Source organism: Streptomyces sp. CoH27 (genome assembly GCF_020181035.1).
GTDB lineage: Bacteria > Actinomycetota > Actinomycetes > Streptomycetales > Streptomycetaceae > Streptomyces > Streptomyces camelliae.
Map to the genome: position 1 here is coordinate 295,284 of NZ_JAIQYY010000002.1, position 171,935 is coordinate 467,218.

The window sequence follows — 171,935 nt, forward strand, 5'->3', positions numbered from 1 at the left end:
GAGACGGCCGTTGACCAGGGCGCGGTCGCACAGCTCGACGACCTCCTCGGCGTTCTCGCCGTGGGTCATGGCGTCGAAGGCACGCAGGATGAGCAGGGCGCGCTCGGCGTTGTCGCGGCCGGTGCGGGTGCTCGCGAGTTCGGCCAGGCGCCGGGAGCGGGCTGGGGAGACGGTCTCGCCGTGGATGGTCTCCCACATGAACTGTACGGCGGTGAGCCGCATCCGGGCGGGGCCCGGTTCGTGCCGGGCGGCCTCGGCCTCGACCGTGCGGACGGCCTCCTCCAGCTGGTCGTTGTGGAGCTGTGCCTGGGAGAGACGGATCACCGCGTCGACGCGCCGGTCGCCTTCGAGGCCGGGCATACCGAGCGCGTCCTGGAGGTGGTCGATGGTAACGGCGGGCGCGGTCAGCAGGGTGGCGCAGCCCAGTTCGTACAGGACATGGGCGTGGACGTCGGGGCGCGGCGGCTCCCGCAGGGCCCGTTCGAGACAGCGGCGGGCCGCGTCGGGCGCGCCGACGGCGAGGTGTTCGCGGGCCGCCTCGCGCAGCTGGGCGACGAGTTCCTCGTCGTCGTCCGGGTGCACCTTGAGCAGGTGCTGGGCCGCCTCGGAGGCGCCGCGGCCCAGGTCGGTGATGATCTGGGCGGCCACGCCGTGCATGGCGGTGCACACGGCGGGCGGGATGGAGTTGTAGACGGCGGTGGCGACCAGCGGGTGGACGAACTCCAGCTCGTCTTCCCGGCGTTCGGCGCCGGCCGCCCGGTCGGGCCTGGTGAGGATGCGGGCGTTGCAGAGGAGTTCGGCGCAGTGCCGGGCGAGGTCGTCGTTCATGGTGGCGAGGCGGGCGACCATGTGGACGGTGATGGAGGTGCCGAGGATGGCGGCGGCCCAGGCGAACCGGGTGGCCTCCAGGCCGAGGTCCTTGAGCCGGTCGACCAGTCCGCCGCTGCGGGCGGAGCGGTTGAGGGCGCGCAGTTCCCCGGCGCGGGACTCGACGGGCGGGAGCTCGCCGTCCCGCACCTTGGCGAGCAGTTCGACGGTGTAGTAGAGATTGCCGCCGGTGACGGCCCACACCTCACGGCAGAACGCGTCGTCGGCGTGCCGGCCGAGGGTGGTGCGGGTGAGGCCCGCGGTGGCGTCCGGGGTGAGCGCGCTGAGGTCGCTGACGGGGCGGCCCGCGGCGGCGGCCACCGCGTCGAGGTGGCGGGCGCTGTCCCCGCTGACCTCACCGGGGCGGCGGGCGACCACGACCAGTACGGACAGGTCGTCCAGGCGCTCGGCGAACGCGGCGAGCCAGCGCAGGGTCTCCTGGTCGGCCCAGTGCGCGTCGTCGATCAGCAGCACGAGGGGCCACTCCCGGCGGGCGAGCCGACGCACCGCGGCGACGAGTCCGTCGCACACGTACTGCGGGTCGGGGCTGCCCTCTTGCGGGTCGACTATGCCGAGGGCGGGTCCGGCGATGTCGTACCAGTCGCCGAGGTACTCGCGGGCCTCCTCCGGCAGCAGGGACAGCAGGGCGGGCTGGAGCAGCTGCCGTACCACGGTGAACGGGACGGACTTCAGGGTCTGCGCGCCGCGTGCGGACCAGACGGTGCAGCCGCGGCGTTCGGCGATCCGGCGGGTCTCGGCCAGCAGCGCGGTCTTGCCGAGACCCGCCTCGCCGCGGAAGACCAGCAGGCTGCCCGCGGACGACCGGTCGGCGCACAGGACGTCGAGCGCGTCTGCGACGGTGGCCATCTCCGCGTCCCGCTCCCACAGGGAAGCCGAGGCGGCCGTCGGCGGCCGTCCCTCCGTCATCCTGTTACCTCCCCAGGTCGCCCGAATGACGTACAGAGCACGAGCGTAGCCGTCCGGCAGTGCCTGTGGTGGGCGGTACGCGCAGCTGTTGCCCCGCCGGGTGAAAGCGGGTGCGCACAGGCGACGCCCGCCCGGCCCGAACCGCCGGTCAGCAGCCGACGGGGCGTCAACCGGGCCACCGGAGGCCGGTGGCGAGGGGCGGGCCCGGAATCGCCGTCGGAAAAGGGGGTGGGGAGAAAAGAGCGAGAGAAATCCGAGGCGAAATAATCCGGTCTGTTCCGTTCGCGGCAGATCCTCTCATCACACTTTCACGGTCGCCTCATACGGTGGGGGCATGACGCAGGTGACTCCCCCCGGGTGGTACCCCGACCCCGGGCAGACGAACGACGGTCCGCCCACCGAGCGCTGGTGGGACGGCAAGGCCTGGACGGACCAGACCCGCCCCGCCGGGACGGCCGCCGTGTGGGGTCCCCCGCCGCAGCCGGCGCCTGCGGCACCCTCACCGTCTCCGGTGTTCGGCGCACAGCCGGCGCCCGCCGCGCCCGCCGCACCCGGTGGCTACGGCGAGGCGCCGGGGTACGGGACGTATCCGGCGTACCCCGCCGAGCCGCCGGCCGGGTCCCGGCGCCGGCTGCGCAACGGCATAGCCGTCACGGTGGCGACCGTGGTACTGGCGAGCATCGGGATCGGCGTCTGGGCGCTGACCAAGGGCGACGGCGGCGGCAGCGGCGACCGCGCCGGAACGCAGCAGGGCGCGCCGGGCGGGCAGAACGGCGGCCAGGGCGGGCCGTTCGGCGGCGGCTCGGGCGGCTCCGGGGGCTCGGGAGGTGCCGGCGGATCCGGGGGTTCCGGTGAGTCCGGCGGTTCCGGCGGCGGCGCGCCGTCGCCGGGGCAGTCCGACGCGCCCAAGGTGCAGGGCGGCGGCACGGTGTCGGACCCGGTCAACGGGATCAGTCTGCCGGTGCCGAAGGGCTGGACCGGGCAGACGATCAGCGTCGGCGCGGAGGTGACTTCGGACGACTCCTACAAGTGCCCGGGCAACGCCGGCCAGACCTGCACCGCGGGCGGCGCCTACACGGCTCCGGCGGTGGCGCTGGGCCTGAAGGGCACGACGGCCGAGGAGGTCGCCAAGGCGGACATCGCGGCCAACGCCAGGCAGTCCTACGGCGGCACCACCTACGGCAGCATCACCTCGCACCAGGTGCTGGCCTCGCAGGCGGTGACGGTGGCCGGGCAGAAGGGCTACATGGTGCGCTGGAAGGCGGTCACCAGCAAGGGCTCCGACGGCTACGTCGAGTCGGTCGCCTTCCCCTCGCCCAACGACGCCAAGCAGATCGTCGTGGTGCGCTTCGGCATCGACGTCGGACAGCAGACCTCGGTCATCGAGGAGATCCTGAACGGGATCAAGGTCTCCTCCGGCGGCGGCAACGGCCAGAACGTCTGAGCCGGGACCGCCCGGACGCCGGACGTGAAAGGGCCGGGTGGGGCACCCCTCCGCTCAAGAGGAGCCCCACCCGGCCGGGGGTGCGCGCCGCCCCCGTCCCCACGGTGCGGCGCGGGCAGACCGCCGTTCAGTCATCCCGTGAACGACGGCCTGGGTCCTACGTCAGCCCGAGCGCGGGCAGCACGGTGGCGTCCACGAACCGGGCGAGGTACTCGGCGTCGGCGTACTGGCCGCTGAGCACGGGCCGTACGCGCAGGACGCCGAACATCATCGCGGGGATGTACTCCAGCGCCGGATGGCCGGCCGGGACCTCGCCCCGGGCAACGCCCCGCGCGAGCATCTCCTGCAGCGCGGCGATCTCCGGGTGGACGAGCGCCTCGCGCAGTGCCAGCGCCAGTTCGTGGTCGGCGGTCACCGCGTGTCCCAGCGCCTGGAGCAGCTTGATGTCCTTGCCGGACCAGTCGCCCGCGGCCCGCGCGGCCTGGCGCAGGTCCTCGGCGAGGGATCCGGTGTCGACACCGGCGAAGCGCACCCGGCGGCTGGCACGCAGCGCGGCCGCGACGAACTGGGGCTTGGTCTTCCACTGCCGGTAGAGCGTGGACTTGCTGCACCGGGTGCTGGCGGCGATGCCCTCCATGGTGACGGACTCGTACCCGCACTCGCGGATCTGCTCCAGCACGGCGTCGAAGAACTCCCGCTCACGCGCCGGCGTGATCTTGGAGCGGCGCGAGGCGGCGACCGTCTCCGGTCCGTCCGCGGCCTGCGACGTCATGCGGTGCTTCCTCTCTCTCGTGGGCCGGGCCCTGTCTTCAGTGTGGCGCACATCAATCGATACGTCAGTGTACCGGTACCGACCCGTATCGGTACACTGACGTTTCGGTACGACATCGTATCGATGAGTTCTACACGCACCACCGTCAGTGAAGGGGCCGGGGGATGACTGCGCGAACCGAGCCTGGAGAGGCAGAGGCGGAGCCGCCGGACGCGACCGCGCGCCCGGCGCTCATACGTGAGCTTCTGCTCGTCGCCGGGCTGTTCCTCGTCTACAAGCTCGGCCGGCAGCTGGCCACCGGTCACACCGGCAACGCCGTCCACAACGCCCACCGCGTGTGGGACCTGGAACGGACGCTGCACCTCCCCCACGAGAACGCCGTGCAGTCCGCACTGCTGCACGGCGACACCCTCGTCCGCATCGCCAACACCTACTACGCCACCGTCCACTTCCCGGCGACGCTGGCCTTCCTGGTCTGGCTCTACGTCAAGCGGCCCGCCCACTACACCTGGGCGCGCCGGGTCCTCGCGGTGGTCACCACGGCCGCGCTGGTGCTGCCGTTCACCTTCCCGCTGGCCCCGCCGCGGATGCTGGCCGGGACCGGTCTGGTGGACACCGCGAAGATCTACGGCCCGTCCGTGTACGGCCCGCCGTCCAGCGACCATCTGTCCAACCAGTTCGCGGCGATGCCCTCGCTGCACTTCGGCTGGGCGCTGATGGTGGCGATCGGCCTCATCGTGGCCACCCGGTCCCGCCTGCGCTGGCTGTGGCTCCTGCACCCGCTGATCACCCTGCTGGTGATCGTGGGCACGGCCAACCACTACTGGCTCGACGCGATCGTCGCCACCGCCATGCTCGGCATCGCCCTCGGCGTGATCCGTCCGCCGCGGCGGACGCCGCGCACGGCCGGGCGCGGCGCCGGCCGGCTCGCCCCGCGCGAGAGCGTCCTGGTGGGAGCGGTCCGATGAGCGCCGCCGCCTTGGTCGCCGTCGCCCTGTCCCTCGTCTCGGCCGTCGCCTACGCCCTCGCCGCCGTGGCCCAGGAACGGCTCGCCTCCCGCACCGCCGGCGCCGGACTGCTGCGGCTGCTGGGCAACGGCGCCTGGTGGTGGGCGGTCGGCCTGAACGCCGCCGCCGCGCTGCTGCACGTCGTCGCCCTCAAGTACGGCCCGCTCACCCTCGTCCAGCCGCTCGGAGCGCTCACCCTGGTCGCGGCCGTGCCGCTCGGGGCGCAGGCGGCCGGGCGGCGGGTCAGCCCGGTGGAGTGGCGCGGTACGGCGCTGACGCTGCTCGGGCTCGCCGCGCTGCTCGTGACCGCCTCCGGTCCGGCGCCCGAGCGGGTGCTGTCACTGCCCGAGGCGCTGGCGGTGGCCGGTACGACGGCCGCCGCGATCGGCATGCTGTCCCGGCCCGGTGCCCGTCCCGGCCTGCGGCACGCGACGGCGTCCGGCTTCGCCTCCGGTGTCGCCTCGGCGCTCACCCAGACGGTGACCGTGGCGGCCACGGACCGCACGGGCCCGGGCCTGGGCGCCGAGGTGATCGTGGTCGCCGTCCTCGTCGCCGCGTTCGCCGTCGGCGGGCTGCTGCTGTCCCAGACCGCCTACCGCGGCGGTCTCGGCGCCCCGCTCGCCGTGGTCACCCTCGCCAACCCGGTCGCGGCCGCGACGATCGGCCTCACCCTGCTCGGCCAGGGCCTCCAGGGCGGCGCCGGCGGCGTACTGCTGGCCCTCGCCGGAGCGGTACTGGCCTCCTGGGGCGTGGTCCTGCTCACCCGGGTCACCCCGGGGCCGGCGCCCGAGGCTCCGGCGCCCGAGGCCGACGACCACCCCGTGGCCGCGGTCCTGGCGCTGGAACCGGGCACGGCGACCGCCGAACCGGCGCTGGTGCCACGGCAGCCGAAACAGCCGGGGCACCTCACCGCACTCTGAGCACACAGAACGGCGGCCGGGGCGCAGCTCTTCCGCGCGCACCGGCCGCCGTGGTCGTACTTCCCCGGCCCCGTTTCCCCCGTGGGGGCCTGTTCAGTTCCAGCCCCGCGAGTCCTGCTTGAGGGCGGTGTCGACGGTCAGGGCCGTCGCGACCACGAGACTCAGCAGCGGCTCGGGCAGCTGGTAGTGGATCTGCAGGACATAGTTGTCCGCGGTCGTGAAGAGCGTCTTGGCGAGGCCTTCCCAGGTCTTGGTGATCCGGGCGACCTCGTTGTCCGCGTGGTCGACGATCGCGAAGTTCCAGGCCCGCCAGTTCTCCGCCTTGATCGCGCCGACCTGCCGGCCGTTCGCGTTCATCGCGAAGTTGATCTTTCCGATCATGTTCTGCTGGACGATCTCGCCGACCGGCGAGCCGTCCGGACGGGACACGACGACCCGGGACTTGAAGAACTTCGCGGGCCGGGTCAGCAGCAGCTGCGGCTGGCCGTAGGCGTCACGGATCTCCAGCTTGTGGGTCATGAACTGGTCGAGGCTGGAGACGAAGCGCATGATCTTCTTCAGCACCCCCTGCCCGACCTCGGTGACCGAACCGATGTCCCGGCCGTGCTGATCCATGACCTTGTACTCGTTGGTCACCTCGATCAGCTTGGCCTTCTGGTTCACGACCAGGATGGGCTCGGTGAAGATCGTGCCGCCGCCGGGGCCGCCGCCCTGGATCCCGGCCTGCTGCTGCACCTGCCGCTGCACCTTGGGGTCGGCGGCCTGCTGCTGCGGGACGCCGTACTGCTGGGCGGGGGCCTGCACCTGCGGGGCCTGGCCGGCGGGGGCCTGCGCCGGGTTGGTGTGCTGGGTCCACTGGGTGCCGTCCCAGTAGCGGAGCGTCTGGGGCGCTCCGTGCGGATCCGGGTACCAGCCTGCAGGAGTGTTCGATTGTGTGGTCACCGGGGCACACTACCCTGATCTGACCGGTACCTGACCAGTCCGCACGGAGCGGTGTTCATCGGTCGTTCACTCCGTCGCGATGGCCGGGTCGCTGACGCCGGGTCGGCCGTTCTCGACGTGCCCGGCGAAGCCGCGCAGGAACGCCGGGTCGCCCTCGCAGGTGACCGTCACGTCGTACCAGCGCTTGCTCGCCGTGAGGTCGACGGCGTGCCTGACGGTCGCGCCGGGCCGGACGGTCACGGTGGCCGGCCGGCCGACGTAGCCGTTCGTCACCTTCAGCTTCACCGTGCCGGATCCCTTGTTGGTGAAGGTGAGTTCGAGGTTGTCGCCGGCGGTCCGGGCGGTCACCTCCGGTCCCGCGGCCTTCCCCTTGCCCTTGAAGACGCGCAGGAAGCCGTTCGGGCCGTGCACGGTGAGGTCGTGGCTGCCGCCGGAGTACGCCGAGTTCCAGGAGTCGGAGAGGTGCTTGCCGGCCTCGGTGGTGTACGTCCAGGGGCCGTCGGCACGGTTGCCGGAGGTCACCAGGAACGCGGCGCCCGCGCGCGCCCCCGAGGCGAACGTGAGCGTGAGCTTGCCGGTCGCGGTGTCCGCAGCACCGTCCACCACCGGGGCGTACTTCAGCGGGCGGGTGGGCCGGTGGCCGCGCTCCTGCTTGGGCAGCGAGGGGTTGGCCGGGGGCTTGGGAACATAGTCGGGGTGACGGTTGTGGTCCGGCGGCTCGTAGGCGGCCGTGGACGGCAGCGCGACCGGCTTGGTGTCCTTGCGGGAGAAGTCGAAGGCGCTGGTCAGATCTCCGGTCACGGTCCGCCGCCAGGGCGAGATGTTCGGCTCGTGCACCCCGAAGCGGCGCTCGATGAACCGGATGATCGAGGTGTGGTCGAAGGTCTCGGAGCAGACGTAACCGCCCTTGCTCCAGGGGGAGACGACCAGCATCGGCACGCGCTGGCCGAGCCCGTAGGCGCCGGGCACGTGGCTCGCGTCGCCCTTGAACAGGTCGAGGGAGGGGTCCACGGTCGACTTGCCCTGCGCGGCGGAGGCCGGCGGGAAGGGCGGTACGACGTGGTCGAAGAAGCCGTCGTTCTCGTCGTAGGTGATGAACAGCGCCGTCTTGCTCCAGACCTCGGGGTCGGAGGTGAGCGCGTCGAGGACCTGGGAGACGTACCAGGCGCCGTAGTTGGCGGGCCAGTTGGGGTGCTCGGTGAAGGCCTCGGGGGCGACGACCCAGGAGACCTGCGGCAGCGTGCCGGCCTTGACGTCGGCCTTCAGCCGGTCGAAGAAGCCCTCGCCCTTCTTGGCGTCGGTGCCGGTGCGGGCCTTGTCGTACAGCGGGTCGCCGGGCTTGGCGCCGCGGTACTGGTTGAAGTACAGCAGGGCGTTGTCGCCGTAGTTGCCGCGGTAGGCGTCCTGGATCCAGCCCCAGGAGCCGTTCGCGTCGAGGCCGTCGCCGATGTCCTGGTAGATCTTCCAGGAGACCCCGGCCTTCTCCAGGCGCTCGGGGTACGTCGTCCAGCCGTAGCCCTTCTCGTCGTTGCCGAGGACGGGGCCGCCGCCCTGGCCGTCGTTGCCGACGTAACCGGTCCACATGTAGTAGCGGTTCGGGTCGGTCGAGCCCATGAAGGAGCAGTGGTAGGCGTCGCAGAGGGTGAAGGCGTCGGCGAGCGCGTAGTGGAACGGTATGTCCTCGCGGTTCAGGTACGCCATGGTCGTGGTGCCCTTGGCCGGCACCCACTTGTCGTACTTACCCCCGTTGAAGGCCGCGTGCGTGTCGTTCCAGCCGTGCGGCAGGTCCTGGATGAAGGCGAGGCCCAGATCGTCGGCGTCGGGGTGGAAGGGCAGGATGTCCTTCGTGCCGTCGGACTGCTTCCAGACGGACGTGCCGTTCTGGGAGACCGAACGGGGGTCGCCGAAGCCGCGGACGCCGCGCAGCGAGCCGAAGTAGTGGTCGAAGGAACGGTTCTCCTGCATGAGGACAACGATGTGCTCGACGTCCTGGACGGTCCCGGTGCGGTGGTGGGCGGGCAGGGCGGCCGCGCGCTGGATGCTGGTGGACAGCGCGGTGAATGCCGTGGTGGCACCCGCGAGTTGGAGGAAACGGCGCCGGTTGACTTCGGGCATGGGTGTTCGGGTCCTCTCGTCCTGACGTACGCGATGCCGCCCATATGACGGAATCTGCGCGGAGCGAGTGTTCCAAGAGCAACAAACGTCAGGGAAGGGTCCGGTGGCGCCCATGTGAAAGTCGGCTGTCCGTGGGGTGCCCGCCGGCCGCGGCCGGTACGGGCCGCGGCCGGTGGGCACCCGCTCACAGAGCGGACATGCCGGGCGCTTCGGTCAGATCGTGCGGGTGAGGCGGTCGGCGAGCAGCTTGGCGAAGCGTGCCGGATCGGCCAGGTCGCCGCCCTCGGCGAGCAGGGCGGTGCCGTAGAGCAGTTCGGCCGTCTCGGTCAGCCCGGGGTCCCCGGCGCGCTGCTCGTACGCCGCCCTGAGCCCGCTGACCAGCGGGTGCTCGGGGTTCAGTTCGAGGATGCGCTTGACCGGCGGCAGGTCCTGGCCCATCGCCTTGTACATCTTCTCCAGCGCCGGCGGGATGCCGTCGGCGTCGCTGACCAGGCAGGCCGGCGAGCTGGTCAGGCGGGTGGTCAGCCGTACGTCCTTGACGGCGTCGAGCGTCTCGCCCAGCCAGGTCAGCAGCGGGGCGTAGGCACCGGACCTCTCCTCCGACAGCTCCTCGTCGGCCTCGTCGGCAGGCAGGTCGACCGTGCCTCGTGCGACGGACTGGAACTCCTTGCCGTCGTGGTCGCGCACCGACTCGACCCAGATCTCGTCCACGGGGTCGGTGAGCAGCAGCACCTCGTACCCCTTGGCCCGGAAGGCCTCCAGGTGCGGGGAGTTCTCGACCTGGGCGCGGCTCTCGCCGGTCATGAAGTAGATCTTGTCCTGGCCGTCCTTCATCCGGGAGACGTAGTCGGCGAGGGTGGTGGGCTCGTCCCCGGCGGTGGTGGCGAACGACGCGATGTCGAGGATCGCCTTGTGGTCCTCGCCCGGGGCGAGCAGGCCCTCCTTGACGACGGGGCCGAACTCCCGCCAGAACGTACGGTACTTGTCGGCGTCGTTCGTCATGAGGTCCTTGACGGTGGACAGGACCTTCTTGGCGAGACGGCGCCGGATCAGCTGGATGTGCCGGTCCTGCTGGAGGATCTCGCGGGAGATGTTCAGCGACAGGTCGGCGGCGTCCACGACGCCCTTGACGAACCGCAGGTGGGACGGCAGGAGTTCGCGGGTGTCGGCCATGATGAACACGCGCTTGACGTACAGCTGGACGCCGTGGCGGGCGTCGCGCTGGAACAGGTCGTGCGGGGCGCGCGCGGGGAGGAAGAGCAGCGCCTCGTACTCGAAGGTGCCCTCCGCCCGCATCCGGATGGTCTCCAGCGGGTCGGTCCAGTCATGGCTGATGTGCCGGTAGAACTCCCGGTACTCCTCGTCCTGCACCTCCGAACGCGGGCGTGCCCACAGCGCCTTCATCGAGTTCAGGGTGTCGTCGCCCATCCGGATGGGGAACGCGATGAAGTCCGAGTACCGCTTGACGATCTCCCGGATCTTCCACTCGTCGGCGTAGTCGTGGAGGGCGTCCTCCTCGTCCGCGGGACGCAGGTGGACGGTGACCGCCGTGCCCTCCGGCACGTCCTCGACGGTCTCGATGGTGTAGGTGCCGCCGCCGTCCGACTCCCAGCGCACGCCGGTGTCCTCGCCGGCCTTGCGGGTGACCAGCGTGACCTTGTCGGCGACCATGAACACGGAGTAGAAGCCGACACCGAACTGGCCGATCAGCTCCGCCGATTCCGCGCTTTCGCGGTCTTCGCGCTGTTCGCGGTTCGCACGCAGCCGGCGCAGGGTCTCGGCCGTCCCGGAACGGGCGATGGTGCCGATGAGCCCGACGACGTCGTCGCGTGTCATGCCGATGCCGTTGTCGCGCACGGTCAGGGTGCGCGCGTCCTTGTCGGTTTCCAGCGCGATGTGCGGGTCGTCGGCCTTCAGGCGGTCGTCCGTGAGGCCGGCGAGGCGCCGCTTGTCCAGGGCGTCGGAGGCGTTGGAGATGAGTTCCCGCAGGAAGATGTCCTTGTTCGAGTAGATCGAATGGACCATCAGCTGCAGGAGTTGCCGCGCTTCGGCCTGGAACTCCAGCGTCTCGGTGCTCATTGTGTCCTTTCCCCTCAGTCCTCGATCCAGCCGTGCCGCTTGGCGAACAGGGCCAGCTGCCTGCGTACGGCGACGATCTGCTGCCCCGTCAGGTCGGGTACGGAGGTCAGCAGCAGCTCCGTCACCTCGCGTGTGTACTCGGCCGAGCCGAGCACGTCACACATCGGCTCCTGGCCCTCCGCGGTGGCCGCGGGGACGGCCCGCTCGGCCGCCGGTGCCGCCGAACTTCCCGGCTCCTGCGCGAGACGGACGGACGCGGCCTTCAGCCCGCGGCCGCCGTTCTCGATCTCGAACTCCACCGCCAGGCCCGGACGCACGGACGACTCGGGAATCAGCAGGTCGTTCACATGCAGGAAGACGTCCTCGCCCCCCTGGTCCGGAGCGATGAAGCCGTACCCACGCATCCCGTCGAACCGGACCACCCGACCGACAGCCATCCGCAACCCCCACGTTCCAAGCCGCACTCAGCCTCTGTACCGCCGCTCAGCGTACGCGACGCGCGAGGCCCGCCGGAATTCCCGGGCGACGCCCCACGCACCGTGCCCCAGCACGGTGTTTCCGCGAGGCGGAAGGAGCGTTGCGACCCTGCGACGCGCTCCTCGACGATGCGACCACCACGACAGACGGGAGCCGGACCGATGCCCCATGTAACCGCCTTCGCACGGAATCAGTGGTACGTCGCCGCCTACAGCCAGGAGGTCGGGCGCGAGTTGCTCGGCCGGACGATTCTCGGCGAACCGCTCGTCCTCTACCGCGCCGAGGAGGACGGCACCCCGGTCGCCCTGCACGACCGGTGCGTCCACCGCCGCTATCCGCTCTCCGAGAGCGGTCTGGACGGCGACCGGATCGTCTGCGGCTACCACGGTTTCACCTACGACCGCACCGGCACCTGTGTGTATGTGCCGGGCCAGAAACGCATCCCGCGCACCGCGCGCGTCGCCGCCCACCCGGTCGTGGAGCAGGACTCCCTGGTGTGGGTGTGGATCGGCGACCCGGCCCTCGCCGACCCGGACACCGTCCCGCGGGCCCGGCATCTCGACTCCCCCGGCTGGGTGACGGTCCGCGGCATGGAGCCGATCGACGCCGACTACGGCCTGCTCGTCGACAACCTCCTCGACCTCTCCCACGAGACCTATCTGCACGGCGGGTACATCGGCACCCCGGAGGTCGCCGAGACACCCATCACCACCGAGGTGGACGAGGGCGCGGGCATCGTCCGGGTCAGCCGGCACATGGCCGACGCCGAGTGCCCGCCGTTCTACGCCCGCTCCACCGGCATCACCGGCCGGATCACCCGCTGGCAGGACATCGAGTACCACGCGCCCTGCCTGTATCTGCTGCACAGCCGCATCGCGCCGACGGGGGTCGTGCCCGAGCCGGACGGCAGCGACCCGCACGGCATCCACACCGAGATCACCTACGCCATCACCCCGTCCGCGGACGGCAAGGTGTACGACTTCTGGATGGTCTCCCGGGACTGGGCGACGGACGACGCCGAGGTCACCGAGTTCCTGCGGGGCAACAACCACACGGTGGTCATGCAGGACGTGGACGCCCTCAACCTCCTGCAGCGGACGCTGGGTTCGGAGCGCACCGGCTATCAGGAGCTGAGCATCAACATCGACACCGGCGGCCTGGCCGCGCGCCGCATCCTGGCCCGGCTGGCCGAGGAGGGCGACAAGCCCGTGGAGGAGGTCCGGTGAGCACGCCCACCGGTGAGGTCTACCGGGTGGACTGGCTGCCGGGCACGGACGTGCTGCACGGCACCTGCCACTGCGGGGCGGAGCACACCGCGCAGGATCCGATGGCGATGTGGGAGTGGATGCTGGCACACCCCGAGGGGCACGAGGCCCGGGAGGACGTACGGTGACGGAGATCGAACTCGTCGTGGCGCGGCGGGAGTCGGCGGCGGACGGGGTGCTGTCGCTGACCCTGCGCGATCCGCTCGGGCAGGAGCTGCCCGCCTGGGAACCCGGCGCCCATGTGGACCTGCTGCTCGGCCCGGAGCTGGAACGGCAGTACTCGCTGTGCTCCGACCCGGCGGACCGCTCCGCCTGGCGGATCGCGGTGCTGCGGGAGCCGGACGGCCGGGGCGGATCGGCCTTCGTCCACGAGGAGTTGGGCGAGGGCGACAAGGTGCGGGTGCGCGGGCCGCGCAACCACTTTCCGCTGGAGTCCGCGCCCGGCTACCGGTTCATCGCGGGCGGCATCGGCATCACCCCGCTGCTGCCGATGCTCGCAGCGGCCGAGGCGGCGGGCGCCGACTGGTCGCTGCTGTACGGCGGCCGGTCCCGCGCCTCCATGGCCTTCACCGGGGAACTGGCCCGCTACGGCGACCGGGTGGCCCTCGCCCCGCAGGACGAGACGGGCCTGCTCGATCTGGGCCCAGTGCTGGACGGCGCCCCCGACGGCACCCTGGTGTACTGCTGCGGTCCGGGGCCGCTGCTGGACGCCGTCGAGGAACGCTGCCCGACCGGACGGCTGCGGGTCGAACGCTTTCAGCCCAAGCCCCGGCCGACCGGCTCCGACACCGCGTTCGAGGTGGAGCTCGCGCGCAGCGGCCGTGTCCTCACGGTCGCGCCGCGGGTGTCGGTGCTGGACACGGTGCGCGCCGCCGGCGTCGAGGTGCTGTACTCGTGCACCGAGGGGACGTGTGGCACCTGTGAGACGGATGTGCTGGAAGGCGTCCCGGATCACCGGGACTCGGTCCTCACCGAGGAGGAGCGGGCCGCGGGCGACACGATGATGATCTGTGTCTCCCGGTGCCGGGGCGCCCGTCTGGTGCTGGATCTGTGAGACGCCTCGGTGGTCGGCGCTCGGCGCCGCCCCTTCAAGGCGCCGGTCTCCCGGCCCGGCGCCGCCGGCGACCTGAACGCCGGCGGTGCCGGGTCAGTCCTGGGTGGCCGGGACGACGGAGAGATGGGGGGCCGTGCCGCGTGCGCGGCGCGGGCGGCGTACGGGGACGGCGGGGCGGCGGGGGTCGCGCAGGACCATCGTCAGGCGCCGGTAGCCGATGTCCCGCAGGGTCTGCGGGGTCTCGTCGACGACCCGGCACTCGGTGGGGCCCCGGCGCGGGTCGGGGTGGAGGAGCAGGCGGACGGCGCCGTCGAGCCGGGTCGCGGACTCGCCGACGGAGCGCATCCAGTGCGGCAGACCCTGCCGGTAGGCGGCCTCCATGATCGGGTCCTGGGCGATGTCCCGGCGGACCGCCTGGAGTTCATGGTCGTGGCCGTACGTCTCCAGCGCGGCCCTGAGGTGGGCCAGCATCGGCAGGCACCAGCCCTGCTCGTGCTCGCCGAGGACCTCGGCCGCGTCCGGGTGGAAGAGCACGAACCGCAGGAAGCTGTCCCCCGGCATGGCGGTGGGGTGGGGGCCCACCCCGCGGAAGAGCGCCGTGTAGGCCCCGTTGGCCATGACCACGTTCCAGCAGTGGTCCACGACCAGGGAGGGCAGGGCGAGGGACTCCAGCAGTGCGGCGTAGTCCTGAAGGTACGCCTGGGTGTCGCACGTCTCGGGGACGGGCCGCGGCGCCGGCCGCTGCCCTCCTGCCTGATGTGCCATCGGGAGGTCACCCCTCTTGCCTCTGCGGCCTTGACGCGGCCCCTGCGATCCTGCGGCTCCGACCAGCGCGATGTCAACTATCGTGGCATTTCCTGCCTGTTGACGGCTGAAATTCGCCACAGTTGTGGCGACACCTGGATGTGAGTTCGAGGCACCGGCTAATCTCCGGGAAGTTCACGGCGACCGCTCGCGAGACGCATGGCCGAGGCGGACGCGAAGGACGCAACTGCAAACCCGCGAAGAGACGTAGGAGTTCTGTCGGTGACGGATGGCTACGAGGATCCGGGCGCCACGGCGACCGCCCAGCTGCCGGCCGTCGTCGCCCGCGTCACCGCGCTCGCCGAACGGCTCGGCGTGCCGCACACGGAGGTCTTCGCCGTCGGCCGGCTCTCCGTGGCCTGCGGTGTGCCGGAGCCGGTGGTCCGGGCCCTGCTCAGCGGCCGGCCTGCGGGCGAGCCGGACGTCCAGGCACGCTTCCTGCAGCGACTGAGCCTGCTGCGCCGCACCCGGCTCAAGCCCAACGGCCGCAAGTACACCCAGCAGGAGATCGCCGACGGCGCGGGCATGTCCCGCCAGCAGGCCGGCGCCCTCATCAACGGCGACCGGCGGCCCACCATGGAGCACTGCGACGCGCTGCAGCGTTTCTTCCGGGTGCACGCCGGATTCCTGACCGCGGAGGACCCCGAGGCACTGGCGGGCGCGCTGCAGCGCACCGAGCAGGAGATGCTGCAGAAGCTCGCCGACCGGGAGCGGGCCGCGGCCGACGCCGCCGAGGATCCGCTGGAGAGGCTGCTCCAGGACCACGGGGTGCGCGGGATCGCCTGGCGGGCGGCGCAGTTGCCGACCGACCAGCACCGGGACAAGGTCGCGGAGTGGCTGGACATGCTCTTGGAGAGCGTCAAGCGGCCCGAGTCGTGAGCCGGGGGAGGACAGTGGGCATCGGCAGGGACATGCGCCGGCTGTGCGGCGAGCTGGTGGGCGGGCTGGCCCTGCCCGTGCCGGCGCCCGAGCAGGAGCTGTACCGCGCGCTGTGCGAGGCGATGAGCCGCCGCCGGGGCCGCCCGGTGCACTTCCGTACGGCCGTCTTCCCGCCCGGCACGGCGAGCGGGCTGTGGCTGGACCTGACCGACCGTGACATCGTCGTGGTGGAGGAACGGACCGCCCCCGGCCACCAGTTGGTGATCCTCGGCCACGAGCTGTGGCACATGCAGGCCGACCACCGCGGGCACCGGACCGACGGGGTCGGGGTCGCCACACGGCTGCTGGACGACGACGACACCGACCAGGCGGCGCTTGAGGCCGCGGCGCGGCGGGTCGCGGCCCGGACCCGCTTCGACCTCGCCGAGGAGCGTCAGGCCGAGACCTTCGGCCTGCTGCTGGCCAGCAAGTGCCGTACGTGGCTGGCCGGTTCGGCCCTGCGCGGGGCGGGCCGGCGCGACGATGTGGCCGGTCGGATCGAGGCGTCGCTGGGCTATCCGGGGCCGCAGGGCTGAGCCTTTCGCGGCGCGGCGCGCGTGGTGCTGCGTCCAGGGGATTTCCGGGGTCCGGCCTGCGCTGAGCGGGCGAGACCGGAGCCGAGCCGGACGGCGTTGTCAGTGGTGGGCGGCAAGCTGGAGAGGTGCCCCCGCCGCGGGGCTCGACCGTGATGCCTACTCGGGGAGAGCCGACCGATGCCCACCGCCGTACTGACCGACCGCGAGCGCACCGCCGTACAGGCCTACCTGCGGCTGCTGCACACCGTGCGCGCCGTCTTCGACGGGCCGCCGGACGACGCCCGGCCCGCCGTGGTGCCGCCCGCCGTGCTGGCCGAGGCGGAGCAGGCCCTGGCGCGGGCGGGTCTCGCGGGCAACGAGGCGGAGTTCTTCCGCCTGCTGCGGGAATGGTGCCCGACCGCCTGACCGGCCGGCCGTGCCGGACGGCCCGGTCCGTCGGCGGGTCTCACCCGTGCGGTACGACCACGGAGGTGGCGACCAGCCCGTCGTGTACGGCCCACCGGCCGTCGAAGACCTGGAGCCTGCGGCCCGCGACCTGAGGGCCGGGGACGAGAAGTTCGGCGCGCAGGGTGCCGTGCGCCGTGCCGTCCGGGCCCGGGTGCAGGGTGATGTCGGCCTCGGAGAAGTCCAGCCAGGTGCGGGTGAGCGGGAACCACGCCTTGTAGACGGACTCCTTGGCGCTGAACAGGATCCGGTCCCAGTGCACGTCGGGCCGCCGTGCGGCGAGCCGGGCGAGCCGGACGGACTCGGTCGGCAGGCAGACCGTCTTGCCGACGCCCTCCGGCAGCGGCCCGTGCGGCTCGGCGTCGATACCGAGGGAGAGCAGGTCGCTCGCGCGGGCGAGGACGGCGGCGCAGTAGCCGTCGCAGTGGGTCATGCTGCCGATCAGGCCGGCCGGCCAGACCGGCGCACCCCGCTCGCCGCTGACGACGGGCTGCGCGGGCACGCCGAGCTTCTCCATGGCGCGCCGGGCGCAGCCGCGGACGGCGGCGAACTCACGGCGGCGCTTGGTCACCGCGCGCTCGACGAGGGGTTCCTCCTCGGGAAAGAGCGGGGCGTCCCACAGCGGGTCGTCACGGTGTGCCTCCACGACCACGACCGACTCCGGGAGCAGCTCCTCGATCACCGGTTTCGACCTCCATCGGCAGGATACGGCGCAGCCGGCCCGGCGGCTCCGGACGCTTGCGCCACTCTCGGGGGTAGCCCACGGACACCTCCACGAAGCGGACTCCGTCGTGCCAGGTGGTGCGCGGGATGTGCAGATGGCCGTAGACCATCGTGGCGACGGGGAACCGGCGGTGCCAGTCGGCGGTCAGCGTGGTCCCGCACCACATGGCGAACTCGGGATGCCACAGCACGTCGGTGGGGTGCCGGTGCAGCGGATAGTGGTTGACCGGTACGACGGGCAGGCCGGCGGGGAGCGCGGCGAGCCGGCGCTCGGTCTCGGCGACCCGGGCCCGGCACCAGGCGTCCCGGGTCGGATAGGGGTCGGGGTGCAGCAGGTACTCGTCGCTGCAGACGATGCCCGTGCTCTCCGCGTAGGCCAGGCCCTCGGCCTTGGTGGCGCAGCCGGCCGGCAGGAACGAGTAGTCGTAGCCGAGGAACAGCGGGGCGACGGCGACCGGACCGCCCGGGCCCTCCCACACCGGGTAGGGGTCCTCGGGAGTGACGACACCGAGCTCCCGGCACACCTCGACCAGGTGCTCGTAGCGGGCGACGCCGCGCAGGGTGACGGTGTCCTTCGGGTGGGTCCACAGGTCGTGGTTGCCCGGTGCCCACAGCACCTTGCGGAACCGGCCGGCGAGCGTGGCGAGGGTCCAGCGGATGTCGGCGACGGTCTCGGCGATGTCGCCGGCCACGATCAGCCAGTCGTCGGCGCTCGCCGGACGCATGTGCTCGACCAGGGCGCGGTTGTCCGGGTAGCTGATGTGCAGGTCGCTGATGGCCAGCAGCTGTCCGGCCCCGGCCGTCGACTCCACCCCGTGCCCCTTTCCGATCATCGTCGCCTGGACCACAAGAGCACATTCCCCGATCCGGGACAAGAGGATCCCCGGCCGACAGGCCCCGCGAATCCGTAACACCCGCGTTGCACGCGCGGGCTCTTGAAAGCCGTATGATCGCCCCAACACCGATGCCCCAACCTCCCTTCTGACAGGGGCTGTTCGGTGTCCCTTCCTTCTTCCTGCCCGGGCACGGGCCGCTGCGCCCTGCCCGAAAACCCCCGAAAGGCGGCCTGCATGCTCTCTCGCGTACGCGTCTGGCTCAACCGCACGTACGCGGAGAACGTCTTCTTCATGGAACAGCTGCGGAGAAATCCCAGCGACCGCGCCGTGGAGATCCATGCGACGCACGCCGACCCCGACTCCCCCGTGCTGGCCGCCGCCGACACCGCCGACCTGGAGCCGGACGGCCTGTCCCCGGCCGGTTACGTCGAGTACGCCCTCGACCAGTGCGCCCGGCGCGGCATCGACGTCTTCGTGCCCCGGCTGCACCAGGCGGCGATCGTGGCACACCGCGCCGAGTTCGCGGCGGCCGGTACGGCGCTGCTGGCGCCGACGCCCGAGGCGGTGGCCGTGTTCGAGGACAAGGCGACCGCGTACGAGGCGGTCCGCTCGGTGGGCGTCCCGGTGCCGCCGTGGTGGCGGGTGCGCACGGCGGACGAACTCCTCGCCGCTGTGGAGGAGTTGGAGAAGGCCGGGCACAAGGCGTGCTTCAAGCCGGCCGCCGGTGCGGGCGGGGTCGGCTTCCGTGTGATCACCCGCGCCCCGTTCTCGCTGGCTCATCTCGCAGGCTTCCCCGGCCCGTACGTGCAGCTGGACCTGGTCCTCGATGCGCTGCGGCGGGCGGAGGACCCGGTGGACTGGCTGGTGATGCCGCGCCTGGAGCAGCCCGAGGTGTCCGTCGACGTCCTCGCCGGTCCGGACAACCGGGTGCGGCTCGCGGTGGGCCGGACGAAGAACGGCCGCCGGCGGGGTTTCACCCTGGACGAGCGCTGGCTGGCCCCGGCCCGGCTGATCGCGGAGGGCTTCGGGCTGCACTATCTGTCCAACATCCAGTTCCGCATGTACGGCGACGAGCCGGTGCTGCTGGATGTCAACACCCGGCCGGCCGGGGGGCTGCACCAGCTGTCGCTGTGCGGGATCAACGCCCCCTGGGCCGCCGTGCAGCTGGCCCTCGGCGAGGACCCCGGGGTGGTGGAGCCGCCGTTCCTGGGACAGGACTACACGGTGGTGTCGGGGCCCCGGCCGCTGCTGCCCACGGCGTTTCCGCGGCAGCGGGAGGCCGAGGTTCCGCTGCCGGTGGCGGCGATGCCGGCACCCGTGCAGGCGGCTTCGGCGGAGGTCCTGCCGCTTTAGGACGTACGCCGGGTGCGGGTTCGTTGCGGCTTGCCGCGCCCACGCGGCGCAGCCGCGGATCGACACAGCCCCGCGCCCCTTGGGGGCACGGGGCTGTGTCGTGTCTCAGCGCGCCACCGCCAGCCGCAGCGTGCACACCTCGAACGGCCGGAGCCGCACCGGCACGGCGTTCCCGTCCGTCCGGGCCGGTTCGAGCGGGCGTTCCAGCAGGTCGGTGATCTCGGCCCCGGCCAGCGGGAACCCGGTGCGCAGGACACCGCTCGCGCGGCCGCCCCGGGACTCGTACAGCCGGACCACCACATCGCCGGATCCGTCGTCGGCGAGCTTGACCGCCTCCACGGTCACGCCCTCGCCCTCGGCGGAGACGACCGGCTCGGGCTCGCCCGCCGAATCGGCCACCCGCAGCGGGAGGTTGAGGGCGTAGCCCTCGGCGACCGCGTCCTCGATGCTCGCGCCGGGCAGCAGGGCGTAGGTGAAGCGGTGGCGGCCCTGGTCGGCCTCGGGGTCGGGGATCCGCGGGGCGCGGACCAGGCTGAGGCCGACCCTGGTGGTCGTACCCCCGTCCTCGCGGACCGTGCGGGTGACGTCGTGGCCGTAGGTGGAGTCGTTGATCACCGCGACCCCGTAACCGGGTTCGGCGATGTGCACCCAGCGGTGGCCGGAGACCTCGAAGCGGGCCGCCTCCCAGGTGGTGTTGGTGTGGGTGGGCCGCTGGATGTGGCCGAACTGGATCTCGGCCGAGGAGTGCGCGGCGCGCACGTCGACCGGGAAGCCCGCCTTGAGGATCTTCTCCGTCTCGTGCCAGTCGATGTCCGTCTCGAAGTCGACGCGGGCGCTGCCCGCGCGGACGGTGATCGTCTGGGTGATCCGGGAGCCCTTGCCGAAGGAGCGGACCACGCGGATCGCGCCGACGAGCGGGGTGTCCTCGACCACGGTGACCGAGTCCGGCTCCAGCAGGTCGGTGTAGCGGTTGCGGTAGTGCTCGTCGATGTCCCAGGCGTCCCAGTAGTTCGGCAGGTCCGTGTGGAGACGGAGGAGGTTGCCGGGACCGGCGAGGACTTCGCGGCCCGCGCGCAGATCGAATACAGAAGACAGTGTTCCGTCGTCTGTCACCTGTACACGGACGATCCCATTTTCCATGCACCGCCCGCCGCTCACCGTCACCGGGTGCGGGGGCTCGGCCGGGTCGAGGGGCGCGGAGCCGTTCGCGGGCACCCGGACGTACACCGGTGCGCCCTCGGGGGTGCGGACCACCTCGGCGCGGTCCCGGGGGCTCGTGTTGAACACGCGGGGCGCACCGGTGCCCAGGGCGGCGATCGCCTCGCCGGTGAGCGCCGTCAGCTCCCCGGCCACGCGGGCGTACTCGGCCTCGGCCTCGCGGTGCACCCAGGCGATGGAGGAGCCGGGCAGGATGTCGTGGAACTGGTGCAGCAGGACCGTCTTCCACAGCCGGTCGAGCTTCTCGTACGGGTAGGCGTAGCCCGGCGCGTGCAGGGCTGCCGTGGTGGCCCACAGCTCGGCCTCGCGCAGCAGGTGTTCGCTGCGCCGGTTGCCCTGCTTGGTGCGGGCCTGGGTGGTGTACGTGGCACGGTGCAGCTCCAGGTACAGCTCGCCCACCCACACCGGGGCGTTCGGGTACTCGGCCCGGGCCTTGGCGAAGAACGCGTCCGGGTGCTCGATCTCGACCTTCGCCGAGCCCTCCAGGTCCTTCAGACGGCGGGCGCGTTCCATGATCTCGCGGGTGGGGCCGCCGCCGCCGTCGCCCCAGCCGAAGGGGGCGAGGGAGCGGGTGGCGCCGCCCTTCTCGGCGTAGTTGCGTACGGCCCGGGACATCTCCTCGCCGCTGAAGCGGGCGTTGTAGGTGTCGATGGGCGGGAAGTGGGTGAAGATCCGGGTGCCGTCGATGCCCTCCCACCAGAAGGTGTGGTGGGGGAAGGTGTTGGTCTGGTTCCAGGAGATCTTCTGGGTGAGGAACCAGTCGTTGCCGGCGAGCTTGGCCAGCTGCGGGTAGGCCGCGGTGTAGCCGAAGGAGTCAGGCAGCCAGACGCCCTTGGTCTCGATGCCGAAGTGGTCCATGAAGAACCGCTTGCCGTGGATCAGCTGGCGGGCGAGTGCCTCGCCGCCGGGCAGGTTGCCGTCGGCCTCCACCCACATGCCGCCGACCGGCGCCCACTGGCCCTTGGCCACGGACTTCTTGATCCGCTCCCATACGTGCGGGTAGTTGTCGCGGACCCACTCGTACTGCTGGGCCTGGGAGCAGGCGAAGACGAACTCCTCGTACTCGTCGGCGAGCGCGGTGACGTTGGAGAAGGTCCGGGACGTCTTGCGCTTGGTCTCGCGGATCGGCCACAGCCAGGCGGAGTCGATGTGCGCGTGGCCGACGCCGGAGACGATGTGCGCGCTGGCGTGGGCGGGTTTGGCCAGGACCGGGCGCAGGGCCTCGCGTACGGCGGTCGCCGAGCCGGGGACGTCGTCCAGGTCGAGCAGGTCCATGGCCCGGTCGAGGGCGTGGGTGATCTCGTGCCGGCGCGGGTCGTGCTCGCCGAGCTCCCGCATCAGTTCGCGCAGCACCTGGAGGTCGAGGTCGAGGTGCCAGACCTCCTCGTCGAGGACGGCGAGATCGGCACGCCGGAATGTATACAGTGGACGGTCGCCTGCCGTCCGTACATCGCCGAGCGGAGTCGGTGCCACGAATTCGTTCGCGAGGATGTCGGGGTTGGAGGCGGCCTCGACCAGGTAGTCGATGACCTCGCCTCCGGTCGCCGGGTTGGCGATCGGCACGTACTGGTTGAGCGGGTTGACCGCCTTCAGCGGGGTGCCGTCGGTGCGGTGGACGAGCGCCTCGGCCTGGTTGCCGGGCCAGTCGCCGGTGAAGCCGAGGTCGATGACGGCCTCGACGCGCCGGCCCGCCCACTCGGCCGGCACCCGGCCGTTCATCCGGAACCAGGTCGTGCCCCAGGGCGGACCCCATGGGGTGTCCATGGCGAACGGCGCGTAGGGGGCGGCCGCGGCCTCCTCGAAGGAGACCGGCTCCCCGGGCGCCTGCCAGGCCGCCACCTCCAGGGGGACGCTGGCCGCGTAGATCGCGGGCTTGATGCGCTGGTCGTGGAGGCGTGCGACACGCTCCTCGATGCGGCGGCGTTCGTCGTGCATGGGAAGTCTCCAGAAGAGAGTGAGAAAGCGCTTTCCGACCGCTGACTACTTTAGATAGGCCAGACCGGGATGGACCTCGGTGTACCCGTCGACCAGCCGGCGGGCCACGTTCACCGAGTCGACCAGCGGATGCAGCGCGAACGCCTTGACGGCCGTCGCACGCGAACCGGACTCGGCGGCCGCGAGCACCTCGCGCTCGACGGCCTTGACCGAGCAGACGAGGCCGGTGGCGTGGCCGGGCAGCGGGTCGACGGCGACCGGGTGGGCGCCGTTGGCGTCGATCAGGCAGGGGACCTCGATGACAGCCTCCGTGTCGAGCACCGAGAGGGTGCCGCGGTTACGGACGTTGAGGATCAGGGTGGTGCGCTCGTCGCGGGCGATGGCCCGCATCAGCGCCAGAGCGACCTTCTCGTAGCCGCCGGAGAGGTCGTCGGCGTCGCGTTCGCCGGCGCCGGCCGTCTCCCGGTTCTCGGCCATGTAGGTCGCCTCGCGCTCGGCGCGGGTACGGTCCCAGGCCTCCAGAGCGTTCGCACCCGGGTCCCTGACCTCCTCGTAGAAATGCGCCTGCTGGTCGCGCAGGAAGGCGCCGCGGGTCTTCTCGGCCTGCTGGTAGGCGCGGACCGCCTCGCGGTTGAAGTAGTAGTAGTGCAGGTATTCGTTGGGAATGGCACCGAGGGACCGGAGCCAGTCGACGCCGAAGAGCTTGCCCTCCTCGAAGGAGCCGAGCAGGTCCGGGTCGGCGAGCAGGCGCGGGAGTTCGTCGCGGCCCGCGATGCGCAGGCCGCGCACCCAGCCGAGGTGGTTGAGGCCGACGTAGTCGATCCAGGCCTCCTTCGGATCGGCGCCGAGAACCCGGGCGATACGGCGGCCGAGGCCGACCGGGGAGTCGCAGATGCCGATGACGCGGTCGCCGAGGTGGCGGGACATGGCTTCGGTGACCAGTCCGGCGGGGTTGGTGAAGTTGATGACCCAGGCGTCGGGGGCTAGGCGGGCCACCCGCTGGGCGATGTCGACGGCGACGGGGACGGTGCGCAGACCGTAGGCGATGCCCCCCGCGCCGACCGTCTCCTGGCCGAGGACGCCCTGCGCCAGCGCGACCCGCTCGTCGTCGGCGCGGCCCTCCAGGCCCCCGACCCTGATCGCCGAGAAGACGAAGTCGGCACCACGCAGGGCCTCGTCGAGGTCGGTGGTGGCGGTCACGGTGGGGGCGTCGGCGACGGTCGACGCCTGTTCAGCCAGTACACGGGCGACTGCATGCAGTCGACTGTCGTCGAGATCGTGCAGCACGACCTCGGTGACCCGCCCCTCGCCGCGGTCCGTCAGCAGTGCCCCGTACACGAGCGGCACCCGGAACCCGCCGCCGCCCAGAATCGTCAGTTTCACGCTTGAGCCTTTCCTGCCAGGACCACCTCGACACCGGCCTCCTCCAGGGCGGCCCGGGTCGCCGGGTCCACCGGCGCGTTGGTCACCACCATGTCCAGGTCCTCGGGACCACAGACCTTCGCCATGCCCGTACCCGGGAACTTCGCCGAGTCGGCAAGCAGCACGGCCTTGTCGCTCGCCTTGATCATGGCGCGCTTGACGGGCACCTCCACGACCGTCGTGTCCATCACCTGTCCGCCCGGGCGCACCCCGCTGGTGCCGAGGAAGAGCCAGTCGGCGTGCAGCTGCCGCAGGTTGTCCTCCGTGAGGAAGCCGACCAGGGAGCGATACTCGCGCCGGACCATGCCGCCGAGCAGCACCAGCTCGATGCCCTCGTCGTCGGCCAGTTCCTCGTACACCACCAGGTTGCTGGTGATGACGGTGAGGCGGCGGCCGTGCAGCTGGCGGGCGAGCCGGAAGGCGGTGGTGCCGATGTCGAGCAGCACCGACTGGCCGTCCTCGACCATCGCCGCGGCGCACGCGGCCAGCGCGTCCTTCTCGGCCACGCGCACCTCGGCGACCTCGGCGAAGGGCTGGTCGCCCTCCTCGACGACGGCGCCGCCGTGGACACGTGTGAGCAGCCCGTCCTCCTCCAGCTTGACCAGATCGCGTCTGATCGTGGCGGGGCTCACCCCCAGCCGCTCGGAGAGGTCGGTCACAGCTGCGGGGCCGCCGGAGCGCAGGGCCCGCAGGATGAGTTGGTGTCGTCGTTCTGCCAGCACGCCACGAACACTACTCGTCATCTTCAATCAAATCTATGCTCACTTCTGCTCGGGTATTGACCAATCTCGCAGAGCAGCGCACGATTCCGGTCATCGAAAATGACGAGTTTTGACGAGAGGCTGTGCGCGTGGACGACGACAGGCCCGATGTGCTGCTGACCGGGCTGCTCTTCTACGACCTCGTCCTCACGGGGCTCCGGAAGCCGCCGACGCCGGGCGAGGAGATCTGGACGGCCGGCATGGGCTGCGGCCCGGGCGGCATCGCCAACCTCGCCGTGGCCGCGTCCCGGTTCGGCCTGCGCACCTCGCTGGCCACGGTCTTCGGCGACGACTTCTACGGCGCGTACTGCCGTGGCGTCCTCGACGAGCAGGAAGGCGTCGACCTCTCGCTCTCCCGTGTCGCGGACGACTGGCCCACCCCCGTCACCGTCTCGCTCGCCTCCGGCCACGACCGGGCCCTCGTGACCCACGGCCAGGAACCCCCGTACTCGCAGGACACACTCATGGGCGACCCGCCCGAGGCGCGCACGGCCCTCGTGCATATCGAGGCCGAACCGCGCGAGTGGCTCGCCAAGGCCGCCGCGAACGGCACCCGGATCTACGCCGACGTCGGCTGGGACCCGGCCCAGGAGTGGTCCTCGGACCTGCTCGACCAGCTCGCCCTGTGCCACGCCTTCCTCCCCAACGAGACCGAGGCGATGGCCTACACCCGCACCGACAGCGCGACGGCGGCCCTCGGCACGCTCGCCGAGCTGGTGCCGGTGGCGGTGGTCACGCGGGGCGGCGACGGCGCGATGGCCGTCGACCAGACGACCGGCGAGTACGCGGAGGTCCCGGCCCTGGCCGTCGATGTCCTGGACCCGACGGGCGCCGGGGACGTCTTCGGCGCGAGCTTCGTCGCGGCCTCGCTCGGCGGCTGGCCGCTGGCGCAGCGGCTGCGGTTCGCGGTCCTGGCCGCGGGCCTGTCCGTCCGGCATCACGGCGGGGCGCTCGCGGCTCCGGGCTGGTACGGCGTCGACCGCTGGTGGCGCTCGCTGACGGACCCGGAACTGCGCCGCGCGTACGGCTTCCTGGCCGACCGCATCCCGGCCGACGTCGGCCCGCCCGTGCGCCACGCCCCCGTCACCCCGCCGGCCCCTCACCCGACCGTCGGCCCGCACGCCCGCGAACGGCGGCCCTGACCCTCGAACCCCCTCTCCACGTCGAACAGGAACAACAGGAGTGACCCGTGGACCTTTCTCGTAGAGGCTTCCTCCAGGCCGCCGCGCTCACCGCGGCCGCCTCCGGTCTGACCGTCGCGTGCGGCGGCGGCTCGGGCTCGGGCGGCACCAAGAACGGCAAGAACCTCACCCTGTGGTACTGGGGTGGCGCGCTCAGCGACAAGGTGGTCGCGGAGGCCAAGTCACACTTCGGCAGCGGGGTCGGGCTGACCGTCGCCTCCATCGGCGGCGACTTCAAGCAGAAGCTCACCACCACCCTCGCGGCGGGCAGCTCCGTGCCCGACATCACCGGCATCAAGGGCGAGGACATGGCGTCCTTCCTGCCCAACGCCGCCCGCTTCCTCGACCTGAACGACCTGGGCTTCAAGACGCTCTCGTCCCAGTACCTGGGGTGGAAGACCAAGCTCGCCCAGACCTCCGACGGCAAGCAGATCGGTTTCCCGATCGACATCGGTCCCACCGCGCTCTTCTACCGCGCGGACCAGTTCGAGAAGGCCGGGCTGCCCACCGACCCCGGCAAGGTCGCCGCGGCGGCCAAGACCTGGGACGACTACTTCGCGCTCGGCACCGAGCTGACGAAGAAGGCGCCCGGCACCTACCTCGTCAACAACATCGGCTCGGTGTTCACCATGGCCGTCGGCCAGGGCACCAAGCGGTTCATCGACAAGAACAACCACTTCATCGGCGACCAGGACCACATACGCGCCGCGTGGACCACGGCGATCCGCCCCTACACGCTCGGCATCGACGCCAAGATCAACGACAACAGCTGGAACGCCGCCATCGGCAAGAGCCTGACCACCGAACTCGGCGCGGCCTGGCACGCGCTGGACATCGAGCAGGCGGCTCCGGGCACCAAGGGCCAGTGGCGGGTGTGCGCGATGCCCGGAGGACCGGCCAACCAGGGCGGCTCCTACCTGGCTCTGCCCCGGCAGTGCCGCAACCCCGAAGAAGCCTTCAAGATCATCAGCTGGATCCTCAGCCCGGCCAACGACGCCCGCGGCTTCACCGACGCCGCCATCTTCCCCGCCGCCCCGGCCGCCTACTCGATGCCGGCCATGACGGGCCCCGACGCCTTCTTCGGCGGGCAGAAGATCATCGAGGTCTTCGGCCCGGCCGCCCAGGCCGTTCCGGACAGCTACGAGGCGCCCGCCGACGCCGCCGTCATGGCCCCCTACATGACGGAACTGACCAACGTCGAGGCCAAGGGCAAGAAGCCCGACGACGCCTGGAAGGACGCCGTCAGCCAGGCCAGGCAGATCGCCCAGCGCCAGGGGGTGAGCTGAGGTGACGTCACCTCCGGTCACCGGTTCCGCCGAGCTGCCCGGGCGCCTCGGCGGGTCGGGCCCGGCCCGCTTCCGCCCGCGGCGCACGCCGCCGGCGGGCAGCGTGCCGCCCAGGCGTCGCGGACTCCTGTCGTACTGGCGGCAGTACCTGGCGATCTCGCCCTTCTATCTGGTCTTCCTCGCCTTCTCGTTCTTCCCTGTCTTCTATTCGCTGTATCTGGCCTTCCAGCACTGGGACGGCCTGGGCACCATGCGGTTCGTGGGCCTGCAGCAGTTCCGGTTCCTGTGGAAGGACCCGGTCTTCTGGCTGTCGGTCCGCAACACCCTGGTGATCTGGGTCCTGTCCACCGTTCCCACCCTGTTCGGCGCCCTGGTGCTGGCGACGCTGCTGCACTCGGTGCGCCGCTTCAAGGGCTTCTACCGCATCGCCCTCTACGTGCCGAACGTCACCTCGATCGTCGCCGTGTCGATCTTCTTCGGCGCGGTGTTCAGCGACAACTTCGGCCTGGTCAACGCGATCCTCGGCATGGTCGGCATCTCGCCCGTGCCGTGGCTGAGCAATCCGTGGCTGATCAAACTGGTCATCGCGCTGCTGATGACCTGGATGTGGACCGGCTACAACATGATCATCTATCTGGCCGGCCTCCAGGCCATCCCCGCGCAGATCTACGAGGCGGCGAAGCTGGACGGCGCCGGGCCCGTGCGTACCTTCTTCCAGATCACCCTGCCGGTCATGCGGCCCATCATCCTGTTCACCGTCGTCATCTCGACCATCAACGGTCTGCAGAGCTTCAGCGAACCGCAGGTCCTGTTCGCCAGCAACGCCGCCAACGCGAACCTCGGCGGCCCCGGCCAGGCCGGCCTGACCACGCTGCTGTACTTCTACCAGTCGGCCTTACTCAACAACGACTACGGCTACGGCGCGGCCATCGTGTGGGCCTTCTTCGTACTGATCATGGTGCTGGTCGTCGTCAACTGGCGCATCGTGCAGCGCGGGAGGAAGTCATGACCGCGACGGACACGAGGCGGTCCCGGCGCCCCAGGGGCCTGACCGCGCACATCGTCCTGATCCTGGCCGTCCTGATCTCCGTCTTCCCGTTCGTGTGGACGATCGTCATGGCGACCAACACCACCCAGGACATCTACAAGAGCCCGCCGAAGATGACCCCCGGTTCGCACCTGCTGGAGAACATCCGGCATGTGCTCGACACCATCGACTTCTTCGGATCCATGCTCAACACGGTCGTCGTCGCGTGCGTGACCACCGTCCTGGTCCTGTTCGTCGACTCCCTGGCGGCCTTCACCTTCGCCAAGTTCGACTTTCCCGGACGCCGGGTGCTGTTCGCCACGCTGCTGGGGTTCATGATGCTGCCGCTCCAGCTGGCCGTCCTTCCGCAGTTCATCCTGATGTCCCACCTCGGCTGGGTCGGCACGCTCCAGGCACTGATCCCGCCCGCCCTCGCCAACGCCTTCGGTATCTTCTGGCTGCACCAGTACATCGAGAACGGCGTGCCGGACGAACTCCTCGACGCTGCGCGCATCGACGGCGCCGGGTTCTTCCGCCAGTACTGGAACATCGTGCTGCCGATGATCAGGCCCGCGCTGTCCTTCCTCGCCATCTACGCCTTCGTCGGCGCCTGGAACGACTACATCTGGCCGCTCGTCGTGCTCACCGACCCGGGCCACCTCACCCTCCAGGTGGCGCTCGCCCAGCTCCACGTCGGCCACACCACCGACTACAGCATGGTCATGGCCGGCGTGCTCATGGCATCCGTCCCGCTGGTGATCGTCTTCACGATCTTCGCTCGCGGCTTCATCGCGGGGGCCACGGAGGGAGCGGTGCAGGGCAGCTGATCCGGCGTGCGGTGGGGGCGGGGCGGGGCGGTCAGGGCCTGTCCGGAGAACGCGAGAGACGAGAGGGGAACGTGGTGACGGACGTCGAGGCCGGGGGAGGGCGGGCGCCGAGTGAGCGTGCGCGGGAGAGGACGGGACCTTCCGCGCGGCTGCCGTTCCCCCGTCACAGTGCCGCTGCCCCCGGAGGGGACGGCACCACGCACGGCAGGGTGCTCGTGGTCGGCATGGACGGGCTGCGCTACGACCGGCTGCCCCTCCCCCAGCCTCCGGCCGGGGGGACCCCCGTCTCGCTTCGCTCACCGTCCCACGCACCCGTGCTGCACGGCCTGATGGCCGCCGGCGCCCACGGCACCAGCCTGCTGCCGTACGGCGAGGCGGACGGACAGGCCGAGGGCGGGCCGTCGACCAGCATGGCCTACACCGACTCCGGGCCCGGCTGGTCGAGCGTGCTGACCGGGGTGTGGCCCGATCGGCACGGGGTGACCGGCAACGACTTCACCGGCGCCGACTACGCCCGCTACCCCGACTTCCTCAGCCGTGCCCGCACCGCCCGCCCCGGTCTGCGCACCGCGGCCGCGGTGTCCTGGCCGGAGCTGGTCCGCCGCGGCACCCTCGGCACCGCCATCGGCCACCGGGTGCACTACGACGGCGAGTCCGACGGCTACGAGACCGCGGACCGCCTGGTCGCCCGCACCGCCGAACGCTGGCTCACCGAGGAGGACCCGGACGCCGTGTTCGTGTACTTCGGCGCCACCGACGAGGCCGGCCACGCCACGGGCCCCCTCTCCCCCGCCTACGACGACGCCCTCTTGACCCAGGACACCCACCTCGGGCGGCTGCTGGCAGCGATCGCCGCGCGCGCCGACGAGCACTGGACCGTGCTGGTCACCACCGACCACGGCCACCTCGACTCCGGCGGCCATGGCGGCGACACCCGTGCCGAACGAGAAGTCTTCGTGATCCTCGCCGAGCCTGGCGGCGCCAGCTCCACCCGACTCGACACACCCCGCCTCGTCGACATCGCCCCCACCGTCCTGGACCGTCTCGGCATCCCCGTCGACCCCGCCTGGGGCCTGCGGGGCCGCCCCCTGCCCCGGCCCACCCCACCACCGACTCCGGAATGGTCATGACCGACGCACTGCCCGCCGATCCCCTGATCTCGCTGCGCCCCTGGGAGGCCCCCGAGGTGACCTCCTGGGGGCGCCTCCCCATGAACGCCGTCGACCGGCGGTCCGGCGCCCTCTCCCTGGACGGCGACTGGCAGTTCCAGCTGCTTCCCGCTCCGGACGCACAGGTGTCCGATGTGTGGTCGTCGGCACATGTTCCGGGTGTCTGGACCATGCAGGACACAGACGACCGTCCGCAGTACACGAACGTCCGTATGCCGTATACAGAATTCCCTCCGCAGTCGCCCGCCGCCAACCCGACGGGCGTGTACGAGCGCGAGGTGGAGGTGCCCGGCGAGTGGACCGGGCGCCGGATCGTGCTGCAGGTCGGGGCCGCCGAGAGCGTGCTGCTCGTGCACGTGGACGGGCGGCCCGTCGGCATCTCCAAGGACTCCCACCTGGCCGCCGAGTTCGACCTCACGGATGTCGTACGTCCCGGCGAGCGGTCGGTCGTACGGCTGACCGTGGTGAAGTGGTCCGACGCCTCGCACGTCGAGGACCAGGACCAGTGGTGGCACGGGGGCGTGACGCGGTCGGTACTGCTGTATGCGACCGACCCGCTGCACCTGGCCGACGTGAGCGTTCGGGCCGGATTCGACGGCGAGCTGCGCGTCGACTGCCGGGTGCGCGACGCGCGCGGGACACTGCCCGACGGGTGGTACGTCAGCGGTGAGCTGGAGGGCCAACTCCTCACCCAGGACAGCGAGTTCGACCGCGTCAACGTCGAGGACGAACGCGTCTCCGACTTCCTCGGCGAGGCCCGGATCCACACCACCGTCCCGGACGTGCGCACCTGGAACGCCGAGACGCCCGAGCTGTACGGCCTCACCGTCCGCCTGCACCGCGCCGACGGGACGGTCGCCGACACCTCGCGGCACCGCATCGGTTTCCGGGACGTCCGGATCGTCGGCCGGGACCTGCTGATCAACGGTGAGCGGGTGTTCATCCGGGGCGTCAACCGGCACGACTTCCATCCGCTGACGGGGCGGACGGTGTCGTACGAGGACATGCGCGCGGATCTCGTGCTGCTGAAGCGTTTCGGCTTCAACGCGATCCGCACCTCGCACTACCCGAACGATCCGACGCTGTACGACCTCGCCGACGAGCTCGGCTTCTACGTCGTCGACGAGGCGGACATCGAGTCGCACGACCACGCGCATGAGATCGCCGACGACCCGCGCTATCTGAACGCCTTCGTGGACCGGGTCTCGCGGATGGTGCTGCGGGACAAGAACCATCCGTCGGTCATCGTCTGGTCGCTGGGCAACGAGTCCGACTACGGCGCCAATCACGACGCGGCTGCCGGCTGGGTGCGGCGGCACGATCCGACGCGGCCGGTCCAGTACGAGGGCGCCGCCAAGCTCGACTGGGCGGCCACGGACGACTGCTCCGACATCGCCTGCCCGATGTACGCCCCGCTGGAGGACTGCGTCGCCCACGCCCTGTCGGGGCGGCAGACCAGGCCGCTCATCCAGTGCGAGTACTCCCACGCGATGGGCAACAGCAACGGCACCCTCGCGGACCTTTGGGCGGCCATCGAGTCAACGCCAGGTCTTCAGGGCGGGTTCATCTGGGAGTTCTGGGACCACGGCATTCTCCAGCGTGTGAACGACGGCAGACCGGTCGGGCGTGGGGGCGCCGGGCTGTATGACAACGGTGTCGCCGCGCCGGGCCACCGCTGGGCGTACGGCGGCGACTTCGGCGAGACCATCCACGACGGCGCGTTCATCGCGGACGGCGTGGTCTTCCCGGACCGCACCCCGAAGCCTGCCCTGTACGAGCACCGGGAGATCGCGGCGCCGGTGCGTATCGAGTGCTTCAAGCACGAGGGCATCGTCCTCGGCAACCACCAGCACTTCCGGGGCCTGGACTGGCTGACCGGCACCTGGGAGCTGTCCCTGGCCGACGGCCGGACGCTGACCGCACCCGCCGCACTGCCCGATCTGCGGCCCGGTGAGACGGCTGCCGTGCCGCTCCCCTTCGAGGTGCCGCGCGACGGCGGCGAGGCCTGGCTGACGCTGCGGGTGACCGTGGCCGAGGACCAGCCGTGGGCGCCGCGCGGCACCGAGGTGTGCGTGCCGCAGGTCCGGCTGCGCGGACCCGACGCGGCCGAGGACGCGCTCGTGGACCGGCCCGTCGAGGTCGACGGCGAGGGCCTGCTGGTCCATCCGCTGCTGGCGGCCGCCCCCACGCTGTCGCTGTGGCGGGCGCCCACCGACAACGACGAGCTGGGCGGCATGGCGGAGCGCTGGCGGGCGTGGGGGCTCGACTCACTCGTCCGCAAGGTCGTGTCGGTGCGCGGGGACGGCGGCCGGGTGACCGTGGACGCCGAGTACGCCGGCACGGTCGGGGTCGTCACGCACCGGCAGGTGTTCACACGGGTCGAGGGCGGCATCCGGATCGACGAACAGGCCGAGCTGCCCGAGCAGTTCGACGACGTGGCGCGAGTCGGCACGGTCTTCGAGACGCCCCCGGGCCTCGACCTGCTGGAGTGGTTCGGGCAGGGGCCCTGGGAGTCGTATCCCGACCGGAGCGCGGGAGCGCCCGTCGGCCATCACTCGCTGCCGGTCGACGCGTTGTTCACCCCTTATCTTCGTCCGCAGGAGAGCGGCGGCCGGCACGGCGTACGGCGGTTCACGCTGTCGGCGCCGGACGCCACCGGTCTCGCGGTCGTGCTGGACGAACCGCGGCAGATCTCCGTCACCCGGTACCGGGCCGAGGACCTGACCACCGCGGCGCACCACGACGAGCTCATGCCTCGTCCGGGCTGTGTCGTGCACATCGACGCGGCGCACCGGGGCCTGGGCACGGCCTCGTGCGGCCCCGACACCTTCCCCTCCTACCGCATCGCCCCGGGCATCCACCGCTGGAGCTGGACCCTGCGCGTTCTGTAACCCCCCGCCTTCCCTCCTTGTCACATCGCCTCTCACGGAGCACACGTGTGTACGTCGCATGACCACAACCAGGGCGAGGCCGCGCAGGCCGGTGCCGCACGACGCAGTTTCCTGAGGGCCACCGCCCTGCTGGGCGCCGCCGCCACGGCCGGGGTCGGCCTGCCGGCCGTCGCCGAGGCGGCTCCCGCGAGCGCGAGCGGCCGGCGGCCCGATCCCGAGAGCCGCCGCTTCACACTCGCCGTGATGCCGGACACCCAGTACCTCTTCGACGGGCCCAGCATCGACAAGGCGCCGGTCGAGGCGTCTCTGCGCTATCTGCTGGAGGAGGGCGGTGAATCCGGCGAGAACATCGCCTTCCTCTCCCACCTGGGCGACCTCACCCAGAACGGCGCGCAGGCCGAATTCGCCGCGATCAGCGAGGCGTTCCGGCTGCTGGACCGGCGGGGCGTCGGCTACAGCGTCCTGGCCGGCAACCACGACGTGAAGTCGTCGACGGACGACCAGCGCGGCCCGACGCCGTACCTGGACGCGTTCGGGCCGCAGCGTTTCCAGGGCAAGCCGACGTTCGGCGGGGCCTCTTCGGACGGCTACAACACCTACCACCTCTTCAAGGCGGCCGGCCGCGCGTGGATGGTGCTCGCGCTGGACTGGCGGCTGTCGGCGAAGGGGTACGCGTGGGCGAAGGACGTCCTCGCCGCGCACCCGAAGACTCCGGTCATCCTCACCACGCACGAACTCGTCGTCGGCGACGACCAGTTGTCGACGTACGGGCAGCAGCTGTGGGACCAGCTCATCAAGGACCACGACCAGATCTTCCTGACCCTGAACGGCCACTACTGGCCGGCCGGGCGGGCTGTCCGCAAGAACGCCGCCGGCCACGACGTGCATCTGCACCTGACGAACTATCAGAACCGCTACTTCGGCGGCGCGGCGATGATCCGCCTGTACCGCTTCGACCTGGACCGGAACGTCATCGACGTCGAGACCGTCTCCCCGTGGATCCTCGGCCGGGCCAAGAAGGGCCTGAACGAGCTGGAGCGGCAGGAGATCGAGCTGAGCGGTGATGCGGACCGCTTCTCGGTCGGCATCGACTTCGCGGAGCGTTTCGCAGGCTTCGACCCGATACCGGCCCGCCCGGCGCGGCCCGCGTCGAAGATGCTGATCCGGGGCACGGCCGCCTACTGGCGGTTCGACTCGGCCGTCTCCGGCACGGTCCGCGACCTGTCCGGCAACGGCAACGACCTCACCGTCGTCTCGGTGGGCGGCGGCACCCTCGGCTGGTCGGCGGACCACCACCCGGACCAGCCGGGCCACGGCAGCCTGGAGTTCACCGGGTACAAGTCCCCGCTGAAGGGCGCGTACCTGCAGACCGTCGACCGCGCGCCGCTCAACTCGGCGACGCTCAAGGACGGTTACACCATCGAGGCGTTCTACCGGCTGCCGGCCGACTGGGACCCCGGGCACAACGCGTGGGCCGGCCTCGTCAGCCGCAGGGGCACGGGCGGCGCGGCCGGCAAGACCGCCGACGACCCCGACGAGCCGCTGGCCACCCTCTCGTTGTCCAACGACCGCGAGCCGCAGTGGGCGATGCGCCCGCTCAACCAGGAGGGCATCGCCACCAACTGGGGCCAGGAGACGCCGCTGGAGACCTGGTGGCACCTCGCCGTCGTCAACGACGGCACGCACACGACCCTGTACGTCGAGGGCTGTCCGGTCGTCCGCAACCCGAAGGCTTCCGCCACCGGTATCGCCTCGGTCGGACTGCCGTGGCTGCTCGGCGGCTATACGTACGCCGACAAGATCGACCAGATCCTGCACGGCCGCCTCGGCGACGTCCGGATCGTCTCCCGGGCGCTGCCCGTCTCCTCCTTCATGACCCACTGACGCCCTCGAACAGGACACGTACCCGATCATGACCGAGCAGCAGCTGCCCACCTGGGCCGACCCTTCCGTCTCCCCCGCCGACCTCGACGCCCAGAGCGTGTCCCGACGCGGGCTCCTGCGCCGCGCGGGTCTGTTCGGTGCCGCGTTCGCGCTCGGGTCGGCGGCGACCCCCGCGTTCGCGTCCCCGCAGCGCAACCTGGGCGGGGAGGACCCGCACCTCGCCTACCTGGTCGGCGACCACCACGTCCACTCCGTGTACAGCCACGACGCGAAGTACACGTTCTCCCAGCAGGCCCGGGCCGCCGCGCGGTACGGCCTGGACTGGATGGTGTTCAACGAGCACTCCAACTTCGGGCACGCCTACTACGGCGCGAAGCTGGAGCACGCCGAAATCCTCAAGGCCCGCGCGGAGAACCCGCGTCAGCTGATCTTCCAGGGCCTGGAGTGGTACATCCCGGCCGCCGAGCACGCCACCGTGTTCGCCGCGCCCGGCCCCAACGAGACCGAGCTGCTCACCCGGTTCGAGCTCGCCTACGACGGCAAGCTGCTCGGCTACACCGACGGCTCCGCCACCGGCACGGACACCGCCCGCAACGAGGCCCACGCCGTCAAGGCCGTCCAGTGGCTGGCCGAACAGCGCCGCACCGGCTACGTCGACGACGTCCTCGTGCTCGCCAACCACCCCCTGCGCCTCGGCATCGACTCCCCGCACGAGATGCGCAACTGGCGGGACGCAGGGTGGGGCGGCGGGAACGAGTGGGCCCCCGAGATCGTGATCGGCATGGAGGGCGCGCCCGGCGCCCAGGGCGCGGCCATCCCCGGCTGGCGGGGCCCGGCGTCGATCCGCGGCGAGTACGAGAACAAGCCGTCCGCGCAGTCGTGGTCCGGCTATCCGGCCGACGCCTACCTCACCTACGGTGGTTTCGACTGGGCGACCGCGACCGTCGGCGGCCTGTGGGACTCGATGCTCGCCGAGGGCAGGCTGTTCTCGGTCACGTCCAACTCCGACAACCACCGCACGGTCTTCGACACCTGGAAGAACGGCGACTGGGCGCCCGGCCGGAACTTCGACAACACCGGCAGACTGCCCGACCCGGTGAACACGGACACCCCGCAGCCCGGCAGCGACTTCTGGCCGGGCGAGTTCAGCCGCACCCACGTCGGTGTCACCCGCTACGGCTACCGCGCGGTGATGGCGGGCCTGCGCGCGGGCCGGGTGTGGGTCGACCACGGGCATCTGCTCGACGGGCTCGACGTGCGCGTGCGGCGGGACTGCGACCACGGCCAGGGCGTCACGCTCGGCGGGCGGCTGCGGGTCCGCGCGGGCGAGCGGATCACGCTGTCGGTGACGGTCACGACGGCCTCCCGCGCCAACCCGCACGGCATCCTGCCGCGCCTCGCGCACGTGGACGTCGTCCGGGGCGCCGTGCGCGGCCCGGCCGCCGACCGGGACAGCTGGCGGGCGCCGGACACCACGGTGGTGCACACCGCGGACGTCAGCGGCCGTACCGGCACCTACACCCTGCGCATCCCGCTCACCGCCGGCGACGAGTCGTTCTACGTGCGGCTGCGCGGCAGTGACGGAAACCGGCACGGAGCCGGTTACCTCGGTGCGTCCGTCGACCCGCACGGCCCGGTCCCGCACGAGCCCGGGAACGGCGACCCGTGGGCCGACACCTGGTTCTACTCCAACCCGGTCTTCGTCGACGTGACGGCAGCCCGGTGAGCCCGGTGACACACCGGCCGCAACACCGGTCTGTCACCCGCGCCCGCTGATCCGGCGCCCTCGTCCGCATACTGTCAGCAGTGACGTCCCCGCCGGACCCGGCCGGCGGGGCTGCCCGGCGACAGGGTGAGGTGGGTGTGTGCCGGTGAGCGAACTCTCCGCCGCCGACCGGTTGCTGGCTGTGCTCGCCGCGTTCGACCACGAGCATCCCGCCCTGTCGCTGACCGACATCAGCCGCCGGGCCGGGCTCAGTCTGACCACCGCGCACCGGCTGACGGGCGCGCTGACGGCCTGGGGCGCGCTGGAGCGGGACACCTCCGGGGTCTACCACGTGGGCCTGCGGCTGTGGGAGGTGGCCGCGCTCGCCCCGCGCGGGCTCGGCCTGCGCCAGCTGGCACTGCCGTATCTGGAGGATCTGTACGAGGCGACGCACGAGAACGTGCAGTTGGCCGTGCGGGACGGACGCGAGGTCGTCTACGTCGAGTGGCTGCAGGGACGCTCGGCGGTGGGCGTGCACATCCGGATCGGGGCGCGCTGGCCGCTGCACGCCACCGGGGTCGGGCTCGTCCTCCTCGCGCACGCCGACCCGGCGTTCCAGGAGGAGTACTGCGCCGGGCCGCTCGCCTCCTTCACCCCGTACACGCTCACCGATCCGGCGCTGCTGCGGCGCACGCTCGCCGAAGTCCGCCGCGCGGGTGTGGCGGTGAGCGAGCGTCAGGTGACGGACGACGCGCTGTCCGTCGCGGCGGCGGTGCGCGGCGCGGGCGGGGAGGTGGTCGCCGCGGTGTCGGTGGTGGTGCCCCGGGCGGGCGCCCAGGTGCCGGCGCTGGCCCCGGCGGTCCGGCTGGCCGGCCGGGGCATCTCCCGCGCCCTGGGCTGGCGGCCGGAGCGGCCCGAGCGCTGACCGAGGGGATCTCGGCCGCTTCGGGCGCGGTGGTGCCGGAGGGTCGCCACGACGACACGCCCTCCGGAGTGCCAGGAACGGTCCGGACACGTGGCGTGTCTGTCGCACCGGTCGGGACAGCGGCTGCGGGGGTGGTCCCGGCGCGGTCGGCTCACCGTGCCCGCACAGGCCGTCCCCGCGCCCGGCACCGGCCGACAGGCAGGCAGGCAGGCAGCGCGGTCTGAGCGGGTACGGGTGGCTTCACCCGGTGAACTCCCGTGAGAATCAAGCACTTTCCTTGCTTCAAGGCTTGACGGCTGCGAGGCCGGGGAGCACATTGGCGGCACTCTGAGAGCGCTCTCAGGCCAGCCCCGGGTCGGCATGGGAGCGCTCTCACGCCCGCTCCGACCGTACCCGAGAGGCCCCCCATGCGTTCACCTTCCGGCATACCCAGACCCCGCCCCCTGCGGCGCACGCTCATCGCCGTCGTCGCCACGCTCGGCCTGTCGGCGGCCCTCGCGACGGCCGCCACCGCCCCCGCGGACGCCTCCGCGCCCACGCCCCCGTCCGGCTGGACACAGGTCTTCCTCGACGACTTCAACGGGGCGGCCGGCTCCGGCGTGAACACCACAGACTGGCAGTACGACACCGGGACGTCGTACCCGGGCGGCGCCGCGAACTGGGGCACCGGCGAGGTCGAGTCGATGACGTCGAGCACGAACAACGTCGCGTTGGACGGCAACGGCGATCTGCTCATCACCCCACGCCGTGACGCCTCGGGCAACTGGACCTCCGGCCGCATCGAGACCACCCGCACCGACTTCCAGCCGCCGGCCGGCGGGAAGCTGCGGGTGGAGGCCCGGATCCAGATGCCGAACGTGACCGGGAACGCGGCCGCCGGCTACTGGCCCGCCTTCTGGATGCTGGGCGCGCCGTACCGGGGCAACTACCAGAACTGGCCGAGCGTCGGCGAGCTGGACATCATGGAGAACGTCAACGGCCTGAACAAGACGTGGGCCACGATGCACTGCGGCACCAACCCCAACGGCCCCTGCAACGAGACGACGGGCCTGGGCAATTCCACCGCCTGCCCGAACACCACCTGCCAGTCGGGCTTCCACACCTACACGATGGAGTGGGACCGCTCGGTGAGCCCGGAGGCGATCCGCTTCTACGTCGACGGCGTCAGCTACCAGACGGTCACGGCGAATCAGATGGACGCCACGACGTGGGCCAACGCCACGAACCACGGCTTCTTCGTCATCCTGAACGTGGCGATGGGCGGCGCCTTCCCGGCGGCGTTCGGCGGTGGCCCGACCAGCGCCACCGAGCCGGGCCACCCGATGGTCGTGGACTATGTGCAGGTGCTCCAGTCCGGCGGGAGCGGCGGCACCACTCCCCCGCCGAGCGGCAACCGGGACGCCTACAGCGCGATCCAGGCCGAGTCCTTCGACAGCCAGTCCGGCATCAGCACCGAGACCACGACGGACACCGGCGGCGGGCAGGACATCGGCTGGATCGCCAATGGCGACTGGGCGCTCTACAAGGACGTGAACTTCGGCTCGACGCCGGCCACGCAGTTCTACGGCCGGGTCGCCAGCGGTGCCGCGAGCGGAGTCAGCGGTCTGGTGCAGGTACGCCTGGACAGCCCCACCAGTACCCCGATCGGCAGCTTCGCGGTGGCCAGCACGGGCGGCTGGCAGTCCTGGCAGACGATCCCGGCCAACATCGGCTCCGTGACCGGCACCCACGACGTCTATCTGACCTTCTCCAGTGGCCAGCCGGCCGACTTCGTGAACGTGAACTGGTTCGACTTCGGTCACTGACACCACCCCGGGCACGGCAACGCCGGCGAAAGGGGGCTCCACGCGCGCGTGGAGCCCCCTTTCGCCGTACCCCGGCGCTCTCAGCGCAACTCCGCCCGGAACCCCACCGGCGTCCGCCCGGTGTGCAGCTGGAAGAACTTGGAGAAGTTCGCCGCGTCGGGGAAGCCGACGGCCGCACCGACCCGGCCGATCGGCAGGTCGGTGTGGGCGAGGAGGCGTTTGGCCTCCAGGATCACGCGTTTGTCGATGAAGCCCTTGGGCGTCTCGCCGGTGGCCGCACGGACGGCGCGGACGAGGGTGCGGCGGGAGTAGCCGAGCGCGTCGGCGTAGGCGCTGACGCTGTGGTTGGTGGCGAAGCCCTGCTCGACGGCGTCCCGGAACCGGGTGAACGTGCTGTCCGTCTGTTGCCGGGAGGCCTCCGCGGAACGGGCCGCGAGGTGGGCGAGGCGCAGCAGGAACGCGGTGAGGGTGTGCCGGAGGACGGCGGTGTGCAGGCTGAGCGGGAGCGTGGCGGTGTCCTCGTACTCGCGTCGCAGTTGCTCCAGGGCGGCCTGGAGGGCGGCGAGCTGCGCCGGGTCGGGGTGCAGCAGGGGCGGGAGGTCGTAGCGGTACAGGCCGGTGGCCTCGACGGTGGCGCGGGGCAGGAAGCCGGGCTGCATGGTGAGGACGGTTCCGCGGTACGCGCACTCGCGGGAGAAGCGGTGGACCTGTCCGGGGCGGATCCACAGCAGGTCCCCGGGGCCGGCCTCGTACTCGGTGAAGTCGATCATGTGCCGTACGGGGCCCTCGGTGAAGAGCATCACGACGTGGAAGTCGATGCGGTGGACGCGCTCCAGGGGGGCGTCGGCGTGCCAGGTGCGGTCGGTGCCCATCGGGCCGACCTGCATGCCGACACGGCCGACGGCCAGCTCGGTCGGGAAGGGGAAGGTCGTGATGCCGTCGCCGTCCGTAGCCCCGCCGTCAGCTTGTGGCGTTCTGTCAGCCATGTCCTGTTCGCGCCGTCCGTGTTCCGTGATCGCTGTCCCAGATTCACCACAGAGTGACACACCCCGACCTTCCCTCGAAAAAGTCAGACTTTTAAGTTTGAACGCGTCCGGCCAGCCATTCCGCACTGAACGAGGACTTCTTGAAGATGACCACGCAGACTTCCGACAGCTTCGAGTGGACCGACCTCGACCGGCGCGCCGTGGACACCGCCCGTCTGCTGGCGGCCGACGCGGTGCAGAAGGTCGGCAACGGCCACCCCGGCACGGCGATGAGCCTGGCACCTGCCGCGTACACGATCTTTCAGAAGGTGATGCGTCACGACCCGGCGGACCCGGAGTGGGCCGGCCGTGACCGCTTCGTCCTCTCCCCCGGCCACACCTCGCTGACCCTGTACACGCAGCTGTTCCTCGCCGGGTACGAGCTGGAGCTGGACGACCTCAAGGCCTTCCGCACGCAGGGCTCCAAGACGCCCGGCCACCCGGAGTACGGCCACACCGCCGGCGTCGAGACCACCACCGGCCCGCTCGGCCAGGGTGTCGCCAACGCGGTCGGCATGGCGATGGCGGCCCGCTACGAGCGCGGCCTGTTCGACCCGGAGGCCCCCGAGGGCACCTCCCCCTTCGACCACACCATCTGGGCGATCGTCTCCGACGGCGACCTGGAGGAGGGCGTCTCCGCCGAGGCGTCCTCAATGGCCGGCCACCAGAAACTCGGCAACCTGGTCTTCCTCTACGACGACAACCACATCTCCATCGAGGGCGACACCGCGACCGCGTTCTCCGAGGACGTGCTGAAGCGGTACGAGGCCTACGGCTGGCACACCCAGCGGATCGAGCCGACCGCCGAGGGCGACGTCGACACCGAGGCCCTGTACCGGGCGCTGAAGGCCGCGCAGGCCGAGACCAAGCGGCCCTCGATCATCGCGATGCGCACGATCATCGCCTGGCCCGCCCCGAACGCCCGGAACACCGAGGCCTCCCACGGCTCCGCGCTCGGCGACGACGAGATCGCCGCCACCAAGCGCCTCCTCGGCTTCGACCCCGAACAGACCTTCGAGGTGACGGACGAGGTCCTGAAGCACACCCGCCGGGCCCTGGACCGGGGCGCCGAGGCGCACGCGGCCTGGGACAAGCGGATCGCCGAGTGGCGCACCGCCGATGCCGAGCGGGCCGCCCTGTTCGACCGGATCGGCAAGGGCGAGCTGCCCGAGGGCTGGGAGCAGAAGATCCCGGTCTTCGAGGAGGGCAAGTCCGTCGCCACCCGTGCCGCCTCCGGCACGGTACTGCAGGCGCTCGGCCCGGTGATCCCCGAGCTGTGGGGCGGCTCCGCCGACCTCGCCGGCTCCAACAACACCACCATCGACAAGACCAGCTCCTTCCTGCCGAAGGGCAACCCGCTGCCCGAGGCCGACCCGTACGGCCGTACCGTCCACTTCGGCATCCGCGAGTTCTCCATGGCCGCGGAGATGAACGGCATCGCCCTGCACGGCAACACCCGCATCTACGGCGGCACCTTCCTGGTGTTCTCCGACTACATGCGCAACGCCGTCCGTATGTCGGCGCTGATGCAGCTGCCGGTGACGTACGTGTGGACGCACGACTCCATCGGTCTCGGCGAGGACGGCCCGACCCACCAGCCGGTCGAGCACCTGGCCTCGCTGCGCGCGATCCCGGGTCTGAACGTCGTCCGCCCGGCGGACGCCAACGAGACCGCGATCGCCTGGGCCGAGATCCTGAAGAGGCACGCCACCGACCCCGCCCCGCACGGGCTCGCGCTCACCCGCCAGGGCGTGCCGGTGTACGCGCCGAACGAGGACGCGGCCAAGGGCGGCTATGTGCTGCGCGAGTCCTCGACCGAGGTCCCGGAGGTGATCGTCATCGCGACGGGTTCCGAGGTGCAGCTGGCCGTGGCCGCGCGGGAGGCGCTGGAGGCCGAGGGCATCGGCACGCGCGTGGTGTCGATGCCGTCGGTGGAGTGGTTCGAGGAGCAGGACCAGGCGTACAAGGACGCGGTGCTGCCGCCGGCCGTGAAGGCCCGGGTCGCCGTGGAGGCGGGCATCGGGCTGACCTGGTACCGGTACGTCGGCGACGCCGGCCGGATCGTCTCCCTGGAGCACTTCGGCGCCTCCGCCGACGCGAAGACCCTGTTCGCCGAGTTCGGCTTCACCCCCGAGAACGTCGCCGCCAAGGCCCGCGAGTCGCTCGCCGATTCGCGCGCCTGACCCGACCGCGACAAGAATCCGCTCCCTACGCCGCGACACGACAACGCGGCGAGAAGACAAGAAAGATGACTGACGTGACCGAAGCAATCGCCACCGCCGGAGCCCTCAAGCGCCTCGCCGACGAGGGGGTCTCCATCTGGCTGGACGACCTGTCGCGCAAGCGGATCGCCTCGGGCAATCTGGCGGACCTGATCGAGAACAAGAACGTCGTCGGCGTCACCACCAACCCGTCGATCTTCCAGGCCGCCATCGGCTCCGGCGAGGGCTACGAGGAGCAGCTCACCGACCTCGCCGTCCGCGGGGTGACGGTGGACGAGGCGGTGCGGATGATGACGACCGCCGATGTGCGGGCCGCAGCCGATATTCTGCATTCTGTATACACCGACTCCGAGGGGCGCGACGGCCGCGTCTCCATCGAGGTCGACCCGCGCCTGGCCCACGACACCACGGCGACGATCGCCGAGGCCAAGCAGCTCGCCTGGCTGGTGGACCGCCCCAACGTGATGATCAAGATCCCGGCGACGAAGGCGGGCCTGCCGGCGATCACCGAGGTCATCGGCCTCGGCATCAGCGTCAACGTGACCCTGATCTTCTCCCTGGAGCGCTACCGCGAGGTCATGGCCGCCTACCTGGCCGGCCTGGAGAAGGCCAAGGAGCGCGGCATCGACCTCGCCACGATCCACTCGGTGGCGTCCTTCTTCGTCTCCCGCGTGGACTCCGAGATCGACAAGCGGCTGACCGCCCTCGGCACCGACGAGGCCCTCGCCCTCAAGGGCCGCGCGGCCCTCGCCAACGCCCGCCTCGCCTACGAGGCGTACGAGGAAGTCTTCGGCTCCGAGCGCTGGCTGGCGCTCGCCGGGGACAAGGCGAACAAGCAGCGTCCGCTGTGGGCGTCGACCGGCGTGAAGGACCCGGCGTACAAGGACACCCTGTACGTGGACGAGCTGGTCGCGCCGGGCACCGTCAACACCATGCCGGAGGCCACGCTGAACGCGGTCGCCGACCACGGCGAGATCACCGGCGACACGGTGACCGGCGGCTACGGCGCGGCCCGCACGGACCTGGCCGCCGTCGAGGGGCTCGGCATCTCCTACGACGAGATCGTCCAGCAGCTGGAGGACGAGGGCGTCGCCAAGTTCGAGGCGGCCTGGCAGGACCTGCTGGACGCCGTCGCCACGTCCCTGACGAGCAAGGGAGCTGACGCCCGATGACCGAGAACGCACCCGCCGCCCCGGCACCCGACGCTGCGGCGCCGGACGCCCCGGCACCGGACCGGACACCGGCGGAGGTCACCGCGCCGGTGGGCCCGGCCGCCGACGGGGAGAACCCGCTGGGCTGGGAGAACCCGCTCCGGGACGCCCGCGACCGCCGCCTGCCGCGCATCGCCGGCCCGTCCGGTCTGGTCATCTTCGGTGTCACCGGTGACCTGTCCCGCAAGAAACTGATGCCGGCCGTCTACGACCTCGCCAACCGGGGTCTGCTGCCGCCGGGCTTCTCCCTCGTCGGGTTCGCCCGCCGGGAGTGGGAGGACCAGGACTTCGCGCAGGTCGTCCACGACTCCGTGCGCGAGCACGCCCGCACCCCGTTCCGCGAGGAGGTGTGGCAGCAGCTCGCCGAGGGCATGCGGTTCATCCCCGGCGACTTCGACGACGACACCGCGTTCAAACAGCTCAAGGACGCCGTGGAGGAGCTGGACGCCTCCCGCGGCACCGGCGGCAACTTCGCCTTCTACCTCTCGGTGCCGCCGAAGTTCTTCCCCAAGGTCGTGCAGCAGCTGAAGAAGCACGGCCTGGCCTCCCCGCCCCGGGGTTCCTGGCGGCGCGCGGTCATCGAGAAGCCGTTCGGCCACGATCTGGGCAGCGCCCGCGAGCTGAACGCGATCGTGCACGACGTGTTCGAGCCGGACCAGGTGTTCCGCATCGACCACTACCTGGGCAAGGAGACCGTCCAGAACATCCTGGCGCTGCGCTTCGCCAACCAGATGTACGAGCCGATCTGGAACCGGTCGTATGTCGACCACGTGCAGATCACCATGGCCGAGGACATCGGCATCGGCGGCCGCGCCGGCTACTACGACGGCATCGGCGCCGCCCGTGACGTCATCCAGAACCACCTCCTTCAGCTGATGGCCCTCACCGCCATGGAGGAGCCGATCGCGTTCGACGCGGAGGCGCTGCTCACCGAGAAGCTGAAGGTGCTGAAATCGGTGCGCCTCCCGGCGGAGCTCGGCAAGCACACCGTGCGCGGGCAGTACGCCGAGGGCTGGCAGGGCGGCGAGAAGGTCGTCGGCTATCTCCAGGAGGAGGGCATCGACCCCGCGTCGAAGACCGACACCTTCGCCGCGATCAAGCTGGGCATCGACAACCGCCGCTGGGCGGGCGTCCCCTTCTACCTGCGCACCGGCAAGCGGCTCGGCCGCCGGGTCACCGAGATCGCGGTGGTCTTCAAGCGGGCCCCGCACTCCCCCTTCGACTCCACGGCCACCGAGGAGCTGGGCCAGAACGCGATCGTCATCCGCGTCCAGCCCGACGAGGGCATGACCGTCCGCTTCGGCTCCAAGGTGCCGGGCACCTCGATGGAGATCCGGGACGTGTCGATGGACTTCGCCTACGGCGAGTCGTTCACCGAGTCGAGCCCGGAGGCGTACGAGCGGCTCATCCTGGACGTGCTCCTCGGCGACGCGAATTTGTTCCCCCGTCACCAGGAAGTGGAAGAGTCCTGGAAGATCCTCGACCCGATCGAGGAGTACTGGGCGGCGCACGGCAGGCCGGCGCAGTACGCGTCGGGCAGCTGGGGACCCGAGGAAGCGGACGAGATGCTCGCACGAGACGGACGGAGCTGGCGCAGGCCATGAAGATCGACCTGACCGACACCACGGCAAGCAAGATCAACAAGGCGTTGGTGCAGGGCCGCCGCGCCATCGGTACCCCGGCCGTGGGCATGGTCCTGACGATGGTCATCGTCACGGACGAGGAGAACGCCTACGACTCGATCAAGGCCGCCGAGGACGCCTCGCACGAGCACCCCATGCGGACCCTGGTCGTCATCAAGCGGCATGTGCGCACCCTGCGCGACCGCACCCACTCCCGGCTCGATGCCGAGGTGCGGGTCGGCTCCGAGGCCGGCACCGGCGAGACGGTCGTGCTGCGCACCTACGGCGAGGTGTCCGACCACGCCGACTCGGTCGTCCTGCCGCTGCTGCTGCCGGACGCCCCGGTGGTCGTGTGGTGGCCGGTGGAGGCCCCCGAGACCCCGTCGAAGGACCCGCTGGGCGCGCTCGCCCAGCGCCGGATCACCGACCTGTACGCGGCTCTGCGGCCGATGGAGGTCCTGGAGACCCGCGCCCGCAACTACGCGCCGGGCGACACCGACCTCGCCTGGACCCGGCTCACGCTGTGGCGGTCGATGCTGGCCGCCGCCCTGGACCAGGCCCGCGCGCGGATCACGTCGGCGGCCGTCGAGGCCGAGGCCGACAACCCCAGCGCCGAGCTGCTCTCGCGCTGGCTGGAGGCCCGGCTCGGCGTGCGCGTGGACCGTGTGGTCACCGCCGGACCGGTCGTCACGGCCGTACGCCTGGGCACCGGGAACGGCGAGATCGTCATCGACCGGCCCGAGGGGCCGCTCGCGACCCTGACCCTGCCGGGCCAGCCGCCGCGCACCCTCGCCCTGAAGGTCCGCCCCACCTCCGAACTCATCGCCGAGGAGCTGCGCCGCCTCGACGCCGACGAGATGTACGCCATCGCCCTGAAGGGCGAGGCCGGCAAGGAGAACGCCTGACATGGCAGCGTCCCAGCTTTCCGGGTTTCCCCAGCTCACCCACCGGCCCGAGTGGACGGCGCTGGCCGACCACCGCGCCGAGGGCCGGCCGCACCTGCGCGAGCTGTTCGCGCAGGACCCCGGCCGGGCGGAGCGGTACGTCGTGCGGGTCGGGGACCTGTACATCGACTACAGCAAGCACCTGATCACCGACGAGACCCTGGCCCTGCTCCAGGAACTCGCCACCGCCACCGGCGTGTTCGGCCTGCGGGACGCCATGTTCCGCGGTGAGAAGATCAACGTCACCGAGGACCGGGCCGTGCTGCACACCTCGCTGCGCGCCCCACGGGACGCCGTGGTCGAGGTCGACGGCGAGAACGTGGTGCCGAAGGTGCACGCCGTCCTCGACAAGATGGCCGACTTCGCCGACCGGGTCCGCTCCGGCGAGTGGACCGGCCACACCGGCAAGCGGATCCGCAACGTCGTCAACATCGGCATCGGCGGCTCCGACCTCGGCCCCGCGATGGCGTACGAGGCGCTGCGCCCGTACACCGCACGGGAGTTGACGTTCCGCTTCGTGTCGAACGTGGACGGCGCCGACCTGCACGAGGCGACCCGTGACCTGGACCCGGCGGAGACCCTGTTCATCGTCGCGTCCAAGACGTTCACCACGATCGAGACGATCACCAACGCCACGTCGGCGCGTTCCTGGCTGCTGAAGGCCTTCGAGGGCGACGACAAGGCCGTGGCCAAGCACTTCGTGGCGCTGTCCACGAACGCCGGGAAGGTCACCGAGTTCGGCATCGACCCGGACAACATGTTCGAGTTCTGGGACTGGGTCGGCGGCCGTTACTCGTACGACTCGGCGATCGGCCTGTCCCTGATGATCGCGATCGGCCCGGACCGGTTCCGCGAGATGCTCGACGGCTTCCACCTGGTCGACGAGCACTTCCGCACCGCGCCCGCCGAGGCCAACGCGCCTTTGCTGCTGGGCCTGCTGGGCATCTGGTACGGCGACTTCCACGACGCCCAGTCGCACGCGGTACTGCCGTACAGCCACTACCTGTCGAAGTTCACCGCCTATCTCCAGCAGCTGGACATGGAGTCCAACGGCAAGTCGGTGCAGCGCGACGGCAAGCCGGTGCAATGGCAGACCGGCCCGGTGGTGTGGGGCACCCCGGGCACCAACGGGCAGCACGCCTACTACCAGTTGATCCACCAGGGCACCAAGCTGATCCCGGCGGACTTCATCGGATTCGCCCGCCCGGCCGGTGAGCTGAGCGAGGAACTCAAGGCGCAGCACGACCTGTTGATGGCGAACTTCTTCGCCCAGACCCAGGCCCTCGCCTTCGGCAAGACCGCCGAGGAGGTCCGCGCGGAGGGCGTCGCCGAGGAGCAGGTGGCGCACCGCACCTTCCACGGCGACCACCCCACCACCACGATCCTCGCGCCCGAGCCGACCCCGTCCGTGCTCGGCCAGCTGATCGCCCTCTACGAGCACAAGGTGTTCGTCCAGGGCGCGGTCTGGAACATCGACTCCTTCGACCAGTGGGGCGTCGAGCTGGGCAAGGTCCTCGCCAAGCGGGTCGAGCCCGCCCTGACCGAGACGTTTGCATCAGCCGCTGCCGCGGCGGGCTCCGTCCCCGGTCTCGACCCCTCCACCCAGGCCCTCGTCGCCGCCTACCGCACTCTCAAGAACGCATCGGAAGTGAAGTGATCATGCAGCTCGGTCTCATCGGTCTCGGCAAGATGGGCGGCAACATGCGCGAGCGGATCCGCCGCGCCGGCCACACCGTCATCGGCTACGACCGCAACCCCGACGTCTCCGACGTCAAGTCCCTCGCAGAACTCGTCGAGAAGCTGGACGCGCCCCGCCAGGTGTGGGTGATGGTCCCGGCCGGCACCGCCACCCAGACCGTCGTGGACGAGCTCGGCGACCTGCTGGAGCCCGGCGACACGGTGATCGACGGCGGCAACTCGCGCTGGACGGACGACGAGAAGCACGCGGCCGCGCTCGCCATCAAGGGCATCGGCTTCGTCGACGCCGGTGTCTCCGGCGGTGTGTGGGGCCTGCAGAACGGCTACGCGCTCATGGTCGGCGGCGACAAGGAGAACGTGGACCGGCTCCAGCCGATCTTCGAGGCCCTCAAGCCGGAGGGCCCGTACGGCTACGTCCACGCGGGCCGGGTCGGCGCCGGGCACTTCTCCAAGATGGTCCACAACGGCATCGAGTACGCCATGATGCAGGCCTACGCCGAGGGCTGGGAGCTCCTGGAGAAGGTCCACTCCGTGGAGAACGTCCGCGAGGTGTTCCGCTCCTGGCAGGAGGGCACGGTCATCCGGTCCTGGCTGCTGGACCTCGCGGTCAACGCCCTGGACGAGGATGAGCACCTGGAGCAGCTGCGCGGCTACGCCGAGGACTCCGGCGAGGGCCGCTGGACGGTCGAGGCGGCCATCGACAACGCCGTACCGCTGCCCGCGATCACGGCGTCCCTGTTCGCCCGGTTCGCCTCGCGTCAGGACGACTCCCCGCAGATGAAGATGATCGCCGCGCTGCGCAACCAGTTCGGCGGCCACGCGGTCGAGAAGAAGGACTGAACCACCGTGGGCGACCTCCTGCTGGTCCGCCACGGTGAGACGGAGTGGAGCCTGTCGGGCCAGCACACCAGCTGGACCGACCTGCCCCTGACCGAGCACGGCGAGGAACAGGCAAAGTCCCTCGCCCCGCTCCTCACCGAGCGGACGTACGCCCTCGCGCTGGCCAGCCCGCTGGGCCGCGCGATACGCACCGCCGAACTGGCAGGCCTGACCGGGGTCGTGCCCGAGCCCGATCTGCACGAGTGGGACTACGGCGGCTACGAGGGCGTCACCACGGTCGACATCCATCGCTCGCGCCCCTCCTGGGACCTGTGGACCGACGGTGTGCCGCCCGGCCCCGAGGGCCACCCCGGTGAGTCACCGGAGCAGGTCGGCGCCCGTGCCGACCGGGTGCTGGCCCGCGTCGACGCCGCGCTCGCCGAGGACGCCGGGGACGTGGTCCTCGTCGCCCACGCCCACTTCCTGCGGGTGCTCACCGCGCGCCGCCTCGGCCTGGCGCCCGCCGAGGGCCGGCTGTTCCAGCTGGCCACCGGCACGGTCAGCCGGCTGTCCACCGAGCACGGCCGGCCCGTGATCACCGAGTGGAACAGACGGCCGTAACGGACCGACGGCCTTGCAGTGCGGCCCGGTTCACCTCTGGTGGGCCGGGCCGCAGTCGTACAGCAGCTTGCTGCGGTCGTGGCGGTCGTAGGCGGAGCGCGGGACGAGCATGCAGTGGGCGGCGGTCCAGCGCAGCAGCGTGCCGACGGGGCGGCGGTCGTCGCGGGCGCCGTGCCTCAGGTCGGCACGCGGGACGAGGACGTAGCGGAGCCGGCCGGTGTCCACCAGCGTGCGGAAGGCCGCCGGCTGCGGGAAGGGGACCTGGCCGGTGTAGCCGCCCATGGGCAGCAGGGGCGCGTCGGCGGCGATGACGTACGGGGCCGTGCTCTCCCAGCCGGACACGGCAGCCAGATAGCGGGCGCCGCCCCGGTGCGCGGTGAGGTAGGCCAGCAGCCGCCGCTGCTCGGGGGCGAGCGTGAACCGGGGGCTGCCGCCGCGGACGCTGGTGGGGCCGACCCGGCCGAGGCTGCCGGGCTGGTTGTAGCGCAGCGAGAGCGCGGACGCCGACCAGACGGCCGGGATCAGGAGCACGGCGGCGAGGCCCGTGGCGAGTGCGGCGGGCCGGCGCAGGGCGGCGAGAGCCACGGCGACCAGGGCGAGGGCCGCCGCGCAGGGCGCCGCCCAGGTCTCGAAGTGCCGGTACCGCAGCGCCAGGGACACGCACCAGACGACGTTCACCGCCAGCACGGCCGGCAGCAGTACCCGGGAGCGCCGGGCCTGGACGAATCCGGCGGCGGCGAGCGCGGCCACGGCCACCGCGACGACGCCCATGTAGTAGGTGTGTCCGGTGACGCTGCCGAAGCTGAAGACGGCGAAGAAGGTCAGGAACCACGAGCCCCACAGCACCAGCCCGGTGAGCTGCCGGTCGGTGCGCGCCGGGCGGCGCCGCCGCAGCGCGACGATCCCGCCGGCCAGGCCGAGTGCGGCCAGCGGGTACAGCCAGCCGGTCTGGCTGGCCAGGCCCGGGGCGATCATCTTCCACACGCTGTCGCCCATGCCGGGGCCCGCCTCGTGCCCGGCGCGGGCCATCCGGCTCACCGCGATGCTGCCGGTGCCGGCCGCGATGTCGCCGACGACGTGGAAACGGGTCAGGAAGTTGTAGCCGACGACCAGCGCGAACGGGGAGTCGTTCGTGGTGCCGTCGAGGTACGGCCGGGATCCGGCCGGGGTGAGGGCGGCCACCAGCATCCAGGACACGGACACCGCCACGGTCACGGCGCCGGCCAGGGCCACGTGCGCGATCCGGCGGCGCGCCGCGGCGGGGGCGGCGACGAGGTAGGTGGCGGCGAGCGCGGGCAGCACGGCCCACGCCTCCAGCATCTTGCACTGGAAGGCGAGCCCCACCCATGTCCCGGCGAGCAGCAGGGTGCGCGGGCGGCCCCGCTCGGCGGCCCGCCAGGTGGCCTCGGCGGCCAGCAGCAGGATCAGCACGAACGGCGCGTCCTCGGTGACCGACCGGCCGAGGCCGACGGTCACCGGCGTCAGGGTGAGGAACGCGGCGGCCAGCAGTCCGGCGCCCACCCCGGCCCAGCGGCGCACCAGCACATGGAGCAGGAGGACACAGCCCACCATCTCCAGGGCCTGCGGCAGTACCAGCGCCCACGGGTGGAAGCCGAACACGAGCGCGGACAGGGCCTGCGGCCACAGGAAGCCGGGCAGCTTGTCCAGGGTGATGGAGCCGGCCGGGTCGAAGGCGCCGTAGAAGAAGTCCGCCGGGCTGTCGGTCATGCTGCGCACCGCGCTCGCGTAGAACGCGTGGTAGGTGCTGTGCTGCAGCCCCCACAGGCACAGCACGGCCGCGAGCAGGCAGATGCCCGCGAGCGCCTGCCGCTCGTACCGGTCGGTCCACGGGCGGGGCACGGCCGCGGGCGGTGGGCCGTCGTTCCGGACGACCGGCTCGGTGGAGGGCTTGAGCATGAACGGCCTTTCGGGCTCCCGGAACGGACGTGTCCGGGCGCAGCGCGCATACCGGATCCCACCGAATATCAGCCGCCGGACATGTACGGAGCCTGAACCCGGGCTGAACCCGGTGGAGGTCTCACCGGCCTCTCACCAGCGCGGGGAATCCGGTAAGAGGCCGGCCGCCCGCTCAGCGCGGGAGCCGTCCGGTGTGCTGGGCGGCGAGCCGCACCGGCGCGTTGGCGGCGCCGTAGCCCTGGTGGCCGGGGTCGCGCTGGACCAGTTCGAAGAAGACGTGGCCGATGGTCTCGGTGTAGCAGTGCCGGAAGGCGCCGCCCGCGTCCTGGTCGTAGAGGATGCCCAGCTCGCGGTAGGTCTCCAACTCGCCCTCGGCAAAGGTGAACCGGGCCGCGAGGTCGTCGTAGTAGTTGGCCGGCACCGGCAGCAGCCGGCCGCCGGCCGCGCGGAAGGCGCGGGCCGCGGCCACCACGTCGTCGGTGGCCAGCGCGAGGTGCGCGGCGTGCAGGGTCTCGTCTGCGGGCGCCGCGCCGACGGTGAGGGCGATACGGACGCTGCCGTCCTGGTTGGCGACGGCCCGGCTGCGGCGCAGCCCGTAGGGGTCGGCGAGGTCGACGCTGTCCTGGGCGTCCAGCCCGAGGACGCTGCGGTGGAAGAGGGTCGCCTCGTCGAAGTGGTGCCAGGGCTGGGTGAGGGCGAGGTGGTCGATGCGGGTGCCGTCGGACGGTGCCCGGGCGTCCGGCAGATCGGCGAAGTCGCCCCGCCAGTCGGCGAGTCGGGACTCACCGGAGTCTGCGGTGGCGACGAAGAACAGTTCCGTTCCGTCGGGCGCGGCGACCGCATCGAGCGGGGCGTCCTCGGGGGCGCGGCGGCGCGGCAGGACGGGCGCGTGGAGGGCCTCGGCGCGGCGGGCGGCGGCGGCCGGATCCGGGGAGGCGAGGCCGATCGCAGCGAGCCGGGTGCCGTCACGGCGGTCGGTGGCGGCGGTGTTGACCAGGATCCGGGCCTCGCCGCGCTGCCACAGGTCGACGGGTTTGCCGCGGTGGCGGGCGGCGCGGGTGAAGCCGAGGGCGGCCAGCAGGGCGGTGACGGGTTCGGCGTCCGGGGTGAGCAGTTCGGCGAAGGCGACCCCGGTGGGCACGACGGGCGGCGGCAACTGGGCCGCGCCGACGGCCTCTTGAAGCAGCAGCAGGGAGCGGTGGGCGTCCACGGCGGTGGAGCCGGCGTCGGCCTGCCGGAAGACGTCGTTGAAGACCTCCAGCGACAGCGGCCCCCGGTAACCGGCGGCGAGCACGTGCCGCAGCAGCCCGGCGACGTCGAAGCCGCCCTGCCCCGGGAAGCACCGGTGATGGCGGCTCCACTGGAGGACGTCCATGGCCGGCAGCGGGGCGTCGGCGAGCTGGAGGAAGAAGATCTTCTCGCCGGGTATGTCCTCGATGCCCCGGGGGTCCGAGCCCCGGGAGAGGATGTGGAAGCTGTCCAGGCAGGTGCCGAGCGCCGGATGCCCGGCCGCCTCGACGATCCGCCACGCGTGGTCGTAACGGTTCACATGCCGCCCCCAGGCCAGCGCCTCGTACGCCACCCGGATCCCGGACTCCCGTGCCAGGTCGGCGAGTTGTGCCAGCTGTTCGGTGGCGAGGGCGTCGTCGTCCAGGGCGAGCGGGGAGACGCTGGAGCACACGAGGACGGTGTCGGCGCCGAGCCGCTCCATCAGCTCGAACTTGTGCCGGGCGCGCCGGAGATTGCGGGTGAACACCTCCTGCGGGACGGCCTCGATGTCCCGCATCGGCTGGTACAGGTCGATGCTCAGGCCGAGATCGGCACAGCGGGCGCGTATCTCCTCGGGGGTGAGGGGGCTGGCGAGGAGGTCGTTCTCGAAGATCTCGACGCCGTCGAAGCCGGCCCGGGCGGCGGCGGTGAGCTTCTCGGTGAGGGAGCCGCTGAGGGAGACGGTGGCGATGGAGGTGCGCATCATCCGACGTGGCTCCCCGAGCGCTCCAGTCCGGCCAGCTCCTCGAAGTCGGCCAGCATCCGGCCGCTGTCCGGCTCCAGCCCGGTGAACAGCCGGAACGCGTCCGCGGCCTGGAACACGGCCATTCCGCCCCCGGGCAGAACGGCACAGCCGTGCTCCCGGGCGACCCGCACCAGCGCGGTCTCCAGCGGCCGGTACACGACCTCCGCGATCCACAGCCCCGGCCGCAGCAGCTCGGCGGGCAGCGGCAGTCCGGGATGGGCGGCCATACCCGTCGGGGTCGCGTGCACGAGACCGCCCGTGCCGTCGGCGTCGGCGAGCAGTGCCGGCAGCCGGTCGAGGGATGCCGCCTCGGCCCGGCCGGGGCCGAAGTGCCGTACGAGGGAGTCGGCGAGGCCGGCCGCCCGGCCGGGCAGCGCGTCCACCACCGTCACCCGCCCGGCGCCGAGGGTGAGCACGGCGTGTGCCACGGCCGCGCCGGCGCCGCCCGCGCCGAGCTGGACGACCCGCTCCAGCGGGGCGTCCGGCAGGCCGCGCGCGAAGGACGCGGCGAAACCGGTGACGTCGGTGTTGTGACCGACGGCCCGGCCGTCGTCCTCGAAGACGACGGTGTTGACCGCGCCGAGCGCCTCGGCCCGCGGGTCGAGCGCGTCCAGGTGCTCGATGACGAGCTGCTTGCAGGGGTGGGTGATGTTCAGCCCGTCGAAGCCGAGGTCACGGGCTGCGCGGACCAGGTCCCCCACAGCCTTCGGGGCCACACCGAGGACGTCGGTGTCGAGGAGCCGGTAGAGGTAGCGCAGGCCCTGGCGGTCGGCCTCCCGCTGATGCAGGGCGGGGCTGAGCGAGGGGCCGATACCGGCGCCGATCAGCCCGACGAGATACGAGTCCTTGGCCACGCGAGCCTCCCGGGGCAGCGCTAATGTACGAACCAGTACGTTAGCTATATCAGCAGCGGGGGTCCCCGAGAAAGCCCCCGACGGCATCCGGGGCCCTGCTTCTACAATCACCGGCACCACGGACGAGCGCTCCGCCCAGGTGTCGTGTCCCCGGCCCGAAGGAAACCGATGACCAGCGTCGAAGAACCCCTGCGACCCGGCGGGCGGGTGCGCGACGCCGCCCGCACCAAGGCCGAGATCCTCGACGTGGCCACACAGGAGTTCGCGCGGGCCGGCTACGACGGCGCCCGGGTCGACGAGATAGCGGCCCGCACCCGCACCACCAAGCGGATGATCTACTACTACTTCGGCGGCAAGGAACAGCTGTTCACGGCCGTGCTGGAGCGGGCGTACGGCGTGATCCGCGACGCCGAGCAGCAGCTCGACGTCGAGCATCTGGACCCGGTCGCGGCGATCCGGCGCCTGGCCGAGCTGACCCTCGACCATCACGAGCAGCACCCGGACTTCATCCGCCTGGTCAGCATCGAGAACATCCACGGCGCGGAGCACATCGCGGCCTCCGCGAAGCTCGGCCGGATCGGCTCCCCGGCCCTGGACGTGATCCGCCGGATCCTCGCCGCCGGACAGGAGTCCGGGCTGTTCACGGCCGACGTCGACGCGGTCGACCTGCACGCGATGATCAGCTCGTTCTGCTTCTTCCGGGTCGCCAACCGGGCCACCTTCGGCGCCCTGTTCGGCCGCGACCTGGTGGACCCCGGCCGGCGGGAGCACTACCGCACCATGCTCGGCGACATGGTGATCGCCTATCTGACGGCGGAGCGGGCGGACGCCTGACGACTGGGCCCGACGAGTTCGGGCGCCACCTCTTGACACAGGGGAAACACGCGCGCAACATCCCACCCACCACGACTAACTACCCAGTGGGTTAATTAGCAGCCGAGATCCGGCCCTCGCCCGCTCCCTCCCCTCGTCGCTCACTCCGCCCTCGTAGGGTGGAGTTCCCCCGAAGGAGCACCGCCGTGTCCGTCCCCGTCCCCACGCCTGCCTCCGAAGCCCCTCCAGGCCAGCCCTGGAAGGCGGCGACGGCCGCCTGGATCGGCAGCGCCCTGGAGTACTACGACTTCTTCGTCTACGGCAGCGCCGCCGCGCTGATCTTCCCGAAGGTGTTCTTCGACGCCTCCGACCCCGCCACCGCCACGCTGCTCTCGCTCGCCACGTTCGGCGTCGCCTACGCCGCCCGGCCGCTCGGCGCGCTGGTCCTCGGGCATGTCGGCGACCGGGTCGGGCGCAAGAAGATCATGGTGTTCACGCTGCTCCTGATGGGTCTGTCGACGTTCCTGATCGGCTGTCTGCCCACCCGTGCCCAGGCCGGCTCGCTCGCCCCCGTGCTGCTCGTGCTCTGCCGCGTCCTGCAAGGCATATCGGCGGCCGGCGAGCAGGCCAGCGCCAGTTCCATGAGCCTGGAGCACGCGCCGCCGGACCGGCGTGGGTTCTTCACCAGTTTCACGCTCAGCGGCACCCAGGGCGGCCAGCTCATCGCCACCCTCGTCTTCATCCCGGTCTCCCGGCTGCCCGAGAACCAGCTGCTGTCCTGGGGCTGGCGGGTGCCGTTCTGGCTGAGCGTGGCGGTCGCCGTCGCCGGCTTCGTCATCCGGCGCCGGCTGCGCGAGACCCCGGCCTTCGCGAAGCAGGCGGCGACCGAGGGCGTGGTGCGGCTGCCGCTCGCGGTGCTGCTGCGCGACCACTGGGCGGACGTGCTGCGGGTGATCGCGGGGGCGCTCATCGCCTCGGTCAGCACGATCTTCACCGTGTGGGCGCTGGCGTACGCCACCAGCGACGCGGTCGGCATGTCCCGTACCTCGATGCTGTGGGTCGGCGCCCTCGCCAACCTGGTCGCGCTCGGCGCGATCCCGCTGTGGGCGACGCTGTCGGACCGGATCGGGCGCCGACCGGTGTTCCTGATCGGTGCGATCGGCAGCGCGGCGGCGATGGCCGGCTACCTCTGGGCGATCTCCACCGGCTCCTACGCGCTCACCCTGACCCTCGGCGTCGTCGCCTTCGGCCTTGTCTACAGCGCCGCGAACGGGGTGTGGCCCGCCTTCTACGGCGAGATGTTCGCGACCCGGGTCCGGCTGTCCGGCGTGGCGATCGGCACGCAGACCGGCTTCGCGGTGGCCGGGTTCGCGGTCACCTTCGCCGCCGGGATCGCCGGACCGGGCGGCGACGACTGGGGTGCGGTGGCCCTGTTCACGGCTGCCCTGTGCGTACCGCCGGTCATCGCCGCGCTGTCCGCCCGCGAGACGCACACCGTCCCGACGGAACTGCTCGGGGAGCGGGAGGGGCGACAGCCGGCGGGGGTGGAGCGGGTGACGGCCTGAGGGGACGGCGGCCTGAGGGGCTGACGCCGGGGCCTGCCGCCGGTCTGTGGGCGGCGGGGGCCGGCCGTCGGTCCATGGGGGCCTGACGGTCTTCGGGGCGTGGGAGCGTCGGGGCGTGCCCGGTCTGCTGCGCGTGGGGCCTGCCGGACCGAGGGGTGCGAGATCAAGGCCTGCCGGGCTCACCCCCTGGCTGAGCCCCCCACGCGCACGCGGGACCTACCCGGCTAAGGGCGCGGGTGGCGGGGTTCGTACAGGGCAAGTTCGGCGCCGCCCGGGAGGCGGAGGGCGGTCACCCGGCCCCACGGTGCCTCCTCCACCGGTCGGCTGAAGTCGGCTCCGCGCTCGGTGAGTTGGCGCCGGGTCTCGTCCAGGTCGTCGCACATCAGCATCAGCTCGTGCGCGGGCTCGCCGTCGGTGGGGTGGCAGGCCACCTCGGTGGGCGGCGCCTTGAAGATGAGCCAGCCGCGGCCCGCGTCGACGTACGACCAGCAGAGGGTGCCGCGCAGAAAGGCCCGGTCGGCCTCCGGGTCCCGGCTGTAGAGCACCACGTGTGCACCGTTGATCACGCGGGGAGGTTAGTGCGGCGGGCGGGGCCGGACAAGCACCGGCGCCCCACCGGCGGCCGGCGCCGCTTCCGGCTCGGTCCGGCGGCCCGCGGGCTCGGACCCCCAGGGCCTTGCTGTCCATCGGGGCTGGTCCGCCCCGCCGAGGGACCACCGGGCCCTGTTGCACCGTGACGGTGCGGGAAGACGATGGTGGGAGGGGGTTGTCGGTGACCCGACGATCACGGGTGGTGGTGAGCACCATGGCCGTACCGGGCGAGGACGGGCCGGCGCCGGCATCCACGCACGCCGATCCCCGGGGGGACCCGCTCCTCATGACGCGGTTCGCCGTCCCGACGCGTCCCGTGACGTTCCTGCGGCGCGACCGGCTGCTCGGACATCTCGGCGACGACCCGCCGACCCCGCTGACCGTGGTCCACGGAGCCGCGGGAGCGGGCAAGACACTGCTGGTGGCCGACTGGGCCTCGGCGCGGGACGGGCCCGTCGCCTGGCTCACCGCCCGGGTGGCGGACAAGGGATGCGGAACCTTCTGGGCGTACCTCCTCCAGGCCCTGCGCCTCGCCGGCCTGCCCCTGGCCGGCGACGTCGGCTTCCCCACCGAACCCGGCCGCGTGCCCGACGCCCTCCTCACCCGGCTCGCCGCCGCACTGAGCGCCCGGACCGCGCCGGTGATCGTCGTCGTCGACGAGTACGACCGGGCGACCGACCCCGAGATCGCGGATCAGCTGGAGTTCGTCCTCCAGCAGGCAGGGCACGGCCTGCGCCTGGTCCTCGTCACGCGCACCGAGCCGCTGCTCCCCCTGCACCGCTACCGGGCGGCCGGCGCCATCACGGAGATCAGGAACGCGGAGCTGGCCTTCACCCGCGACGAAGCAGCGGACCTGCTGGCGCTGCACGGGCTGCGGCTCCCGGCGGACGACGTGGACGCGCTGGTGGAACGCACCCGGGGCTGGGCGGCCGGCCTGCGGCTGTGCGCCCTGGCCGCGCGGGACGAGCCGGATCCGCGCACGTATCTGCAGGAGTTCGAGGCCGACCGCACCACGATCGCCGACTTCCTGCTGGCCGAGGTGCTCAAGCGGCAGAAGGCCGGGGCACAGGACCTGCTGCTGCGGACCAGCATCCTCGAACGGGTCTGTCCCGGTCTCGCCGACGCCCTCACCGGCCGCACCGACGCCGGACTCATCCTGACCGGTCTGCACCGCGAGAACGCGTTCGTCGAGTATCTCGGGCACGACTGGTTCCGTCTCCATCCGCTGTTCGGGGAGATCCTCCGCGCCCACCTGCGGGTGCGCTCTCCCGGGCTGGAAACCGAACTCCACCGCCGCGCCGCTCACTGGCTGCGGCACTCGGGGTCCCTCGGCGAGACGCTCGGCCACGCGGCCGCCGCGCACGAGTGGGAGACCGCCGCCGGCGCCCTCGTCGGCGATCTCGCCATCGGGGAGATCTTCACCGGCCTGCACGTCGACGATCTGTCCGAGCTGTTCGCCCCGATGGGGCCCGGACCCGCCGGCCCCGCCACGGACCTCGTGCGGGCCGCCCGCGCACTGTCCCGGCGCGACCTGGAACGCGGCCTGCCCCGCCTGCACCGCGCGGCACACGCCCTCGCACCGCGCGGCGCATCCGCCGAGGACGATCCGGACGGCCTGGCGGCGACCCGGCTGAGCTGCGCCTTCCTCGAAACGCTGGCAGCGCGCCTGACCGGTGCCCCGGGACGGGCGGAGACGGCGGCACAGGCCGCTGAGCGGCTTCGGCGCGACGTACCCGGCAGGCTTCTCGACGAGCATCCGGAGCTGATCGCGCTCCTGCACACCCATCTCGGCTCGGCACGGCTGTGGGCCGGCCGGATGCGGGAGGCACGCGCCGTCCTGACCACGGTCGTCGACTCCGGCCGGGCGGAGGACACGGCCCAGGCACGTGAGGAGTGTCTGGGCCACCTCGCGCTGATCGACTATCTGAAGGGCCGGCCGGGCAGGGCCGAACGCACGGCGTGGGCCACGGTCACCGCGGCCGGCGGCCACCGCGGCCCGCCCCCGGCGCCCGGACCGGGGCTGGCCCCGCTGGTCCTGGCCGCGGTGGCCGTCGACCGCGACGAGCTGGACCGGGCCCAGGCGCTCCTCGACGCCGCGGCGGACCCCCGGGGCCTTCCGCCGGACCCGGTGGCGCAGGCCGGGGAGTCCATCGTCACCGGGCGTCTGCTCCTGGCCCGCGGTGACCCACAGGCCGCGCTCGAAGCGGTGGACCGGACCGTCGTGGCCGAGGAGGCGTCGCCCTGGGCCGCGGCGCACACGGCGTGCGTGGCCGCCGCCGCTCACCTCGCCGAGGGACGGCCGGAGACGGCCGTCAAGCTGCTCGCGGAACAGCCCGACGGCGAGCCGGTGTGCCTCGTGGGAGCCGCGCAGGCGGAACTGGCCGCGGGCAGGCCCGAGGCCGCGGCCGAACTGCTCGGCAGAGTGGGGCCGCAGAGCCGCGTCGGCCCCGCCGTCGCGGTACGGGCGGCACTGGTCGGAGCCCAGGTGGCGGGCGAGGCCGGAGACCTCGCCCGGCAGCGCGGACTCGTCGCCCAGGCGCTCCGGGAGGCCCGGCGCGAACGGCTGCGCCGCCCCTTCGTGGACGCCGGACCGTGGCTGCGCCCGTTGCTGCGCACCGTGCCGTTGCGCGCCCTGGCCGAGGGCTGGCTCACCCCCGGCCCGCCGGTGCCGGGCGGGGAGCAGCCGCCGCTGCCGGTGGTGGAAGAGCTGAGCGGACGCGAACGCGACGTCCTGCGCCGGCTGGCGCAGATGATGTCGACGGAGGAGATCGCCGCCGATCTGTATGTGTCGGTCAACACGGTCAAGACCCATCTCAAGAGCGCCTACCGCAAGCTCGCCGTGAACCGGCGTCACGACGCGGTGCGCCGGGCACGTGACCTGGGGCTCCTGTGACGCGACGGTCGTATCACCTCGCCCGGGTGAGGCAGAGCGGTGGGCCGGGGCGGAGGATCGCGGGGAGACGTGGGGAAGGGCAGCTCATGCGCTACGAGATTCGCGTCGACGGACAGATGACCAAGACGCTGGTCAAGGCGTTCCCCGAGCTCGACCACGTGCTGATGGCCGGCCAGACCCTCCTTTACGGAACGGTCGTCGACGAGGCACACCTGTACGGGCTGCTGGCGCGCTGCCGGTCCCTGGGGCTGAGGGTCCTCGAAGTACGCCAGATGCCGTCCTGACCCGCGGACCGCCGTTCTCGTGCGGGCCGTTCACCCGCCCCGGGTGAGGCGGCCGCCCTCCCGCCCCGCGCAGGCTGAGAACCGCACCGTACGCACACCGTACGGAACGACCACCGGGTGCGGACCCGGGACGGAGGAGGACAGATGAGCGCGCAGACCTACCTCGCCTACGACTATCCGGCGCTGAGTGTCTTCTGGTCCATGCTGGTGTTCTTCCTGTGGATCATGTGGTTCGTCCTGCTCTTCCGGATCATCACCGACATCTTCCGGGACGACGGCCTGGGCGGCTGGGGCAAGGCCGGCTGGGTCGTGTTCGTCGTCGTCCTGCCCTTCCTGGGCGTCTTCGTCTACCTGATCGCCCGGGGAAAGAACATGGGCCGCCGGGAGATCGAACAGGCCCGCGCGCAAGCGCAGGCCGTCGACACCTACATCCGGCAGACGGCCCAGGCGGCCGCGCCGCCCACCAGTGCCGACGAACTCGCGAAGCTGTCCGGGATGCGCGCCCGCGGCGACATCACCGACGACGAATTCCGGCGGGCGAAGGAACTGGTCCTCACCGGCAGCGGGCCCTCCGCCTCGGCGCACTGAGCACGTCGCACAGCACAGAAACGAGGTGGCACGATGGCCGCCACACACAGCACACGCACGTCCACCCCCACGGCCAGGGAGCAATGGGCGAGCGGCCTGACCGCCTTCGGCGCGGTCATGCTCGTACTCGCCGGGACACTGAACGTCTTCCGCGGCATCATGGCGATCGCGAAGGACAACGTGTTCCTCGTGACCCGCAGTTATGTCTTCCGGTTCGATCTCACGGGCTGGGGCTGGGTCCATCTGATCCTTGGCGTCGTCGCGCTGCTCGTGGGCTTCGGCCTCTCCTCCGGCGCCCTGTGGGCGCACGTCTGCGGGGTGGCCATCGCCTCGCTGATCATCATCGCCAACTTCCTCTCCCTGCCGTACTACCCGGTGTGGTCGATCGTGCTGATCGCCTTCTCCGGATTCATCATCTGGGCCCTGTGCGTGGGCAGGAGCGGTAGCGCCCGCCTGTTCGACTGACGGCCGTACTCACTCGGCCCCGGCCTGGCCCGGCCCGGCCATGGGCGACGGGATGAGCGGTGAGGGCGATGATCGTGACGATGGTGTCGATGCCGGACGGGGTCACGACCAGGATCTCCGTGGCGGAGGCGCGGCAGCGGCTCGCCACGGACCCTTTCCTGCTCCTCGGGGTCGAGCTGCCGGAGGAGGGCGGACCGGCGGGCGGAGCGGAGGAAAGCGGGCCGGCGGGCGGAGCGGAGGAGAGGGGGCCGGCGGACGAACCGACGGCCCGCCGGCTCGGGCTGGACGCCGAGGAACTGGCCTGGTTCGGCGGACGGGACCAGTCCGCGCGGGCCGAATTCCTGGGCGACATCGCCGGATTCGTCGTGCCGGTGGCCCGGCAGGGGCGGGTCGCCCATGTGCACGCCCTCGCCTCCGAGCGCTTCCTGGTGATCGCCCACCGGGGCCCGGCCGTCCTGACGGCGGACGTCATCGCGCACCTGCGGCGGGAGAAGCCCCATGACGCCGTGGCCACCCTGTTCCTGCTGCTCCAGGAGGCGCTGGCGACGTTCCGCCGCGCCGCGGGGCGTGAGCTGCTCCAGGTGGAGGAGCTGGAGGACGCCATGTTCGAGGAGCGGCGGCCCGAGCAGATCTACCGTCTGTCCCAGCTGCGCCGCAGTGCCGCCCTCCTGCACCACTCGTTGCTGCCGTACCTGCAGGTGGTCGAAGAGATGGTCACGCGCAGGATGATGAGCCGCGATTTTCCGGTGGAACGGCAGCGGCTCGCCCAGGAGTTCCAGCGCGCGGCTCGACTGGTCCTCGCGGACATCGAGTCCCTCCAGGACGCCGCCCGCCGGACCTTCGCCAGTTACGGCTCCCTCGTCGCGGGCGAACAGAACGGCGTGATCAACCGGTTGACCATCGCGTCGGTGGTCTTCCTGCCGCTGTCGTTCCTGACCGGCTTCTTCGGTATGAACTTCGCCTTCCTCACCGACGAGTTGGAGAGCAAGGACGTCTTCTGGCTGCTCGCCGTGGGACTTCAGGTGGTCGTCCTGCTCGTCGCCTTCTACGTGCTGCACCGCACGCGTGTCTGGCGCAGACTGCGGGACGGGGACCAGGAGACCGGACCGGGAGACGAGTGAGGCCACCGGGACCGGGCCGGAGTTCGAGCCGTGTCAGGGGGCCGGGGGCGGCACCGCCGCATCGAGCAGCGGTGCCAGTTCCCGTACGGCCGTGGTCAGGGGCGTTACGTCCTGTTCGGCGCGGGCCATCAGGATCGCGCCCTCCAGGGTGCTGATCATCAGCATGGACAGGGACTCGGCGCGGGCCGCGGGGACGCCCATGCCGGTCAGGGCCTCGGCGAGCGGGGTCCGCCAGGCGGTGAACGCGGAGGCCACGGCCGCTCGCGTCGAGCCGCCGGCACCGGCGCACTCGGCGGTGGCCGCGGCGACCGGGCAGCCCGCGGCGAAGCCGTCCGCCGCGTACTCGTCGGTCCACTGCGCGACCATCGCCGCGAACAAACCGCTCGGCGTCGGCTCCTCAAGCCCCGCGAGGAAGCGCGCGATCCGCTTGCCGGCGTACCGTCCGGCCCACCCGACCGCCTCGTTGACCAGCTGTTCCTTGCCGCCCGGGAAGTAGTGCTGGAGGGAGCCGCGAGGCGCGCCGGCGTGGGCGGCGACATCGCGCATCCCGGTCGCGGCGACCCCCTGGCGCCGGATGAGCTGGGCCGCGCTGAAGACCATCCGCTCCCGGGGACCCCGCTGCTCACTCATCCCTGCCTCCGTTCCTCACCGCCCCACTCTATGACCGGCGTCATAACGGCCGCTACTATGACAGTGGTCATAGTCGATTTCCGGAGGGAAGGACGGACCCCGTGCACGTCGGTTTCATCGGTCTCGGAGTGATGGGCCGGCCCATGGGCCTGCGTCTGGCGTCCGCCGGCACTCCCCTGGTGGTCTGGAACCGGACCCCGGAGCGCGCCGCACCCCTGCGCGCTGCCGGCGCCGACGTCGCGGCGAGCATCGACGAGGTGTTCGCGCGGGCGGACGTGGTGCTGCTGATGCTCGCCGACGAAGCCGCGATCGACAGCGTCCTCGGCCGCGGCACCCCCGCCCTCGCCGCCCGGGTCGCGGATCGCACCGTCGTCCACATGGGCACGACCTCCCCCGAGTACTCCGCCGCCCTGGAGACCGACATCCGCACGGCCGGCGGCCGCTACGTCGAGGCACCCGTCTCCGGGTCACGCGTCCCCGCGGAACAGGGTCAGCTGGTCGCCATGCTGGCCGGCGACGAGGACGCCGTGGCCGCCGTACGACCCCTGCTCGCGCCCCTGTGCCGGGAGACGTTCGGATGCGGCCCGGCACCGGGCGCGCTGCTGATGAAGCTCTCGGTCAACCTGTTCCTGATCACCCTGGTGACCGGGCTGACCGAGGCCTTCCACTTCGCCGAGCGGCAGGGTCTGGACCGGCGGCTGTTCCTCGACGTCCTCGACGCGGGCCCCATGGCCAGCGGGGTCTCCCGGATGAAGGCACCCAAGCTGCGCGAGCGCGACTTCGCGGTACAGGCGGCCGCCCTGGACGTCCTGAAGAACAACCGCCTCATCGCCGACGCCGCCCGCAAGGCCCACCTGGCCTCACCCCTCCTCGACGCGTGCCACACCCTGTTCGAGGAGACCGTGGCCCAGGGGTACGGCGGCGAGGACATGGTGGCCGTACTGCGGGCGATCGAGGCGCGGACCGCCGAAGGGACGGCGTAGACCGTATGGGCTATGGGGAATGCGCCAGATCGTAGACATTCGGCCGTCACCCGCCGACCGTCGACTGTCACCCGCCGACTGTCGGCCGTCGGCCGCCCGTCACCCCTTCTTCGGGATCCCGTAGACCCGCTCGACCCGCAGCCGTACCACCAGACGCCGGTCGCGGACCATCGCCGCCCGGTAGTCGTCCCAGTCGGGGTGTTCGCCGAGGACGTCCCGGTAGAGCCGGATCAGTTCCTCGACCGTGTCGTCGTGGGGGTCCTGGGCCACCGGGGTCAGTTCGGCCGTGCCCTCGGCGACCGTGTACGCCCAGCGGTCGGCGCTGGTGACGTGGTAGGAGGCGCGTGGGTCGCGGCGCAGGTTGCGGGTCTTGGCGCGGTCGTCGGTGACGGAGATCCGGATGATCCGCTCGTCGGGGTAGTAGGCGTGACTGACGTTGGACAGCTGGGGGCGGCCGTCCTTCTTGAGGGTGACCAGGGTGCCGCCGTGGCCTTCCGACAGCAGTTCGAGCAGTGCGTCCTGCGCGGTGTCGTGAGTCATAGCAGGGTCAACTCGCGGGAGCGGCCCCCGCATTCCCGCACGCCAGACAGCTGGTAGACAGTGTCTACTACCTACTGGTAGACAGTGTCTATGACTGAGTCGGACACGGGGTTGCGGGAGCGTCTGGTCGATGTGGGGGTGGAGCTGCTGGCCACCGAGGGGCTCTCGGCGCTGACCCTGCGGGAGATCGCCCGGCGGGCCGGCGTCTCGCACGGGGCGCCGCGCCGCTACTTCCCCACCCATCTGGAGCTGCTGTCGGCCATCGCGCGCCGGGGCTTCGGCGATCTGGCCGAGCGGGTGGAGCGGATACCCGGCCCGGGCGCCGGGGCGCGGGCGCGGGTGGTCGGGCTGGCGCGGACGTATCTGGATTTCGCGCTGGACCGTCCCGGCATGTATGAGCTGATGTTCCGTCATGATCTGCTGGAGAGCGGTCATCTGGGGCTGCGGGAGGCGAGTCTGCCGCTGTTCGGTCTGCTGGCCGGGCTGGTCGGGCAGGTGCGGCCGGAGGCCGACGCCCGGCTGGTGGCGGGCGCGTTGTGGGCGAATCTGCACGGCATCGCGCAGTTGTGGCGCTGGCGCAGTCTTCAACTTGCCGTCGAGAAAGAGGACTTCGGGCCGCTGCTCGATGCGGTGCTGGCCGCGCACCTGGGTGCGGAGGACGGCCGGTGAACCGGCGGTGGACGCTGGCGAGCAGTGTGGCGGGCGCGGTGGTCGTCGCCCTGGACGGTACGGTCCTCACGGTTGCCCAGCCGCGACTGCAACGGGAGTTGGGGGCATCGTTCGCCGAGGTGCAGTGGACCAGTACGGCGTATCTGATCGCGGTGGCGAGCCTGCTGGTGTTCGCGGGAAGGCTCGGTGACCGGTTCGGGCACCGGCGGGTGTTCGCGCTCGGCATGCTGGGGTTCGGGGCGGTGTCGGCGGGCATCGGACTCGCGCCCGGGGTGGGGTGGGTGGTCGGACTGCGGGCGGTGCAGGGGGTGTTCGGGGCGCTGTTGCAGCCGGCCACGCTGGGCATGCTGCGGGCCGCGTTCCCGCCGGAGGCGCTGGCGAAGCCGCTCGCCGTGCGGACGGCGGCGATCGGGCTGGCGGCGGCAGCGGGACCGGTGGTCGGCGGAGCTCTGGTGACGTCCCTGGGCTGGCGGGCGGTGTTCTTCCTGAACGTGCTGCCGGCGCTCGCCTTCGGCCTGCCGGCCCTGCGGCGCCCGGAGCGGGCTGCGGCGGGGGCCCGGAGCGCGCTGGACGTGCCGGGGGCGGTGCTGCTCGCGGGGACGCTGGCCTGCCTGGTCCATGCGCTGACCGCGCGGCCCGTCTCCTGGGCGGGGCTCGTCCTCGCCGGGGCCGGGACGGCGGTCCTCGTCCGGCACGAGCGGCGTACGGCGTGCCCGCTGCTGCCGCCGGGCGTCGTCGGCTCGCGGGCGGTAGGGGCGGCGCTCGGCATCCTGGTCGCGGTCTCGGCAGCCCTGTCCGGCACGCTCTTCACGGCTGTCTACGTCCTCCAACGCGGCCTGGGTCTCGACCCGTTGGCCAGCGCGCTGCGCGCCCTGCCGCTGGCGATGCTGATGGTGGCGTCCGCCGCGCTGTGCCCGGTGCTGCTGCGCCGGCTCGGGACACGCGGTACGACGGCGGCGGCGACGGCGCTGCTCGCGCTCGGTGTCCTCGTGCTCTCGCAGGCCGCCTCGGCACCGCTGTTCGGCGGTGGGTTCGCTCTGCTGGGCGCCGGGTTCGGGACGGTGATGGTGGCGGCCACCCATGTCGTCGTGACGCAGGCCGAGGCGGCGGCCGCCGGGGTCGCGGGCGGGCTGCAGCAGACCGCGCTCAACGTGGGCCCCGCCCTGGGCGTGGCCGCGGCGAGCACGCTGCAGGGTGCCGGGACCGGGCCGGCGCTGCTCGTCCTGGCCGCCGTGGCAGCGCTCGGAGTGCCCCTGGCCTGCGCGCTGTCCGGGGCGGTCGGCGTCGCATCGGTCACACACAGCGCCGAAGATCGGGTACGGGGCGGGATTTCTGCGGGACGATGAGCACCGGTGCGGACCGGCCGGGCGGCCGGGAGGCATCGCGTACGAAGGCGACCGGAGGAGAGCGATGGCACAGCTGCGACAGGAAGTCGGCCCGGACGAGGCGGGACTGGACGGCGAGGCGCTGGACCGGCTGGAGAAGCACTTCGCGCGTCACGTCGACGAGGGCCGGCTGCCCGGCTGGCTGCTGTCCGTGGCCCGTGGCGGCCGCGTCGCGTATCTCACCACGTACGGTCTGCGCGATGTCGCGGCCGGGCTGCCGGTCGAGCCGGACACGCTGTGGCGGATCTACTCGATGACCAAGCCGGTCACCGCCGTCGCCGTGCTGCTGCTGGTGGAGGAGGGCCGGCTGGGCCTCGACGACCCGCTGGAACGCCATCTGCCGGCGTTCGCCAAACCCCGGGTGTACGACTGCGGTTCGGGTGACGAGCTGCGCACCCGGCCCGCCGCCGGCCCGATCCTGATCCGCCATCTGCTCACCCACACCGCCGGGTTGACCTTCGGCTTCTACCATCACCATCCGGTCGACGCCCTGTACCGCGCGTCGGGTCTGGAGTACTCGGTGCCGCCGGGCGCCGATCTGGCCGAGACGGTCGAGGTGTACGCGCGGATGCCGCTGCAGTTCGACCCGGGGACGCAGTGGAACTACTCGGTCGCCTCGAACGTGCTCGGCCGGGTGATCGAGGTGGTCTCCGGGCAGCCGCTGGACGCGTTCTTCTCGACGCGGATCCTCGGCCCGCTCGGCATGACCGACACGGGTTTCCACCTCGCGCCCGAACAGGCGCCCCGGCTGGCCGAGTTGTACCGGGAGACGGACGAGGGCGGGATCGCACCGGTGCCGGGGCTGCCGGTGCACGGCAGGCCGCGGTTCCTGTCCGGCAGCGGCGGGCTGGTCTCCTCGGCGTACGACTTCCACCGGTTCATGGAGATGCTGCGCCGGGGCGGCGAACTGGACGGTGTCCGGCTGCTGTCGGCGGACAGCGTCGCGCTGATGACCGGCAACCGGCTGCCCGGTGGCGCCGTCCTGCGCGCCTTCGGCGCCCCCGTCCATCAGGAGCCCGGCAACGACGGCCTCGGCTTCGGCTTCAACGTCTCGGTGGTGGTCGACCCGTCCCGCACCCTGGCCCCGTCCAGCCTCGGTACGTACGGCTGGACGGGCGCGGCCACGACCGCGTTCTGGGTGGACCCGGCCCGTGAGCTGACGGTGCAGTTCATGACCCAGGTGCGCCCGAAGACGCTGAAGGTGTTCCCGGAGCTGCGGCGGCTGGTGCACGAGGCGGTCGTCTCCTGACCGCCCGGCCGTCCCGGCGCCCCGGGGCGGTCAGGAGCCGTGGGCGACGGCGTCCAGGTGCGGCAGGATGTGGTCGAGCCGTTCCCGCTTGGTGCGCAGATAGGTGATGTTGCTCTCGCACGGCTCGATCAGCAGCGGCACCTGCTCGGCGACCTGGATGCCGTGCCGGACGAGGGCTTCGCGCTTGCGCGGGTTGTTGGACATCAGCCGTACCGAGCGTACGCCGAGGTCGCGCAGGATCTCGGCGGCGACGCCGTAGTCACGGGCGTCGACCGGCAGGCCGAGGGCGAGGTTCGCCTCCACGGTGTCCAGGCCCTCCGCCTGCAGGGCCATCGCGCGCAGTTTGGCGAGCAGGCCGATGCCGCGGCCCTCGTGGCCCCTCAAGTAGACGACGATGCCGCTGCCTTCGGCGACGACGGCGCGCAGTGCGGACGCCAGCTGGTCGCCGCACTCGCAGTGCCGGGAGCCGAACGCGTCGCCGGTCAGGCATTCGGAGTGCAGCCGGGTCAGCACGTTCTCGGTGCCGATCTCGCCGTACACGAGGGCCACTTGTTCGTCGCCGCGGTCGTGGTCCAGGTAGCCGATCGCCTGGAATTTGCCGTACACGGTGGGCAGCGGTGCGTTCACGACGCGTTCCGCGCCCGATCGCCGCGGGGACTTCGCGCCGAGAACGCCGATGGTGTCGCCGGTGTTGTCTGTCATGATCTGTTTCCTCAAGCGAGACGAAAGGCCGTGAAATGATGAGTGGTTCGGGTGCGCGTGCGGCGGCCGGTGAATCGGCGCACGGCGTGATGCCGACGGACACCACGGGAGACGTACGGGCACGGGGGGCGGGGGTTTCAGCACAGGTCGCCGTCCTTCCCGTCGGCAGTTTCGAACAGCACGGGCCCTTCCTTCCGCTGGCGACCGACACGCTGGTCGCCTGTGCCGTGGCGCGTCGGATCGCCGCCGCCTACCCCGTGCATCTCCTTCCTCCGGTGACGGTCTCCTGCTCGCACGAGCACGCCGGCTGGCCGGGGACCGTCAGCATCTCCGCCGTGACCCTGCACGCGGTGGTCCGGGACATCGCGGCGTCGCTGCGGCGCGGTGGGGTGGACGCGCTCGTCGTGGTCAACGGGCACGGCGGCAACTACGTTCTGGGAAATGTCGTGCAGGAGGCGTCCGCGCGCGGTGAGCGGATGGCGCTGTTCCCGGCGGCCGAGGACTGGGAGGCGGCGCGCGAGCGGGCGGGGGTGCTGACCTCGCTGCTCACCGACATGCATGCCGGGGAGATCGAGACCTCGATTCTTCTGCACGCTCACCCCGAATTCGTCCGCCCTGGTTACGAGTCCGCCGATTTCGTCGCCGATGACCGTCGTCATCTGCTCACTGTGGGAATGTCCGCCTATACCGAATCGGGCGTCATCGGCCGTCCTTCCCTGGGGTCGGCGGAAAAGGGGAGGGAACTGCTGGCGAGCCTGGCGGAATCGTTCGCGGCGACGTTCGCGTTGCTCACGCCCGCCGATGATTCCTCAGCGGCGGGGGAATAGCCGCGCAGCCCGCCGTACCAGCGGGCGACGAGGACGACGGCGCCGGGCAGGCTCGCCACGAAGCTGAGCACGCCGTACACCACGGCGACGGCGACACCGCTGCTCGCGCCGAGCCCCGCGGCGCCGAACGCCCAGGCGGTGACGCCCTCGCGGGGGCCGAAACCGCCGACGTTCAGGGGCAGGCCCATGGCGACCAGGGCGAGGACCGCGAGCGGGAGCAGTACGGCCACGGAGGCGGCGGATCCGGTGACCCGGGCCGCGACGACGAACATCGCCAGGTGCCCGGCCAGGATCACGGCGGAGGCCACCGCGACACCGGGGCCGGCGTGCCGGGACAGCAACCCCTGCCGCACCTCGCCGAGGCCGGTGCGCAGCGCGCCCCGGCGGCGGGTGGAGGCACGGTTCATGCGGACGGCGAGGACGACGGCGAGGGCTCCTGTGACGGCCAGGGCGGCGAGCGGGGCGACATCGCGCGCCTCGTCCCGGACGGGCGAGGGCAGGACGAGCAGCGCCGCCGCGCCGAACACGGCCAGCGCGATCTGCCCGGCGACCCGCTCCAGCACCACCGCCTTCACGCCGCGCCGCAGGTCACCGGCGCTCTGCCCGTGCCGTACCGCCCGGTGCACATCGCCCAGGACGCCGCCGGGCAGCGCCGCGTTCAGGAACAGCGCGCGGTAGTAGTCGGCGACGGCGGGCCCGAACGGCAGCCGGATCCGCAGTCCCCGGGCCACCAACTGCCAGCGCCAGGCGCTGAACACGGTGGTGACCACGCCGATGCCCAGCGCGGCCAGCACGGTCACGGCATCGATCCGCCGCAGTCCGTCGACCAGCGCACCGGTCCCCAGCCGCCACAGCAGCACGCCGAGGATGACCACACCGACGACGGTCCCGACGTGCGTGCGCAGGGTACGGGGGCCGGGACGGCGGGGGGTGGGGAGCTGCGGTGAGGTGGGGGTGGGTGCGGGCTCGGACAGGGGTGTGACCGGTTCCGGCGGTACGGTGGCCGCCTCGGCGGTCGTACGCCGGGCACCCGCATCCACACCGTGCACGCGCACGCGGGCCGCCGTGCCGGTGGACGTCACGCGCCCTCGCAGGTCGGCTGCCGTCGTCCGGGCGGTCATGAGGTGCCGCCCGCCGGGCGGGGCAGGGCCAGCAGATCGCTGTGGTGGACCACCACGCGCAGTGCGCCGGCCGCGCAGGCGGCGAGCCGGTCGTGCAGATAGCGTTCGGCGCGCTCGCGCAGGTCGGGGCGTTGTTCCACGGCCGCGCCCACCCAGCCGCGCAGCCACTGCTCGGTCAGCGCGGCCTGATCGGGGCCTAGCCGCCATGGGCTCGGATGCACCCGTACGGACGCCCCGCGCGCGGCGAACGCCTCGCAGGCCACGGTGACCGCGTCCGGGCCGAGCAGGCCGGCGCGCCGCTGGTGGGCGTTGAACGCCTCGGCGATCTCGGCGTCCAGCGGGTGGCCCGGGGTGAGTTCGACGCGGCCGGCGACGGACAGCGTGAGCAGCGCGGGACAGCCGGCCCCGGCACAGGCGTCGACGAGGGCGAAGACCTCGTCCCGGGTGAGGACGTCGAGCAGCGCGGAGGCGGTGACCAGGGAGGCACCGCTCAGCGCGTCCGAGGTCAGCCGGGCCACGTCGCCGCGCCGGGTCTCGACGCTGACGGGGCTGCCGTCGGCGGCGGAGCGCGGGGAGGCCACGGCGGCGAAGTGCAGCAGGTAGGGGTCGCGGTCGTGGAGGACCCAGTGCTGGGCGCCGTCGAGGCGGGGGGCCAGCCAGCGGCCCATCGAGCCGGTGCCACAGCCGAGGTCGTGCACGGCGAGTCCGCCCGCCCGGCCCGGCTGGTTCGCGAGCCGGATCCTGAGCGGGTCCAGCAGGTCCTGGGCGCGGGCGGCCGCGTCGGGCCCTTCCCGCAACTGGAGCCACTCGGGCGCGTACCGGGGCGGTTCCTCGGGGTCGCCGGCGCGCAGCCGTACGGTGGCCCGCTCGCCCGGCCGGCCCACGGGCCCGGCACCGGCAACGGCCGACAGCACCGAGTCGGCGGCGGCCGCCGCGGACCCCACGGGACCGGCGGCACTCTCGGCCGTCCCCTCACCGCCGCCCACGCCTGCCGGCATCCTGTGCTCCCCGTTCCCCTTCCTCCGCACGGACTCCTCCTCGCCCTCGCTCCCCCGCACCGACTCGGCCTCGGCCGGCCCCGGTTGGGCCGGGATCGCGGCGGTGCCGCTCTTCATGGTGTCGGTCATGCCGCCCTCCTCGGGGCCTCGGGGAGGCGGCCGAGGACGGTGGCCAGGCTGCGGGCCGTGGTGGCCCAGCCGTCGAGTGCGGCGCGCCGGGCGCGGGCCGCGGCCTTGAGGCGGCGGCGTACGTCGGGCTCGCCGAACCAGCCGCGCAGCTCGGCGGCGAGCGCGCCGGGGTCCTCCGGCGGGACGAGGATGCCGGGCACTCCGCCGTCGGGGGCACGGCCGACCGCCTCCGGCAGGCCGCCGACGTCGGTGGCGAGCACCGGGATGCCGCGGGCGAGGGCCTCGGTCACCGCCATGCCGTAGGTCTCCGCGTACGACGTGAGGACCATCAGGTCGGCGGCGGCGTAGGTGGCGTCCAGGGCGGCGCCGGAGCGCGGGCCGGTCAGGTGCAGTCGGTCGGTGAGGCCGTGGCGGGCGATCAGGGCGCGCAGCCGTGTCACATACTCGGGGTCGTGGCCGAGCCCGCCGACGCACTCGCAGGTCCACGGCAGGTCCCGTACCGCGGCGAGCGCCGCCACGAGCCGGTGCTGGCCCTTGCGCGGGGTCACCGAGGCCACGCACAGCAGGCGGGAGACGCCGTCGGTGCCGGGTGCGAGGGGGGCGATGTCGGCGCCGGGGGCGGCGACGTGCGCCCGTTCGGGGGCGAGGCCGTGGTGGGAGACGAGCCGGCGCACCGCCCAGTCGCTGGTGGCGATGACGGCGGGCACAGCGCGCAGCACGGCCCGTTCGCGGGCGTCGAGGTCGGCGGCGGTCTCGGGGGCGAGGCCGGTCTCGTCGCCGAGCGGCAGGTGGACGAGGACGGCCAGGCGCAGGCGGTCGGCGTGCGGGGTGACGAGCTCCGGGACGCCGCAGGCGACGAGCCCGTCCATGAGGACCACCGCGTCGTCCGGCAGCTCCCGCAGGGTGCGGGCGAGTTCCTCGCGGGCGGCCCGGTCGGGGTGCGGCCAGGTGCCGGGCGCGGCGTGGGGGACGACCTGCCAGCCGAACCCGGGCAGGTCGAGGCAGACCCGGCGGTCGTAGGCGTTGCCGCCGCTGGGCGCGGCCGGGTCGTCGACGCCGCCCGGCAGGACGAAGTGGACGGTGCGCAGGGACATGGGGATGATTCCGGCGGGCTGCTGGGTGGCGGGGGGCTGCGCGGGCACGTACGGGAGCCGCGCCCTGTCCAGGGTCACTTCGGTCAGCTCGGTCAGCTCGGTCACAGGGCACGCTCGTAACTCGCCCAGGCGATGTGCGACTCGTGCAGGGTGACCGTTATTCCGGCGAGGCCCTTGGCGCCTTCGCCGAGGGCGCCCTTGTGGACGCGGTCGGCGAGCCGGTCGGCGATGACCTTGGCGAGGAACTCGGTGGAGGTGTTGACGCCGGCGAAGTCGGGTTCGTCGTCGAGGTTGCGGTAGTTCAGCTCGGCGGTGATCAGGCGCAGTTCCTGGGTGGCGAGGCCGATGTCGACCACGATGTTGTCCTGGTCCAGCTCCGCGCGGCGGAAGGTGGCGTCCACGAGGAACGTGGCGCCGTGCAGTTTCTGCGCGGGCCCGAACACCTCGCCGCGGAAGCTGTGGGCGATCATGATGTGATCGCGGACGGTGATGCTGAACAACGAACGACCCTCCAGGTACGGCGCGTCTGGTCCCCCGGACGGTGCCGACCGGGGAGGACGTGTCCCCCCGGACCGTGCCTGCCCGGGGATGACGTGTAGTACGGCTCTTCGCTTCCCCGTGTTCAGCCCTCTCTCACTCTTTTCTCAGGTCAGACCCGCCTCCGGGTACCGGATCCGGTGGCACAGGGCCGGGATCTCACCGGCGGCGAGCTGCGGCATGACGTCGGGGAGTTGCTCGAACGGGCTCTCCCCGGTGATGAGCGCGTCCAGGGCCGGGTCGGCGAGCAGGTCGAGGGCGAGCGCCATCCGGTCGGCGTAACCGCGGCCGGGGCGGGCGGCCGGGGAGACGGTGCCGACCTGGCTGCTGCGCACGGTGAGCCGGCGGGAGTGGAAGGCCTCGCCGAGCGGCAGGGCCACGCGCCGGTCGCCGTACCAGCTCAGTTCCACGACGGTGCCCTCGGGGGCGAGGAGCTGGAGCGCGCGGGTGAGGCCGGCCTCGGTGGCGCTGGCGTGGACGACGAGGTCGCAGTCGCCGAGGGCGGCGTCGGGTGTCGCGAAGTCCACGCCGAGCGCCTCGGCGGTGGCGGCGCGGGCGGGGTCGGCGTCGACGAGCTGGAGCCGGACGCCGGGGAAGCGGGCGAGCAGGGCGGCCACCGAGCAGCCGACCATGCCGCCGCCGACGACCGCGATCCGGTCGCCGATCAGCGGCGACGCGTCCCACAGGGCGTTCACGGCGGTCTCCACGGTCCCGGCGAGCACGGCCCGCGCGGCGGGCACCGACTCGGGTACGACGGTCACGGCGTTCACCGGAATGACGTAACGGCTCTGGTGCGGATACAGGCAGAAGACCGTCCGCCCGGTCAGCGCGGCCGGGCCCTCCTCCACGACGCCGACGCTGAGGTAGCCGTACTTCACCGGGCCCGGGAAGTCGCCCTCCTGGAACGGCGCGCGCATCACGGCGTGTTGGCTTGCCGGCACCTGGCCGCGGAACACGAGGGTCTCGGTGCCGCGGCTCACCGCGGAGTACAGGGCGCGCACCACGATCTCGCCGTCGGCCGGGTCCGCGAGGGTCACGTCACGCAGTTCTCCGTGGCCGGGCGAGCGCAGCCAGAACGCGCGGGCCGAGCGGTTCATCGGCATCCTCCTGAACAGTAGGCACGTTGTTCACGTACCGAGAAGTGCACAGGCCGCGCACAGTACGCGGCGTTGATCGACTCTGTCACTGGCCGGAGGGTATGCGGTGGCCCTGAACAACACATACGACGCGAGGCCCCAGCAGGAGACCGCTGTGGGGGCGGGCGTTCAGCTTCTGCTGCTGGCCCTGCTCGGCACGGCGATAGGCATGGGACCGGCCGGCTGGCTGACGGGGCTCGCGTTCGCGTTCGCCACCTGGGCCGTGCTGGCCCGCGCCCTGCACCGCTCCTGCCTGCGTTCCTTCGGTCCCGCGAACCGGGTGACGCTCGGCCGGGCGACCCTGGTGGGCGGGGTGACGGCGCTGGTCGCGGACTCCTTCGAGAGCGCGCCGCCGGTGACGCTGCTGGTCGGCCTGACCGCGACAGCCCTGCTCCTGGACGGCGTGGACGGCAAGGTGGCCCGCCGTACGGGAACGTCGACGGCGCTGGGGGCGCGCTTCGACATGGAGGTCGACGCGTTCCTGATCCTGGTGCTGAGTGTGTACGTGGCGACGCAGCTGGGCCCGTGGGTGCTGCTGATCGGCGGCATGCGGTACGCGTTCGTCGCCGCCGCCCGGCTCGCCCCCTGGCTGAACGCCCCGCTGCCCCCGTCGTTCGCCCGCAAGACGGTGGCCGCGGTGCAGGGCATCGCGCTCCTCCTGGCGGGCGCCGAACTGCTGCCCCGCCCGGCGAACCTGGCGATCGTCCTGCTGGCCCTGGGCTCGCTGCTGTGGTCCTTCGGCCGGGATGTGCGGTGGCTGTGGCGTACGTCGCGGATGCCGGCGGAGATACCGGCCGAGCGGCAGATGCGGGAGCTGGAGCTGGCGGCGCGCTGAGCGGACGGCAGACGTACGGTGAAGGGCCCGGACCGGGTTGCCGGTCCGGGCCCTTCATGTCGTGCGCGGTTACGACCGTGTGCCCCGGCTCCGCACGAGCGCGAAGGCGGCTGCCGCGAGGCCGAGGACGCCGGCGACCAGGCCGCCGATGCCGAGCCCGCGGGCCGTGGAGTCGCTGGAACCGGCCGCCTGGGTGGTGGCGGCGGTGCTCTTGGCGGGGGCGGGTGCTGCCGTGGGGTCACCGGCGGTCAGCTTGAGCACCGGGGCGGGGTTCTCCGGTTCGGCGCCGCCGGTGGGCTCCTCGATCCAGCGGGCGACCTTGCCGTCGGAGTACGTCTGGAGGGTCTTGAAGACCAACTGGCCGGTGTCGTCGGGGAGCTGGCCGAAGGCGACGGTGAAGTCCTCGTACTGTCCGGCGCCGATCTTCCCGCCGGTGAAGGTGATCTCGGAGGCGGCCTCGGTGATGGTGCCGTCGTCGGTCTTGACCGGCGTCTTGAGCTTGGTGTTCGTCACCTGGGCGGTCCAGCCGTCCTGCGGGTGGACCAGGACGCCGAGGACGGGGTGGTCGGTGGGCAGGAAGACCTGCACCTTGGTGGTGGACGCGCTGTCCTCCTCGTTGGGGACGCGGAAGGTCAGGACGCCGTCGGTGGCGCCCTTGGCGTAGCTCTCGGGGTGGACGGTGACGTGCGCGGAGGCGGCGCCGGCGGCGAGCACGACGATGGCGGCGGCGCCTGCGGTGACGGCCGCGGCGCGGCGCAGGGCCGGGTGGGTCACGGTCATGGGTGAGTCGGTCTCCGTACGGTGACGTGGTGACAAGGGTCAGTGCGAGTACGGGACCGGGGGCGGGGGTCCGCGCCGGGTGACCGCGTGCCGCAGCGGGGTCGGGCGCGGCGGTGCGGGGCCGGCCGGGACGCGCGGGGCCTGCGGGGCGGGTCGGAGCAGCGGGGCGCCGCGCCACCAGGCGGCGAGGCCTGGCACGAGGGCGGCGGTACGGCGCAGCAGCGACCACAGCGCGGCCTCGCCCCGCCGCAGCCACCAGGAGGCGGCCAGCGCGGCGAGGAGGTGGGCGGCGGTGGCGTGCAGGGTGCCGTGCGGCTGGGCCGTGGCCTGCATGTGCATCGCGGCCATGGCGGGGGCCGGGGTGTGGTGGGCGGCGTCGAAGACCACATGGAGTCCGGCCTGGGTGAGCAGCATGGCGGTGCCGATACCGGCGAGCGACCGCTCGCGTCCGCCGAGCACCCAGCCGAGCGCGAACACACCGAGGAACCCGGCCGCGTCGGCCCACAGCGGGGGCATGTCCCCCATGGCGAGCCCGTGCCCGGCGGCAGCGAGCAGCACGCACACCGCGGCGAACACCGCGGCACGCAGACCTCTCACCGCCGGGGACGCGCTCATGGTGAGCGAGTCTCCCACGGTCGGGGGATACGCGGGGCAGGGATGGCCTGTTCAGGCCGGGCTGCTGTGCGTTCGGCTGAGGGCTGGTGCTTGACGAGGAGGTGGCCCCACTCGGAGGGCCGCGGCCGGGTGCCGAGGCCTGGGAAGCCGAGGGACGCGAGGGCGAGTGCGGTGCCGGGCGGGCGGAGCAGGGCGTGGCGGACGACGGGTGGCACGACGACGGGCAGGGCAGGAGTTCGCGGCGCAGCAGGTACGAGGGCAGGGGCCGGCGCCGAGGGCGTGGGCGGCGGTGAGGTGCAAGGCGGCGCGTCGCTGCCCAGCCGGGCGCGTGCCGCGCTCGCCGTCAGTGGGGGGACGAGGTGCGGGTCAGCTCGCACCCCTCTGGGCCTGGACCCACCCCGCCGGCCCGTCCGCAGGAGGCCGAGTCGGGCTGCGGCCTCCTCGTCGCCGCGCTCGCCGACCGCTGGAGTACGGGCTGTCCGCGCCGAACGGGCCGGCGGCGATCCGTCCCCTCACCAACCGGGATAGCCGTCCCACCAGTGCGGGTCCCAGCCCCGGACGTACTCGCTGCCGCTCGGCGAGTCGGTCGTCTCACTCAGCATGTCCCGGGCCAATGTGTCGAGCACCCAGGCCAGTTCATGACGGCTCACCAGGTCCAGAGGCAGTGCCTCGAAGCCGTGCACGGCACCGAGCAGCGCCCCGGTCACACAGGCGACGGAGTCGCCGTCCGGTGCACCCGCCGCGAAGTCCAGCGCATCCCTGAGCTGGGCACGGCCGGGGAACCAAGCCGCCGTGTAGATCCCGCCGAGCAGGGCCGAGGGCGCTGTCGCATCCGGTGCGAGGCGCGCCAGCACTGCCGCCTGCGCGGGCTGGCCGGCCGCGTGCTGCATCGCCGCCAGGAGCCGCCTGCGTGCGTCGTCGGTCACCCGTTCGTCCAGGTCGCCGAGCGTGGCGGCCCCCGCTTCCAGGGCTTGCCGCACGGCACGGTCGGACCGGCCCGTGTGGTCGTCGTCCGGCGGAGTGCTGGTGAGGCAGTGGTGGAGCAGCACGGCGGCCTGGGCGGTGGCGGACCGCGCGGCCGAGTCGCCGTGGGTGAGTCCCGCGAAATCGCCGGCCTGCTGGGCCCAGCCGATTCCGACGACCGCGATCGGGAGCGACCGGGTCAGCGCATGACAGCCCCGGCTGGCCGTGGCGATCTCGTCGTGGGGAGTCTCGATCCGGGACAGGGCCGCCACCGTCGCCGGAGCGCTGCCACGCCGCTCGGCCAGCACGGGCACGCCCGCGAGCCAGCCGTCCGGCCACTCCCCCTCACCCATGGAGGAGCCCCAGCGGCGCCGCATCCTCTGCACCTCGATGCCCTGCAACGCCGCCCACCGGCAGTACGCGTGCAGGACGACTCCCGGCGGATGACAGATGCCCTTGTGGCTCGCCCGCACCATCGCCCGAATGACGCCCTCGGCCGTGAAGCAGGCAAGCTGCGTGCTGACCCCCGCCCGCAGCACGCCACTCGGCGGCAGATTGCCCCGAGCCGCGCCCAGCGTGTCACCGATGCCCAGCCCGAGCATCATCCCCCGCACCCGGGATTCCGTCCGGAGGGCCTTGCTCCGCCGGTCCGTTGGCTCTTCCTCAGCCACGTCGGTCTTCCTTCTTCCCCCAGGCCCCTTGCCGAGCGGCACCAGGTCTGTCTTGAGGCAATGACAAGCGTCCCCCACCGGACTCAGACCTCGCCCACACCGTATCGCTCCCGGTCGGGGCCCCGCGGCGCACGGCGACGCACGGGCGTGCGGGGGCCGCTCTGTGAACGGCGCGGGGCCGCGGCACGGGCCGGGTGGTGGCTCGTGCCGCGGCCCGCCCCTTCTCGGGAGGGACCCGGATGTCCGCTACCGGACCGGCGCGCTCATCGCTTGCGGTGCCGGTGCCGACGCCGGCCGCGGTGCGAGGGCGTACCCGGCGGGCCGGGCCGTGAAGGTGCCGCGGCCCTGGGTGCGGCTGCGCAACCGCGTGGCGTAGCCGAACAGTTCGGCCAGCGGCACGGTCGCGGTCAGTACGGCCGCGCCGCCGCGGGTCCGGGAGCCGCCGACCCGGCCGCGCCGGGCCGCCAGGTCGCCGAGAACCGTGCCGACGGCGTCCTCCGGCACGGTGACCGTGACCTCGGCGACCGGTTCCAGCAGGGCGGTCACGCAGGCGCGCAGGGCCGCGCGCAGCCCGAGCCGGCCGGCGGCGCGGAAGGCCGTGTCGGAGGAGTCCTTCACATGGGTGGAGCCGTCGGTGAGCGTGACCCGCAGCCCGGTCACCGGGTGCCCGTCCAGCGGGCCCTCGGCGAGCGCGTCCCGGCAGCCGGCCTCGACCGCGCGCACGTACTCCTGCGGTACGCGGCCACCGACCACGGCGGAACGGAACTCGAAGCCGGTGGCGCCGGCTTCGGACCCGAGCGGCTCGACGTCCAGTACGACGTGGGCGAACTGCCCCGCCCCGCCGTCCTGTTTGACGTGCCGGAAGACGAACGCGGTCACGCCCCCGACGACCGTCTCGCGGTAGGCGACCCGCGGCCGACCCACGGTGACCTCCGGTCCTCCGTCCCGGCGGATCTTCTCCACCGCGACCTCCAGATGGAGTTCGCCCATCCCGGACAGCACGGTCTGCCCCGTCTCGGCGTCGGTGCGCACCGTCAGCGAGGGGTCCTCCTCGGCCAGCCGGGCCAGCGCCGTCGCCAGCCGTCCGGTGTCCGTGGCGCGCCGGGCCTCGACGGCGACGGACACCACGGGCTCGGCGGCCACGGGCGGTTCGAGGAGCAGCGGGGCGCCGGGGTCGCACAGCGTCGAGCCGGCCCGCGCCGACTTCACACCCGCGAGCGCCACGATGTCCCCGGCCACGGCCCGGTCGAGCTGGACGTGCCGGTCCGCCATGACCCGCAGGATGCGCGCCACCCGCTCGGTACGGCCGCTGCCCTGCTCGCGCACGACGTCTCCTTTCTCCAGCGTGCCCGAGTAGACACGGACGTGGGCGAGCCGTCCGGTGCCGCTCGCGTGCACCTTGAACACCAGCCCTGCGAACGGGCCTTGGGGGTCGGCGGCCCGCTCCTGCTCACCGCCGTCGTGTGCGCCGCGTACGGCGGGGACGTCGAGCGGGGAGGGCAGGTAGGCGACGACCGCGTCCAGCAACGGCTCGATCCCCCGGTTGCGGTAGGCGGATCCGGCGAGGACGACCACGCCGTCCCCGGTGCGGGTGAGGTCGCGCAGGGCGGCGGCGAGCGTGGCGGGCGTGAGCGAGTCACGCCGGCAGAACTCCTCCAGCGCGCCCGGATGCAGCCCTGCCACGGTCTCCTCCAGCAGTCGCCGCCGGTGTGCCGCCTGCGCGCCGAGCGGCTCGGGCACGGGCCCCTCCACGGCCGTACCCGAAGCGTCGTGCCAGGTCAGCGCACGCATCCGCACCAGGTCGACGACGCCGGTGAAGGTGTCCTCGGCGCCGATCGGCAGCTGCACGACCAACGGCGCCGGGTGCAGCCGGTCCCGGATCGAGGCGACGGCCCGGTCGAGGTCGGCGCCCGCGCGGTCCAGCTTGTTGACGAACGCGATGCGCGGGACACCGTACCGGTCGGCCTGCCGCCACACCGACTCGCTCTGCGGCTCGACCCCGGCGACGGCGTCGAACACGGCGATCGCGCCGTCCAGGACGCGCAGCGAGCGCTCGACCTCGTCGGCGAAGTCGACGTGGCCGGGGGTGTCGATGAGGTTGATGCGGTGACCGTCCCAGGCGCAGCTGACGGCGGCGGCGAAGATGGTGATGCCGCGGTCGCGTTCCTGCGGGTCGAAGTCGGTGACGGTGGTGCCGTCGTGCACCTCGCCCCGCTTGTGGGTGGTGCCCGTCGCGTACAGGATCCGCTCGGTGACGGTGGTCTTGCCCGCGTCGACGTGGGCGAGGATGCCGAGGTTGCGGACGGCGGCGAGGCTGGTGGTGTTCGTGCGCACGGCCCAGGGCCTTTCTGGGGATCGGATCGACCGAAGAGAAAATCGACCGAAGAGAAAAGGGCAGCGCGATTCACCCGTGCGAGCCGCCGCGTGCAGGACTCAGGAACAGGTCAGCGGGGCGTGACGGGTGTCCGGTGCCGGCCGCGCAGCGGGCACCGGCCGGACGGAGACACGAGGATCACCTCGTACCGGGAACGGGGAGCGAGAACAGCACTGCGCGCACGCATGGCCGGGCTCCCCTCGATGTCGGACGACAGGCACCGCCGTACGGTCGTGGCGGTGCTCGGTACGCGATGACGGTACGAGAGGAACGCGGCCGGGGCACGTGATTTTCGGGTACGCCGTCAGAACCGTGGCCGGGGCCATGGGTTCTGACGGTGTCCGGGGGCGGGCCGGCTCAGCCGAGCTTGGCCGACATGTCGTACTGGTTGTAGACGGCCGCCGCGTTGTCCTTGGTGATCCTGGTGGTGTCCAGTGTCTGGTGCTTGCTGACGGTCTGTCCGTGCACGATGGCCTCGGCGGTGTCCGCCGCCTGCTGGGCCCCGGTCGGGTAGATGAAGGTGGTGTACATCTGGCCGAGCTGTACGGCGCGGATGCCCCCGGTCGGGATGGCAAGGCCGTCGATGCCGACGAACTTGATACCGTCGGCCTTGCCGGCGCCGCGGGCCGCGAGCACGGCGCCGAGGGCCATGTCGTCGTTCTCGCCGTAGACGAGGTCGATCTTCTGGTTCTGGTCGAGCCAACGCTGCATGATCGCGGTGGCGTTGGCCTTCAGCCACTTCGCCTCCTGGTGGTACACGACGGTGATGTGGTGTCCGGCGATGGCGTCTCTGAAGCCCTTGTCGCGGTCGATCTGCGGCTGGTCGGACAGGGTCCCCTGCAGTTCGGCCACGTTGCCGCCGTGCGGCAGGGCCTGCACCGCCGCCTCACCGGCGAGCTTGCCGATCTTGTAGTTGTCGCCGCCGATGAAGGACGTGTAGCAGTCGGTGTTCACGGTCCGGTCGAGGATGATGACCGGGATGTGCGCGGTGCAGGCCTGCTGCACCGCGGCGGTCAGCGGGGCCGGCTCGTTGGGCGAGACGATCAGGACGTCGACCTTCTGCTGGACGAAGTTCTGCACCTGGCTCACCTGCGTGGCGCTGTCCTGGTGCGCGTCGGTGATGGGCAGCAGCTTGAGGTCGGGGTACTTCTTGACGAAGTGCTGGAGCTGCGCGTTGAGCTGGGCGCGGTACGGCTCGGCGTTGTTGGACTGGGAGTAGCCGACCACGAACGTCTTCTTGCCGCTGCCCGAGCCGCCGGCGGCTGCGGTCTTCGGCGCGTGGGCGGCGCAGGAGGTGAGAGCGGCGACGGTGGCGACCGCGCCGGCGAGGGCCACAAAGGTGCGACGGCTCGGTGACAGGGCAGGCACAGCGGACACAGCGGACTCCTTGCGTGGGTGAGGGTGAGGGGTGGTGCGGGGAGGGGACGGCGGTCAGGCGCGGGCGCGCAGGCGGCGCAGCGGTTCGGTGAGGGGCTTCAGGAAGCCCGGGCGCTGCAGCACGACGGCCACGACGACGATGAGGCCCTTGATGATCATCTGCATGTTGTCGCTGATCGCGTTGAGCCCGAGGATGTTGTCGAGCAGGGTGAGGATCAGCGCGCCGACGGCGGTGCCGGTGACGGTGCCCTTGCCGCCGGCCAGGCTGGTGCCGCCGATGACGGCCGCGGCGATGGCGTCCAGCTCGTAGGAGGTGCCGGCCAGCGGGTCGGCGGAGGCGCTGTAGGCGGCGTCGATGGGACCGGCGAAGCCGGCCAGCAGGCCGCAGAGCGTGAAGACGACGATGATCACCAGGTTGACGTTGACGCCGGAGAGCCGGGCGGCGGTGGGGTTGCCGCCCACGGCGTACACATGGCGTCCGAACCGGGTCCGGGAGAGCAGCAGTTGCGCCGCGGCGCAGACCGCGACGAACGCGATCACCGGGTAGCCGATGCCCGCGACCAGGGTGTGCCCCGGGGTGCCCAGCGCGGCGAACGCGGCGGCCTTGGGCGTGAGGTGGCCGTGGGGGTCCACCAACTGCACGCCGACGGCCACGTTGTCGCTCATCTGCCGGTCGATGCCGCGCACCACCGAGAGCATGGCCAGGGTCATCACGAAGGACTGGATGCGCAGCCAGGTGGTGCCGATGCCGTTGAGGAAGCCGAAGAACGCGCCCACCAGCGCGCACAGCGGGACGATCGCCCACGGCGACAGGCCGTGGTGGACCAGCAGCATCGCCGCCGTCATGGAACCGATGCCGAGCACCGATCCCACGGACAGGTCGATGCCCGCGGTGAGGATGACCAGGGTGACGCCGACGGCGAGGATGCCGCGCGAGGCGAAGGCGGTGACCGCGTTGGTGAGGTTGTCCTGGTTCCAGAAGATCTGGCCCTTGGTGACGATGCCGACGGCGACCACCAGCAGCAGGCCGATGTAGCTCTGCAGCGAGCCGAGTGACGGCAGGGCCCGGGACAGGCGCCCGCGCAGCGTCCGGAGGTGCGGGCCGGTCCCGGTGGCGGTGTCCCCGGCCGGTGGGAGTGTCTTGCTCATTTCTCTGCCTCGTTCTCGTCCGCCGGTGGTCCGGCCACAACGTTCTGCCGTGCCATCGCCGCGGTGAGGATGGCTTCCTGGGTCGCGACCCGGCCCATGGGCCGGGTCGCGGTGGAACTCGCCGGTCAGCCGCCCCTCGCAGAGCACGATGATCCGGTCGCACATGCCGATCAGCTCCGGAAGCTCGGAGGAGACGGCGATGATCGCGGTGCCCTGGGCCGCGAGGGCGTCCATCAGGGCGTGGATCTCCGCCTTGGCGCCGACGTCGATGCCCCGCGTGGGCTCGTCGAGCAGCAGCACCGAGGGCTCGGTGAGCAGGCACTTGGCCAGCACCACCTTCTGCTGGTTGCCGCCGGAGAGGGTGCCGACGACGGCGTCCAGGCTGTGCGTCTTGGTGCGCAGCTCGGCGACCTTGCCGGCCGCGGCGGCCTTCTCCCGGCGGGCGTTCACGGTGCGCCACGGCCTGAGGTAGCGGTCGAGGGCGGCCAGGGTGGTGTTGAACCGTACGGTGTTGCCGAGCACCAGGCTCTGCGCCTTGCGGTCCTCGGCGACCAGCGCGACACCCCGGCGGATCGCCGTGCGGGGGGTGTGCGGGCTGTACGGGCGGTCGTTCAGCGTGATCTCGCCGCGCACGCGGTCGCCGGCGCCGAAGAGCGCCTCCAGCACCTCGCTGCGCCCGGCACCCATCAGCCCGGCGACGCCGAGGATCTCCCCGGCCCGCACCTGAAGGTCCACCGAGTGCAGCGGCGTACGGGTGCCGGCCGGCGCGGGAGCCGTGGTCAGGCCCCGCACGCGCAGCCGTACCGGGCCGTCGGACCGCTGCTGCGGCGCCCTGGGGAACAGCTCCCCCAGGGGCCGTCCCACCATCAGCCGCACCAGCTCGGCGCGGTCGGTGCCGGCGATCGGGCGGCGGCCCGCGAAGGTGCCGTCGCGCAGCACGGTCGCGGAGTCGGCGATCTCTTCCAGCTCCTCCAGCCGGTGGGAGATGTAGATCAGCCCGACGCCGCGGGCCGCCAGCCGACGGATGACGGAGAACAGCCGCTCCACCTCGGCCTCGGCGAGCGCGGACGTCGGCTCGTCGAGCACCAGGATCCGCAGGGTGCCGTTCAGTGCCTTGGCCACCTCGACGAGTTGCTGCTCGGCGATGCGGCAGTCGCGGACCAGCCGCTGCGGGGGCAGGTCGAGGCCGAGGTCGGCCAGCAGCCCGGCGGTGCGGGTGTGCATCGCCGCGCGGTCCAGCGTGCCGCGTGCGGTGCGCAGTTCGCGGCCGAGGAAGACGTTGTCGGACACGGACAGTTCGGGCACCAGGTTGAGCTCCTGGTGGATCATCGCGATGCCGTGCTGCTGGGCATGCTTCGGCGAGTGGATCCGCACCGGCTCGCCGTCGATCTCGATGGTGCCCTCGTAGTCGGCGTGCACCCCGGCGAGGATGTTCATCAGCGTCGACTTGCCGGCGCCGTTCTCGCCGAGCAGTGCCACCACCTCGCCGGGGTGGACGGTCAGTTCGACGTCGCTGAGCGCCCGGACGCCCGGGAACTCCTTGCTGATGCCCCGCATTCGCAGCAGGGCGGGCGGCGCGCCGCTCATGCCGCGCCGTCCGCGTTCATCCGCGCCATTGCGGACCTCCCATGGTGCACAGGTGACGTTCAATGTGGGAAATCGATTTCAGTAGATCGCGCGTCCCACCGCCACGACAAGGGCATAGTGGTTCAGGAAATGCTGCATCGCAGCGGCGGAGAGGCCCGAAGATCCTTGAAATCCTTTTCAGAGGGAACGTAGGGTTTTCCGTCCGAGGGTGTCAAGAGTCCTGTACGGGTCGGGCGAGAGGTCGGAGGACCCATGACGACGATCAACGACGTGGCCCATGCGGCCGGGGTCTCCCCCGCCACGGTCTCCCGGGTCCTGAACGGCGGCCGCGTCACGGCCGAGCGCGCCGAACGGGTCCGTCGCGCGGCCGCCGAGCTGGGCTTCGCCCCCAACCGGGTCGCCCGTTCGCTGCGGATGCGGCGCAGCAGCCTCGTCGGACTGATCATCCCGGACATCGGGAACCCGTTCTTCACGGCGCTGGCCCGCGGCGTCGAGGACGCCGCCCAGCGGACCAGCTTCTCGGTGGTGCTGTGCAACACCGACGGGAACCTCGACAAGGAACGGCGTTATCTGGACATCGCGATCGCTGAACGGATGGCGGGCGTCATCGTGGCCGCCGCGTCCCGCAGCCGCACCGACGTGTCCGCCCTGCGGAGCCGCGGCATACCGGTGGTCGCCGTGGACCGCCGCCCCCGCGGGGCATCGGTGGACGCCGTGCTGGTGGACAACGAGGAAGGGGGCGCGGCGGCGACGGCACACCTGCTGGCCCGCGGCTACCGGCGGGTCGCCTGCATCACCGGCCCGCAGGGCACCTCCACCGCCGAGGAACGGCTGGCCGGCTATCGCAGGGCGCTCCAGGAGTTCCTGGACGACGGCCCCGGCGCCCCGGCCGGGGAAGCGGACCTGCTGCGCGACTACATCCGGCACGCCGACTTCAAGGTCGAGGGCGGGCACGGGGCCATGGCCGATCTGCTCGCGCTGCCGCAGCGGCCGGACGCGGTCTTCGCGGCCAACAACCTGATGGCCGTCGGGGTGCTGCAGGCGGTGCGCGAAGCGGGCCTGGAACCACCGGAGATCGGTGTCCTGTCGTTCGGCGAGGTGCCCTGGGCGCCGCTGGTGCAGTCCGGCCTGACCACGGTCCAGGTACCCTCGTACGACCTGGGACGGACCGCGGCGGGCCTGCTGCTGGACCGGATCGCGGGGACGGAACAGCCCTTGCGTACCGTGGTGCTGCGCAGTTCCCTGCAGATCGGGAGGACCACCGCGGGGCCGCACTCCGGCGTGGCGCGCCGTACGTCCGGAAAGCAGCAGACCGCTTCAGAAGACCCCTGATGAACAAGGGTCTCGGACCGCGGCCGGGGAAGCCGCGCCCTTACTCGCCGAGCACCAGCCGCTCCAGTGCCACCCGGGCCCGCGCGTCAGACCGTGCGCGGGCCGCGACGGCGGTCGCGAGCTCCCGCACCCACGCGTCGAGCTCCACCGGACGCCGGGAGAGCACCACGCCGCGGACCTCCTTGCACACCTCGCCCTGGGGATGCCCGCCGGCCAGGTCGAGCACGAGACGCTGCTCGCCGAGGAGGACCTCGACCCGCCGGACACGGCCCTCGCGCCCCGCGAGCCGGTCGGCCATGCCCCGTTTGCGCTCCACGGCGACGGAACCCGGGGGCAGCGCCTCGGCGAGCGTCCCGGAGAGCACCCGGGCGTAGACGTCCAGGTCGGCGGCGTCCCTGCGCAGCGCGGCTGTCAGCAGGTCGAGGGAGTCCGGTTCCCCGCCGGGCTCGAACGGGACGGGGTCGGGTGCCGAGGTCATCGCGGGGCCTCTCGTGGGGTGCGGTCGATCCGGGTGTGCTGGGCGGGGGGCTCAGCCGTCCAGGCTGAGCACCATCGTCGGGCGCTCGATGACATGGTCCTCGCGCAGCGGCCGTACGGCCGTGCCGATCGCGAAGAACTCGGTCGTGTGGCCGCCCCAGCGATGGTTGTGCGCGTTGAGCTGCACGCCGACGACGCCCTCGGCCCGCAGCTCCTCCGCCTCGTGCTGCATCCGTGCCATCGCCAGCTCCCGCGCGTCGTACAGCGCCTGGGTGAACTGCTCGATCTCCACGTTCTTGCCGATGTTGGAGAACATCTGCCCCATCTTCTGGTGCGCGATGTGGTAGACGCAGGTGCCCATCACCATGCCCAGCGGGGCGTAGCCGGCCCGGATGAGCGTCCAGAAGTCCTGGCCGCTGAGGTCCGAGGTGAACGGCTGGCCCTTGATGTTGCGCCAGCTGCCGCCGCCCGCGCCCGGCGCCGGCTGCTCGGCCTTGACGGCCGTCCCGACGGCGATGAACTCCGCGATGTCGCTGCCGAATTCACGGGCCTCGACGCTAAGCCGCACACCGACGATGCCGTCCGCGCCCAGCTGGGCCGCCTCTGCCTCCATCCGGGTCATCGCCAGCTCACGGGCGTGGTACATGGCCTGGCTGAGCGTCGTCAGCTCCTGGTTCTTGCCCCAGCGGCCCAGCTGGATGCCCACGTGGTAGATCGAGCTGCCGAGGACGAGGCCGATGGGCCGGAATCCCGCCTCGCGCACCAGCAGGAACTCGTTGACCGACAGGTCGCTGGTGAAGATCGAACCCGGCTTGCCCGGCTGCAGTTCGGCCAGGCGCCGCATCGCGTCGGCCGGCACGCCCTGGGCCGACACGCCGTCAGGAGCACTGCCGTCGGCGGGGTTGAAGACGGTCATGAACGAGTTCCCCTCATCGCAGGTCGGTGGCGGTACGGCGCATGGCCCGCCGGCGTCGTTCCGGGTCGAGCGGCATCACGGTGAGGGTGCGGGGCGGCACCTCGCGGGCCGTGAAGCGGGCGACGGTGGTGCCCACCAGCGTCGCCTCGGCCACATGGTCCTCCTGCTCGCTGTTGCCGCCGCGGCGCAGACAGGGTTCGCCCCAGACGCGCAGGCCGCCCGCGGAGAGGATCACGCCGTCGCCGCCCCACCGCCCGCTCTGCGCCCGCAGATGCGCACGGGCGTCGGAGCGCACCGCCTGGACGAGCTCGCTCCAGCCGCTGACCTCGGTGTTGTTCCACGAGCGCGTCTGGGCGCGGGTGGTGTAGTCGTCGTGGCGTACGCCGACGGACATGCCGTAGAGCAGCTCGACGGGAACCCATCCGGCGGTCACGAGCTTGGCGAACCCCTGGCCGTCGAGGTGGCAGGTGAACGGCCGCGGCGGCCGTACCGTTCCGGCCGCGCGCACCGCGGTCCCGATCACCTTGAACTCCAGGCAGTTGGGCTGTGCCGGGAAGGGGGCCACCGTCAGCTGTGCCGCGACGACGCCGTCGCCGCCGAGGGCCGAGCACTCCGCGGTCATCCGGTCCAGGGCCGAGCGGCGTGCCCGGTCGAGCACCTCGACGAGCCCGGCGGACGGGGCGCCGCCTCCGGAGAGGGCGACGCGCGCGTAGCCGCCCCCGCCGGCGTACCACCCGCTCTGGTAGAGGCAGTCGTGATAGCCCCAGTACCGTCCGCTGCGGCCCACGTGGTAGACGGCCGAGCCCATGACCTGGCCGACCGGCTCGAACCCCACGGCGCGCAAGCCGGCGAACTCACCGGTCGACAGCGCCGAGGACCAGGTCCCGCTGCCACGCAGCTCCGCGATCCGCGCGGCCGCCGCCGGGGGCAGGCCGGCCCCCGTCCATTCCCCGCTCATGGACACCAACTCCCGCTTCGTGCCCTGACCGAGGGCACAGCGGCTTGAGTGTATGCCCACCCGCCCGGGACGCGGAGCCGGGCCTGCGATCCGCTCCGGACCGTGTGCCGGGCACATCACGCCGGGGCACTGGGCGTCGAGCTCGATCGTTCTCCAGTGCCTGGTCAGGGACCGCAGCGCCGGTGCCGACCGGTCGAGCGGGCCGTGATGGATGCTGTGCGGCTCGGCCGTGGCGAGGAGTTCGCAGGCGGCGGCGAGCTCGCCGAAGGCCTGCGACAGGGGCCCGGTCGGCGCCTCGAAGGTGGCCTGGCCGGCGGCGAGGCCCGGATCGGGCTCCTGCCGCAGGGCAGCCCTTTCCCCTGGCGCCTCCCATCACACCATCAATCGCCGTCTCCTCCGGTCCGGCATGGTTGACCGACCCGCCGGAGAACCCGCCCCGCGCCCCGCCTCCGAAATGCCGAGCAGCGCATGTCGACGAGAAACGGGGGTACGCCGGACGGGATCAAGATCGTCATGGGCCGGATCCGACCCGTCATCCTGCGTCAGCTCCTCTCCCCCACCGCGGGAAACCTCAGATCTTCCGCAAACCTCGATCCACATGGTTGCCGGTCCCCCATCCGTTTGCCAGGGTTTCGCGCACCCCCCACCTCCCCGTCGGCGCCCCCCGAGGGGCGAATCGGAGGTTCCGTGACCGCCCGCCGTACCCTGCTGACCGCCGCATCAACTGCGTTCCTCACTCTCCCCCTGCTCCCCCGCACCGCCGCCGCTTCGTCCTCCACCGCTCGGCAGGAGACGTCGCCCGGGCTTCGGCCGCCCGCCAAACAGGCCGTCGCCGTCGGTAGCGGAGGCGCCGTCTCCAGCGTCAACCCGTATGCCACACAGGCCGGCATCGACGTGCTGCGCCATGGCGGCAACGCCGTCGACGCCGCTGTCGCCACCGCCGCCGCACTCGGTGTCGTCGAGCCCTACTCGGCAGGCGTCGGAGGCGGCGGCTACTTCGTCTACTACGACGCCCGTACCAGGACCGTCCACACCATCGACGGCCGGGAGACCGGACCGGCGCGCATGCGGTCCGACTCCTTCACCGACCCCTCCACCGGCAAGGCGATCCCGTTCGACGAAGCCGTCAACTCCGGCCTTTCCGTGGGCGTTCCCGGCACCCCGGCGACCTGGCAGCGGGCCCTGGACACCTGGGGCACCCTCTCGCTGGCCCAGGCCCTGCGACCGGCGACGCGGATCGCGGACGACGGGTTCGTGGTCAACGACCAGTTCCGCGCCCAGACCGAGATGAACGAAGCACGCTTCCGCGACTTCACCCCGACCGCTCAGCTGTTCCTGCCGGGCGGTCAACTGCCCGTCGTCGGAACCCGCTTCCGCAACCCCGACCTGGCCCGCACCTACCGGGAACTCGCCCACGACGGCGTGGACGCCCTGTACCACGGCGACATCGGGTACGACCTGGTGCGCACCGTACAGAACCCGCCGGTGGCCCAGGGCTCCACGCGCACCGTGCGTCCAGGGCTCATGGAACGTGCAGACCTCGCCGGCTACCGGGCAATCCTGCGGGCGCCGACCCGCACGACGTACCACGGTCTGGACGTGTACTCCATGGCACCGTCCTCCTCCGGCGGCACCACGGTCGGCGAGGCGCTGAACATCCTGGAGAACTTCCACCTGTCGCCCTCCGACACGGCGCAGGCGCTGCACGACTATCTGGAGGCCAGCCGGATCGCGTTCGCCGACCGCAACCGCTGGGTGGGCGACCCGGCGTTCTCCGACGTACCGACCAGGGAGCTGCTGGCCAAGGAGTTCGCCAAGGACCGCGCCTGTCTGATCTCGCCCACCACGTCGCTGACCAGCCCCGTCGCCCCGGGCGACCCGCTGGCCCCAGCGGGGTGCACCGCCCCGGGCACCGGCAGCCAGGAGCCGTACGAGGGTCCGTCGACCACCCACCTGGTGGCCTGCGACCGCTGGGGCAACGTCGTCTCCTACACGCTGACCATCGAGCAGACCGGAGGCTCGGCCATCACCGTTCCCGGCCGCGGGTTCCTGCTCAACAACGAGCTCACGGACTTCGACTTCACGCCCCTGCAGGCCGGCGTGCCCGACCCGAACCTGCCGGGTCCGGGCAAGCGGCCGCGCAGCAGCATGTCGCCGACGATCGTGCTGCGCGACGGCAGGCCCCTGATCGCCGTGGGCTCCCCGGGCGGTGCCACCATCATCACCACCGTCCTGCAGACCCTGGTCAACCGCCTCGACCTCGGCATGACCCTGCCCGAAGCGGTCGCCGCACCACGCATCTCGCAGCGCAACCGCACCACGACCGAAGCCGAACCGGCCTTCCTCGACTCACCCGAACGCCCCGCGCTCGAAGCCCTCGGTGAGCACTTCGTGCTGGCCCCGCCGGCCTTCACCCCGTCACCCGAGATCGGCGCGGTCGCCGCGCTGGAGTTCGGCCCCCGCGGGACGGTCACCGCGGTGGCCGAGCCCGTACGGCGCGGCGGCGGCTCGGCGATGGTCGTCCATCAGACCTACTGAAGCCGGATGCCGAAGACGGGAGCGCCGGCCGGTCCAGGAGGGCCGACGCTCCCGCCGCACGTCGGCGCGCCGTTCACGGGCCGGGACGAAGCGGCCGGTGAGCGCGGCGGCGAGCGCGGAGAGCGCGGCCAGGGTCCAGAAGGGGCCGCGCCACCGGCGGCGAGCACCCAGACGACGAAGGGGAGCCTGCCGGGACGGGTCCCGGTCGTGGAAGGCAGACGTGTGGTCTCTCCTCGGGGGGAACGGGGGCGGGCGCGTGCTCGGTGGGGGCGGGCCTCGTCCTCGTCCGCTGCGACACGGGGTACCGGGCGACGAGCGGTGTGCGGGCGGGCCCTCCCGCCGAGCGGCAGCACCGCGGGCGTGGGCGTGGGCACGGCAGACGGCGGCTGCCCGGAGCCGGGCCATGGACGTCGGCTGCCCGGGGCCGGGCCGTGGACGTCGGCTGTCCGGGGCCGGGCCGTGGACGGCGGCCCCGGTGACGGGCGGCTGCTCCGGTCAGGGCTTCAGCAGGGCCTTGATGGCGCGGCGCTCGTCCATCGCCCGGTAGCCCTCGGCGACCTGCTCCAGCGGCAGGGTGAGGTCGAAGACCTTGCCCGGGTCGATCCGGCCCGACAGGACCCGGTCGATCAGGTCGGGCAGGTAGCGGCGCACGGGGGCGGGGCCGCCGCGCAGGCCGACGTGGGAGAAGAACAGCTCCTGGCCGTCGATCGCGACATCGTGCGGGACGCCGACGAAGCCGACGTTGCCGCCGGGACGGGCCGAGTGCAGGGCCTGCCGCATCGCCTCGGAGGTGCCGACGCACTCCAGGACGGAGTCGGCGCCGATGCCCTTCGTCAGCTCCTTCACGCGGGCGACGCCTTCCTCCCCGCGCTCGGTGACGATGTCCGTCGCCCCGAACTCCCGGGCCAGCTTCTGCCGGGGCTCGTGGCGGCTCATCGCGATGATCCGCTCCGCGCCCAACTCCTTGGCGGCGATCACACCGCACAGGCCGACCGCTCCGTCACCGACGACCACGGCGGTGGAGCCGGGCCTGACCTCGGCGGCGAGGGCCGCGTACCAGCCGGTGCCCATGACGTCGGAGACGGCGAGCAGGCCGGGCACGAACGCGCCGTCCGGGTGGTCGTCCGTGGCGACCAGGGTGCCCTGGGCGTTCGGGATGCGGACGTGGTCGGCCTGGCAGGTGCTCATGAACTCCCGGTGCAGACAGGAGGACTGCCAGCCGTTCAGGCAGTTCGGGCAGGTGTTGTCCGACGTGGCGAAGGAGCCGACGACGAACTGGCCCGGCTTGACCGAGGTGACCTCGCCGCCGACCTCCTCCACGATGCCGACGTACTCGTGGCCCATGGGGTGAGGTTCGTCGACGGGTTCCAGGCCGCGGTACGCCCACAGGTCCGAGCCGCACACGCAGGTGGCGACCGTGCGGATGATCGCGTCGGTCGGGCGGATGATCCGGGGGTCGTCGCGCTCCTCGAAGCGCACGTCGCCGGGGGCGTGGATTACTGCGCCGCGCATGGTGGTGCTTCCTTCAGTGGGAGGGGATCTCCTTCAGGTCGAGCGTCACACGGGGCGGCCGAGGCGAAAAGCGGAGAAACGCATCCGGGGAGGGCCGCATCCTGGGAGCGTTTTCTCCCTCCTTGCCTCGGTGAGACCGGTGCGATGCCGGGAAGCATGACCAGCAACGTCCCCCTCGATGAGCTGGGAGAATTTCTCAAAAGGCGGCGCGCGGAGCTGAGCCCGCGCACGGTCGGCCTGCCGGAGACGACGGCACCGCGCCGGGTGGCCGGGCTGCGCCGCGAGGAGGTCGCCCAGCTCGCCTCGATCAGCACCGACTACTACACACGCCTGGAGCAGGGCCGTATGCAGGCATCGGCTCCGGTGCTGGACACCCTCGCCCGCGTACTCCATCCGGATGACGACCAGCGGGCGTACCTCTTCCAGCTCGCCGGCAAGACCGCGAACCGCGCCGGGCACCGCGGCAGGCAGAAGGTGCAGCTGACAAGCAGTTCGCCCGGTGGTGGGGCGAACACCGGGTCGCCGCCCGCACGGTGGGCACCAAGACGCTCCATCACCCGGTCGTCGGCGAACTCGTCCTGGACTGGGACACCCTCACCGCCGGCACCGACCCGGACCAGCACCTGACCGTCTGGACCGCCGCCCCCGGTTCCCCCACGCACGAGCGGCTGCGCATCCTCGCTTCCTGGGCGGCCGACCAGGACCTCTCGGCCTCCGCGTCCGTCGCTTGAGAGTTCAGCCGGCGCAGGGAGGCGTCAAAGAGCCGTCAGAAACGCATACTTGATCGTGCGGGGACGTCTCGCCACGGTTCTGACGGGGGAGCTTGCAAGGTGAGTGCTGGAGGCAAGGCGCTGGGCAAGGTGGAGGTCAGACTCAAGTGGGACCCGAGCCCGCTCGGGGAGACGCCCCGGCACCTCGACATCATCGCCGCGACCTACTCGGCGGACGATCCCTACGGGCGGCCGGTGTATGTCGTGCACCACGAGAGCCGGTCACCGGACGGCACCATCACCATGACCCGGCACAGCGAGACCGGCATGGGCTTCGGGTTCGTCGAGGTGATGGTCCTGGAATTCGACCGGCTGGCGCCCGTGTACGGGCGTGTGGTGGCCGGCGTGGCCATCCACCAGGAGGGTGGGCCCCGGACGTTCGGGGACATGTCCAACGCCGGGGTGGTCGTCGTCCAGGGGTACGAGCAGTTGCTGGCGGACGACTTCGCCCAGGTCGCCGACGCCACGGCCACGACGGTCGCCGAGTTCACCCGGGCCCCCTCCGGAGCGTGGGAGATGCGCGAGATGATCCGGGGCTTCGACAGTGACCCGGTGCTCTTCTGCGCGGAGATGGGCAGCCCGCAGCACTGACCGTTTCCCCGGGGCTTCTTCCCGCCCGGCGGACTGCCCGCCGGCTCTTCCGGAGGAAGCTCCCGGCCGCGCGCGACCCCGCGGTGATGGTCACCGGCACGGACGCCGGCGACCGCGCCGCCGCGAAGATCCTGCTCGCCCGGGTCGCCGCCGCGCACCACCGGCTCGCCCCGGTCCGGGCCGGCGGCGGCCGCACCGGGACGGCGGCGGCCGCACGGGGACGGCGGCCGTCCTCGGCTGCGGCTGTCCGCCGGGTCCGCCGAGGTGTGCCGTTGGGGAGAATGGGGGCGGTTCGGGAACGGCGAGGCGGGAGACGGTATGGCAGGCGATGGCGGGCCGGTGACACTGCGCGGGATCGCGGAACGGCTCGGGCTGCACGTCTCGACGGTCTCCCGGGTCCTCAACGGCCCGTCCGGGGAGCAGGGCCGCGCGGCGTCCGGCGAGACGGCGCGCCGCATCCGCGAGCTGGCCGACGAACTCGGCTACCGCCCCAACCCGCACGCCACCAGCCTGCGCACCCGCCGCAGCAACCTGGTCGGGGTGCTCTTCCCCCGGCTGTCGGAGATCGTGGTGGCCACCATCTACGAGGGTGTGGAGGAGGAGGCCACCCGGCGAGGGCTCTCCACCTTCGTCACCAACACCCACGACGACCCCGCCACCCAGCGCGAGCGGATCGGCATGGTCCTGGGCCGCAGGGTGGACGGCCTCATCATCGGCGACGCGCACCTGGACGGCGCCGCGCTGGCCGGCCCGGCCCTTGACGGCACGCCCTTCGTGCTCGTCAACCGCCGCACCGACACCGGCCACCCGGCGGTGACGTGCGACGACCACCTGGGCGGACGGCTCGTGGCCGAGCACTTCCTGGCCCTGGGCCACCGCCGGGTGGCCGTCGTCGCCGGTGAACCCTTCGCCAGCACCGGCACCGACCGCACGACCGGCTTCACCGACCGCTACCGCGAGGCCGGCCTGCCCCTGCCCGCCCACCGGGTACGCCACTGCCGCTTCGACACGGCCGGCGGGCACCGGGCCGCCGCCGAGTTGCTGAGCGGCTCCGACCGGCCGACCGCGATCTTCGCCGTCAACGACCTCGCCGCGATCGGCACTATCGGCGCCGCCCGCGACCTGGGTCTGCGGCTGGGGGAAGACCTCGCGCTGGCCGGGTTCAACGACACCCCCCTCGCCGCCGAACTGCCCGTCCCGCTCACCAGCGTCCACTCCCCCATGGCCGAGCAGGGCAGACGCGCCGTACGGCTGCTGCTCCGCCGTATCGCGGGCGAGCCCGTCCGCTCGGAGGTGCTCAGGCCCGATCTCGTGGTGCGGGCGTCCACGGGTGCGCCGATCGGGCCGGGTCTGCGGTGAGCGGGACGCCGTAAACCGCCCCGGTCACCGGTCAGTTCTGTTCCGGTGGAGCCCAGGAGGCGGTGTTGCCCAAACGATTGGCGCAAACGTTTGGGTAGGGCATACTGACCACTCGGCGCGCGTCCGGCTACGGCTATGGGGGGGGTGGCTCGGTGAAGTGGTTCGGCAGGCGGCGCGAGGCGGCATCGGATGACCGCGAGGAGCTCGTCGCGGCGCTGCGGGCGGACAGCATGACGGCTGAGCTGATCGCCCGTCAGTTCGGCGCGGCGGAGGCCGCCGGACGCTACGCGGAACTGGTCGCGGAGGCGGAACGCGTCCTGGGACCGCAGGACACCGATACCCTGGCACTGCGGCACCAACTGGCCCACTGGACCGGCGAGTCCGGACAACCGGAAGCCGCGGTGCGGCTGTTCGCACGGCTCATGGCCGACCGTGAGCGGATCCAGGGACCGGGCCATCCGGACACCGAACTGGCCCGGCATCAACTGGCCCACTGGCACGGCCGGTCGGGCCGGCCCGAGGAGGCCGTACGCCGCTACGAAGCCATGCGGCGGTCCGCCGAGCGGGAGAACCGCACCGAGACGGCGCTCACCCTGCTGTGCGAGGTGGGCTACTGGCAGCAGAAGAGCGGCGACAACGCGGCCGCGCTGCGCGCGTTCTCCCAGATGCTGCAGACCGCCCAGCAGGAGCTCGGCCCCGGCCACCAGCTCGTCGGCATCGCCCGTCAGCGCTACGCCGAGGTCGCCGGCGCACTGCCGTTCGGCAACGAGGGCGGCCACGACGGGCTGCAGGACCTCCTCGCGACGGCCGCCGCGGTCGAAGCCGCGGGAGACTTCCCGCGCGCGGGCCGGATGTACGGGCAGATGGCCGAACGGTCCGAGCAGCTCTACGGGGCGGACAGCTCCCAGGTCCTCTCCGCGCTTGTCGCGCAGGCGAAGGCGACGGTGCGGGCGGAGGACCACGAGACGGCTGTCGACTGTTTCGGGAAGGTGCTCGCGTGCATGGAGCTGCGGGGCGAGGGGCCCGGTTCGCCGGAGTACGACATCCTGTCCGGGCAGCGTGACGAGCTCGCCCGGATGGCCGGGCGCACGGTGCTGCGTATCGCGCAGCGGGCCGCGGCGGTGTTGGGTGAGGCGCTGCAGACCGCGCCGGAGACGGCCTGCGCCGTGCTGGCCCGCGAGGCCGGCACCTCCCACGCGACCTGGCTCGCCGTCGTGAACCCCGGTGCGGGCGAAGGGACATGGGCCGCATGGACGCCGGAGCACTGGGCGGCCGTGCTGCGGGACCTGACGGGGCGCGGCTATGAGGCGACGGCCCTCTGCTTCGCCCGCGACGACCTGCGCCCGACACCCGAAGAGGCCCGCGTGTGCGAGCAGTTGGGGCTGCCGGGCCTCTATGTGTCCCGCCTGAGCGACGAGAACGTACGGCTCGGGGCATACGTCTTCCGGGACGGCGAACCGACGACGGCGCGGGTCGTCGTGGTGGAGGACGAGCCGGCGGGGACGGGTTCACCGGGCGCGGGGAGGCGGGTGTCGGCGGGGGCGGCGGACGGCGGCCGGGTCGCGTTTCACGAGCAGGCCGCGGCCATCGGGACCTGGCGGGAGATGGAGCGGGCGCGGCGCCCCGCCGGGGCGGACGGGGCGGACCGGCCACCGGTCTTCGGCACGTACGAGGTGCTGGAGTGTGTCGGCGAGGGCGGCTTCGGGCGGGTCTACCTGTGCCAGGATCCCGACGGGCTGATGGTCGCGGTCAAGACGCTGCACGCGCATCTCGCGGCGGTTCCCGCGATCAAGCGGGGCTTCGCCGACGAGGTGCGGGCGGCGCAGCGGGTCGACGGGCGGTTCACCGTGCCGGTGATCGCTGCGGACACCGACGGTCCGGCCCCGTGGATGGCGGTGCCGTACGTGGCCGCCCCGTCCTTGCAGGAACTCGTGGAGCGGTGCGGCCGGCTGGAAACCGACCTGGTGCGCACCCTGGGGGCGGGCATCGCCGTCGCCCTGAGCGCCATCCACGCCGAGGGCATCGTGCATCTCGATCTCAAGCCGGCCAACGTGTTGCTGACCGAGGACGGCCCGCGCGTCATCGACTTCGGAATCGCCCAGATCGAACGGCTCACCGAGCCACGGCGCGGCTTCGCCGGCACCTACGCGTACGCCTCCCCCGAGCAACTGCGCGAGGAGCGCACCTTCACACCCGCCAGCGATGTGTTCTCCCTGGGCACCGTCCTCGCCCGCCTGGCCCTGGGCCGCAGCCCCTGGGGCCGGGACACGCCGTCCGTGGTCGCCGGCATCCGGGCCGGCACACCCGATCTCGCCGGGCTGCCCGCAGACTTCGCGGAGGTGGTCCGGTGGTGCCTCCAGCCGGATCCGGGCCAGCGGCCGACGGCCGGTGACGTGGCCGAGGCGCTGGTTCCCGGAGCCGGTGACGGCAGGATCGGTCCGCCGCCACTGCCGGAGCAGGCGCGGGCTCTCGTCGCGGAGCACGCCACCGTACCCGCCACACGCCATGACGAGACGCTCGCCCGCACCCGGCCCCGGTGACGCTCAAGCGCGGCCGGGCCTCTCGTTCCCGGTTCGGCAGCCGGGGTGAACACGGCTGCCCGTGCGTCAGTTTCGGCCACACACGTGCTGTCCGGGAGCCGATGCCACAGATCATCTCTTCTGCCGGCCGGCCCCTCCGCCTATCATCGCGGTCAGGTGTCCACAGGTGCGGGGGAATCGGTCATGGATCCGGAGATGCTGGCGCAGACCGCGGGAACCACCGTCGTCGCGCTGATGGCGACCGACGCATGGCAGCGGACACGCGAAGGTGTGGTGGCGCTGTGGCGCCGGGTACGCCCGGTGCAGGCCGACGAGATCGGCACGGCACTGGAGGAGACCCGTGAGGAGATCCTCGTGGCGCGGCGCGAGGGTGACGCAGCGGGCGCCGAGGATCTGGAGCGGGACTGGCGCCGCAGGCTGAGGCGCCTGCTGGCCGCGGATCCGTCCGTCGCCCAGGAGCTTGAGGACGTGCTGGCCCAGGCACGCGCCTCTCTGCCCGAGGACCGGCGACCGCCCCTTCCCACCGTGCAGTTGCACGCGCACGCATCCGGGCACGCGCGGGTCTACCAGGCCGGGCGGGACCAGCACATCGTCGAGCGATGACGGAACATCCGGGCGCCCCGCAGGCCGGTCATGTCCTGCGGGCCGTCACCGACGGGCACGGTCGGGTGTACCAGGCCGCAGGCGACCAGATCATCCTGGAATACACCGTCCAGCAGTCCGAACCCCCCGCTCCGGGAACCGGGTTGGGGTGGACGAGCCCCGAATCGGTCCGCACTCCCCTGGTCGCTCCCCTGAGTTCGCCCCTGCGTGACCGTCTCGATGTGCGAGAAGCGCTCCTGAAGGCCATCGGTGACCCGGCGGCGGCGCCGAACGGCCTGCACGTCGTGCACGGCATGCCGGGCAGCGGCAAGACGGCACTGGCCCAGACCGTGTTCGACGAGGCCGTGGCCGGCCAGGGGGTCGTCGGGCTGTGGGTCAACGCCGCCGACCGCTCGTCGTTCCGTTCCGGGATGCTGGCCGTGGCCCACGATCGCGGGGCCGCGCAGGCGGAGGTCGACGCCGCGCGGGAGGGCCGCCGTCCGGACGCGGATCTCGTCTGGCACTGTCTGGAGCGGTCGCCCGAGCCCTGGTTGCTCGTCCTGGACAACGCGGACGATCCCTCCGTGTTCCGGCACGGCGCGTGGCTGCGGTCCAGCAGCCGCGGCATCGTGCTGATCACCAGTCGGCTCCGGGACGCCGTCGAGTGGCGCCGGGCCGTCAGGCATCCACTGGACGTTCTCGACCTCTCCTACGCCGTCGACGTGCTGCGGGACCTCGCGGTCAGCGCGGAGGACACCGCCAAGCTCAAGCTGCTGGCACGCCGGCTCGGCTGCCACCCGCTCGCGCTGTCGCTCGCCGGCGCCTACCTCGGCCGACAACTGCTGGAGCCGGTTTCCGTGGACGAATACCTGGGGCGCCTCGACGCCGACCCGTCGCTGCTCGACCGCGGAGCGGCACCCGGGGAGCAGGAACTGCGCCGGCTGATCACCGGTACGTGGCAGATCTCCCTGGACACCCTGACCGAGCAGGGCATCCCCGAGGCGACGACGCTGCTCAGGCTGCTGTCGTGCTTCGCCGCGGCGCCGCTGCCCGTCGGGGTGCTCGCACCGGCCGGGCTCGACGCCACCGCGCTGCCGCACGCGCTTCCACCGCTCACCGGGGAGCGCGCCAACCTCGCCCTCGAACAGCTGACGGCACACTCCCTGGTCTCGCTCATCGACGCGTCCGCCGGGGCCGGCCGTGCCGCCGTACGCAGCGTGCAGGCGCACCCCCTCCTGCTGGAGACGGTCGCGTCCCGCATCCCGGTCGACCAGCGGGCGCCGCTGCTGGAATCCGCCGCCGGCCTGCTGCGCCGGCTGCTGTCCACGGACTCGGACCGGTACGTGGACCCGCACACCCTGCGCCTGTTCACGCCCCACGCCTCGGCCCTGCTCAGGCACGCCGCCGCACACCACGCCGAAGCCGCGACCGCATCGGCGCTCGCCGTCGTCCGCGCGCTGCGCGACCAGTCGTACGTGCGCGGCGACTACGCCACGACGCGCACGCTCGCCGACGAGGCCGCCCGCGTCACCGCCGGCGAGGACTGCGCGGAGGCACTGGCCGACCGGCACGAGCGCGGCCGGGCGCTGGCCGCCCTCGGGCAGTTCGACGAGGCGATCGCGGTCCACCGGGCCACGCTGGAGGCCCGCGAGGGACTGCTCGGCCACGCGCACCCGGACACGCTCGACAGTGCCCACGCCCTCGGCATCGCGCTGTACGGACTCGGGCGCTGGGCGGAGGACGAGCGGTACATGCGCCGGGCCGCCGAAGGGCGGGTCCGTGTCCTGGGTGCCACGCATCCGGACACCATCGACAGCCGGGGCCGGCTGGCCGAGGCGATCGGGCAGCAGCGACGCTGGGACGAGGCCCGCCGGCTGGCCGCCGAGAACCTCGCGGTGAGCGAGCGGGCCCTCGGCGACGACCACCCGCACACCCTGCTGAGCCGCATCGCCCTCGCCTGGGTGCTCGCCGGCGTCGGCGCATGGGAGGAGGCCGCGGTCCACACCCGCGTCACGCTGGAGGGCAGCGCGCGGGTACTGGGCGTGGAGCACCCGCGGACGCTCGCCGCACGTCAGCGCCTGGCGGACGTCCTGTCCCACCTCGGCCAGTGGGACGAGGCCCTGGAAGCCGCGCAGACGGTGCGTGCCGTACGGCAACGGATCCTCGGCCCGGAACACCCCCACACGCTCTCCGTCGAGATCGTGCTGGCCCGGATCCTGCGGGGCACCGGACGCTCCGCAGCGGCACGGGAGTCGGCCGCGCGCACGCTGGACGTCTGCGTCCGCGTTCTGGGCGCCGATCACCCGGATACGCTGGCGTGCCGCAGAGAAGTCGAACAGGAGGACGACGAGTCGTGACCGAGCCGATACGCGTGTGGCGCAAGAGCAGCTACAGCGGTGCGGACAACGGGTGTGTGGAACTGCTGATCCCCCCCCGCCGCACAAAGCTCCGATTCGTGACTCGAAGCATCCCCTCGGGCCGGTGATCGACTTCTCGGACCGCTCATGGGTGCCCTTCGTCCGGGCCGTGCTCCACGGTGAGCTGTAGGGATCGCGACCAGGGTGGGGGGCCGCACGGCCGGGCCGGCTGCCGAGGGCCGGGAACAGGCCGCGTGACAGCCCTCATTGACAAGGCGAATCCGTGCGAGTTGTCATGGACACATGATCCTGTGTCCTGAGGCCTGCCGCACCCGCCGTACCGATGGTCCCGTCCTCGGTGCCGGGTGTGCCCCGGCACCGGACGGATCAGGCGCGACGGCCACGGGCGCCGCCCCCGGCGCGACGGACGGGCGGCCGCGGTGGGAGCGCGGTCGCTGACCGGGCGCCGCGAGCTGCTCGACGCCGCCCGGGCCGAACTGACGGCCCGTCCCGGAGTGCTCTTCCACGGTCCCCCGGGGATCGGCAAGTCCCTGCTCGTGGCAGCCCTTGTCGCGGCTGTGACGGCACATGCCCCGTCCGTCGGCACCGTGCTGCACTGCTCGCCCGCGCAGGAGGACGCCCGGCTCCCGTTCGCCGGGCTCGTCGACCTGTTCACGCGGGTGCCGGAGAGCGCCCTGGAGCTCCTCGCGCCCGAGCCCCGGGCAGCACTGAGGGCAGCCCTGCTGCGCGGCCCGGAACCGGCGGACGGGCGCGGCCGCCTCGCGGTGCGCGTCGCCGTCCTCGACGTGCTGCGCACGCTGGCCGCCACCGGCCCCGTCGTCCTGGTCCTCGACGGCCTGCAGTGGCTCGACGAGTTCACCGCCGAGGTGCTGGCCTTCGCCGTGCGCCGCCTCGACGGCCTGGACATACGGGTGGTGGCCGCCGAACGGGTGGCGGACGGTGAACAGCCCGAGCGGCTGCGCTGCTGCCCGCCGGGCACGACCGAACTTCCGGTGCCGCCGCTGGCGGACGACGAGGTGGCCCGTCTCGTACGCGCCGGCATCGGTGCCGACCTGCCCCCAGGAGTGCTGCGGGCGATCCAGGACGCCGCGGCCGGAAACCCGTTGTACGCACTGGAGCTGGGGCGAGCGGTGGCCCTGCGCGGCCCGGAACGCAGGGTCTTCGGCCCGGCGTTGCCCGTGCCCCGGAGACTGCGCGCCCTGCTGCTGGACGAGGCGCGCACGCTGCCGGAGACGGCGCGGCGCACCCTCCTGCTCGCGAGCGCCGCCGCCCGGCCCGACCTCACCCTGCTGCGTGCCGCCGGGCTCCCCGACCCCGCCGCCGACCTGGCGCAGGCCGAACGCCTCGGCGTGGCGACGACCGACGCCGGCGGAACCGTACGTTTCCGGCATCCGCTGGTCAGGGCCGCCGTCTATGCCGACGCAGCCGAGAACGACCGCCGGCAGGCACACGCGCTGCTGGCCCGCACGATCACCGAGCCTGTCGAACAGGCCCGCCACCTCGCTCACGCCCGCCCCCACGAGGACGAGGCCACCGCCCGCACCCTGCTGGCCGCGGCGGAGTCCGCGCGCCGCGACGGCGCGCTCGGCGCCGCCAGCGAACTGGCCGGGCTCGCCGCCCGCCGCACCCCCGGCGACCGGCCCGCGGACCGGGCCGACCGGCTGCTGGCCGCGGCGGAGTACGCGTGCGACGCCGGGCAGCTTCAGGAGGCGGCCGAGGCCGCCGAGACGGTCCTCGCCGCGTCGAGCTCGGCACGCCGGCGGGTGCGGGCCCGGCTGGTGCTGCTGCGGGGCGCCGGGCAGGCCCTGGAGGGTGCCGGCGCGCTGATCCAGGAGGGCCTGCGCGACGCCGCCGGCGATCCGGAGGCCGAGGCCTGGCTGCATCACTGGGCGGCCGTACGCGGCCTGCTGTGCGGGGAGTTGACGGAGGCGGCCCGGCATGCCCGGCGCGCCGCCCGGCAGGCGGCCGTGGCGGGCGACACGGAGACCCGGATCGGGGCGCTCGCCACGCTCGCCCGGGTGCGGTCCCTGGCCGGCGATCCCGTCGCCGCGGACATCGCGCTGAAGGAGGCGCTCACCCTGGCGGGGGGCGCGGACGGCGGTCCGCAGAGCTGGCGGCTGATCCGGATGCGGGCGATCCTCGCCCTGGACTCCGACCGGGTACCCGAGGCCCGGGAGCAGGTCGTCGAACTCCTCGCCCGGATCAGGGAGTTCGCCGGCGTCGAGGAGGTCATGGCGACGCTGGTGTCACTGACCCGCATCCAGGTGCGGGCCGGGCACTGCCGCGAGGCACTGCACACCGCGGCGCGCTGCTCACGCGCCATGCCCCAGGCGGCACCCGCGCTGTACGCGGCCGCGCTGGCGGCCACCGCGGGCGGCACGGCGGAGGAGGCCCGGCGCCTGGCCGAACAGGCGGTACGCGCCTCGGAAGCCGATGGCGACCGGCTGTTCCTGCTGCGTGCGCTGGCCGTGCGCGGGCAGGCCGGACTGCTCACCGGCGACCCACGGGAGGCCGCGAGCGCGGTCGAGGCGCTGCAACGCGTCAGAGAACTCGGGACCGCCATGTGTGCCGCCGACCCGCCCTTGCTGCACTGGTACGGCGACCTGGCCGAAGCCCTCGTCCTGCTGGGCGAGACCGACGAGGCCGAGTCCGTCGTCCGCGAGGCCTGCGCTCGTACGGCCGGTGACACACCCGGCAGCGTACTGGCGGCTCTGGAGCGGGCGGAGGGGCTTCGGGAGGCGGGGACCGGCCGGGCCAGGGAGGGGGCGGCGCGGCTGCGCGGCGCCGTGGACCGGCTGCGTCAACTCCCGTTGCCCGTCGAGCTGGTGCGCACCCTGATCGCGCTCGGCGCGGTCGAGCGCCGCTCACGCCGCAGAAGCGCGGCCCGCGCGGTGCTCGGCGAGGCGCTGGAGACCGCCACGCGGATCGGCGCCGCCCCGCTGGCGGCGCGGGCCAGGGACGAGCTGTCGCGGCTGGACGCCGTAGACCGCAGCGGTGAGGCGGGCGCGGGCGGAACCGGACTCACCCCCACCGAGGCCAGGATCGCCGAGCTGGTCGGGGGCGGGGCCACCAACCGGGAAGTCGCCGCGAAGCTGTTCATCAGCGTCAAGACGGTGGAGGGGACCCTGTCGCGGGTCTACCGCAAGGTCGGGGTCCGCTCGCGCACCGCACTCGCCCATGCGATGGCGGTCGCCGTCATCGCCTCCGGGACGGCCGTCGAATCCCGCGACGACGGCCAGGCGGACGTCCCGGCACAGGCCGTGACGGTGAGCCGGCCCAGCCCCACCCGGACCCCGCCGAGCTCTCGACACACGCCGTTGACGTGACATCGGCTGTTAACACGTGACACAAGGGTTCCCCCGCTTATGGGGAGGGGGCCGGGGTTTCTACGGTGAAGCCGTTCCGCTTCCGGAACAACTCCCCCACTCCCCGGAGGACTTCAGTGAAGTCACGTCTGAAACTGCTCGGTCTGGCCGCCGCGCCGGCCCTGGTCGCCGCGGTCGTCCCCGCCGCCTACGCCGCGAACGCCCCGCAGCCGCATGCGACCCGTGCCGCCATCTCCGGAGACGTCCTGCCGGGCCTGAAGCAGAACGCGGCCCGCACCGGAAACGTCGCGGCCGGCAAGCGGATATCCGTGGCGATCAGCCTGACTCCCAGAGGTGGCACGGCACTTGACACCTTCGTCGCCAAGGTGAGTGACCCGTGGTCGCGTTCGTACGGCCACTACCTGACGAAACGTCAGTTCGCCGCCCGCTTCGGCCGGACCGACGCCGAGGTCGAGCAGCTCAAGGACTACCTGCGTGCCCAGGGCCTGACCGTCGGCACCGTCCACTCGGGCAACCTGCTGGTCGACGCCAGCGGTACCGCCGCCCAGCTGGAGAAGGCCTTCGGCACCAAGCTGTCGACCTGGAAGGACACCGAGTCGGGCCGGTCCTTCTACGCCAACGACTCCGCGCCGACGCTCCCGTCCTCCCTCGCCTCCCTGGTCAGCGACGTGGCCGGCCTCAACAACCGGGTCCAGCTGCACCACCAGGCGACCGCGCACACCGTCTCCCCCCACGACGGCCCCGGCGGCGGCTACACCCCGGCCCAGCTCAAGGGCGGCTACAACGTCTCCGGCACGTACACCGGAAGCGGCCAGAAGATCGCGCTGCTGGAGTTCGACGGCTTCCAGCAGTCCAACATCACCACGTACGACAACCACTACAGCCTGGGTTCGCCCACCCCGACCGTGCAGAAGGTGGACGGCGGCTCCGGCGCACTCGGCGACGGCCAGGTCGAGGTCGAGCTGGACATCGAGGTGCTGCACGCGATCGCCCCCAAGGCGAACGTCACCGTGTTCGAGGGCCCCAACTCCGACGCCGGTGAGGTCGACACCTACCAGGCCATCGTCGACAGCGGCATCCCGACCACCTCGATCAGCTGGGGTGCCGCCGAGAGTGCCCGCACGACCTCCGGCATCAACGCGGTCGACGCCGTCTTCAAGGCCGGTGCCGCCCAGGGCCTCGGCTTCTACGCGGCCTCCGGTGACAGCGGCTCCGACGACGCGGGCGACGGCGGCACCTCCGTCGACTACCCGGCCAGCGACCCGTACGTCACCGGCGTCGGTGGCACCAAGCTGACGGTGACCTCGTCCAACGCCTTCAGCAAGGAGGTGGCCTGGTCCGGGGGCGGTGGCGGCAAGTCCTCCGTCTTCACGATCCCGAGCTGGCAGAAGGCGGTCCAGAAGAGCGCCGGCGGCGGCTACCGCCAGGTGCCGGACGTCTCGGCCCACGCCAACCCCAGCCCCGGTGTCTCGATCTACTCGCAGGGTTCCTGGTCCTCGGTGGGCGGCACCAGTGCGGCGGCCCCCGAGTGGGCGGCCTTCGCGGCCCTCTACAACCAGCAGGCCGCGGCGGCCGGCAAGGCCAACCTCGGCTTCGCCGACCCCGCCCTCTACTCGGCGAGCGGCACCGGCTTCCACGACATCACCAGCGGCAGCAACGGCGCCTACTCCGCCGCCACCGGCTGGGACTTCACCACCGGCTGGGGCTCGTACAACGCCGCGACGCTGGCGAGCAAGCTGCTCGGCTGACGACCGACGGCTGACGACCGACAGAGCGCGGGCCGGGGATGTTCCCCGGCCCGCGCTGCGGCGCGGACAACGTATCCAGTTCACCGCAACGGCGTAGGCGGCCCCTGTTCGATGTCACTCAGTGGTGATCTTCGGGGGAACGATCGGCGCGGCAGGACCGGCGACGACGTCGGACTAGGGATTGTCCGTGGCGCCGATGATGGCGGAGAAGATCCGGTCCTGCGAGGTCGTCGGCACATGGAAGAAGCCGTTGTTGCGGCCGAGCCGCAGCACCGCCGCCTCGTCCGCGACAGCTTTGACGTCTCCCAGGTTGTGGCTCACGAGGATCACCCCGATGCCCTGTTCGCGCAGCTCGTCGACGACCTCAAGAACGTGGCCCGCCTGGGGGACGCCGAGCGCCGCGGTGGGCTCGTCCAGGAGGACGACCCTCGGGCGGCCGAGAAGGGCGCGGCAGATCGCGACGGTCTGCCGCTGCCCCGCGGACAGTGAAGCGACCGGAGCGCGCACATCGGGGACCCGGATGCCCATCGCGTCGAGCTGGCCGCGCGCCTGCCTGCGCATGCCGCCGTAGTCCAGCAACCGGAACAGGCGGCCCCGGACACCGGGGCACCGCCGCTCCCGGCCCAGGAAGAGGTTCTCGGCGACGTCGAGGTCGTCGCACAACGCCAAGGTCTGGTACACGGTCGCGATGCCCAGGCGGCGAGCGATCCGGGGGCTCGTGATGTGGACGCCCCGGCCCTCCCACTCGATGACGCCCTTGTCCGGGGTCTCGACACCTGCGATGACCTTGACGAGGGTGGACTTGCCGGCGCCGTTGTCCCCCAGAAGAGCGACGACCTCGCCCTCGCGGATCTCCAGGTCGACGTCCTTCAGAGCCTGGACGGCGCCGAACCGCTTGGAGACCCCTCGCAGCGCGAGCAGGGGCGGCCCAGTCAAGCCAACCTCACCTCCAAGGAGAGACCCAAGTAGCATAATGCAACATTTATTAACGATATAGACATATGGTGTAAATGGGCTGGAGGTTCCGCAACGCTGCACCCGGCTTGAGGAGGGTGTCACCGATGGCACACCACCACACCGTCCGCGCGCGCTGCCGGCGACGACGTCCCCGGCAGGGGGCGGCGCTCCTCGTGGTGGGCACCTTGCTGGTCGGCGCCGCCGCCTGCGCCGGGCATCAGAACTCCACGGGTGGCAACGGGACGCGGAAGGTCACGATCGGCCTGGTGACCAAGACCGAGACCAATCCGTTCTTCGTGGCCATGCGCAAGGCCGCCGCCGACACGGCCAGGAAGAACAACGCCGAGCTCATCGCCCTGTCCGGCAAGTTCGACGGCGACAACGAGGGCCAGGTCGCCGCGGTCGAGAGCCTCATCGCCCGCCACGTGCAGGGAATCCTGATCACGCCGTCGAACACGACGGGGATCCTGGGCGCCATCGCGGAGGCCCGCCGCCAGGGCATCCTGGTGATCGCGCTGGACACCGCGACGGACCCGGCGAACGCAGCGGACGCCACGTTCGCGACCGACAACTTCCACGCCGGACGCCTCCAGGGCGCCTACGTCAGGGCCGTGCTCGCGGGCCGGGCCCCCAAGGTGTTCATGCTCGACGGCACGGAAGGGTCCACGGTCAGCCGGCTCCGGCACGACGGGTTCCTCAGCGGCTTCGCGATCAAGGACGACTCACCGGCGATCCGCGGACGGGCCATCACCAACGGCGACCGCAATCGGGCGCAGACCGCGACGGAGAACCTGCTGCAGCGCACCACCGATGTGAACTCGCTCTACGCCATCAACGAGCCGGTGGCCGACGGCGCCTACACGGCCCTCGCCGCACGCGGCCTGACCCGGCAGGTGACCATCGGCGCCATCGACGGCGCATGCGAGGGCGTGCGCGACGTCAGATCCGGCAGGTACGCGGCCACCGTCATGCAGTTCCCGATCAGGATGGCCGACCAGGGCGTGACCGCGGTCACCGACTTCGTCAGGAAAGGGAAGAAACCGTCCGGCTTCACGGACACAGGCACGGTACTCATCACCGACAGGCCGGTGCCGGGACTGCCGTCCCGGAACACCGACTGGGGACTCCGGCACTGCTGGGGGTGATCTTCGGACGCCGACCGGCGAAGGGATCAGTAACGGATCATGAGATCTCCCGTCACCACCAGTCCCGCCGACGACAGTGAACCGGGCACGGCACTGCGGGACACGTTGCGGTACGCCCTGCGCACACCGGCCATCGGCCCACTCGTGGCCCTGGCCGTCGCCGTCCTGGTCTTCTCGGTCACGACAGACACCTTTCTGACACCGGAAAACCTTTCACTGGTACTGCAGCAGTCCATCGTGATCGGCACGCTGGCGCTGGGTCAGTCCCTGATCATCCTCACCGCGGGCATCGACCTGTCGAACGGAGCCATCGCGGTACTCGGCACGCTCGCCATGGCCAAGCCCGTCTTCGAGGGGAGCAGCCCCGCGGCGGCGCTGCTGGTGGGCCTGGCCGTGGCGACCTGCCTCGGACTCGTCAACGGTCTGCTCGTGGCCCGGCTGGACCTGCCGCCCTTCATCGTGACCCTGGGTGCGCTGACCGTCATCTACGCCGTGAGCAGGCTCTACTCCCAGTCCCGCAGCTATCCGGTGACGAGCGGCCTGCTTCTCTTCTGGGGGAACGGCGTCCACCTCGGCAGCGTGCTCATCACCTGGGGGACGTTCCTGCTCGTGGGTCTGTTCGCCTTCTTCTGGTACGTGCTCGGCAAGACGGCCTGGGGCCGGCACATCTACGCCGTCGGCAACGCACCCGAGTCCGCCCGCCTGACCGGCATCAGCGTGCGGCGCACGGTCCTGTCGGTCTACCTCACCGCCGGTCTTCTCTACGGCATCGCCGCCTGGCAGTCCTTCGGCCGCATCCCCAACGCCGACCCCAACTCCTACCAGACGGCGAACCTGGAGAGCATCACCGCCGTCGTCATCGGCGGGACCAGCCTGTTCGGCGGCCGGGGAAGCATCGCCGGGACGCTCATCGGAACGCTCATCGTCACCGTGCTCCGCTCCGGCCTCACCCAAGCGGGTGTCGACAGCCTCTACCAGGACGTCGCGACCGGGACCCTCGTCGTCGTCGCGGTCGGCGTCGACAAGGTCCTGCGCAAAGGCAGCGCACACTGACGACGGCGCGCTGCGGGCGCACCTGCGGACGTACGGGAGGCGGTGCCGGCGGCGCCCCGGTGCCGGGGCGGGCTGTCGCCCCCCCCCCGCGCCCGCCGCATCACCCGTTGTCGCGCAGCCGGGCCGCCAGGGAGGTCAGCGGCTCGGTCGCCTCGGTGTGGCCCAGGGCGCTCAGGCGGGAGACCGCCGTGTCGAGGCGGGCGAGGGCGGGGGCGGGGCGTTCCAGGTAGAGGCCCTCCACGGCAGCCGCGAGACGGACGCACTCGGCCCACTCACCGGCGGGGTCCTCGTCGGGTCCCGGTTCGCCGAGCAGGGTGAGGGCCTTGTCCAGAGCGGCCAGGGCGGTCTCGTATTCACGGGCGTAGGCGTTGACCCGTCCGTGTTCGTAGGCCAGGGCACTGTCCAGGGAGCGGCCGCGGGCCTCGTACCCCGCGGCGCGGGCCTCGTCGGCGATCCTGCCCGCGTCGGCGAGACAGGCGAGGGCGTCGGCCAGGCCCTCGGAACCCTGCTTCTGGGCCTGGAGCCGGGCGAGTTCGCGCAGGCAGTTGCTGAGCTGCTCGTAGCGCGGGGCCCGGGCGTGGGCGGCGAGGGCCTGGTCCGCGGCCTCGCGGGCCCGGCCGAACTCGCCGGACTCGGCGAGGAGTACGGCGGTCTCCGCGGCGATCATGGCGTGGCTCCCGGGGTCGTCGGCCCAGCCGGCCGACTCGGCCGCGAGAGCGGCGAACTCCGCGGTGGCGGCCTTGAGGTCCTCGCCCGCGTGCAGCGCGCGGGCGCGGGTCAGGCGCAGCTGGGCGACGAGCCGGTCGTCCACCTCTCCGGCGGCGACGTCCGGTTCGGCCAGGAGGGAGTCGAGCAGCGCGATGCAGTCCTCGACGCGGCCCAGGTCGAGGCTGAGCCGGGCCGCGTCGCTGTAGGTGCAGAACGCGTCCGTGCGGCTGCCGTGGCGCAGCTCCAGCTCCGCGGAGCGCGTCAGGTGCCGCAGTGCCTCGTCGGGGCGGCCCAGGTGCAGGCAGGCCTGGGCCAGATCACCGTGGAGGCGGGCGGTGCCGGCCGAGTCGGACGGCCGGTCGGCGGCCAGCCGCAGGCTCTCGGTCAGGTCCGCGTGCGCGGCCTGCGCGTCCCTGAGGCCGAGCTGGATCCGGCCGCGCAGGCCGAGCGTGCGGGGCAGGTGCCAGGCGGGGCCGTGCGCCTTCAGCCGGTCGAGGAGGGCGTCGGTCTCCGTGACCGCGGCGGGCAGATCGCCGGAGAGGGCGTACGTACTGGCACGCAGCATGAGGGCGCCGGAGACCTGTCCGGCGATGTCGTGCCGGGTGGCGAATTCGAGCAGCAGGTCCGCCTCGGCGAAGACCGGCGCGATGTGCTCCTCGTTCCTCGACGTCTGCAGACGCAGGCCGAGCGCGGTCGCCCGCAACCGGAGCAGACGGGCCTCCTGGTACGGGGAGAGGCCGGGCGTCTCTTCGTGCAGCCGCACGAGGGCCGCGTGGGCGGCGGTCAGCGCGGCGGCCTTCGCCTCGGCTCCGTCGGCACGCTCCGCGGGGATCTCGGCGGCGGGAAGCAGGGCGCAGGCGCGGGCGAGCGCCGCGTGACCCGGCGCTCCGGCCTCGTCGTACAGGCGCGCGGCCTCCTCGTACCGGGCGGCGGCTTCGCCGAACTCGTCCTTCTCGCCCGCCCGGCTCGCCTCGTCGGCCAGCAGGTCCGCGCGCAAACGTACGAGCGGTCCCACGGCCGGGTCGTCGGGGTGGGTGTAGTCGGGGGCGGCGACGAGGGTGCGAAGCCGTGCCCAGCAGGCCGCCGCGTCCGGATGCCCCTGCTCGTCCAACGCCCGTGCCCAGGTGATGAGTTCGGGCAGCGACTCGGGGACGGTGGCGGCCGTACAGACGGCGGGCGCGGCAGCCCGGGCAGCCCGGGCAGCCGGGGCAGCCGGGGCAGCCGGGGCCACGTCGTCGAGGCCGCGGGTGCGCAGGGTCAGTTCCAGTGCGTCCAGCAGGGGGGCACGGTCGAGGCGGGCCCGGCGCCGGTCGGTGTGGGCCGTGGTGCCGTTGCGGGTGTCGAAGCGGGCGGCGAGGTCGTCGGCGCGGCGACGCACCTCGGCGCGCAGCCCGGCCACCGTCCAGGTGCGGCCCGCGTATCCCGCGGCGGGCAGCTCGCCGTGGCCGAGGACTTCGACGCGCTGGAGGAGGACTTCCACACCGGTGAGGAAACCGAGCTGGTCCAGCGGCGAGTCGACGTCGTCGAACAGACTCCGGTTCTCCGCGAGCAGTTCCAGGCCACGTGCCTCGTTGCCGGTCAGCGCACAGAACTCCAGGTGCCGGCCGATCTCCCCGGACATCGAGGGATTGCGCCGGCAGCCGCGGTAACCGGCCAGGTGCAGCTCACGCGCCCGGTCGGTGCGACCGGTGCGCAGCAGGGGAAGCAGCGCGTACGAGACGGAGCGGGCGGGCTCCTCCTGGCAGGATTCCTTCCCGGCCAGGACGGGCTCCCAGGTGCCGAGCGCCCGCTCGTCGTCGCCCGCCGCAAGGTGGTACAGGGCACGCTCGCAGATCTCGCAGGCCTCGCAGTCGCTGAGCCTGGTGCGGGTACGGCCCGCCCACAGCTCGTAGGCGAGAGCGGTGTCCTCGCCGACGTGGGCGGCGAGCTGGTACGCCTGTCCGTAGTAGGGCTGGAGGCCGAGGCCGGCCTTCTCGTACCGGTCGCGCATCTCCGCCAGCCACTGGCGCAGGCTGGCCAGCGGTATCTCGGGCAGCTGGCGCAGGGCGTGGCCCACCCACTTGAAACGCCAGAACAGCATGTGGCGCAGGCGCTCGTCGAAGACGTCGGGCTGCTCGTCGAAGAGGGTGAGCAGGCGAGCGAAGACGACGGGCGACTTCCTGGGTTCAGAGCCGTAGTTGTAGGCCTCCTGGAGTTCGAGGAGCGCGTGGATGAGCGGGACGGGCTCCGCGAACTGCTCGGCGGCGTCGGCCAGTTCCTCGGCGGTGACGGTGCGGGTGCGGCCGTAGGGGCGCCGGTCGTTCTCCTTCAGCGCCTGGTACAGCTCGTCGGTGGTCCGGGGTGCGGTCGGCATCGTCAGCTGTCCTTGCGGAGGGCGTGGGCGAGAAGGTCGAGGAAGGAGCGGTTGATGAGGCTCGATTCGGCGGGCCTGAGCGGGCGCCGGGACAGCATCGCGGCCTGCCCGTAGAGGGCTTCGGCGCTGGTGCGGGCCAGTTCGGGTTCGTCGATGGTGACGGCCGTACGGACCAGCGGATTGAGCTGGTTGAGGATCAGCTGGGCCCGTGGTGCCTCCTGGCGCAGGTGGCCGAGGATGTCGCCCCACAGGCCGCCCTGCTGCTCGCGGGCGAGCTGGGAACGGGTGCGCTCGTGCCGGGCCTCGCGGCTGTCGAGGAGGAGGGCGGGGGCGGAGGCGGGCTGGAAGGTGCGCAGCGCGACGTCGCAGTCGAAGACGGCGAGGGCGTCGCGGGCCAGGGCGAGGTAGGCCGCGGCGGCCAGTTCGGTCTCCCGGTCGACGGGGTCGAGGTGGGCGGTGAGCGTGGCCGGGTCGAGGTCGGCGACACTGACCTCCGGCCTGATCTCCGGCAGCCGGTGGACCAGTTCACGGTCGTAGGTGTAGCCGCCGTTGACGACGCCGAGCCCGGCGGCCGCGGCGATCGCCGCGACCTGCCGGAACTCCTCCACGCTGGAGGTCACGAGCACGGTGCGGTGGGTGCGTGCGAACTCGTCCAGCGTGGCGTGTCCGTCGGTGGTCTCGAACGGCAGCCACGGCAGCAGCATCCGCAGGATCTCGTCGTCATGCACGGCGAGGGACTTCACGGCCAGGTGGTGGGCGTGGAGGAAGCGGCCGAGGAGGTCCGGGTCGCTGGCGGCGGTCCGGGCGATCCACGCGCGCAGCCGTTCGGCGAGGGCGTCCCGGACCGCGGCGAGGGTGTCGTCCTCGTACAGGGACTCGCGGGACGCCGTCGGGCGCAGGCTTTCGGCGTCGACGACGCAGCGGACGAAGAACGCCCACTCGGGCAGGATCTCCTCGGCCTGCTCGGACAGCAGCATGCCCTTGACGTGCACGCGATGGCCGTGGCGGCGCCCGGCCGGCACCGTCTCGGGCAGCACGCACGCGATGCCCTTCAGGCCCACGGCCGGCAGGTCCAGCTCGATGGTGTCCAGCGGCGTGAGCCCGAAGACCTCTTCGCCGTACGCGGCCAGCGCGCGGGAGCGGGCTCCCGGCGTGGGGTACGTACGCGCCCAGGGCGCGGGCTCGGGGTTGACGGGTGCGCCCGGGCCGCCCGCACCGGCTGTGCCGTCGTCGAAGGTCACCGGGTGGCGCAGCAGGGAGCCGAAGTGCCGGGCCAGCGCGTGCACCTGGGCCGGCCGGGTCCACTCGCCCGCGTCGGCGCGCGGCGTCAGTGTGACGGTGGTGCCGGGCCGGGGGCGTGCGGAGGCGGGCAGGATGCGGACGGAGTAGCTGCCGTCGCCGCGGCCCCGCCACTCCACGACGGGGGCGTCGGGGGTGCGCGCGGAACGGCTCAGGACATGGATCTCGTCCGCCACCAGGAAGCAGGACAGCAGGCCGATGCCGAACTGGCCGATGAAGTCCGCGCGTTGCTCGGCGATCTTCTCGGCGCGCTTGCTGCTGCGGCCGATCGTGGCGAGGAAGGTGTGCACGTCGGCCTCGGTGAGGCCGACGCCGTCGTCCTCGACACGTACCACCGAACCGTCGGCGTACAGGCGGATACCGAAGGCATCGGCGGGAGCGGCCGGTTCGAGGCCGTGCCGCGCGGTCAGCGCGTCCACCGCGTTCTGCAGAAGTTCACGCAGATAGACGCGAGGGCTGGAGTAGAGGTGGTGGGAGAGGAGATCGACGAGGCCGCGCAGATCCACCTGGAAGGTGCGGTCGGCGCCGGCCGGGCTGAGAGGAGTTTCGGGCAGAGTCATCGGGCAGTCCGGGGTGAGGTGAGCGACGAGCGGCGGATGGGGTGGCGGGTTCAGGCGTTGCGCCGGGCGCGGGCGTACATCTCTTCCGGCTTCGCCATGTACCGCCAGGGCCACGTGGTGTAGGCGCCCTGCAGCTCGCGGAAGACGCGCGGCAACACGAGCCTCTCGGAGGCCAGGGACAAGGCCATGGCGAACATGTTGAAGTCGTGCTGCCAGCCCGGGCGGCGCACATAGGCGGGGTGGAGGATGCTGCGCTCGGCCGATTCCAGCAACTCGTCCTGGATCGCGGGCGAGATGAGGCAGTTCTTACGGTCGGACTCGACCCAGTCCTCGATGTGCGCCATGGCGATCACGCAGCCGAGGCGATGGCCATCGGGCGCTGCGGCGAACGCCTCACGGGCGTACGCCAGGGCCTCGCCGGGCTCGCCGCCCCAACGGGGCTGCAACTGCGACACCCACTCGACGTGGGTCTCCAGGTCCAGCGGGTCGCGGCGCAGGGCGGCGTCGAGCCGGGTCTCGTTGACAGCGGGGCCCAGCGACATGCCGCGGCCGGAGGTGAGCAGGCGGCGCCACGGCGTGACCCACTCCGGTCGCAGCTCAGCGGCCTCCAGCAGCTGCTCCTCGGCGATGTGGAGCCGCTCGTGGAAGACCCGCCACTGCTCCTGCGTGACGTCCACGGCACGCGCGCGGGTGCGCGCCTCCCAGCCCCAGGTGATGTGGCGCGCCCCGGACATCAGCAGGGCCGTCGCCCGGTGCTCCTTGTCCTCCTCGACGGCCCGGCCGATCCAGTCCTGCACACCGTCCAGGTCGGCCAGCTCATCGAGGACTTGATGGTCTCGGCCGAGATCGAAGGGTGCCAGCGCCGCCTTGACCGCCGCCCAGTCACCCGCGCCGGCCGCCTCCACCAGCGCGAGCACCCGCGCGTCTCCGAGCGCGCGCAGTGTGTACATCCCGTTCTTCTGCCTGCGCGGGACGGGAAGGGCGTACGGATCCGCCGCCGGTCTCTCCCCACCCCTGCCGAACAGCCTGTCGAACATGCCGCGCCCTCCCCAGGTTCCGCGTGATCGTCCGGTGCAGCATAAGCGGCCCCACCGACACCGCCTGCAGCTGATCGGCGCTCCTATACACCCGGCGGAGTAGTCATGATGGCTCCCCCCGCAGGATGACCGCGGGTGCCGCATGAGTGATGCTGTGGGCTGTGACAGCTGATCTTCGCCAAGCCGGAGCCGGAGCCGGAGACGGAAACGGGCACGGGCACGGGAGAGGGACCGGGACCGGGCACGGAACCGGAGGCGCAGACGGAGACGGGAGCGCCGGTCCGGCATCCGCTCCGTCGTCGCCCCCTGCCGAGCACGCGCACCGGCCTCGCCGCTCCCGGCTGCGGCGGTGGCTGCGGCGCGCCGCGCTGGGCTGTGCCGTCGTGCTGGTGGTCGTCACCGCGGCCTCGTTCGTCTACAACGCCGTCACGGCCGGGCGCGCCGCGCCGCCGCGGGGGCTCAGGTACGTGCAGGCCGCCGACATCCGCACGCGCTACCAGACCTGGGGTACGGCGGGCCCACCCGTCGTCCTGGTGCACGGCGCCTTCGAATCCGTGGACACCTGGTCGCGCCTTGCCCCGCTGCTCGCCCGCGACCACCGGGTGTACGCGGTCGACCTGACGGGCGACGGATACAGCGAGCGCCACGGCCCGTACACCGTCGGCCATTTCACCCGGCAGCTCCTGGGCTTCCTGGACGCCATGCACCTCGGCGGCCCGGGCGGGCGCCCGCTGCTGGTGGGGCACTCCAGCGGAGCCGCCGTGGTCGCCGAGGCGGCGCTGCGGGCCCCTGACCGGCTGGGGGGTGTGATGCTCCTCGACGGCGATGCCCTCGACACGGGCGCCGGGCCGCCGCCGGCCTTGAAATACGTGCTGATCGACCCGTACCGCACCAGCCTGCTGCGGCTCGGGCTCGGCATCGACGCGGTGATCCGCAGCGTGTACGACGCACAGTGCGGGCCCTCCTGTCCGCGCCTGGACGCCGCCGGTCTGGATCAGTGGCGACGCCCGCTCCGGGTGCCGGGCGCGGAGAACGCGCTCTGGAGCATGCTGGCTGCGGGGGTGCCGGGTCTGCCCGCGGACCAGGTGGCCCGGCTCACCGGGGTGCGCCTGCCCAAGTCCGTGGTGTTCGGAGCCCAGGACGACGTGTTCACCCGGCAGACACCGCAGGAGACCGCCCGGCGCATCGGCGCACCGCCACCCACTCTCATCCCGGGTGCCCGCCACCTGACGCCGGTCTCCAGCCCCGAGGCGGTCGCGGCAGCCGTGGACAGACTCACCGCGGCATCGGTCGCAGCATCCAGGTGACCGCGCCGTCACCCGGAGACGGAGACGGCGATCTCCGGGTTGCCGTAGCAGGCGTCGGGGCCGTGTCTGCGGGTGTGGTGCCGCTCCAGGAGGTGACGGGGCGGCGGGCCGGCAGGCGCCAGGTTCAGTGTGTGGATGGCGATGTCGGCGACGGCCTCGCAGACGATGGCGTGTTCCAGGGACTTGCGGGCGGTGGCGCCCCAGGTGAAGGGCCCGTGGTGGGCGACGAGTGCGGCGGGCACCTCCGCGGCCTTCCGGTCGTCCTCTTCCAGCGTGTCCACGATGACGCGGCCGGTGTTGTACGGGTCGCCGGCTCACCTCCGTGGTGGGCTTGCGGCCACGGAGGTGTGCCGGACCGGCCCATCGGCGGGCCGGTCGGACGGCGAACGGGATCGGAACCGGCTCACCGGCCGGCCGTCGTCGCCTGACGCGCGGCCGGGGCCGCCCCGTGGCCGCCGTCGGTGCCGAGTGCGCGCAGGATCTCCTCGACGCTCCGCTTGGCGTCACCGAAGAGCATGCTGCTGTTCTCGCGGAAGAAGAGCGGGTTCTGCACGCCCGCGTAGCCGGAGGCCATGGACCGCTTGAAGACGATGACCTGCTCCGCCTCCCAGACGCGCAGCACCGGCATGCCGGCGATCGGGCTGCTCGGGTCATCGGTCGCGGCCGGGTTGACGGTGTCGTTCGCGCCGATGACCAGGACGACCGAGGTGCCGGCGAAGTCGTCGTTGATCTCGTCCATCTCCAGGACGATGTCGTACGGCACCTTCGCCTCGGCCAGCAGCACGTTCATGTGCCCGGGCAGGCGCCCGGCGACGGGGTGGACGCCGAAGCGCACCTCGACACCCCGCTCGCGCAGGTGTCGCGTCAGCTCCGCGACCGGATGCTGGGCCTGGGCGACGGCCATGCCGTAACCGGGGGTGATGATCACCGAGCGGGCCCGGGCGAGCATCTCGGCCGCCTCCGCGGGCCGTACCTCACGATGCTCGCCCTGCTCCTCGCCCCCGCCCGTGGGGGCTTCGATACCGAAACCGCCCGCGATGACGGAGATGAAGGACCGGTTCATCGCCTTGCACATGATGTACGACAGGTAGGCACCGGAAGAGCCCACCAGCGCGCCCGTGACGATCAGCAGGTTGTTGTCGAGCAGGAAGCCCGCCGCGGCCGCAGCCCAGCCCGAGTAGCTGTTCAGCATGGAGACGACGACGGGCATGTCGCCGCCGCCGATCGAGGCGACCAGGTGCCAGCCGAGGGTCAGCGCCAGCGCGGTGACCGCGATCATCAGCGGCAGGTCCGGACGAACCGTGAACCAGACGGTCAACGCGACGAACGCGCCCAGCGCGCCGAGGTTCAGCGCGTTCTTGCCGGGCAGCGTCAGCGGACGGGACTTGATGCGCGCGGAGAGCTTCAGGAACGCCACGATCGAGCCGGTGAAGGTGACGGCGCCGATGAAGACGCCGATGAACACTTCGGCATGGTGGATGCCCAGCAGGCCGGCGCCGACCCGGGTCTGCGCCGTGCCGTGCGCCTCCACCTCCAGGTAGCTGTTCCAGCCCACCAGCACCGCGGCGAGGCCGACGAAGCTGTGCAGCACCGCGATCAGTTCCGGCATCTGCGTCATCTCGACGCGGCGGGCCCGCCACAGGCCGATCGCCGCGCCGAGTGCCATGGCCAGCACGATCAGGGTCACCGCCCCGGCGGTGATGCTCTGCGCCGCCACCACGACCGTGGCGACCAGTGCGCAGGCCATCCCGGCGATGCCGTAGACGACGCCGGCGCGGGAGGTACGGTGCTGGGACAGGCCGGCCAGGCTGAGGATGAACAACAGCGCGGCGACCAGGTCGGCCGAGTGGGAGGCCGTCAGGGAGGTCATCTCGGCTCAGCCTTTCGAGAACATGGACAGCATGCGGCGGGTGACGGCGAAACCTCCGAAGATGTTCACGCTCGTCAACAGGATCGCCACGCAGGACAGCGCGGTGACGGTCCGGCTCTCGTGCCCCATCTGCAGCAGGGCGCCGATCACGACGATCCCGGAGATCGCGTTGGTCACCGACATCAGCGGCGTGTGCAGCGCGTGGTGCACCTTGCCGATGACGTAGTAGCCGATCACCACCGCCAGCGCGAACACCGTGAAGTTCTCCGCCAGTTGCGCGGGAGCGAAGGCCACCAGCAGGAACATCGCGAGCATGCCGAGCCCGATCAGGCCGAAGCGTCCCGCAGGCGTCAGCCTCCGCTGCTTCGGGTCGGGTGCGGCGGGCTCGGTCGGCTGCTGCGCGGCGGGCGCGGCCGACACCGCCACGGGCGGGGGCGGCCAGGTGACGTCGCCGTCCCGCACCACGGTCACGGCCCGCTGCACGACGTCGTCGAAGTCGATCGCCGGCCGCCCGTCCCTGGCAGGGGTGAGCAGCTTCAGCAGGTTCACCAGGTTGGTGCCGAACAGCTGCGAGGCCTGGGCGGGCAGCCGGGACGCGAGGTCGGTGTAGCCGATGATGGTGACGCCGTTGTCCGTGACCACCGTGCGCCCCGGCACGGTGCCCTCGACGTTGCCGCCCTGGGCGGCGGCCATGTCGACGATGACGCTGCCCGGCTTCATGACGGCCACATCCTCGGCCGACAGCAGGCGAGGCGCCGGCCGGCCGGGGATCAGCGCGGTGGTGATCACGACGTCCACGTCCGCGGCCTGCTCGTGGTAGAGCTCGGCGGCGGCACGGTCGTAGTCGGCCGAGGTCGCCTTGGCATAGCCGTCGGTGCCGGTCTCCTGGGCGACGTTCACCGGCAGGTACTCGCCGCCCAGCGACCTCACCTGGTCGGCCACCTCGGGCCGCGGGTCGGTGGCCCGCACGATCGCGCCGAGGCTGGAGGCGGCGCCGATCGCCGCCAGACCGGCCACGCCCGCCCCGGCGACCAGCACCTTCGCCGGCGGCACCGTGCCCGCCGCGGTGACCTGACCGGTGAAGAACCGGCCGAAGACGTGCGCGGCCTCGATGACCGCCCGGTACCCGGCGATGTTCGCCATCGACGACAGCACGTCCATCGACTGCGCGCGCGAGATGCGAGGCACCGCGTCCAGCGCCAGAGCCGTCACGCCGGCCGCGGCCAGTCTCCGGAGCAGCTCGGGCTGCTGGGCCGGGGCCAGCAGGGCGACCACGGTCGTGCCTTCCCGCAGCCGGGTGATCTCCGTGTCGGAGGGAGCGTTCACTTTCAGGACGACATCCGCGTCCCAGGCCTGGCCGATCCCGGCGCCGGCGTCGAGGTAGGCCTGGTCACCGAAGCCGGAGGCCGCGCCGGCCCCGGACTCGACCACGACCTCGTAGCCGAGGCCCAGCAGTTGACGCACCGTCGTCGGCGTCGCCGCGACACGTGTCTCCCCGGAAGCGGACTCGGCCACGACACCGATGCGCCGGGGTGGGTGTTGCGCAGATTCTTGTGCAGACATGTCTCGTGTTCTCTCCTTGGGAGGAGGGTTCGACGGGTATCCGCGTTCAAAAGGGCGTTCACGGGACTCGTTCCGTGAACGCGCGCCACAGGAAACCTACCCGTCGGAGTCGCCCACGCCGGCGGACCCGGCCGTCGGGAGGGAGAACCGGCATCAGCGAGCCGGTATGTGCGACCCTCCCCCGAAATCGCCGAACGCGCTGAGCTGCCCCCAACTCCCCTCCATGGCAAACATGTTGAGCTGCAACGCCCTGACGATCGCGGCGATATACTCGCGCCACCACTCGAACGGACTGAGGAACAGCGGGGGGCTGCGGTGAGCGGGCGGAGTCATCTGGTCGAGGTCGAGCTGGACAGCGGTGAGGTCGTACTGGCGGAGGTTCTGTCGGCGGGGGGCTCCGATGTGGCCGACACCGGACGCCTGCGGCTGTCGCAGGCCCGCCAGGCGCTGGGCGAGGTCGGCCGGTGGGCACTGGAGAGCGTCCGCGAGTCGCTGCCCGAACCGCCCGACCGGATCGACGTCGAGTTCGGAGTCAAGCTGGCGGTGAAGACGGGCAAGCTGGTGGCGGTCATCGCCGAGACCGGCGGCGAGGCCAGCGTCACCGTCCGGATGGGCTGGGACCGGACCACCGAGAGCGGCTCCGGGACGGGAAGCTGAACCCATGGCGCTGGACCCCCGTCTGGCCGAACTCGCGGACAGCCACGCCGTGGCGATACACGTCGGCGGAAGGTTCAAGGGCAGCGGATTCGTCCTCACCCCGGAACTGGTCGTCACCTGCGCCCACGTCGTCGAGGAGGCCGCGGACGAGGTGCTGGTCCGGATCTCCGGCTCCGCCGACCGGACCGGCACCGTGATCGCCCGCCATCCGCCCCTGCGTGGCCGCGGAGAGTACTACGACAGCCCGGACATCGCCCTGGTAGGCCTGCGCGAGCCGCTGGACCGGCAAGGGGTGTGGCTCGCCGAGGAGCCGCCGCAGGCCGGCGCGGTCGTCGTGGCCCGCGGCTTCAGCCGGTTCACCGCCGAGCCGGGCGTGCAGCAGGACTCGCTGTCGATGACCGTCGTGGGCCCGGCGGGCTCCTTGCTGAGGGTCAAGGACGACCGGGTCGAGGCGGGCCTCAGCGGCGCTCTGGTGCTGGACACCACGAGCGGCAGGGTGTGCGGCATGGTCAAGGCGTCCCGCAGACGCGAGGAGGTTCAGGGCGGCTGGATCGTCCCGGCCCACGTCATCGCCGAGCACGCGGGAGCAGCCGCGAGTGGGGACCGGCACCGGCCGGGCACCGGCTGGTTCGATCTGGTCTCCCGCAGAGCCGAGTTGCACGCCCAGCTGTTCGGCGGGGACCGGCACCCGGCGCGCGTCGCGGCTCCGCGGCGGGACCGGCCGCCGTCCTGGTGGCTGCAGACCGCCAACGAGGTGGTGCCCTTCATCGCCCGGCCCGAACTGGACGATCTTCTCGCCTGGTGCCTGCGGGAGGACGGCATGGGCATGCGGCTGGTCACCGCGCCGGGCGGCTCGGGCAAGACCCGTCTGGCGATGCGGCTGTGCCAGGTGCTCGACGAGCAGGGCTGGATCGCCGGGTTCCTGCCGGGCGACTCCCAGGAGACCGTTCCGCACCTATGGGAGGCTCTGGACGCCGGGTACCGGGTGCTGGTGGTGGTCGACTACGCCGAAACGCGCACCGATCTCAACAAGGCACTGCTGACGGCCCTGGAACAGGAGGAGCCCGGCAGGGTGCGCGTTCTGCTGCTCGCCCGGTCGGACGGCCTGTGGTGGAACAGTCTGAAGCACGGGGACGTCGTGGACGGCGCCCCGGTCCGCCTGTCCCCGCTCGGCGAGCGCACCGGACCCGGCCCGGTGCTGTCCGCAGCATGGCAGGCGTTCCACGCCGCCATCATCGGCGGGCCCACCCCGGCACCTCCGGCCCTGCCGGAAGCCGACGGCCCCGACGACGTACTGAGCCTGCACGCACTGGCCCTCGACGCGGTGCTCGCGCGCCGTGACGGAGTCCGCGTCGGGTCGTGGGACCCACTGGGACGCGTGCTCAGGCATGAGCAGAAGTACTGGACCGACCTGGCGCAGGAGCACGAGGCGCCACTGCCCATGAAAGACGCGTCGGTCAGGCGTGTACTGCTGCTCCCCGCGTTGTTCTCCGCCGCCTCCGCAGAACAGGCCCAGACGGCCCTCGGCCGTCTGGAGACGGTGCCGGAGAACGCGCTGGCGGGCGCCGCCGATGTGCTGCACCGGCTGTACCCGCATCCCGGCCTGTACTGGGCACCCCTGCAACCCGACCGGCTGGCCGAGCAGTTGCTGTCCCAGGTGATCGACGACGCCGGCAGCGCCGAGGCGTCCGTCGGCCTGCTGACCTCCGTACTCGCCGACTGCACCTTCGCACAGGCCGAGCAGGCCATGACCGTCCTCGACCGCACCCGTGTCGCCCTGCGCGGGCGGGGCGCCCACGAGCCGGCCACCTGGCTGACGGAGACCATGGGCACGCTCATCCGTACCCGTCCCCTGGACTTCCTCCCGGCCGCAGCCGGCGTACTGAGCCCGGGAACCCCCGGATGGAACGTGTTCCGGGAGGTACTGGAGAGCGCCGATTACGTCGATGTGCTGCTCCCCCTCCACCAGCGGGTGGCCCGTACGGGGCGGAACTCGGAGATGGTCCACGCGATCCTCGGCGCGCTGCTGCTGCGCTACGACCGCTCCCTCTCCTCCCGGATCTGGGCCTCGAAGGGCGGGGAGAGGGCCGCGCAACTGGTCCAGGCGGTGTGGGAGATCGCAAACTACTTCGCGGCCCGCGGTGAGCCGGAGCATGCCTGGCTGCACTCCCGCACAGCCGTGGCCCTGGCCGCGAAGCTCGCCCGAGCCGATCCCGACACCTACCGGCCTGTCCATGCCGCCTGCCTCGACGTCCTCGGCTACCGGCTGTTCGAGCTCGACCGGTACCGCCCGGCCCTGCGGGTCGCCCGGCGAGCGGTCAAGGTACGCAGGGTCCTGGCGCGGCGCGACCCGGCCCACCGGCCGCTCCTCGCGCAGGCCTTGATTCGCCTGGGCAGCCTGCTGGCCACGACCGGGAAACCGGATGCCGCGTTGCGAGCGTCCGAGGAGGCCGCCGGGATCGCACTCGGCCTGGCCCGCGAGGACGAGCAGGGATGGGCCGGGCTGGTCACCGCGGTCTACAACAACTACGGCCTGCTGCTGAGCGGGGCCGGCCGGCAGGCGGAAGCGGAAGAAGCCGCGAAGGTGCTGGCAAATGCCGTCGCCGTGAGCGATGCACAGCCATGGACGCCCGCGCAACGGGCCGGCCTGAAACCGTACCGGCGCACGGTCGCACGACTCCTGGCGCGGGAATCGGTCACCGACTACTCGTTGATGCTCACCGCGGCCGTGTACCCGGAGGAGACGGACGACGATCCGCGCTGACGAGCCGGTGCGTGTGGGCGGGGCCGGTTTCCGGGCTCGCGCCCGGGAACCGGCCCGCCGGCGTGCGTGTCTGCGGTGTCTTCTACCGGCCGAAGCCGTAGGCGAAGAGATGGTCGGTTCCGGTCGATCCCGTCACCGGCAGCGTGATCGACGCCACCTGCTTGGACGGATCCAGCGGGACCTTCGTGGCGAAGACGTAGGTCTTGACGTTGTCACGGCCCCCGCTGCCGGTGTTCCGGTAGGCCGTCGTCACCGCCGTCGTGTCACCCGGGAGCGGTTTGCCGGACCCGCCGCCCAGCGTCCAGTCCGAGAAGCCGACCGTCGCCTTCGAGACGGTGCCGTCGGTGTAGGTGACGGTCACCGTGCCCGAGACCCCGCTGCCGTCGGTCGGCGCGTTGGTCGCCGCGCCCAGCAGACCCAGCGAGGCGCCCGACGTGCCCTCCGGCATCGGGATGGTCTGGCCGGCCATCTCCAGGTTGTCCAGCTGACCGGACGTCACCGTCGGCCAGGTGTAGGAGATGCCGTCGACGGTGAGAGTGGAGCCGCTCGTGACGCCCGCCGCCGACAGCGCGTTCTGCGACAACGCCCAGCCACCGTTGTCGAAGCCGCCCGAGAAGCTGCTGCCGTCGGGGTAGATGCCCTCGTTGGTGTGGTAGGGCCACAGCGCACCGGCCTTGGCGACGGCCACGCGGAGGGTCGCCCCGCCCAGTGCCGCACCGGTGGTGTGATCGGTCAGCGCGAAGGTGACCGGGAACGTCCCCTCGCTCGCGCCCGCCGTCACATGGACCTTCACCTCGGCACTGCCCGAGGCGGGCACCGTCAGCGAGCCGGACGCCGTGTCCAGCGTGACCCCGGAGGGCACCGTCGCCTGCCAGCCGACCGTGACGGCGGCGCTGCCGAGGTTGGTCAGGTCGAGTGTGCCGTCACCGGACGTGCCCGGCTGGAGCACCAGGCCGTCGCTGGAGGGACCGGTCGCGGCCAGCACCCGGCCGCCGCCCGTGGTGTCCGACGGCGGCGCCGCCGACGGGTCGGACGCCCAGGAGGTGTCGGGCTGGGTGCCGAGCGTGAAGTCGATGCTCCCCGCGCCCTTGAACTGTCCGTACGTCAGCCAGGAGGTCTTCCATTCCTTGCCCTTGACGCTGAGCGACTGCACATACGGCGCGTCGGGCGCGGCCTGCGGTGCGTCGATCCGCACCGTCCTGCCGCCTGCGAAGGTCACCTGGGCCACCGGGAAGACCGGACTGCCGAGCGCCAGGGTGTCCGTGCCCGGGGTCTCGGGGTACAGGCCGAGCTCGGACCAGACGTACCAGGAGCTCATCGCGCCGAGGTCGTCGTTGCCGAAGGAGCCGACCGGGGCGTTGAAGTACAGCTCCTGCTGGGCCTTGCGGACGGCGGCCTGGGTCTTCCACGGCCGGCCCGTGTAGTCGTACTCCCAGGGGATCTCCACGCTGGGCTCGTTGCTCAGGTCGGCGTTGGTGTTGCCGGGATCGGTGATGTCGTCGAGCAGGCTGTCCAGGTACGACGAGTACGCGTCGGCACCGCCGCGTGCCTGGATGAGCTGCTTGAGGTTGAACGGGACCATGGGCGTGTACTGGGCCGACGTGCCCTCCACGAAGCCGTTGGAGGTGCCGGGGGTGAAACCGCCCGCGAACCGGCCGTCCTTGTTCTTGGCCTGGAGGTAGCCGGTCTGCGGGTTGAAGACGTTCATCCAGTCCTGGGCGCGGGTGGCGAACTTCTCGTAGACAGCCGTCCTGCCCAGCGACTTCGCGAAGGCGGCGAGGGCGTAGTCGGCGGAGTCGTACTCCAGTTGCGTGGAGACCGGGCCGTAGAAGTTGCAGCAGCCGTAGTCGCCCTCGTCCAGCGGGAGATAGCCCTTCGCGTCCCGTACCGCCTCCCCCGGGCGGTCGTTGTTGGGGACGGTGGCCTCGTGCTGGAGAGCGGCGAGCGCCTTGCCGGTGTCGAAGCCCGTCGCGCCGAAGGCGTACGCGTCGGCGATGATGCCGGCGGCCGGGTCACCGACCATCACGTAGCTCTCCCCGTTGTTCGAGGCCCACTTGGGCAGCAGACCCGTCTGGTCGTAGCCGTTGAGCATCGAGGTGACGACGTCGCCGGCGACCTCGGGCTCGACCATCGCCATCAGCTGGGTCTGGGAGCGGTAGGTGTCCCAGCCCGAGTAGTTGGCGTACTGGGCCTTCTGCCCCCGGGTCAGCTTGTGGACCTGGTTGTCCATCCCCATGTACCGGCCGTTGTCATCGGAGAAGACGTTCGGGTGCAGCAGCGCGTGGTAGAGCGCGGTGTAGAACTGCGCCTGCTGGTCCGGGGTGCCGCCGCCGACCCGAAGCTTGTTCAGCACCGCGTTCCAGGCCTTGTGGTTGGCCTGCTCGACGGTGTCGAGGTTCCATGTCCTGATCTCGGTGGCAACGTTGTCCGCCGCGCCCGCGTCATCCGTGTACGAGATGCCGACCTTCGCGCTCACCGTGGGGTGGGCGGAGGTGTCGAAGGTCAGGTACATGCCGTTCGCGCCCGTCGTGGGGGGCTGGGCGGCCTCGACCGCGGCCGAAGACCGGGGTGCGGTGCCGGCGCTCGGCGTGGGGGACGGCGTGCCGGAGGCCTTGGCACCGCTCCCGTGGATCGTCGGAGCCGGCTTCGCCGGGACGGTGAAGTGCTTCTCCTTCAGCGGCGCGGACGTGGACGCCTGGGGGGTCTGCTGGACCTTGCCCGCCTTGAGCGACGTCGCGCCGGGATTGATGGTGCTGCCCACCCAGGTGCCGCTCGCGGTGAACGGCTGGTCGAACTTGATGTCGAAGTGCAGCGTGTATCTGTTGTTCGCGCCGCAGAAATGGCCACTGTCGACCGCGCCGCTGATCTCGCGGTCGTTCACCACCTGGACACGGGTTCCGTCCACCTGCGTGGCACCGCCGCTGAGCTTGAACAGCAGGTTCGCCTGCCGGCCCGCCGGGAAGGTGAAGCGGCCCAGGCCGGCGCGGGTGGTGTCGGTCAACTCGGTCTTGACGCCGTTCGCGTCGGTCACCTTGTAGTAGCCGATGCCCGCCTGCTCGTCGGCGTGGCTGAAGCCGACGGACGCGCCGCCGAGGCTGCCCGACAGCGCGCCGGTCACCGGCAGGATGGGCAGGTCGCCGGCGACGGGGCAGCCAGGTCCCGAGACATGGGTGAGGCTGAAGCCGGAGATCTTGTTGTCGTTGTACTCGTAGCCGCCGCCGTCAGGGCGGTGGGGCGCCGTGTCGGGGCCCCACTGCACCATGCCGGCCGGCATGTCGGGACCGGGGAAGGTGTCCACGGCCCCGGACGTGCCGATGAGGGGGTTGACGAGGGACGCGGGATCCTTCACGAAGGCCGGCGTCGCGGTGCTCGCGGCATGGGCGCTCCCCCCTGCCGTGAGCGGGAGGGCGGCCATGCCCAGCACCGAGACCACGGCCAGGCGTCGGCGGAATCTCTTGCGGTCACGTGGCGCAGCTGAACGTCGGGGTCTCACCATCGGTTGCCTCCGCAGCGGTTCGTGCTTCGCACATCAGGTGACGGCGTACCGAAGAACGCCGGAACGCCGGCGACAGGCAACGTTGTCAGGCCGCCGGTCGCAGCCTGACAACGTTGCCATGCACGAGTGTTGAGTGAAACGCGTGTGCTCGTGGCGTGTCAACGAGGCCAACACAACTTTCTGGGTACGCAGTTCACAGACGGGCACATGCGACTGCGGATGCCGAAGACTCCGTCCTCCGGCCGCTGCCGGCGAATGCCGCGGGCAACGCAAGCTGCCGCACATCGCGTTCGGCATGAGCCAGGCCACCGCCGGCCTGCTCAACGACCTCGACGCGTCCCCACCGAACGCCCGCGGCCTGCCACCGCGACTACCCAGCCGCACAAGGTGCCTGCATCACGGGGGAATTGCCCCTCCCCCGCAACCGGCGATACACCCGGATGCCAGTCCTGCTCCGACGAGCGGGTGAGAGTGGTGGGCTGATGCCCTGCAGGGGCGGTCCTCCCGGGACCGCCCCTCGATCGCCGCGATCAGGTCAGGACGAGTTCCAGTACGGTGACCGACAGCGGCGGCACGGTACTGGTGAAGGACGCTGCCGCGCCGGTGACGGTGCTCGTCCTGGGCACCAGCGTGTCCGGTTCCGTCAGCGTGTTGGTGGTGGTGCGCGAGGGGCCGGTCAGAATCGTCGCGGTGGCCTGCCTCTTGACCCCCTTGGCCAGCCCCTTCAGTTCGACCGGCACGTTCACCTTCTCCGTCCCGCAGTTGACGACCGCGAGGTAGAGGCGGTTCCCGGCGCGGGTGGCCACGGTGGCGAGGCCGGGCAGCGCACGCGCGGTGGCCGGCAGCACCGTGGTGCCGAGCCTGCTCGTCAGCATGTGCTGTGCCCAGTAGCTGGGCGACACATAGCTGGTGAGGTTGTCGTAGGCGATCAGGTTGGTGGCCCAGACGTTGTTCTTGACGTGCGAGAAGAGCGGCGCGTAGCACTCCATGAGGACCTGGTCCGAGTTGCGGATCAGCCCGGCCAGCCACGCGGCGTCACCGAGCGCGGCGTTGAGGTCGGGTGTGGGGCGGCCCTCCTGCGCGGCCCACTCTCCGACGAACACCTTCGTCGAATTGCGGTCCCGGTTGTCGTACTTGTGGGTGGAGGCCTGGGCGGCGGACGGCGCGAGGTAGTAGTGCTCGTCGATCAGGTCCGGCGTGCGGCTCGTCACGGACGTCGTGGCGATCAGCTTCAGATGCGGGTACTTCGCCTTGATCGCGTCGTAGAAGGCCGCGAACCGCTCGTTGTACGACCCCGAGGAGTCGAACCAGTCCTCGTTGCCGATCTCCACGTACTCCAGCGGGAACGGCTTCGGATGTCCGTCGGCGGCACGTCGTGCGCCCCAGGTGCTGGTGACAGGACCGGTGATGTACTCGATCTCGTCGAGTGCGTCCTGGACGAACGGCTTGAGTGCGTCGCCGGTGACATGGTCGCCCTTGAGCGCGTAGCCGGCGTAGACGGCGAGGACCGGCTGGGCATGCATGTCCTCGACCCATTCCAGGTATTCGAGGAGTCCGAGTCCGTCCGTGGACCAGTAGCCCCAGGCGTCGTCCATGTGGCCGGGGCGCTCCCAGACCGGACCGATGGTGTTCTTCCAGTTGAACCGTGTCGCGATGGTGTTGCCCTCCAGGAAGTTCCCGCCGGGGAAGCGCAGGAACTTCGGCCTCAGAGCGACCAGTTTGTCCATCAGGTCGACGCGCAGGCCGTTGGGCCGGTTGTTGTAGGTGGGCGGGAAGAGGGACACGTGCTGGAGCCACAGGGTCTCGCGCGCGGCGGCGGGGTCGGCGGTGGTGACGGTCAGCCGTGCGTCACCGACCGCGGGGGTGCGCGAACCGGTGCGCAGAGTCAGCTCGAACGGGCGGCCGGGGAAGGCGGTGCCGATGTGGGGCACGTGGGCGGACGCGTACACCGTCGCACCGTCCGCCGACTCGATGGCCACCCTGAGCGGGCCGATGCGGCGCGACGCCTTGGCGAACAGCCGCGCGGTGTAGGTGGTTCTGGGCCGCACGGGTATGCCCCAGAAGCCGTCGTTGGCCACACCGGCCCGGTTTCCGGCCCCGGTGCCGCTCGGCAGAACGACCTTGAGGGAACGGTTCAGCGCGGCGTTGAGCGGGTTGGCGGTGTCGAGCGAGAGGGTCGTCCCGCCGACGGCGGACCAGTGGACGGGCGTGGTGTCGCTGGCCATCATCGAGCGGTTCTGCACCAGCTCGGCGTAGATGCCGCCTTCGCCGGAGTGGTTGATGTCCTCGAACATCAAACCGGGGAGGACGGGAGACACGGCGTGCGCGGGGTGAGCGACGTCCACGCTCAGCAGCGGCGTCGTGGTCTCCACGGGGACCCCGGCCAGCGCCGCGACCTGCTCGGAGGTGAGGACGGACGGGAACATCCATACGTCGTCGATCAGGCCGTGCCACTGATCGACGTGCCCGCCGCCGTAGAGCGCGCGGCCGATGGCGGTGTCGCCGGTGCCGGCCCAGCCTGCCGTGTAGGCGGTCTCGCCCTCCAGCACGCCGTTGACGTAGAGGCGGATGACCCCGGCGGCCGGGTCGCTGACGCCGGCCAGGTGGGTCCAGGTGTTGGCGGCGGGCGCCGAAGCGGCGGCCGCCACCGCGGCACTCTGTGTGGCGTCCGAGCCCAGCCGGGCGAAGGCGAAGGTACCGGTGTCGTCGCGCAGCCCCAGGTAGAAGGAGCTGACGACCTTGCCGTCGACACTGACGGCGGTCTGGTAGCCGCCGAGTTGGGCGAGGTTGACCCAGGCGCCCACCGAGAACGCCTTGGAGGTGTCGAGGGCCGGCCCGGACGCCGTGGCGTTGCCGCCCGCCGTGAGGCTCAGGCTGTGGGTGCCCACCTTGCCGGTGTCCCAGCCGGCCGCACCCTGGAGCGTCGCGCTGCGACTGTTGGCGGAGGAGTCGGCGGCCAAGGTCCCGGCGCCTTCGTCGAAGGTCCAGTGGGCGGCTGCGGCGGGGAGGTCCGCGGCGGTGGCGCTCGCGGATGTGCCGGTGAGTTCGGCGGCCCCGGCGGGAACGGCGGCGGCGAAGGTGCCGGCGAGGGAGGCGGCGCCCAGGACGGTGAGGACGGTTCTGCGGGGCACTCCGGCTTCTGAAGGCATGCGGCTCATTCCTTTATGACAGACCGTTGCGTTGCGTACCGGCCGGAGCAGGGCAGCCCGCCGAAGCTGTCAGCTGACCTTGTTCGATATCCCGTACGGCGATCGGTACTTCGAGCAGCAGGGATCTTAAGGTGTCGGCGAGGCCCGTCAACACCCCTCGTACGGCAATGCTTCTCCAGGCCTCGGCCACCACGCGGTTCTCAAGAGGCAGCCATACAGGAGGACTTCATCGAGCAGCACCACGCCCTACCCGCATCCAGGCCCGCCGGTTCCGCGCGACGGACCCGCCCTCCGGGCGCGTAGAGCAGACGACGGATTCACCCACGGAGGGGACTGCACAGTGACAGCGCGTGCACTCAAGGGGGCACTGAGGGGTGCCAGGGGTACGGCGATCGCGGCGGCGGCGATGGCCGTCCTGACCGCGTCGCAGGCGCCGGGGGCGGTCTCGGCCGAGGCCGCGGAGCCCGCGCGAACGGCGGCGCCCGCCGAGCCCGGCCCCAGCGTGTCCGGCGACACCCCGTACCGCACCGGCCTTCCCCCGCTGCGGACGCGGAAGAGCGGCTCGGCACCCGAAGCGGCGGTCGGCGGCGCCCTGCCCGCGAGCGTGTTCGCCGCGTACCGGCGTGCCGAGGAGGAGCTGGCGCGCAGCGCGCCCGGCTGCCGGCTGCGCTGGCAGCTGCTGGCCGCGATCGGCCAGGTGGAGTCCGGGCAGGCATGGGGCGGCCGGGTGACCCCGGACGGTACGACCGTGACACCCATCCTCGGCCCGCGGCTGACCAGCGGCGCCTTCGCCGTCGTACCGGACACCGACGGCGGCGCGTACGACGGGGACGCGGTGTACGACCGCGCGGTCGGCCCGATGCAGTTCATCCCGTCCACCTGGGCCCGCTGGGGCGCGGACGGCAACGGCGACGGACGGTCGGACCCGAACAACGTCTACGACGCGGCGCTCGCCGCCGGCCGCTACCTGTGCGCGGGCGGCCGGGACCTGTCGAACCCCGCCGACCTGGACCGGGCGATCCTGGGCTACAACCACTCGGACGCCTATCTGCGCACCGTCAAGGCCTGGTACGCGTACTACCTGACCGGACACCGCGTGGTGCCGGACGCGTCCACCGGATCCCGGTCGGACCGGCCGGAGCCGTCCCGCCCGCAGAGGCCGAAGCCCTCGGAGGACCGGAAGCCGGGCCCTGGTCCCTCGCGCACGCCGTCGGCGCCGCCCGCCTCGCCCTCCCCCAGCCCGTCCCCGACGGCCGGCGCGCCGAAGGCGTCCGGGACGCCGCTGATCCCCGTCCCCGAGCCGACTCTCTCGCTGCCCGGCGGCGGCGTGCTGCCCGACGCGGGGCCGCTGACCATCGGCAACGGCTGGAACACGATGAGCGCCTCCCCCTCCACAACCGCGACTACTCGGCGGTAATGTCGCCACCCGCCGGAAGCACAGGACCGGCGGGTGAGTGCGAAGGGGCCCTCATGGCGACGGACATGCCTGCGGACACAGCGGCCGCCGACGAGCGTTGGCAGCGCATGTGGAGCCATCGCGAGCAGCTGCTCAAGGTGGCCCGGCGACGCTCCATGAGCCAGGAGGACGCCGAGGACGCCGTGCACGAGGCGATGCTGCGGGCCGCGGAACGCCCGGACCTCGACGACGAGCGGCTCGGCGCCTGGCTGACGACGGTGACGATGCGGCTGTGCGTCGACCGGTACCGGCAGGTCAACCGCGAGGCCGAGGTGGGCAGCCGCCCCACGCTCGTCGCGCCGGGCCCGGTACCCGTCGAGGAGGCGGTGTGCGACCGGGCCGAGGCGAAGTGGCTCGCCGTGCGCAGCGGTGAGCTGCCCGCCCGGCAGGCGGAGGCGCTCCGGCTGAAGTCCGAGGACCTGGACGTGAGCCAGGTCGCGGTGCGGATGGGGCTCAGCTACCGGACCGTCGAGTCGCTGCTCGCCCGGGCCCGGCGGACGCTGCGTGCCTCGCTGGCCGGGACGCTCGCTCTGGTGCTGTTCCTGGTCGGGCGCGGGCGGCTGCGCGGGGGTGGCAAGGCCCAGGTGGTCGCGGTGACCTCGACGGCGGCGACCCTGGCGGTGGCGGGGTTCGTGCTGCCGTACGCGCTCGATGCGGGCGGCAACGGGACCGGTCCGGCGCCGCGGCCGGCCGTGACCGGCGACGCGCAGGTCCGGCCCGGCGAGGCCATGGGCCCAGGGCGCACCCCTACGTCGCGCACCTCCTCGCCCGCGGCGCCCGGTGCCCGGAGGCGGACGCCCTCACCCACCGGGGGAACGGCCCTGTCGCTGCCGGTGGCCGTGCCGTCCCTGCCGGGCGTGTCCTCGTCCCCGCTCCCGGGGCTGCCGGCGCCGCAGGTCCCGAAGGTGCCCGGCGTGCCGCAGGTGCCCGGCGTGCCGGACCTGCCGCACCTGCCGACGGGGTCGGCCGCCTCGTCGCTCCCCTCGCTTCCCCCGGCCCCGGCGGTACCGGCCGCTCCGCTCTCCTCCCCTGTCCCCGCCCCGAGGACGCCTTCGAGCGCGCCGTCGCCGAAGCTGCCGTAGCACGCCGTAAACCCGTCCGAAAAAAATTTCCCGGTCGCCGCGACGGACGCCCCGCTCCTCCCCGTAGAGCAGATGTCGGAGCTGCTCCACGGGCGAAGGGTGGAACCGGATGGGTGTCGAGATCTGTGTGGAAGGGCTGACCAAGTCCTTCGGCCACCAGGTCATCTGGCAGGACGTCTCGCTGACGCTGCCCGCCGGGGAGGTCTCGGTGATGCTCGGCCCCTCGGGGACGGGCAAGTCGGTGTTCCTCAAGACGCTCGTGGGGCTGCTGAAGCCGGAGCGCGGCTCCATCACGATCCAGGGCCGGGACATCACCAGGCTCCGTGAGCACGACCTGTACGAGGTGCGGAAGCTGTTCGGCGTGCTGTTCCAGGACGGCGCGCTGTTCGGCTCGATGAACTTGTACGACAACATCGCCTTCCCGCTGCGCGAGCACACCCGCAAGTCCGAGAGCGAGATCCGGCGCATCGTGCTGGAGAAGATGGACATGGTCGGGCTGATCGGCGCCGAGGAGAAGCTGCCCGGCGAGATCTCCGGCGGTATGCGCAAGCGTGCCGGGCTCGCCCGCGCCCTGGTCCTCGACCCGGAGATCATCCTGTTCGACGAGCCGGACTCGGGCCTGGACCCGGTCCGCGTGGCCTACCTCAACCAGCTCATCGTCGACCTCAACGCACAGATCGACGCGACCTTCCTGATCGTCACCCACGACATCGCCTCGGCCCGCCAGGTCCCGGACAACATCGGGCTGCTGTTCCGGCGCGAGCTGGTGCTGTTCGGGCCCCGCGAGGAGCTGCTGACCAGTGACGAGCCCGTCGTACGGCAGTTCCTGAACGGCCGGATGCAGGGGCCGATCGGCATGGCGGAGGAGAAGGACGCGGCCCTGGTCGAGCAGGAGCTGGCCCAGATCGACGAGGGTCCACGCGTCCGGGACCTGACTCCCCGCCTGCTGCCCGGCCCCGGCATCACCCGCCCGCCCCGCTGGGAGGCGATCGCGAGACGCGAGGCGGAGCTGCACGGGACGGGGGTGAGCAGCGCATGAGGCTCTCCCCGACGGGTGCGCTCCGGCACTCGGGCAACCTCTTCGCGATGGCGCTGGACGTCGTCCGGACCCTGCCCCGACGGCCCTTCCAGGCACGGGAGTTCATCCAGCAGGCGTGGTTCGTCGCAAGCGTCACCATTCTGCCGACGGCGCTGGTCTCGATCCCCTTCGGGGCGGTCATCGCGCTGCAGATCGGCAGCCTGACCCGGCAGTTGGGCGCGCAGTCCTTCTCCGGTGCCGCGTCCGTGCTCGCGGTGCTGCGCGAGGCCTCGCCGATCGTCACCGCGCTGCTGATCGCGGGCGCGGGCGGCACGGCGATCTGTGCGGACCTCGGGGCGCGCAAGATCCGGGACGAGATCGACGCGATACAGGTGCTCGGCATCGACCCCATCCACCGGCTCGTCGTACCGCGCGTGCTGGCGTCGATGGTGGTGGCGGTGCTGCTCAACGGCCTGGTGTCGGTGGTCGGCGTGGCGGGCGGCTACTTCTTCAACGTCGTCCTGCAGAACGGCACTCCCGGTGCCTACCTCGCCTCCTTCACCACGCTCGCGCAGCTCTCCGACCTGTGGGCGGCCGAGATCAAGGCGCTGGTGTTCGGGGCGATCGCGGCGATCGTCGCCTCGTACAAGGGCCTCACGGCGCAGGGCGGTCCGAAGGGCGTGGGCGACGCCGTGAACCAGTCGGTCGTGATCACCTTCATGTTGCTGTTCGTGACGAACTTCGTGATGACCGCGGTGTACTTCCAAGTCGTCCCGCAGAGGGGCTGAGGCATGGCGCTGCTGAAACGCCTGGAGCAACTGGGCACCCAACTCTCCTTCTACGGCCGCTCGCTCGCGTGGACCGGCCGCACCCTGCGCCGCTACAAGAAGGAGATCCTGCGGCTGCTCGCCGAGGTGAGCTTCGGGCGCGGCGCGCTCGCCGTCGTCGGCGGCACGGTCGGCGTGATCGCGTTCCTGTCCTTCTTCACCGGCACCGAGGTCGGCCTCCAGGGCTACGCGGCCCTCAACCAGCTCGGCACCTCCAACTTCGTGGCGTTCCTGTCGGCGTACTTCAACACCCGGGAGATCGCCCCGCTGGTGGCCGGGCTCGCCCTGTCCGCGACGGTCGGCGCCGGGTTCACCGCGCAGCTCGGTGCGATGCGGATCAGCGAGGAGACCGACGCGCTGGAGGTGATGGGCGTCCCGTCACTGCCCTTCCTGGTGACGACGAGGATGATCGCCGGCTTCGTCGCGGTGATCCCGCTGTACGTGATCGGGCTGCTGTCCTCGTACCTGGCCGCCCGCACCATCACCACCGGCTACTACGGGCAGTCGACGGGCACCTACGACCACTACTTCCACCAGTACCTGCCGCCCGTCGACGTGTTCTGGTCGTTCGGCAAGGTGATCGTCTTCGCCGTGCTGATCATCCTGGTGCACTGCTACTACGGCTACCACGCGAGCGGCGGCCCGGCGGGCGTCGGCGTCGCGGTGGGCCGTGCGGTGCGGACCTCGATCGTCGCCATCAACGTCCTGGACTTCTTCCTGAGCCTCGCGATCTGGGGCGCCACCACGACCGTACGGATAGCGGGGTGAGAGCGGTGCGCATGCACAGAATGAGACTCAGGCTGTACGGCATCGCCTTCCTCGCCGTGCTCGCGCTGCTGCTGTCGCTCGCGGTGGCCGTCTACCAGCAGGCGTTCACGTCCGTCGTGCCCATCACCCTTCAGGCCGGCACCCTCGGCAACCAGCTCGATCCACGCGCCGACGTCAAGCTGCGCGGGCTGCTGGTCGGCGAGGTGCGCGCGGTGCACGCGGACGGCACGAAGGCCACGCTCGACATCGCGCTCGATCCCCGGTACGTCCCGTACATCCCCTCGGACGTGCACGCCCGCCTGCTGCCCAAGACGCTGTTCGGCGAGAAGTACGTCGACCTGGTCCCGGCCCCGGACTCTGCGCGGTCGTCGGCTCGGCCCATCCGCGCTGGAGACGTCATCACCCAGGACCGCACGAAGGCCGGCATCGAGGTGCAGCAGCTGATGAACGACCTGCTGCCGCTGCTGCGCACGGTCCAGCCGGGTGAGCTCGACGCCACGCTCTCGGCGTTCGCCACGGCGCTGGAGGGCCGCGGCGACCGGATCGGTGACAACCTCACCCGGGTCGAGGACTATCTGCGCCGCCTCAACCCGCACCTGCCCTCCCTCAAGGAGGACATCGCGCGGTTCGCGGACGTCGCCGAGGTGTACGGCGACGCCGCGCCCGACCTGATGCGGATCCTGCGCAACACGGTCACCACCAGCCGCACGATCGTCGACAAGAAGGACCAGCTGGCCGCCGCGCTCCGCTCGACCGCTTCCGTGGCGGACACGGCGAACGGCTTCCTGTCCGACAACGGCGACCGGCTGATCACCCTGGGCCGGGTCTCCCGCCCCACGCTGGAGCTGTTCGCCCGCTATTCCCCCGAGTACCCGTGCCTGCTCACGGGACTGGTCCGGCAGGAGAAGGCCTCGGAGGACGCGTTCCGGGGCGGCGAGATGCGGATCACCCTCGAAGTCGTCCGGCCGCAAGGGGCGTACCGGCCCGGTGAGGAGCCGGTGTACGGCGAGCGGTCCGGCCCCGACTGCCGTGGCCTGCCGCATCCTCAGGTGCCCGGCCCGAAACCCCATCTCGACGACGGTACGTCGGCCGGAGGTTCCGGCGGCGCACTCCCCGGAGGTGTCGACGTGTCCGCCACCCGGGCCGAGCAGCGGGCCGTCGGCTCGCTGGTGGCCCCCGTCATGGGCGTCCCCGCCGACCAGGTGCCGCCCGTCGCGACCCTGCTGTTCGGTCCGCTCGCGCGCGGAACGGCGGCGAGTGTCGCATGAGCAGGTCAGGAGCCCGGCAGACCGCCGCCCCGCTGGTCAAGTTCAGCCTCTTCGCACTGGTCACGATCGCGGCGACGGCGCTGCTCGCCGCCACCATCGTCAACATCTCCTTCACCCCGAAGGACACCTACCACGCCGTGTTCACCGACGTCACCGGCCTTGAGACCGGCGACGACATCCGCGTGGCCGGCGTGCGGGTGGGAGAGGTCGAGGGCATCCGGGTCAAGGACCGGACCCTGGCGGAGGTCACGTTCACCGTCAGCGCGGACCGGCCGCTGCTCGCGGGGACCCACGCGGTCGTCCGCTACCGCAACCTGGTCGGGCAGCGGTACATCGCGCTCACCGAGGGCCCCGGCGACATCACCGCCCGGCTGCGGCCGGGCGGCACCATCCCGCTGTCCCGGACCCAGCCGGCGCTGGACCTCAACGCCCTGCTGAACGGCTTCAAGCCGCTGTTCGCCGCGCTCAGCCCGAGCGACGTCAACCAGCTCGCCACCGAGATCGTCCAGACCCTCCAGGGCGAGGGCGGCACAGTGAACAGCCTCCTCGCGCACACGGCCTCGCTCACCACCACCCTCGCCGACCGCGACCAGCTGATCGGCTCGGTGGTCGACAACCTCAACACCGTCCTGGACACGCTCGACAAGCGCGGCTCCCGCTTCTCGGACCTGCTTACGCAGTTGCGCCGGGTGATCTCGGGCCTGTCGGCCGACCGTAGGCCCATCGGGGAGTCGCTGGTGAGCATCGGCGACCTCACCGACGTCACCTCGGGGCTGCTGAAGGACGCGCGTCCGCCGCTGAAGGACGACATCGCCGGGCTCGGCGATCTCACCGGAACGCTGAACAAGAACGAGCACACCGTGGAGGGCGTCCTGCAACGGCTGCCGAACAAGCTCAACGCGCTGACCGGGACGGCGTCGTACGGCTCCTGGTTCAACTTCTATCTCTGCGACTTCGACGGCCGGATCGTGCTGCCGAAGACCAAGCAGGTGATCACCCCGGACCTGCACGTGGCGCGGGCGAGGTGTGGCGCATGAGACTGCGTGTCCCACGGCAGCGCCGTCCCGAGCCGCTGGTGAAGGTACGGGTCCTGCCGCCGAGGCTGCCGAGACTCCCCCGGCTGCTGCCCAAGCGCAAGCCCCGCCCCGAGCCCTTGGTCAAGGTGCGCGTCCTGCCACCGAAGCTGCCGAGACTCCCCCGGCTGCTGCCCAAGCGCAAGCCCCGCCCCCAGCCCTTGGTCAAGGTGCGGGTCCTGCCGCCGAAGCTGCCCAGGATCCGGCTGAAGCGGCCGCGCCTGAAGCCCTTCCGCGAGCGGAACCCGGTCGTCGTGGGCGCCGTCGGCCTCACCGTCCTCGCGCTGCTCACGTTCGCCGCCTTCAACGCCGACAGCCTGCCGCTGATCGGCGGCGGCACCGCCTACAGCGCTGCCTTCTCCGAGGCCGGCGGACTCAAGCCGGGCGACGAGGTACGGATCGCCGGGGTCAAGGTCGGCAAGGTCGAGGGCGTCGGCCTGGACGGCGACCACGTCAAGGTCACCTTCAAGGTGAAGGGCCGGCCCGGGTTCGGCACCGACACGGGCGCGGCGATCCGCGTCAAGACGATCCTCGGCGCGAAGTACCTGGCCCTGTACCCGAAGGGGCCCGGCCAGTTGAAGCCGGGCAGCGAGATCCCGCTCGGCCGGACCGTGTCGGCGTACGACGTCGTCCAGGCCTTCAGCGACCTGACGACCACCACCGAGGCGGTCCACACGGACCGGCTGGCGAAGGCGCTGGACACGATCTCCCTCACCTTCCAGGACTCCCCCGCGGAGGTGCGGGCGTCGATCAAGGGACTGTCACGGATCTCCCGGACCGTCGCCGCCCGTGACCGGGCGCTGCGCGGGCTCCTCGACCATGCGAACGGGGTCACCAAGGTGCTGGCCGGTCACACCGAGGACTTCTCCGCGCTGGTGAAGGACGGTGACGCGCTGTTCAAGGAGATCGACGACCGGCGTGCGGCGATCCACACGCTGCTCAAGAGTTCCGCGCTGCTGGGCATCGAGCTGTCCGGCCTGGTCGCCGACAACAGCAAGGAGATCGGGCCCGCACTGAAGAACCTCGACACCTTCCTGAAGATGCTCGAACGCAACCAGGCGAGCCTCGACCGCAGCGTCCAGCTCCTCGCCCCCTACGTGCGGCTCTTCACCAACACCCTCGGAAACGGCCGCTGGTTCGACTCCTACGTCCAGAACCTGGTCGCCGCCCCGGTCACGCCCCGGACGGGAGGCACCCGATGACCCGCAGACTCCTGGCCCTGTTCACCGCGCTCGCGGTTCTCGCCGGCCTCGCCGTCGTCCTCTGGCCGGGCCCCGGCCCCGTCCGCGTCACGGCGTACTTCCCACGCACCGTCGGCATCTACCCCGGCTCCGACGTCCGCGTCCTCGGCGTCCGCATCGGCGAGGTCGGGAAGATCACCCCGGAGGGCGACCGGGTCCGGGTGGAGCTGGAGTACGACCGGGGGCGCAAGGTCCCCGCGGACGCACAGGCCGCCATCGTCAACTCCTCGGTGGTCAGCGACCGTTACGTGCAACTGCTGCCGGTGTACCGCAAGGGCGCGGTCCTGCGGGACGGAGACGTCATCCCCGAGTCCCGTACGGCCGTCCCCGTCGAGCTGGACCGGATCTTCGACAGCCTGCACACCACTGCCGAAGCGCTCGGCCCGAACGGCGCCAACAAGCAGGGCTCGCTGTCCCGGCTGCTCGGGGTGAGCGCGGACAACCTCCGGGGGCAGGGCCAGAACCTCAACCAGACGGTGGACGACCTGTCCCAGGCGGTCACCACGCTGTCCGACGGGCGCGGCGACCTGTTCGGAACCGTACGGAACCTTCAGGTGTTCACGGCCGCGCTGGCGGCGGACGACGCCGGCGTGCGGTCGTTCGACACCGACCTCGCCCGCGTGGCCGGGCAGCTGGCCGGGGAACGCAAGGATCTCGCCGCCGCGCTGAAGTATCTGGCCGCCGCACTCGGTGACGTGGCCGGCTTCGTGAAGGGCAACAAGAAGGCGCTGACCTCGGACGTGCAGGGCCTGGCCAAGGTCACCAAGGTCCTCGTCACCCAACGGGCCGCACTTCAGGAGCTGTTGGCCGTCACCCCCACGGGCCTGTCGAACCTGCAGAACGCCTACAACCCCACTGCCGGCACCCTCGACACCCGCAACAACGCGCAAGTCCCGCAGGATCCGTCATCGCTGCTCTGCTCGATCCTGAAGACGACCGGCGACGACCACGACAACTGCGCCGGGCTGAAGAAGCTCTTCGACTCCCTGCCCGAGGTGCCGTCGGCCCCGGCGTCGACGGGCACGGTCGACAAGACCCTCGGCGGAATCCTGGGGGCACCGGCATGAACGTGAAGCGCTCGGGGCGGGTGGCCGCCTGGACGGCGATCGGCTCGCTGCTGCTGACGGGCTGCGAGTTCAACGGCTGGTACGACGTCCCGCTCCCCGGCGGCGCCGCCTCGGACGGCCACGCCTACCACGTCACCGTCGAGTTCCGGGACGTCCTGGACCTGGTGCCGCAGTCGGCGGTCAAGGTCGACGACGTCACCGTGGGCGCGGTCGAGAAGGTGGAACTGGACGGCTGGCACGCGCGGGTACGGCTGCGCATCGCCGACTCGGTGAAGCTGCCCGGCAACGCGGTCGCCGACCTGAGGCAGACGAGCATGCTCGGCGAGAAGTACGTCGCCCTGTCCGCGCCGGCCGGCACCGCGCCCGTCGGACGGCTCCACGACGGCGACCTCATCCCACTGTCCCGCAGCGGCCGCAACCCGGAGGTCGAGGAGGTGCTGTCGGCCCTGTCCGCGCTGCTCAACGGCGGCGGGGTGGCCCAGCTGAAGACGATCACCGTCGAGCTGAACAAGGCCCTCAGCGGCCGCGAGGACCGGGTCAGGGCCCTGCTGAAACAGCTCGACACGTTCCTCGGCGGCCTCGACGACCAGCGCGCGGAGATCGTGCGCGCACTCAAGGGCGTCGACCGGCTGGCGAAGCGGCTGAAGAACGAGAAGAAGACGATCGCCCTGGCCGTCGACACCATGCCGCCCGCCCTGAAGGCCCTCGCCGACCAGCGCAAGGACCTGACGAAGATGCTCACCGCCCTGGCCGACCTCGGCAAGACCGGCACCAGAGTGGTCAACGCCTCCCACGACGACACCGTCGCCGACCTGAAGAGCCTCCAGCCCATCCTGCAGGAGCTGAACCAGGCGGGCGACGACCTGCCCAACTCCCTGGAGATCCTCACCACTTACCCGTTCCCGCGCAACGCGACGGATGCCATCAAGGGTGACTACGTCAACCTGAAGATCACCGCCGATCTCGACCTGGCGGACCTGTACGGCAACGTCACCGGCAAGCCGGGCAAAGGGGGCACGGCCGGGAAGCCCCCGGCCCCCGGGACCCCGCACCTTCCCGGCCTCCCCACTCCCACCCCTCTGCCCACCGTCCCGTCCCTGCCGGGCACCCCGTCCGTGCCCCCCGTGCCGTCCGCACCCGCCGTGCCCTCGACGCCCTCCGACGGCAGCACCCTGCTGTGCCCGCCTGTGTGCACCGCGGCCTACAGCACCGGGGGCGGCTCGCATCGCCTCCCGCCCGGGATCGATCTCGGCCTCGCCGAGCTGATGCTGAAGGGGATCATGCCGTGATCACACGTACGGTCAGGGCCCAGCTGCTCGCCTTCGCGACCGTCACCGCCCTCGGGGTGTCGTACGTCGGCGCCCGGTACACGGGCCTCGTGGACGACGTCCTGCACCGCGGGTACACCGTGCGCGCCGACTTCGCCGAGTCCGGGGGCGTCTTCCCCGGCGCCGAGGTCACCTACCGGGGCGTGCCGGTGGGCCGCGTGGGCGATCTGCAGCTGACCGGGTCCGGGGTCTCGGTGGCGCTGAAGATCGAGGACGGCGCCCCGAGGATCCCGGCCGACACGCTCGCGGTGGTCGCCGACCGTTCGGCGGTGGGCGAGCAGTACGTCGACCTCCAGCCACGGCGGGCCGGCGGGCCGTACCTCATGGACGGCAGCCCGATCCCGCGCAGCCGTACCCGGACCCCGCTGCCGGTCACCGACCTGGTCCTCAGCCTCGACCGGCTGGTCAACTCGGTCGGCAAGGACGATCTGCGGGTCACCGTGGACGAGTTGGGCAAGGCCTTCGCCGGCACCGGACCGAACCTGAGCCGGCTGGTGGACTCCGGCAACGCGCTGGTGGAGTCGGCATCCCAGTCGCTCCCCCAGACGGTCTCGCTGATCGAGGACTCGCGCAAGGTGCTCAAGACACAGGCCGACGAGGGCTCGGCCATCACGTCGTTCTCCCGCGACCTGGCCACGCTCACCGAGCAGCTGAAGTCGAGCGACGGCGATCTGCGCAGGCTGATCGGCAACACCGCGCCCGCCGCCCAGCAGTTGGACTCCCTGCTGAGGTCCACCCGGCCGCACGTACCGGTCCTGCTGGCCAATCTCATCAGCGGCGGCCAGGTCACCCTGGCCCGGCTGCCCGGCGTCGAACAGGCCCTGGTCACGCTCCCGCTCACGGTCGCGGGCAGCTACACGGTCGTCCCCGGCGACGGCACCACCCACTTCGGGCTGACCGTGAACGCCGACGACCCGCCCGCGTGCACCCAGGGCTACGGCACCCAGCGGCGCGACCCCACCGACACTGCCGCGCGCCCGGCGAACACCGGCGCGCGCTGCACGGCACCGCGCGGCAGCAAGACCTCGGTCCGCGGTGCCCAGAACGCACCCGGCCCGGCCACCGGTCGGTACAGCGCCGGCCAGGCCGCGTTCGTGGCCCCGTACGACCCGGAGACCGGCACCGTGACCGGCCCGGACGGCACGCCCGTCGAGCTCGGCTCGACGGGCGGCGAACAGACCGTGTTCGGAAAGGAGTCGTGGCAATGGCTGCTCGTGGGACCGATGGCATGACAGGGGGCCGGGCGAGGCTGCTGTCGGCGGGGCTCGTCGCCGCGACCGTGCTGACGGCCGTGCTGTGTGTCTGGCTGGGCCTGAAGCTGGCCGACCAGCGCGCGGCGCAGCAGCGCCGTCAGGACATCCTGGCGGCGGCCCGCCAGTCGGCGCTGAACTTCACCTCGCTCGACTACCGGCACTACGACCGGGACAGCCGCACCGTGCTGGAGGGCGCAACCGGCGACTTCAAGAAGCAGTTCGCCGCGCAGACCGCGCAGCTGACGAAGCTCGTCGCCCAGAACAGGTCGGTGTCCGAGGGGCAGGTCCTGGAAGCGGGCATCGTGCGGTCCGACGCGCGCTCGGCCCGCGTCCTGGTCGTGGCCGACAGCAAGGTGACCAACACCGCGGCGCCCGAGGGCCAAGCGCGCACCTACCGGCTCCAGCTCGACCTCGTGCACGTGGCCGGCCGCTGGCTGACCTCCGATGTCACGTTCGTGGGCTGACCCGACTGTGAGGCCGTCAATGAGGAGAGACACCGTGGCGAACCCGACCTCCCGCACCCGCGGCACCGGCTCCCCGGCCCGCCGCACCATGACCGCGGCCGCCCGCGCGGCGGCCAAGCGCGCCGCCCGCGGGGAAAAGGAAGCCGTCCCCGGGCGGACCCTGCTCGTCGAGTCCCCGGCGGACGTCCGGGACGACCCGCCGGAACTCGCGTCGGAGCCCGAGTCCGAGTCCGAGTCCGAGTCCTTCGAGGATGAGCCGGAGGAGAGCGCGCCCTCGCGCAGGGCCGGCCGGAGCGTGCTCACCGCGGTGCCGGTCCTCGTCCTCGTGACGGCCCTGGTCGTGGCCGCCGTCCTCGGGTGGCAGTACCGGCAGGGGCGGCAGGCCGAGCAGGCCCGGGGCGAGGCCCTCGCGGCCGCGCGGAAGGCGGCACCGGTCGTGCTGTCGTACGACTACCGGCACCTGGACCGGGACTTCGCCCGGGCCCGCGCCCTGCTCACCGGGCACTTCCGCGACCAGTACGGCAGGACGACCAAGACGTTGGTCGCGCCGACAGCGACGACGTACCACGCCGTGGTGAAGGCGACCGTGGCCACACCCTCCGACGGCGGCACCCCTGCTGCGTCCGTCGTGTCGGCCACACCGGACAAGGCCGTCGTCCTGCTCTTCGTCAACCAGGTCACCCAGAGCACCCAGGTCCCGGAGCCCCGGCTGGACCTGAACCGAGTGCGACTGACGCTCACGCACACCTCCGACGGCTGGAAGGTGAGCGGCGTCGACGCCCTCTGACCCGGCATACGCATTCGGGCAGGTCCGGCCGCACAGGCGATCTCCCCCCTCCGCGGCCAGGAGGTCTCCCTGACCTACGACCCCGCGACCAGAACCCTGACCACGAATACACCCCAGGCAGAAAGGATCACCATCAGCTGACTCGAAGCCCGCGGAACCCGCCGACGAAGGCAGCTCGGGCATGGCCGTGGAACGCTTCGGAGACCTCCGCGCTCGGCTCAGCCTCGCGTGATCCTCCGCTGCGCGGCTTCGGTCAGTGTGGTCGCCGTGTGTACCGCGCTGGCGACGGCGTCGTCGGGGCCGAGGCCGCACAGGTCGGTGAGGGAGAAGAGGGCTTCCGCGCTGACGACCACGGCGAGGTCCCGCTTGAGCTGGGCGAGGGCTTGCGGATCCGTCACCCCCAGCGTGTCCTCCAGGGGGAGGAGCGCGAGGTCGATCAGCCCGAACCGGATACCCGGCCTGGCGGTCGCCGCCTCGGGGCGGGTGACGGTGGCCGCGATCATGGCGCGCACCGCTCCCTGCCGCAGCAGTACGCCGCGCAACAGGAATTCACAGGCGAAGGCGACCCGTTCGACGGGATCGGTGGAGTCCGCGACCGGCGCGAGCGCCTCGACGGGGGGCGGCCAGGCGCCGGCCAGGGCCTCGCTGATCAGCGAGGGGAGGTCGGGGAAGTAGCGGTAGGCGGTGGCCTCGGAAACCAGGGCAGCGCGCGCGATCGCGGGCATGGTCACCTCGTCTCCCGTGCCGATGAGTTCACGGGCGGCTTCGACGATCGCCGTACGCGTGCGCTTCTTCTGATTGCTGCGGCCGGTGTCCGTCTGCGTCGTCGCCACCGGTGAGTCCCCTTTCGTGTCCGTCCATCCGCCGTCACCTTATCACTGGCTACTCTCGTCGTGAGAGTCCACTTGCATAACGATACATCACCCTCTAATCTCCTTCGTGAGAGCCGACTCTCACGAAGGAGATGGCGATGACCAAGGTTTCCGTGGTCGGCCCGGACGACGGCGAGACGATCCGTCTGGGGCCGGCACAGATCCGCATTCTTGAGGACGGCAGCACCACCGGGCACCGTCTCGGCATCGGTGAGATCACCCTCGCCCCGCACACCGAAGGCCCCCCGCAGCACCGCCACGCCCAGCACGACGAGGGCTTCTACGTGGTCTCCGGCACCGTGCACTTCACCGTCGGGGAGACGACCCACGTCGCGCCGGCCGGCACCCTCGCGATGATCCCGCCCGGTGCCCCGCACACCTTCGCCAACCTCGGCGACGAGCCGGCGGTGATGCTCAACACCTTCACGCCCGACCTGTATGTGCAGTACTTCCGCGACCTGCGGGACATGATCGCCGCCGGCCGGGAGCTGACCCCGCAGGCGACCGTCCAGGTGATGAGCCGGTACGCCACCGTGCCGGCGACCGACTACGCGTGACGGCCCGCGTCGAGAACCCCCGCCGCCAGCAATCGACTTGGAGACTTCCATGACCGGCACCACCCGCACGTTCACCCTCACCCTCGACTCCGGCGACGTCGACCTGAGCTTCACCGTCGACGAGCGGGGCAGCGGTCACCCCTTCCTGCTCCTGCACGGCGGCGGCGGTCCGCAGACCGTCACGGGATTCGCCGCGCTCCTCGCCGAACAGCGGCCGGCCCGGGTCGTCACCCCGGTCCACCCCGGCTTCGGTGGCACCGCCCGGCCCGACTGGCTCACCGACGTGCCCACCCTCGCCCAGGTCTACGTACGACTGCTGGACGAACTCGACCTGGAGGACGTCACCGTCGTCGGCAACTCCATAGGCGGCTGGATCGCCGCCGAGATCGCCCTGCTCGGCAGTGACCGGATCAGCGGCGTCGTCCTCGTCAACGCCGCCGGCCTCCAGGTCCCAGGCCACCCGGTCGCCGACCCCTTCACCCTGACGCCCGCCGAACTGTCCGCTCTCTCCTTCCACGACGTCGAGAGGTTCCGCATCGACCCCAGCACATTCTCCGACGCGCAGCGCGCCGTCGCGGCCACCAACCGGGCTGCGCTGCAGGTCTATTCGGGCCCGCACGCCATGGCCGACCCCGCCCTGCGCGAGCGCCTGGCCAAGGTCACGTGCCCCGTCCTCGTCGCGTGGGGCGAGAGCGACCAGGTCGTCGACACCGAGTACGGACGTGCGTACGCCGCCGCCATCCCCGGCGCCGGGTTCGCACTCCTCCCCCGCACCGGTCACATGCCCCAGATCGAGACCCCGGAGCAACTTCTTCTCTCCGTCTGGGACTTCGCCGCCGCCCACACCACCCATCGGCCCACCGACTGAACACGGGAGCCCACGTGCCCGATCCCGTACCGGGGCGGCGCGCCCCCGTCCTGGCCGTCTGCTGCCTGAGCGTGCTGCTGGTCAGCCTCGACGTCACCATCCTCAACGTCGCGCTCCCCTCGATGCAGCGGTCCCTGAACTCGTCCGTCTCCGGCCTGCAGTGGACGCTCGACGCGTACACCATCGCCCTGGCCTCGCTGCTGACCCTGGCCGGTGCCACCGCCGACCGCGTCGGGCGGCGGCGCGTCTTCCAGCTCGGTCTCGTGCTGTTCACCGGTGGATCGGCCCTGTGCAGTCTGGCGCCCACGACGGGCTGGCTCGTCGTCTTCCGTATGGTGCAGGCGGTGGGCGGCAGCATGCTCACCCCCGTCGCCATGGCCATCCTCGTCAACACCTTCACCGCACCACGGGAGCGCGCACGGGCCATCGGCGTCTGGGGCTCAGTGGTCGGCCTGAGCATGGCGGCCGGGCCGGTTCTGGGTGGCGTACTGGTGGAGTCGGCCGGATGGCGGTCGGTGTTCTGGCTGAACGTACCGATCGGGCTGGCCGCGCTGACGCTCGCCGCACGGTTCGTCCCGGAGTCCCGCGCGCCGGCGGCCCGACGCGCCGACCCCGTGGGCCAGCTGCTGGTGATCGCCCTGCTCGGCACGCTGACGTACGCCATCATCGAAGCGCCCGGTGAGGGCTGGACCGCGCCGCCGATCCTGGCCTGCCTGATCGTGGCAGCGGGCACGCTCGCCGCCTTCGTACCGTACGAGAACCGGCGCGCCGAACCGCTGATCGAGCCAAGGCTCTTCCGCAGCGCACCTTTCAGTGGGGCCACCGCGACAGCGGTCCTCGCCTTCGGCTCGCTCGGCGGCTTCCTGTTCGCCAACGCCCTCTATCTGCAACGGGTGGTGGGACTGAGTGCCCTGGGCGCCGGGCTGCACCTGCTGCCGATGGCGGTCCTGTCCCTGGTGTGCCCGCCGCTGTCCGGCCGGATCGTGGAGAGCCGCGGTCCGCGGATCGCCCTGTTGCTCGCGGGGGCCGGCATCGCCGCCAGCGGTGTACTGGCCGTCGCCGCCACCCGCTCCGCCCACCCCTCGGACATCCTGCTGGACGTGGCGTACGCGCTGTTCGGTCTCGGCTTCGGCTTCGTCAACGCCCCGATCACCTACACGGCGGTGTCCGGCATGCCGCGCGCCCAGGCCGGGGTCGCCGCCGCGGTCGCGGCCACGAGCCGTCAGGTCGGCTCCTCGCTCGGCATCGCGGTGATCGGCTCCGCCGTCGCCTCCGGGGCGCGACCTGCGGCCTGGTGGATCATCACCGGGTGCGGAGCGGCCATCCTGGCACTGGGCACCATCACCACCGGCCGCTGGGCCACCACCACCGCCGAACGCGTCGCCGCCCAACTCAAACCCAGCCCGCCGCGCGCCACGGCGGAGATGGGCGCCGCTGCGGTGGTGAGGGCGTGCGCGTTCGACACGTTGAACCGGAAGGATTCTTCGAAGTAGTCGGGTGATTGGTCTCCAGCAGCGGGCGCGGGTTGGTGCCACCGACATTGTTGACGACGACGTCGAGCCGTCCGAAGGTCTTCACGGCGGCATCCGCCAGGGCTGCGGCAGCCTCCGGGGCGCTGAGGTCGGCAGGCACGATGCGGGCCCTGCGTCCGGTCTCCTCGATCTTCGCGGCCACCTCGGCCAGATCGGCCTCTGTGCGAGAGGTGATCACGACGTCGGCACCCGCTTCGGCGAGCGCCACCGCCGCCGCAGCGCCAATGCCCCGTCCAGCTCCGGTGATGATGGCCACCTTGTCTTGGACGCCGAGAAGAAAGAGCCCCTCTACGAAGCCCTGGGCATCACGATCACCTACGACAACGCAACGAGGACCGCGACCGTCAGGTCGAGGCCCTCGATTCCGTATCGTTACAAGGTAAGGAGTGTCCGAGGGGTGAGTTGACGGCTGACGATACGGTCGTGGTGGCGCAGGGGAAGCTCTACCGCTGAGACTGTCGCCGTACGCCAAGGTTTGGCTCGGCCGCGTCGTCCACCGTGGCGGTTCGCTTCTCATCCCTCTCAGGACGGAGGCATTCCGCGTACGTCGCTCCTCACATGGGCCTTGGGCTCCCGCTGGACGCGTCCTTGCAGACCTTCGAGCTCCGTGATCCGCGTGCACACGCCGAGGGATCGGACTCGTGCGCCCTCGCATCCGTGGGAAAGGAAACGGGAAACAGCATCGTTCACCTTGTCCGTCCACGCCCTGCCGGACCGCGCGTACGCGGTCGTCACCTGCCGCCTGGTCTATCGGTGGATGGACGACAAGCCGGCCTTCCTCGACCGCGTCCGAAAGGTCCTGGCACCCGGCGGGACCTTCTGGGTCGTCACCGAACTCGCCGGTCGCCGCGAGCGGGTCGCCGGGTTCGGCGTCCTGGTACTGCTGGAAGAACTCCAGTGGGTTGCAGCCGTAGTCGTCCTCCTCCTGGTAGACGTGCCAGGACACGCCCGCCTCGGTGAGCCGCTCGGGGTAGGCGGTCCAGCGGCACGGCTCGGGGATGACGTTGCTGATGACCGGCCCGCCGGCAAGGCCGTTCGGGTCGATGATGCCGGTCCAGTGGTAGAGCCGGTTGGGCCAGGTGGGGCCGAGCAGCGAGCAGTGGTAGGCGTCGCAAAGGGTGAAGGACTCGGCGAGCGCGAATTGCAAGGGGATGTCGGCGCGCTCGTAGTAGCCCATGGTGAACGGGCCATTGGCCTCGCCGTCCGCCTTGCGGTGCGCCGACACCCAGTTGTCCGTCCGGCCGTTGTTCCAGGCCTCCTGCTGCACCGACCAGGCGTGTCTGGTGGACGGGATGGCCTGCGAGCTGGTGGTCCTGGTGTCGAGGTGGAACGGCGCAGGTAGCCGTCCGGGTTCTCCGGGTCCGGTTGGTAGAACACCGGTCTGCCGGTCGGCAGGATGGCCGCGTCCGGGTCGTCGAAACCCCGTACCCCGCGCATGGTGCGGAAATGGTGATCGAGCGATCGTTTCTCCTGCATGAGGATCACGACATGCTCGATGCCGTGGGGCGATACCGCCCGGTGGGCCGTGTCGGCCATGGCGCGCTGCAGGTTGGGCGGGAGCAAGGACGCGGCGGCGAGCCCACCGACGCCCAGCGCGGAGCCGAGGAGCCTGCGACGGGACAGCCCAGCCATGGTCACCCCTCCACGGAAGATCGGGAACGCGCGCCAGCACACACCACTTCGTTTCCCGCGCACAAGAGGGCGTGCCGCAGCGGCCGTCATCCATGTGCGTCCAGCCGAATTCAGCAGGCGGGGGCGCCTGCGCCTTCCGGGGTCGCGCGTCGGAACAGCGCGCGGTGGGCCGGAATGCGTGGCCGCCGGAGCGGCTGGGTGGGCCTCGGGCCACCCAGCCCGCGCCCCCTCGGTCTTGCAGCTGGCCGGCCCCCCGAACACATCACCGACGAACTGGTGAGGCCCGGTATCTGCTCGACGAAGGTCCGGCGGAAGCACACGGCGTTCCGGCACCGAAACCGCCCTTCGAAGGTATTGGCGTCAGCCGCGGCGCATGACCGGCGGCTCGTGGCGCCGGAGGAGCACCAGTACCACGATGATGCCAACCAGCCCCAAGCCTTCCAGCACCCCTGCATCCAGCCACCACTGGTGGGCGGTGTGGACCCAGAGCGGGTCGGCGGAGTGGGGGTGCTTGTCGTCCGCGGGTGGACCGATCCGGCTCAGGTTGATGGTGGCCGCCTGCGCGGCGACCGCCCAGCGGGAGGGGACGAGCCAGGAGAGCTGATTCAGACCCACCTGATTGAAGAGCGGGAAGACCGCACCGCTGAACATCACCTGAACGACTGTGGCGAGCACCAGCAGGGGCATCGTCTTCTCGGCAGTGCGCACCAGGGCGGAGATGATCAGGCCGAGCATCATCGAGGTGGTGGAGAGCAGCACTACCGCCAGTACCAGCTCGATCTCGGACGGTGTGGTCACCACTCCCACCTGCGGCAGTCGACGGCCGGCCAGTCCGATCGCGACCACCACGAATCCCTGTACTGCGGTGATCAGCCCCAGGACCATCACCTTTGACAGGACGTAGGCGGACCGGGCCAGCCCTATGGCGCGTTCCCGCTGGTAGACGACGCGTTCCTGGACCAGCTCGCGCACTGAGTTCGCGGTACCGGTCAGACAGGCACCCACTGCCAGCACCAGCAGTACGGGCTGGGCGTCGACGTTGTAGTTCGGAGCGCAGGACGCCAGTTTCGCGCAGGTCTGTGTGGCGGCCATGAAGCCGTACTGGGCGGGCACCGTCACGCTGAGCACCCCCATGATCAGCGGCAGCGCGAGCAGCAGACCCGCATGGCCTCGGTCTGCTGCGATGACCGACAAGTTGCGACGCATCAGGGTGGTGAACTGGGAGCGCCAGCTCGGCGGACGAACCGATTCTGCACCGGCGAATTCCCGCAGCCCGCCGCCCGCCTTCGGCCGTTTCCTCTGCTTCCTGTGTTTCTTCAAACCCTCCGCGCCGGGCTTCTCGGGCTGCGTTCCATCGGCGGGTGGGTCGGTGCGCTGGGCCGCCACCTCCTCCGTGACCGTGGTGTACGTGCGGTAGTGAATCGATGTGTGATAGCGGGCCGTCCAGTCCCGGTCGGGATGAAGGTCGAAGGCCTGGAAGACATCCGCCCAGTCGTCGTACCCGAAGAACTCCAACGCGTACTGCGACGGGCCGAAATACGCGGTACGGCCACCAGGGGCCAGGACCAACAGACGGTCACACAGATGTAGGTTGGCGATGCTGTGCGTGACCACGGCAACGCGGCGGCCACCGTCCGCGAGACCCCGCAGCATCTGCATGACCTGCCGGTCCAGACCAGGGTCGAGGCCGGAGGTCGGTTCGTCCAGCAACAGCAGGGCGGGTTTGGTCAGCAGTTCCATGGCGACTGATACACGTTTGCGTTGACCGCCGGAGAGCGCGGTGATCCGGGTATCCATACGGTGCGAGAGGCCCAGTTCCTCCAGCACCTCCTTGACGCGCTCTTCACGGGTGGCGGCATCGCTGTCGCGCGGGAAACGCAGTTTGGCTCCGTAACTCAGCGCTTTGCGCACGGTGAGCTGCGGATGAAGGACATCGTCCTGTGGGACGAGGGCCACGCGCTGGCGGAGTTCCGCGAAGTGCGTATAGAGGTTGAGGCCGTCGTAGAGCACCTCGCCCTCGTCGGCGGGCTGATAGCCGGTCAGTGCCCGCAGCAGAGTGGACTTACCGCAACCCGACGGGCCTACGATGCCGACAAGGGCCTTCTCGGGAAGGTCGAGGCTGACCTGGTTGAGCAGGGTCTTCGTCTCGCTGCGCTGGCGCACCCGGACTGTCAGGTCCCTGGCGATGAAAGAACCTGTGCCCCTGTCGGCGCGCACCAGCCGACCGTCTGCCAGATGGAACCTGGAATGACCGATCGCGACAATGTCACTCGGGCCGAGCACGTGCCGGACAACCTGATGACCATTGACATACGTGCCGTTCGAGCTGTTGAGGTCCGTTATTTCAGGCTCACCCTCGACCGACTTTCCCAGTACCGCATGGTACTGGGAAACCATGGGGTCCGGCACGACGAGGTCGTTGTCGGGTGCGCGGCCTATTCTGAGGACTTGCTCGGCGTTCGACAACGTCTTATCTGTCATTCCCTGAGCGCCAGTCCTGTTCAGCGGCATTTTGAGGCGTGCATGACGCGCGTAGGTCAAACCGCGCCACCGGGGTGCGTGCCCGCCCCCGGGACCTTCCTGTGCCCGACAGAGTAACCCTTCATCTATCGGGGCAAGTTCACGGTTTGTCTTACCTTTCATCAATCCGGCAATCTTCCACTAAAATGGACATGTGCCCGTTCGTTCAGGTGCCCAGTCCGTACCGTCCCCCCGCCATCGACGCATGAGCGTGTGCAGAGCAATCTGGTGGTGGAACCGGACAGCGGTTGCTGTGCATGGCCGCATCAGGCCATCGGTTACGAGGTCACCGGGAGACGCTGCTCGGGCCCCGGGTTGCCGGCTGCGCGCTCCTGGCGGCGGCGCGGCGGACGGTAAGAGCGCGGACGGCGGACAGGACAAGGAAGACGGCCATCGCGGCGGTTCCGGCGAAGATCGTCGGAATGGCGATCTCCCGCCGGGCGGGCGCGGCGTGCGCGAGCGGGCGGTGGAAGCGCGCCGCGAAGCAGAAGGAAATGCCGGCCCGGCGCGCCACCTCGGCCACGCCCTGGGCATCCAACTCGGTCGCGACGCCGAGGTGTTCCAGCACGTCGGCCGTGCCGCACGCGGAGGAGGCCGCCCGGCTGCCGTGCTTGACGACCAGCCGGCCGCATGCGGCGGCGGTGATCGCGGCCATCGTCGACACGTTCACGGTACGGGCCTGGTCCCCGCCGGTGCCCACGATGTCCAGGGCCTTGCCGTCGACCGGGACTGGGGCCGACCGGTCCAGCAGTGCGTCGGCGAACGCGCGGACCTTCGTCGGCGACTCGCCCTTCCCGCGCAGCGCGACCGCGATCGCGGCGATCTGCGCGGAGGTCGCCGCGCCGGTCATGATCTCCCCGACGACCCACCGAACCTGATCATCGGTGAGATCCTGCCCCCCCCCGAGCACGCGGGAGAGCAGACTGGACCACGTGTGCATGTATCGGCTTCCACTCGTGAAGGCGTCAACGACGACCACCATCATGTCAGTTCGCGCCGCCGGGCTCCGCGGTCGCGGAGGCACCGGGTACAGGCCCCTCCGCGACCGCCTCGACTCACCGGGGTTCCCCTCGTGCTGAACACCTCATACAACGACGCCGGCGAGCCCGGTCGAGTCCCAGCATGTGCCTCGCCTCCGCCCTTTCGGCCCGGGGTCTTCGTCTGCCTCGCGCTCGCGGGCCCCGAAGGTGCGCCACTCACCCGTGAGCAGGCCCAACAGCACGGCTATGCCTTGTCTTCCGGCTGTCCGGCCTCTTGTTCCTTCCGGCCTTGCGTTTCCGGCCGCCCGTCCGGCGTGCGCACCAGCGCGAACCGCGTCCGGCGGCGCAGGGTGAACCCGATCGACTCGTAGAGCCGGATCGCGTGGGTGTTGCTCGCGGCCGCGTGGAGGAAAGGGGTGTCGCCGCGTTCCCTGATGCCCGCCGCGACCGCGCGGACCAGCCGGGTGGCCAGGCCCCGGCCGCGGTGGTCCGGGTGGGTGCAGACGGCGCTGATCTCGGTCCAGCCCGGCGGGCGGAGGCGTTCGCCGGCCAGGGCGATCAGCCGTCCCCGGTCCCGGATGCCGAGGTAGGTGCCGAGTTCGACGGTGCGGGGCAGGAAAGGGCCCGGCCGGGTGAGGGCGATCAGGGCGAGGATCTCGGGTACGTCGGCGGGCCCGAGCCGTACCGCTTCGGGTGCGGGTTCGGCGTACAGCGCCGTGTCGACCATCTGGACGCCCTCACCGCTGTCCTCCGTCTCCCAGCCGCCGGGCACGGTCTGGACCGCGGTGACCGGGGTGAGGATCTGCACGCCGGCCTTGGCGCACAGTTCGACGGTGCCGCGCCACGCGGGCTCGGTCAGCCGCCGAGGGTTGCCGCTGCGCAGCAGGACTACCTCGGTCACCGCAGTCTCCTCGGACAGGTTGATGCTGGGTCCGACCATGCCACCGTGCCACGCGTGTTCGTCGCATGACGACCGGATCCGGACGGCTTGCCGGGGGCCGCCCCGAGGCCGCCTCGGCTCCGTTTCGCGCCCCGCGCCGCGATCGGGCCGCCGTGGACCGGCGTCCCGGGGCACTGCTGTCACCGCTCCTTGAGGCCTGTGAGGGAGAGCTGACGGCCGGCGGCGAGGGCCAGTTCCCGTTCCAGTACGGAGCGGGACGGACCCCAGCCGAGCACATAGCCGACGCGGTCCCAGTTGCCCGCCGGCTCGGCGTATGTTCGGCCTACTTGCCCGCTCTGCACGGCGATGCGTACCGTCTCCAGGCCCTGGAGGACGTCGGCGGGCCGTGCGTATCCGGTGACCCGGCCCGTGCCCAGCGAGAACCGCACCCCGGCGACCGCCGCATTCTCCCCCGTCGGCTCTCCTGCCGGCGTCTGACGTCCTGTGGCCAGAGCCGCGAGTTCCCGGTAGAGGTCCCGGCCATGGGTGCGTTCGACGAGTTCGGGAATGCAGTCCCCGGCCGGACGCACCGCCATCTCGACCGGCACCGGACCACGGTCGGTGAGCTTGACCTCCAGATGGATGACCGCGTCGATCACCCCGAAGGCCTTGACCAGGGCGTCCGCCAGGGCGGGGACGTTCTCACGCAGGGCCTGTTCGCCGGCCGAACCGGGGGTTTCCCGCTCCGGTGCTGCGACCAGGTGACGGCGTTCCAGGAAGCAGTCGTCCCCGATCACGTCCTTCTCCGTGACGCTGGAGTGCGCGATGCGCCCGTCGCGCACGACGGCCTCGTAACTGATCTCCGAGCCGGTGAGGAACTCTTTGGCCAGAAACGTCTCGTGGCCGCGGGCGCGGATCGCCTCGCAGGCCGCGAGCGCCTCGTCGGCGCCGGTCACGCGGGCCACCGAGGCGGATCCTCCCGCGTCCACCGGCTTGACCACGCACGGGCCCGTTCGTGCGGTGACGAACTCGGCGATCTCGTGCGGGTCGCCGGCGGCGTGGTGGGCCACGGTCGGCAGGCCGTGCTCGGCGGCCACCTCGCGTTGGCGCCGTTTGTCACGCGCCAGCCGTGCCGCGTCCACCCCGGCGGTGGGCAGCCCGAGCCGCTCGGCGACCAGGGCCGCGGTGATCTGGCACTCGTCGGAGAGCGGGGTGACGCCGTGGTACCGGGAGGCGAGGGCGCACAGCGCGTCCAGATCGGGTCGGGCGCTGTCCCGGACCTCCTCGGGCAGCGACTGTTCGGCGAGATGGTCGTAGCGCGCGTAGGAGAAGCCGTCCACCAGGGTCACCGCCAGCCCGTCGGCGGCCCGGTAAAAGGCCCGCTCACGCTGGTTGCCGGCGCCGAGCACCAGCAACTTCAGCCGTTCGGACATGCTCCGGCCTCCTTGAACACGCCGGTGATGGTGAACGCCCCTGTTGTGTCGTGGATTTCGTTCTCCCATGTGGCGGCCCTTCGCCATGCCGCGGCCCGCAGCCCGTCCGGGTCGTTGACTGCTCCGGGCCCCAACAGCGTGATTGTCGGGGCGAGTACGGCACCGCGCAGGAGCTTGGCACGGTAACTCTCCACACCGAGGTGGACCTCACGCAGGCCGTGCCGGTAGGCGTGGCCGATGGGCAGGTAGGTGGTGAGGTTGAAGTACTCGAACGCTCCGGCCGGGCGCGGGTAGTCGAAGCCGGCCATGCGTACGTGGAGTGCATCGTGCCAGGGGTAGACCAGGGAGAAGCCGAGCAGATCACCGTCGCGTCGGCAGGTGAACACGATGCCGTCGAGGTGTTCGGCCTGGGACACAACCAGGCGGGCGGTGGACTCCGTGGTGGCACTCTGACCGTGTTTGTGCTGTAACTGCACCAGCAGCGGGGCGAGTTCGTCCCAGCAGTCGCGGAGCTTCTCGCAGCCGACGTGATATCCGGCCGCCTCGAACCGGCGGCGCTCATAGCCGATCTTGCGTCGCCGGGAGGCCCGTGAGCCGGGGAGAGCCCGCAGGTAGTCGTCGAAACCTGTGCCGGGCAGGCGGATCACCGCGTTGAGCCCGACGGGCACCACGGTGACCGCCGTGCGGCCCAGCAGCGCGGCGACGGTGTCGGTCGCGGTGGCCCGGACGTACTGCGCCACAGCCGGCCGGCCGGTCTCGGCCACCAGCCTGCCGACCTCGTTCGCGAGGGCGGCCACGAGTTCGCCCCGCTCGCCTTCCGGGAGTAATTGTCAATACCTGTGGACGAGCCCAACGGCAGCGGCAGGTGGACGCTCGTGACGCGGCATACTGTTCGTCGTGGCGATTTATGACAGCATCGGTACGACCTACAGTTACACCCGTCGACCGGATCCCCGGATCGCCGTCAAGATCCACGAGGCGCTCGGCGATGCCGCCACGGTGATCAACGTGGGAGCCGGCAGCGGCTCATATGAACCACCGCAGACGATACTGGCTGTTGAACCCAGCTCAGTGATGATCGCCCAACGTCCGTCCGGGTCTGCGCGGGCCTTGCAGGCATCCGCGGAGTCGATCCCTCTCGTCGACGACTCGGCCGACGCGGTGATGGCCCTCCTGACGGTTCACCACTGGAGCGACTTGGAAGCTGGCATCGGGGAACTGCTCAGGATCGCCCGCCGACGTGTCGTGGTCTTCACCTGGGACCAGGTCGTCTTCCGCAGGTTCTGGCTGGTGGACGAGTACCTGCCTGAGGCGGCCGTGTTCGACGACACACGGGCCGTTGCAGTCGACCGGCTGGCTGCGCTGCTGGGAGGCGCACGCATCGACATGGTCCCGATCCCGCATGACTGCACCGACGGATTCGGCGCCGCTTTCTGGCGTCGGCCCGAGGCATACCTCGACCCGCAGGTGCGGGCCGGCATTTCGATGCTCGCCCAGACCGGTGAGGAGGTCCTCCGCCCGGGCCTGGCCCGGCTATCCGACGACCTGTCTTCGGGCCTGTGGCACGAACGCCATGCCGACCTGCTCGACCGCGAAACACTCGACATCGGCTACCGGCTTCTCGTAGCTGACCTGTAGCAAAGCGAGCGACCTGTCTTCACGCTCAGGTATGGCGGAATATCTCCACTGGCGTGGACCGACCCATCCCAGGAAGTGATGGACGATCCCGTGATGTTGGTTGAGGTTGTTCATGCAGCGAGGGTCTCGGGGCGTTCGATGAGGTGGCCGCGTTCGAAGCGGGCTCCGGCACGGACAAGGGGGACAAGGGTGGGGTGCGTTGACGGCCCGCCAGCGGGCCTGGGCGGATTCCACCAGCTTGAAGACCATGGCCAGCCCGGCCGCCCGGCTGCCGGCCCCCTTGATCACCTTCGTCCGCAGCCGCACGGCGGCGAAGGTCGACCCAGATGGGGTTCGTGGTGCGCAGGTGGATCCAGTGCTCGGCGGGGAAGTCGAAGAATGCCAGCAGCTCGTCCTCGTCGTCCGTGATGTTCTTGACGGCCTTGGGGTACTTCGCGCCGTACTGCCGGGCGAACGCGGCGACGGCCTTGCGGGCTTGCCCCTTGTCCTCGGCGTTGTAGATGTCCTGGATCGCCCGCTTGGCCGCGGGCTGGGCCGACTTCGGCAAGGAATCGAGAATGTTTGCGGTTTTGTGCACCCAGCACCGCTGATGGCGGGTGTCAGGGAACACCTCGGCCAGGGCTTTCCAGAAACCGAGTGCGCCGTCGCCGACGGCCAGGACCGGGGCGCGCATGCCCCGGCGGGCGCAGTCACGCAGCAACCCGGCCCACGCCTCGGACGATTCGCGGTAGCCGTCGCTCAGGGCGATCAGTTCTTTGGTGCCGTCGGCCCGCACGCCCATGACCACGAGCACGGCGGCCTTGGCCTCGTCCAGGCGTATGCGCAGGTGGATGCCATCAGCCCAGACATAGACGTAGTCCGTGGCGGACAGATCGCGGTCCATGAAGGCGGCGTGATCGGCCTGCCACTGAGTGGTCAGCCGGGTGACCGTGGCCAGCGAGAGCCCGGCCGAGCTGCCGAGGAACTGCTCCAGGGCGGGTACGAAGTCGCCGGAGGACAGGCCGTGCAGGTAGAGCAAGGGCAACACCTCGCTGATCTTCGGGGACTTCCGGGCCCAGAGTGGAAGGATCGCCGAGGAGAACCACTTGCGCTCACCCGGCTCCGGGTCGGTGCGCTTGTCATTGACGCGCGGGGCCCTGACCTCGACCGCCCCCGGCCGCGGTGGTGCCCTTCCTGGGCTGGTGGCAGCCGTTGCGGACCACCAGCCGCCCCCTCATCGTCCCGTTCATGGGATGTAGGCATTGACTTCGGCTTCCAACGCAGCAGCCAGCATCCGCCATGCGCCCTCACGGACGATTTCGTCCAGCAGCGAGCTGCCGCTTGGCGTGGTGCCGTCCTCGTTGACTACCGTAAGCACGGGCGTGCCTTCTCGACCGACGCTGCGAACGTCGGCCTTGCTCGATGACCTATCGATCGATCCATCGGGAAGGTACGCCTCCTTCCGTCAGGCCGATCCACAAGTCCTGAGCATTGCTCCGCGACCTGCCGGCCCGTTACGGCCCATGGAAGACGGTGTACACCCGCTTGCGCCGGTACGCCCTGGACGGTGTGTTCACCCGAGCCCTGCAGCAGATCCAGGCCCGAGCCGACGCGGCCGGCGACATCGACCGGCTGGTCCCGTTCGATTCCACCGTCGTCCGCGCCCACCAGCACGCCGCCGTCACCGGCCGGAAGGGGTGGCGGCAACAAGCGGACGAACCGGATGATCACGCCCTCGGCCGATCCCGGGGAGGACCGACCGCCAAAATCCACAGTGATGATGGCTGGGTGGTCGCTTCGGACCTGACCCGAAGACGGCCATTACCGCGGTTCCGGCAGTGTAGCTGCCTGTGGTGGTGCGGAATGCGCCGGTGTTGGAGAGGCCGATGATGCTTGAGATGTTGCCCAGGGCGTTGGTTCTGGCGACGCCGTGCCCTTGAGGCAGGTGGCGGGCAGTTGCGTTCGCGAGCGCCTGCACTTCTGCGCTCTGCATGGCTGGTCCCCTGTCAAAAGGGCAGGGGACAGCGGCCATCGGCCGGTCTCGCGAACGAGGAACCCGCACCTGACCTGCTCCGCACGGTCGGCGGCCCTCTCGGCGCCAACTCGCGGTGGGTGCTGAGGACTCGGTACGCGCCACCAGGCAGCACGCCGACCCTCGCGGCGGGAGGAACGACCGCCGTGGCTCAGGGTGGGGCGGCTGACGGTTGACCGAGCGAGGGCATCTGCGGGCACCGCCGGTACCTTGTTCCCTGTGGACGGACAGCTGAGCGATGCGGAACTCGATGAGCTGGTCGAGCAGGCCACCGTTGACGCCTACGACGGCGAGGAGCAGCTCACGGGCCTTTTCACGATGCTCGCAGAGCAGCTGGCTGTTCCGTTCAAGACGGTCGTTCTCGGGGTCGAGGTCACCGTGAAGAAGGTGGACCTGCTGCCCGGCAGCCAGATCGTGGCGGTCTGCACGCGCGGCACGCACCGGCAGGCGATCGGCATTCTCGACCTTCCGTTGCCGGATCCGGCGCCCGAGGGGGCCGAGTGGATCGAGGCCTACCGGCACTGGGGCCCGTGAAGGCACCCGGGTCAGTGGCCGCCCGACAGCGTCGGCCGGTAGCCCTGATCGGCGAGCCAGGCCCGGGCCCGGCCCTGCTGCCGCTCCGCGGAGAACAACCAGTACCGCTGCAGCTGCGCCGGCGAGGTGGCCAGCATGTCCTTGAAGCGACGGAACGCTCCTGGACCCTGGATCGCGATGCCGAGGAACCGGGCGAGGTCCGGGTCGTCGAGGGTGGTGATGAAGTCCTCCATGTCGCGATAGGCGTCCCGCGATCTCTCGCACGGGACGTCGAGCCACCGCTCAGTGCCTTCCGGTTCCTCCTCGTCCCATGACTCCTCGGTGTCCGCGAGGGCAGGCCGGCACTCACCGGTGCCCAGGTCGATACGGCCACCACCCCAGGACGGGTCCCCTTCGAGCAGACTGGAGAGTTCCTCCAGGTCGACCGGCAGCGGCCGCAGCAGGCAGAGGGCACGGCCGCCCGCCGTGTCGAGCTGTTCGGCAAGGACCTCGTCTCCGGGCCAGCCCCGTTCGCGCAGTGCGGACGAGCACGCGGTCGCTGCCTCCCGGGCGCCCGGCAGGCCCCGGGAAACTGCTGCGGTGAGTGCGTCTCCACACTGCTGCAGCACTCCGACGGGGTCATGCGCACGCAGCAGGGCGAGCAGGGACGGGCAGTCCGCGTTGTGGCGGGCGGCGCGGAGCGCCTTCAGCGCGTGGTCGGTCCATGCCTCGGTCACGCCCGCGAGGCTACTCCCCCGAGTTCTCGGCTGCGCTCGAACAGGGGGACCTGCCTGCGCCGTGCGCTGCGAGCGCCGCCGTCTCCGGTGCGACAATGCGCTGGTGAGCACAGCGGACAGGGCCACAAGCAGGCGCAGGCGGCCGACGTTCGGCCCGGAACCGTGGCCTCATCCGGCACCGTCTGGCGAGTGGTCGTACGGGGACGTGTGGTTCGCCGTGGCGTGCGTGGTGGACTGCGGCGGCGACTGGGAGGCCTTCGATGTTCGCCTGACGCGGGAGCAGTCGGGTGGGGTGATGCGCGGGGCGTATCTGGAACCGTTGTGGAGTCATCTGGTGGATCTACGGGAGCGCCTTGCGGCGGACGGGCTCGGCGCGGGCGAGCTGGCCGGAGGCGCGGTACGTGATCCGAAGGTCGTCGCCCGGGCTCGTTCCAAGGTGTGGAAGCAGGCGCTGGAGGGGCGGGCGAAGACGGCGCCCATGCGCTGGACTCCGAGTCGGCGGCTGTCCGAGCGGGCTCTGACAGGGGCGTGGCCGCGCTTCCCGGTGTCGCCGCAGGGGCCGTACGAAGCATTCGCCGGGGTTGTGGATCTGGATCGGCATCATGGCCAGTGGGCGACGATGGCGGTGACAGAGGTTCTGGCCGCAGCCACCGGCGTGGGGGAAGCAGTCGGGGCGAGGTTGCTGGCTGTCCGCCGGGCCGCGTTGGCGTGCGGGCTGCGGGCGCTGCGGGTGTGCGACGACTCGTGCGGCACACTGGGCGAGTGGCTGCGCCGGGCGGTGGCCGAGTACGCCGCCGTCCCCTGGCGGCGGACGGCGATGCCCGCCGACGTGTTCTGGCAGGACTTCCTTGAGCTCCTCGTCGAGGTCGGTGATTTCGGCGGGGCGTACCGGCAGGAGGCCGAGCTGTTCCTGCACGCCGGGGTCGGCAGCGATGTGGACCTGGTGGAGACTCTGGCCCGTGCGCTTCACAGCGAGTACGCCTCGGCCCGCCTCGACTTCCGCGCTCGCGAGATCCTGGGCCTTCGCGCCTACGCCCAGGTCGCGGCCAGGGCGGTCGACCGGTTCGCCGCCACCGCGACCGTGCTGGGCTCCGAGGACTGGCAACCGCTGGAGGCCATGGTCTCCTACGCCCTGCAACGTGGTGACGCCGCGAGCGCCCGTGCCGTGCTCCGGGCGGCGGACCGGCCGGGGCTCCATCGGGACTGGGTACGGCGCCGGTCCATCGAACTGGCCCAGGAACTCGACGGGGAAGGGCTCACATGACGCGGACAGGCGACACAAGGAAAGCGTGGGACCGGCTGCTCGGCTGGCTCCTGCCGGACGGCGGCCCAGCCGGCTCGCTCGCCCAGGAGGACATGGAGCGGTTCTGCTGGTACGAGCTGCCGGTCAAGTGGACGGCGGAGCCCGCCGAGTACCCGCACATCCTCACCGCCCTCGCCGAACTTCTCCAGGACGCCGGCCGGCCCCGGTCCGCGGCCGTCTGCACCTCGGAGACCACCCGCGAGATCCTCGCCGCATGGCAACACTCGCCTGATCAGGGGCGGGCCGCCTACCGGCGGGCGGTGGACGCCTCCCCGGTGACCCCGCCGGACACCGACCTGCTCACCTGGGGGCCGGTGATGGGCATCGACGAGGCCGTCGCCCGCAGCAACGCCTCCCGGCTGCTGGAGCAGGCGCTGGACGACGGCGCACTGGTGCCCGGCACCCGCGGCTACGCCGCCGCACGCATCGAGCACGTGGAGCGCTGGCTCACCACCCCGCATCCCGCGCACGATGGACGCACCCCGCTCGATGCCGTCCACAGCGAGCGCCGCCGCACCTGGGCCGAGGCCCCACCCGACGCCCGGCGTCGTCTGCGCGGCACCGTGATGGACCTGCTGAGCGTGGCGCCCGAGACGGCCGCCGACACGGCCGAACCCCTGCGCTGGCTACTGGAGGCGGTAGGCGACGGGGTGACGCTGACCCAGGCCGGCTACCTGCCGCGGACTCTGGTCATCGAGGCCGCCGAGCGCTACGACTGGTATCTGCCGGGCATGGTGCCGCGCACCGAGCACGACGTCGTTCGCCTCGCCGAACTGCATGAACTGGCCCGCGCGGCTCGGCTGCTCGCCAAGCGGCACCGGAAGCTTTCCCTGACCGCCCGCGGCCGACGACACCTCGCCGACCCGGCCCTGCTGCAGGCCACGGCCGCCAGCGCGTGGTTCGGCGACGGTGTCCGAGCCGAACTCGCCGAAGCCGCGGCCGCGGCCCTGCTCGGCGGGGAACTCACGCTCGACGACCTCACCGCCGCCGTGCACACCCTGGCCGCCGAGGCGTTCACCCTCGCCGACGGCAGCACCCCGCGGCCCGAGGACACCCTCCACTTCCTGTGGCAGTGGCTGCGTCCCGGCGAGGCTCTCGGCTTCCTGGCATACCGTGACCGCCGCCGCTCCACGATCTGCCTCACCCCCACCGGCCGAGTCGCCGCCCTCACCGCGCTCCGAGAACGTGCCCACGCCCCGCGGACCGCACCCTGGACGTGATCTTCCCGCTCAGGTCCGGGCGGGCAGTACGCAACCGAGTTTCAGCAGCGCGGCGCGGACGGCCGGCAGGTCGCCGGGGGCCACCATGAGATGCCTTGGGCCGATCCGGGAGCACAGCGCACCCGCCCTGCGGTCCTGCGCGATCATCACCGCCTGCGCCTCGTCCACGCACTCCAGCAGGTGGCACGTACCCAGATCCCGTACCTTCTCGGCGCGGGAGGCGGCGTCGGCCAGCAAAGCCGTGACGGTCTGCGGCAGTTCCTCTCCTGTGCTGGTCTGGGCGAGGAAGCGGCGCAGCTCCTCCAGACCTCGGCCCGCGTGGAGGGCCTTCAGCAGGGAGGCGGTGGACAGCGTCCAGACACGGTCGGTGGACCGGGTGGCGAACGCGTCGAGCAGCAGCGCCTCGGCGGGGGCCAGGCCGCCCGGTGCCACGATGTCGAAGTTCGGCAGGACTCTGACCGGGCTCCGCTACCCGGCGGCGGGTGCCGGACCCGGCTCGTACTCGTCGGTGCGCCCCGTCGCGTACGCCCCGAGCGGGTTCAACCGGATGGCGAGCAGCCCGTCGTAGCGGCTGAGCCGCTGAAGCCAGTCGGCACCCCACATGTGGCGAAAGTCGTCCGGGTCGATGTACTGGACGTCAACGAGGCCGAGGGTGGCCGCGTACTCGAACAGCACACACAGGGTGTAGCGGCCCTGTAGCACCAGCCAGTCGTGGTGTCCGTCGTAGCCGAGGCTGCCGTGCTGCGCGTCCTCCAGGTACAGCGTCCACAGCGCCCGCTCGAAACGCACCAGGTACGGGTCATGTCCTGCGGTACGCATCGCCTTGAACAGCTCATCCACCGCCATCCATTCCCCTGAAGGGCGCCACTCGGCGAGCGCCGCACCCACCGCCTTGCGGCGCGGGCCGGCCGCGCTGAGGACGTTCGCCGCGCGCTGCCCCTTGACCGCCTCGATGCGGCTGAACTCGTCCAGTACCCCGTGGCTCAGCCAGCGCCGCCCCAGGTGCCGGATCGTCTCGTGGGCGGGCGCGGCCAGCGCCTTGCGGCCCCGCGTGGTCAACTCCAGTCGACCGCCGATAGTTCGGCAAGACCGCCGGCCTGGAGCAGCAGCGGCCAGGCGAATGCCCTGACCGCCTCGCCCTCGTAGAAGTCACTGCCGGTGAGGACCTCGCCCAGTGCGCGGAGGGTGGCCGCTGAGGGGCGCTTCGTCTTGTCGCCGCACCGCAGCCTGCCCGCGGCAACCAGCTGCAGCACGGCCGCGAGCTCCGTTCTTGCATCGTGCTCCATCGCCCGCTCGGTCCACACCGCCACAGCCCGCTCCTCCCCGCCACGGCTCGCCTCGGCTCACCCTATGACGTTTGATTGCTGCCTCCGGTCGGCTCCGCTGCCGTGGTCCATCCGCGTCCGAGCCCACCCGCGGCGGCGATAGGGTCCGCCGTGTGAGCGAGTACCAGTACTACGAGTTCCAGGCCCTCGACCGGCCGCTCAGCCGCGAGGAACAGGAGCAGCTGAGGGCCATCTCCACCCGGGCCCGGATCACCGCCACCAGCTTCACCAACACCTACAACTGGGGCGACCTGAGCGCCAATCCGCGCAAAATGGTCGAGCGCTACTTCGACGCCCACCTGTACGTGACCAATTGGGGCACCCACCGGTTGATGCTCCGCCTACCCAAGGAGACCTTGGCCCTGCCGGCGGCGCGGCCGTACTGTCTCGACCACCACATCGAGGCCTGGACCACCCGCACCCACCTCCTGCTCGACCTGACCAGCGAGGACGAGGGCGGCGACTGGATCGAGGGCGCCGACGACTCGCTGTCCGCCCTCATCGGCGTACGCGACGAACTCACCACCGGCGACCTGCGCCCCCTCTACCTGGCCTGGCTCTCAGCGCTCGCCGCCTGGGAACTCGAAGACGACGACGAAGAGGAGTACCGGACCTGCCCCGAACCGCCCGTCCCGGCCGGGCTCGGCGAACTGACCGCCCCGCAGCGGGCGCTCGCGGATTTCCTTCGCGTGGACGACGACCTGCTGGCAGTCGCGGCCCAGGCCAGTCCCGCCGCATCCAAGAAGCTGACCAGGCCTGCGAAGAAGGAACTCGCCCCGCTGATCGCCGCAATGCCCCAGAAGGAGAAGGACGCTCTGCTGCTGCGGCTCGCCCTCGGCCCGGAACCCGGGCTGCACACCGAACTCCTGCACCGCCTGCGCGGCGCCGACGCCCCCACCACGGTCCCCGGGCGCCGGTCCGCCGCCCACCTCCTGGACGCCGCCCACACCCTGCGCACCGAACGCCGACAGCGCGCCGAACACGAACGGGCCACCGCCCGCGCCCGGCATCTGACCGCTCTCGCAGGCGAGGCCGAATCCGTCTGGCAGCAGATCGAGGCGCACATCGCCACCAAGAAGACCAGCTGCTACGACCAGGCCGTCAGCCTCCTCGCGGAACTGCGCGACGCCTACGCCCACGCCCGACAGCACACCGACTTCCACCAGCGCCTGGCCCGCCTGCGCGAGGACTACCAGCGCCGCCCCGGCCTCATCCACCGCCTCGACCGCCACGGCCTCCGATAGGCCGCCTCGTCCCGGCACCGATCGAGCCGCGTTGCGCCCTCCTCACCTCAGTGAGGCAACGTGAGCGCCTGAACGTGCACGGCCCCATGGAGCGCTGAGACTCCACGACGATCTCCTTCCTCCGGTTCGCAGAGCCCCGGCCGCGAAGGAGTGAGGGTGCTGTGGAAGTCGTAGTCGCGGCTGTCGTACCAGCTGGGCACTGCCCGGCACTGCTTCCATTTGCTGACGCACCGTTGTGCGGCACTCCCCCGGTGGTAAGGGCTGCCGACCCCGTCCGGAACCCGCACCGGGAAGGGCAGCGCTGGGTGCTGAACACGGTCCGGGCGATCCTCGCCAATCCCCGCTACACCGGCCGGCAAGTCTGGAACCGCCAGCGTACCGATCACGACCTCGTGGACCCCGCGAACACCACTCTGGGCCATCACGATGTCATGCGCTGGAACACCCCCACCGACTGGATCATCTCCGCCCGGCCCGCCCATCCGGCGCTGGTCAGCGAGGTCGACTTCATCACCGTCCAGAACCTGCGCACCCGCCGGGAGACCACATCCGGGCACACCTACCTCCTGACAGGACTGCTGTGCTGCGGCATTTGCGGCCGCCGCATGGAATCCCACTGGACCCACCACCGTCCCGGTTACCGGTGCCGCCACGGTCACACGAGCGCCACCCGGCCCGACCCCGGCCGCGCCCTCAACGCCTACCTGCGCGAAGACCACGTTCTGCCGCACCTGGCGGCTCTGCACCTCCGCCTCACCAGCCGCCTGGGTCGCCCCGGGTCGGCGTCCGTGAGCCGTGACGCGGTGCAACCCACACCCGCCCAGGCGATCGCCCACCTCCGCAGCGAGGAGATCACCCTGGCCTACGACCCCGCGGCCAGGACCCTGACCGCGGACACACCCCAGGCAGAAAGGATCACCATCAGCTGACCAAACCCACCACTGAAACGTCGACGAAGGGAGAGAAGCCGCATCGAAGGCACCGCAACGACGAACACCCGCCCCGGCCAAGAGCCGGAGACGGGTGCCGATTACCCCTGCCCGGAAACCGGGCGCCGTGGGGGAACTCTGTGTCCGAGGGGGGACTTGAACCCCCACGCCCGATAAAGGGCACTAGCACCTCAAGCTAGCGCGTCTGCCATTCCGCCACCCGGACTAGGTGTCTGCCGCCTTTCCGGGGGTGTTCCCCGCGGCGACATGGACAACAATACCAAGGTTTCGGAGTGCGTTTCACCTGCGTATCCGTGCCCTGGGCGGCGGCCCGGACCGGCGGGCCACCGAGATCACCGATGATATACAGAATGCGAGATCCCGTGTACACGGTGTGAGAGTCAGGGGCACCGGGAGCGCAGCACCCCTCCCCCGTGCCAGGTCTTGAAGGCGCGGATCTGCGGGTCGAGCCGGTCGTAGACGGCCCGGTCGTCCGTGGCGAGTGTGGCGACGAGCGCGCCACTGGAGGCCTTCCTCGTCGTGCTGTTCCGGATGCACTGCGCCCACGCCTGCCTCACCGACCAGGTGCCGCCCGACCGCCCTTCGCGGCGGCTGCTCCCGATGTGCGGCAACGGGCGCGTTCCCGGTGTGCGCCCTCTCCACTCCCCGGGTGCTCCAGGGCACCGGTGTGGTCTTCGGCATCGGCCTCCTGCGGATGGTCGTCGTGCACACCGCCCTGCACACCCGCACCCACGGCCGTCCGGTCCGCCACCGGGCGGTCGCCGCGCCGTTCGCCCTCGCCACCGCCGCGGCCGGCGTCCGCATACCGGTCTACGGCGAACTCCCGCCGCTGGTCGCCGTGTTGACGGTGATGCCGACGATGGAGACCCGGCACTGCGCCACGGCGGCGCCGAACCCCGGGCCCGAAGGCTCCGGGCACCCGGAGGCCGGGCCGACCGGAAGCTGACGGCGCCCGGGGGCAACTGGCGCCCGGTCAGGACTCGTTGCGTTGGTGGTACGAGTGCCGGGTGTGCTCGGTGTGCTCGCGCATCAGCCGGCCGGCCTTCTGCTCGTCCCGTTCCTTGATCGCGAAGACCAGGTCGGAGTGCTCGCTCCAGGAGGTACCGCCGCGCAGCTTGGCGACAGGGGTGTAGTACCAGCGGACCCGGCGGTCGACCTGGGCGGCCAGCTCGGCGAGGACCGCGTTGCCGGCCAGCTCCATGACCTTGGCATGGAAGGCCGCGTTCAGCGCCACCGCGCTGGTCACGTCGTTCTTGACGATCGCCGCCCGGCCCGCCTTGACGATGTCGAAGAGAGCCTCGACACCCTTCGCGTCGGCGTCGCGGGCCGCCAGCCGGGCCGCCTCGGCCTCCAGGAGGGTGCGGACCGTGAGCAGCTGGTCGGCCTCCTCCTCGGTCGGCTCGTGCACGAACGCCCCCTGCGCGGGACGCAGATCGACCCAGCCCTCGGTGTTGAGCCGCTGCAGCGCCTCACGCACCGGCTGGCGGGAGACACCGAGATGCCCGGCCAGCTCGTTCTCGACCAGATGCCGGCCGGGCTGCAGGGCGCGAGTGGTGATCAGCTCCAGCAGGGCCTCGTAGACGCGCTCACGCAGCGGGCCGGGGCGTTCCAGCTTGGGCACGGCCCCCTGCGGCAGTCCGGTCGGCAACATCGCGATCCCCCTCCTGGGCAGGACTGGCGCGTGGGCGCTGACGCTCAGGTATCGATCGATTGCGGCTTTTGTCTACAGTCTACGGTGTACAGAATGCAGGCCCGTTCTCCGAACTTCCTGTCGATTGCATACACAGACCCGGTGCACCCGACGCCCCGCTCACGGGCAGCGTACGACCTGCCCGGCGTACGACAGGTTGCCTCCGAAGCCGAACAGCAGCACCGGATCGCCGCCGCGCAGCGCGCCCTGCTCGATCAGCTTGGAAAAGGCGAGCGGGATGCTGGCCGCCGAGGTGTTGCCGGATTCGGTGACATCGCGGGCCACCACGGCGTTGACGGCGCCGAGCTTCTCGGCGAGGGGTTCGATGATGCGCAGGTTGGCCTGGTGCAGGACGACACCGGCGAGGTCCGCCGGCGCCACCCCGGCCTTCTCGCAGGCCTGGCGGGCGATGGCCGGCAGCTGGGTGGTGGCCCAGCGGTAGACGCTCTGCCCCTCCTGCGCGAACCGCGGCGGCGTGCCCTCGATCCGCACCGCGTTCCCCATCTGCGGCACCGATCCCCACAGCACCGGCCCGATCCCGGGCTCCTCCCCCGTGCCGCACGCCTCCACGACGGCGGCCCCGGCCCCGTCGCCGACAAGGACACAGGTGGAGCGGTCGGTCCAGTCGGTGACGTCGGACATCTTGTCGGCGCCGATGACCAGCGCCCTGGTCGCGGCGCCCGCCCGGACCGTGTGGTCGGCGGTGGCGAGGGCGTGGGTGAACCCGGCGCACACCACGTTCACGTCCATCGCGGCCGGCCCCGGAATGCCGAGCCGGGCCGCGACCCGGGCGGCGGTGTTCGGGGAGCGGTCGATCGCCGTGGAGGTGGCGACGAGGACCAGGTCGATGTCGCCGGGGGTCAGCCCGGCGGCCGCCAGCGCTTTGGCGGCGGCGTGCGCGGCCAGCTCGTCGACCGGTTCGTCCGGCCCGGCGATGTGCCGGGTACGGATCCCCACCCTGCTGCGGATCCACTCGTCGCTCGTGTCGACCATGCCGGCCAGATCGTCGTTGGTGAGCACTCTGGCCGGCTGGTAGTGACCGATGGCGGCGATGCGCGAGCCGTGCATGGCGGGGATCCCCTCGTGCCGTAGGTAGCGGGATCCACCAGTCTGAACAGTGACTGGCGAGTACGGCGGCAGGTGAAGCCACAGGAATCGGGAGCCCCGGTTGTCGGCTTCGCGCAGACCTTCGGACGCCCGAGGATTCACCCCGTGAACAGCTGGGTCGCCTTCCGTACGAGCTCGTAGACCCCGTAGGCGAGCGGCGCCGTCACCCACAGCCAGGCCAGGGCGATCAGTCCCCGTCGGCTAGGCGGGCTGCTGTCGCTGGGCATCTGCGGCCTCCCTCGGGGCGGGGACGTGGTGGCGGGTGTGGACCGGGCGGACGAGTTCGTTGGCGACGAAACCGACCACGAGCAGGCCGATCATGATGCCGAACGACAGCGTGTACAGCGACGGACCGTGCTTGCCGGCGGCCTTCTGGCGGTCGGCGATCCAGTTGACGATCAGTGGCCCGAGCACACCGGCCGTGGACCATGCGGTGAGCAGCCGGCCGTGGATGGCGCCGACCTCGTGGGCGCCGAACAGGTCCTTCAGGTAGGCGGGGATCGTGGCGAAGCCGCCGCCGTAGAAGGAGAGGATCACCAGCGCGCACAGTACGAACAGCGGCTTGGACGAGTCACCGAACAGCGCGATGACCAGGTACATCAGCGCGCCGACGCCCAGGTAGACGCGGTAGATGTTCTTGCGGCCGACGCGGTCCGAGGCGGACGACCAGCCGATGCGGCCCGCCATGTTGGCGGCGGACAACAGGGCGACGAAGCCGGCGGCCGCAGACGCCGACACCGCGGCGGAACCGCCGGCGAAGAAGTCCGTGATCATCGGCGCGGCCTTCTCCAGGATGCCGATGCCTGCGGTGACGTTCATGCAGAGCACGATCCACAGACACCAGAACTGCGGGGTCCGCACCGCGCTGCGCGCCGAGACCCGCACCCCCGCGACCGCGTCCGGCCCGCTCGCCGTCGCTTCCCGGTCCGCCGCTCGCGGCACCCGGACCAGCAGCACACCGAGGGTCATGAAGACGGCGTACGACAGCCCGTGCACCAGGAAGGCGAGCGCGATGCCCTCGTGGTCGCTCCCGAAGGACGCGAGCATCTGGGCCGACCAGGGCGAGGCGATCAGCGCGCCGCCGCCGAACCCCATGATGGCGATGCCGGTGGCCATGCCGGGCCGGTCCGGGAACCACTTGATCAGGGTGGAGACGGGCGAGATGTAACCGATGCCGAGTCCGATCCCGCCGACGAAGCCGTAGCCGAGGACGATCAGCCAGTACTGCTTCGTCTGCGCGCCGAGCGCGGAGATCAGGAAACCGGAGGAGAAGCAGACCAGGGCCACGGTCATCGCCCAGCGCGGCCCGTTGCGCTCGACGAGCGTGCCGCCGAACGCGGCCGACAGCCCGAGCATCACGATGGCGAGCTGGAAGGGCAGCGCGCTCTGGGTGCCGTCGAGGTGCAGGGCGGATTCGAGCGGCGGCTTGAACACACTCCAGGCGTAGGCCTGACCGATGGAGAGATGGGCGGAGAGGGCGGCGGGCGGAACGAGCCAGCGGCTCCAGCCCGGAGGTGCGAGAGGGGGGCTGCTCATGCCCGCGGACGGTAGGGCGGGGAGCGGGAGTTGAGAAGGCGTGCGGTCGACCGGATGCGGTGAACGGTATGCGGCATGCGGTGGGCGGTCGCCACGCGCGAACCCTTGCTACCCGTCTGGGGGCGTACGCATGACCGTCACACCGCTGGGGATCCCGCGCCGGGAGTTCACCGACGGTGAACCGGTCCGGGTGCCGGAGGGTTCGACCGCCCACGACGCCTGCCGGGCGGCCGGGAAGGACATACGCCCCCGTGCCAGGGCGACACGCTGCTGCCGCGGAACGCCTGCCGGGTGTGCGTGATGGAGGTGGAGGATGCGCGGACGCCGGTGCCGGCCTGCTCGCGCAGGGCAGAGGCCGGAACGGAGGTGCGCACCGGCACCGAACGGGTCCGGCACAGCCGGAAGATCGTGCTGGAGCTGCTCGCCGCCGGCGTCGATGCGATTGCGGCACAGGATCGCCGTCGAGCACGACGCTCCGCTGACCGACTCGACCTGGGTACTGCGGGAACTGTGTCGAGGTGTGCCCGGCCGGGGCGCCGGCGCCGCGCACGGAGTTCGGCATGCGGGCGGCGCGCACCTGGGACGTGACCCGGCGGACCGAGACGTCCACGGTGTGCGCGTACTGCGGAGTGGGCTGCACCCTCACGCTCCATGTGCAGGACAATGAGATCGTGAAGGTCATCTCGCCGCACGACGATCCGGTGACCCACGGCAATCTCTGCATCAAGGGCCGTTTCGGCTGCCAGCACGTACAGAACCGGGGCTGATCAGGACATGGGACGAGTCACGGAACGACGCAAGGTCCTCCGCATCCGGGCGGGCGCGGTCTCCACCCGGCCGGACACCCTCGTCGCCGAGGAGCCTCTGGAGATCCGGCTGAACGGAAAGCCCCTCGCGATCACGATGCGGACGCCGGGCGACGACTTCGCGCTGGCGGCGGGGTTTCTGGTGAGCGAGGGTGTACTGGCTACTGCACACGATCTGCAGAACATCGTCTACTGTGCGGGGGCGACCGCAGACGGTGTGAACACCTACAACGTGGTCGACGTGAAGACCGCGCCGGATGTCGCCCTGCCGGACTTCACCCTGGAGCGGAACGTCTACACGTCCTCCTCGTGCGGGCTGTGCGGCAAGGCCAGCCTGGACGCCGTCCGCACGACGGCGCGCTTCCCGATCGCCGACACTCCCCCGGTGCGGGTCACCCCGGAGCTGCTGGCGCGCCTCCCCGACCGGCTGCGCGCAGCCCAGCGGGTGTTCGACCGGACCGGGGGTCTGCACGCGGCGGCCCTGTTCGCCGAGGACGGTGAGCTGCTGGACATACGGGAGGACGTGGGCCGGCACAACGCGGTGGACAAGCTGGTCGGGCGGGCACTGCAGAACGGCGAGCTGCCGCTGTCGCGGACGATCCTGCTGGTCTCCGGGCGGGCCTCGTTCGAGCTGGCGCAGAAGGCGGTGATGGCGGGGATCCCGGTGCTGGCGGCGGTGTCGGCGCCGTCGTCGCTGGCGGTGGATCTGGCCGCGGAGACGGGGCTGACCCTGGTGGGTTTCCTGCGGGGCAGCTCGATGAACGTGTACGCGGGCGAGGACCGCGTCGCCCTGCGAGAGGCGGCCGCCCAGGGCTGAGGGCCGGCTGCCCGCGGCACGGCGACGGGGCACCGGCCGGCAGGGAGCGC

Annotated in this window: 138 protein-coding genes, 1 tRNA gene and 7 pseudogenes; 82 read left to right on the forward strand and 64 right to left on the reverse strand. The window is 71.8% G+C overall.

Annotation, left to right across the window (positions count from 1 at the left end; translation table 11 throughout):
* Positions 1–1,794 (reverse strand): AAA family ATPase (locus LE548_RS04180; RefSeq protein ID WP_225095233.1); only part of this gene is annotated, 1,794 nt, incomplete at its 3' end.
* Positions 1,795–2,128: 334 nt separating this feature from the next.
* Between LE548_RS04180 and LE548_RS04185 the strand changes: the two genes are divergently transcribed.
* Positions 2,129–3,238, forward strand: a complete 1,110-nt coding sequence (locus LE548_RS04185; RefSeq protein WP_225095234.1) for a DUF2510 domain-containing protein — start codon at positions 2,129–2,131, stop codon at positions 3,236–3,238.
* 157 nt (positions 3,239–3,395) lie between these two features.
* On the opposite strand, the gene LE548_RS04190 is transcribed toward LE548_RS04185, so the two are convergent.
* Positions 3,396–4,010, reverse strand: a complete 615-nt coding sequence (locus tag LE548_RS04190) for a TetR/AcrR family transcriptional regulator (RefSeq protein WP_225095235.1) — start codon at positions 4,008–4,010, stop codon at positions 3,396–3,398.
* A gap of 164 nt (positions 4,011–4,174) precedes the next feature.
* Between LE548_RS04190 and LE548_RS04195 the strand changes: the two genes are divergently transcribed.
* Positions 4,175–4,978 carry a phosphatase PAP2 family protein gene (locus LE548_RS04195; RefSeq protein ID WP_225095236.1) on the forward strand — a complete coding sequence of 268 codons (804 nt, stop codon included), beginning with the start codon at positions 4,175–4,177 and terminating at the stop codon, positions 4,976–4,978.
* Positions 4,975–5,937, forward strand: a complete 963-nt coding sequence (locus tag LE548_RS04200) for a hypothetical protein (protein WP_225095237.1) — start codon at positions 4,975–4,977, stop codon at positions 5,935–5,937. Before LE548_RS04195 ends, LE548_RS04200 begins: the two co-directional genes overlap by 4 nt.
* 93 nt (positions 5,938–6,030) lie before the next feature.
* On the opposite strand, the gene LE548_RS04205 is transcribed toward LE548_RS04200, so the two are convergent.
* The 4 genes from LE548_RS04205 to LE548_RS04220 form a co-directional block, all read right to left on the reverse strand.
* Positions 6,031–6,879 carry a phospholipid scramblase-related protein gene (locus LE548_RS04205; protein ID WP_225095238.1) on the reverse strand — a complete coding sequence of 283 codons (849 nt, stop codon included), beginning with the start codon at positions 6,877–6,879 and terminating at the stop codon, positions 6,031–6,033.
* Between the two features lie 66 nt (positions 6,880–6,945).
* Positions 6,946–8,994 carry a phosphocholine-specific phospholipase C gene (locus tag LE548_RS04210; protein ID WP_225095239.1) on the reverse strand — a complete coding sequence of 683 codons (2,049 nt, stop codon included), beginning with the start codon at positions 8,992–8,994 and terminating at the stop codon, positions 6,946–6,948.
* A 213-nt stretch (positions 8,995–9,207) separates the two neighbouring features.
* Complete coding sequence (gene htpG, locus LE548_RS04215; RefSeq protein ID WP_225095240.1) at positions 9,208–11,073, reverse strand: molecular chaperone HtpG; 1,866 nt, start codon at positions 11,071–11,073, stop codon at positions 9,208–9,210.
* A gap of 14 nt (positions 11,074–11,087) precedes the next feature.
* Entirely contained in the window at positions 11,088–11,510 is a 423-nt protein-coding gene (locus LE548_RS04220) for a cold-shock protein (RefSeq protein ID WP_225095241.1), read from the reverse strand.
* A gap of 201 nt (positions 11,511–11,711) precedes the next feature.
* Between LE548_RS04220 and LE548_RS04225 the strand changes: the two genes are divergently transcribed.
* From LE548_RS04225 to LE548_RS04235, 3 genes are read left to right on the forward strand one after another with little or no spacing between them, the layout of a single operon-like run.
* Entirely contained in the window at positions 11,712–12,776 is a 1,065-nt protein-coding gene (locus LE548_RS04225) for an aromatic ring-hydroxylating dioxygenase subunit alpha (RefSeq protein WP_225095242.1), read from the forward strand.
* Positions 12,773–12,943, forward strand: a complete 171-nt coding sequence (locus LE548_RS04230; RefSeq protein WP_225095243.1) for a hypothetical protein — start codon at positions 12,773–12,775, stop codon at positions 12,941–12,943. Before LE548_RS04225 ends, LE548_RS04230 begins: the two co-directional genes overlap by 4 nt.
* Positions 12,940–13,869, forward strand: a complete 930-nt coding sequence (locus LE548_RS04235) for a PDR/VanB family oxidoreductase (RefSeq protein ID WP_225095244.1) — start codon at positions 12,940–12,942, stop codon at positions 13,867–13,869. The genes LE548_RS04230 and LE548_RS04235 overlap by 4 nt, the downstream gene beginning before the upstream one ends.
* A gap of 93 nt (positions 13,870–13,962) precedes the next feature.
* Here LE548_RS04235 and LE548_RS04240 read toward each other — a convergent pair whose 3' ends face one another.
* Complete coding sequence (locus LE548_RS04240; RefSeq protein WP_225095245.1) at positions 13,963–14,634, reverse strand: hypothetical protein; 672 nt, start codon at positions 14,632–14,634, stop codon at positions 13,963–13,965.
* 261 nt (positions 14,635–14,895) lie between these two features.
* Here LE548_RS04240 and LE548_RS04245 point away from each other — a divergent pair, with 261 nt between their 5' ends.
* The 3 genes from LE548_RS04245 to LE548_RS04255 all read left to right on the forward strand — a co-directional run bounded on the left by LE548_RS04245 (position 14,896) and on the right by LE548_RS04255 (position 16,532).
* Positions 14,896–15,552 carry a helix-turn-helix transcriptional regulator gene (locus tag LE548_RS04245; RefSeq protein ID WP_225095246.1) on the forward strand — a complete coding sequence of 219 codons (657 nt, stop codon included), beginning with the start codon at positions 14,896–14,898 and terminating at the stop codon, positions 15,550–15,552.
* Between the two features lie 32 nt (positions 15,553–15,584).
* Positions 15,585–16,127 carry a toxin-antitoxin system, toxin component gene (locus LE548_RS04250; protein ID WP_225095430.1) on the forward strand — a complete coding sequence of 181 codons (543 nt, stop codon included), beginning with the start codon at positions 15,585–15,587 and terminating at the stop codon, positions 16,125–16,127.
* Between the two features lie 177 nt (positions 16,128–16,304).
* Positions 16,305–16,532: a hypothetical protein gene (locus LE548_RS04255; RefSeq protein ID WP_225095247.1), complete on the forward strand. Its 228-nt coding sequence runs from the start codon at positions 16,305–16,307 to the stop codon at positions 16,530–16,532.
* A gap of 40 nt (positions 16,533–16,572) precedes the next feature.
* Here LE548_RS04255 and LE548_RS04260 read toward each other — a convergent pair whose 3' ends face one another.
* Together LE548_RS04260 and LE548_RS04265 are read right to left on the reverse strand one after the other, a co-directional pair.
* Positions 16,573–17,253: a 4'-phosphopantetheinyl transferase superfamily protein gene (locus LE548_RS04260; RefSeq protein ID WP_225095248.1), complete on the reverse strand. Its 681-nt coding sequence runs from the start codon at positions 17,251–17,253 to the stop codon at positions 16,573–16,575.
* Entirely contained in the window at positions 17,201–18,106 is a 906-nt protein-coding gene (locus LE548_RS04265; protein ID WP_225095249.1) for a metallophosphoesterase, read from the reverse strand. The genes LE548_RS04260 and LE548_RS04265 overlap by 53 nt, the downstream gene beginning before the upstream one ends.
* A gap of 258 nt (positions 18,107–18,364) precedes the next feature.
* Here LE548_RS04265 and LE548_RS04270 point away from each other — a divergent pair, with 258 nt between their 5' ends.
* A complete protein-coding gene (locus LE548_RS04270) occupies positions 18,365–19,483 on the forward strand; it encodes an ATP-grasp domain-containing protein (protein WP_225095250.1) in 1,119 nt (372 codons plus the stop codon).
* A gap of 105 nt (positions 19,484–19,588) precedes the next feature.
* Here LE548_RS04270 and LE548_RS04275 read toward each other — a convergent pair whose 3' ends face one another.
* Genes LE548_RS04275 through LE548_RS04285 form a run of 3 tightly spaced genes read right to left on the reverse strand, consistent with a single transcriptional unit; the run spans position 19,589 to position 24,780 of the window.
* Positions 19,589–22,636 (reverse strand): glycoside hydrolase family 38 C-terminal domain-containing protein, encoded by a 3,048-nt coding sequence (locus tag LE548_RS04275; RefSeq protein ID WP_225095251.1) that lies wholly within the window; start codon positions 22,634–22,636, stop codon positions 19,589–19,591.
* A gap of 45 nt (positions 22,637–22,681) precedes the next feature.
* Positions 22,682–24,019 carry a 6-phospho-beta-glucosidase gene (locus LE548_RS04280; protein ID WP_225095252.1) on the reverse strand — a complete coding sequence of 446 codons (1,338 nt, stop codon included), beginning with the start codon at positions 24,017–24,019 and terminating at the stop codon, positions 22,682–22,684.
* Complete coding sequence (locus LE548_RS04285) at positions 24,016–24,780, reverse strand: DeoR/GlpR family DNA-binding transcription regulator (protein ID WP_225095253.1); 765 nt, start codon at positions 24,778–24,780, stop codon at positions 24,016–24,018. The genes LE548_RS04280 and LE548_RS04285 overlap by 4 nt, the downstream gene beginning before the upstream one ends.
* A gap of 128 nt (positions 24,781–24,908) precedes the next feature.
* Here LE548_RS04285 and LE548_RS04290 point away from each other — a divergent pair, with 128 nt between their 5' ends.
* The 10 genes from LE548_RS04290 (at position 24,909) to LE548_RS04335 (ending at position 39,519) form a co-directional block, all read left to right on the forward strand.
* Entirely contained in the window at positions 24,909–25,961 is a 1,053-nt protein-coding gene (locus LE548_RS04290; RefSeq protein ID WP_225095254.1) for a carbohydrate kinase family protein, read from the forward strand.
* Positions 25,962–26,008: 47 nt separating this feature from the next.
* The gene (locus LE548_RS04295) at positions 26,009–27,286 is read left to right on the forward strand and encodes an ABC transporter substrate-binding protein (RefSeq protein ID WP_225095255.1); all 1,278 of its coding nucleotides are present in this window, start codon (positions 26,009–26,011) and stop codon (positions 27,284–27,286) included.
* A gap of 34 nt (positions 27,287–27,320) precedes the next feature.
* A complete protein-coding gene (locus LE548_RS04300) occupies positions 27,321–28,295 on the forward strand; it encodes a sugar ABC transporter permease (protein WP_308029883.1) in 975 nt (324 codons plus the stop codon).
* A complete protein-coding gene (locus LE548_RS04305; RefSeq protein WP_225095257.1) occupies positions 28,292–29,140 on the forward strand; it encodes a carbohydrate ABC transporter permease in 849 nt (282 codons plus the stop codon). Before LE548_RS04300 ends, LE548_RS04305 begins: the two co-directional genes overlap by 4 nt.
* Positions 29,141–29,364: 224 nt before the next feature.
* Complete coding sequence (locus LE548_RS04310) at positions 29,365–30,270, forward strand: alkaline phosphatase family protein (protein ID WP_225095431.1); 906 nt, start codon at positions 29,365–29,367, stop codon at positions 30,268–30,270.
* Entirely contained in the window at positions 30,267–33,200 is a 2,934-nt protein-coding gene (locus LE548_RS04315) for a glycoside hydrolase family 2 TIM barrel-domain containing protein (protein WP_225095258.1), read from the forward strand. The genes LE548_RS04310 and LE548_RS04315 overlap by 4 nt, the downstream gene beginning before the upstream one ends.
* A gap of 45 nt (positions 33,201–33,245) precedes the next feature.
* Positions 33,246–35,084, forward strand: coding sequence for a LamG-like jellyroll fold domain-containing protein (locus tag LE548_RS04320; protein WP_225095259.1), 1,839 nt, complete (start codon positions 33,246–33,248; stop codon positions 35,082–35,084).
* A 28-nt stretch (positions 35,085–35,112) separates the two neighbouring features.
* The gene (locus LE548_RS04325) at positions 35,113–36,810 is read left to right on the forward strand and encodes a histidinol-phosphatase (protein ID WP_225095260.1); all 1,698 of its coding nucleotides are present in this window, start codon (positions 35,113–35,115) and stop codon (positions 36,808–36,810) included.
* Positions 36,811–36,955: 145 nt separating this feature from the next.
* On the forward strand, positions 36,956–37,714 hold the full coding sequence (locus LE548_RS04330; RefSeq protein ID WP_225095261.1) for an IclR family transcriptional regulator: 759 nt from the start codon (positions 36,956–36,958) through the stop codon (positions 37,712–37,714).
* 407 nt (positions 37,715–38,121) lie between these two features.
* Entirely contained in the window at positions 38,122–39,519 is a 1,398-nt protein-coding gene (locus LE548_RS04335) for a glycoside hydrolase family 16 protein (RefSeq protein WP_225095262.1), read from the forward strand.
* Positions 39,520–39,599: 80 nt separating this feature from the next.
* On the opposite strand, the gene LE548_RS04340 is transcribed toward LE548_RS04335, so the two are convergent.
* Entirely contained in the window at positions 39,600–40,505 is a 906-nt protein-coding gene (locus tag LE548_RS04340) for an AraC family transcriptional regulator (RefSeq protein ID WP_225095263.1), read from the reverse strand.
* A gap of 146 nt (positions 40,506–40,651) precedes the next feature.
* Between LE548_RS04340 and tkt the strand changes: the two genes are divergently transcribed.
* The 7 genes from tkt to LE548_RS04375 all read left to right on the forward strand — a co-directional run bounded on the left by tkt (position 40,652) and on the right by LE548_RS04375 (position 49,681).
* Complete coding sequence (gene tkt / locus LE548_RS04345) at positions 40,652–42,727, forward strand: transketolase (RefSeq protein ID WP_225095264.1); 2,076 nt, start codon at positions 40,652–40,654, stop codon at positions 42,725–42,727.
* Positions 42,728–42,792: 65 nt separating this feature from the next.
* On the forward strand, positions 42,793–43,938 hold the full coding sequence (gene tal / locus LE548_RS04350; protein ID WP_225095265.1) for a transaldolase: 1,146 nt from the start codon (positions 42,793–42,795) through the stop codon (positions 43,936–43,938).
* Positions 43,935–45,581 carry a glucose-6-phosphate dehydrogenase gene (gene zwf / locus LE548_RS04355; protein WP_225095266.1) on the forward strand — a complete coding sequence of 549 codons (1,647 nt, stop codon included), beginning with the start codon at positions 43,935–43,937 and terminating at the stop codon, positions 45,579–45,581. The genes tal and zwf overlap by 4 nt, the downstream gene beginning before the upstream one ends.
* Positions 45,578–46,504, forward strand: coding sequence for a glucose-6-phosphate dehydrogenase assembly protein OpcA (opcA, locus tag LE548_RS04360; protein WP_225095267.1), 927 nt, complete (start codon positions 45,578–45,580; stop codon positions 46,502–46,504). The genes zwf and opcA overlap by 4 nt, the downstream gene beginning before the upstream one ends.
* 1 nt (position 46,505) lies before the next feature.
* The gene (gene pgi, locus LE548_RS04365; protein WP_225095268.1) at positions 46,506–48,200 is read left to right on the forward strand and encodes a glucose-6-phosphate isomerase; all 1,695 of its coding nucleotides are present in this window, start codon (positions 46,506–46,508) and stop codon (positions 48,198–48,200) included.
* A 2-nt stretch (positions 48,201–48,202) separates the two neighbouring features.
* Positions 48,203–49,081, forward strand: coding sequence for a phosphogluconate dehydrogenase (NAD(+)-dependent, decarboxylating) (gene gnd / locus LE548_RS04370; RefSeq protein WP_225095269.1), 879 nt, complete (start codon positions 48,203–48,205; stop codon positions 49,079–49,081).
* Positions 49,082–49,087: 6 nt separating this feature from the next.
* Positions 49,088–49,681, forward strand: coding sequence for a histidine phosphatase family protein (locus LE548_RS04375; protein ID WP_225095270.1), 594 nt, complete (start codon positions 49,088–49,090; stop codon positions 49,679–49,681).
* 30 nt (positions 49,682–49,711) lie between these two features.
* Here LE548_RS04375 and LE548_RS04380 read toward each other — a convergent pair whose 3' ends face one another.
* The 3 genes from LE548_RS04380 to LE548_RS04390 form a co-directional block, all read right to left on the reverse strand.
* The gene (locus LE548_RS04380; protein WP_225095271.1) at positions 49,712–51,598 is read right to left on the reverse strand and encodes a glycosyltransferase family 39 protein; all 1,887 of its coding nucleotides are present in this window, start codon (positions 51,596–51,598) and stop codon (positions 49,712–49,714) included.
* A gap of 172 nt (positions 51,599–51,770) precedes the next feature.
* Positions 51,771–53,570, reverse strand: a complete 1,800-nt coding sequence (locus LE548_RS04385; RefSeq protein ID WP_225095432.1) for a sugar phosphate isomerase/epimerase and 4-hydroxyphenylpyruvate domain-containing protein — start codon at positions 53,568–53,570, stop codon at positions 51,771–51,773.
* Positions 53,570–54,466 (reverse strand): shikimate dehydrogenase, encoded by an 897-nt coding sequence (locus tag LE548_RS04390; RefSeq protein ID WP_225095272.1) that lies wholly within the window; start codon positions 54,464–54,466, stop codon positions 53,570–53,572. The genes LE548_RS04385 and LE548_RS04390 overlap by 1 nt, the downstream gene beginning before the upstream one ends.
* Before the next feature lie 168 nt (positions 54,467–54,634).
* Here LE548_RS04390 and LE548_RS04395 point away from each other — a divergent pair, with 168 nt between their 5' ends.
* Both LE548_RS04395 and LE548_RS04400 read left to right on the forward strand, forming a co-directional pair.
* Positions 54,635–55,300, forward strand: coding sequence for a TetR family transcriptional regulator (locus LE548_RS04395; RefSeq protein ID WP_225095273.1), 666 nt, complete (start codon positions 54,635–54,637; stop codon positions 55,298–55,300).
* 185 nt (positions 55,301–55,485) lie between these two features.
* Positions 55,486–56,844: an MFS transporter gene (locus LE548_RS04400; RefSeq protein ID WP_225095274.1), complete on the forward strand. Its 1,359-nt coding sequence runs from the start codon at positions 55,486–55,488 to the stop codon at positions 56,842–56,844.
* Positions 56,845–57,068: 224 nt separating this feature from the next.
* On the opposite strand, the gene LE548_RS04405 is transcribed toward LE548_RS04400, so the two are convergent.
* On the reverse strand, positions 57,069–57,410 hold the full coding sequence (locus LE548_RS04405) for a VOC family protein (RefSeq protein ID WP_225095275.1): 342 nt from the start codon (positions 57,408–57,410) through the stop codon (positions 57,069–57,071).
* A 239-nt stretch (positions 57,411–57,649) separates the two neighbouring features.
* Between LE548_RS04405 and LE548_RS04410 the strand changes: the two genes are divergently transcribed.
* From LE548_RS04410 to LE548_RS04430, 5 genes are all read left to right on the forward strand, one after another.
* Positions 57,650–60,328, forward strand: a complete 2,679-nt coding sequence (locus LE548_RS04410) for a LuxR C-terminal-related transcriptional regulator (protein WP_225095433.1) — start codon at positions 57,650–57,652, stop codon at positions 60,326–60,328.
* Between the two features lie 86 nt (positions 60,329–60,414).
* Entirely contained in the window at positions 60,415–60,612 is a 198-nt protein-coding gene (locus tag LE548_RS04415) for a hypothetical protein (protein WP_225095276.1), read from the forward strand.
* Positions 60,613–60,756: 144 nt separating this feature from the next.
* Positions 60,757–61,200, forward strand: coding sequence for an SHOCT domain-containing protein (locus LE548_RS04420; RefSeq protein WP_225095277.1), 444 nt, complete (start codon positions 60,757–60,759; stop codon positions 61,198–61,200).
* Between the two features lie 33 nt (positions 61,201–61,233).
* Positions 61,234–61,665 (forward strand): hypothetical protein, encoded by a 432-nt coding sequence (locus LE548_RS04425; protein WP_225095278.1) that lies wholly within the window; start codon positions 61,234–61,236, stop codon positions 61,663–61,665.
* Positions 61,666–61,733: 68 nt separating this feature from the next.
* A complete protein-coding gene (locus LE548_RS04430; protein ID WP_225095279.1) occupies positions 61,734–62,786 on the forward strand; it encodes a CorA family divalent cation transporter in 1,053 nt (350 codons plus the stop codon).
* A 33-nt stretch (positions 62,787–62,819) separates the two neighbouring features.
* Here the strand turns inward: LE548_RS04430 and LE548_RS04435 are convergent, their stop codons facing one another.
* Positions 62,820–63,416, reverse strand: coding sequence for a TetR/AcrR family transcriptional regulator (locus LE548_RS04435; protein WP_225095280.1), 597 nt, complete (start codon positions 63,414–63,416; stop codon positions 62,820–62,822).
* A 2-nt stretch (positions 63,417–63,418) separates the two neighbouring features.
* On the opposite strand from LE548_RS04435, the gene LE548_RS04440 reads away from it, so the two are divergent.
* Positions 63,419–64,399: an NAD(P)-dependent oxidoreductase gene (locus tag LE548_RS04440; protein WP_225095434.1), complete on the forward strand. Its 981-nt coding sequence runs from the start codon at positions 63,419–63,421 to the stop codon at positions 64,397–64,399.
* A gap of 99 nt (positions 64,400–64,498) precedes the next feature.
* Here the strand turns inward: LE548_RS04440 and LE548_RS04445 are convergent, their stop codons facing one another.
* Positions 64,499–64,939 (reverse strand): PPOX class F420-dependent oxidoreductase, encoded by a 441-nt coding sequence (locus LE548_RS04445; RefSeq protein WP_225095281.1) that lies wholly within the window; start codon positions 64,937–64,939, stop codon positions 64,499–64,501.
* Between the two features lie 90 nt (positions 64,940–65,029).
* On the opposite strand from LE548_RS04445, the gene LE548_RS04450 reads away from it, so the two are divergent.
* The 3 genes from LE548_RS04450 to LE548_RS04460 all read left to right on the forward strand — a co-directional run bounded on the left by LE548_RS04450 (position 65,030) and on the right by LE548_RS04460 (position 68,242).
* A complete protein-coding gene (locus LE548_RS04450) occupies positions 65,030–65,608 on the forward strand; it encodes a TetR/AcrR family transcriptional regulator (RefSeq protein ID WP_225095282.1) in 579 nt (192 codons plus the stop codon).
* Positions 65,605–66,954: an MFS transporter gene (locus LE548_RS04455; protein ID WP_225095283.1), complete on the forward strand. Its 1,350-nt coding sequence runs from the start codon at positions 65,605–65,607 to the stop codon at positions 66,952–66,954. The genes LE548_RS04450 and LE548_RS04455 overlap by 4 nt, the downstream gene beginning before the upstream one ends.
* 64 nt (positions 66,955–67,018) lie before the next feature.
* Positions 67,019–68,242, forward strand: a complete 1,224-nt coding sequence (locus tag LE548_RS04460; protein WP_225095284.1) for a serine hydrolase — start codon at positions 67,019–67,021, stop codon at positions 68,240–68,242.
* Between the two features lie 30 nt (positions 68,243–68,272).
* Here the strand turns inward: LE548_RS04460 and ribA are convergent, their stop codons facing one another.
* A complete protein-coding gene (gene ribA, locus LE548_RS04465; RefSeq protein ID WP_225095285.1) occupies positions 68,273–68,944 on the reverse strand; it encodes a GTP cyclohydrolase II in 672 nt (223 codons plus the stop codon).
* Positions 68,945–68,982: 38 nt separating this feature from the next.
* Here ribA and LE548_RS04470 point away from each other — a divergent pair, with 38 nt between their 5' ends.
* A complete protein-coding gene (locus LE548_RS04470; RefSeq protein WP_308029839.1) occupies positions 68,983–69,771 on the forward strand; it encodes a creatininase family protein in 789 nt (262 codons plus the stop codon).
* A gap of 101 nt (positions 69,772–69,872) precedes the next feature.
* Here the strand turns inward: LE548_RS04470 and LE548_RS04475 are convergent.
* From LE548_RS04475 to LE548_RS04495, 5 genes and pseudogenes are all read right to left on the reverse strand, one after another.
* Positions 69,873–70,892 (reverse strand): annotated as a pseudogene (locus LE548_RS04475) (YbhN family protein); the annotation flags it as partial.
* Positions 70,889–72,019, reverse strand: coding sequence for a class I SAM-dependent methyltransferase (locus LE548_RS04480; RefSeq protein ID WP_225095287.1), 1,131 nt, complete (start codon positions 72,017–72,019; stop codon positions 70,889–70,891). The pseudogene LE548_RS04475 and the gene LE548_RS04480, both read right to left, overlap by 4 nt.
* Positions 72,016–73,218: a glycosyltransferase family 4 protein gene (locus tag LE548_RS04485; RefSeq protein WP_374116018.1), complete on the reverse strand. Its 1,203-nt coding sequence runs from the start codon at positions 73,216–73,218 to the stop codon at positions 72,016–72,018. Before LE548_RS04485 ends, LE548_RS04480 begins: the two co-directional genes overlap by 4 nt.
* Positions 73,215–73,613 (reverse strand): 6-carboxytetrahydropterin synthase, encoded by a 399-nt coding sequence (locus LE548_RS04490; protein ID WP_225095288.1) that lies wholly within the window; start codon positions 73,611–73,613, stop codon positions 73,215–73,217. Before LE548_RS04490 ends, LE548_RS04485 begins: the two co-directional genes overlap by 4 nt.
* A 144-nt stretch (positions 73,614–73,757) precedes the next feature.
* Entirely contained in the window at positions 73,758–74,747 is a 990-nt protein-coding gene (locus LE548_RS04495) for a zinc-binding alcohol dehydrogenase (RefSeq protein WP_225095289.1), read from the reverse strand.
* Positions 74,748–74,853: 106 nt separating this feature from the next.
* Between LE548_RS04495 and LE548_RS04500 the strand changes: the two genes are divergently transcribed.
* Positions 74,854–75,621, forward strand: coding sequence for a CDP-alcohol phosphatidyltransferase family protein (locus LE548_RS04500; RefSeq protein ID WP_225095290.1), 768 nt, complete (start codon positions 74,854–74,856; stop codon positions 75,619–75,621).
* Positions 75,622–75,690: 69 nt separating this feature from the next.
* Here the strand turns inward: LE548_RS04500 and LE548_RS04505 are convergent, their stop codons facing one another.
* The 6 genes from LE548_RS04505 to LE548_RS04535 form a co-directional block, all read right to left on the reverse strand.
* Complete coding sequence (locus tag LE548_RS04505; RefSeq protein WP_225095291.1) at positions 75,691–76,401, reverse strand: YcnI family protein; 711 nt, start codon at positions 76,399–76,401, stop codon at positions 75,691–75,693.
* A gap of 39 nt (positions 76,402–76,440) precedes the next feature.
* Positions 76,441–77,016, reverse strand: coding sequence for a hypothetical protein (locus LE548_RS04510; RefSeq protein ID WP_225095292.1), 576 nt, complete (start codon positions 77,014–77,016; stop codon positions 76,441–76,443).
* A gap of 512 nt (positions 77,017–77,528) precedes the next feature.
* Entirely contained in the window at positions 77,529–78,650 is a 1,122-nt protein-coding gene (locus tag LE548_RS04520) for an ADP-ribosylglycohydrolase family protein (protein ID WP_225095293.1), read from the reverse strand.
* A gap of 246 nt (positions 78,651–78,896) precedes the next feature.
* Positions 78,897–80,984 carry an elongation factor G gene (gene fusA / locus LE548_RS04525; protein WP_225095294.1) on the reverse strand — a complete coding sequence of 696 codons (2,088 nt, stop codon included), beginning with the start codon at positions 80,982–80,984 and terminating at the stop codon, positions 78,897–78,899.
* Positions 80,985–81,381: 397 nt separating this feature from the next.
* Positions 81,382–82,401: a substrate-binding domain-containing protein gene (locus LE548_RS04530; protein ID WP_225095295.1), complete on the reverse strand. Its 1,020-nt coding sequence runs from the start codon at positions 82,399–82,401 to the stop codon at positions 81,382–81,384.
* Positions 82,402–82,455: 54 nt separating this feature from the next.
* Complete coding sequence (locus tag LE548_RS04535; RefSeq protein WP_225095296.1) at positions 82,456–85,137, reverse strand: ATP-binding cassette domain-containing protein; 2,682 nt, start codon at positions 85,135–85,137, stop codon at positions 82,456–82,458.
* Positions 85,138–85,389: 252 nt separating this feature from the next.
* Here LE548_RS04535 and LE548_RS04540 point away from each other — a divergent pair, with 252 nt between their 5' ends.
* The gene (locus LE548_RS04540) at positions 85,390–86,469 is read left to right on the forward strand and encodes a LacI family DNA-binding transcriptional regulator (protein ID WP_225095297.1); all 1,080 of its coding nucleotides are present in this window, start codon (positions 85,390–85,392) and stop codon (positions 86,467–86,469) included.
* A 40-nt stretch (positions 86,470–86,509) separates the two neighbouring features.
* On the opposite strand, the gene LE548_RS04545 is transcribed toward LE548_RS04540, so the two are convergent.
* The 3 genes from LE548_RS04545 to LE548_RS04555 are packed head-to-tail and all read right to left on the reverse strand — an operon-like array spanning position 86,510 to position 88,820.
* On the reverse strand, positions 86,510–86,947 hold the full coding sequence (locus tag LE548_RS04545; RefSeq protein ID WP_225095298.1) for a hypothetical protein: 438 nt from the start codon (positions 86,945–86,947) through the stop codon (positions 86,510–86,512).
* A 51-nt stretch (positions 86,948–86,998) separates the two neighbouring features.
* The gene (locus LE548_RS04550) at positions 86,999–87,862 is read right to left on the reverse strand and encodes a heavy metal-binding domain-containing protein (protein ID WP_225095299.1); all 864 of its coding nucleotides are present in this window, start codon (positions 87,860–87,862) and stop codon (positions 86,999–87,001) included.
* A gap of 13 nt (positions 87,863–87,875) precedes the next feature.
* The gene (locus tag LE548_RS04555) at positions 87,876–88,820 is read right to left on the reverse strand and encodes a heavy metal-binding domain-containing protein (protein ID WP_225095300.1); all 945 of its coding nucleotides are present in this window, start codon (positions 88,818–88,820) and stop codon (positions 87,876–87,878) included.
* 687 nt (positions 88,821–89,507) lie between these two features.
* On the opposite strand from LE548_RS04555, the gene ggt reads away from it, so the two are divergent.
* Positions 89,508–91,358, forward strand: coding sequence for a gamma-glutamyltransferase (gene ggt, locus LE548_RS04560; protein ID WP_225095301.1), 1,851 nt, complete (start codon positions 89,508–89,510; stop codon positions 91,356–91,358).
* Between the two features lie 495 nt (positions 91,359–91,853).
* On the opposite strand, the gene LE548_RS04565 is transcribed toward ggt, so the two are convergent.
* Complete coding sequence (locus LE548_RS04565; RefSeq protein ID WP_225095302.1) at positions 91,854–92,870, reverse strand: zinc-dependent alcohol dehydrogenase family protein; 1,017 nt, start codon at positions 92,868–92,870, stop codon at positions 91,854–91,856.
* A gap of 156 nt (positions 92,871–93,026) precedes the next feature.
* Between LE548_RS04565 and LE548_RS04570 the strand changes: the two are divergent.
* The 9 genes and pseudogenes from LE548_RS04570 (at position 93,027) to LE548_RS04615 (ending at position 106,164) form a co-directional block, all read left to right on the forward strand.
* Positions 93,027–93,601: pseudogene (locus LE548_RS04570) on the forward strand (helix-turn-helix domain-containing protein).
* 45 nt (positions 93,602–93,646) lie between these two features.
* Entirely contained in the window at positions 93,647–94,231 is a 585-nt protein-coding gene (locus tag LE548_RS04575; RefSeq protein ID WP_308029885.1) for a TerD family protein, read from the forward strand.
* 318 nt (positions 94,232–94,549) lie between these two features.
* Positions 94,550–95,590 (forward strand): LacI family DNA-binding transcriptional regulator, encoded by a 1,041-nt coding sequence (locus LE548_RS04580; protein WP_225095304.1) that lies wholly within the window; start codon positions 94,550–94,552, stop codon positions 95,588–95,590.
* Positions 95,591–95,742: 152 nt separating this feature from the next.
* Complete coding sequence (locus tag LE548_RS04585) at positions 95,743–98,130, forward strand: protein kinase (RefSeq protein ID WP_225095305.1); 2,388 nt, start codon at positions 95,743–95,745, stop codon at positions 98,128–98,130.
* A gap of 183 nt (positions 98,131–98,313) precedes the next feature.
* Positions 98,314–98,733 (forward strand): hypothetical protein, encoded by a 420-nt coding sequence (locus LE548_RS04590; RefSeq protein ID WP_225095306.1) that lies wholly within the window; start codon positions 98,314–98,316, stop codon positions 98,731–98,733.
* Positions 98,730–101,069 (forward strand): tetratricopeptide repeat protein, encoded by a 2,340-nt coding sequence (locus tag LE548_RS04595; protein WP_225095307.1) that lies wholly within the window; start codon positions 98,730–98,732, stop codon positions 101,067–101,069. Before LE548_RS04590 ends, LE548_RS04595 begins: the two co-directional genes overlap by 4 nt.
* Before the next feature lie 52 nt (positions 101,070–101,121).
* Positions 101,122–101,259, forward strand: coding sequence for a DUF397 domain-containing protein (locus LE548_RS46410; RefSeq protein ID WP_374116019.1), 138 nt, complete (start codon positions 101,122–101,124; stop codon positions 101,257–101,259).
* A 250-nt stretch (positions 101,260–101,509) separates the two neighbouring features.
* A complete protein-coding gene (locus tag LE548_RS45340; RefSeq protein WP_308029843.1) occupies positions 101,510–104,416 on the forward strand; it encodes an AAA family ATPase in 2,907 nt (968 codons plus the stop codon).
* Between the two features lie 116 nt (positions 104,417–104,532).
* Positions 104,533–106,164: a protease pro-enzyme activation domain-containing protein gene (locus LE548_RS04615; RefSeq protein ID WP_225095308.1), complete on the forward strand. Its 1,632-nt coding sequence runs from the start codon at positions 104,533–104,535 to the stop codon at positions 106,162–106,164.
* Between the two features lie 174 nt (positions 106,165–106,338).
* Here LE548_RS04615 and LE548_RS04620 read toward each other — a convergent pair whose 3' ends face one another.
* On the reverse strand, positions 106,339–107,136 hold the full coding sequence (locus tag LE548_RS04620) for an ATP-binding cassette domain-containing protein (RefSeq protein WP_225095309.1): 798 nt from the start codon (positions 107,134–107,136) through the stop codon (positions 106,339–106,341).
* Positions 107,137–107,225: 89 nt separating this feature from the next.
* On the opposite strand from LE548_RS04620, the gene LE548_RS04625 reads away from it, so the two are divergent.
* The gene (locus LE548_RS04625) at positions 107,226–108,266 is read left to right on the forward strand and encodes a substrate-binding domain-containing protein (protein ID WP_225095310.1); all 1,041 of its coding nucleotides are present in this window, start codon (positions 107,226–107,228) and stop codon (positions 108,264–108,266) included.
* A gap of 39 nt (positions 108,267–108,305) precedes the next feature.
* Entirely contained in the window at positions 108,306–109,319 is a 1,014-nt protein-coding gene (locus LE548_RS04630) for an ABC transporter permease (protein WP_225095311.1), read from the forward strand.
* A 100-nt stretch (positions 109,320–109,419) separates the two neighbouring features.
* Here the strand turns inward: LE548_RS04630 and LE548_RS04635 are convergent, their stop codons facing one another.
* The 3 genes from LE548_RS04635 to LE548_RS04645 are packed head-to-tail and all read right to left on the reverse strand — an operon-like array spanning position 109,420 to position 115,276.
* Positions 109,420–112,380: a hypothetical protein gene (locus tag LE548_RS04635; protein ID WP_225095312.1), complete on the reverse strand. Its 2,961-nt coding sequence runs from the start codon at positions 112,378–112,380 to the stop codon at positions 109,420–109,422.
* A gap of 2 nt (positions 112,381–112,382) precedes the next feature.
* Positions 112,383–114,239, reverse strand: coding sequence for an HSP90 family protein (locus tag LE548_RS04640; RefSeq protein ID WP_225095313.1), 1,857 nt, complete (start codon positions 114,237–114,239; stop codon positions 112,383–112,385).
* A 50-nt stretch (positions 114,240–114,289) separates the two neighbouring features.
* Entirely contained in the window at positions 114,290–115,276 is a 987-nt protein-coding gene (locus LE548_RS04645; RefSeq protein WP_225095314.1) for a hypothetical protein, read from the reverse strand.
* A gap of 389 nt (positions 115,277–115,665) precedes the next feature.
* On the opposite strand from LE548_RS04645, the gene LE548_RS04650 reads away from it, so the two are divergent.
* Positions 115,666–116,583: an alpha/beta fold hydrolase gene (locus LE548_RS04650; RefSeq protein WP_225095315.1), complete on the forward strand. Its 918-nt coding sequence runs from the start codon at positions 115,666–115,668 to the stop codon at positions 116,581–116,583.
* An 8-nt stretch (positions 116,584–116,591) separates the two neighbouring features.
* On the opposite strand, the pseudogene LE548_RS04655 reads toward LE548_RS04650, so the two are convergent.
* The 3 genes and pseudogenes from LE548_RS04655 to LE548_RS04665 all read right to left on the reverse strand — a co-directional run.
* Positions 116,592–116,885: pseudogene (locus LE548_RS04655) on the reverse strand (class II aldolase/adducin family protein); the annotation flags it as partial.
* A 101-nt stretch (positions 116,886–116,986) separates the two neighbouring features.
* A complete protein-coding gene (gene pntB / locus LE548_RS04660; RefSeq protein ID WP_225095316.1) occupies positions 116,987–118,453 on the reverse strand; it encodes a Re/Si-specific NAD(P)(+) transhydrogenase subunit beta in 1,467 nt (488 codons plus the stop codon).
* A 6-nt stretch (positions 118,454–118,459) separates the two neighbouring features.
* Positions 118,460–120,016: a Re/Si-specific NAD(P)(+) transhydrogenase subunit alpha gene (locus tag LE548_RS04665; RefSeq protein ID WP_225095317.1), complete on the reverse strand. Its 1,557-nt coding sequence runs from the start codon at positions 120,014–120,016 to the stop codon at positions 118,460–118,462.
* Between the two features lie 315 nt (positions 120,017–120,331).
* Between LE548_RS04665 and LE548_RS04670 the strand changes: the two genes are divergently transcribed.
* Both LE548_RS04670 and LE548_RS04675 read left to right on the forward strand, forming a co-directional pair.
* Positions 120,332–120,673: a CU044_2847 family protein gene (locus LE548_RS04670; protein ID WP_225095318.1), complete on the forward strand. Its 342-nt coding sequence runs from the start codon at positions 120,332–120,334 to the stop codon at positions 120,671–120,673.
* A gap of 4 nt (positions 120,674–120,677) precedes the next feature.
* Positions 120,678–123,437, forward strand: coding sequence for a trypsin-like peptidase domain-containing protein (locus LE548_RS04675; protein WP_225095319.1), 2,760 nt, complete (start codon positions 120,678–120,680; stop codon positions 123,435–123,437).
* A gap of 82 nt (positions 123,438–123,519) precedes the next feature.
* On the opposite strand, the gene LE548_RS04680 is transcribed toward LE548_RS04675, so the two are convergent.
* Both LE548_RS04680 and LE548_RS04685 read right to left on the reverse strand, forming a co-directional pair.
* The gene (locus LE548_RS04680) at positions 123,520–126,852 is read right to left on the reverse strand and encodes a lectin (RefSeq protein ID WP_225095320.1); all 3,333 of its coding nucleotides are present in this window, start codon (positions 126,850–126,852) and stop codon (positions 123,520–123,522) included.
* Between the two features lie 611 nt (positions 126,853–127,463).
* Positions 127,464–130,082, reverse strand: coding sequence for a LamG-like jellyroll fold domain-containing protein (locus LE548_RS04685; protein WP_225095321.1), 2,619 nt, complete (start codon positions 130,080–130,082; stop codon positions 127,464–127,466).
* Between the two features lie 406 nt (positions 130,083–130,488).
* Between LE548_RS04685 and LE548_RS04690 the strand changes: the two genes are divergently transcribed.
* The 13 genes from LE548_RS04690 to LE548_RS04750 all read left to right on the forward strand — a co-directional run bounded on the left by LE548_RS04690 (position 130,489) and on the right by LE548_RS04750 (position 143,714).
* Positions 130,489–131,499 (forward strand): lytic transglycosylase domain-containing protein, encoded by a 1,011-nt coding sequence (locus LE548_RS04690; protein WP_225095437.1) that lies wholly within the window; start codon positions 130,489–130,491, stop codon positions 131,497–131,499.
* A gap of 65 nt (positions 131,500–131,564) precedes the next feature.
* Complete coding sequence (locus LE548_RS04695; protein ID WP_308029849.1) at positions 131,565–132,620, forward strand: sigma-70 family RNA polymerase sigma factor; 1,056 nt, start codon at positions 131,565–131,567, stop codon at positions 132,618–132,620.
* A 109-nt stretch (positions 132,621–132,729) separates the two neighbouring features.
* A complete protein-coding gene (locus LE548_RS04700; RefSeq protein ID WP_225095323.1) occupies positions 132,730–133,659 on the forward strand; it encodes an ABC transporter ATP-binding protein in 930 nt (309 codons plus the stop codon).
* Positions 133,656–134,426, forward strand: a complete 771-nt coding sequence (locus tag LE548_RS04705) for an ABC transporter permease (RefSeq protein ID WP_225095324.1) — start codon at positions 133,656–133,658, stop codon at positions 134,424–134,426. Before LE548_RS04700 ends, LE548_RS04705 begins: the two co-directional genes overlap by 4 nt.
* Before the next feature lie 3 nt (positions 134,427–134,429).
* A complete protein-coding gene (locus LE548_RS04710) occupies positions 134,430–135,233 on the forward strand; it encodes an ABC transporter permease (protein ID WP_225095325.1) in 804 nt (267 codons plus the stop codon).
* An 11-nt stretch (positions 135,234–135,244) separates the two neighbouring features.
* The gene (locus LE548_RS04715; protein ID WP_225095326.1) at positions 135,245–136,501 is read left to right on the forward strand and encodes an MCE family protein; all 1,257 of its coding nucleotides are present in this window, start codon (positions 135,245–135,247) and stop codon (positions 136,499–136,501) included.
* Positions 136,498–137,538, forward strand: coding sequence for an MCE family protein (locus tag LE548_RS04720; protein ID WP_225095327.1), 1,041 nt, complete (start codon positions 136,498–136,500; stop codon positions 137,536–137,538). The genes LE548_RS04715 and LE548_RS04720 overlap by 4 nt, the downstream gene beginning before the upstream one ends.
* Before the next feature lie 227 nt (positions 137,539–137,765).
* A complete protein-coding gene (locus LE548_RS04725; RefSeq protein WP_374116024.1) occupies positions 137,766–138,776 on the forward strand; it encodes an MCE family protein in 1,011 nt (336 codons plus the stop codon).
* Positions 138,773–139,882, forward strand: a complete 1,110-nt coding sequence (locus tag LE548_RS04730) for an MCE family protein (RefSeq protein ID WP_225095328.1) — start codon at positions 138,773–138,775, stop codon at positions 139,880–139,882. Before LE548_RS04725 ends, LE548_RS04730 begins: the two co-directional genes overlap by 4 nt.
* Entirely contained in the window at positions 139,879–141,171 is a 1,293-nt protein-coding gene (locus LE548_RS04735; RefSeq protein WP_225095329.1) for an MCE family protein, read from the forward strand. Before LE548_RS04730 ends, LE548_RS04735 begins: the two co-directional genes overlap by 4 nt.
* Positions 141,168–142,442: an MCE family protein gene (locus tag LE548_RS04740; RefSeq protein ID WP_225095330.1), complete on the forward strand. Its 1,275-nt coding sequence runs from the start codon at positions 141,168–141,170 to the stop codon at positions 142,440–142,442. The genes LE548_RS04735 and LE548_RS04740 overlap by 4 nt, the downstream gene beginning before the upstream one ends.
* Entirely contained in the window at positions 142,415–142,927 is a 513-nt protein-coding gene (locus tag LE548_RS04745) for a hypothetical protein (protein ID WP_225095331.1), read from the forward strand. Before LE548_RS04740 ends, LE548_RS04745 begins: the two co-directional genes overlap by 28 nt.
* Positions 142,928–142,961: 34 nt before the next feature.
* Positions 142,962–143,714 (forward strand): hypothetical protein, encoded by a 753-nt coding sequence (locus LE548_RS04750; RefSeq protein ID WP_225095332.1) that lies wholly within the window; start codon positions 142,962–142,964, stop codon positions 143,712–143,714.
* A gap of 218 nt (positions 143,715–143,932) precedes the next feature.
* Here the strand turns inward: LE548_RS04750 and LE548_RS04755 are convergent, their stop codons facing one another.
* Positions 143,933–144,547, reverse strand: a complete 615-nt coding sequence (locus LE548_RS04755) for a TetR/AcrR family transcriptional regulator (RefSeq protein WP_225095333.1) — start codon at positions 144,545–144,547, stop codon at positions 143,933–143,935.
* A 137-nt stretch (positions 144,548–144,684) separates the two neighbouring features.
* On the opposite strand from LE548_RS04755, the gene LE548_RS04760 reads away from it, so the two are divergent.
* From LE548_RS04760 to LE548_RS04770, 3 genes are read left to right on the forward strand one after another with little or no spacing between them, the layout of a single operon-like run.
* Complete coding sequence (locus tag LE548_RS04760; protein ID WP_225095334.1) at positions 144,685–145,143, forward strand: cupin domain-containing protein; 459 nt, start codon at positions 144,685–144,687, stop codon at positions 145,141–145,143.
* A gap of 49 nt (positions 145,144–145,192) precedes the next feature.
* Positions 145,193–146,011 carry an alpha/beta fold hydrolase gene (locus LE548_RS04765; RefSeq protein WP_225095335.1) on the forward strand — a complete coding sequence of 273 codons (819 nt, stop codon included), beginning with the start codon at positions 145,193–145,195 and terminating at the stop codon, positions 146,009–146,011.
* Between the two features lie 14 nt (positions 146,012–146,025).
* Positions 146,026–147,504 (forward strand): DHA2 family efflux MFS transporter permease subunit, encoded by a 1,479-nt coding sequence (locus LE548_RS04770; protein ID WP_225095336.1) that lies wholly within the window; start codon positions 146,026–146,028, stop codon positions 147,502–147,504.
* On the opposite strand, the gene LE548_RS04775 is transcribed toward LE548_RS04770, so the two are convergent.
* From LE548_RS04775 to LE548_RS04805, 7 genes and pseudogenes are all read right to left on the reverse strand, one after another.
* A complete protein-coding gene (locus LE548_RS04775; protein WP_308029889.1) occupies positions 147,404–148,198 on the reverse strand; it encodes an SDR family NAD(P)-dependent oxidoreductase in 795 nt (264 codons plus the stop codon). The two genes, LE548_RS04770 and LE548_RS04775, sit on opposite strands and share 101 nt — an antisense overlap.
* Before the next feature lie 183 nt (positions 148,199–148,381).
* Positions 148,382–149,175 (reverse strand): annotated as a pseudogene (locus LE548_RS04780) (alkaline phosphatase family protein); the annotation flags it as partial.
* Between the two features lie 360 nt (positions 149,176–149,535).
* Positions 149,536–151,716, reverse strand: a complete 2,181-nt coding sequence (locus LE548_RS04785; RefSeq protein ID WP_225095337.1) for an ATP-binding cassette domain-containing protein — start codon at positions 151,714–151,716, stop codon at positions 149,536–149,538.
* 265 nt (positions 151,717–151,981) lie between these two features.
* Positions 151,982–152,680: a hypothetical protein gene (locus LE548_RS04790; RefSeq protein ID WP_308029853.1), complete on the reverse strand. Its 699-nt coding sequence runs from the start codon at positions 152,678–152,680 to the stop codon at positions 151,982–151,984.
* A gap of 239 nt (positions 152,681–152,919) precedes the next feature.
* A complete protein-coding gene (locus LE548_RS04795; RefSeq protein WP_225095339.1) occupies positions 152,920–153,576 on the reverse strand; it encodes a GNAT family N-acetyltransferase in 657 nt (218 codons plus the stop codon).
* A 179-nt stretch (positions 153,577–153,755) separates the two neighbouring features.
* Positions 153,756–154,988: an acetyl-CoA carboxylase biotin carboxylase subunit family protein gene (locus LE548_RS04800; RefSeq protein WP_225095340.1), complete on the reverse strand. Its 1,233-nt coding sequence runs from the start codon at positions 154,986–154,988 to the stop codon at positions 153,756–153,758.
* Complete coding sequence (locus tag LE548_RS04805) at positions 154,973–155,785, reverse strand: GNAT family N-acetyltransferase (RefSeq protein ID WP_225095341.1); 813 nt, start codon at positions 155,783–155,785, stop codon at positions 154,973–154,975. The genes LE548_RS04800 and LE548_RS04805 overlap by 16 nt, the downstream gene beginning before the upstream one ends.
* A 100-nt stretch (positions 155,786–155,885) precedes the next feature.
* Between LE548_RS04805 and LE548_RS04810 the strand changes: the two genes are divergently transcribed.
* Complete coding sequence (locus tag LE548_RS04810; protein WP_225095342.1) at positions 155,886–156,626, forward strand: class I SAM-dependent methyltransferase; 741 nt, start codon at positions 155,886–155,888, stop codon at positions 156,624–156,626.
* Between the two features lie 110 nt (positions 156,627–156,736).
* On the opposite strand, the pseudogene LE548_RS04815 reads toward LE548_RS04810, so the two are convergent.
* Positions 156,737–157,983 (reverse strand): annotated as a pseudogene (locus LE548_RS04815) (IS256 family transposase).
* A gap of 110 nt (positions 157,984–158,093) precedes the next feature.
* Here LE548_RS04815 and LE548_RS04820 point away from each other — a divergent pair.
* Positions 158,094–158,378, forward strand: a pseudogene (locus tag LE548_RS04820) (IS5/IS1182 family transposase); the annotation flags it as partial.
* Here the strand turns inward: LE548_RS04820 and LE548_RS04825 are convergent.
* On the reverse strand, positions 158,287–158,598 hold the full coding sequence (locus LE548_RS04825) for a hypothetical protein (RefSeq protein ID WP_225095447.1): 312 nt from the start codon (positions 158,596–158,598) through the stop codon (positions 158,287–158,289). The pseudogene LE548_RS04820 and the gene LE548_RS04825 sit on opposite strands and share 92 nt — an antisense overlap.
* A 258-nt stretch (positions 158,599–158,856) precedes the next feature.
* Between LE548_RS04825 and LE548_RS04830 the strand changes: the two genes are divergently transcribed.
* Positions 158,857–159,171, forward strand: a complete 315-nt coding sequence (locus LE548_RS04830) for a hypothetical protein (protein WP_225095343.1) — start codon at positions 158,857–158,859, stop codon at positions 159,169–159,171.
* An 11-nt stretch (positions 159,172–159,182) separates the two neighbouring features.
* On the opposite strand, the gene LE548_RS04835 is transcribed toward LE548_RS04830, so the two are convergent.
* The gene (locus LE548_RS04835) at positions 159,183–159,887 is read right to left on the reverse strand and encodes a UPF0158 family protein (RefSeq protein ID WP_225095344.1); all 705 of its coding nucleotides are present in this window, start codon (positions 159,885–159,887) and stop codon (positions 159,183–159,185) included.
* A gap of 103 nt (positions 159,888–159,990) precedes the next feature.
* On the opposite strand from LE548_RS04835, the gene LE548_RS04840 reads away from it, so the two are divergent.
* Complete coding sequence (locus LE548_RS04840; protein ID WP_225095345.1) at positions 159,991–161,151, forward strand: hypothetical protein; 1,161 nt, start codon at positions 159,991–159,993, stop codon at positions 161,149–161,151.
* Positions 161,148–162,410 (forward strand): hypothetical protein, encoded by a 1,263-nt coding sequence (locus LE548_RS04845; RefSeq protein WP_225095346.1) that lies wholly within the window; start codon positions 161,148–161,150, stop codon positions 162,408–162,410. Before LE548_RS04840 ends, LE548_RS04845 begins: the two co-directional genes overlap by 4 nt.
* Positions 162,411–162,419: 9 nt before the next feature.
* On the opposite strand, the gene LE548_RS04850 is transcribed toward LE548_RS04845, so the two are convergent.
* From LE548_RS04850 to LE548_RS04860, 3 genes are read right to left on the reverse strand one after another with little or no spacing between them, the layout of a single operon-like run.
* Positions 162,420–162,842 carry a helicase-associated domain-containing protein gene (locus LE548_RS04850; RefSeq protein ID WP_225095347.1) on the reverse strand — a complete coding sequence of 141 codons (423 nt, stop codon included), beginning with the start codon at positions 162,840–162,842 and terminating at the stop codon, positions 162,420–162,422.
* A 36-nt stretch (positions 162,843–162,878) separates the two neighbouring features.
* On the reverse strand, positions 162,879–163,469 hold the full coding sequence (locus LE548_RS04855; RefSeq protein WP_225095348.1) for a hypothetical protein: 591 nt from the start codon (positions 163,467–163,469) through the stop codon (positions 162,879–162,881).
* Complete coding sequence (locus LE548_RS04860; RefSeq protein ID WP_225095349.1) at positions 163,466–163,720, reverse strand: hypothetical protein; 255 nt, start codon at positions 163,718–163,720, stop codon at positions 163,466–163,468. Before LE548_RS04860 ends, LE548_RS04855 begins: the two co-directional genes overlap by 4 nt.
* A gap of 128 nt (positions 163,721–163,848) precedes the next feature.
* Between LE548_RS04860 and LE548_RS04865 the strand changes: the two genes are divergently transcribed.
* Together LE548_RS04865 and LE548_RS04870 are read left to right on the forward strand one after the other, a co-directional pair.
* Entirely contained in the window at positions 163,849–164,979 is a 1,131-nt protein-coding gene (locus tag LE548_RS04865) for a hypothetical protein (protein WP_225095350.1), read from the forward strand.
* Positions 164,980–165,230: 251 nt separating this feature from the next.
* On the forward strand, positions 165,231–165,908 hold the full coding sequence (locus LE548_RS04870) for a recombinase family protein (protein WP_225095351.1): 678 nt from the start codon (positions 165,231–165,233) through the stop codon (positions 165,906–165,908).
* Between the two features lie 141 nt (positions 165,909–166,049).
* On the opposite strand, the gene LE548_RS04875 is transcribed toward LE548_RS04870, so the two are convergent.
* Together LE548_RS04875 and LE548_RS04880 are read right to left on the reverse strand one after the other, a co-directional pair.
* Positions 166,050–166,134: transfer RNA gene (locus LE548_RS04875), tRNA-Leu, on the reverse strand.
* A 175-nt stretch (positions 166,135–166,309) separates the two neighbouring features.
* Complete coding sequence (locus tag LE548_RS04880) at positions 166,310–166,540, reverse strand: hypothetical protein (RefSeq protein ID WP_225095448.1); 231 nt, start codon at positions 166,538–166,540, stop codon at positions 166,310–166,312.
* Positions 166,541–166,578: 38 nt separating this feature from the next.
* Between LE548_RS04880 and LE548_RS04885 the strand changes: the two genes are divergently transcribed.
* Positions 166,579–166,875 carry a hypothetical protein gene (locus LE548_RS04885; protein ID WP_225095352.1) on the forward strand — a complete coding sequence of 99 codons (297 nt, stop codon included), beginning with the start codon at positions 166,579–166,581 and terminating at the stop codon, positions 166,873–166,875.
* A gap of 27 nt (positions 166,876–166,902) precedes the next feature.
* On the opposite strand, the gene LE548_RS04890 is transcribed toward LE548_RS04885, so the two are convergent.
* From LE548_RS04890 to LE548_RS04900, 4 genes are all read right to left on the reverse strand, one after another.
* Entirely contained in the window at positions 166,903–167,580 is a 678-nt protein-coding gene (locus LE548_RS04890) for a GntR family transcriptional regulator (protein WP_225095353.1), read from the reverse strand.
* Between the two features lie 159 nt (positions 167,581–167,739).
* The gene (locus tag LE548_RS04895; RefSeq protein ID WP_225095354.1) at positions 167,740–168,687 is read right to left on the reverse strand and encodes a beta-ketoacyl-ACP synthase III; all 948 of its coding nucleotides are present in this window, start codon (positions 168,685–168,687) and stop codon (positions 167,740–167,742) included.
* Positions 168,688–168,824: 137 nt separating this feature from the next.
* Positions 168,825–168,953, reverse strand: a complete 129-nt coding sequence (locus LE548_RS45345; protein ID WP_263635658.1) for a hypothetical protein — start codon at positions 168,951–168,953, stop codon at positions 168,825–168,827.
* The gene (locus tag LE548_RS04900; RefSeq protein WP_225095355.1) at positions 168,928–170,262 is read right to left on the reverse strand and encodes an OFA family MFS transporter; all 1,335 of its coding nucleotides are present in this window, start codon (positions 170,260–170,262) and stop codon (positions 168,928–168,930) included. Before LE548_RS04900 ends, LE548_RS45345 begins: the two co-directional genes overlap by 26 nt.
* A 130-nt stretch (positions 170,263–170,392) precedes the next feature.
* Here LE548_RS04900 and LE548_RS04905 point away from each other — a divergent pair.
* Positions 170,393–171,029, forward strand: a pseudogene (locus tag LE548_RS04905) (2Fe-2S iron-sulfur cluster-binding protein).
* A gap of 7 nt (positions 171,030–171,036) precedes the next feature.
* The gene (gene fdhD, locus LE548_RS04910; protein WP_225095356.1) at positions 171,037–171,885 is read left to right on the forward strand and encodes a formate dehydrogenase accessory sulfurtransferase FdhD; all 849 of its coding nucleotides are present in this window, start codon (positions 171,037–171,039) and stop codon (positions 171,883–171,885) included.
* Positions 171,886–171,935: the final 50 nt, after the last annotated feature.

Excerpts from the sequence above, each read along its gene's own strand:
- LE548_RS04185 (WP_225095234.1), top strand. The coding sequence starts at position 2,129 with ATGACGCAGGTGACTCCCCCCGGGTGGTACCCCGACCCCGGGCAGACG.
- LE548_RS04190 (WP_225095235.1), bottom strand. The coding sequence starts at position 4,010 with ATGACGTCGCAGGCCGCGGACGGACCGGAGACGGTCGCCGCCTCGCGC.
- LE548_RS04195 (WP_225095236.1), top strand. The coding sequence starts at position 4,175 with ATGACTGCGCGAACCGAGCCTGGAGAGGCAGAGGCGGAGCCGCCGGAC.
- LE548_RS04200 (WP_225095237.1), top strand. The coding sequence starts at position 4,975 with ATGAGCGCCGCCGCCTTGGTCGCCGTCGCCCTGTCCCTCGTCTCGGCC.
- LE548_RS04210 (WP_225095239.1), bottom strand. The coding sequence starts at position 8,994 with ATGCCCGAAGTCAACCGGCGCCGTTTCCTCCAACTCGCGGGTGCCACC.
- htpG (WP_225095240.1), bottom strand. The coding sequence starts at position 11,073 with ATGAGCACCGAGACGCTGGAGTTCCAGGCCGAAGCGCGGCAACTCCTG.
- LE548_RS04220 (WP_225095241.1), bottom strand. The coding sequence starts at position 11,510 with ATGGCTGTCGGTCGGGTGGTCCGGTTCGACGGGATGCGTGGGTACGGC.
- LE548_RS04225 (WP_225095242.1), top strand. The coding sequence starts at position 11,712 with ATGCCCCATGTAACCGCCTTCGCACGGAATCAGTGGTACGTCGCCGCC.
- LE548_RS04240 (WP_225095245.1), bottom strand. The coding sequence starts at position 14,634 with ATGGCACATCAGGCAGGAGGGCAGCGGCCGGCGCCGCGGCCCGTCCCC.
- LE548_RS04250 (WP_225095430.1), top strand. The coding sequence starts at position 15,585 with ATGCGCCGGCTGTGCGGCGAGCTGGTGGGCGGGCTGGCCCTGCCCGTG.
- LE548_RS04255 (WP_225095247.1), top strand. The coding sequence starts at position 16,305 with ATGCCCACCGCCGTACTGACCGACCGCGAGCGCACCGCCGTACAGGCC.
- LE548_RS04270 (WP_225095250.1), top strand. The coding sequence starts at position 18,365 with ATGCTCTCTCGCGTACGCGTCTGGCTCAACCGCACGTACGCGGAGAAC.
- LE548_RS04275 (WP_225095251.1), bottom strand. The coding sequence starts at position 22,636 with ATGCACGACGAACGCCGCCGCATCGAGGAGCGTGTCGCACGCCTCCAC.
- LE548_RS04305 (WP_225095257.1), top strand. The coding sequence starts at position 28,292 with ATGACCGCGACGGACACGAGGCGGTCCCGGCGCCCCAGGGGCCTGACC.
- LE548_RS04310 (WP_225095431.1), top strand. The coding sequence starts at position 29,365 with ATGGACGGGCTGCGCTACGACCGGCTGCCCCTCCCCCAGCCTCCGGCC.
- LE548_RS04315 (WP_225095258.1), top strand. The coding sequence starts at position 30,267 with ATGACCGACGCACTGCCCGCCGATCCCCTGATCTCGCTGCGCCCCTGG.
- LE548_RS04325 (WP_225095260.1), top strand. The coding sequence starts at position 35,113 with ATGACCGAGCAGCAGCTGCCCACCTGGGCCGACCCTTCCGTCTCCCCC.
- LE548_RS04335 (WP_225095262.1), top strand. The coding sequence starts at position 38,122 with ATGCGTTCACCTTCCGGCATACCCAGACCCCGCCCCCTGCGGCGCACG.
- LE548_RS04340 (WP_225095263.1), bottom strand. The coding sequence starts at position 40,505 with ATGGCTGACAGAACGCCACAAGCTGACGGCGGGGCTACGGACGGCGAC.
- tkt (WP_225095264.1), top strand. The coding sequence starts at position 40,652 with ATGACCACGCAGACTTCCGACAGCTTCGAGTGGACCGACCTCGACCGG.
- tal (WP_225095265.1), top strand. The coding sequence starts at position 42,793 with ATGACTGACGTGACCGAAGCAATCGCCACCGCCGGAGCCCTCAAGCGC.
- zwf (WP_225095266.1), top strand. The coding sequence starts at position 43,935 with ATGACCGAGAACGCACCCGCCGCCCCGGCACCCGACGCTGCGGCGCCG.
- opcA (WP_225095267.1), top strand. The coding sequence starts at position 45,578 with ATGAAGATCGACCTGACCGACACCACGGCAAGCAAGATCAACAAGGCG.
- pgi (WP_225095268.1), top strand. The coding sequence starts at position 46,506 with ATGGCAGCGTCCCAGCTTTCCGGGTTTCCCCAGCTCACCCACCGGCCC.
- gnd (WP_225095269.1), top strand. The coding sequence starts at position 48,203 with ATGCAGCTCGGTCTCATCGGTCTCGGCAAGATGGGCGGCAACATGCGC.
- LE548_RS04380 (WP_225095271.1), bottom strand. The coding sequence starts at position 51,598 with ATGCTCAAGCCCTCCACCGAGCCGGTCGTCCGGAACGACGGCCCACCG.
- LE548_RS04385 (WP_225095432.1), bottom strand. The coding sequence starts at position 53,570 with ATGCGCACCTCCATCGCCACCGTCTCCCTCAGCGGCTCCCTCACCGAG.
- LE548_RS04395 (WP_225095273.1), top strand. The coding sequence starts at position 54,635 with ATGACCAGCGTCGAAGAACCCCTGCGACCCGGCGGGCGGGTGCGCGAC.
- LE548_RS04410 (WP_225095433.1), top strand. The coding sequence starts at position 57,650 with ATGGCCGTACCGGGCGAGGACGGGCCGGCGCCGGCATCCACGCACGCC.
- LE548_RS04415 (WP_225095276.1), top strand. The coding sequence starts at position 60,415 with ATGCGCTACGAGATTCGCGTCGACGGACAGATGACCAAGACGCTGGTC.
- LE548_RS04420 (WP_225095277.1), top strand. The coding sequence starts at position 60,757 with ATGAGCGCGCAGACCTACCTCGCCTACGACTATCCGGCGCTGAGTGTC.
- LE548_RS04425 (WP_225095278.1), top strand. The coding sequence starts at position 61,234 with ATGGCCGCCACACACAGCACACGCACGTCCACCCCCACGGCCAGGGAG.
- LE548_RS04430 (WP_225095279.1), top strand. The coding sequence starts at position 61,734 with ATGATCGTGACGATGGTGTCGATGCCGGACGGGGTCACGACCAGGATC.
- LE548_RS04435 (WP_225095280.1), bottom strand. The coding sequence starts at position 63,416 with ATGAGTGAGCAGCGGGGTCCCCGGGAGCGGATGGTCTTCAGCGCGGCC.
- LE548_RS04445 (WP_225095281.1), bottom strand. The coding sequence starts at position 64,939 with ATGACTCACGACACCGCGCAGGACGCACTGCTCGAACTGCTGTCGGAA.
- LE548_RS04450 (WP_225095282.1), top strand. The coding sequence starts at position 65,030 with ATGACTGAGTCGGACACGGGGTTGCGGGAGCGTCTGGTCGATGTGGGG.
- LE548_RS04460 (WP_225095284.1), top strand. The coding sequence starts at position 67,019 with ATGGCACAGCTGCGACAGGAAGTCGGCCCGGACGAGGCGGGACTGGAC.
- ribA (WP_225095285.1), bottom strand. The coding sequence starts at position 68,944 with ATGACAGACAACACCGGCGACACCATCGGCGTTCTCGGCGCGAAGTCC.
- LE548_RS04470 (WP_308029839.1), top strand. The coding sequence starts at position 68,983 with ATGAGTGGTTCGGGTGCGCGTGCGGCGGCCGGTGAATCGGCGCACGGC.
- LE548_RS04480 (WP_225095287.1), bottom strand. The coding sequence starts at position 72,019 with ATGACCGACACCATGAAGAGCGGCACCGCCGCGATCCCGGCCCAACCG.
- LE548_RS04495 (WP_225095289.1), bottom strand. The coding sequence starts at position 74,747 with ATGAACCGCTCGGCCCGCGCGTTCTGGCTGCGCTCGCCCGGCCACGGA.
- LE548_RS04505 (WP_225095291.1), bottom strand. The coding sequence starts at position 76,401 with ATGACCGTGACCCACCCGGCCCTGCGCCGCGCCGCGGCCGTCACCGCA.
- LE548_RS04510 (WP_225095292.1), bottom strand. The coding sequence starts at position 77,016 with ATGAGCGCGTCCCCGGCGGTGAGAGGTCTGCGTGCCGCGGTGTTCGCC.
- LE548_RS04535 (WP_225095296.1), bottom strand. The coding sequence starts at position 85,137 with ATGAGCGGCGCGCCGCCCGCCCTGCTGCGAATGCGGGGCATCAGCAAG.
- LE548_RS04540 (WP_225095297.1), top strand. The coding sequence starts at position 85,390 with ATGACGACGATCAACGACGTGGCCCATGCGGCCGGGGTCTCCCCCGCC.
- LE548_RS04545 (WP_225095298.1), bottom strand. The coding sequence starts at position 86,947 with ATGACCTCGGCACCCGACCCCGTCCCGTTCGAGCCCGGCGGGGAACCG.
- LE548_RS04550 (WP_225095299.1), bottom strand. The coding sequence starts at position 87,862 with ATGACCGTCTTCAACCCCGCCGACGGCAGTGCTCCTGACGGCGTGTCG.
- LE548_RS04555 (WP_225095300.1), bottom strand. The coding sequence starts at position 88,820 with ATGAGCGGGGAATGGACGGGGGCCGGCCTGCCCCCGGCGGCGGCCGCG.
- LE548_RS04565 (WP_225095302.1), bottom strand. The coding sequence starts at position 92,870 with ATGCGCGGCGCAGTAATCCACGCCCCCGGCGACGTGCGCTTCGAGGAG.
- LE548_RS04580 (WP_225095304.1), top strand. The coding sequence starts at position 94,550 with ATGGCAGGCGATGGCGGGCCGGTGACACTGCGCGGGATCGCGGAACGG.
- LE548_RS04590 (WP_225095306.1), top strand. The coding sequence starts at position 98,314 with ATGGATCCGGAGATGCTGGCGCAGACCGCGGGAACCACCGTCGTCGCG.
- LE548_RS04595 (WP_225095307.1), top strand. The coding sequence starts at position 98,730 with ATGACGGAACATCCGGGCGCCCCGCAGGCCGGTCATGTCCTGCGGGCC.
- LE548_RS04620 (WP_225095309.1), bottom strand. The coding sequence starts at position 107,136 with ATGCTACTTGGGTCTCTCCTTGGAGGTGAGGTTGGCTTGACTGGGCCG.
- LE548_RS04625 (WP_225095310.1), top strand. The coding sequence starts at position 107,226 with ATGGCACACCACCACACCGTCCGCGCGCGCTGCCGGCGACGACGTCCC.
- LE548_RS04630 (WP_225095311.1), top strand. The coding sequence starts at position 108,306 with ATGAGATCTCCCGTCACCACCAGTCCCGCCGACGACAGTGAACCGGGC.
- LE548_RS04635 (WP_225095312.1), bottom strand. The coding sequence starts at position 112,380 with ATGCCGACCGCACCCCGGACCACCGACGAGCTGTACCAGGCGCTGAAG.
- LE548_RS04640 (WP_225095313.1), bottom strand. The coding sequence starts at position 114,239 with ATGACTCTGCCCGAAACTCCTCTCAGCCCGGCCGGCGCCGACCGCACC.
- LE548_RS04645 (WP_225095314.1), bottom strand. The coding sequence starts at position 115,276 with ATGTTCGACAGGCTGTTCGGCAGGGGTGGGGAGAGACCGGCGGCGGAT.
- pntB (WP_225095316.1), bottom strand. The coding sequence starts at position 118,453 with ATGACCTCCCTGACGGCCTCCCACTCGGCCGACCTGGTCGCCGCGCTG.
- LE548_RS04665 (WP_225095317.1), bottom strand. The coding sequence starts at position 120,016 with ATGTCTGCACAAGAATCTGCGCAACACCCACCCCGGCGCATCGGTGTC.
- LE548_RS04675 (WP_225095319.1), top strand. The coding sequence starts at position 120,678 with ATGGCGCTGGACCCCCGTCTGGCCGAACTCGCGGACAGCCACGCCGTG.
- LE548_RS04680 (WP_225095320.1), bottom strand. The coding sequence starts at position 126,852 with ATGGCCGCCCTCCCGCTCACGGCAGGGGGGAGCGCCCATGCCGCGAGC.
- LE548_RS04685 (WP_225095321.1), bottom strand. The coding sequence starts at position 130,082 with ATGCCTTCAGAAGCCGGAGTGCCCCGCAGAACCGTCCTCACCGTCCTG.
- LE548_RS04690 (WP_225095437.1), top strand. The coding sequence starts at position 130,489 with ATGGCCGTCCTGACCGCGTCGCAGGCGCCGGGGGCGGTCTCGGCCGAG.
- LE548_RS04695 (WP_308029849.1), top strand. The coding sequence starts at position 131,565 with ATGCCTGCGGACACAGCGGCCGCCGACGAGCGTTGGCAGCGCATGTGG.
- LE548_RS04700 (WP_225095323.1), top strand. The coding sequence starts at position 132,730 with ATGGGTGTCGAGATCTGTGTGGAAGGGCTGACCAAGTCCTTCGGCCAC.
- LE548_RS04705 (WP_225095324.1), top strand. The coding sequence starts at position 133,656 with ATGAGGCTCTCCCCGACGGGTGCGCTCCGGCACTCGGGCAACCTCTTC.
- LE548_RS04710 (WP_225095325.1), top strand. The coding sequence starts at position 134,430 with ATGGCGCTGCTGAAACGCCTGGAGCAACTGGGCACCCAACTCTCCTTC.
- LE548_RS04715 (WP_225095326.1), top strand. The coding sequence starts at position 135,245 with ATGCACAGAATGAGACTCAGGCTGTACGGCATCGCCTTCCTCGCCGTG.
- LE548_RS04720 (WP_225095327.1), top strand. The coding sequence starts at position 136,498 with ATGAGCAGGTCAGGAGCCCGGCAGACCGCCGCCCCGCTGGTCAAGTTC.
- LE548_RS04730 (WP_225095328.1), top strand. The coding sequence starts at position 138,773 with ATGACCCGCAGACTCCTGGCCCTGTTCACCGCGCTCGCGGTTCTCGCC.
- LE548_RS04735 (WP_225095329.1), top strand. The coding sequence starts at position 139,879 with ATGAACGTGAAGCGCTCGGGGCGGGTGGCCGCCTGGACGGCGATCGGC.
- LE548_RS04745 (WP_225095331.1), top strand. The coding sequence starts at position 142,415 with ATGGCTGCTCGTGGGACCGATGGCATGACAGGGGGCCGGGCGAGGCTG.
- LE548_RS04760 (WP_225095334.1), top strand. The coding sequence starts at position 144,685 with ATGACCAAGGTTTCCGTGGTCGGCCCGGACGACGGCGAGACGATCCGT.
- LE548_RS04765 (WP_225095335.1), top strand. The coding sequence starts at position 145,193 with ATGACCGGCACCACCCGCACGTTCACCCTCACCCTCGACTCCGGCGAC.
- LE548_RS04775 (WP_308029889.1), bottom strand. The coding sequence starts at position 148,198 with ATGCGAGGGCGCACGAGTCCGATCCCTCGGCGTGTGCACGCGGATCAC.
- LE548_RS04790 (WP_308029853.1), bottom strand. The coding sequence starts at position 152,680 with ATGATGGTGGTCGTCGTTGACGCCTTCACGAGTGGAAGCCGATACATG.
- LE548_RS04800 (WP_225095340.1), bottom strand. The coding sequence starts at position 154,988 with ATGTCCGAACGGCTGAAGTTGCTGGTGCTCGGCGCCGGCAACCAGCGT.
- LE548_RS04825 (WP_225095447.1), bottom strand. The coding sequence starts at position 158,598 with ATGCAGAGCGCAGAAGTGCAGGCGCTCGCGAACGCAACTGCCCGCCAC.
- LE548_RS04845 (WP_225095346.1), top strand. The coding sequence starts at position 161,148 with ATGACGCGGACAGGCGACACAAGGAAAGCGTGGGACCGGCTGCTCGGC.
- LE548_RS04890 (WP_225095353.1), bottom strand. The coding sequence starts at position 167,580 with ATGTTGCCGACCGGACTGCCGCAGGGGGCCGTGCCCAAGCTGGAACGC.
- LE548_RS04895 (WP_225095354.1), bottom strand. The coding sequence starts at position 168,687 with ATGCACGGCTCGCGCATCGCCGCCATCGGTCACTACCAGCCGGCCAGA.
- LE548_RS45345 (WP_263635658.1), bottom strand. The coding sequence starts at position 168,953 with ATGCCCAGCGACAGCAGCCCGCCTAGCCGACGGGGACTGATCGCCCTG.
- LE548_RS04900 (WP_225095355.1), bottom strand. The coding sequence starts at position 170,262 with ATGAGCAGCCCCCCTCTCGCACCTCCGGGCTGGAGCCGCTGGCTCGTT.
- fdhD (WP_225095356.1), top strand. The coding sequence starts at position 171,037 with ATGGGACGAGTCACGGAACGACGCAAGGTCCTCCGCATCCGGGCGGGC.